The following is a 230,686-nucleotide window of genomic DNA, read 5'->3' as shown; positions in this document are numbered from 1 at the left end:
CTGCGCGAGCAGGGTGCTTCCGATAAGTTTGACGAAGTATTGCAGGAAATTCCACGGGTTCGTAAAGACCTGGGTATGATTCCTCTGGTAACCCCTACTTCACAGATCGTGGGTACTCAGGCGGTTATCAACGTATTGATGGGCGAGCGTTACAAGACCATCTCTAAAGAAGTTCAGGGCATTCTGAAAGGTGAGTACGGTGCAGCACCGGCAGCATACGATGCTGACCTGCAGGCACGTGTACTGGATGGCGGTGAAGCAATCACTTGTCGTCCGGCAGACCTGCTGGAGCCTGAACTGGATAAGCTGAAAGCTGAACTGGAACAGCTGGCGACTGACAAAGGTCTGAGCCTGTCTGATAACCGGATCGATGACGTGCTGACTTACGCACTGTTCCCGCAAATCGGTCTGAAATTCCTGGAAAACCGAAACAATCCGGATGCCTTCGAACCGGCACCAACTTTAGAGGACGCACAAGCAATGGCTGCACCTAAAAACACTGGTCCACAGACTTACACTATTAACGTTAATGGTCAGAGCTACGTTGTTCAGGTTTCTGAAGGCGGCGATATCACTGCGGCTGCGCCTGCAGCACCTGCAGCGGCAGCGCCTGCTGCACCGGCGGCGGGTCCTGCTGAATCTGTTCCTGCACCACTTGCCGGTAACATCTGGAAAGTTGAAGTGGCTGTCGGTCAGGCGGTACAGGAAGGTGACGTTCTGGTCATTCTGGAAGCAATGAAGATGGAAACTGAAGTACGTGCTGCACGTGCCGGTACTGTTTCCAGCGTTGACGTTAAAGAAGGCGACACTGTTCAAGTGGGCGATAGCCTGATCACCTTGGCATAAGGGTTGGTTCGATGGAAAACCTACTGAATTTATGGCACGCCTCCGGGATATACAATATTACCGGTGGGCAGGTTGTGATGATCCTTGTCGGTCTGTTGCTCCTGTTTCTTGCTATTCGCAAGAACTTTGAGCCACTGTTGCTGGTACCGATAGGCTTTGGCGGCATTATGGCTAACATCCCGGAAGCGGGTTTGGCATATGCGGCTGTAGAGAATGCGCTTAACCTGGGCGGTCCTGAAGTTATTCAGTCTATTGCCTCTGCGCTGAACATGAATACCACTGACATTTATGAGCTGAAAAGTGCTTACGCATCTTCATCAGCTGCTGAGCATACTGCTGCTGTTTATGCCGCTCAGGATGCCGGTTACAACAATGGTATGATGTACAACTTCTACAATGTTGCGATTGCTTCCGGTGTAGCGCCGCTGCTGATCTTCATGGGTGTTGGTGCCATGACAGACTTCGGGCCGCTGCTGGCGAATCCAAAGACTCTGTTCCTGGGGGCTGCGGCACAGTTCGGTATCTTTGCAACCGTACTGGGCGCGGTAGGCCTGACGACTTTAGGTCTGATGGACTTCAGCATTCAGGATGCAGCGGCTATCGGTATCATCGGTGGTGCTGACGGTCCGACAGCGATCTATGTTGCCAGCCTGCTGGCGCCGGATCTGCTGGGTGCGATTGCGGTAGCAGCATACTCATACATGGCGCTGGTACCTATGATTCAGCCGCCAATTATGCGTGCGCTTACGTCTGAAAGTGAGCGTAAGATCGCAATGGTACAGCTGCGTCCGGTTGCTAAGTCTGAAAAGATCATGTTCCCGATTGTATTGCTCATCCTGGTTGCGATGTTGCTGCCGGATGCTGCGCCTCTGCTGGGTATGTTCTGTTTCGGTAACCTGATGCGTGAGTGTGGTGTGGTTGATCGTCTGAGTGATACTGCGCAGAATGCACTGATCAACATCGTCACCATCTTCCTGGGTCTGTCTGTAGGTTCTAAGCTGTCTGCAGATAAGTTCCTGGACGTAGAAACACTGGGTATCCTGCTGCTGGGTGTGGTTGCATTCGGTATCGGTACTGCCTGTGGTGTCCTGATGGCGAAGATCATGAACAGAATGGCGGGTGGTAATGCGATTAACCCGCTGATCGGTTCTGCGGGTGTATCTGCGGTACCGATGGCTGCACGTGTATCGAATAAGCTGGGTCTGGAGGCGAACTCTCAGAACTTCCTGCTGATGCATGCAATGGGTCCGAACGTAGCCGGTGTAATCGGTTCTGCGGTTGCTGCCGGTGTGATGATCAAGTTTGTTGGCTAAGGCTTACAAACTGTAAAAAAAGGCTGCCACGGGCAGCCTTTTTTGTTTGTGTGCGGTAGTGGTATCAGGGGTCATTTGCCGTTTAAGGCTTCCAGGTGTGACTGCACGCTGAACGCCAGTGCGACAGGGTTGTAGCCGCCTTCCAGGATGGAGACGACCCTACTCTGGCTGTAAGTGCGCGCAACGTCCATGATCAGTTGGGTTGCCCAGTAGTAATCTTCTTCGCGCAGATTAAGGTCTGCCAGCGGATCTTCTTCGTGGGCATCAAATCCCGCTGAAATGAAGATCATATCGGGTTTGTGTTTTTGCAGGGCCGGCAACCAGACATCCTCCAGCTGTTGCCGGAATGCCAGGCTTCCGCTGCCGGCGGCCAGCGGGCAGTTAACGATATTCTCCCGCTGAACGTCATGAAGGCGGCCCGGGTAGTAAGGATGCTGAAATGTTGAGCACACCATTACCTCTGGAGTATCTTTAAAGATATCTACCGTGCCATTGCCGTGATGAACGTCAAAATCAAGGATGGCAACCCGATTGATCTCTGGCTTCTGAAGGGCATGCATGGCGCCGATGGCGACGTTGTTGTATAGGCAAAAGCCCATCGCCAGCCCATGTTCGGCATGATGGCCCGGGGGGCGTACGGAGCAAAAGGCGTTGCTGACCTGCTGGCTGATAACCTGTTCGGTTGCCAGAACTGCTGACCCTGCAGCCAGGCTTGCGGCATGCATGCTATCGGGGCACAGTGCTGTGTCTGCATCTGCGTGAACGATGCCGGATACAGGCGCCAGTTGCAGCAGGTCTGACTGGTGATGGCCGGAATGTGCCAGCTTTATCTGATCTGCAGTGACATGTACGGATTCCATCTGTACCAAATCATTGATTAACCCGGTTTTGCTAAGTACTTTCTGTATGGCGATGAGTCTGACCGGGCTTTCCGGGTGCTCTGGCCCCATATTGTGCAGGCCGCAATCCTCATGGCTAATGAAGGCTGTAGTCGTCATATTATTGTTATCCCTGTATTTGTTTCAGTTTACTGAATTCGCTCAGCCCGGGCGCTTAGTCAAAAGTGTAACTAATTTGCTTTATGGTGCAGATATTGACATGGATCATGGTGTGCTGGCGAGTAGCTGCGTAATATGATCATCACAGCATAGAACTGTATTTAGCACCGTGTGTTTCACCCTACACCGGTGCTTTTTTTTGCCCATTTTAAGACGCATGGCGCAAAATCCCTGCCTGCTTCACTCCACCTGTTTCTGACATTCTGATAACCTGAATAAAAGATATATGTGATATCGGTTTAATGTTGGGAAAAGCGTGTCTGTGCCACTTGTTTCGGATTTAAAATTTAATCGCAAAATTGATTACAGTGACACCAGTGTCTTGCTGGTGGACAGTAGTGGCAATATGCGTGCAACGGTGTATTACATGTTGCGCGAGTTTGGCATGCATAACATTAAGGCGGTCACCAGTAATGAGCGGGTGATTCCGCTTATCTCGCAAAATGATTATGACATCGTTCTGCTGAGTCATAACGTGCGGGATTCTGTTACCGGTATTCAGATACTGGAAGAAGCGCGTTATCGCGGGTTTATCCGGCCCAGTGCCGCCTGGATTTGTATGACCAGTGACTCTTCTCAGGAAGCCATTCTCCAGGTCATTGACAGTAATCCGGATGATCTGTTGATTAAACCCTTCACGATGGAGGAGCTGAAACAGCGAATTGATCAGGTAATGCGCCGTAAGATGGCGCTGCGTCCTGTGGATCTGGCGGTTGAAGCCGGGTCGATCGGGCAGGCGCTGAAAATCTGTGAGAACCTGATTTACCGTGAGCATCCTGAATTCGACCATTTACAGATTGTTCGTGGCTCGCTGTTATTGCAGTTAGGGCGGCTGGAGGATGCCCGCCGGCTCTTTGAGACCATTTACCACGAGAGTGGTGAAAAAGAGGCTGGATTGTATCTGGCAAAGGTATACATCGGCATGGAGGAGCTGTCACTGGCACAGGAGCAGTTGCTGAGGCTGATTGAGAGATCGCCGCTGATGATTGCCGCCTATGATTTACTTGCCGAGGTCTATGAAAAGCAAGGGGATCTGGGGGAGGCCCGTGAGATGCTGCGGGAGGCAACCTCCAAAGCCCCTTTGGCTATTCCCAGGCAAATGAAGCTGGGACGTGTCGCCACTAAAACCAAGGTTATGGAAGTGGCAAAGTCGGCCTACCGGCGATCAATATCTCTTGGCAAGCGCAGCAGTTTACACTCAGCAGAGCCTTACCTGTGTCTGGCAAATGTCTTTATGCTCGAAGCGAAACACTCGGATGAGAAAACACAGTATCAGCTTGCCCGTGATATGGATTTGCTGTTGCAGCGGGCTAAGCAGAATTTTCCGAATGATCTTGGGCTGGAAGTGCGCAGCAATCTGATACGCAGTCAGTTTGCTGAGAGCACGGGGGATTTTTCTGAAGGAGAGCGGCTGCTGAAAGAAGCAATTCTGGTGAATGATCGTCTTGAAACGCCGTTAGATCTGGATCGGGAGGTGCTGGCCTTGTCCGGCGATGTAGTGCCTATGCTGGAGTCGGAAAAAGTTGCATCGGTCCCTGAGGCAGGAAAGAAGAAGGCTAAAGATGCGCAGATGAGCCTTAAGGCAAACCGTTTGGGGATTAAGCATTATATGAGCGGTAAAGTAGGTGCAGCGATTAAGTCTTTTGGTGCGGCTGTTGAGTTCGACTTTACTAATTTTGCCGCGATGCTGAACCTTGCTCAGCTGTTCCTCGAAACCGCGCGGGATGATGAGGAGCGCCGTGAAGGCCGTTTAAAAATGGTTGACCGTTATCTGGGTCTGTTGCGGAACGGCCAGCTGTCAGATGATCAGCAGCGTAAGCTGAATGTGCTTGAGCGCTTCAGGAAACTGCCTGCGAAGTCGTTACCGCATGGGCCGCTTGGAGAGCTGATAAAGTAATCTGATGAGAGGGAAGTGGCCTCCCCGAGAGGACTCGAACCCCTATCTAAGCCTTAGGAGGGCCCTATTCTATCCGGTTGAACTACGGGGAGGCAGGTGGCTGATTCTACTGATGTTTCTGCGTGGAGTCACGGGGTAAGCGCGGAAATATTTTAAGCTTTGCCTAAGCGTTGCTGGGCTGAATAATTGCCTTTTCCGCCGGCATTGTCGTAAAGCATGTTTTTTTGATTCTGGCCGCGAATAATGCTCATAAGATGTTCAAGGTTACGGCTGTTGCGTGTCACGACGGTTTCGTTACGCTGGTTTTTCTCGTTTACTTCAAGAAGCAGTGCTTCCAGAGGCTTCCAGTGCTTGAGAAATTCGGCGCGTGGCTCTGGTGGAAGTGTGTCGGAAAATGTTTCCAGGCCTTGCTTGCTCGCTGCAACACCTAACTGGTTAAACAGTGCATTCCGGGATCTGCTGTTGGTTTCCAGCTCACGCAGAATGTCCGTTTTTTGCTGGACCGTTTGCTGGATGTTTTCAACATTTCGTGCAGACAGGGCGTCATACTCCTGATCAAGGAGTGCGCTTAGTTTGCCAATTGTAACCAGCCCCTGCTGATTCAGGGTATTCAGTTCGCTGAGTTGTAAAGGCGTTGCTGTCTGCATATTCCGTATGTTGCTTAGCCGAGTTGTGTTTCGATCTGAAGCAGGCCTTTGGCTGTGCTCAGGGCGTCTACCTGATAGCTGCCATCTTCAATGGCTGCTTTCAGTTCTGCAACACGGTCAGCATTTACACCGTCATCAGTTAAACTGCTGTCGATGGTTTTCTGAATAGCCTGTGCAGTATCACTGATACTGACATTGCTTGCCGGCTGGCTGGCGGGGGCCGTACCAGTGGCAGGCTTGTTGCCCGCTGCAGGTTGCTCATTCACCTTGCCACGAGATAGGGTCGCCTGATTGGACGATAAACCCGTGATATCAATAACCATTTTCTGAACCTCATTTTTCTATGAGTGAGTATATCGGCGCAGTGTGAATAATCTTTAGTTAAAAAATGCTAAAAAAATTATAAAAATTTTAGGTTAAGTATATCAGTGATATACAGACGGTGCTAATCGTTAGGGTGTGACTGAGACAACGCCAACACGGCTGACATACGCGCGTACGATACGGCCGGAGCGGGTGTTTTTTACATTGATCTGTTTGCCCTGTTCACCGTCTTCGAGTGCAGTGCCATTCATACGCACCTGCATGCTGCCATTTTTAGCTTCAATGACGACACGGTCTCCTTTGCGTACCAGGAGATGCTTGCTCAGGGCCTGGGCCGTGATGATTTGCTTGCTGCGAAGGGTGCGTTTGAGTTGCCGGTTAAACAATTCCGCACGGTCCGTAAAATAGGCCTGGCTTACCTTGCGTATGTCAGTTTCGACCAGCGCGATGTCCTTAGCCCCCAAAATGGTGCCCTTGTTTAATGGCCGGGTTGTATGGGCAACCGGCAGCCATTGTTCAACGGTGCCGGTCAGAAAAACCTGCCACTTGGGGCGGTCGCACTGAGCGGCAATACTTACCCTGCTGGCCCGTGTTGGTGCGTGTTTGAAGCTGATTGGCTGTTTACAGCGGGAGAGCTTTAGCTGGGGGCTGAGAGGGCGTAATCGGATGCTGGTGCGGGCCAGTGGTTGTTCTACGGAATACACGGAATACAGATAATCTTCCGCCTGTTGTTTGATTTTGGTCGGGTAGGCGCTGGCATGGGCCTTTACTGCCAGAGTGAAGATCGCTATAAAAGTAACTATTAATGTGATGGTTGGGTGATTCACTGGATAATTTAAACCATTACTTACCATTTGAGTAAACTAAGCAGGTCCACTCAGTACGTAGGAATAATCATGTCAGTAAATAAGATTAGTGTAAACCAGCGACAGCGGGTGAGTGATGTTGGCCATAACCGCCTGGAGTTATTGCTATTTGGCCTTAATACTGAGCAGGAATATGGCATCAACGTATTTAAGGTTCGGGAGGTGCTTCCCTGCCCGGATCTGACGGGTATTCCCAAGCAGACAACGTCTCTGAAAGGGATGGCGCATATCCGTGGTGAAACAATACCGGTTATCGACCTGTCAGAGGCGATTGGTGAGGAGCCGGTCAGCCCGGAAGAGCGTAAAAGCTGTTTCCTGGTTGTGACTGAATACAGTCGCCGTACGCTTTCTTTTCTTGTACGCCGCGTTGACCGTATTTTGGCAACCCACTGGGATAATGTTACGCCGCCGCCGGTTGAGCTGGTTGGGCAAAACTATCTGACCGCTGTTTTAGAGCACGACGGTAATCTGATTGAGATTCTGGATGTCGAGCAAATTCTGGCAGATCTGATTCCGAGTAATACCGCTGTCAGTGAAGATATTGCGACGGAAGAGGTTAAAAATCACGCGAAAGAATATCACGTGATGGTTGTCGACGATTCAAATATCGCACTGAAACAGGTGCAGCAGGTATTTGAAGGTATGAGCATCAAAGTCACCACGGCTAAGAACGGTAAGGCTGCTTTAACGCTGCTGGAACAGCTGGTTGATAAGGGTGTTGATGTGCCTTCACTGTTCCTGATGGTTGTTTCTGATATTGAGATGCCGGAAATGGACGGTTATACCCTGGTTAACCGTATCCGCGATAATGAAAGCTTGCGTAAACTGCACGTTGTGTTGCACAGTTCCCTGAGCGGACGCTTTAACCTTTCTATGATTAAGAAGGTTGGTGCTGATGCGTTCATTGGTAAGTTTGATGCAGATGAGTTGGCAACTGCAGTTGTAGAGCGTATGAAGGCTGTTGAATCCGGTCTTTGACAGGTGGTGGAGTAAAGGTTCTGGATACTTCTAAGTTAAAGATTACTGATCAGGAATTTTCCCTGTTTTGTGATTATCTGGAAAATGCCTGCGGTATTTTGTTAGCCAGACATAAGTTGTACCTGGTTGAAAGCCGTTTGGGGCGCTTGATGAAAGAGCGTGAAATTCCCACGCTGGCGACGCTGGTAGAACAGCTGAAGCGGCCGGGTAGCCGGGCTCTGAATGAGCAGGTTATCAATGCAATGACGACCAATGAAACCTTATGGTTTCGTGATATACATCCGTACACTATTTTGAATAATCAGGTTTTACCTGAGCTGGCAGCTGCAGGTAGCCGTCAGCGGTTACGGATATGGTCGGCGGCCTGCTCAACGGGGCAGGAGCCTTACTCAATCAGTATGTCGATTGAAGAGTTCAGACAATCCGGTAAGGGAAGCTTTGGGGGCGAGGAAATCGTCGCGACGGATATCTGTACACGGGTTTTGCAACAGGCCAAGACAGGGGATTATGAGCGTCTGGCATTAGGCCGGGGGTTGTCTCAGGAGCGGCTGAAGCGCTTTTTCTCACCCAAGGCTGATGACATCTGGACGATTAAGCCAGAGCTTAAACGCCGGATTAATTTTCGTGAGCTGAACCTGCTGGGCTCATACAGTACGATGGGGCAGTTCGATATCATCTTTTGCCGTAATGTACTGATTTACTTTTCCACCGAATTAAAATTAGAGATTCTGCGCAAAATGCATAAGTCTCTTAAGAAGGGCGGTTATCTCTTTTTGGGGGCGTCTGAATCTTTATCCGGTCTGAGTGACTGCTATGAAATGATTCACTGCAGACCAGGTATTATTTATAAAGCTATTTAAGCCGTTTTAAGTGATTTAAGAACCCCGGACAGTTCGCTGTCCGGGGTTTTTTTATGCCTGGAAGATGCATAACTGCAATGCGGAATAACGGGAAATGCCGCTTTGCCGCTCTGTTGCCGGTGGGTTGCCGGTCTATTCTTTAAGGGGCATTTGGTTGCCGCTTATAATTTATATTTTTAATTATATTGCTGATTATAAAGGGTTTTTTGTAGTTGGCATTCTGCTTGCATTTAACTGGTCAGTTAATTTTAGGAGTGTCAGCATGGCAATCAGTTTTGAATCAGCACTGGGTATTCATGAGCAGGCGGTCTACGTTCGTAGTAAGCGTGCGGAAGTGCTGGCAAATAATATTGCCAATGCAGACACCCCGAATTTCAAAGCGCGGGATATGGATTTCAGAGCCATTCTGCAAGGTAAAGAGTCACAGATGCAGGCGGGTCAGCTTGAGTTGGCGCAAACAAAAAATGGTCACAGCGAAGGTCTGGTCAGTCCGGATTTTGCCGCAGAAATGATGTACCGGATTCCGCGTCAGCCAAGTATTGACGGCAATACGGTGGATGTTCAGACAGAAATGGCCCGTTATACAGAAAATGCTTTGGACTACCAGGCGTCATTTCAGTTTCTGGACAGAAAGTTCAAAGGATTAAAAAGCGCGATTAAGGGTGAATAATTATGTCATTGTCTAATATTTTTGATATTGCCGGTTCAGCCATGAGTGCGCAGAGTGTCCGGCTAAATACCACAGCCTCTAATATGGCCAATGCTGACAGTGTCAGCAGCAGCTACGGTGAAACGTACCGTGCCCGTAAGGCTGTTTTTGAGCTGGGCCGTCAGGATGAAGTACAGCCGGGTGTGCCGTTGGGTACGCAGGCGGGGCAAGGCGTTGAAGTGGCCGGTATTGTTGAGAGCGACGCACCGTTACGTCAGGAATACAACCCAAACCACCCGATGGCAAATGAAGAGGGGTACGTATTTTATCCCAACGTCAACGTGGTTGAAGAGATGGCGGATATGATTTCCGCGTCCCGTTCATTTCAGATTAACGCTGAGATTATGAATACTGCGAAGCAAATGACGCAGCGTGTGCTGACCCTGGGTCAGGGCTGATAACGTCGGTTTTGCGTGAGAGTTCAGAGGTAATTAATTATGTCGACAATTAATACGAATCAGACATCCAATGTCTACGAGCAGATTAATGAGGCGAATAAAGCGCAATCGACGCGGACGCCGCAGACATCCAGCGACAGCGATATGTTCATGCAGCTGATGATTGCTCAGCTGCAAAATCAGGACCCGACCAGTCCCGCGGAAACAAATGATTTCATGCAGCAGATTTCCAGCATGAGCCAGGTTGAAAGTATCAACAACCTCAATGTCACGATGAATAATCTGGCAAGTTCAATGTTGTCCAGTCAGTCTGCGCTGCAGGCGTCATCGATGGTTGGGCAGAATGTTTATGCCAAGACCGATGTGGCAACAGTTACTGCCGATAACAAAGATGTAAAAGGCATTGTTGAGTTGCCGGCTTCAACATCAAATCTGCGGGTCAAAATCTTTGATCCGACAGGTGCTGAAATAGAGACCCTTGACCTGGGGCCGAAAAATGCCGGTGATCTTAACTTTACCTGGAACGCAGGAGACGATGCTGCTTTCAGGAACTACCGGGTGGTTGCTGAGGTAGCGACTTCAGACGGATATAAGGCAGTGAACAGTTATCTGGCTTACAACGTCAACAGCGTCACACTGGGTCAAAACGGTGTTGGCATGAAACTGAATACTGACGCAGGTTCTATTGCGTTCAGTGATATCAAACGGATTGGGTAAGGCAGGAGAGTATCATGGCGGGTTTTAATACTGCGGTTACAGGTTTAAAAGCAGCAACAACCGATCTGGATGTCACGGGTAATAACATTGCAAACTCCAGTACGATTGGTTTTAAGTCTTCTCGGACAGAGTTTGGCGACATTTATGCCACCGCTGTTGTCGGTGCCGGTTCAAGTAACGTGGCGGGTTCCGGTGTAATCGTATCTGACATCGCACAGGATTTTCAGGCCGGTACCATCGAATTTACCAATAACAACCTGGATCTGGCGATTAACGGTTCAGGTTTCTTCCAGCTGGATGACGGTCAGGGCGGCGTAACTTACACCCGTGCCGGTGCGTTTGAACTGGATAAAGACGGTTTTATCGTGTCTAAATCCGGTAAGCGTCTGCAGGGCTATGGTCTGGACAGTGACGGTAACCGTTTGCCTATCGGTGATCTGGCGGTAACGCAGAAAGAGAGTCCGCCGAAGGCGACAGAAGAAATTGATTTGTCCTTCAATATTGATGACCGGGCCGATGCAACAAAACTGGTACAACCATACGACCGCGATAACCCGGCTACGTTTACTTACAGTACGACGGTGCGTAGTTTTGACAGCCTGGGTAACGAACATACCATCAAGTTCAATATGGTTGAGCAGCCGCCAATCCGTGAAGTCCAGACGCTGAATTTTGCAACCGCTGGCACTCCGAATCTGGCGGGGGGAACTGTTGTTGTCAGTGGTCAGGCCCTTGACGGAACGACTCTGCGTTCAGGTGTTGGACTTGATCCCGACGGAACATTGCTCGCTGATGGTGAATATCACTTCCCTGGTGATGTGGTGGGTATGGGCGTTGTTGCCGCTGGTGCCACAGGTGATACGGTCACCGGAACCGGGCTTGTGCTAAACGGGATAACCGTCCCTACCGTAACATTTGCCTCGCCAGTTACGATTTTAGATCCAGCTGTTCCTGCCAATGTTGACGCTAACAATGCTGCTGTTGCATCAGCAGTGGTCGCCAATAAAGATGCATATATTACAGCTTACAATGCGCTGGCGGATGCTGCTGATCAGCCACAGTTAATCAATATTGCGGTAGATCCGGAAAATCCGGATACATTGTTTTATCAATTTGATGACACAGCAACGGTTACTGAAGCGGGTGCAACCTTAGGTGCTGTTACGGGTACGGGTACGGGTGGTGCCGCAGCAGGGGCGCTGGCGCACCATGATTTTAATGCTGCGGTGAGTTCATTGCTGACGGCTGATACCCGGGTGCGCAGTGTGCAGATTGCTGATGACGGTAAGTCACTGGATATCCGCTTTAAAGCGTCCGCCACCGATGTTGATGAGATTCAGGTGCGTGACACCGCGGGTAATCTGCTGACAGACGTCAGCATCACTTCTGAAACGCTGGCCGCTAATGAAACGCATACCTATGCATTTAACAGCGGTGCTTTTACCAGCGGAACGCTGACTGGCTCTCCGACCATTACCATTGGCGGAGTTTCAATATCCTTAGATACTGCCGATACGCAGGATGATGTCCGGGATAAAATTGATGCGAACCAGGCGGCTATTCTGGATGCTAATCCGGATGTGGCATCCGTGCAGTTTAATGCCGATGGTAACCTGGTGGTTACTTATAAGCCTGAGGCGGGTAATGTTCCGAATGATGTTCTGGGTATTGATTTTGGCACACCTTCGGTCATGGAAGTATCCACAATTGATTCAGGGGATAAAACATACGAAGGTGTATACCGGATGTATGCATACCTGAATGGTACTGAAACGCTGGACTTGGGTAAGGCGCCGGATCCGGGTGAGCCGGGTGGTGACTCTGAGCCCGGCCCGATTCTGGTGACCTTTAATCCGACGAACGGTCTGCTGAGTTCGGTAAACGGCACGAATGTTCCGCTGGGTGGTGTGGCACCGAATATTGCAATTAACGGTGCGGATCCGGCGGACCCAACAACGGTTATTGAGCTGGATATTACCAATACTACGCAGTTTGCCTCTGCTTCTATTGTTAAAGCTGCCACACAGGATGGTTACACAAAGGGTGACCTGATCGGTGTAACCTTTGCTGAAACCGGTGAAATGGTTGCCAGTTTTTCAAACGGTCAGACGCAGAACCTTGGGGTTGTAGCCTTTGCTACCTTTGAAAACCAGTCTGGCTTGCAGCCAGCGGGTGATACTGAATGGATTGCAACACTGACATCCGGTGATGCGATTTTGAACCCGCCGGGAACCGGTCTGAACGGCAGTTTGCGGTCGGCGGCGCTTGAGCAGTCGAACGTTGATTTGTCCAGTGAGCTGGTAAGGCTGATCGAAGCGCAGCGAAACTTCCAGGCGAACTCGAAGACGCTTGAAACGCTGAATACGGTGACTCAGGCGATACTTCAGATCTAACTTCACTGTTGTCTTTTTAATACCCGGCCGGTTTTTAACCTGCCGGGTATTTGTGTTTTTGGTTTTTGGCACACTAATTGCTTTCTGTTAAGTATTGAAAAAGCGGCAAAGCATTTCCGCTTGAGCTGATACGTAGAGAGAAGAGTAATGGATAAAGTGCTGTATCTTGCCATGAGTGGCGCGCGGGAAAATATGCGCTCACAGCATGCGCACTCAAATAACCTTGCTAACGTAAATACGACCGGCTTTAAAACTGATTTGGCTCAGGCGCGGGCGATGCCTGTGTACGGGGAAGGTTTGCCGTCCCGGGTATATGCCATGAGTGAGCGGCCTGCAACGGATATCGCATCCGGGGTGCTGACGCCAACAGGGCGGGACCTGGATGTCGCCATTGAAGGGGACGGCTGGTTCGCAGTGATCAACGCCAACGGCGAAGAAGTCTATACCCGGTCTGGCGAGTTTGCTATCAACGAGCAAAATCAACTGGTAACTGTCGGTGGTGTTCCTGTTATGGGGAACGGCGGTATCCCGATTACGTTGCCTGCATTTGAAAAGCTGGATATTGGCGGAGATGGCACCATTACCGTTCAGCCTTTAGGTGAAGGGCCAGAGGCGCTGGCTGTTGTTGACCGTATTAAGCTGGTTAACCCTGAGCCCGGTACATTATTTAAAGGCACGGATTCGTTTATGCGTACCGGCAATCCTGTGCCTTTGCCGCCGGCAAATGATGTCAAAGTCGTTTCCGGTTTTCTGGAAACGAGCAATGTAAATTCTGTTTCTGAGCTGACCTCTATCATATCCCTGTCCAGACAGTATGAGATGCAGGTAAAAATGATGAAAACAGCAGAAGAAAATTCTACAGCGGCGGCACGTATCTTGCAGTTGCAGTAATAACCGTTAATCAGTGGTGTTTGGTAAGCATACCGGGCTTCCTGGCTAAGAATAAGAAACAGCAGTGTATAAGCTGTTTAGAGAGGTAAAAAATGAACAGTGCGTTATTTGTAGCGAAAACAGGTTTGTCGGCGCAGGATACATCATTGCGGGTTATTTCCAACAACCTGGCGAACGTGAGTACTGTTGGTTTCAAGCGCGACAGAGCTGTATTTGAAGATCTGATGTATCAGACCCAGCGTCAGCCCGGTGCTGAGTCAGCGGAAGGGTCTCAGTTGCCTTCCGGTCTGCAGCTGGGAACCGGCGTTCGGGTCGTTGGCACGCAGAAGCTATTCCAGGAAGGTTCTATCGAAAACACCGGTGATGCCTTTGATGTGGCAATTAATGGCCGCCGGGGATTTTTCCCTGTCACGCTGCCAACCGGTGAAACTGGTTATACCCGTCACGGCCAGTGGCAGATCAACTCTGATAACGAGTTAGTCACCGCTGAAGGGTTCTTATTGCAGCCCGGCATAACCTTGCCGGCGGAAGTGCAGACGCTGACGATCGGTCAGGATGGTCAGGTAACCGTGGTTACCGCAGGTAATACCGCGGCACAGAATATCGGCCAGATTCAGTTGGCGGATTTCGTCAATCCGGCGGGTCTTGAAGCCATTGGTCAGAACATGTTTTTGGAAACCAATGCCAGTGGTGCGCCTATTCTGAATAACCCGGGTGAAGGGGGAACCGGTGCGCTGTTGCAAGGCTCGTTAGAAGGTTCCAATGTGAACGCGGTGGAAGAGCTGGTGAATCTGATTACGACTCAGCGGGCCTATGAAGTGAATTCTAAAGTAATTTCAACGGCTGATGAGATGCTGTCCTTCGTGACGCAGCAGCTATAAGCGTATCCGGGTGAATATTATGAATAAGGTTCTTAGTCTGGTCGGTTTTGTTCTGGTGCTTACCGGTTGTGTGAATACTCCGCCTAAGCCGGATAACCCGCACTTTGCGCCGATCCGGCCACAGACGTTACAGGCACCTAAATCGGTAAACGGTTCGATCTTTAGCAGTGCAACCAACATTAATCTGTACGGTGATGGCCGTGCCCACCGTGTTGGCGACATTATTACGGTTGTGCTGCAGGAGAGTACCTCTTCACAGAAGAACAGTAAAACTGAAATCGATAAGAGTAACAGCCAGACCATCGCTCAGCCGACGGTTCTGGGGCAGGCTCTGACCATTGATGGTAATCCTTTATCCGCAAGCTTCGGCACCTCCACGACGGATTTCGATGGTGAAGGTAAGGTGAATATGAGCAATAGCCTGTCAGGCAATATTTCAGTCACCATTCATGACGTGCTGGCCAACGGTGTGCTGATTGTGAAAGGCGAGAAATGGCTGACGCTGAATCAGGGCGACGAGTACATACGGGTGAGCGGTATGATCCGTCCACAGGACATCAGTGCGGATAATACGGTTAATTCTACTCAGATTGCAGATGCCCGTATCTCATACAGCGGCACCGGTGCCGTGCATGATTCTAATACTATGGGCTGGCTGTCGCAGTTCTTTATCGGTCAGCTGTGGCCATTTTAATCGGGAGAAAGCAGATGCTTAAATCATTAGTGGTCATGGCTGTTTCGTTTCTGCTGAGCACTGCGGCCGTTGCTGAGCGCTTAAAAGATATCTCTACGGTAGCAGGCGTGCGGAGTAACCAGTTAGTCGGTTACGGCCTGGTAGTGGGTCTGGACGGAACCGGCGATAAGACAACCTTCACCTCTGCTACTTTCAGAAACATGCTGAATAACTTTGGTGTGGCGATTCCGCCAAATATAGACCCCTCATCCAAGAACATTGCGGCGGTGGCTATTCATACGGACCTGCCACCCTTTGCCAAGCCGGGCCAGGTGATTGATGTCACTGTGTCTACACTGGGTGATGCCAAGAGCCTGCGTGGTGGCAGTCTGATTATGTCGCCGCTGAAAGGGGCGGACGGGCAAATTTATGCGGTTGCTCAGGGCAATCTGGTGGTATCAGGTTTTGGTGTGGAAGGTGCTGACGGATCACGTCTGTCATTAAATGTGCCGAGTGTTGGCCGTATTCCGGGTGGTGCAACGGTGGAGCGGACTGTACCCAATGCATTTGCGCAGGGAGACAGCCTGGTGCTGAACCTGAATCATCCTGATTTCACAACGGTACGCCGGGTATCTGAAACCATTAACAGCCTGCTGGGGCCGAATATGGCTAAAGCTGTCGACGCAACTTCAGTTCGGGTGCGTGCACCACGGGATCCGTCTCAACGAGTCTCTTTCCTGTCCGTGCTGGAGAATCTTGAAGTGCAGCCGGCACAGGAAGTCGCCAAAGTCATCATTAATTCCCGGACGGGTACCATTATCATTGGCCAGAACGTGCGTGTATCCCCGGTGGCAATCACCCATGGCGGTATGACGGTTGCGATCAATGAGAATATCGATGTTAACCAGCCGAACCCGCTTGCACAGGGTGAGACGGTTATAACCCCCCGGACCGGTATTGAAGTAGATGAAGGCAGCGGGCATATGTTCGAGTTCGCACCGGGGGCATCATTGCAGGAAATTGTCGAGTCTGTGAATCAGGTAGGGGCCGCGCCCGGCGACCTGATGGCGATACTCGAAGCGCTGCGTCAGGCCGGGGCATTAAAAGCAGAGCTGGTGGTGATTTAATATGAAAACGAATGCCAGCCAGAATGCTCAGCTTTACACTGAGTTCAATGAGATGAACAAGCTGCGTCAGCAGGCCAAGGACAAAGATCCGGCGGCCTTGCAGGCGGTTGCTGAACAGTTTGAGCAACTTTTCATGAATATGATGATGAAAAGTATGCGTCAGGCAAATGATGCCTTCGGTTCAGATAATCCCCTGAACTCATCTAAAGTGAAGTTTTATCAGGGCATGGCAGATACGCAGCTTACCAAGGACTTGTCTGAGTCCGGTGGTATCGGTCTGGCTGACATTATCGTTAAACAGCTGAGTGCAGGTTATGGCATCGAACTGGATGCAGAGGCTGATAAGGCAGAAGAGAAACACAATCTTAGTGAATCGGAACAGCTTTTAAGCCGGGCGTTTGACAGTACCGCCAGCGCGGCTGCGTCAGCCATTTTAGGTCAGGCTCAGCAGCAGGCAGCGCCTGAAAAAGCACAGCCGGTTCCACCGGTAAGCGAAGCAGAGAAGGTTACCGCGGTTAAGGAAAAGCTTCCGGGACGTTTTGAAACGCCTGAAGCATTTGTTGAGTCGCTGATGCCTATCGCAGAAAAAGTGGCCGGTGAGCTTGGGGTCGATCCAAAGGTGCTGCTGGCTCAGGCGGCACTGGAAACCGGCTGGGGTAAACATGTTATTCAGCAGGGTGCTGACAGCAGCTATAACCTTTTCAATATTAAGGCGGATTCGCGCTGGCAGGGTGAGCAGGTTCAGGTCAGTACGCTTGAATACCGTGATGGCGTGGCTCAGCGTGAACAGGCCGCGTTCCGGTCTTACGGATCCTATGAAGATAGCTTTAATGACTACGTGTCTTTCCTGAAGGGCAGTCCCCGTTATCAGAACGCATTGCAGCAGGCGGCGAATCCGTTTGCCTATGTTGATGCGTTGCAGCAGGCGGGATATGCCACTGATCCTGAGTACTCTAATAAAATCAGCCGTATATACAGCGGTGAGTTAATCAGCCAGGCAAGTAATGCGGGCAGTTTGTCAGCAAATAGCGGCATAAATAGCAAAGAAAGTTAACGGTTGGCCGATAACCCGGTTTAAGTCAGATGCGTAGCCAGAGTGACGGCGCTTTTCCCTGGCGAGGAGTTTTAGATGAATTTATTAAACATTGGTAAGCAAGGATTAATTGCCAATCAGAATGCACTGGCAACCACCGGGCAAAATATCAGCAACGTTAATACGGATGGCTATACCCGCCAGCGCGTTAATTTTGACAGCCTGCCGGCCTATGGCGGTGTTGAAGTAACCAGTATTGACCGTCTGGCTGATGATTTGCTGACCCGGCAGTTGTGGAGTGATCTGTCCAGTTATAATCAGTCTTCAAATTTCTCTAAACTGACGGCTCAGCTGGATGACTTACTGGCACAGCAAACCACCAGTGTGTCTGATGCTATGGATAAATACTTCAGCTCCCTGCAGAACGTGGTTGATGATCCGGTTTCAGACCCTAACCGTGAGTTATTCATTGCCGAAACGGAAGCTCTGGTACAGCGGTTTAATAATCTGGATGCCAACCTGCGCATTCAGGAAGCCAACGTGAATACTATGATCGACGATTACACCAGCCAGATATCGACGCTGAGTGAAAATATCGCTGATCTGAATGACAAAATTAATATTGCGGTTGCCGGTAATAAACCGACCAATGAACTTGAAGATCAGCGTGATCAGTTAGTGAATGATCTTTCAGAGCTGGTTTCTATTAATGTGTTGGAAGAGGGCAACAAAAATTACAGCGTGTTTCTGGCGAACGGTCAGCCGCTGGTTGTTGGCGCTACCGCGAATCAGTTAATCAGTACACCGGGAGACTCGATCGCGACCGAGCGGTCTGTCAAACTTGTGATCGCCGGTAATACCACTGAAGTGACCGATCAGCTCAGCGGCGGCAAGCTGGGGGGCGTCTTGCAGTATCGGGATGAGTCATTAAATGATGCCCGTGATGAGTTGGGCAGAATGGCCATTGCGCTATCCGAAACAATGAACGAGCAGCACCGCTCAGGTATTGATGCAAACAATAACTACGGTGGCGATATCTTTAATGATGTGAACGCTGCCTCCGCGCAGTCAAACCGTTTACAGTCACATGTTGCTAACCGTTCATCCCTGTCATCATCGAATGTGTCGGTTGAAAATGTAAACTTGCTACAGGCGTCCGGCTATGAATTAACCTATGGCGGTGAAGGCGAGATACGCCTGGTTCGGGAAGAAGATGGCAAGGTTTTTGATATCGACCGGCTTACTCCCTCAACGGATGACCGCACCGTGACAGCAGGTACTGCAGCCTTATGGCAGGGTAATGGTGTTTCAGCTGCCGGTAACAGTGAAACGCTGCAATTTACCTATAATGGAGCACCTGCTACAGGTGGTTCCCCAGATCCGGTGGAAAGTGCCAAAGATGCAGCGGCATTCATGAATGGGATTACGGGTATCAGCGATGTTAAAGCGACTACAGCAGCAACCATCAGTAATCTGACCGAGCTGGGTTCAGACAGTGGTGGTGATACAACCTTTGATCTTACCGTTCTTGATGATACCGGTGTGTCGCGAACACTGAACGTGACTGTGCCTCTGGCGGACGGTGCAACTGCTACAGGGATCGACATTCAGGCGGCAATCCAGCAGGCAATCAGTAATGATGCGGCTAATTCATATACCAACCTGTCGATGACGAACTCCGGTAACGGCATTACGATTACGGACAACAGTGGTGGCAATATTGGCCTTACGATGACAGACAGCGGTGATCAGGTAAGTTTCAGCTCGCTTGATAGCAATGGTGCGGTTGCCGGGGGAGCAGTTACTTTAACGGAAGGCACTGCAACGGCTTCTCAGGTTGCAACCGGCTATATCAGCGACGGTAAAGCGGATAAAAACATTGAAACTCTGGATATTTCGTCGACATCCGGAGGGGCTTCTGCGTTTGTGTCCACAGGTTCTGCTTCGCTTATCACCACTGCTAATAATGTAGCCTCTACTATTGGTAATGTTTCTCAGGGCATTGCTGATGTGGATGAAGGTGAGTATTACCTCGACCCGGATAAAGGTACTTTGTCCTTTCAGGTAGACGGCATCAAGGTTACCTTAAAAGTAGACGGTGCTTTTGTTGAGGGTGACCGGTATTCGATCAACGCGGTACGAACCGGTGCGGAAGATCTGACACGGGTTATTCAGGATGGCGATCAGCTTGCGCTGGCCTCTCCTGTAAGGGTTTCACCTGATCCGGATAATAACGGAACCGGTGTGGCGACCGTGAATGTTACTGATACAAGCTCTTCTGCTTTTGCGGTAGACGGGGAGCTTAAACCGCCGGTTGAAGTTGTTTTCGATAATGCCGACCCGATTCGCTACACCGTGTATGACATGAGTGAACCGAGCAATCCGGTACCCTTAGATCTCGGTGATGGTCCGCTGACGAATCAGGCGTTCACATCGGGGCAGGTCATCAGCCTTAACGGTTATGACATTACCATTGCGAACCAGCCCTCCGCGGGTGACCGTTTTGGTTTTGAGTTTAATAAAGACGGTATTTCAGATAACCGGAATGCGTTACAAATTTCCAACCTGCAAAACACCAAAGTAGTTGGCGGTTCTGATTATCAGGACCTTTATGGCAGCCTGGTTGAGCGGGTGGGGACGACGACGGCAACGGCCAAGATCTCGACAGATGCCAGCAAGGCAGTAATGGATACCACGGCCAATACGAAAGCCAGTGTCAGTGGTGTGAATCTGGATGAAGAAGCCGCCCGGCTGGTGCAGTTTCAGCAGGCGTATCAGGCAACGGCGCAGTTAATCCGGGTGTCGCAATCTATTTTTGACAGTCTGCTGCAGGCCGTTTAAGGCGTTAGCAGAGTTTACTTTCGGCTGTTTGAGTAAAAGGTAATCAGGTCATGAGAATTTCTACACAGCAACAGTTTTTAAGTTCAATCGATAACATGCAGCGTTCCCAGTCGAAGATTGCCGACCTGCAGGAACAGATATCTACCGGTAAGCGTTTGCGAAACCCGTCGGATGATCCGGTCGGTGCAGCGCAGCTGGTGAAGCTTGAGCGGGAGCTGTCTCAGTACAATAAGTATGATGACAACATCAACGTTACTAAGCGCCGCCTGGAACAGGAAGATTCGATTCTGGACTCGATTAACATTGCCACCGACCGGATGCGGGAACTGACCATCAGTGCCGGTAGTGACACTATAAATGATGCAGACCGGGCAACAATTGCTCAGGAACTGGATCAACTGGTGGATTATGTTGCCGGTCTGATGAACACACAGGATGCCCAGGGTGAATACTTATTTGCCGGGAATAAGGGTGGTGAAGCGCCGTATGTTAAGCAGGGTGATGGCAGCTATGAATATGTCGGTGACGATGGTCAGCGCATGATTCAGGTGGGGTCAGACCTGTTTGTGCCGTCCAACGATTCCGGAGAAGTGTTGTTTGAGTCCATTGAAGGGCCATTGCAAATTGAAATGACCGGTCAGGCGGTATTCAACGCGGCTCAGCAGTCACCGCCGGTTGACCCTTTTGTTCGTGAGGCAGAATTCGCAAATCTGGCGGCTGAAAATACCTTTAAAGAAGCGACCAAAGGTTTAGGAGAGCTGACCATCCGGGTAACGGAACCGACACCTGATAACTTTGAATATTCTGTATTTGACAGTTCCGGGCAGCCGGTAAAAGACAGCGCAGGTAATGACATTGCAGGCATTGCTGTAGGTGATCTGGCTACAACCCCTGCCACGATTAATATTCATGGACTCAGTCTGGAGCTTCATGAACCGGCGGATATTGCCAGTGCCAACGAAATCAAACTCTCAGTGACCCCTGAGAAAATGAACGTACTGGATGCGGCTTCCGCGCTGGCGGATGTGCTCGAAAAACCGATTGAAAATGAACAGATGAGTACCGACAGAAATGAGGCGGTTGCCCGGGCGTTGGAACAATTTAAAATGTCAGCAGAACAAACTACGGAATTTCAGACGGTTGTTGGTTCGCGATTAAGTACGCTGGAAAATGTCACTTCATCCAATCAGGATTTTAAGCTGTTTACCGAAAGCGCTATCTCAACCATTGAAGATGCGGATCTGTCCCGGGTTATCAGTGAATTTACGCTGGAGCAAACGACGTTGCAGGCGGCTCAGGCGACTTTTGGCCGGGTGAGTTCGTTATCACTGTTTAATTATATCAACTGATAACTATTTGACGTTATAAGCGGCAGGCAGAAGAGAAATCTTCTGCCGGTTTCAGAATTTGGGCTGGTTGATATAGGCCTTTGCCATCTTGTTGCGTTTGTTCGAGCGCAGCTTTTCCTGAATAACTTCCTGCTTGTTGCCTTCAATCAGTGTCAGTGACTTTGCATCTAATTGATGAACTTTCCGGATCAGTTCTTCTGCCTCTAAAGAGGTGTCTTTATCCTGGGGAATATCACTGGCTACCGCCTGTTTACTGAGCTGTTCCCGTTCTTGCTGAAGGGCTTCAACTGCTGGCCAGTCTTTTTCTTCAGCGGCCTGCAGAACCTGTTCTGACAGCTGCAGGATATGCCTGAGTGTGCGGATCATATTTTCACCTCTTCCGTTGTGCAGAAAAATATTACAGATGCCATTAAAGTCTCTTCGTTTGCGACCGATATAGTACACCTGAAGCGCGCTTATAGTCAGTAATATTAAGGCTTTCACAGCATATTTAACGTGTAAAAAAGCCGCTGCAAAAATAACGTAAAAAAAATTTCAAGTAATGCGGCCGACGGTCGATAACTTAAAGCATACTGGAATCGTATTCATAAATTTACACGGATGAATGGGATTCAAACTGAACAAATAAACAACCAGTCAGACCTGGTTGATATGAGGAGAAGGTCTCATGGCATTAGTAATTAATTCCAATATTCAGTCACTGAATGCACAGCGTAACCTGAACAGTGCGCAAATGGAGCAAAACGAAGCGCGTGAACGTTTATCCAGTGGTAAGCGTATCAACTCAGCAGCAGACGATGCAGCGGGTCTGGCGATCTCTAACCGTATGACGTCTCAGATCAACGGTCTGAACCAGGCGGTTCGTAACGCGAACGACGGTGTTTCCCTGATCCAGACAGCTGAAGGTGCACTGGACGAATCCACCAACATCCTGCAGCGGATGCGTGAACTGTCAATCCAGTCTGCGAACGGCACGTACGATTCCGGTAACCGTGGTTCCATGAACGCAGAAGTACAGCAGCTGGTTGCTGAACTGGACCGTATTTCTGAAACCACTTCTTTCAACGGCCAGAACATTCTGGACGGTTCTCAGGGTAAAATTGCGCTGCAGGTAGGTTCTGAGGCGAACCAGACTATCGAATTTGAAATCGGCAAACTGGATTCGAAGAGTTTAGGTTTAGGTTCAACTACTTCTGATTTGTCTGGTGATCGTTTAACTGATACGGCGACTATTGCGAATGGTGACGTCGAGATCAATGGTACAGGTCTTAATGCATTTACGGGTACGACAAACAACACTAACCTTCAGACATTATTGAATGATATTAACGATAACGTTGAAGGTGTAACAGCTTCTGGTTTTAACACGATTGAAGCAACAAGCATTGGTGACGGTGTTATCACAACGGGTTCTTTGACCTTGGAGCAACATGATATAAATGGTGGTTCAGCTACCAGCTATGTCATTGATGCAGCAAGTACTAATCTTGAAGAACTCGCGGCTAACATTAATGAAAAAACCGGCGGTGCAATTAATGCCAGTATTGATGATGACGGCAAGTTAGTACTGTCTAACAGCACTGGTGGAGCTATTACAGTAACCGAGGCTGGTGATGCAGCGGGTGCTACAGGTATTACTTCTGGTACAACATTCCAGGGACAAGTTGCACTGGCCTCAGATAACGGCGAACCAATCACTATTACTACTGGTGCCAGTGGTCAGGATTCAGATTTAACTAGCCTGGGTTTCAGTTCGGTAACTGGTCAGGGCGAAGTGCTTGGTGCTAGTGTGGCTGCTGCTGCGCAGGATGATGGTCTGGCTGCTAATGATTTAACGATTAATGGTGTATCTGTCCCTAAAACGGAGAGTGCTGCTAACTCATCTAGTCTTGCTGAAGTGGTTACGAGCATTAACAGTGTTTCTGATGATACGGGTGTTACTGCCAGTATTCAGGCTTCTCAGTCTTTCAGTGCTGATGTTTCCAGGACAACAACTGAGATCGAAGGTACAGGGATACCGACCTTAGCGGATATCGACGGTGATACAATCGACGTAAATGGCTTTACCATCACTTTAGATGGTACGTCGATGACCACTTTGGTTGACAGTATTAATGACCAGACAGGTAACACAGGTGTTACTGCTTATGCTGATTCAAATGGGTTTTTAACTCTTGCATCGGACTCACCGATCATTTTAGCAGATGGTTCAAGTGGTACTGGTGTAGGTACTGCTACTGATTTAGGTGCATCTTTTGCTTTTGCTGCTACAGCTGTTGCAGGGACTGCTGCATCTTCTTTAGATGGCACATCTGATGCAAATGGTGGCTCTATGAAAATTAATGGCCACGATGTTACCTCAATTGATCTTCGGTCATTAGATGCAGCTGTTGCTGATATCAACTCTCAGACTGCTAATACCGGTGTTACAGCAAGCATCGATGACAATGGTGAGCTGCAACTTGCATCTAATTCAACCATTACTATTGAAATGGGTGACTTTAATGGTATGCAGACAGCAGTGGCATTAGGACTTGCTTCTGATACTTCTGGTTTTGCATCAAGTGCAAATGATGGTTTAGTCGCTTCTGGTGCTACAGCAGCCACTTCAGAAATTGATAACGTCTTAACTATTCAGCCTAGAATCGCGCTGGATTCTGCTGATGATCGGACGATTAGCATCGAAGTTACAGGTGCCGCGGCTACAGCAACAGGTCTGAAAAACCAGAATACCGATCTGAGTTCAACAGTGACTGGCTCGGCGATTTCGAGCCTCGATATTTCTACAGCTGCAGGTGCTCAGAAAGCTATCGGTGTAATCGATAATGCACTGAGCACTATCAACGAAACCCGTGGTGAGCTGGGTGCGGTAAATAACCGCCTGGACTTCACAGTAAGTAACCTGTCTAACGTAGCTGAAAACGCTTCAGCGGCACGTTCTCAGATTCTGGATGCGGACTTCGCAGCTGAATCTGCTAACCTGAGTCGTGCGCAGGTACTGCAGCAGGCCGGTTCTGCGATGCTGGCTCAGGCAAATGCTGCACCACAGCAGGTACTGTCTTTACTACAGTAATAGGTAACGCTTTACGTTAACCGATAAAACCCCTCGTGCCATCGGGGGGTTTTTGTTTTTGGAGGTGAGATTATGTCAGTGGAATCAATCAATGCTGTAAATGCTGCAGGTGCAGCCGGGCAATCACTGCAGCAAACCCAGCAAACCCAAACACAGCAACCGGTAACTGATTCAGTTGTTCAGCAACCTGCTGAAGCGGCCGCTCAGGAAGCACCGCAGCAGAAATTAACCAATGAAGAGGCTTCTGCGCTGGCCGAGCGTCTGAATGAATTCATGAACACTAAACAGCGTAATCTGGCGTTTTCTGTTGATGAAGAAAGTAACGATACCATCATTAAGGTACTGGATAGCGAAACCCAGGAAGTGATCCGGCAATACCCTTCCGAGGAAGCGGTTGAGCTGGCAAAACACCTTGAAGCGGCAATGGGGCTGATCTTTAACGATAAGGCCTGATACTAATCAATTTACAGAATGGCTCTGTTCCTGTTGTTTTGCTGTAGAATGTCAGGCCATTCCGTTACAACTAAGCTAAGCGTCTGAACCAGAGGGATTTACGATGGCTACGAATATTGTCAATGCACTGGGGGCCGGTTCAGGCATCGATACCGCCAGCCTGGTAAATAGTCTGGTTGATGCACAGAAGGCGCCGCAACAGAACCGTCTGGACAGTAAGAAAACCACCCTTGATGCGCAGATTTCGGCATACGGTACGCTGAAAAGCAGCCTGTCTGAGTTTCAGAACCTGATGACGCCGCTGGCAAATCCGGATACTTTTAGCGCCCGTTCTGTTTCGTTGCCAACCACCGATATTGTGACGGCAAATACGCTGGATGCGAATGCTCAGCTAGGCACCTATCAGTTAGAAGTGCTGGAGGTTGCTCAGGGGCAGTCTCTGGTTGCGAACCAAACCTTTGCGGATAAAGATGCTGCAGCAGGTGTCAGCGGTACGCTTACCATCGCGCAGGGGGAGTGGACCTACGATGGTTCGGATAACCCTTCAAGTTTTGCTGAGAATGAAGCATTAAAAGCCATTGAAATTGAAGTAACCGCGACTGATTCCATTCAGGAGATTGCAGATAAGATCAACGCCGACAGTTCCGATGTTGAGGCATCTGTATTACTGGTTGACGGTTCTTATCAGTTGCTGATTTCAGCGCCTTCCGGTGAAGAAAATGCCTTGCGAATTTCCGGTAGCGATGCCAGTCTGGATTTTCTGAATTTTAATGAGACAAACCACAGTAATGTCACTGAAACTCAGAAAGCACAGGATGCATCCATTAATATCAATGGTCTGAACGTTAAGCGGCCAAGTAACGATATTGATGATGTGATTCAGGGGCTATCCCTGACCCTGAATAAGGCCAGCCCCGGTGACAAGCTGACCTTCTCGATTACTGAAGATAAAGAAACCGCTAAAACTGCGGTTAATAATTTTATCGAAGGCTACAACACCCTTTATAACACCCTGAAAGGGCTGACCAGCACCACCACCGACAGTGAAACCAACGAAACCAAGCGGGGCGAGTTGGCGACTGACGGTACCGCGAAAAACCTGCTTTCCCGGATGCGTAGCATGATTTCTTCAACCGTACCGGGTGTGGATGAATTTAACTCCCTGAGCCAGGTGGGGATCCGTACTAAGCTGGATGGTACCCTTGAAGTTGACACTGAAGATTTTGATGCAGCCTTTAATGATAATTTTGCTCAGGTAGGCGCGCTGTTTTCGACCACGACAAGTTCCACTAACAGTGCTGTGTCGGTAGAGGTGGGCAGTTTTGGTGACCGAGCGGTAGCCGGTACCTATCAGGGAACAATCACAACCGCACCGAGTAAAGGCTTTGTGCTTGGTGCTGGTATGACGACTACATTTCCTGTGGACGCAACCAGCGGTACTTACACGTTCAAAGTTAACGTGAACGGTACCGAGTCTGAGGAATTAACCTTGACCGGTACATATAATTCACAGGAAGAATTGCGTGCAGGTCTGCAGTCGCTGATTAATAATGAAAGCACTCTGAAGGATGCGGGCCAGGCGATTGATGTTGTTATCGAAGGTGGCGAGCTAAAGCTTCAGTCCCGCCAGTACGGTGCGAATACGCGGGTAGAGTTTACTGAAGCAGGTGCAGATTTTACAACGGCTACTGGTCTCTCGACCAGCTCTGCAGTGACTAACGGTACCGATGTCTCCGGTACTATTGCCGGTGATGCTGCCTTCGGTGCCGGTGATGTACTGCTGCCGAAGATTGATACCGATCCTTATGGCCTGAATCTACAGGTTCAGGAAGGTGCCTCAGGGAATTTCAGTTTCTCATTCTCCCGCGGTTTTGCCGGGGAAATGTCCTTGTTGATCGATGGTTTTCTGTCGAGCACCGGTGTGATTAAAAACCGGGAAGACAGTATTAATAACCAACTTGAGGACATTAAAGACGATCAGGAAGAACTTGATCGTAAAATGGCTATAATGCATGACCGACTGACCAGCCAGTATGTGGCCATGGAAAATATTCTGGCGAGCTTCCGGACAACCTCTGAATCGTTGAACGGTCTGGTCGACCGGTTACCTTTTACCGCAAGTAATAACTAAGTTTTTAGCTGAGTTTTGGAGTAAAGAAATGAGTGTTAATTTAAAAGCCCTGCGTCAGTACCAGAGTGTGGGTTTGTCTACTGCAGTACACGCGGCGTCTCCACAGCAGCTGATTACGATGTTATTTGATGGTGTGCTGGGCGCACTGGCAAAGGCGAAAGGCGCCATGGAACGTAACGATATTCAGGGGCGCTCTTCTCAGCTGAATAAAGCCACCGATATTGTGCTGGCGCTTAAAGACTATCTTGATCATGAAAAAGGTGGCGAAATCGCCTCAAATCTTGATGCACTATATGACTACATGGTGCGCTCGATTGCAGAAGCTAACCGTGAAGCGAACGCGGAAAAAATTCAGGAAGTGATGGATCTGTTGCTGACCATCAAATCAGGCTGGACGGAAATGGAAGTTTCATAACCTTTGAGCCAGTTATCCTTCGGGTAAGCAGAGCCGGTATCAGTGTTGATACCGGCTTTTTTGTTTGTGTTTCCTGTTATTAGTGAAGAAAAAACCTCCTTCGCGTCAAAAAAATAACGCCTAAGCACTTGTTAAGTTTTGCTTCATGTCATAAATTTGACGTTAAGGTTTTTTTGTCTGTTTCAGGTTGCTATTCGGGTGATGCGGTTAGTGCCTGAAAGTACGTTCAGATCACAGGTATGACACACATGCAGCTTCTTTATATAGATGATAATGCAGATAGCCGGCGGCAATTATCCGACCGGCTAACCTTTGCCGGCATTACTTGCCAGACGGAAAGTTATGTCGACTGGTTGCAGGCCGAGGAAGGCCAGTGTTCTGAATATCTGGCTGTAATGCTGGGTCACTGTAACCACCCGATTGATCTGGATAAGTTGCTGGCACAGCGCCTGGATGAGGCGACCCCGGTGATTTCCGTGGGGGACTGGATGCAACCGGAAACAGTCAGTGACGGGTTGCAGCAAAGAATACTCGGTCGCTTATTGCCGGCGTCACCACTGGCGGATGTTCAGTATGTGTTACACCGGGCGCAGATCTTCAGAGGATTACGTCAGCCAGCTGAACTGGCGGGCGGATTGCAACAAGCGTTTGCCGATCTTGCCGGTGGCAGCGGGGTGATGAATGACGTTCGCAGTCTGATGGCCCAGGTGGCTGGCAGGGATGTCAGCGTGCTGATTAACGGCGAGTCCGGTACCGGTAAAGAAGTTGTAGCGAATTGTCTGCATAAGGCTTCAGCACGGGCTGCAGGGCCCTTTGTGCCGCTGAATTGCGGGGCGATACCTTCTGAGCTTTTAGAAAGCGAACTGTTCGGCCATGAAAAGGGGGCTTTTACCGGCGCTGTTTCCAGCCGCCCGGGACGGTTCGAGCTGGCGGATGGCGGTACGCTGTTCCTGGACGAGATCGGCGATATGCCGCTGAATATGCAGGTCAAGCTGCTAAGGGTCATTCAGGAAAAGTGTTTCGAGCGGGTTGGCGGTACCAAAACCATCGGCTGTGATGTGCGAATCATCGCGGCCACCCATAAAAATCTGGAAGAAATGATTGATGAAGGTAAGTTCCGTGAAGATCTGTATTACCGTCTGAATGTTTTTCCGATTGCCATGCCTGCCCTGCGTGAACGCACAGAAGATATCCCAACCCTGACCGAACTCTTTGTTCGCCGTGCCGAGGCGGACGGGTTTGGCCGGATTAAAATCATGCCGGCGGTTATCCGCTCATTACAGCAACACCCGTGGTCAGGTAATGTCCGCGAGCTGGCGAATCTGATAGAACGTTTAACCATTATGCACCCGGACAGTGTCATCAGTATCAGTGAGTTACCGGAAAAATTCCGTTATCTGGAAGAAGATGCCGGAGATATCAGTTTAAAAGCACAGTTGCATCTGGAAGTTGATCAGGCTCAGAGTGATGGGGCCGATGCCCCCGGGGCACATGTTTTGCCGGAAGAGGGCATTGATCTGAAAGCTTACCTCGAAGGTATTGAACAGGTGCTGATCGAGCAGGCGTTGGATACCACCAATAATGTTGTCGCCCGGGCGGCAGATAAATTGCAGATTCGCCGGACAACACTGGTAGAGAAAATGCGCAAGTACGGAATTCAGCGAAAATAGCCCATGGTCAATCAGAACTCTAATACTGAAATCAATGCTGAGCTGGCACAACTGCGGAAGCAGGTGGCTGATCTGCAGGTTCAGCTGGCGGATACCCAGGGGCAGCATCTTGAGCAGCAGGCCGAAAACTCCCGTCTGACTGGCCGGATGGATAACCTGTTAAACCTGTTGCCTGCCGGGGTGTTGGTAGTCGATAACCGTGGTCTGGTGAGCGAAGCGAATCTGGCAGCGGCAGAATTGCTGGGTGAGCCGTTGTTGGGTGAGTCCTGGCTGGGGATCATTCAGCGCAGTTTCGCACCGCGCAGTGATGATGGCCACGAGGTGTCTCTGAAAAGCGGCCGCCGGGTGAGTTTATCGACCCGCTCCCTGGAGTCTGAAACCGGGCAGCTGATTATGCTTACAGATCAGACAGAAACCCGTTTGCTGCAGGGGCAGGTTGCCCATTATCAGCGGCTGTCAGAAATGGGCCGGATGATGGCTTCACTGGCGCATCAGATTCGTACGCCGCTGTCGGCTGCGCTGTTATACGCCAGCCATCTGATTAAACCCGGATTGCAGGCCGACAAGCAGATTAAGTTTGCCGGTAAAATTAAATCCCGGCTGGAAAACCTCGAACATCAGGTGCGGGATATGCTGGTATTTGCCCGTGGCGAAACCCGTCTGGATGATCGTCTGACGCTGGCACAGTTATTCCGTGACATTGAAGATGCGCTGGATGTGCCGCTGGCCGCCTGGGATGCCGACTGTGAATGTATTAACGGGGTGCCGGCGCTTCAGTTACAGTGTAATAAAGAAGCCTTACTGGGCGCCCTGATGAATTTGGTAGAGAACAGCTTACAGGCCACAGGTAAAGGCGCTGAATTAAGCATTGAAGCCTCTGTGCTTGATGAGCGGCTGTGTCTGATGGTGTCTGATAATGGCCCGGGAATGGATCAGGAACAGTGCCGGAAAGTGCTGGAGCCGTTTTACTCGACTAAATCTCACGGCACCGGTTTAGGGTTAGCGGTAGCTCAGGTGGTTGCCAAGGCGCATCATGGTGAATTTATACTGGTATCTGAGCCGGGCAAGGGAACGCGGACGGCGTTCTTATTGCCTTATGAAAAAGATGCTAACGTCAGCAGTTGATAAACCGGCTGTTTTTTTGAATTTATACAGATAACGAAACGGGAAAATACATGGCGACGCAGATACTGGTGGTTGAAGATGATGCCAGCTTGAGAGAGGCGCTGGTTGATACACTGGAACTGGCCGATTTCGGATGTCTTGAAGCCGAATCAGGTGAAGATGCACTGACACTGCTGGGGCAGCAATCGGTGGATATGGTGGTCAGTGACGTCAACATGGGCGGCATGGACGGCCATGAATTACTGGAAAAAATACAGCAGCAACATCCCTGCCTGCCGGTCATGCTGATAACAGCCTATGGGCAGGTAAATAAAGCAGTCGATGCAATCCGCAGCGGCGCGGTGGATTATCTGATGAAGCCTTTTGAGCCGGATGCGCTGATTGAGGTGGTTAAACGGTATACCGGAACTCAGATTCGCAAACAGGATAATTTGCAGCCGGTGGCGGAAGAAAACTCCAGTAAACAACTGTTACAGGTTGCCCGGCGGGTGGCTGAAACCGATTCCACCGTACTGATTACCGGGGAGAGCGGTACGGGTAAAGAGGTACTCGCACAGTACATTCATAATCATTCCCCCAGAGCGGATCAGCCGTTCATTGCTATTAACTGTGCGGCAATTCCCGAAAGCATGCTGGAAGCGACATTGTTCGGCCACGAAAAGGGTGCATTTACCGGTGCGTACAGCAGCAACCCGGGTAAGTTTGAGCAGGCTAATGGCGGGACGATTCTGCTGGATGAAATCTCAGAGATGGATCTGGGCCTGCAGGCCAAGCTCCTGCGTGTGCTGCAGGAACAGGAAGTGGAACGGGTCGGTGGCCGCAAAGTGATCAGCCTGGATGTACGTATTCTGGCGACCACTAACCGTAAGCTTGAGTCTTATGTGGGTGAGAATAAATTCCGTGAAGATCTGTACTACCGGCTGAATGTATTTCCGCTGCAATGGTTACCGCTGCGGGAGCGCCGGGCAGACATTGTACCGCTGGCCAAACGTTTGCTGAGTAAGTACTCACTGAAGATGAACCGCACGGCTGTCTCTCTGAGTGAAGATGCTGAGCAGGCGCTGAGTAGTTATGACTGGCCGGGTAATGTCCGGGAACTGGATAACGTGGTACAGCGCGCCCTGATCTTGCAGCAGGGGGCACTGATCAGTGCCCGTGACCTGCATATTCAGCCCACCAGTATTCAGACTGCAGAATTTGATACCAGTGTTGAGCTGTCCTCAGGGGGCGATTCAAACCCGCTGGTGACCGGTGTACGTCAGCACGAATATCAGTTGATTATTGATACCCTCAGGGAAACCGGAGGCAGCCGTAAAGACGCCGCCCAGCAACTGGGTATCAGCCCCCGGACCTTGCGTTATAAGCTGGCAAAAATGCGCGAAGACGGTGTGGATCTGGATGCAATGCTGGGCTGATTTGCCGGGCTGTGTTCTGCAAATGGCAACATTTGCAGAACGGTCAGTCACTTGTTCAAACCCTGCCGCAACGCTACCCTCAGTCTGATGCCGTGTAAGACTAATGGCTTGCGGTAAATCGACCAATGTCTAATTTAGGCATCAGAGCAGTCTTTATACATTGATCAGACATCAGATGAATGCTGAAAGCACTTTACTGTCAGCCTGTGAGGCAATGCTGCAAAAAGCATGGTATTAGTAGAGTAATTAATTAAATCAGGAACAGATTTTCGCGTCTGGCCAACTCCCGGCGTCTATATAATGAATCTTTTGTCGGGAACAGTCAGTGCCGCCGCACGCTGAAACCTGAGCATGAATGTATGACAGTAAAGTGCGCTGTTATGCATTATCCGCTGATAACGAATATAAAATAACAAGTTAAGGGCATGATCATGAGCGACTCTAAGATGTATCCGGTCTCTGAAGCGATGGCCGCTTCTGCGCATATCGATAACGCAAAATACACAGCGATGTACGAGCAGTCAGTTAATGATCCTGATGCGTTCTGGGGTGAGCATGGTAAGCGTATCGACTGGTTTAAGCCTTACTCAAAAGTTAAGAATACTTCCTTTGATCCGCACAATGTGGATATCCGCTGGTATGAAGACGGCACCCTGAACGCGGCATACAACTGTCTGGACCGGCATTTGGAAACCCGTGGTGAGCAGACCGCAATCATCTGGGAAGGGGACGACCCGAGTGAATCGGAGAACATTACCTACCGTGATCTGCATGAGCGTGTCAGCCGGTTTGCCAACGTACTGAAAGGCGAAGGTGTTGAGAAAGGCGACGTTGTCACCCTCTACATGCCGATGATCCCGGAAGCGGCGGTAGCAATGCTGGCCTGTGCCCGTATCGGTGCAGTGCATTCTATTGTGTTCGGTGGTTTCTCGCCGGAAGCCCTGGCGGCACGGATTGAAGGTGCGAACTCTAAAGTTGTGATTACGGCCAACTTCTCCCTGCGGGGCGGCAAAGCGGTTCCGCTGAAAGAAAATGTGGATAAAGCACTGGAAAATCCGGCTGCTGCAGCATGCATCAGCAGTGTGCTGGTGGTTAAGCGTGTGGATCAGGATGTTGCCTGGGATGCCAGTCGTGATAAGTGGTATGAAGAACTGACAGCCGCTGCCTCAGCAGATTGCCCCGCAGAAGAAATGAATGCCGAAGATCCGCTGTTTATTCTCTACACTTCCGGTTCTACCGGCGCACCTAAAGGCCTGAAACATACAACCGGCGGTTACATGGTCTATGCCTCCATGACCCATGAGTATGTATTCGATTATAAAGACGGCGATATTTACTGGTGTACAGCAGACGTGGGCTGGGTAACCGGTCACAGCTATATTGTCTATGGCCCGCTGGCCAACGGTGCAACAACCCTGATGTTTGAAGGTGTGCCTAGCTACCCGGATAACAGCCGTTTCGGCCGGGTTATCGAAAAACATAAAGTGAATCAGTTCTATACAGCGCCAACAGCAATCCGTGCACTGATGCAGCAGGGGGAAGATGTGCTGGGTGATGCAGACCTGTCATCACTGCGCATTCTGGGCTCAGTCGGCGAGCCAATTAACCCTGAAGCCTGGGAGTGGTATCACCGGATTATCGGTCAGGAAAACTGCCCGATTGTTGATACCTGGTGGCAGACTGAAACCGGTGGCGTCATGATTGTGCCGCTGCCGGGGGCAACGGCGGCTAAGCCGGGTTCTGCAACCCGTCCGTTCTTCGGTGTTATGCCGGCTCTACTGGACAGTGAAGGCAATGAACTGAGCGGTGCCGTTGACGGTAACCTGGTGCTGACTGATTCATGGCCATCCCAGGCGCGTTCAATCTGGGGGGATCACGAGCGTTTTGTACAAACCTATTTCTCAACATTCAAAGGTATGTATACCACCGGTGACGGCGCCCGCCGTGACGAAGATGGCTACTACTGGATTACCGGGCGTGTCGATGATGTGATTAACGTATCCGGCCACCGCATGGGTACCGCTGAGGTTGAGTCTGCACTGGTGGCACATGGTGCAGTGGCAGAGGCGGCCGTAGTGGGGTATCCGCATGACATCAAGGGGCAGGGTATCTATGTGTATGTAACGCTGCAGTCTGGCTACGAAGAATCTGACGAGCTGATGAAAGAACTGCGTAACTGGGTCCGTGCGGAAATCGGCCCGATCGCTTCGCCGGATCTGATTCAGTTTGCACCGGGCATGCCAAAAACCCGTTCCGGCAAGATCATGCGCCGTATTCTACGTAAAATCGCTGAAGATGATTTTGCAGCTCTGGGGGATACCTCAACACTGGCGGACCCATCGGTGGTTGATGATCTGATTGAGCATCGAATGAACCGTAAGTAAGTGCTTAAAATTCAACGCCCCGTCTTTGTACGGGGCGTTGTTGTTTGTGCTATACAGAGTTGTTTTAAAAGTGACAGAGCAGGTCGGGTATTCGACTTAAGTATAAGGCTAACTTATTGAGCTTAAACAATAAAATTCGCCACAGCAGGTGGCTGAAGTTTGTTTAAAAGGTTGCCGGTGATAAGATGTTGCTAATGTAAGCAGTGTGCCGCAGGGCGTTACCGCTCCTGCCAGAGCCGTTTTCACTGCTATGCTAAGTAACATGATGCATATGGGGAGAGGTTGAATGCAGTTAGCGCAGAAAATAATCATCGCGGATGATCATCCGCTGTTTCGTGCAGCGCTTAAACAGGCGGTGACTCAAGCTGTTTCCGGTGTTGAAATTGTAGAAGCTGATTCTCTGGCCGCCGTTCAGGAAGCGGTAGATACACACAGCGACGCAGATCTGGTCCTGCTGGACCTGCATATGCCGGGGACCAACGGTTTTACCGGCCTGGTATTCCTGCGGGGCCAAAACCCGGGAATTCCTGTTGTGGTCGTTTCCGGCAGCGAAGAGCCGCAGGTGATGAAGCGCGCCATTGATTATGGTGCGTCCGGTTTTATTCCTAAATCATCGCCGCTGGATATCATTGCTGAAGCGATTTCTAAAGTGCTGCAGGGCGAAGAATGGTTGCCGCAGGCGCTGGCAGATAATATGGATGATGTGCCGGCAGAAGACCAGGTATTTGCCAATAATCTTGCCTCACTGACGCCACAGCAGTTCCGAGTTCTGACCATGCTGACAGAAGGTTTGTTAAACAAGCAGATCGCCTATGAGCTGAGTGTTTCAGAGGCGACGATTAAGGCCCACGTGACAGCAATATTACGTAAGCTGGGAGTGCACAGCCGTACTCAGGCGGTGATAGCTGCACAACGCTTAGGCGTTGAGCCGCCGAAGACTGAGTTGGCATAACTTTGTTGTAGGAATGCTGTTATAAAAAAGGGCCATCAGGCCCTTTTTTATGGCCATCAGGACGGTTCGGTTTCCTGTTGTCGGCTGGCTGAAATAAGCTTATTGATCATAGCCCGCAGAGCGGCTGGCTTAATGGGTTTATTCAGGTGTTGCGCAGCCGATTGACGAATTTCATCCTGGACTTCATCGGTGCGGTCTGCAGTGATGACCACCGCCGGAACCGGGGCCGGCCACAGTGGTGCAAGGTCGTTCAGTGCCATGATGCCTGTCAGGCTGTTATCCAGGTGGTAGTCCATCAGGATAATATCCGGAGTGAAATCCTCGTCGCGGATCAGAGCTACTGCGCTGGCACTGGAGGTGGCGCATAAGGTATTACAAGACCAGCCTTGTAGCAGTGCGGTCATGCCTTCCAGAATACTCGGCTCGTTATCCACAACCAGCACATTCACCCCTTCCAAACCTTTGCTGCGGGTCCAGCCGCGGTTTTCCGGTTGCTGCTTAATCGCTTTACTGGTTTCTCCCAGCGGTACATTGACGCTGAACACTGTGCCCTTACCGGGCCAGGAGCGGACGCTGATCGGGTGCTCAAGAATATGGGCAATACGTTCAGTAATGGCCAGGCCCAGACCCAGACCCTCCACTTTTGAGTGCTTTGGATTGTTAATGCGCCGGAATTCCTCGAAGACTTCACTGAGCTTGTCTTCCGGAATGCCTACGCCGGTGTCCCAGACTTCAATGCGGATGCTGTTGCCGGTATGACGGCAACCCAGCAGGACCTTACCCTTTTGGGTATAGCGGATGGCATTGGATATGAAGTTCTGCAGTACCCGCCGGAGCAACTGAGGGTCGGAGTGCACAATTCTGTGGCAGTTTACAAAGTGGAACTGCAGACCTTTGTCATTGGCCAGTGCGGTGAATTCTGTATTCAGATTTTCAAACAGGGTTGTCAGGCTGAAGTGGCTGCGGTTAGGCACCAGTGCGCCGGCATCCAGTTTGGAAATATCCAGAATGGCTGAGATCAGGGTTTCTGCCGCTTTCAGTGAACCGTCCAGATTTTCGATCAGTTGAGTCGTCGCTTCGCTGTGCTGTTGCTGGGCCAGTGCGGAGGTAAACAGCCGGGCAGCGTTCAGGGGCTGTAATACGTCGTGGCTGGCGGCCGCAAGGAAGCGGGTTTTACCCAGGTTGGCGGCATCCGCATCCGCTTTAGCCTGACGCAGTTCATCCTCAATCAGAGCCCTGACGGTATTTTCTTTGCGCAGCTCATTATTGACCACTGACAGGGAGTAGGTACGTTCCTGCACCCGCTGTTCAAGGTTTTCATTGGTTTCCTGCAGGGCCTGTTCCGCCAGCCGGCGCTCAGTAATATCCTGATAGAGGGTGAAGTACCCGGGGATTTCACCCTGATAGCCAAAGTGAGGAATATAGGTGACCTCGGCATACCGGGGGGAGCCGTCTTTTGTTGGCAGTTGGGTTTCAAACCGTTGGCGCTCACCGGCAACGGCAGCTTTTATATAAGGTAAGCGCTGTTTGTACTCTTCCTCGCTGAGCACGCTGGTACAGTGCATACCGGCAATGTTATGCCGGTCGATGCCGAATGTCTGGGCGTAAGATTTGTTAACGAACTGGTAGTACTGGTCGTTATTCAGATAAGCAATCAGCACCGGCACATTGTCGGTGTAAATACGGATATTCTGCTCACTTTCACGCAGGGCTTCCTGAACCTCTTTGTGGTCGGTGATATCCATATAGGTATTCACAAAGCCACCGTTCGGCATGGTGTTGCCGCGAATCTCCAGTACGGTACCGTTCTGGCGATGACGCTCGTATGCCTGATTGTCGCCGGAGCGGATCGCGTCAAGGCGGGCTTTAACGGATGCTTCAATGTCACCGTCACCGTATTCACCGTGGCGGGCGTTATAACGGAAGATGTCTTCAATGGGCCGTCCGACACACACCAGCCCGTCAGGGTAGTTAAACATTTCAATATAGCGGCGGTTCCAGGCCACGATCCGCATTTGCTGGTCCACTACGCTGATGCCCATGGAAATATTTTCAATGGTGGATTGCAGCAGGGAACGGTTAAAGCGCAGCGCCTGAGAGGCTTCATCGACAATGGTAACGATATCGCCGATTTGCATGTCTTTGCCCCGCAGGGTAGAGGCCAGTACGATCCTCGCGGAAGATGCGCCGATAGCACCTGCCAGCAGGCGTTCGGTAAACTGAATCAGTTCATGGCTGGCTTTTTCACTGGGCAGTGGGGGGGTCTGACTGAATTTCAGCGCGAAATCAGTAAAGGCGTGCTGCGCCCGGTTTGTGCCCAGAAAACGCTCTGCAAGGGTTTGCAGGTCGCTGACGGTGGCGTGTGTGTTGGTGGTGCGCTGGGATTCATTAAGATCTTTATTGTAGGCGTCAACAAACGCGCTGGCCTGAATGCGGTCAACCAGCCGTTGCGATGTATAGCGAGAAATGACCAGATAAAGTAAGGCATTCACACCGACACTCCAGAGGGTGCCGTGGGTGAGGATATCCAGCCCGGTAATGCCAAACAGAGCCATCGGTTTAAGGCTTTCGTAGCCAAACAGGCCGTTCTCTATGATGTCGTTATCAAGTAATCCGACGCTGGCCAGTGTCGGGAATACCAGGGTGTAAATCCACAGAATAAAGCCTGCACTCAGCCCGGCCAGAACCCCGTAGCGGGAGCCTTCCTTCCAGTAAATGCCGCCGATAATTCCGGGAATCAGCTGCGCAGCTGCGGCAAATGCCAGTAAGCCAAAGGAGGCCAGTGAGGTCTGATCGCCGAGAATGCGGTAATAAAAGTAGGCCATGAGCATCAGGCAGACAATGGTGATACGGCGGACCCGTAATAACAGCGCGCCAAGATCTTTATTGTCCGAGAGTTTTAGCCATGAGATGCGCAGCAGCAAGGGCATGATGATGTCGTTACAGACCATGGTTGCCAGGGTAATGGAGGCAACAATTACCATGCTGGTTGCCGCGGATAAACCGCCAATAAAGGCGAATACCGCCAGATTTTCATGGCCGGAGCGTAACGGCAGCAGCAACACGTAAGTATCGGCGTTGGTATTGGCCGGGTTAAAGACGGTCATACCTGCGGTGGCGATCGGCAACACAAACAGCGCTAAGAGGATCATATACAGCGGAAACAGCCAGCGGGCCGTTTTCAGGTTGTCTACCCGGGTGTTTTCCACAATGGTGACGTGAAACTGGCGGGGCAGGCAGATGATCGCCGCACAGGCCAGTAATACTTCAATGACGAATCCGTTGCTCAGGGGGCCGCGGAAATTGACGTTATAGCTGAGCTGGTGGCTGATATTGAAGATCAGGTCGTCCACCCCTTCAAAAATCTCGAAGGCCGCAAACAGACCAACCATGATAAAGGCGGTCAGCTTGATAATGGATTCGAAGGCGACGGCCAGTACCATGCCTTCGTGGTGCTCGGTGGCATCGATATGGCGGGTACCGAACAGAATGGCAAATACTGCCATCAGCAGGGCAACAAAGAGTGCAGTATCGCTACCTTTGCTGAGGCCGTCGGCAATATTGGGTGTCAGGGCATCAAAGCTGATTGCCACGGCTTTAAGCTGCATGGCGATGTAGGGGATGGTGCCGAATACTGCTATCACGGTGACCAGAATGGCCAGTGACTGGCTTTTGCCGTAGCGGGAGGAAATAAAGTCGGCGATCGAGGTGGTGTTTTGCTGTTTGCCGACCAGAATCATTTTCTCAATGATACGCCAGGCAAAAATAAACACTAAAACCGGCCCCAGATAGGTCGCAAGAAATTCCCAGCCGCTGGTGGTGGCCCGTCCTACGGCACCGTAAAACGTCCAGGATGAGCAGTAGATTGCCAGTGATAAAGAATAAATAACGGGGTTGCTGGCGTAAGAGCGGCCCTTGCGGCTGCGGTCGCCAAAATAAGCAATGGCAAACAGCAGGCATACATAGGCCAGTGAAATGAAAATGATCGATGCGCCAGAGAGCATATTGTCCGATTCCTGAGCGGTGGAAAAATACCGTTAACAGCCCCGTATGTGAGGGCGGATTCAGTCAGTCCACAGCAATCTTTATTCAGTCTTTATTACGTGTCAGAACTTCATTTAAACACAGTCGGGCAGTAAAAATGCAGTGAAATTGTGTTGAGCAGAATTATACCTTTGTCTACAGAGACCGTTGTGCTGCAGCGCAAAACAAATCGCTGTGTCGCCCATGAATTAAGGCTTTGAGAGATGCCGGGCAATACCGTGGAAATAGCCTGAGACTAAAGTCGGGGCATCAGAAACAGGGGCGCTTTGCTAGCGTTATAGGACGAAATTCTATTAACCCAATAACAAAAATAAGGATGGTGCCAATGTCTTCGTCTGAGAATGCTCAGGCCTATTGGTCTGAAAATCTGCGCATTATCATTACATACCTTTCTATATGGTTTGTAGTTTCATATGTGTGCGGTATCTTGCTGGTAGAGCAGCTTAATGCAATTCCGTTCTTCGGCTTCCCGTTAGGATTCTGGATCGACCAGCAGGGTTCTATTTTCGTCTATGTAGGCCTGATCTGGGCTTATGCGTTCAGCATGAATAAGCTGGATGAAAAATACGACGTTCACGAATAACAATAACAAGAATCTGAGGACGGTATTATGAGTCTTGATGTACTGACGTACCTGTTTATAGGCGGCTCTTTTGCGCTCTATATCGGTATCGCAATCTGGGCCCGTGCAGGGTCTACAAAAGAATTTTACGTAGCGGGCGGTGGTGTTCACCCTGTCGCAAACGGTATGGCAACTGCAGCGGACTGGATGTCTGCCGCGTCTTTCATCTCCCTGGCGGGTCTGGTGTCTTTCATCGGCCGCGATGGCGGTGCTTATCTGATGGGCTGGACTGGCGGTTACGTGCTGCTGGCGATGCTGCTGGCACCTTACCTGCGTAAGTTTGGTAAGTTCACGGTGCCTGACTTTGTCGGTGATCGTTACTATTCCAACACTGCACGCGTGATCGCGGTTGTGTGTACGATTGTTATTTCCTTCACATACGTTGCAGGTCAGATGCGCGGTGTAGGTATCGTATTCTCCCGTTATCTGCACGTGGATATTAATACCGGTGTCATCATCGGTATGGCAATTGTATTCTTCTACGCCGTTCTGGGCGGAATGAAAGGTATTACTTACACCCAGGTTGCGCAGTACTGTGTCCTGATTCTGGCCTTCACTGTGCCGGCATTCTTCCTGTCACTGCAGATTACCGGTCATTTGCTGCCGCAGATTGGTCTGGGTGCAACACTGGATTCCGGTATGTCGGTTCTGGCAACGCTTGATCAGTTATCCACCGATCTGGGTTTTGCTGAATATACCGCGGGTAAGAAATCCACGATTGATATCTTCTGCTTAACCGCTGCGCTGATGGCGGGTACTGCCGGTCTGCCACACGTAATCGTTCGTTTCTTTACTGTACCGCGTGTAAAAGATGCCCGTACGTCTGCTGGCTGGGCGCTGATCTTCATTGCCATCTTGTATACCTCTGTACCGGGTGTTGCCGGTTTCGGTCGGGTAAACCTGATTCAGACCATCAACGGTGCTGATAACGCAGGTACTGAATATGCGCAGATGCCACAGTGGTTCAAAAACTGGGAAAATGCGGGTCTGCTGGGCTGGCATGATTATAACGGTGACGGCAAGGTTCAGTATGCTGCCGGTGCTGCTTTCAACGGTAAGAAGGGTAAGCCTGCCTTCGACGGTGAGAACCGTGGTGAGTACGGTGAGCGTGCGGTAACCAATGCTGTTGAAAATCCTACTGCTGTGAACGGTGCACCATACGCGAACGAAGTCTATGTTGACCGTGACATCATGGTATTGGCGAACCCTGAAATCGCGCAGTTGCCTAACTGGGTTATTGCGCTGGTCGCTGCCGGTGCAGTGGCTGCAGCCCTCTCGACGGCGGCGGGTTTGCTGCTGGTAATTTCGACCGCTATTTCACATGACCTTATGAAGACCTGTATCAATCCGAATATTTCGGATAAGCAGGAGCTTATGTACGCACGGATGGCCGCCATTGTTGCGATCTGTATAGCCGGCTACTTCGGGATAAATCCGCCGGGCTTTGTGGCCCAGGTGGTGGCGCTGGCCTTTGGTCTGGCTTCCTCCTCAGTATTCCCGGTTATCGTGATGGGTATCTTCAACAAGCGTATGAATAAAGAAGGTGCAATTGCCGGTATGATCGTGGGTCTGGGTTCCACTATGGCTTACATGGTTTACTTCACCTTTATGGGTGGTGCGAAGGAAGATCTGTTCCTGGGTATCTCCACCGGTGGCTTCGGCTTTGTGGGTATGATTCTGAACTTCATCGTGGCATACATCGTATCCATGATGACGCCACCACCACCGGCTGAAATTCAGGAAATCGTTGAGAATATCCGTGTCCCACGGGGTGCGGGTGCCGCTCACGCTCACTAATCGTTAATCTCCTTTATAAAGGGGAAGAGTGACAGGGGCGCACCCGCGAGAGCAGGTGCGCCCTTTTTTCTGCCCGGCAGGGCCTGGCAGATGTAACAGCATAAAAGGACTGGATAAATGCCTTCATCTTTTAATATGACGAATATGCCTTTTAGCCTGCTGACAGAAGCGGAGCAGGTGTTGCTGCGTAACAGCCTGGATATCGGCTATTACCAGCGCGGTGAGACAGTGCTGGCTGCCGGCGATGTGCCGGAAGGGGTGTACGTTATATTAAAAGGTGTGGTCAGCGAAAATGATGCGGACGGTGGTGAAGTCGATCATGTGTTTGTTCATTATACCGCGGAAGATTATTTTGGTGGCTGGTCGGCGATTAAAGGCCGGGCGATTCATAACTTTCTCGCCGAAGAAGAAACGATTTGTCATATATTGCCGACGAAAACCCTGCTGGATCTGTGTGCAGAAAACAGCCGCTTCGCGGATTACTTTCAGCAAAGTCTGTCGGCTAAGACAGAAATCCGCTCTAAGCTGGGCGGTGATCAGGACATGGCCGAGTTTATGCTGGCGCAGATTAAAGACGGCGTTATTCGTGAACCCCTGATCGTTGAGCAGGGCAGCAGTATTGATGCCGCTACCCGGCTGATGCGGGAGAAACGGGCCGACTGTATGCTGGTTAAGCGGGGTAACCGTTACGGCATGGTCACCGGTACTGATTTACTGGATGCAATCGTCATTGACGGGTTTCCACTGGAAACGGATGTGGCTGAAATTGCCAGCTACCGGCTGATAACCACGGCCTCCGGCGACTACCTCTTCAATGCGCTGATCACCATGACCCAGCAGCATATTGAGCGGGTTGTGGTGATGGATGATCAGCAGCTAACCGGTGTGGTGGAGCTGACGGACGTGCTCAGTTATTTCTCAAGCCATTCCCATGTGATTGGCCTGCGCATTGAGCGTGCCGATACCATTGATGCGTTGCGGGATGCTGCAGCCGGTCTGAGCGATCTGGTGCGGGCGGTTGTCGGTCAGGGAGTGAAAGCCCGTTTTGTGATGGATCTGATTGCGGCGATGAATGGCCGGATCATTGCCAAGCTGTTTGATCTGATCATTCCGCCAGATATGCAACCTCATGTGTGCCTGGTGGTGATGGGAAGTGAGGGGCGGGGTGAGCAGATTATGAAAACCGATCAGGATAATGGGCTTATCTTCCGTGACGGGCTGATATGGCCGGATATGCATAAAACCCTCCGTCAGTTCAGCGATACACTGATTTCATTCGGGTTTCCGGAATGTCCGGGCAATATCATGGTATCGAATCCTGACTGGGTTAAATCAATCGGCGACTGGACACAGCAATTGAGTGACTGGTCCCGGGACTGTGACGGTACGGCGCAGATGAATCTGGCAATTGCGGTTGATGCGCATCCGGTTGCCGGGAATCAGGCGCTCTTTAAAACCTCACGTAACTGGTTTATGCGCCATTTGCAGAGCAATAAGGTGTTCTTTGCGCATTTTGCCAAAGTGGCCCTGGAGTTTGATACGCCGCTGAGTTTTTTCGGCAACCTGAAAGAAAAAGGTCAGCTGGATGTGAAGAAGGGCGGCATCTTTCCGATTGTTCATGGTATCCGGACACTGGCGCTGGAATACCGGGTGCTGGAAACGAATACCTTTAAGCGCATTGAAGCGCTGGTGGAGCTGGGGCAGATCAAGGAAAAGCATGGCCGTGAATTGTGTGAGGCGCTGGCGCTGTTCATTCAGGTCCGGCTGGGACAGCAGGTAATCCGCGCTGAGCAGGATGGCATTGATCAAACGCCTAATACCATTGATCTGGCGCTTCTGGATAAAATGGAACGTGATATGTTGCGTGATGCCTTGCATATCGTGAAGGGATTTAAAAAGCATCTGGCATTGCGTTATCACCTGGCAGGCTAACCGGAGGCGAATTCAGGATGATTATTCCCCGTACTATCAGACAGTTTAAAGAGCGGATTGACCATAAGGCAGGGCCTCATGGTGAACTATTCGAACCGTATGACGGCGATGAGGTTGTATCGCTGGACTGTGAAACGACCAGCCTGAATGTTAAAGAGGGTGAGATACTGTCCATTGGCGCGGTCAAGATCAGGGGACAGAAAGTCGTCACCAGTGAGCGGCTGGATATTAAGCTAAAGCCGCCTAAAAGTCTGACAGAAGACTCGATCAAGATTCATAAGATTCGTGCCGCAGACCTGATGGATGGCGTGGAGATGGATGAGGCGCTTGAGCAGGTGCTGGCGTTTGTGGGTAACCGGCCGGTGCTGGGGTATTACGTGAATTATGATATCCGCATGCTGGATAAATTCCTGCGGCCCCGTTACGGCTTTGGCCTGCCGGGTAAAGCGATTGAACTGTCTCACGTGTATCACGACATTATCAAATGGCGGAGTATTGGCGGTAATGCTGATCTGCGCTTTGATACTATTTCCAGAAACCTTGATATTCCGATGCTTGAACGGCACACCGCGCTGGGGGATGCCATTACAGTTGCGCTGATGTACGTACGGCTGAAATATGGCGAGACGCCAAACATCTGAGCCGGTTATCTGGTTCAACCTGTCAAAAAATAAACGGGCCTGATGGCCCGTTTTTTGCTTTTATCTCTCTATGTATAGTTTTTTGACGTTAATGAATGACGTTTTTTTGGCGAATACGCCGGATTATTACTTGAATAGACCTAGTCTACGCATATAATGTCAATATATTGCCGATTTCTGAGGTGGGTATGATCGAAAGAGCCGACATAAATTCTGTCCTGGAACAGATGCGTGCGATGAAGTCGCAGGCGCAGCAGGGGATGCAACAGGCGCCTATGGGGATGCCTGTGTCCGGTGTGAATGATGATACTCCGGGTTTCGGCGAAATGCTGAAAGGCGCGGTAGATAAGGTGAATGGCATGCAGAAAGAAGCCAAAGCCCTGTCGACCTCCTTTGAACGGGGAGACCCGGGTGTTGATCTGCACCAGGTAATGATCAGCATGGAAAAAGCATCGGTTTCATTCGAGGCAATGACTCAGGTCCGTAACCGGATGGTGTCGGCCTATGAAGATGTTATGAAGATGCCAATTTAATGGCGCTTATTGAATTAACGGTTGTGTGGGCACTCAACTAAATGGAAAACGCATCTATGGCAGCGGGTGGTAGCAAGGGTATAGCCTTTGGCTTCAATCGTCTGAGTCTGGTTCGTCAGCTGGGGCTGATGGTCGGTCTGGCGGCTACTATCGCTATTGGTTTTGCTGTGGTGCTGTGGTCTCAGGAGCCGGATTACCGGGTGCTGTACAACGACGTTGCCTATGCTGATGCCAATGAAATTGTCGATCAGCTACAGCTGTTTGCTATTCCTTATAAATTTGATGCGTCAGGGCGTTCGATCCTGGTGCCTAACGAGCAATTGCATAAAGCCCGTCTGCGTCTGGCTGCGGAAGGTTTCAGTGGCGATAACACGGTGGGGTTCGAACTGCTTGATAAAGAGCAGGGTTTGGGCACCAGTCAGTTTATGGAAAATGCCCGTTACCGGCGCGGGCTTGAAGGTGAGCTGGCCCGTACCATCAGCAGTATGGTTTCCGTGCGCAAGGCGCGGGTGCATCTGGCGTTGCCAAAACAGTCAGTGTTTGTGCGTGATCAGCGCAAGCCAACCGCTTCTGTGTTTCTGGAACTTCTGGCCGGACGTAAACTGGACCGGGTTCAGGTCGAAGCCATTGCCAATCTGATTGCGTCCAGTATTCCTTCTTTGTCCAGTGAAGATGTCACGGTTGTTGACCAGAAAGGTCGCCTGCTGAACACCCGTGATGCGGATGTTGATGTGGTGCTGGCGGCTAAACAGCTGGAATATACCCGCAAGATCGAAGAAACATTGCTCAACCGCGTAAACAGTATTCTGCAGCCGGTTGTGGGGCTGGGTAACTTCCGTGCAGAAGTATCCGCTGAGGTCGACTTTACTGCCGTAGAGCAGACCGATGAAATTTTTAACCCGGATTTGCCGTCGCTGCGCAGCGAACAGACGCTGGATGAAAGTACCACCGGCAGCAATGAAGCCCGGGGTATTCCGGGGGCCCTTTCTAATCAGCCGCCGGGAGCCGCGTCGGTTCCGGAAATTGCCGAAGGTGAAGCTGGAGCAGGCGGGGCTGAACCCCCGCAGAGTGCCCGCTCACAGGCCACCCGGAATTTTGAGCTGGACCGTTCCATCAGCTATACCCGCCACCAGATGGGACGCGTCAAGCGTTTGTCGGTCGCGGTGGTTGTGGATGACTTTTTAGCGGCCGGAGCTGCGCCCGAGGCAGGCAAGACTGCCTGGTCACAGCAGGATCTGGACCGCCTGACCATTCTGGTACGTGATGCGGTGGGCTTTTCGGCCCTGCGTGGTGACAGCGTCAACGTTCTGAACTCGCCATTTGCAGCGCCGGAAGAGTTTGTGGATGAGGAAATTCCGATCTGGCAGCAGGAATGGGTTTGGGACATCGCCAGAAAAGCGGCAGCGGGCCTGTTCGTTCTGTTGTTGGTGTTCGGCCTGTTGCGGCCAATCCTGAATCACCTTGCTGCAGCCAGCCAGAAAGAGAAGAAAGATGAGAACTCGCCTGAGGGCGATATTTCTGCGCAGTTGGAGTCGCTGGAAATGGACGGTATGTCCGCGGATCAGGTGACCTTCAGTGGTATCGACAGTGCGTTATCACCGACGCCTAATGAAACCTATGAGTATCAGCTCAATGCTATTCGCAGTATGATTGCTGAAGACCCTGCCAAAGTGGCGCAGGCTATCCGTCAGTGGGTAAACGAAGATGAGTGAACCAACGCCGGCTCCTGAACCGGGCATAGAGCTGAACAAACTGCAGAAGGCGGCCGTCCTGCTGATCAGTATGGGTGAGGCGGATGCGGCCGAAATTCTTAAATATCTGGGTCAGAAAGAAGTTCAGCTGATCGGTTCAGCGATGAATGACCTGGATAACATTCCCCAGTCGGCGGTGGAAGCCGTGATGGCTGACTTTATGGAAGCCATCAGCGATCAGACCAGTATCGGTATCAATAATGATATCTACATTAAAGAGATGCTGGGGCAGGCGTTAGGTCTGGAAAAAGCCCAGACGCTGATTGACCGTATCCTGATGAATACCAATACCTCCGGCCTTGAAACGCTGCGCTGGATGGAACCCCGTCAGGTGGCTGAAATTATCCGCTACGAACACCCTCAGATTCAGGCGGTTGTACTTGCCTATCTGGAGGCGGATCAGTCCGCCGCGGTGCTGGCCAGCTTTGATGAGGTGGTGCGACTGGATATTCTGATGCGTATTACCGCACTGGATCAGATTCAGCCATCCGCGCTGCAGGAACTGAACGATATCCTTGAAGCTCAGTTTGCCGGTGCTTCCAGCCAGACAGCTTCGCTGGGTGGTCTGAAGACAACCGCCGAGATTATGAACTACATTGACAGCTCGCTTGAAGCGGACATCATGGAGAAGATCCGCGAAGTGGACGAGAGCCTCAGCGATCAGATCTCCGACCTTATGTTTGTCTTTGATAACCTGATTGATATTGAAGACCGCGGTATTCAGGCTATTCTTCGGGAAGTAAATACAGATGTACTGGTTGTTGCGCTGAAAGGTGCTGATACGAACCTGCAGGAAAAGATTTTCCGCAATATGTCCAAGCGTGCTGCCGACCTGCTGCGTGATGATCTGGAAGCGAAAGGTCCGGTACGTGTAAGTGAAGTAGAAGAAGCTCAGAAAGAAATTCTGGGTGTGGCACGTCGCCTTGCAGATGATGGTGAAATCATGCTGGGTGGCGGCGGCGAAGAGATGCTCTAACCGATGAAGGCAATCGACAGTTCAATGGTGCGGATCCGCGCCGGTGAAGCAGTGGTTACTCAGCCATGGGATTTGCCCGTGGTGAAGAGCCATCACGTGGTGGCGCTGAACGAGCTGCAAAAAGAAGAAGAGATCGCGGTTGTCGAAGATGAAATCGTTGCCGAAAAGCTGACCCTCTCAGAACTCGAGTCTATTCGCGAAAGCGCCCGTCAGGAAGGTTATCAGGAAGGCTTGAAGTCGGGCAATGAGATCGGGCGTCAGGAAGGGCAGCAGGCCGGCTATCAGGAAGGCATGGCGTCCGGAACCAATGATGTAACACAGCGCATATCCCAACTGGAAAGTATGGTGCAGCAGGTAGAACAGCCGCTGGATCAGATCAACGGTGATGTCGAGCATATGCTGGTGGCGATGGTGCTGGAACTGGGGCGCGCTGTTGTGGGTGCTGAGTTGCAGACCAGTGCTGATGCTGTCAGACAGGCGGTTCAGGACGCGGTTGCTCAGCTTCCTCGGGAAACCGGTGCTGTTGATATATCCGTACACCCTGACCAGGTGGAATTGCTTGAGCCGTTACAGCAGCGTCATGAAAACTGGCGGCTGATTGCAGATAATACTGTCAGTGCCGGAGGCTGTAAGGTCACGACCGGTAATGCGCAGATTGATAATACCGTTGATACCCGTTTTCAGTCGGTGGCAAGCCAGCTGCAGGCGCATTTAACCGAAGTGGCCCGTCAGGGGCCTGATCAGAACAATGAGTGATAACCGTCTGCTGGACCGTCTGGCACGTTTTCACGATGTTTCTTACATTCCTCCCGTACCTGTTGCAGAGGGGCATATAACCCGGCTGATCGGCCTGACCCTTGAAGCGGTGGGTATTAAAGCTTCAATGGGGGATTACTGCCTGGTATATCCTGACAAGGGGCTGCCTACTGAAGCTGAGGTGGTTGGTTTTTCCGGTGACCGGATCTATCTGATGCCCATTGATGTGGTTGAGGGGCTCGCACCCGGTGCCAAAGTGCTGCCAAAGCAGGGCGGTGGTGATGTTGAGGTTGGTTTTAATCTTCTTGGTCGGGTAATTAATGGTATTGGCAGGCCGCTGGATGGCCGCGGGCCTTTAGGTTGTGATACCCGGGTACCATTGCATGGCCGAACGATTAACCCTCTGGCCCGTCAGCCAATTAATCAGACCCTGGATGTAGGTGTTCGCTGTATTAATTCATTGCTGAGTGTGGGGCGTGGTCAGCGTTTAGGGTTGTTTGCCGGCAGTGGTGTGGGTAAGAGTGTGTTGCTGGGCATGATGACCCGTTTTACCGAAGCGGAAATCGTTGTCGTTGGCCTGATTGGTGAGCGGGGACGGGAAGTACGCGAATTTATTGATCACAGTCTGGGGGCTGAAGGCATGGCCCGTTCAGTGGTGGTTGCCTCGCCGGCAGATGATTCGCCGCTGATGCGTTTGCGGGCAGCACAGTTAACCACCCGGATTGCTGAATATTTCCGAGATCAGGGTAAAAATGTACTCCTGTTGATGGATTCTCTGACCCGTTACGCACAGGCGCAGCGTGAGATTGCGCTGGCAGTTGGGGAGCCTCCTGCAACCAAAGGGTATCCGCCTTCGGTATTTGCAAAACTTCCTAAGCTGGTCGAGCGGGCCGGTAATGGCGACCACGGCGGCGGTTCGGTGACGGCGTTTTATACGGTTTTAACCGAAGGTGATGACCAGCAGGACCCGATCGCTGACTCCGCCCGGGCGATTCTGGACGGGCACATTGTATTATCCCGTTCGCTGGCGGAGCGGGGGCATTATCCGGCCATTGATGTGGAACAGTCCATCAGCCGTGCGATGCCGCAGATTGTGGCGCCTGAGCATTTGCAGGCGGCAATGGGCTTTAAACAGATCTATGCTAAATATCAGCAAAGCAGTGATCTGATCTCAGTGGGGGCGTATATGAAAGGCAGTGACCCTGAAACGGATTTTGCCATCGAGCGTATGCCGTTAATGCGTGAGTTCCTTCAGCAGGGGCTGAATGAGTCTTTTGATTTTAAGACCAGCCTGCAGAGCATGGCGATGGTCTTGTCTTCTAATCCGCAGGGTGGTGATACGACAGCCGCTACGCAGGCTAATCAGTGAAACGTTCTAAGCGGTTAGAAATTGTTCTGGAACAGGCTGAGCGTAAGCGTAAGCAGGCGGATCAGTTGTTGGCTGATAGCCAGGGGCGTGTGCAGAAGGGGCAGGAGACCATGCAGCAACTGGAACAGTATTACGCTGAGTACGCGAATAATTTTTATGCCAATGGTGCGGGCGGGGTGAGTGTCCAGCAACTGGATACCCATCAGGCATTTATGCAGAAGATCCGTGCGGCGATTGAACAGCAGCGGCAGGCTATTGAATCTGATCAGCAGCATCTTGAGAAAGTTCGGGAGCACTGGAAAGCGGCTTACGGGCATTTTAAAGCCATCGACTCTGTGATTGATAAGGCCCGAGAGGATGAGCGCCGGGTTGATGAGAAAAAGCAACAACAGCAAATTGATGAGCGCTCACAGCTGGTTCGTACTCCTTTCATTTAATGTAATGGCATGTCTGCCGGCACATAATTCTTCCAAGTTGGCATTAATCCTGCTTTAGATATTCGTAAAGAGGCGTAATTTGCGCTTTCAGATATTTAGGTAGGGCTGCTCTATGAATCCAATGCTTCCTGTTTCGACCGGTACCGGATCTCTTCTTGATATAGGTGGAGCCGGCGCTGCGCCCGCAACGGCGGGGCTTGGAGGAAACTTCAATGCAATGATTCTGCAGACCAGCCAGTCACAGACAGGTACCTCTGCACTGGTCAGTACACAGAGGCAAGGGCAGGCAGAGGGCGGCGAAAGCTTGCCGCCGGGTACTGTCTCCCAGGCTCAGGAGCAGGTAACTGCCCGGGGAGATATTCAAAACAGTGTTGATAAGTCCGGTGAAAAACAGACCGCTGATGGCAGCGAAACCCTCAGTCAGCTGAAAAAGTTTCTGGAAGCGGACGTCTCAGCGGAATACTCACTGATACAGGAAGGGGGTGTTCAGTCCCGTTCATCACAAGAGCTTTCAGGATTAGCCGTCGTTTCCGATTCTCAGCCTGCTGATACCAAAGCGGCTGTCGGTCAGCAGGTTGCACAATCTGCTGGCGTGCCGGCCGATCAGTCACCTTTATCAAAAGCGGTGCATGAACTTGTCAGTGCTCAGCAGTCAGTTGCTGGTGATAATACTGTTGCCGGCAATGAACAGAATGCCCGGCAGGTTGCAGCTGTATCTGAAAATCCAGGTATTAAACAAGATGCGGCAGCCCCTCAGCAGAATCAGCAGCAGTTGGTTAATCCGTCTGTGGAGGAGCTGGCATCCTCTGTTAAATCGGTAACCAGTGAAACGAAGGCAACTGCGGTCGCTGAAGCATCACCTGCTGCAAGTAGCGGCGATAAAGTCGCTCAGCCGGGTGTGGTGCCGCCGGCACCTGTTGCTGGAAAGTCAGCTGAAAACCTTGCTGCAGCAACCAGTCAGCCAGCAAATGGCGTTGGTGAGTCTGCTGTTGCTCAGGCCGATATAGCCGCAAGGCAGTCGCAGCAATCAGCCATACAGGCCCCCGAAGGGCAGAAAGTTAATGAGCAGGCACAGCAGTTAACCCAGCGCGCTGCAGAGGCACAGACTGGTAAGTCTGTCTTGCCGGGGCAGGAAGCGATTGCTGCTAATGCTGCTGGTGTGACTGTCGATGAACAAAAAGCTGAATCCCGTCAGGCTATCAGTTCCTCTGCCAGAGGGGCTGAAGAAAATGGCCTGATTAAAGGTCTGGTTGCCGATAACAGCAAGGCTGCTGAAGGACAGAAGCCTGTTCTGCCAGCCGGTGTCAGCCCTGCAGTCGACAGTCTGGCAAAGTTACAGAACTCAGCTTCGCTGTTAACTGAGCAGTTAGCAGAGCAGGCCGTCAGCAAATTAGCCTCCAGAGCTTCCGCTGCGGAATCGGTAAAGGCTGAAGGTTTTGCTGATTCACTGTCAGCATCACTGGCCGGCAGCAGTGTTGCCCGGGCTGAAAAAGTGGGGGCTGAACCACACCAGTTACAGATGCAGCAGGGGTTACGACCGGGTAACCCGGCCTGGGGGCAGGCAGTCAGCGACCGGGTAGTATGGCTGGCGTCTCAGAACGGTAAAGTGGCAGAAATCCGTCTGGATCCGCCGGAGCTGGGCAGTCTGAATGTTAAGCTGGAAATTAAGAATGAACAGGTAAGTGTGGTGTTTAATACGCCCCATGCCAGTGTGAAGGAGTCGCTGGAGCAAAGCCTTCCGAAGTTGCGGGAAATGTTCGCTGAACAGGGGTTGGAACTGGCTGACTCTTCAGTGGAAGATCAGAGCTCCCAGCAGCGGGAAGACACTCAGCAGCGTGAGGCATTTGCCAGTGGTGGATACGGTGCCGAAGGTGAGCTGGACGACGCGCCTGAAGTGTTAGCTACACAGGCTGCCCAGAGTGTTTCCATGGTTGATTATTATGCTTAAACAGCTGTTTTAACTTCGCTTAGTGCAGATTTTTAAAAAGTCCAACAGAGGATTCAATTTCTTCTGCGCGTAATGCGGAATTTGGTGGCTTCCGCTGCTGAATCAGTATGTTATATTAGGCCCATTATTCTAAGATAAATCGGCTGTATGCCGCTGGGATGTTTGATGGCTGAAGAAAATACTGAAGCAGATGGTGCCGGTGAAGGCAAAAAAGGCGGTAAGCTGAAGCTTATCCTGATTATTGTGGGTGCAATCGTGCTTGCGGCGGGTGGTGCTGTGGGCGGTATGATGTTTCTGGGCGGCTCTGATGAAGCTGCTGAGCCGGCTGAAGCTGCTGCCCCTGTGAAGCAGCAGGCGCAATACAGCAAGATCCGGATTCTGTCCGGAGATCCTTATTTTACCGTTACAATTAACAGTAATGACGGTAAAACCCATTACCTTCAGGTCTATGTTGAGACCAAGTCCCGTGATGATGAAGTGGTTGCTGCGCTGACCAAGCATATGCCGCGCATTGTTAACCGTCTTACCCGTCTGTTCAGTAATCAGTCGTTGTCAACGTTACGTACTCTGCAGGGCAAACTGGATTTGCAGGCTGCGGCTACGCAGGAAATTCAGGCAGAAATGCAGGACAAGATCGGTAAGCCAGGAATAGAAAAAGTCCTGTTTACCGGTTTTATTATGCAGTGAAGGTTTATCTATGACCGTTAAAGACCTGCTTTCACAAGACGAGATCGATGCCTTATTACACGGTGTTGATGGCGGTGAGGTAGAAACGCAGGAAGAAGAGCCTCAGGACGCGGGTGAGGTACGTGTTTACGACCTTGCCAGCCATGAGCGAATTGTCCGTGGCCGGATGCCAACGCTTGAAATGATCAATGAGCGTTTTGCCCGTCATACCCGTATTAGCCTGTTCAATCTGTTACGCCGTAATGCTGATGTCTCTGTCGGCGGTGTGCAGATTATGAAGTACGGCGATTACATTCATACCCTGTATGTGCCGACCAGTATTAACCTGCTGCGGGTATCGCCGTTGCGGGGAACCGCGTTGCTGGTGATGGATGCCAAGCTGGTTTTTAAACTGGTGGACAACTTCTTCGGTGGCGACGGCCGTCACGCTAAAATTGAGGGCCGGGAGTTCACCCCGACCGAGCTGCGCCTGATTAATAAGGTAATCGGTCAGTTCTTTGGTGACCTTGAAGATTCCTGGCAGCCGGTGATGCCGCTCAAATTTGAAGTCAGTGGCCATGAAGTAAACCCGGCCATGGCAAACGTGATTAATCCTTCCGAAGTGGTTGTGGTCAGTTCTTTTCAGGTTGATCTGGATGGCGGTATGGGGGAGTTCCATGTCACCATGCCATACGCCATGCTGGAGCCGATTAAGGATACGCTTGTGTCTGGCTATCAGCGCGCTGAAGAAGAGCTTGATGAACAGTGGTTGAAAAGCTTGCAGCAAGAAGTGCTGGAGGCACCGATGGAGCTGGGGCTTTCCATTGCCGAGCGGCAACTGACCCTGCGCGATGTCGTGGATTTTGAAGTGGGTGATATTATTCCGGTTGATATACCGGATAAACTCAAGCTAACGGCTAACCGGGTACCGATTTTTACCTGCAACCTGGGAACGTCCCGGGGAAATCTGGCGGTAAAGATCCTCCATGAAATAAAACGATAAAAATTCGCTAAGCTTAACTGTATAGGGTTAACTTGGCTGTAATCAGCTACATAATGAGAACGCTTGTATGAGTGATGAAACAGGTAACGTCGATCAGGACGCAATGGCAGACGACTGGGGCGCGGCAATGGCTGAGCAGGTTGGTGATGCCGGCGGTGGTGCAGACTGGGGTGACGCTCTGGCAGAGCAGGCTACCGGTGAGGCGGCTCAGAAAGTGGAACTTGATGAGCTGACTGACGATGCTGCGATTGTAAAAGATCCTAAGCTGGACGTTATTCTGGACATTCCCGTGACTATCTCCATGCAGGTAGGTCATGCGGAAATTCCTATCCGTAATTTGCTGCAGCTTAATCAGGGATCAGTGATTGAGCTGGACCGTGTTGCCGGTGAACCGCTGGATGTAAAAGTAAACGGCACCCTGGTTGCCCATGGTGAAGTTGTGGTCGTCAATGACCGTTACGGTATTCGTCTTACCGATGTGATCAGTCCTGAAGAACGTATTGAGAAGCTGCGCTAGTGGTCTGGCGTGTTTGTCTGTTTTTGATAACTGCGCTGCAGTCATTCTGGCTGCTGGCTGATACGGTCTCCGGTGCAGCCCCTGCGCCGGCTACCGGTCTGGTTTATAAAGAGCCTTTTAATTCAGGGGCAATTACCCAGCTTGCGCTTGGTCTGTTGGTCGTTATCGGGCTGATCTTTACGCTTGCCTGGCTGTTGCGCCGTTACTCAAACTTACCGGGACAGAATAAGCGTCTGCAAATCATCGCAGCTTTGCCTCTGACCGCCCGGGAAAAAGTGATTCTGGTGCAAGCCGGTGAGCAGCAGTTGCTGTTAGGGGTGGCGCCGGGCCGGGTGAACTTGCTGGCCAGTTATGATGAGCCTCTGATAAAGGTGGGTGAAAAAGGGGATTTTGCTGTGAAGTTACAGCAGGCGCTGAGCAGAGTTAAACCGCAATGAATGCACTGACAGCTGTTATGCGCAGCGGACTGATCATGTTAGGGCTGATGTTTCCGGCCTGGGTGTTTGCTGCTGATCCGGCCATCCCGGCGGTGACCCTGACCACGAATCCGGACGGAACCGCGGATTACAGTGTGACGATTCAGATCCTCGCGCTGATGACACTGCTGACGTTCCTGCCGGCAATCATGATGATGATGACGTCCTTTGCGCGGATCATTATCGTATTTGCTATTTTGCGTCAGGCGCTGGGTTTGCAACAGACACCGTCGAACCAGATTCTGGTCGGGCTGTCGTTATTTTTAAGTCTCTTCATTATGACGCCGGTGCTGGAAAGGGTGAATGAAGGGGCGATTCAGCCTTACATCGGTGAAGAAATAACGTCGATTGAAGCTGTGCAGGCTGCCAGTGTGCCATTCCGGGAGTTTATGATGGCGCAAACCCGCGAAAATGACTTAAACCTGTTTATGAATATTTCCCGCACACCGGCGGTCAATACGCCGGAAGAAATCCCGTTTAATGTGCTGGTGCCGGCGTTTGTGACCAGTGAGCTGAAGACGGCTTTTCAGATAGGTTTTATGTTGTTTATTCCCTTTCTGGTTATCGACCTGGTGGTCGCCAGTATCCTGATGGCCATGGGTATGATGATGTTATCGCCGGTGATTATTTCCCTGCCGTTTAAAATCATGCTATTTGTACTGATTGATGGCTGGGCGATGGTGGTCGGTACGCTGGCTGCCAGTTTTGTGGTTGTGTAGGAGACCCTATGACGCCGGAAATTGTTCTTGATCTGTATGGTGAGGCGCTTTACCTGGTGGTGGTGCTGGTGGCAGTGATCGTTTTGCCTTCGCTGCTGGTAGGTCTGGTCATAGCGACCTTTCAGGCGGCAACCCAGATTAACGAACAAACTCTGAGCTTTTTGCCCCGTTTGCTGGTGACCTTGCTGACGATTATGTGGTCGGGGCCCTGGATCCTGACCAAGTTGCTGGATCATTTCGGCAATATCTTTACCAACATTCCACTGTTTCTGGGGTAGCGGGTGTTTAGCGCCAGCTTTCTCGAAATTGAACAGTGGGCGGCTGAGTTTCTGCTGCCGTTTTTTCGGGTGGCGTCCTTTTTTATGGTTGTGCCTGTTATTGGTACCCGGATGGTGCCGGCCCGCATCCGTATGGGGCTGGCGCTGGCGGTCACTACCGTGATTGTGCCTGTCCTGCCGAATCTGCCGCAGGTGAACGGCTTGTCGATGCAGACGTATATCTGGATTGCTGAACAGATACTTGTCGGCATTTCTATGGGGTTTCTTATGCAAATCCTGTTTCAGATTTATGCCCTAGGCGGGCAATTGATTGCCTCTCAGATGGGTTTGGGCTTTGCATCTGTCAGTGACCCGGCAAACGGGGTTTCTGTGGTCGTGTTGTCTCAGTTTTATCTGATGATTGTCATGATGCTTTTTCTGGCACTGAACGGGCATCTGGTTTTGATAGAAGCGCTGGTGCGCAGTTTTTATGTCTTGCCGGTGACGGAAGGCGTGGTTCCTGCTTCGGGGCTGATGGCGATTGCAACGTCGGGTACCTGGCTGTTTTCCAGTGCTCTGCTGATGTCGTTGCCGGCGGTCACTGCGCTGCTGGTGATTAACTTTGCCTTTGGCATTATGACCAAGGCGGCTCCGCAATTAAATATTTTTGCTGTCGGTTTCCCTTTTACGATGTTAATGGGGCTGCTGATAACCTGGGTGAGCCTCGAAGGCTTCCTGGGACAGTACTACCGTTTCACTGAATTCGCTTTTCAGTATATTGAGCGTGTTCTGGGTGTGGGAGGGCTGTAAATGGCAGAAGAGAGCGGTCAGGAGAAAACCGAAGAACCCACACCCAAACGGTTAAAAGACGCCAAAGAGAAAGGCGACATAGCCCGTTCCAAAGAATTGGCGACGACCGTTTCTTTGTTGGCGGCTGCTTTTGGGGCCCTTATGCTGGGGGAAACGGCAGCGAATGTCATGATGGATATGATGAGCTATAACTTTGCTCTGGACCGTCAGTCGGTGTTTGATCCTAATCTCATGTTTCAGCATCTTGGTCATTCCCTGAGAGAGGGGATGATGTCGGTCGCACTGTTTTTTCTGATTATGCTGGTTGCTGCGTTTGTCGGGCCTTTAGGGCTGGGAGGATGGAATCTCAGTGGTAAGGCGCTGATGCCTAAAGGCAGCCGCATTAATCCGTTTTCCGGTATCAAGCGGATGTTTTCCCTGAAGGCTTTACTTGAGTTGTTTAAAGCGCTGGCTAAGTTTTTGGTCGTTGGCGTTTTGTCTTTCTTTATCCTGGATAATGTTAAAGAAGCACTCTTTGCTCTGGGTGCGCAGGATATTCGCACCGCCATGGCCGGCGCGACAGACATTGTGCTTTGGGCGTTTGTGGCGATGAGTGCCACGATGATTCTGATTGCGGTTGTGGATGTGCCGTTTCAGATTCATGACTACTCCAAAAAGCTGAAAATGACGATGCAGGAAGTAAAGGATGAGATGAAAAACACCGAAGGTAAGCCTGAGGTGAAAGGCCGGATTCGTCAGTTACAGCGTGAAATTTCTCAGCGGCAGATGATGAGTGCCGTGCCGGAAGCGGATGTGGTAATTACTAACCCGACGCATTTTGCTGTGGCGCTGAAATATGATCAGGAGCGCGGCCATGCACCGATCATGGTGGCTAAAGGCGGTGATTTTCTGGCCTTAAAAATTCGTGAAATTGCTGAAGCGAACGATGTCACTGTACTGTCTTCACCGGCGCTGGCCCGGGCAATTTACTACTCTACAGAAATCGACGATGAAATTCCTGCCGGCTTATTCAAGGCCGTGGCTGAAGTGCTGGCGTATGTGTACCAGTTGAAGCGTCATAAGAAGAAAGAAGGGCCTGCGCCGCAGCGTCTGTCAGACCGTTTACCTATCCCTGAGGAATTGCGCCGGGATGAAACTGACTGATTGTCGGTAGATTGGCGGATTTCTTGCATCATCTCCCACTATGGGAAGTGGTGCGTCAAAAAATTGATGTTTGTTGCTGCTTTTTAATGGTATTTTACCACTCGCAGAGTGATATTTTATTTTAGTGATATTTTTTTGACGCTTTTGTCTTTCAGGCGTCGCTGACTAAGCAGGCAAGCAGTGGATAGAGCAGCTATCTATAATAACGTTCGCAGTATGGGACAGGGCAATCTGGGTGTGCCTTTCCTGTTGCTGGTGATTCTGGCAATGGTGACATTGCCGATGCCGCCATTTCTGCTGGACGTCCTGTTTACTTTCAATATTGCCCTGTCAATTGTAGTGTTGCTGGTGTGTGTCTACGCCATGCGCCCCCTGGATTTTGCGGTTTTTCCCACGATTTTGCTGATAGCGACGCTGATGCGTCTGGGGCTGAATGTCGCCTCAACCCGGGTGGTATTGCTGTACGGCCACGAAGGTGGAGATGCTGCCGGTAAGGTAATCGAGGCTTTTGGTGAGGTTGTTATCGGTGGCAACTACGTTGTCGGTTTAGTGGTATTCCTGATTCTGGTTATCATCAACTTCGTGGTAGTCACCAAAGGTGCCGGACGGATCTCAGAAGTGAGTGCCCGATTTACACTGGATGCCATGCCCGGCAAGCAGATGGCCATTGATGCTGACCTGAATGCTGGCATTATTGATCAGGAACAGGCTAAACAGCGCCGGGAAGATGTTACTCAGGAAGCTGATTTTTACGGTTCTATGGACGGTGCCAGTAAGTTTGTCCGGGGTGATGCGGTCGCCGGTATTCTGATTTTGGTGATCAATATTCTGGGCGGCCTGGGCATTGGTATGGTTCAGCATGATCTGTCATTTGATCTGGCTGCCCGCTATTACTCGCTGTTGACCATCGGTGACGGCCTGGTTGCCCAGATTCCGTCATTGCTGTTGTCAACGGCAGCAGCAATTATGGTAACCCGTGTGAATGCTTCCCATGATATGGGTAAGCAGGTGCTGGGGCAGCTGTTCGGTTCGCATAAAGCGCTGGCAGTTGCTGCGGGTATTCTGTTTATCATGGGTATTATTCCGGGGATGCCGCATTTCGCATTTCTGTCACTGGCGTTTCTCGGCGGTGCAGGTGCGTACTTCATTCATAAGCGTAACCTTGAAGAACAGGAACGGGAAAAGGCTGCCGAGTCAGATGCTCCGCCTCCGCCCGAGCCGGATGCGGATGTGAAAGAGCTGGACTGGGATGATGTTATGCCGGTGGATATGATCGGTCTGGAGGTGGGATACCGGCTGATTCCTATGGTCGATAAGCTGCAGGGCGGGCAGTTGCTCAACCGGATTAAGGGGGTGCGTAAGAAGCTTTCCCAGGATCTGGGGTTTTTGGTGCCATCGGTGCATATTCGCGATAACCTTGATCTGATGCCCGGGGCGTACAGGATCACTCTGATGGGGGTGATTGTCGGGGAGTCTGAGGTGTATCCTGAGCGGGAGCTGGCCATTAATCCGGGCCAGGTATTTGGTCACCTGCAAGGTATTACGGTTAAAGATCCGGCCTTTGGTCTGGATGCGGTGTGGGTTGAGCAGAGTCAGAAAGAGCAGGCTCAGACGCTCGGTTATACCGTTGTGGATGCCGGGACGGTCGTTGCTACGCACCTTAATCAGTTGTTGCAGGCCCATTCTCATGAGCTGATGGGGCATGATGAGGTTCAGCAGTTGCTGGATATTCTGGCGAAATCCTCGCCCAAGTTGGTTGAGGATCTGGTGCCGGGGAAATTGTCTGTCAGTATTATTCTGAAAGTGCTGCAGAATCTGCTGATGGAACAGGTGCCAATCAAGGATTTCCGTACCATTACGGAGGCGCTTGCTGAGGCGGTGCCGAGAAGTGCGGATCCTTTGACGCTGACAGCGGCAGTGCGGGTGGCGTTAAACCGTCTGATTGTACAGAATATCAACGGTTCGGAGCCGGAGTTGCCGGTTATTACACTTGATCCTCAGCTTGAGCAACTGTTACTGGGGTCAATGCAGCAGGGTAACAGCGAAGGGTTGGTAATTGAGCCGGGTATGGCGGAACAGTTACAGACGTCACTGACTGAGGTGGCGCAGCAACAGGAAATTGCCGGACGGCCGGCGGTATTGCTCGTAGCTGCACCGGTCAGGCCCTTGCTTGCCAAGTTTGTGCGTTACGGTGAACAGCAGATATCAGTGCTTTCGTATCAGGAAATCCCGGAGAACAAACGGGTGACGATCATCGCGACTGTCGGAGGGCAGAACCGTGATCAGTAAGAGTGTTGAAACATCAAAGTTTTCCAGGGGATGGCCGATATACAGGAACGGTTATGAAGGTTAAACGTTTTTTTGCGCCGGACATGCGACAAGCGATGCAGAGGGTTCGAGAGGAAATCGGACCTGACGCTGTCATTGTGTCTAATCATCGGGTTGCCGGAGGGGTAGAGGTTGTTGCCGCCCACGAGCACGAGTATGAAGCTGCGCAGGAAGCCTTCAAACGTAAACAGGCGTTAGAAAAACAGCAACAACAGCAGCAACGGCAGCAACAGCAGCAGGCTCAGCGTCAGGTTGCCCGGGAAGCCAGTCCTAAGCTGCAAAGTAATCTGGCTGATGAGTTGCGTAAGGCGCAGGCCAGAATTGCGGCGGCTCAGGCCGGTGCGGAAGAACCTGCAAAGGCAAAAAATCAGCAGGTCGAAGATCCGGGGCTGGACGGGATACTGGATACCCTGAAACAGCGTCAGGCGCAGCAGGCCGCGAGAAATTTTGAGCGCAATGAGGGGCGGCAGCCAGGTTCTGTCGCGCCTGCTATTTCACCGGTATCGCCTCCGCCAGCCCCGGGTATAGATGAATATGCCGCGCAGGCCAAACCGGTTGTGCGGCAGGAGCCTAGCTACAGTCCGCCGGCACCTGATCCTCAGGTGGCTTCGATGCGGGCCGAAATTGATACGCTCAAATCACTGCTCTTACAGCAGGTTTCCCAGCCCAAAAGTACAGCAGAGCCCAACGTTGTGGCGGCACCTGCGCCGCAAAGAGCGGAAGAACCTTCAGAGCCTGAAGAGAGCGTGCTGCATAAACGGGTAGAGCACCGTCTTGAGAAACTTGGCATCGGGCCGCATCTGCGCCGTCAACTGATAAAGCTGGAAGGTGCTGAAAGCGTGGATGATGGCTGGCGGGATACATTGTCCCGTCTGAGTGAGTCGATTCCGGTGATTGGTGGCGACTTCGTTGAGCGTGGCGGTATGATTGCTTTTGTCGGGCCGACCGGTGTGGGGAAAACCACCACGATTGGTAAGCTGGCTGCGCGCTATGTTCTGAAGCATGGCAGTTCCAGTGTGGCGCTGGTGACGACTGACTCATACCGTATAGCAGCGCATGAGCAATTGCTTACTTTTGGCCGGATTCTGGACATTCCGGTGCGGGTGGTTGATGAAAATCACAGTCTGGATGAGGTTTTATTGTCATTGCGCAATAAGCGGCTGGTATTGATTGATACTGCAGGTATGAGTGCGCATGAGCCGCATACCCAGGCTCAGCTTGATATGCTGGAAAGTGTCAGTGTGCGGATGAAAAAGCTGTTGGTGCTTTCCTGCTCCAGCCAACGGCATGTCATCGAGAATGCCTATGAAACCTACAGCCGAATGGGGCTTAATGGCTGTATTCTCAGTAAGTTAGATGAATCCGGAAATCTTGGTGAGGCAATCGAGCTTATCGTTGATAACGGTTTGCCTGTTACCTATGTGACCGATGGTCAGCGGGTGCCGGATGATCTGGATGTGGCCCACAAGCGGGATCTGGTCAGCCGTGCAGTCGTGACAGCGCAGCGCGTTTCCCGTAATCAGCGTATGGCGCAGGACCGGCGTCAGGATAAACTTTCACAAAATGGGCAGTGGGTTGATTGATGGGATATCAGATAGGAAGACATAATGACTAGTCCGCACCCGGTGAAAGTTGTCGCAGTTACCGGGGGTAAAGGCGGCGTTGGCAAAACCAATGTGTCAGTTAACCTGAGTCTTGCGCTGGGGGAGATTGGTCGCAGGGTGGTGCTGATGGATGCTGACCTGGGGTTGGCGAATGTGGATGTGTTGCTGGGTGTAAAAGCAACTCAGAACATTACGGACGTGCTCGCCGGAGACTGTTCATTACGGGATCTGCTGATCGAAGTCGGTGAGAATGTCCACATTGTGCCCGCCGCTTCCGGGACACAGGCGATGACGACGCTGAGTGCGCATGAGCATTCAGAACTGATTCATTCGTTCAGTGATATCGAAGATCAGCTGGATGTACTGATTATAGATACCGCGGCAGGTATTTCGGACACAGTAGTGAGCTTTGTCAAAGCGGCGCAGGAAGTTGTCGTGGTAGTGTGTGATGAACCGACCTCTATTACAGACGCATATGCGCTGATGAAGCTGCTGAACCGTGATTATCAGGTGAACCGGTTTCGGGTACTTGCCAATATGGTACGTTCAGAGCAGGAAGGTCGGAATATATACAGTAAGCTGCTGACAGTGGCAGAAAGGTTTCTGGATGTGACGCTTCAATACCTGGGATCAATCCCTTATGATGAGTCAGTCCGTAAAGGTGTACAGCAGCAACGTGCTGTTTTAAAAGCGTTTCCAAAGAGTAAGGCCTCGTTGGCATATAAGCAGCTGGCGGCAAAAGTAGATGATTGGGGTGTGTCATCTTCACCCCGTGGTCATCTGGAGTTTTTTGTTGAGCGATTGGTTAAAGGGGCAAATCAACGCTGACAAGTCAGAAGAGCAAATATGTATAACCAGTTACAGTTTAAGTCGGGTCAGGAGCTGATCGAGCAATATGCGCCGTTGGTAAAACGTATCGCGCATCATCTGCTGGCGCGCTTGCCTGCAAACGTTGTGCTGGATGATTTGATTCAGGCCGGCATGGTTGGCTTGCTTGAAGCCGGCAAAAAATACGATCCCACCAAAGGCGCAAGTTTTGAAACTTATGCCGGTATCCGGATCCGCGGTTCCATTATTGATGAGGTTCGTCGGGGGGACTGGACACCCCGTTCAGTGCACCGTAATGGCCGTCGGGTTTCCGAAGCAATTCAGGCAATTGAATCCCGTACAGGCAGAGATGCCCAAGATGGGGAGGTTGCCGCCGAATTAAATATCACTATCACTGAATATCACGCATTATTGAAGGACTCCGCTGAGAGCCGGCTGTTCAGCTTTGAAAAGCTGATTGGTCCGCAGGAAGACGGTCCGGGCGAAAATATCGCCGCAGAGAATTTAAGTCCTGAAGATGAATATCAAGAATTGGGATTTGTTCAGGCAATCGCAACGGCAATTGAAGGTTTGCCGGAGCGGGAAAAATTAGTGTTGTCGTTGTATTACGACGAAGAAATGAACTTAAAAGAAATCGGTCAGATCCTGGGTGTCAGTGAATCCAGAGTAAGCCAGATTCATAGTCAGGCAGCGTTACGCTTGCGAAGTCGGTTAAGAGACTGGCAATAGCTGGCAGTCTGATGGATAGACACCGCTGGCTAGCGACAGTCAGATAGTTTTCCTGATGGAGGGATAGTCTTGAAGAAAGACATAAAAATACTTGTGGTAGATGATTTCTCTACTATGAGACGTATCATCAAAAATCTGCTCCGTGATCTGGGGTTTACCAATATTGTTGAGGCCGATGACGGTAAGACTGCTTTACCGATTCTGCAAAGCGGCAATATCGAGTTTCTGGTAACAGACTGGAATATGCCAATCATGACAGGTATCGATTTGCTTAAAACCGTGCGGGCTGATCCGGACCTGAAGCATATCCCTGTTCTGATGGTGACTGCGGAAGCGAAGCGCGACCAGATAGTTGAGGCGGCTCAGGCGGGTGTAAATGGTTATGTAATTAAACCGTTTACCGCTGCAGTGCTGAAAGAAAAAATCGATAAGATTTTTGAACGGCTGGGCTAGGTGGCGGCTATGTCTGAGACGATAGAGAATAAGGGAGCAAGTGGTTTTGAGCTTGAGTTGAAGCAGGATGCTGACAAGCTTGTGGAACATCTGGCAAACGGAGATGTTGGTGCAGCAATGACGCTGATCCACGACCTGAATGAAAAACGTCATCAGGCGCTGTATCACGAAGTCGGTACGCTGACCCGCTCACTGCATAATGCCATCGTCAGTTTTTCCGATGATGTCAGCAGCAATGCGATGTTGCAGGATTCCAAAGAGCACATTGCTTCAATATCTGATGCCAGTGACCGTTTGTCATATGTCATCGAGCTGACTGAAAGCAATGCTCATAAGACAATTGACAGTGTTGATATTTCACTGAACCTTGTATCCGAGCTGGAAGAAGGTTTCCGCCGCCGTCAGCGGCTGCTGGAAGAGTTCGATAAAGTTCAGCAGGACAAACCTGAGCTGGAAGGCCTGTATAAGCTTGCCTGCCAGCATGCGACTGATAACTCAGATGCCCTGGTTGAGCTGAAAGAGCGTCTGACAAATATCTTACTGGCGCAGGAGTATCAGGACATAACAGGACAGCTGATTAAACGTGTTATTCAGCTGGTTACCGACATTGAGTCACAGCTGGTTAGCCTGATGGAAGTTGCTTCCAGAGTTAATCGCCTGAATGGTATTGACGGTATGACGGCTGACGCAGAAGCGCTGGCTAAACAGAAAAAAATAATGGCTGAAGGCCCACAAATGGCAGCAAAAGATAATGATGAAGTTGCTTCCAGCCAGGATGATGTGGATGACCTCCTTTCCAGTTTAGGTTTTTAACAGGGGTAGGCAATGGCTTTAAATGTTGATCAGGAAATACTGGAAGATTTTTTGGTAGAAGCGGGGGAAATCCTTGAGCTTCTGTCTGAACAGTTAGTTGATCTCGAGCAGAATCCGAAAGACCGGGAGTTGCTGAATGCGATCTTCCGTGGTTTCCATACCGTTAAAGGTGGCGCCGGATTCTTACAGCTTGAGCCTATGGTTGACTGCTGTCACAGTGCGGAAAATCTTTTCGACATGCTGCGTAATGATGACTTAGAAGTCTCCGCGGCCTTGATGGACGTTGTATTACAGGCCCTCGATACTGTAAATGCAATGTTTGAAGATGTTCGCGGCGGAGAAAATCCGGAACCGGCACCTGCTGATCTGATTGCCCGGCTTGACGCTCTGGCTGCTGGGCAGAGCGTTGCAGTGGATGCGCCGGCACCGGCGGCTGCGGCTGAACCGGCGGCTGATCTGGGCGCGCAGTTTAATGAAATGGTTTCCGGTATGTCGGCAGCCGAAGACGCACCTGCTGCGGCTGGATCTGATCTGATTACCGAAGATGAATTTGAGTCATTGCTTGATGATTTGCACGGCAGTGGCGCACCGGGTGTTACCTCTGCTGCAAGGCCGCAAAGTGACCTGATCACTGAAGATGAATTCGATTCCCTGATGGATGAGCTTCACGGGCCTTCAGGAGCACCGGGTGCAAGCCCTGCTGCAGCGGCTACCAGTTCTATGGCTGATTCTGAGTTCGACCAGTTACTGGATCAGGCTGTTAAGCAAGCAACGGCTGCGCCGGCAGCAGCCCCGGCAGTGGAACCAGCCAAAGCGGAAACCCCTGCATCAGCCCGTACTGCTCAGGATGATCTGATCACCGAACAGGAATTTGAAAACCTGCTGGATGATCTTCAGTCAAAAGGACAGGGAGCATTTACCGATACACCTAAGCCTGAGCCTAAGCCGGTGGCGGCGAAAGCGACGCCGGCAAAAGCCGCGGATGCAAAGAAAGCGAATGTTGAGACCAATGTTCGCGTTGATACCCGCCTGCTCGATCAGATCATGAACATGGTTGGTGAGCTGGTATTGGTTCGTAACCGTTTGGTACGTCTGGGCGCTGATAACGAAGACTCCGAGCTGACTAAAGCGCTGGCTTCACTGGATATGGTGACCGGTGATTTACAAATGTCGGTGATGAAAACCCGTATGCAGCCGGTGAAGAAGGTCTTTGGTCGCTTCCCGCGTCTGGTACGTGACTTGTCCCGTCAGTTGAATAAAGAAGTACGACTGGAATTGCGCGGTGAAGATACCGATCTGGATAAAAACCTGGTAGAAGCACTGGCGGACCCGCTGATTCACCTTGTGCGCAACTCGATTGACCACGGTATTGAAATGCCGGATGAGCGGGTTAACCGTGAGAAGCCGCGTGAAGGTAGCGTACTGCTTTCTGCGGAGCAGGAAGGTGATCATATTCTGCTGGTTATCGAAGATGACGGTGCCGGTATGGATCCAAACAAGCTGCGTCGTCTTGCGGTTGAGCGGGGGATGCTGGATGTTGAAGCGGCCAATCGCCTGAGCGATCAGGAATGTTTCAATCTGATTTTTGCAGCCGGTTTCTCAACTAAAGAAGAAATATCTGACGTATCCGGCCGCGGTGTCGGTATGGACGTGGTTAAAACCAAGATTTCTCAGCTTAACGGTAAGCTGGAAATTGATTCCACGCTGGGTGAAGGCACCCGGATTGAAATTCAGGTACCGCTGACACTGGCAATCATGCCGACACTGATGGTGCTGCTGGAAGATCAGGCGTTCGCATTACCGCTGGTGAATGTGAATGAAATCTTCAGTCTGGATCTGACTCAGATTAACGTGGTTGATGGTCAGCAGGCGATTGTAGTGCGTGACCGCGCATTGCCGCTGTTCCATCTTAAGCGCTGGCTGGTTGACGGACACCAGGGCGATCAGTTGCCGGATCAGGGCCATGTGGTTATTGCCAATGTCGGTACTGTTCAGGTGGCATTTGTTGTTGATCAGCTGGTGGGTCAGGAAGAGGTTGTTATTAAACCGTTAGGCAGTGTTCTGTATGGAACGCCGGGTCTTTCAGGTGTAACGATCACCGGTGACGGCCGCATTGCGCTGATCATTGATATCCCTAACTTACTTAAGCATTATGCGTCTTAAATGAGTTATGCCATGCCTTCCTGGGCATGGCTCTCTGTATCATTTGTCGCCGGAGGAATGGATGGCGGTTAGGGTTCTTGTTGTTGATGATTCTGTTTTCTTTCGTAACCGCATTAGCCAGATTTTGCGCCAGGACCGGCGTATACAGATTGTAGGTACGGCTAAAAATGGCCGTGAGGCCATTCAGCAGGCGGTACAGCTGAATCCTGATGTGGTGACGATGGATGTGGAAATGCCGGTTTTAAATGGCATTGAAGCGGTTAAGGGCATTATGAAGGATGCGCCCTGTCAGATCCTGATGTTATCTTCTCTTACCCGTCGAAGTGCACGGGTAACACTTGAGGCGCTGGATGCCGGTGCCGCTGACTATCTGGAAAAAGACGCCAAACTCTGGATTGAGAAAGAAAGCGACGTTTCTGCTCAGGTGGTTGAAAAAGTACTGGCGCTGGGTAACCGGCACCGTTCTCATCCGCCCCGCCGGGCAACATCGTTAAGCAGCCGCGCCGATTCTGCACCTGTTGCACGGTCACCGGGTCTGGCACGGCCTGCGGCAACGGCTTCAAGAACAGCAACTGCTTCACCCGGTACGGCACCTGCTGCAGCTTCAGCTGCGCCGTCTCCTGCCGCACCGGCAGCCGGCGGTCACGATTCTGTTAATCGGGTTGCCTTTCCTGCCTGTAAAGTGGTGGTTATCGGATCATCAACCGGCGGTCCTGCTGCGTTGCAGGACATACTGCCCTCAATTCCGGCCAGTTTCCCTTATCCGATATTGCTGGTGCAGCATATGCCGAAGACCTTTACGTCGGTATTTGCCCAGCGTTTAAACGGAATCTGTCAGATTAATATTAAAGAAGCCGAAGACGGCGACGTACTGAAACCGGGGCATGCTTATCTCGCACCGGGTGGCAGCCAGATGATTTTTGAGCCCGGCCGGGGAGACCGGGTTAAAGTATTCCCAAGTGATGAACGGGTAACGTATAAGCCAAGCGTTGATGTCACTTTTGCATCAGCGGCAAAGATTCACAGTAAACATGTGCTAGGGATCGTGCTGACCGGCATGGGAGCTGACGGTGCTGAAGGGGCTAAGCTGCTGAAGCAGGCAGGCAGCCACATCTGGGCGCAGGATCAGTCTACCTGTACAATTTTTGGTATGCCTAAGGCCGTGATCAATGCCGGTGTTGCGGATCACATCCTGAAACTGAATGATATCGGACAGCTGTTGAAGAACAAGGGAGGGCGTTGATGGATCTGGTCAGCATTGGCGGGTTAGTCCTGGCGCTGTTAGCCGTTATTGGCGGAAATTATTTAGACGGCGGCCATCTGGATCAGCTTATAAATATTCCGGCGGCGCTTATTGTCATTGGTGGAACATTTGCCGCGTCACTGGTGCAGTCACCCAGTGAGGATTTTAAGCGGGGCATGTTTTTGCTGGGCTGGGCATTTGGCAAAAATAAACTGGATTTTGAACATGGTATCAGCCAGATCGTTGGCTGGTGTGCCACGGCCCGCCGTAAAGGCTTGCTGGGGCTTGAAGGAGAAATTGATCAGCAGGCTGATCCGTTTATTCAGTCCGGGCTGCAGTTGCTGGTGGATGGCCGGTCGGTGGATGTTATCCGTTCCTCTCTTGAAGCGGAGCTGGTGACCCGGGAATACCGTGATATTCAGGGCGCCAAGGTCATTGAAGGTATGGGGGGATACGCTCCCACGCTGGGAATTATAGGGGCTGTGCTGGGGCTTATTCACGTGATGTCTAATCTGGACAGCCCGGATGAACTGGGTGCCGGGATTGCGACAGCTTTTGTGGCAACTGTCTACGGTGTGGGTATTGCTAACCTTTTCTTCCTGCCGGTTGCCAATAAAATTCGCGCGCTGGTTCAACAGCGGTTTCATTATCAGGAAATGATGCTGGAAGGTCTGCTGTTTATTGCCGAAGGGCAAAGCCCGCGTATTATTCAGCAACGTTTGCAGGGCTACCTCAGCTAACTGTAAGAGGTATCAGATGCCCCGTCGCAGAGTACAGGATGACAGTTCACAGACCGACCGGTGGATAATTTCCTATGCGGATTTTATCACGATTCTGTTTGCCTTCTTTGTCGTGATGTACGCAATCTCATCGGTCAATGAAGAGAAATATAAAGAAATTTCGTCTGCGCTTTCAGGGGTATTCGCAGGCTTTGAGACGGATCAGTTTGAAGGGCCTGCCAATCAGGAGGCGCAGGCCGATTCTATCGGTATCGGTATTTTTGATGGCGGTGAATCAGATTCACACAGCCCGACTGTTAAAATTGTCCCTCCGAAGCCGGAAAACAGCGTTATTCTCGGTGAAATTGCCGATAAAACCCAGTTGCAGTTTAAAAAGCTGATCCGGGACGGACATCTCAAAGTTCAGAGTAATAATCTTTGGGTCGCCATTGAACTTGGGGCGAATCTGGTATTTCCGGAAGGGGGCGCACTGCCACCGATCAGCATTGATCCGTTGTTTGCAGACGTTGCCGAAATACTGAAAGAATATCCAAACCCAATCCATGTTGAAGGTTTCACTGACGATCAGTATATCTCGACCGATGAATTTCCATCTAACTGGGAACTGTCAGCAGCGCGGGCGGCGTCAATTGTGCGCATTTTGGAGCTTAATGGTGTTGAGCCACACCGTATGGCTGCTGTAGGGTTTGGTGAGTATCAGCCGGTGCGCGATAATGGCACTGAAGATGGCCGGCGGATTAATCGCCGGGCGGTTATCGTTGTATCGCGTGACCGCAAAACCCAGCGGGTAGTGGCAGCCTTTGGCAGCCAGCAGGTGAGTGAGGACGCAGTTAGCTCCGTGCTTGTTGAAGACCGGGCGACCCCTGCTGATATGGAACGGGTTGAAACGGAAGACGGTAAAGTAATTTTTAGGCGTAAAGTCCCTCGCAATGAGCTTGAGGTGGACAGGCTGACTCAGCCCGTCACGACGCCGGTGGAGACAGAACAGTAATGCAGATTTTGGCAATCGCAAATCAGAAGGGCGGTGTTGGTAAGACGACAACGGCTGTCGCTTTGGCTGGTTTAATGGCCGATGCAGGAAAACGGGTCTTATTGGTGGATCTGGACCCCCATGGCTCGATGACCAGTTATTTTAAATATGACCCGGATGAGTTGGAAAACAGCGTATATGATCTGTTTATGCAATCGCAGGTCTCGCTTAACCGTGTCGACAATATCCTTATGCCGACCACTGATCCGCAGATCGACCTGATGCCGGCGACGACCGCTCTGGCTACCCTGGAGCGTAAAGCCGTGGGGCAGGAAGGACTGGGGCTGCAGGTGGCGAAAGCGTTACGCTTACTTAAGGACCGTTATGATGTGGTGCTGATCGACAGCCCGCCGGTACTGGGTGTGCTGATGATCAATGCGCTGGCGGCCTGTCAGCACCTGTTGGTGCCGGTGCAGACAGAATATCTGGCACTTAAGGGGCTGGACCGTATGTTGCGCACCATCAACATGGTTAACCGTGCCCGTAAGCGGAAACTTGAATTCACCCTTATCCCGACATTCTATGACCGCTCGGTGGCTTCGTCAGTGAATTGTCTGCGTGAACTGCATCAGCGCTACCCTGAGCAGATGGCCAGTACGGTCGTTCCTGTAGATGCCCGCTTCCGTGTGGCCAGCTCAAAAGGTGTGACACCTTCTGCTTTGGATGACAGCAGTGCCGGTGTACAGGCTTACAGCCGGATTCTGCGCGTGCTTGGAGAGAGGTCAGAAAAATGACAGATACCCCATGGAGCAATCGCCAGCAGCAAATGGTGCAGGAATATCTGGACGCCCTGCTGACCGACCCGGAAGCCGCAGCCGAACAGCCTGAGATGCATACAGAACAGGAGGCTGCAGAGCCGCTTGCTGTTGAAGCGGAGCTGTCTGTGAATGAAACTGCGGCAGAGCCTGAAGCGCCTGCTCTGCTGAACGAAGCAGAAGAGCTTTACCAGGAGACGGCAGAAGTCGCCGTGTTATCTGACGACAACGATTCTGAAGCGCCTGGTGCTGCGTCTGATTCAGCAACGGTCTTGTCAGCAGAAATACCGTTGGCTGAGTATGAAACTGAAGATGATGTGTCTGTTGAGTTTGTGGATCAGGCTGAAGATTTGCTGGCCGGCGAAGAGCAAACGGTGCCTGCTGAAAGTGTGGCTGAGATACAGCCGGAAAGTGAAGAAGCGCTGGACGCAGCGTTGCATGCCATTGAGTCGGTGAAGGCGGCAGAAGAAGCAGAGGCAGAAGCAGAGGCAATCCCTGAATTTGATGCACCTGTTGCTGAGGTTAACAGTGAACAGCCCGCAGCAGAGGAACCTCTTGCGGATTTACCTGAGGATCTGGCTGCTGAAGACGGCATATCTACAATTGATGATCCGATCAGCGTTGCTGCGGAGCTGCTGCATGAAGAGCTGGATCAGTATGATGCTGATCCGTTTGAAGATGCCAGTGGGGCTGAACCGGTAAGCGTCTTACAGGATATCCCGGAAATTGCCACTGGGCCTGAAGCATTGCTGCCGTCTGAAGACTCCGCAGGTAGCTTTGAGGCGTTACTGCCCGATGAAGACTCTGCGGCAGAGATTGCAGCTGAAACAGATATATCAGCATCGGCGGATCTGGATGCCTATGTTGAAGATATTACCAATATGCAGCCAGTGACTGAGCCGCCTCAGGAAGATCATCATGATGATCATGATATAGCGGCTTTGTTATCGCAATTGGCGGAAATTGTATCGGACGATTCGGTGGCCGAAGCGGTGATTCAGAAAATTGAAGAAATTGCCCAGGAATTCTCATCCCATGGTCAGGTTCAGGAGGCATCCGCGCCGGTAACAGAGCCGGAGGCTGCAGAAACTGCCTCTGAAGATATTCTGGACGTTGTCGATGCAGTGGTGAATGAAGAAGAGATCAATTTTGATCTGAGCGATGATTCTCCGGTAATGGCTGAGCAAGACCCTTCAGCCGAGCAAGACCCTTCAGCCGAGCAAGAGCCTTCAGCCGAGCAAGACCCTTCAGTCGAGCAAGACCCTTCAGTCGAGCAAGACCCTTCAGCCGAGCAAGACCCTTTATCAGAAGATGACCTGGCGGCAGAGTTTGCTGCGGCAATGGCGGCCGAAGCAGATATGGATGCCATGGGTACTGAAATGCCTGCTGAAGAGCTTGTCGTGAATGAAGAGGCATCCGATATTGAGTTTCCTGCTGAACTGGAAGAGAGCGCACAGGAACTTGCGCCGGCACCGGAAGTGGCGGATACCACGCCGGCTGAAGACATGCAGTGCATCATTGTGGAAATGCATGGCCTGATGTTAGCAATGCCGCTGGAACATGTGCTGGAGCCACGGCACATTGCTGATATGTCATTTGTCCTTGATGATCAGTACGACTGGGTACTGGGCAGTTTCCTGGATCTGAACTTTAAGATTGATGTCGTGGATACAGCAATGTGGCTGATTCCGGAGACCTATGAGCCACATAATGCCACCTATGATGAGATTCTGTTGTTACAGGGTAAGCCCTGGGCACTGACCTACGACAGGATGGTGACCGCGCAGATTATCAGTATGGATGAGGTAACGTTAAATACAGATAAGAGCCGCCGTCCGTGGCTGCTGGGTACCAGCATGGCGCATAAGTGTGCGATTGTTGATATTCCGGCCTTGTGTAAACAGCTGGAAGAGGCGTTATAATAGCTTCCCTGGTTGATTCGGAAGAGTGATGAACGCAATGATATGGATAGGATTCACAGTGGTCGCTTTGTTGGCTGTTGTTGCAACTGTTTACAGTTTACGCGCTCATCGTCAGCTTCAGCAGCATCAGCGCCAGTATGAGGCGCTGATCAACGTATTACGCAATGAGATACAGGCCATGACCAGCAGCTCCATCGGCATGGGGCACCGGCTGGTTGATATAGAAAGCCGTCTGAATATTACCGCAGAGAAACAGCAGGAGCTGGCTAACCGAGATCCCGGCGTACTGGCGTACAATCAGGCAGCACGTTTGATGGAGATGGGCGCCGACGTTGATGACTTGGTGCAGAATTGCGGCATTGGCCGTCCGGAGGCGGAATTAATGGCCTTGCTGCACAAAGAAGTTGCGGCACCACAGGTACGTGGCCGGCGCTGATTTATGGCTTCGCCGGGTTCTTTTTAAGGTTGTAGGTGAAGGCGATTATCTCGGCGATGGCGCGGTACAGGCTTTCCGGAATTTCGTCCCCCAGTTCCAGTCTCAGAAGTACTTCAACCAGTTCAGGGCTTTCGTGAATGTGAACGTCATGCTCATTTGCCAGAGCAATGATTTGTTCAGCAATGACCCCCCGGCCTTTGGCGACCAGTTTAGGCGCTGAGGCGTGATCATAATTCAGCGCAATGGCTTTCTGATTCAGTGATGGTTGCTTGGCCGTTTCTTTCGTCATATCCGCCTCAGGTGCTGATATCAATGAGTTGCTGTACCTGATTCTTTGCCGTCGGTGTTTTTCCGGTATGGCAGTTCAGGTTGCTGATGATAAATCCCTGTTCCTGTAAATGCTGATTAAAGCCGCTGAGCTTGTCGTTAAGTAAGCGGGTCGTTGAAGCGTGGCTGCACCAGAACTGCGCGGTGACTTCGTTATCCTGTTGTAACAGCACCTCTGCATCAATGGTACCCTGTTGTTCAAGGTCAAAATGCAGGCGTACTTTCCAGCTGCTCTGCCATTCCTGCTCACTGTCTTCCCGGCGGTATTCACTGATTTTCAGTTCGACATTATCCAGTTGCTGGCCCTGACGGACGGGAAGGTCGAGGGTAAAGACCCGCTCCAGACTGCCGTCCGGGTTGGTACGGTTTTGTTGCAAGCTTTCAAGCTGGTTCTGAGTGACCCGGTTAAGCAATGATTTAATCAGATCCAGCATTTGTTGACGGGGCTGTTCTGGCAGGCTGTCTGCCGCATTCAGCAGTTGTCCCAGCTGCGCTTTCAGATCCTGGGTCAGGGGCTTATTATTCAGCAACTGCCTTTCGCTGAACAGGCCGCCATCCTGAAGATTACGCTGCACCGTCTGGCTGGCCTCTTTTCCCCCTTCAGCCGGCACGCTGTAGAGGCTGATAAGGGAAGATACCAGCCGGTTCAGATTGCTGTTTTCCGGCTTATTATTCTGTTTGCCAATGCTGTCTAGCTGATTCAGCACATTCGCGAGTGGCTGCTGGTTTGGTAATACTTCCCGCAGGGTTTCACTGATTACCTTCTGGGTATCTTTACTCTGAACATCCGGGGTTATCGGTTGCAGCAGGGCCTGAGTGCCTGCTGTTCTCAGCAGAACCGCTTTGTCTGTGACGCTGACCGGTACGGGGCTTTGTAAGGCGAGGCTCTGATTGTTCAGTTTCACCTGCAGGGTCTGGCTGCCGCTGGTCTGCTGGGTTGCCTGTTCAACAGTGACGATGACCGGACGCTGAATGGGCAGTTGCTTGCTTAATGCGGCCCCGGCTTGTGTCAGTAGCTGAACCGGCTGCGGAGCAGAGGGCTGGCTGGCAGGCTGAGGCTGTCCGGAAAGACCCGGTGAAGCTGCTGTGGGCCGCCCGCCCGGTATCGCCTGGCTGGTTTGCGTAGCTGCCGGCGCCTGACCGGAAGGTACCTGAATGGTTGCTGCCGGGGCCGGTGGTGCCGCCGTACCGCCGGTCTGGCTGGCAGAAGATGGCTGCGTTTGCGGAGCCTGTGGTGCGGCATTGCCGGTTGCACCGCCTTGCTGTAGGGCTGTCTGCTGGGGAGTGGCCTGCTGCGCAGTCGGAGCTGTTGATTGTCCGGCTGGGGAGGCGGTGTTTTGTAGCGGGACAGTGGCAGACGGTGGTGTATTGCCAGATGTGGCGGGGCTGCCAGTCTGAGTGGTGACCGTGCCTGAGGGCGTTTGCGGAATAACCTGTATCGACTGGCCTGCTATCGGGCGGTTGATTGTCAGCGGCGCAGGTTGTGGCTGTCCGAGATTTATCTGCAGCGGAGCGTTACGCGGCGTTGCTGAAGTTTGCGACGGGTTTGGGGCAGTGCTGCCAGTACCTGATGTCGCCTGCGACGGTGCCTGATTTGCTCTGCTGTTTTGCTCTGTTTGTGTATTCGCCTGTGTTCTGGGGGGCTGCTGCTGTAATATATCGAGTAAAAGGTTACCGTCCGCTGTACGGGTTATCAGCGCCTGTGCCTGAGCCGTTAACGTCTGGCCCGGCTGTTGCTGGGTTTTCAGCTGGTATTGCTGACTTCCCAGCTGGATGACCAGTGCAGTGGTTGCGGGCTGACCTGACTGGTTGCTTTGTGAGCTGCTGGTGGATACTTGTCTGATTGTTACCGGGGTGGGTTTATCCACGGTCAGTGCACGGGCCAGCTCCTGCGTTGTCCGCGGGGAGCCTGCATTGCCAGCAGAGTTCTGAATACTGGAAGGCGGTAACATATGTGGTTGCCTCACGGAGCTTTGATGTAGCGCAGTAGTTTTGCCGCAACTGTGCACTTCACAGAGTTATTTTGTATATAATGCCTTGCTTTCGGCGGATACTGAAAAAATTATAGGGTTTGTCCGCTTTAACCGTGAAAAAAATGTCTGTGAAATTCAGGCTGAGCTGAGGTTTTTAGATTGGCAGTTGAACCGCTTCGGGTCGATAATCTGTTTTGTGAACGGGACGAAAGAGTACTGTTCGAAGGCCTCAGTTTTTCTGTTTCAGCCGGCGATGTTGTCCGCATAGAGGGACAGAACGGCAGTGGCAAAACGACGCTGCTGCGAATGCTGACGGGATTGTCCAATCATTACGAAGGGGATATTTACTGGGGTGGCCAACTGCTGGCTGAATGCGCCGATGAATATCGCCAGAACCTGCTGTATTTTGGCCATCAGGCGGGTGTGAAAGCATTGTTGTCGCCGTTGGAAAACCTTCACTGGTATGCATCCATGCAGCCTCATATCAACGTTGAGAAACTCGACTGGGCCCTGCAGCAGGTAGGCCTGCGTGGTTTTGAAGATGTGCCGTGTCATACCCTCTCCGCCGGTCAGAACCGCCGCGTGAGCCTTGCCCGTCTTTATCTCAGTTCAGCTCCGGTATGGATTCTTGATGAGCCTTTTACTGCAATCGACAAACAGGGTGTGGCTACACTCGAAGCGCTGATTGCTGATCACGCCGCCGGTGGCGGTATGGTTATTCTGACCACGCATCATGAACTGGCGATGGCCGGAACCCTGCGAAAAGTTAATCTCGATCAATTAGCTTGCGGCGGGAGAGTTGTATAATGAGTGTGCACCTTAAGCAAGTGGCCGGGATGTTCAGAACCGCTTCCGGAACTCTGGTTGGAAGACAGGAGTCGGATGTATGAGTGAAGGCAGGGCTGGTGAAATGTTCTTTTGGGGTGTGCTGAAGCGGGATCTGTTATTATCCTTCCGCCGGAAAAGTGATCTGGTTAATCCGCTGATCTTTTTCCTGATGGTTGCGAGCCTGTTCCCACTGGGTGTCAGCCCTGAGCCAACCTTTCTGGCGGAAGTTGCTCCCGGGGTTATCTGGGTGGCTGCTTTACTGGCAACGCTGTTATCTCTGGACGGGCTGTTTCGTTCAGACTTTGAAGACGGCACGCTGGAACAGACGCTGTTAAGCCCGCAGCCGCTGTTTCTGGTCGTACTGGCCAAGGTGTTTGCGCACTGGATGATGACCGGGCTGGCGCTGACTCTGCTGTCACCCTTGCTGGCGGTGATGCTGTTTCTTCCGGCTGAAGGCATGTGGGGGCTGATGGCCAGCCTGTTACTGGGCACGCCTACCCTGAGTCTGATAGGGGCGATAGGGGCGGCACTGACCGTAGGGTTACGAAAAGGGGGAGTACTGATTTCATTACTGGTACTTCCGCTGTATATTCCGGTGCTGATTTTTGGTACTGGCGCTGCGCAGGCAGCAATTACAGGTTTGCCGATCGCCGGTTTCCTGGCATTACTGGGGGCGATTTTAGTCTTGGGGCTGGTATTGGCACCGTTTGCTATTGCCGCCGCATTAAGAATCAGTGCCAGTAGTTAACTGGCTTTATTAACAGACTGTTAAACAGTTAAGTAGTTGTAATATGGCAGAAAAAAAGTGGATGCCGCGGTGGTTCTACCAGTTGGCTTCTCCCCGATGGTGTTATGACATTACTGGCAAACTGTTACCGTTGTTTGCCTGGACAGCGGTGTTGCTGCTATTGGGCGGTACTGCCTGGGCGCTGGCGTTTGCGCCGGCTGATTACCAGCAGGGTAACAGTTTCAGAATCATTTATATTCATGTGCCTTCAGCCATTCTGGCTCAGTCCTGCTACATGCTGATGGCCATTGCAGGTGCAGTCGGACTTATCTGGAAAATGAAAGTCGCAGACATGGTCGCCAAATGCTGTGCGCCAATCGGTGCTTCGATTGCAGTACTGGCGCTGGCAACAGGTGCGATCTGGGGTAAACCTACCTGGGGAGCATGGTGGGTCTGGGATGCCCGGCTGACGTCTATGCTTATCCTGTTATTTCTGTATTTCGGTGTGATGGCCCTGAACTCTGCGATTGAAAATAAGACAACTGCCGCGCAGTCGACCGCGGTCTTATCTCTGGTTGGTTTGGTGAACATCCCGATCATTAAGTATTCGGTTGAATGGTGGAATACCTTGCACCAGCCGGCAACCTTTACTCTGACCGAAAAGCCGGCAATGCCTGTTGAGATGTGGATGCCGCTGCTGATTATGGTGTTGGGGTTCTATTGTTTCTTTGCGGTGGCAATGATGTTGCGGCTGCGTAATGAGATTGTCAGCCGGGAGCGTCGCAGTGGCTGGGTGCGGGATATGATCCAGACACAATTTCGTTAAATTTACCGGAACTATTAGTAAGAGCACGGGCCAAACGAGCAGGCCAGTGTGAGTGAGGTGGTTGTGGGTTTCGAGAGTATTACTGATTTTCTGGCAATGGGCGGTCACGGACTGTATGTCTGGCTGAGCTACGCCATTGCCCTGGTTGTTGTGGTGCTGAATCTTATGGCTCCGCTGCGTACCAAAAAACAGATTCATAAAGAGCAGGCACGTCGTCTGCGCCGGGAGCAAAGCCAAATATGACCCCTAAGCGTAAACAGCGATTGTATATCGTTTTATCTATTGTAATCGGCGCAGCAGTGGCTGTTGGCCTGGTAATGTACGCGCTGAGCCAGAATATTAATCTGTTTTATTCCCCGGCGGATATCGCTGCGGGTAAAGCGCCTGTTGAGACCCGTATCCGTGCAGGTGGCATGGTTGTTGAGGGCAGTGTAAAGCGCGATCCGCAAAGTCTGCGGGTAGAGTTTGGCCTGACGGATTATGTCAGCACCGTGAATGTTGTTTATGACGGCATCCTTCCTGATCTGTTCCGTGAGGGGCAGGGGATTGTCGCTCAGGGTGAGATGAACGAAGCCGGTCAGCTGATGGCCGTGGAAGTGCTTGCCAAGCATGATGAGAATTATATGCCGCCGGAAGTGGCGGAAGCACTGGAAAAGGCCGGAAAAATGCCTGAGCAGTTACGTGCAAAAGAGGCATACGCAGAATGATTCCTGAATTTGGCCAGTACGCCCTGATTTTATCCCTCTGCCTGAGCTTTTTGCTGGCATTTATCCCGCTGATCGGTGCGGAAACGAATAACCCTTTGTGGATGTCCTATGCGCGCCCACTGGCAACGGCTAAGTTCCTGTTTCTGTTTATTGCTCTGCTGTGCCTTGGGTATGCCTTTGTGGTCGATGATTTCTCGGTCGCTTATGTGGCAAGTAATTCCAATACCGCGTTGCCGATTTATTACAAAATAAGCGCAATCTGGGGCGGACACGAAGGGTCGCTGCTGTTATGGATTGTCATTCTGGGCGGCTGGACCCTTGCTGTTGCTGTGCGCAGCGATAACCTGCCTCCGGCCATTGTAGCCCGGGTTCTGGCGGTGATGGGGATGATCGGTGTTGGTTTCCTGCTGTTTATTATTCTTACGTCGAATCCGTTTGACCGGCATTTACCGGTCTTTCCTCAGGAGGGTGGGGATCTTAACCCGCTGCTGCAGGATATCGGTCTGATTATTCATCCTCCGTTACTGTATATGGGGTATGTGGGTTTCTCTGTGGCTTTTGCGTTTGCGATTGCTGCATTACTGAGCGGCCAGTTAGATGCTGCCTGGGCACGCTGGTCCCGCCCGTGGACAAACATTGCATGGGCATTCCTGACACTGGGAATTGGTCTGGGAAGCTGGTGGGCATACTACGAACTTGGCTGGGGCGGCTGGTGGTTCTGGGACCCGGTTGAAAACGCATCCTTTATGCCATGGCTGATCGGTACTGCGCTGGTGCATTCCCTTGCCGTTACTGAAAAACGCGGGGTGTTTAAGAGTTGGACAGTATTGCTGGCGATCTTTGCGTTCTCCTTAAGCTTGCTGGGAACCTTCCTGGTGCGTTCCGGGGTGCTGACATCCGTACACGCATTTGCATCAGACCCGGCCCGTGGTTATTTCATTCTGGTCTTGCTGGCCATCTCTGTGGGCGGTTCTCTGGTCCTGTATGCCTGGAAAGCGGCACATGTGAAAAGTGAGTCCAGTTTCAGCCTGGTATCCCGTGAAACGCTGTTGCTGATCAATAATATTCTGCTGGTGATTGCCACCATGACCGTGTTGCTGGGTACCATTTATCCGCTGATTGTTGATGCGCTGGGCCTGGGCAAAATCTCGGTGGGACCGCCGTACTTTAATGCCCTGTTTATTCCTCTGGTCCTGTTGATGGCGGGTTTTCTTGGCATTGGGATTATGGCGCGCTGGCGTCAGACCAGTATCGAGCTGCTGGCCCGTCAGCTATGGAAGCCTGCGATATTAAGTATTGTCGCCGGTGTGGTTGCCCAGTGGCTTTATGCCGGTGAATTCAACTTTCAGGTTGTCGGGATCATGGTGCTGGTGTTCTGGCTGGCATTTACCGGGCTGCAGGATATGTATAAGCGGGCCTCAGCAAAATCCGGTTTGTGGAAGGGCATGCGCGGTTTCTCCCGCAGCTATGTTGGCATGATGCTGGCGCATATTGGTGTGGCGGTGACAATTGTCGGTGCCGTGATGGTCTCTATCTATAATGAAGAGCGTGATCTGCGGATGGCGCCTGGCGACCGGATAACCTTTGGCCAGTATGAGTTTATTTTTGATGGTGCCCGCAAGGTCGAAGGGCCGAATTACCGTTCTGATCAGGGGGTTATCCGGATCCTGCAGGACGGTGAGCCCTATACACAGCTGTTACCTGAAAAGCGGTTATATAATGCCCGTGGTAACGTGATGACAGAAGCCGCTATCGATCCTGGCTTCACCCGCGACCTGTACGTCGCTTTGGGAGAGCCGCTAGAGGGCGGTGCCTGGGCGGTCCGGGTACAGCATAAGCCTTTTGTTCGCTGGTTGTGGCTGGGCGGCTTGCTGATGTCACTGGGCGGTATCCTGGCGGCGATGGATAAGCGCTACAGCCGACAGGCAAAACGTGAACTGGCTCGCCGTCAGGCTGCCTGAAGACCATTAATAGGATACTGTGATGCGCCGCATTTTAGTTTTACTGCCACTGTTAATTTTTGTCGGGCTGGCCATTTTCCTCTGGCGGGGAATTGGTCAGGACACCACGACAATCCCTTCGCCGTTGCTGGGTAAGCCTGTTCCTGAGTTTTCACTGACGTCGCTGTATGACGAGAATCAGATGATGTCCTCTGCTGACTTCACCGGCCCGGCGCTGATTAATGTTTGGGCGACCTGGTGCCCTACCTGTAAGCAGGAGCATTCTCAGCTGAACCGTATTGCCCGTGATGAAGGGGTAACGATCTACGGCATTAACTATAAAGACGACCGCATCAAAGCTCAGGAGTGGCTGGATAAATATCTGGACCCGTATGCGAAGAATGTTTTTGATCCCAATGGCCGTTTAGGTCTGGATCTGGGGGTGTATGGTGCCCCGGAGACTTACCTTATCGATGCTCAGGGGATCATTCGTTACAAGCATATCGGTGAAGTGAATGAAAGGGTCTGGCAGACGCTGAAGGCGAAAATGCAGGCTCTGGAGGGGGGGGCATGAGAATGACCCTGCGAGCATGTTTTATAGGTTTGTTAGTGCTTCTTAGCCAGACTGGCTATGCGGCTATTGATACCTATGAGTTCAGAGATGAACTTACCCGGGAGCGTTTTCAGGCTTTGAGTGCTGAATTGCGTTGCCCAAAGTGTCAGAACCAGAATATAGCCGATTCTAATTCACCGATTGCTAAAGACCTCCGTGATGAGCTTTTCCGGATGCTTGACAGTGGTGCCAGTGATACGGCAATTGTTGATTTTATGGTGACCCGTTACGGTGAGTTTGTGCTTTACCGCCCACGGGTCTCCAGTCAGACCTATGTACTCTGGTACGCACCTGTCGGCCTTCTGATCATTGGTGTTGCAGTGGTCATAGCGCTGACACGGCGTAAAAAGACAACCGGTAAGTCTGCCGAAAAAGAAGGCTTATCGGCTCAGGAACAGCAGCGCCTGGATGCGCTTTTAAAACAGGATCAGGATAAAGACGCATGACGAGTTTTTGGTTAGGTATTGCAGCGTTATCAGCGCTGGCAATGTGTTTTGTTCTGCTCCCTTATTTCCGGGCCCGCCGGATGCTCAGTCAGCCGCAGGATGATGCTGTTGACCGTCAGGCCCAGAACGTTGAAATTTACAAAGAGCGCGTCGCCGAGTTGGATGCGGAGCGTGATGCCGGCAATCTGTCGGATGATGACCATGCCGGTCTGAAGCTAGAGCTGGAAAAAAACCTGCTGAATGACGTGGCAGACCTCGAAGCGCTGAACGGTAAGCCTTTGAAACTGAGCACTCAGACACTGGTGACGGCAGTATTGCTGGCGGTGCTGATGCCGGTTTCAGCGATCGCTATTTATGGTGAATACGGTCGCATAGATGATGTCAGGGCAGTGGTTAACGGTGAAGTGGATCCGTTTAACGGCCAGACGCCAAGCATGGATGAGGCCATTGCCGAGCTTGAAGCCCGTTTGCAGGCTGAGCCTGATAAACCGGAAGGTTGGTTCCTGTTAGCGAACAGCTATATGAATATGCAACGGTATGAAGATGCCTCCCGCAGTTTTGAAAAAGTGCTGGAGTTCCTGCCGGAAGATGCACCTCAGTATGCAGGTGTTCAGGGGCAATATGCTCAGGCCCTGTATCTGGCCAATAACAACCGCCTTAATGAACAGATTCGTGGCATTCTTGATGACATTCTGGCCCGTGAGCCCTATGAAGTCACCGCGCTTGGATTACTGGGCATTGACGCTTATGAAAACGGACAGTTCCGGGAAGCGCTGAGCTTCTGGCGCCGTGCGTATGACAATGCAGAGCCTGTTCAGCAGGAATCGCTGCGCAGCGGTATCGAGTCAGCCCGTCAGGCGCTGATCGAACAGGGTGAAAGCGTACCTGAGTTGCCAGAACTGAAAACCGCATCTCTGAGTATCAATGTTTCAATCAGACCTGAGATTGCTGAAACTGTCAGCCCGGACAGCCCGGTATTTATTTTTGCCCGCCCGGTTGGTGGCCGGGTGCCGCTTGCTGCTGTGCGTCTGACTGTCGCGGATTTACCGGCGAATGTTATTCTGGATGACAGCCTGGCGATGCAGCCCCAGATGACGCTCTCTTCTGTGGATGAAGTTGAGATAATTGCACGGGTATCTTCCAGCGGTGAACTGCGTCCTCAGGCCGGTGACCTGACCGGAACCATTTCACCGGTTGCTGTTCAGCAACAAGTTGATATATTAGATCTGTCTATCGATCAGATTGTTGAGTAGCCCCTGAGTTTTGCGTGCCGGGTCCTGTATGTATCCGGATTCGGCATGAAATCAGGCCCGGAACATCAAATAAAAAAACGGGTCATACAGATAATGCAGGGTTTTACATCTGTTTTTGTGAAACAAACACTTATCTGGGGATAAGTTGTGTTGCAGGTGTATGTGCTCAGTCATAAAATAGATATAGTTTATACAGTCTATTGTTTTTGCTAAGGGTCAGGTTCTTTGATGGAACTAAGTTTACGTGAATGGTTGATTATTGGCGGTGTGGTCATCATCGCATTAATCATCATCGACGGATGGCGACGTATGCGCAGTAATCGGAATACATTGCGCATGCAGATCGATAAGAGTCTTGTTGATCTTCCCGAAGAATCCCATAACCCTGAGCTGCCTAATGGCGGCTTTCGCGTCATAGATGATGACGCGGAACGCGGGGCAGGTCAGTCGCCGGTATCACTGGCCAGTGAAGTTGAATCTGAGTTACCCTTTGAACCCCTTGAAGAAACCGCAGAAGAACCTTCCGTTCAGCCGGGAGAGCTTGCTTCAGAAGTTAAGTCTGAAGTGGATGACGAAATCCTTGCATGCTCAACAGCGGACACTTCTCAGCAGGAACCGTTTAAGGCAGAAGTAGCCGTACCGGATCAGCCTGTATTTGATGATGATAACCTGTCAGCTCCCCGTATCGTTTCAGAGTCTGATCATTCCTCAGAAGAACCCCAGCTTACCTTTGCTGATATGCCGCAGGAAACTGAGGTTAACTTTGAAAGCCTTAGCGCTGCCCGTTACGCCACTGAATATGAAGAAACTGATGCATCAGTGCCGCAGGAGCGGGCTGATGAAGAAACCGCTGTACCGTTTACCGAAGAACATATTCCTGCAGATGAGCCTTTGTCTTTCAGTGCGACAGAGCAAGCGTTAAGTGATGAACAGATCAGCGTCGCTTTTGGCAGTCTGCCTTCTGCAGATGCTGACAGTCATCAGCCTGCTTTTGAGGCTGACCCTTCTCCTGAATATGTTGAAGATCAGCCCGCTTTTGATGCAAGTGACTTTGCTGAGCGTGACCCTCTGTTTGAGCCTCTTGGCGACGTGGATGACGGATTATCAGATTATGACGGTCTTTCTGATGTAAGGGTTGTCAGCGAGTCTGTCGCGGTTGATTACCCGTATGATCAGGCCGGCAACAATGCTGCAGAAGCGCCTGCTTCAGCTGATACTGATCAGCCTGTTGATGAAGTCAGCATTGAACCTGTTTATGAGTTTGCGAAACCATCTGAAGATGTGGCTGATATTTCTGAGACTGAGTTGACGTCAGAGACCGTGTCTCCAGTATCTGAGCCGCCTGCTGAGCAGTATCAGTATGATGATTTGGATGATGATCTGAGTCAGGGCGCTGAAGAGTTTATGTTCCCGCGGCTCACTGAAGTGGTTGAGGAAGACGACCAGGATAATACGCTGGATTTTGAAAAGCCGATTACTGAGTTATTCGGGCATCCGCCGGTCCATGCTGCCGGTCCCCAGCAGGCAACAATGGATTTGGGGGAACGTGACAGGTTTTCTGTGAACGGTATTCCTGATGCAGCACCTGCTGAGCCGCCTGCACCTGAGTCGCGGTTTGATGCCGTTGATGAGCTGGCTGATGAGGCAATCCGTTATGCGCCGCTGGTGGATGAGAGCCTTTCTGGGCCGTCGGCTGATAGTGGTGCCGGGCAGCGGCAAGAGCCGACGTTTGCTGAGTTCGAACCGGAGCCGATGTTCACCGATCCGCTGGTGGATATGGCTGCTGCGCCTGAAGAATTCTCATCTTCAGACCCTGTAGAGTCGGAGCCTGAGTTTTCTGTACCTGTGACTGCGCCTGTGCCTGCGCCTGCTGAATCTGCAACTCCAAAGCGTGCTGTGCAATCGGTTCCGGATGCGGATAAGGTGTTGGTTATTTCTGTCGTTACCCGGGAAGAGCAGGGCTTCAATGGGCGTAATCTGCTGCAGATCGTTAAAGCCTGTGGGATGCATTTCGGTGAAATGCAGATCTTTAACCGCTATGAAGACGGGATTGATCAGGGCGCTATTCAGTTCAGTATGACCAACGCCATGGAACCCGGCATCTTTGATATCGATAATATGGAAAGCCTGGATACCCGTGGTGTCACCTTCTTTATGTCGATGGAAGAGCCCCGTGACGTGATGAACGCATATGAATGTATGCTGGGCACGGCTGAGGCGGTTGCTAAAAATCTGGGTGGTGAGCTGCTGGATGAAAACCGTTCCAGCATGAGAACCCAGACAAAACAACATTATCGCGAACGCATCCGTGACTTTGAAATGCGTAAACTTAAACCTCAGCTGTAATCGCAGCTGGGGTCCTAATCTGATCCATCGGAAATCTCATGAGCCAGGATACCTCTGCAAACCAGATGATAGAGCATCTGCGGGCACAGTTACGTCATCATAATTATCAGTATTATGTGCTGGATGCACCGACGGTTCCGGATGCCGAATATGACCGTTTATTTCAGCAGCTTAAAGCGCTGGAAGATCAGCACCCTGCGCTGATAACCTATGATTCGCCTACTCAGCGGGTAGGTGATGTTCCGTTAAGCAGCTTCGGCCAGGTACGCCATGAAATGCCGATGCTGTCTCTGGATAACGCCTTTGATGCCGATGATATGCGGGCGTTTGACAAGCGCCTGAAAGACCGTCTGGATCAGCCGGATACTGAGCTGGAATATGCCTGCGAGCCTAAGCTGGACGGTATCGCGGTGAGCCTTTTATATGAAGAAGGCAGGCTGATTCGCGGCGCAACCCGGGGAGATGGCTCAACCGGTGAAGATATCACCCAGAACGTCAGAACGATTAACAGTATTCCGTTACGTTTGCTGGGAGAAGGGTATCCCCGTCGTCTTGAGGTCAGGGGTGAGATCTATATGCCCAAAGCGGGTTTTGACAAGCTGAATGATCTGGCGCTGAGTCGGGGAGAAAAGCCATTTGTGAATCCCCGTAACGCGGCAGCGGGCAGTCTGAGACAGCTGGATTCCAGAATAACGGCTTCGCGTCCACTGGAAATGTGCTGTTACAGTGTGGGCGTAGTGGAAGGTGAGCTGGCCGACACCCATACAGGCGTGCTTCAGCAGTTATCTGGCTGGGGCCTGAAAATTAATCCGGAAATGCAGTCGGTTAACGGGGTTGAGGGGTGTCTTGAATATTACACTGATCTTTCTGCCCGGCGGGACGCACTCCCTTATGATATTGACGGTATTGTTTTTAAAGTTAACCCATTGCGGACTCAGCAAAGGCTGGGGTTTGTTTCCCGTGCGCCGCGCTGGGCAATTGCCCATAAGTTCCCTGCTCAGGAAGAACTGACAGAAGTAAAAGCGATTGAGTTTCAGGTTGGCCGAACCGGCGCCGTGACGCCGGTAGCACGGCTTGAGCCGGTGTTTGTTGGCGGTGTTACCGTCAGTAATGCCACGTTACATAATATGGATGAGGTCGAGCGGCTGGGGGTACGTGCCGGTGACAGTGTGATTATCCGCCGTGCCGGAGATGTTATTCCGCAGATCGTCAGTGTGGTTGCAGAGCGCCGTCCGGAAGGGACCGAGCCGGTTGTTATGCCGGAAAACTGCCCGGTATGTGATTCTGCTGTGATCCGCCTTGAAGATGAAGCGGTTGCCCGTTGCTCGGGTGGCCTGAGCTGTGCTGCACAGAGAAAAGAGGCGCTGAAGCATTATATTTCCCGTAAGGCGATGGACATTGATGGTCTGGGGGAAAAACTGATCGATGGGCTGGTTGAACGTGAGCTGGTGCACAGCCCGGCAGATTTATACCATCTTAAGCATCTTCAGCTTTCAAAAATGGAACGCATGGGTCCTAAGTCTGCCAGCAATGTGCTTAACAGTATTGAGGTAAGCAAACAGACCGAGTTGCCCCGTTTTATTTATGCCCTGGGTATCCGTGAAGTGGGTGAGGCCACCGCCCGTACGCTGGCGATGCATTTTGGAAGTCTCGAGGCGGTTCAGGCTGCCGATGAAGATATGCTGCAACAGACGCCAGACGTTGGTCCGGTGGTTGCACGTTATATTCTGAGTTTCTTTCGTCAGCCGCACAATCTTGAAGTTATTCAGGCACTGCGGGAAGCCGGCGTTAGCTGGGCTGATGTTGAAATCAGTGAACAGGCCGTGCCGCTGGAAGGGCAAACCTGGGTTCTTACCGGTACTCTGGAGCAGTTAACCCGGAGTGAAGCGAAGCAGCGGTTGCAGAATCTCGGTGCGAAAGTTGCCGGCAGTGTGTCGAAAAAGACCAGTTATGTTGTGGCCGGTGCGGCCGCAGGTTCAAAGCTGGAGAAGGCTGAGTCTCTGGGCATTGAGGTGCTTGATGAGACTCAGTTACTGGCACGGCTCACTGAACTGGAAAGCTGAATGATCATTCCTCATGATCAGCTTGCCCGGGATACGCTGCTGAATCTTATCGAAGAGTTTGTCACACGGGATGGCACCGACTATGGCGAGGCTGAAGTCGGACTCAGTGACCGCGTTGCGCAGGTTGAAGCAAGGCTTAACAGCGGTGAGGTGGCTATCCTATTCAGTCAGAATACAGGCCTTTGTAATATAGTTTACCGTAACACGCTCTGAAATTTTGTGAGGTGCTTATGGAACAGTTAGACCAGGTTATCACGCTGATTGCGTTGAGTATGGGAGTTGGCTGGGCCAGCGGTATTAATCTTTACGCGGCCATTCTGATGCTGGGGCTGATGGCTAATATGGGGCATATGGCATTGCCCCCCGGCCTCGAGTTGCTGGCCGATCCTATGGTGCTGATCGCAGCAGGCTTCATGTATTGTGTTGAGTTCTTTGCCGATAAAGTCCCCGGTGTGGATACCGGCTGGGATACGCTGCATACCTTTATCAGAATACCTGCCGGTGCGATTCTGGCTGCCGGAGCAATGGGAGAGGTTAACGGTGCCGCTATGCTGGCCGCGGGTCTGGTGGGCGGCACAATGGCAGCGACCAGTCATACACTTAAAGCCGGCAGCAGAGTGCTGATCAATACTTCCCCGGAACCTGTCTCTAACTGGCTGGCTTCATTGTCAGAAGATGTGCTGGTTATTGCGGGCCTGTGGGCTGCGCTCTCTCAGCCGGTTTTCTTTCTGGTGGCGCTGGTTGTCTTTATTTTGTTTGCGGTATGGATATTGCCACGGATCTGGACGGGGATTAAGAAAATCTTTCGCTGGTTTTTTCCGGATAAGGCCATCGTCCCGCAGGGCTCTGAGCCACTCTTAAAAATTAAATAGCTGCCGTGTCAGGCCGGTGCTTTATAAGCTCCGGCTGTCCAGCCATTCGTTGTTTATCAGCGATTGCAGCAAGTCGGTCCGGGTTACGATTCCTTTGATTTCCCCTTCTTCGCTGACGATTGGAATGCAGGTGAGTTTTTTATCTACACAGGTAACGGCGAGCTGGCGAATATTGGTTTCCGGTGTCGCTGTCACGACCTTGGTGTCGTAGCAGCCGTCGATACTGTCTTCCAGATCCTTGCCCATCAGTGATGCCTTGCTCAGGGCCTGCATGAGCAATATCTTGGTGACAACTCCCAGTAATAATCCCTGCCCTGAAAGTACGATCAGATGGTCAATCCGAAGCTGCTGCATTTTGTACAGTGCTGAGCGAATCGGGCTGCCTGAAAGAACGCTTTGTACTGGCTGCGACATGATCATTGCTGCCGGTATATAGCTGCGTGGTTCCGCCTCTGCCGGATTGCTGCTGCGGGCCTGCTGATAGATGTTTGCCGCTTTCTGCCGCGCCCGTGCATTACCCTGCTGCTGTTCTTTATGTTGTGTGGCGGCAACCATATCGCGTTCATGGTCTGCCTGTGTCGCCGTCTCCATAGATTGCGACAGGTTTGTAAGCTGTTCCACGCCTGTGGGCGGAAAATTCGATCTGACAGGTGTCTGTATGCGATACCCTTGATCGTAAATGACCAGTGCCATATGCAGATCCGTTAGTTGATTTACTTATATGTATACCTCTATATCGTCCCTTTTTTCAAATTCTTAATGATAAAACGGGCCGGATTCATAACATTTATCAGATTTTTTTCCAGTGGTATAGGTGTCATATTGAGTATGTCTGCCAGCAATTCACCACCCAGGGGCGCGGTAATCAGCCCCTTAGAGCCATGCGCCAGATTGACATAGAGTCCTGGATGATTTTTTGCCTGGCAGTCAAAACGCCATTTGCTGTCTTTACGCAATCTCTCAAAGTCGCTGATAAATGCATTATAGTCCGGGGCAGCGCCGATGATCGGCAGATAATCTGCTGAAGCACACCGGTGACTTACCCGGCCATGGGGACTTTCAGTTTGAGTCGCGAAATGTCCCGCCAGTTCCGGTAATACATCCTGAAGTTTTTTAAGGTTGCTTTGGTGATCTTCTGCGCGAATTTCATCACTGGGTGTTTTAACGTCAAAACTGGCCCCGAAGCACCACCGGTTATCCAAAGGGGGGGATATGTAACCCTCACCACAAATGACGGTGTTCAGAGCCGGAGCTTGTGGTGTGGTCTGCTGCAGGCTGACCTGCCCGCGGATAGGTTTTACCGGCAGATGGCTGAGTTGTTCAAAGCGTTTGGTTTCACTGGCTCCGGCAACGACTATGATGGCTGATGAGGCGATAAGCTGATCATTGCTGTCATACAGATGCCACTCATCGCCGTTTCGGCTGATCTTTTCTACCCGGGTGTTAAACCGGCAGTGGATATCGGGGTGTTGCAATAAGTAGTGACAGAGTCGCACCGGGCTTACCCAGCCGGCATCAGGAATATACAGGCCTGCATGGGGGACAGGCTGGCCTGCAATCTCACTGGCCTGAAAAGAGTCTACCGCATGGATAAGGGCTTCAGGATAGCGGTTCTCGTCTACCAGCGCCGCCTGACGCTGTTTTTCTTTCTCTGTGGTTGCCAGCTGCAGCATGCCACATTGATTCCAGATGCCGTCAGCCGGCACGTTATTGTTCAGGAAGTTCAGTGCATGCAGAAATCCATGCAGGTGTAACTGGCTGCTGCTGATAGGTTTTGCCGGCAGTTTTGCGTACAGGGCTCCCTGATGATTACCTGAGCCGGCCTGAGCGGCTTCTGGGTGCTGATCAATTACCTCGACTTTCCAGCCTCTGTGTACCAGGCTCCAGGCGGTACAGGCACCAGCCAGTCCGGCGCCTATGATGATGGCGTGTTTCCGGTGGGGCGGGGGTGGAGGGAGTGACAGCCATGGGGTGCCGTTCTCAGCAGGTGGCGCGCTGTTGAACTGACCGGTAAGGATTTCCCGTTTAGGGCCAAATCCCGGAATTTTTTTGATTTCAAAACCTGCAGCCTGCAGGCCTTTGCGGACCTTGCTTGCAGAAGTGAAGGTCGCAAATGTTGTTCCGGGATGGCTGAGTGTTGCCATGATCCGGAATAAATCCTCATGCCACATGTCGGCATTTTTGGAAGGGGCAAATCCGTCCAGAAACCATGCGTCTATATGTGCCGTTAACTGTGAGTACATCTCAGTGGCGTCACCAAACATCAGTGTCAGGTTTATTCGGCTGTCAGGGAAGTTAAGGCGGTGAAAGCCTGACATTAACGGCGGGTACTGACGGATCAGTTCCGGCAGGAGTGCCTGAAACTCCGGCCAGATTTGCATTGCTTTCTGCAGGTCTTCCCGGCTGAAAGGGAAACGTTCGGCGCTGATGTAATGCAACCGGGCATCATAAGGGGCATGTTCCAGCCAGAGTTTCCAGGTACTGAGAAAGTTCATGCCGCTGCCAAAACCGGTTTCAGCAATGACGAAGTTTTGCCCTGCCGATTTTCGGAACCGTTCTTTAAGGTTATTCCCCTGCAGGAATACATAGTCTGTTTCTTCCAGCCCGTTTTCGCTGTTGAAGTAGACATCTTCGTACTGGGTTGAAAATGGCTGATTATCGCACCACCGAAGTTGTGCGTTTGGGCAGGAGGTTTGTTGGCTCATGTCAGGATATCTGCAGGGAAGTCGGATTAAATCGGGGAAACTATGGTACCATTTTCCGCCTTAAAGAAGTTGTACTGACGTTGGGAAGATTGCTTTTTGATGATATCTGTCAGCAATATATCTCCCTGTAAAACGTCGTGATAAACAGAAACTGATTTCGTGATCAGGATGTAAGTGTATGAAAATTGCTGTAGCCGGGACCGGTTATGTGGGCTTATCGAATGCGTTACTGTTGGCGCAGCATAATGAAGTGGTTGCGCTGGATATTGTGGCCGAGCGGGTTGAGTTACTGAATAACCGCCGGGCCCCGATTGTTGATACCGAAATTGAGGCTTTTTTGCAGGATAGCAGTCTGAACTTCTCGGCCACGATGGATAAGCAGGCGGCTTATGACGGGGCCGGGTTTGTCATCATCGCCACCCCGACAGACTATGATCCTGAGACCAACTATTTCAATACCAGCTCGGTTGAGACTGTGGTCCGTGATGTGATGGCGATCAATCCGGATGCGGTGATGGTCATTAAGTCGACGGTACCGGTGGGGTTTACTGCCCGTCTGAAAGACGAGCTTGGCTGTGAACAGCTGATGTTCTCTCCAGAGTTTTTGCGGGAAGGAAAGGCGCTGTACGATAACCTGTATCCTTCGCGGATCATTGTTGGCGAACGTTCAGCCAGGGCTGAGGCTTTTGCTGCATTGCTGCAGGCTGGCGCCCGTAAAGACAGTATTGATGTATTGTTTACCGACGCCACTGAAGCGGAAGCTGTGAAGTTATTTTCGAATACCTATCTGGCGATGCGAGTGGCGTACTTTAATGAGCTGGATTCCTATGCAGAAAGCCATGGCCTGAACAGCGAGCAGATTATCCAGGGGGTGGGCCTGGATCCCCGGATCGGTGATCACTACAACAACCCGTCTTTCGGCTATGGCGGGTATTGTTTGCCCAAGGATACCAAACAGTTACTGGCGAACTTCAAAGATGTGCCCAGTAATATTATCCGGGCAATTGTTGATGCCAATACAACCCGTAAAGATTTCGTCGCTGATTCGGTTATTTCCCGTGCGCCCGGCATTGTCGGTATATACCGTTTGGTGATGAAGTCCGGTTCTGATAATTTCCGCGCCTCGGCGATTCAGGGCATTATGAAACGGATCAAAGCGAAAGGGATTGAAGTGGTAGTCTATGAGCCTGCCCTTGAAGATGACGCCTTTTTTAATTCCCGGGTGATCAGCGATCTTGATGAGTTTAAACGGATTTCTGATGTCGTGGTGGCAAACCGTTTATCTGACGAGATTACTGACATCTCAGATAAGGTGTACACCCGGGATCTGTTTGGCAGCGATTAACCGGCTGCACTGTTTCTAAAATTAACAAAGGCCTCATAAGAGGCCTTTTTCGTCAGTATTATGATCAGTTGCGATACGGATCTGCCGCATCCCTCAAACCATCGCCCATAAAGTTAAAGGCGAGGATGACCAGAATGACCGGTACCACGGGCAGCATCAGCCAGGGATACACTGCGACGTTATTTATGTTTTGTGCTTCGTTGAGCAATACCCCCCAGCTGGTAATAGGGGGGCGCAGACCGAGCCCGAGGAAGGACAGTGCTGTTTCACCCAGGATCATTGCCGGAATGGATAAGGAGGCAGATGCCACCAGGTGGCTGAAGAAGCTGGGCAGCATATGCCGGGAAATGATGCGTGAAGGTTTGGCCCCCATCAGAATTGCTGCCGTCGTATAGTCTTCTTCCCGCAGGGCAAGGATTTTAGAGCGTACGGCTCTGGCAAGGCCTGTCCAGTCGAGCATCGCCAGTATCAGGGTGATACCGAAGAAGATCCATAGGGGGCTCCAGTTAAGCGGTAACAGCGCGGAAAGGGCCATCCACAGGGGGAGTTCCGGGAATGAGCGGATGATTTCTGTTACCCGCTGTACACTGCTATCAATCCAGCCGCCGTAAAAGCCTGCCAGCCCGCCGAAGGTCAGCCCCAGTACAAAGCTGAGTATGATGCCGATCAAACCGATTGTCAGCGAGATCCGGGCGCCGTAGATAATGCGTGAGAGCATATCATGACCCAGCCGGTCGGTACCCAGCAGATACAGGCTGCCGGGGGCATCAACGCACATCAGGTGGGTGTTGCCGCTGAACATTCCCCAGAGTTCGTAATCGTCCCCTTCGCAGAAGAACTGCACCGGGTATTTTTCTGTCCGGTCTTCTGAATATTCCCGGATCAGTTTGTCCATATTGAGCTGATATGACCAGCCATGCACATAAGGGCCGACAAATTTACCTTCATCGAACCAGTAAACTGACTGAGGCGGTGAATAGATCTTATCGGTATGCCGGGTGTCCAGTGCGTACGGCGCAAAGAATTCTGCAAAAAAAGCCACCCCGTAAGTGATGATTAAAAACACCGCCGAGAGCATGGCAATACGGTGACGTTTGAACTTCCACCAGATGAGCTTCCACTGCGATGCCAGAAAGAATTTTTCCTGCTCGGGGCTGAGTGCGCTGGTGGCATGGGGATCAAAAGGCTTGTCACTGACCCAGTGCTGACTCATCGCTGCACACCTCCCTGTAAGCGGATTCGGGGATCAAGCATGGCGAGTAATATATCCGATATAAGGACGCCGACAACGGTCAGTGCCGCCAGGAACATCAGGAAGGAGCCGGCCAGATACATGTCCTGACTTTGCAGAGCGGCAAGCAGAATTGGCCCGGTTGTCGGTAATGAAAGCACTACCGCAACGACTTCTGCACCGGAAATAATGCTTGGCAATAAACTGCCAATATCGGCGATGAAGAAGTTCATCGAGAGGCGCAGCGGGTACTTAATCAGCAACCGTGTCTCACCCAGGCCTTTGGCGCGGCCGGTGACAACGTAAGGTTTACGTAATTCGTCCATCAGGTTAGCCCGTAAACGGCGGATCATACCTGCGGTTCCGGATGTGCCGATGACCAGTACCGGAATCCATAAATGCTCCAGTACGGATTTTACTTTGGCCCAGCTCCAGTCCTGATCCATGAATTCCGGGTCCATCAGGCCCCCGATAGAGGTGCCGAAATAGCGGTTGGCCAGATACAGCATGACCAGCGCCAGCAGGAAGTTGGGGGTAGCTAAGCCTAAAAAGCCTACCAGTGTCAGGCTGTAGTCGCTCCAGCTGTACGGGTGGGTGGCAGAATACATGCCAATAGGAAAGGCAATAAGCCAGGTCACGAGGATGGTAAAGAAGGAGACGATGATGGTGAGCCACATCTTGTCGCCTATAACTTCTGCTACCGGCAGATTATATTCAAAGGAATAGCCCAGATCGCCCTGCACAAATCCGCTAATCCAGACCAGATACTGTTCCCAGAGGGGCTTATCCAAACCGTATTCATGACGCAGAAACTCGATTTTCTGAGGGTCGATACTTTCGCCCTGACTTTCCAGCTCGGCAATATGGCTTTCCAGATAATCACCGGGGGGCAGCTGAATGATGATAAATACCAGGGCGCTGATGACAATCAGCGTTGGAATCATGACCAGAACGCGTTTAAGCAGATACTTCAGCATAGGTCCGTTACCGGCTGATTAAATGAATGTGATGGATGGTTCATTCAGGGTCCTTATAGAAAAATCCGGCCATATTATGAATGCCGAAATAGGCACCCGGGTCCCAGTTATAGAATGCATTTTCGGGCACATTCATCAGATTTTCATTCACAACCATTGGCTGTAAGACGCCACTGACCAGGCCGATAGAAAATACCTGATCGGCGTGTATTTCCAGCATACGGTTCCAGATCCGGGCCTGTTCTTCCACTGAGGATGCCATGCTCCAGTCATTATTCAGGGTAACCAGCTCCTGTACTTCCGGCATCTTTGACGGTTTCCCTTTGCCGGTTTCGTAATACCGGCCCCACTGAGGCCACTGGTACTGATCCTGACGGGTGGGGGCCATTTGTGCAGGGCTCATACTGGCAACCGGCACGCCGTTGGGTAAACCGTACCATGCAGACATAATGGCTTCGCCGGAGAATACCCGGTTACGCAGCACTTCCCGTTGGGTAGGTTTGACGTACATCTGTACGCCAATCCGTTTCCAGCTGTCTTCGACCAGTGAAAGTACGTCGGTTTCTTCTGTGCTCTCGCCGGCGGTTTGCACCAGAATTTCCATCGGATTGCCGTCAGGTAACAGACGAATACCCCGTGAGTCACGTTTGGTCAGACCGATCTCATCCAGTAAACGGTTAGCCGCATCGGTATTGAAATCACTCCAGGCGGTCGCGTATTCGGTTTTAAACAGCGGGCAGCTCGGGAGTACCGTATTCGCCATATCTTTAGCCAGACCGAAATAGACCACCTGATTGATCTCATTGCGGTTAACCGCCATCGACAGTGCCCGGCGGAAACGGACATCCTGCATCAGGGTGCGCCACTGCGGGTCTTTGGCGTTCATGTTCGGATACAGGGCTATCTGGGCACCGCGGCCGGTTTCCCACAGGTTTACCTGATAGTTGCCGTTTTCTTCCCCTTCTTTGAGGAAGGTATAGTTATCCAGCCTCAGGTAACGGGCCTGCAGGTCGACTTCACCGGAGCCGGCTTTTGCCGGAATCAGCCCCGCAGAAGCCAGGTTAATTTCAACTTCGTCGATATAGGGCAGTTGCTGTCCGTTCGGATCAACCCGGTGGAAATAAGGATTACGTTTGAAAATAAACCGTTCCGCAGGCGGGCGGGTCGTATTTACCCAAGGTTGCAAGCTGGGCAGGTCAGGGTTGGTCAGTTTGTACTGCCGGCCTTTGCTGACAAAGAGCCCCCGCCAGTTACGTTTGTGGGCGTCTTCCGTTAACTGGGTGAGTTTTTCCGGTGTCTGGTAATCCGCATGGAACTGCTTCATATAATGGGCAGGCATGTAGATAAACAGTGGGCGGGGGCCAGCCAGTGCCGGTAAAAAGTATGGATTTGGCGTGCTCCATGAATATTTTACCCTGTATTTATCAATGACTTCGAATAGCGGTTTTTCTTTTTGGGACAACAAGTCTTTAGACGGGCCAAACGGTGACAGGGTTTCGTTGGTGGCGATGTCTTCCCAGTAAAAACGGAAGTCTTCTGATGTAAAAGGGGTGCCGTCTGACCAGCGCATTCCCGGGCGCAAGTGTAAGGTAAATATCCGGCCTTCTTCAATTTCTACTTTTCTCAGAATATCGGCTTTAAGCTGTAGCTGATCGTCGTAGCCCACCAGTCGGGAGTAGCCAAAGGCCACCATCAGGCGGATATCTTTTGCCTTTGCCATCAGCATGCGGATTTTGCCGCCGTACTGGCCGGTTTCTTTATCGAAAAAAGACGGTTTTGCCGGTGATTCCGGTAACCGTTCAGCCATTGGCGGAAGTGCACCACTGCTGACCTGTTCGGCGAAATACGGTATCGGTTGCTGCTGGGCAAATACCGGGCTTGCCATACAGCTGGCGATTAACAGTAGGGGAGTACAAAATTTACGGAACATTACAGCGTCGCCTCTCTGACAAAGTGTTGTTCACCAACTTCTTTCAGAATTCCGGCATCGTCTTCGCTCAGGCGGTAAGGGCGAGGCCAGTGTGTCGGTTCCATATGACGACGGTCGAGCTGGCTATAATCTAGCGGCCGCTCCAGTTCGGGGTAAGGAATTGCTGCTAATAATGCATGAGTATAGGGGTGTTGTGGGTTTCGGAACAAGCTGTGACGGGGGGCAATTTCAACCAACTGGCCACGGCACATCACGCCTATTCTGTCTGCTATATAGTCTACCACAGCGAGGTTATGGGAGATAAACAGGTAGGTAAGGTTAAGGTCGCGCTGTAAGTCTTTGAGTAAATTCAGAATCTGCGCCTGTACAGATACATCCAGTGCGGATACCGGTTCGTCCAGGATCAGCAGGTCAGGCTGTAAGGCCAGTGCCCGGGCGATGCTGATGCGCTGTCGCTGGCCACCGGAAAAACTGTGTGGATAACGGTTCAGGAAGCGGGCATCCAGTCCAACCAGCGCCATCAGCTCTTTGGCGCGCTGTTTATGAAATGCAGCATCACCTATGCCGTGAATGACAAAAGGCTCGCAGAGAATGTCCAGAACCGTCATACGCGGGCTCAGGGAGCTAAACGGGTCCTGAAAGACAAACTGCATCTTTTGCCGGAAATCACGCAGTGACGGATCATCCAGTTCCAGCAGATGACGGGATGTGCCTCTGTCGTTATAGACAATGTTTCCCTGAGTAGGGGAAATTGCCCGCATAAGCATTTTACTCAGAGTCGTTTTACCGCAGCCACTTTCGCCCACCAGTCCGAAACTTTCGCCAACCTGTATATCAAGGTTGAAATCTCTGACAGCATGGATAACGGCATTTGATCCCTGCCAGCTGCCATGGCGGGTGTAATAGTCTTTACCCAGTTGCTGAATGCTGAGGTGCGGGGCATGCTCCTTTTCCTGCTGGCTCCAGGGCTTGCGCTGCTGTTGCAGATAATGGCTGTCCAGCTCGACCGGTCGCAAAGACGTCAGGCGGGCGTTATCCGCCATGTCGAAGGTTGGAATGGCGGCAAACAGTGCTTTCAGATAAGGATGCTGAGGGTTATTAAACAGGGCTTCAATCGGCCCCCGTTCTACCACTTCACCGTGAAACATCACGACCACTTCATCTGCCATGTTCGCCACGACCCCCAGGTCGTGGGTAATCAGTAATACTGACATGCCGAATTCGGCCTGCAGGGATTTAATTAACTGAAGGATCTGTGCCTGAACTGTTACATCCAGTGCGGTAGTGGGTTCGTCAGCAATGAGGAGTGCCGGCTGGCAAATAAGTGCCATTGAGATCATTGCCCGCTGTCTTAAACCGCCGGATAGTTCAAAAGGGTATTGGTGCAGTGCTTTTTCAGGGTCGGGAAAGCCGGTTTTTTCCAGCATGCTGAGTACTGCATCCCTGACTCCGCTCTTACTGACCTGTTTATGGAGTTTCAGCGCTTCGCCGATCTGGTCCAACAGGGTATGTACCGGCGACAGGGATACCATCGGTTCCTGAAAAATAATGCTGATTTCGTCACCACGCAGGTCACGCATTGCATGGCTGGTGGGGGCAAGGGTAGCGATATCGACAGTCTGAGCCGGTTTGTTTTTAGGTTTGCAGTGATACTGAATACTGCCGTTACTGATCCGTCCGTTGCTTGGCAGGATGCCCAGAATCGCCTGGGAGGTAACCGATTTACCTGAACCGGATTCCCCGACAATGGCCACCGTTTTACCTTTCGGGATCGTGAAGCTGACATCCTTAACCGCCGGTATTTCACTGCCGTGTACCATAAAACTGACGGCGAGGTTCTGGATTTCCAGTAAAGGCTGATCGGTTGCCTGGTCCTGCATACTCTGTTGTTCGGCGTACATTCGTTAAGGTTCCACCCTGCGACCTAAGGATAAGAAAAAACAGCTCCCTGATAATGACAGCCTTTGGACGGCACTGTAAAGGCTGCCCCGGAGCCTATTTATAACAAAGCGGAATATTTTTAAGCTGTTAGCCAGGTAACACAGTAACTAAAATAGATGTCATAATTGAAATTCACCGCTCTTTAGCGGGATCGCCCGCCTTCTGGAAAATGAGTATGAAAATATTAGTTACCGGCGCTGCAGGTTTTATTGGTTCAGCGACGGCTTTACGTTTGTGTGAGCAGGGGCATCAGGTTATCGGTATTGATAACCTGAATGACTATTACGATCCGGCTCTGAAAGAGGCACGTCTGGCACGTCTGAAAGATGTGGATCACTTTCGCTTCATTAAAATGGATGTCTCCGACCGTGAGGCTGTTGCGGGCTTGTTTGCCGCAGAGAACTTTGACCGGGTCGTTCATCTTGCGGCTCAGGCGGGGGTGCGGTATTCCATTGAAAATCCGATGGCTTATGTGGATTCTAATCTGGTCGGTATAGCAACCATTCTGGAAGGTTGCCGGCATAGCAAGGTTGAGCATCTGGTATATGCCTCATCAAGTTCTGTGTATGGTATGAATGATGAGGTGCCATTTTCAGAAGATCACGGGGTGGATCACCCGGTGTCGTTATATGCGGCAACCAAGAAATCTAATGAGATGATGGCGCACAGCTATTCCCATCTTTATCAGTTACCAACCACCGGATTGCGTTTTTTCACGGTTTATGGCCCTTGGGGGCGTCCTGATATGGCGCCTTTCCTTTTCACCGATGCGATTCTGAATGATCGCCCGATAAAGGTCTTTAACCACGGCAAAATGCAGCGGGACTTCACCTATATTGATGATATTGTTGAAGGGGTTGTACGCGTATTGTCGAATGTGCCTCAGCCGAATTCTGAGGACGCTAAAGACAGTCCGGCAACCAGTTGGGCGCCTTATAAGATCTTTAATATTGGCAATAATGAACCGGTTGAGCTGGGGGATTTTATTGCAGCGATTGAAAGGGCCGCGGGCAAAGACGCTGTTAAAGAGTATTTACCCATGCAGGCAGGGGATGTGCCGCGTACCTATGCTGATGTGGATAAGTTGATATCGCTGGTGGATTTCAAGCCCGCGATGCCCATTGGTGATGGCATGCAGAAGTTCGTTGACTGGTATCGTGAGTATTATCAGAACTGATAAGGCAAGCTGATGCGAGAGGCCGGACGTTGTTAACGTCCGGTTTTTTTGCCTGAGGATCAGCGGGATATATCGATGTTCAGTGTCAGGATCTGCCATTCTCCGTCTGTAAAACGGAATCCCTGAACCGCATTAAAGTCCAGTGTGTGCGGAGGTTTACCCAGCATGTCCCATCCGGATGCGGCCGCATAAATCGCGCGGATAACGCCTTTATGGCACACACAGCCGAATCGCTGATCGCTGTCCTGGCTGCTGATAAGGTCTGCCCAGGCTGTTACCCGCGCACTGACATCCCGGGGGGATTCACCGCCGGGAGGTGACAGATCCAGTCCGCGGGCTTCCTCGCGGGCTAATATCTCTGGTTGGGTGGCGCGCAGTTCTGTCAGCGTCCGGCCTTCCCAGTCGCCCCAGTTCATTTCTATCAGGGCCATTTCGCTCGCTGCATTAATGCTTAACTGTTCCGCCGTTTGCCGGGCCCGTTCCAGTGGGCTGCTGAACCAGCGCAGTGTCTGTAATGCTGCCGGAATCTTACGGTTCCGGAGCTGTTCAATGCCGGCTTCTGCAAGGGGGATATTGGTACGTCCCTGTAAGCGTTTCTGCAGGTTCCATTCAGTGGTTGCGTGGCGCAAGAAGTAAAAATCAGCCATGATCAGGGTGTCCCGGAGTGTCGGTCGGATTGCTTTGTTTGTGTGTTGCTATGGCGTGTGAAATGATGTCGCGCAGTTCTTTTGCAGCATGTTGCAGGCTGTGGTTTTCAGTCACATATTTTCGGGCGTTTAGCTGATATTGCGTTAACTGTTCAGGATGGCTGAGCAATCTATCCACGGCCCGTGCCAGGGCGACAGGGTCACGTGGCGGGCAAAGCATTCCGGTTTGGCCGTTTTCCACCACCGAGTGAACTCCGCCTTCATTGCCTGCCACGACAGAACAGCCTCTGGCCTGAGACTCAAGAAATGTCATCCCCAGCGCTTCATTAACCGCCGGCCAGAGGTTGATGCAAAAGTGTGGCAGGAGCTGTAATAACGCGTCGTTATCCTGTCGGCCGGCAAAACGGACTCTGTGATCGCCGCTGAACAGTGTTTCAACATCTTCCTGACGTTTACCGTCTCCGACGATCAGAAGCTGGAAATCTGCCTGAGTATTGTGAAGGGTTTCAGCCAGTAGCTCATAAGACTTGTACTTATCTCCGTCACGCATCATGGCAACCGTAATCAGCCAGGGCTTACCGGTATCAAGCCGGTAGGTGTGAGCCAACCGGGATTTATTCCCAATCAGTTCTGTGTCAGGCGTTGCTACGAAAGGCGCCAGCCGGTGCAGGGGGGAAGGCACCTGATGTTGGTAATAAGCGTTCAGTGCGATCTGATCAACTGGGTTGATGGTGCAGACTTTGCTGGCAGTGCTCAGCGCTGTGTCCAGTTGCCGGTGATAGGCTTGCCAGGGACCGCGGGCGCGTTTTTCCGCCCAGGAGGCTTCGCAGGCAATATAAGGAATATTCAGTGCTTTGCAGATTATCGGCCCCAGCAGGTCAGGGGCCTTATAGTAGAGATGATAGGTAAACCAGGCGTCCGGGCGGTAGCTCGTGCGTTGCCAGTGCTTAAGGAGCCGGTCCGCCAGTTTTTCTGCCAGCGCGATCATGCGCTGCTGGCGTTCGCTGTCTCCGGTTTTATCGAAGCTGCGTAGCTGGCTGGCAAGCTGTACATCAAAGCCGGCCAGTTGCAGGGCCTGTTGCAACAGGCGGGCTATTTGCCGGTCGCCGGATGGGTTTTTATGCCGGGGAGATTTTAGCGGGGCATAAAAAGCGATTTGTTGCATACAGGCTCCGGGGATCAGCTGCTCTGCGGGCTCTGAAACAAGTCAACCAACTGGTCGATGCCCTGCTCTACATCGAAGTTGTCCCGTAGATGGGTCTGGCCGGCTTTGCCCAGCGTATTCCGCAGTTCCGGTTGCTGAATCAGGGTGTGTAATGCTTCGGCCAGCTGTTCCGGTGATTCAGAGTCTACCAGCAGGCCATTTTCGCCGCTGGTAATCAGTTCCGGTATGCCTGAAATATTGGTTGCCAGGCAGCACAGTGCCTGGCTCTGGGCTTCCATCAGTACATTTGGCAGGCCGTCTCTGTCACCGTCGGCGATGATTTTACTGGCCAGTACAAACAGGTCACTGTTGCGGTAGGATTCGAGGACATCTTCCTGAGGCAGGGCCCCAAGCCAGCTGATGCGATCCGCAATCCCCAACGCTTCTGCCTGCGCCTGTAACGGCTTTAGCAGGGCGCCACCGCCAATGTGGGTGAAGTGCCAGTTAAGCTCGGCAGGTAGCATGGCGAAGGCTTTTAGCAGATCGTCGTAGCCTTTTTTCGGGACGGCCCGGCCAACACTGATAATTTTAACGGTTTCAGCCGGTGTCTCGGGTGCTGTTGTTTGCGGGTAGTTAAAGCGGTCAAAATCCAGGCCATGATAGACGAGTTGCACTTTGTCAGGGTCGTTACTCAGACTTTGCAGATAGGTATGGTTAGCTTTTGTGCAGGTAGCCAGCCATTCCAGTTCCTGAAGTTTTTCCCGCAATTCCCATTCTTCGGAGGTCCAGATATCTTTGGCGTGCGCTGAACAGCTCCAGGGAAGCTGGTTCAGTAAGGCTGAGTAACGGGTGACCGATGCCGGGGTATGCAGGAAATGTGCATACATCTGTTCGACACCTGCGGGCATTTCGGCCGTGAGTACCAGTGCCTGGCCAAAACGCCGGACGCGGTTGCGGCTCATGTCCCGTTTCAGGTCTTTCAAAAAAGCTTTTAATGTTTTGCAGAACGCCCGTTTGCTGATGCAGTGCCCCAGTGCTTTCAGTACCCGCAGAGGTTCCTGATGCAGATATTCGGGAAGGTAAATGACCCGGGCCTGAATTTGCCGGTGAATCGGATGGGTTTGCTTATCCGTTGGATGCCGGAGTGAAACCAGCGTGATATCCATGCCGCGTTTTTCCAGCGCGCGGATTTCCTGAGCAATAAAGGTTTCAGAAAGGCGTGGGTAGCCTTTCAGAATCAGGGCAATTTTTTTCACGTCAATCCTTATTGGTTGGCGGTATTCAGGTTAGCGGTTTAGCAGATCCGGACCTGCAAGCCACTGAATCTTCTCATGTTCATGGCACCAGGTAAAAAAGCGCTGTAAAAAGTCCCAGCAGGCGGGGTCATGGTCCAGATGATGAGTCATCAGGCCACAGGGTTCGGTGGCATCTATCTGGCCGGTACGTTTCAGCTGCAGGTGCCGGGTCAGTTTACTGATGATCTGTTCATCCCCGGCATAACCGCGGTTCTTCCAGTTGATGATGTCCAGATGCACATTCAGCTGCCGGATGTGTTGTGTGTTATCACTGTCAGGGCGGGGGCCCAGTACAGAGAGTTTCTCATAACCGATTTCTTTAAGTTCGGGGAGCAGTGCGTCCGATAGCCGGTTCCAGGGAGGAACCAGCATATCCAGATACTGCTCTTCGAAATGCCCGGATAAGCGTTGCCGGCCGGCAGTGAGGTCGGCACACAGCGTTTCCAGTGGGTAACAGCCGCCCAGCTCAACCTTGCGCATTCCCTCTGTGGCATGGCTCTGATGATTAATGCCGTGCTGTAATACGTAGCTGTAAGGACGGTTCGCAGGCTGACGGATACAGTCCAGACTGGTGTGCAGCTGTTGGGGAATAACCGCCAGATGTACCGGTATCTGAAACTCTCCGGCGAGCGTCAGCAGTTGCCGCAGGGCCGGCGTATCATGTGTGGCGTCATCATCCCGCCACCAGAGTTCTACAGGCGCTTCCCAACGCTGTAATTCCTGTTCCAGTGCTGACCAGCTCATAACGGTGCCTCTTTTTTACAGGTCTGCCTGTGCTGTTCAGCCCAGCGTTTGAGTAACTCAGCTGAATGCTGAGCGCCCTGCATATTTATGGCTGGCCGTTGGTGTTGCTGTTGCCGGGCCTGCAGAATTGCTGCTTTCAGCGTGTCTGCAGTCAGGGCATGTTCCCGGACAATGGTCAGCAGGCCTTTGGCTTCCAGTAACTGGCTGCGGGCGAGCTGTTCGGTTTCACTTTCGGCTTCGAATGGTACAACCACGGCAGGTGTTTCTGTTTGCAGCAAGTCCATAACCGTGTTGTATCCGGCCATTGATACTGACACCCGGGCCCGGCTCAGGCTGTCTATGAAGTCATCTGCCAGTTCAACGACCTGCAGGTTGTCGCAGTTATGTTTAGCCAATAACTCTTTGTCTTCAGGTGCCATATTCGGGCCGGTGATCAGTAACCACTGGCAACCGGCTTCAAAACCACTGGCGTGAAGTTGTTGGGCTGCTTGCAGAATTTCTTTGCCAACAGCGCCGCCACCGATTGACACAACGATCAGGTTCTCACGGGGTTTTGCCAGTGGTTTTTCCGGGCAAACATAGCCGCTGTAGGTTAGCTGGCGCTGAATCTGAGAGGCTTTGGCGAAGCTTTTTTCCAGCGGGGTGAATGCGGGGTCACCGTGAACCAGTACTTGGTCGTATTGCTGCTGAATCAGCTGAATGCATTCATCTTCCCGTTTAGGGCTGCGGGCCTGCAAAATATCCCGGATAGAGCTAACCATTAAGGGCGGCACCGGCTGATTAGCGGCCCATTCAAGTAATGGGGTCAGTTCAAAGCGCATTTGCCGGCGGCCAAAGGGGTAGGTTTCCGTCACAATGACATCCGGCTGCAGCTGATGACACAGCTCCAGCAGTTGCTGGCTGCGATTCAGTTTGTCTGCTGCGCTGAATTCGCTGCCATCAGCCTTTACCAGGCCGGAGAAACCGTTGTCGGCGCTTTTAACCGGATCGAGAAAATGCAGAGTGGCCGGCGCGAAGCTGATATGGGGAACAGGCACGCCGCCGAATATGACATCTGTCTGAACGCCGGCGTTAGCCAGTGCCTGAATTACCAGGGCGGAGCGACGAACGTGGCCTATACCCAAAAGGTACTGTACATAAAACAACACACGGGGAGTTGATGACGTCATAGATATTCCGCGGATGTAAGCTGACTAAGGTGTTTCAGTTTGGAGCCTGTTCGTTATCAATAAGTTCACCGAAACGGCGTGCAACAAAACTCAGGCCTTCGAGCATGCTTGAGCAGGAGTGCTCGGATGGGGGCTTTTGTGTAACCAGTGTCGCGATTGCCTGATGCATGTTTTCAACGCTGCGTTCACCGGCAAGGTCCAGTGCTGTCAGTAAGCCCAGGGACTGTGCCTTCGTGGCGCGGATCAGCTGTTCACGGCGGGGTTTGCTGCGGGGCAGAATCAGGGCCGGGCGGTCAAACGACAGAATTTCACAGAACGTGTTGTAGCCACCCATCGCAATAACCGCGTGGGCGCTGGCCATCAGGTGCTCCAGGTGAGAGCTGAATGTGACCGCTTCAACCTGTTCAAGGGTTTCGGCCCGTTGCAGAAAGCTGTTGCGTTCTGCAGTCGCCATGAACGGACCGAGGACAAACAGTGCAGGCATTGGCTGGGGGGCTGCTTCATAGGCGCGCATAACCCAGTCGATCATTTCGATGCCGTCACCGCCGCCGCCGGGTGTGACAAGAATGTAAGGCTGCTCAGGAATATTGATGCTCTGGGGGTCGATATTTTCCGGTAAGTGACGGGGCAGGTAACCGGAATACTGCATTTTATTATTGATGGCTGCAGAGTTGCCGCTTAAGCCTTCCAGTGGGTTGCCCATGCGTTGCGGACCATATACCCAGATTTCATCGTAAAGGTCTTCGAGTACCGGCCATACCTGCTTCTTTTGCCACTCGACTTCTAATAGTTCCGGATCATCCATGACATCACGTAAGCCGAGTACACACTGGGTCTTTGTGTTTTTGAGCATCTCAAGGGTGCTTTTCACTTCACCTTTTAATCCGGAGGGCTCTTTATCGACCAGGAAGATGTCCGGTGCAAAGGTTTTTGCCGTGTGCAGAATAATGGACTCACGCAGCGCCATTGTATCGGCGAGATCTATGTGCAGGCCCAGCGAGGTGTAATCGCCATTGTGCAGCTTGATGACGCCGGGGATACGGACAAAATCCACCCGGGCTTTGAAGTCAAACCGGCCAATAATCGGTGAACCGGTCAGGATCAGAATCGACAGACCTTTGTATTGATCCACCAGTGCGTGAGCCAGCGCGCGGCAGCGGCGCAGGTGGCCCAGGCCAAATGAGTCATGGCTATAAATAAGTAACCGACAATTATCGAGTTTATTGCGCACGAATTTGGCTCATGGGTCAATGAAAAGGGCTATCTTACAATCGACTAGATGGTAATTGATAGTCCCTGAGGGAACGGATGTTAACACGGGCTGTAAATTTACTGCGTTGTATCTATATATTGGTGCTTAGTGTGCTTCACACCACAAGCCGGCTGTGGTGTGAAAATCTTGTTGCCTGTCAGGAAGAGTCTGCATCAGCCCCGATTACGTTGGCTTTGTCATCGTCGATTTTGTCCTGTCGCCGGATTTCCGGGCTGGCTGTCAATGCAGCTGCACCGGCTTTAGCAATGGTTTGCTGCTGCAGAGCCGCTGCATCCGTTGATTTATCCAGTTCATCGGGCTGATCTGGCAGCAGAACATGTACTGAACGGTGTGCGAAGTGAATATCGTTGGCACTGAGCGCTTCTTTCACCAGGCGGTAGGCCTCACGGCGGATTATCCACTGTTCGCCCGGTACGCAGGTAAATTTCATGCGGAAGATCAGTGCAGATTCCTCAACCCGGATGACACCCTGAGACTTAAGCGGCAGAAGGAAGTGTGGTCCATACTCCTCATGTTCAAGCATCTTCTGGCCAACTTTCTTGATCAGTTTGCGTACCTGTTCAACATTCGTGTCATAGGCCAGACGGAATTCCAGCTTCATGGTGATCCAGTCACGGGAGAGGTTGGTCACGGTGGCCATTTCACTGAAGGGGATAGTCTGTACGGCACCCAGATGGTGGCGCAGGCGGATCGAGCGAATGGATATCCGTTCTACGGTACCCCTGAGGCCTGCAGCTTCGATATATTCACCCCGGCGGAATGCGTCGTCCAGCAGGAAGAAAATTCCGGAGATGACGTCCTGAACCAGTTTCTGTGCACCAAAACCTACAGCGATACCGACGATACCGGCACCGGCCAGTAAGGGTGCTATCTCAACGCCGGCAATGCTGAGTACAGTCAGTATCACGCATACCAGCAGGAATACGAGTAAGAAAGAGCGTACAAGTGGCAATAATGTTTCTGAGCGGGTCGCGCCGGCACCCCCGCCTTCACCTTCAAGGCTTGCCATGCCGTTATCTTCAACAAATGCATCGGCAGGTAAGTGACGCTCAATTGCAGACTGTATCACTTCCCAGACAGCATAAGCGATGACCAGAACGATGATGACATCTACGGACTTATCAATCATGTTGCCCAGGCTGGCCGCCAGCATCTCCCAGGTATCGTAACCGAAGCTGTTTATGACATGGTAAAGAACCGCTGAAATCAGAATGGTACGGATCGCAATTAAGGTGCGTTTGATAAATGTATCGCAACGGCGTTCAAATGAATGGCTCTGGAGCCAGGTGATGTCTTTCAGTTTGTTCAGCAGGACGAAAATAATACGGTCCAGGATTGGGAAGCTGATAGTGATCCACCATGCCGGTGTAATCTGATCTGCCTGGCTGTAATAGCCGAGGAACTCATTAGCTGCCCAGATGGCCCAGATAACCAGTAACCATATAGTAATGATTGTTGGCCACATCTGCCGGACATTTTGTGTAAACAGGGTAGACGCTTCACGGCCATCAGTGAACAGGTTTGTGATGGGCTTACGGTTGAGCACTATGAACATAATGGCAATGCTGTTCATGAGCAGCCCGTTCACTGGCACAATGAGGGCGAACATGATTGCATCGATACCAAACTGATAGAGTAACTGCCAGGATGTTGTTGAAATGTTGTAAACAGCAATAAAACCCACAGACCAGAAATAAAAGCGGCGGGCAAGGTGGCATTCAATGTTCATCAGGCGCAGGCCGGATGCATGGGGGGCCCAGATCAGTTGAGCAATAATGGCAAAGGCCCGGATGCTGATGACCATGTTTAGAATAGCGACTAAGGAAACCCGGTAGATATCTTCAGTATCGTACAGGGTGAGCGGAATGAGGTAAGCGACAACGCTAAAGACAGCCAGTGCTATATAGCTGAAGACGCACCGAAGCAGAAGAAGGCCGAGGCTTTGGCGCCAGTCCAGTGAGTTCTGTTCGGTAATGCGGTCGCACAGGCGTTTGAGTTTATAGCCGACCAGAGCCTCAATAAATAAAGCAATGATCATCATCGCTGTAAAGGTTAACAGTAGTTCAGTAAAGCCATCGGCTCCCTGGCCTTTGGTCATGTTGTGCCACATGGTGACAGTTTGTTCAGACCAGTTGTTAAGGCTGCGAATAAGCTGATCTTTTCGGTCTATTGCGTGTTGCATAAACAGAAATGATGCCATTTTTTCAGAAGAGTACAGGAATTCATCGTCACCGGAGCTGTCAGCGGCAAAAGCCGTTGTTGAAACGGATAACAACAATGCAAAGATAAGTGACCAGGTTTTTAGCATAGGTACTCTCGTTAATGGCTGGATAGCGGACCGTTCGCTATTCGCTGGCACCTGAGAATATATTATATCGCAAGTATTTCAGATGCCCTGCTGACAGATTGTCCTAGGGGAGCTGGTTTGGGTCAAGGGGTTGCATGTACAGGGCTGATTATTATGTTATTTCACTTAACCCGAAGGGGGGCAAAATGATAGTATCGGGCCCTTAAATTTAGGTTCTCAGGGAATAATGGTCATATGCTGTCGCTTGATAATGTCAAAATCGCCATCATAGGTTTGGGGTACGTGGGCCTGCCTTTGGCGGTTGAGTTTGGCAAACAGTTTCCAACCTTAGGGTACGACATCAGTGAACAGAGAATACGTGAGCTTAAGATGGGGCAGGATTCTACCTGTGAGGTAGAGTCTGAGCTGTTGAACAGCGCAAAGTATCTGACTTTCGCAGCGCAGGAGTCAGAGCTTACAGCGAGTAATGTGTATATCGTTACTGTGCCAACACCGATTGACGAACATAAGCGACCAGATCTTTCCCCTTTGATTGGTGCAAGTCAGCTAATAGCCCGTTATCTGAAGAAGGGAGATGTGGTCGTCTTTGAGTCAACGGTCTATCCGGGGACAACCGAGGAAGAATGCATTCCTGTTATCGAAGCTGAATCCGGCTTGGTTTTTAATCGTGATTTTTATGCGGGATATAGCCCTGAGAGGATAAATCCTGGCGATAAACAGAATCGGATATCTACCATTGTAAAAGTTACATCCGGTTCAACACCGGATATCGCTGATTTTGTAGATGATCTGTATAAAAGCATCATTACTGCTGGTACGCATAAAGCGTCTTCAATCAAAGTCGCCGAAGCTGCAAAAGTGATCGAAAATACACAGCGGGATGTGAATATTGCGCTGATGAATGAGTTAGCGATCATTTTTAATAAACTCGATATCAATACCCAGGATGTATTAGCGGCAGCTGGGACCAAGTGGAATTTCTTACCCTTTAAGCCAGGCCTGGTCGGGGGACACTGTATAGGTGTGGACCCTTATTACCTTACCCATAAAGCTCAGGCTGTTGGCTATCATCCGAATATGATTCTTGCAGCTCGCCGAATTAATGACGGGATGGGCCACTATGTTGCCGGTGAGATGATTAAGGCAATGGCTAAGAAAGGTATTCCGTTGAAAGGTGCAAAGGTACTTGTGTTAGGTTTGACCTTTAAAGAGAACTGTCCGGATATCAGGAATACTAGAGTGATAGATATGGTTCGGTCGCTAGAAGAGTACGGTGTTGATGTGGTTGTATGTGATCCATGGGTGAATGCGGAAGATATCGAATATCAAATTGATTTTATGAGTGAAATACCAAATGAGACGTTTGATGGTTTAGTTGTAGCAGTTAAACACAGGGTGTTTGAAAATTATAAATTAGGCGCTTATGTGAAAGAAAAGTCGGTGATTTATGATTTGAAGGGAATAGTTGATGAAAGTTTTGTCTGTGAGCGATTGTGACTTGTTAGTGAGATTTTCGAGTTATTAATGTGATTAAAAAAATCTTATATTCCTCTCTGGCTTTGAATCTAGGTTTGCTTTTAGGTCGGTTTTTAGGGTTTTTTAGAGAGGCGGTTATCGCCGATAAATATGGTGTTTCTCTTGAAGCAGATATTTTAGTTCTAATCCTTACTGTTCCAGATATGCTGGTAAATATTTTGGTTGGCGGAGCCTTAGGTGTCGTTCTTATTCCAAGGTTTTCAAAGAACCCTGAAATGGCGATAAATTTACTCTATCAAGCGATTTTGATGATAGGGGGCGTTGCTATAGTTTTAACGGCAGTTTTCGTTTTCTTTTCAGCAAATATATTAGGGGTTTTGGTACCAGGTTTTAGTTCGGACCGTATTGAGAAAGCTTCTGAAGTATTGAGGTTAGTACTTTGGCTTATTCCTCTAACTGTGCTGTCAGGGGTTGTAACAGCATATTTACATTCAAGGAATCGGTTTGCAGTTGCGGCTTTGGGTACTTTTATTATTAATTTTACTATTATATTAGGGCTGGTTTTTTATGCGGATGAGTATGGGCTGATTGGCGTTGCATGTTTTGTATTAATTGGCGGCCTTTTACGTCTCATGAGTCAATTGTGTTTAGTAGATATAAGAACGTTGATTGTTTCGTCATTTAGCCCTTTTCTTCTGAATAACGGTTTTTTTAAAAAATATTGCCAGGCACTGGTCTCCGGTAGTCTTCTATTGTTTTTACCAGTGATCGGTAGAGCTATATCTTCGTTTTCAGGTGATGGTAGTGTTGCTGTATTCAATTACTCCATAAAGTTGGTTGAATTTCCTCTGGCTATTGGTGTTACTTTTCTCATTGCTGTTTTGTATCCTCGTTTAGCGGCGTGTTATAAAGCTGATATGGCTCAGTATAAGTTGCTAGTGTGTTATGGAGTCAGGGCTGTGTTAGGGATGTCTTTAATTGTATTAACAGCATTGGTTTTAGGGGTTGATGAATATGTTCAGTTCGTTTTTGGTTATGGTGGCATTTCAGCTGAAAAAATGACAGAGATATCCTATTTAACTGCTGTAGGATTATTAAGCTTGCCACTACAAGGGTTATCAATTTTTTTTACTGCAGTATTTAACTCTAAAGAGAAGACGTATTTGCCAATGTATATTAATTTAATTGGCGTATGTGCGTTTGTATCTTTAAATTTATCAGGTCTTTTAGGTGATGGACTTGATTCCATTATGTGGGGGTTGTTTTGTTGTTATTTAATGATTGTGTTTATGCAGTTGGTGGTTATAGGTGTTGACGGTTTTGTAAAACTTAGAGATGTGTTTGAAATTAAATTTTTGATTGGTCTCGCATTTTGTGTTGGTGTTTTGATGTTCGGGTTGTCGTCACTGTTAACAATCCTTTCATCATGGGGAGCTGTAATAGGAATAGCTGTTATGACATCGTTAGCGATAGGGTTGTTGGTCATTTTAGACGCCAATGCAAGAACGCTTATTCTCAGAAGGCTGTATAGTAAATGATTACATTCATGTTGATTACAAATAGTGTTGATATTGCATCATATGCTGAATCTTGTGGGGTTGGACGAATATTCGTAGATTTAGAAAGGATAGGCAAATTTGAGAGGCAGGGGCATTTAGATACAGTTATTAGCCAGCACTCTATACATGATGTTGAAAATATAAAGAAAAGCTTAAGAAAAGCTGAGCTTCTGGTGAGGCTAAATCCGCTTCATAGTGATACAGCTAATGAAATTGATCAGTCTATTGAAGCAGGGGCCGATTTATTAATGTTGCCAATGTATCGTGATGCTGAAGAAGTGAAAAGATTCACAGAGCTGGTAAATGGACGAGCTGCGGTAGTTCCTTTGCTGGAAACATATGATGCCGCAAAATGCATTGATGATGTTGTTAACATAAACGGTGTAAGCGAAATTTATATAGGCTTGAATGATTTACATATAGATATGGGGCTTAGTTTTATTTTCGAACCTCTGGCGATGGGTTTGGTAGAAGACTTGGCTAAAAAGATTTCTGGTGCAGGCTTGAAGTTTGGTTTTGGAGGGATTGCAAGAGTCGGTGAGGGAGCAATACCTGGGGAAATGGTCTTGGCTGAGCATTTACGTTTAGGATCTTCTTCAGTTATCTTGTCGAGAACCTTTCATAGAAATAGCGATAATATGAATGACTTCAACGCAAATATAAATCTTGGACTAGAGCTTGCAAAGCTTAGAGAAGCTGAAAGATGTTTGGCATTAAGGAAGAAGGCAGAGTGTGAAGCTGATTTTAATGACTTTAGAAACAGTGTGCAGAGTCTCGTGTTAAATAAGGGGGAATGATGAAACGAATATTTGATGTTTTTGTTTCTTTGTTTTTATTGGTTTTGTTTGCGCCCATTTTTTTGATCATCTCTGTTTTAATTAAGGTTGATTCACAAGGTCCGGTGTTGTTTAAACAAGTTCGCATTGGCAAGAATGGCAAAAATTTTAATATCTATAAATTTCGGAGTATGAAAGGTGGCGCCGAAAGCACAGGGCCGCATTTTACTTCCAAAAACGATGTTAGGATAACGTCGATCGGAAAAATAATCAGAAAATCCAGTTTGGACGAAATCCCGCAGCTATATAACGTGCTGGTTGGAGATATGAGTTTAGTTGGGCCTCGACCAAATGTACCCTTGCAAAGGGAAGAGTATACAGAAAGGGAATGGTGTAAAAGGAATAGTGTCAGGCCTGGAATTACTGGTTTGGCACAGGCTACATTGCGATCATCGGCAACAAAGCAGCAAAGAACTAATCTGGATTTAGAGTACGTAGAGAATGCCTCTTTTTTTTACGATATGAATATTTTGTGCCTTACGGTTAAGCAAGTAGTTTCTAGGGGAGGCAATTAGCAATGTGTGGTATTTATGGCTATTTTGATAGTGAAAAAAACACCATTTCTGATAGTACACTAAAAGAGATGGGGAATGTTATAGCCCATCGCGGTCCTGATGGTAATGGATGCTTTCATGATTTGGAAAAAGCTGTTGCTGTTGGTAATCAGAGACTCGCAATACTTGATCCTGAGCATGGAGAGCAGCCGTTCTACTCTACTGATAGATCAATAATCGTCGTTCAAAATGGAGAAATCTTCAATCACGTTGAGTTGGCGCAAGGCTTGAAAGGAACGTCTTTTGAGTGTGAAACAAATTGTGACACGGAAGTAATATTACGCCTCTATGAAAAGTTAGGCGTGGATGGCTTAAACCTATTGAATGGAATGTTTGCTATAGCTATCTACGACAGAAATATAGATGCTATGTACCTGATTAGGGATCGGGTTGGAGAAAAGCCACTTTATTATACTTTTCAAGATGGGCGATTGGTTTTCGGGTCGGAAATAAAATCTATATTGCAGGTATGTGATGACAAAGAAGTTAGTGCATCGGCATTAAATCAGTATTTAGCTTTTAATTATGTTCCGCCACCTTTGACTATGTTTGAGGGGGTTAAACATGTTATGCCAGGATGTAGAGTTAAAGTAACCAGATATGGTTTAGAGGAAAGTAGTTGGTGGGATCTGGCAGCTGTAAAGCCTGAAAATAAGCCTGAACCTGAACTGATTGATGAGTTTAATCAGATATTGAGTGACGCAGTTAGAATTAGATTAAGATCGGACGTGCCTTTTGGGGCGTTTTTGTCTGGAGGAGTTGATTCAAGTACAGTCGTTGGATTAATGAGTAAATATCTTAATGATCCGGTGAAGACTTTTTCAATAGGCTTTAATGATCCTAAGTATGATGAGTCACCATACGCGCAGCAAGCTGCTGATTTGTTCAATACTGATCATATAATGCAAAAAGTCGAGGCTAATACATTGGATTTATGGCCTTTAGCTACATACCACTGTGACCAGCCTCATGGGGATGTGTCTTTCTTGCCAACATATAAAGTAGCTTCTTTGGCAGCAGAAAAAGTAAAAATGGTGCTTACCGGTGATGGGGCTGATGAGCTATTTGCCGGTTATGATAAGTACAAAAATTACTTTAATGATGAGACCTTAGGGCTTTCTGATGAAGCTTTTAAAGAAAGTTATTTGAAGAATATTTCTCTTTTTGATGCTGATGATCGTAATTCTTTATATTCTGACGCGTTGCGTGAGAAAGTTGGAGAAGTCGACGTAATTGGTGTTATTGATGACCTATGTAATAGGTCAAGGAATATGGACAGAATTAATCAGGCGCTCTATATTGATACGATGTTATTATTGCCTGGTAATAACTTAGTAAAACCTGATCGAATGGGGATGGCTGTTTCTTTAGAGAACCGTGCACCATTTCTCGATTATAGGATGGTAGAGTTTTCGTTTTCTATCCCTGGTAAGTTGAAATTAAAAAACGGCGTGACTAAATATTTATATAAAAAAGCAGTGTGTGACTTAATCGGAGATGAACTGGCATATAGAAAAAAACAAATGTTCACTGTTCCCGTTGGTGATTGGTTTAAGTCAGAACTAAAAGATTTGTGTGAAGATTTGTTGTTGTCAGAGAAAGTTCGAAAGAGAAATCTGTTTGATTATGAAAAAGTCGCAAAAATGTATAGTGAACATTGTGACTCTATTACTAACTATACAAGGGAGCTGAGAGCGTTAATGGCGTTAGAAATATGGTACAGGGAGTTTATTGATAAATGATTAAGTCTGTAAGTGAAGGCTGATATGGTGTTATATCTGTTCGCTTTTTATAGTGTGCAATAGCTTGCGTCAGTGAGAGAAAGTTATGAGTTGTTTTTAGGTTGAGCGTTTAGTTGAGCTTTTGCCTGATTATTCTGTATGTTTATGTGTTGATGCGGTAGTTGTTACTTAAGTTTATTTGTTATTCGTTTGAGACAAATTGTGGACCACAGTGTCGATGTGATGTGATTATACATTTTTTTGTGAGGCGAGGGTGCTCATGATCTCAGGCATGTTTAAAATATACTAAGTGGCATTTTAATTATTTTATGTTTGAGATGTTAAGGATGTCAGGTAGTTATTGTGAGCTTGAGCAATTTTGAAGATTGGTGGTAATTAATTTAAATTGTTTGGTTATGTCGTTGTTGAAGAGAGAGTGAACGTTTTTTCGTTCAGGGTTTTGCTTGATCAGTTGCCTTAATCATTAACAAAAAATACAAGACTTAAGTGGTCTGCTTTGATTAGTTGAACGTTTGGCTAAGTTGCGAGAATGCGAATGCGAATAATATCAAAATTAGATGTTAAGCCTCCTTTTGTAGTAAAACCTGTGCACTTTGAGGGGTTGCGAAAAGTGGGAACCCCTGCTGATTTGGCTGCTAAGTACTATAGCCAGGGGGCGGATGAAATATTTTATATCGATATAGTGGCTTCGCTGTATCAGCGAGAAATTTTGTTAGATGAAATTTCTGCTTTCAGTGAAGGGGTCTTTGTGCCACTTGGCGTAGGCGGCGGAGTAAGAAGTATCGATGATATGTCACAACTGTTCCATAGTGGCGCAGATAAAATTGTACTTAATACTCATGCATTACAAACTGACCCCGGGTTAATTGATAGAGCTGCAAAGATGTTTGGTGCTCAGTCAATAGTTATAAATATCGAGGCTAAGTCCTTGAATGGCGACTGGGTATGTTATAGTGATTGTGGCAGAATACCCTCTTCTCGAACTGTAAGCTCTTGGGTGGATGAGGTTATTAACCGTGGTGCTGGCGAGATTTTGATACAGTCTGTAGACCGTGATGGGCGTCAAAAAGGCTATGATTTAGACTTGATAAAAAATGTAGTCGACAGATCACCTATTCCAGTTGTGGCATCAAGTGGTGCAGGTTCTAAAGAGGATGTACTGGAACTTGTTAAAGCAACGGGAGTATCAGCAATAGCCATATCATCTGTGCTTCATTATGAGCTTGAAACTATAGATAGTATTAGAGCTTATCTTAAAGATCATGGTATAGAGGGCGTTTAATGTCAAAGTTTGTTGGTATCGTAGATTATGGTGTGTCAGGAAATTTAGAGAGTATTTATCGTGCAGTTTCTTTAACAGGTGAAAAGGTTAAAGTTATTAATGCCGCTAAAGATCTTAAAAAAGCAAGTCATATTATTTTGCCTGGTGTTGGAAGCTTTCCTGATGCGATGAATAGCTTGAGTAAATCAGGGTTGTTAGAAGAATTAACATATCAGCTTGATTATAAGCCTACGCTAGGGATTTGTTTAGGTATGCAAATACTTGGGCGTTTGGGCTTTGAGTATGAAACAACAAGAGGGATTGGTTTTTTCAACGCGGAAGTTAAGCCTATAATATGTGAAAAAGCTGTACCTCATATGGGATTTAATGAAATCGAAGTTTCGGCAGAGAATCCCGTTCTTAAAGATTTAGATAAGAAAAAATTCTACTTTATGCACTCGTTTGAAGTTGTAAATTATACTGATGTGGCTGCGCTGACAACGTATGCAGAACATAAGATAGTAGCAGCGATATCTAAAGGACTTGTTACTGGAGTTCAGTTTCATCCAGAAAAGAGTCGAGAGCAGGGTATAAAATTATTTGAAAACTTTGTGAGTTATTGAGCATATTATGACTGAATTAACGGGTAAATATGGACTTCCTCTTGAAGTTAAGTTTTGTAAAAAATGTACAATGAATAATCAGCGGCCTGCTTCAACAGTTGAGTTTAAGCAAAAAGCTGATGAGAAGAAAAAAACCCTGGCGTTCGATGATGAAGGGGTTTGTGATGCATGTAGATACGCAGAAAAAAAGAAGAATATTGACTGGTCTACCAGAGAAGCTGAACTAGAAGAGTTGTGTAACCGCTTTCGTCGCAACGATGGCCGATATGATGTAGTTGTTCCCGGGAGTGGAGGGAAAGATAGTGTGCAGGCCGCGCACATGTTGAAGTATAAGTATAATATGAATCCTATACTCATAACATGGCCTCCAGCGTTGTATACTAAAATAGGACGTCAAAATTTTGAAGCTTGGCTAGACGCTGGTTTTGCAAATTATACGTACAATCAAAATCGTAAGTTGCATCGATTTTTAACTAAGTCTGCTTTTGAAAATCTTGGTCATCCTTTTCAGCCATTTATTCTTGGGCAAAAAAACTTAGCGCCTCGGTTGTCTGTACTTCTTGATATCCCTTTAGTTATCTTTGGTGAAAATGAAGCTGAGTATGGTAACGCTATCGAAGATAATGAAAAACCGACTAGAGATAATAAATATTTTTCTTCCGAGGAAAGTATTTCTGACCTTGTTTTAGGCGGTGTTCCCGCAATCGAGTTAATAGAAAAATATGATTTTAAACTCTCTGATTTGGAAGCCTACTTTCCAGTTAATCCTCATGAATTAGATAGGGTTGGGACTGAAGTTCATTATTTGGGATATTATGTTAAGTGGCACCCACAAGAAACATATTATTACTCAGTAGAAAATACTGATTTTGAACCAAACTATCATAGAACAGAGGGAAGTTTTAGTAAATATAGTTCCCTGGATGACAAAATTGACTGGTTACATTATCACACTACAACGATAAAGTTTGGTATTGGTCGGGCAACATATGATAGTGCTCAAGAAATCCGTAATGGCGATATTACTCGTGCGGAAGGAATTAGTTTAGTAAAACGTTTCGATGGTGAATTTCCTGAACAATATATAGTAGATTGTTGTAACTATATGGGGATTACGATTGATAGATATCATGATGTTATAGAAAACTTCAGAAGCCCTCATTTATGGCAAAAGAAATTTGATAAATGGGAACTGGTAAATCCAATTTGGAAGAGTGAAGTTTAAAAGGTAGCTGATGAAACAACAGGTTAGAGTTATTTCTCGTTTAGATGTTAAAGGCCCCAGACTTATAAAGGGGGTGCATCTGGAAGGGTTAAGGCCAGTTGGTGAGCCTAATGATTTTGCAAAACGGTACTATATGAGTAGCTCGGATGAGTTACTGTATATTGATGTTGTTGCTAGTTTGTATGGTCGCTCGAACATGAGCGAAATTGTTGCACAAACAACGGATTCTTGCTTTATTCCAGTCACCGCTGGAGGAGGGGTACGGTCAGTAGAGGATGTCAGGATTCTTCTGAACTCTGGCGCGGATAAAGTTGCAATTAATACTGCTGCAGTCAGTCGTCCTGATCTCTTAGATGAAATCGCAAATGAATTTGGTTCTCAATGCCTTGTTTTATCGATAGAAGCCAAGCAAACGAAAGACGGTACGTGGAGAGTATTTACTGAGAGTGGGCGTGAGCCGTCAAAACTTGATGCGGTTGCCTGGGCTGTTGAAGCATGTAATAGGGGAGTTGGTGAAGTTCTGATTACTTCTATTGACAGAGAAGGCACCGGGAAGGGGTTTGATATAGAACTGACGCAAAGTATTGTGGATGCAGTCACTGTACCTGTTATTGCTAGTGGGGGATTTGGTAAACTTGACCATATCGATAACGTTCTCAGAACCGGTGTTGATGCAATTGCGATAGCTGATGGGTTTCATTTTAATAAGTTTACTATTTCTGATGTCAAGAAAAGAGTTTCAGAAGCAGGGTACCCTGTGAGGATGTAATGTGAAGTTAGCTTCGGTTCTGGATTATGGTGCTGGCAATGTAAAAAGTCTGTCCCGTGCATTGATTGCTGCTGGGTATGATCGTGTGCAATTAATTGATCAGCCTGAGCAATTAAATGAAGCAGATAACTTATATATCCCCGGGGTTGGTTCGTTCTCGTCAGCAACAGAAAAATTACAGAGTAATGGGTTGTTTGATGCAGTATTGGAACATGCTAACTCGGGTAAACCTCTGATAGGTATTTGCTTAGGTATGCAGCTTTTAGCAACAAGTGGGAATGAGTTTGGAGTTAATCCCGGGTTGGGTTTGATTGATGGCACGGTTGATTTAATTCCCGATGTTGTACAGGGTAGAAATGTTTTGCCTGTAATAAATTGGATAGATGTTAAATTAAATACGAATCCTACATTTAACTTAGACTCATGTAAGGATCCTTTTTACTTTGTCCACTCTTACTATTTTAAGCTGAATAATGAGCGGGATTTAGTGGCATACTATGAGAGAGGAAATAGTAAAATTGCTGCAATCGTCCAAAAAGATAACGTTATTGGATTTCAGTTTCACCCTGAGAAAAGTGGTCTGGCTGGTATAAAACTGTTAAAAAATACGATGAGTATTTAGTAGAAGGTGAAGTATGTCTGTATGGCTTAGCTGGAATGAATTAAATTTACGCTGTAAAGAAAAAAGTAAAATATATCTTTATGGCCGTTCTGAAGATTGGGTTCACAAGGCTATAAAAAAAATCACGGCGAATATACATGGTATAGTCGACAGGGATATTACGTATCATGGTACGGAATATTTTGGTTTGCCTATATCACCTATCGAGAAGATAGATTGCTCAGATTCCCCGTTTTTCATTATCACCGCAGGTGAGTTTGAAGGGATTGTGGATACTCTCGAAAATATGGGGCTTAAATCTGGAGTTGATTTTTGTTGCTCACCCGATTTTAGAGATTACAGAAAAATTAAAGATTTCCACGAAAAAAACTTTGAGGTTTTGATCGCAAGCTCTGATTATAATGACCAAACCCGTGCCAGATCTAGTCGCGTGGGGGGAGGGCTTTTTAAATTTAATACTGCGACTAAAGAATTTACAAAGCTTGTCAAGGGATCTTTTAGACAGTTTGAATATTATAACGGGTTTATTGTTGCTGTAGATTACGTTGAAAGAGAGTTAGTATTCATTAATTCTGATTATGTTGTAGAGAAAAGAATATCTTTACCTAAACCAAATTATTGTGGTTTGGCAATAGATGAAGTTAATAATACCGTTTATATTGCTAATGCAGGTGATGACTCAATATTAGTAATTAATGAGCCGCTTTCCTTAAATTTGACTATTACTGAACTGAACTTTTTAAGTCGTGAGGGGAGTAATCGAGAAGCTCATATCAATGACTTAGAACTTTATGATGGCAAATTATTATTTAGTTATTTTTCTAAGTCTGGAAACTATAAGCTAGGCGTTTTCGATGGCGGCGTTTCACATTATGACCTTCAGAGCGACGAATTGGCAACTGAGTGTATTTCTGGGTTATGGAAGCCTCATAGTCCGAAGGTCATAGGTGGAAAATTATGGGTTCTTGATTCGATGCGTGGAAGCCTGGTCAGTGGCTTTGGTAATGAATGCTACAATATAGGTGGCTTTGCCAGAGGACTGGATGAATATCAGGGTGTTATGGTAGTAGGGCAGAGTCAGGATATGTATCTTTCAGATCGTGTATCGCAAGGCAGTGTTGTATCTGTAGATTCCGGCATCCACTTATTTGATACTGATAGTAAGGCTGTTCGCTTTATACCGATAAATACGATTATGAATATCCATGATATTAAGGTTATAACACATGTATAACGATGTCTTTCGGCCGTTGCCGCCGTTATCTCAAGAGCTTGAAGCACTTATTGATAAGAAAGTTCACATTGATGAAAAGTATTCACTTCCAAAGAACGTTCAGTACTGTAAGCGTTGCGTTATTTCAAATCAAAGGCCCCGTATAGGCTTCGTTGACGGAGTCTGTAATGCTTGCCGGTATTGGGAGTCAAAAGACAACTCGATTGATTGGAATGAGCGGGAGGCCCGTCTTCAGGAAGTATGTAATAAACATCGCCGGAATGACGGACGTTTTGATGTGTTGGTGCCGTCTAGTGGTGGTAAAGACAGCGTATATGTCGCTCACATACTGAAAGAAAAGTATGGAATGAATCCCCTTACCATGACATGGGCGCCGCATGTATACACTGAAATAGGTTTCAGAAATTTACAGGCGAAAATTCATAGTGGGTTTAATAATATATTATTATTTCCTGATGGATATACACACCGGTTAATGACCCGGTTGTCTACTATTTTGATTGGTGATCCTTTCCAGCCATTTATCTATGGCCAATCGTATTTACCATTAAAAATAGCAGCTGCTTATGGAATAGATTTAATTTTTGATGGTGAAAATGGAGAAGCTGAATATGGTGGTGATGCATCGGTAGAAAATGCAATTGGGTTTTGTGCTGATGATGCCGATGAGTATTGGTTATCCGGTTTTCCCATTGATGAATGGAAAAATCATGGGTTCTCCGAGAAGGATTTGAACATGTATATGCCTCCAAGCTCTGAAGAGCTGGAACGGTGCAAAGGAATAGAGCGGCATTTTGCCAGTTATTATTTAAACTGGCAGCCTCAGAAGCATTATTTTTATTGTGCTGAGCATACAAATTTTCTTGCAAACCCGGAAGGTCGTTCTGAAGGAACCTTTTCTAAGTACGCATCACTGGATGATCAGATCGACCCGTATCACTACTATTTCGCCTTGCTAAAATTCGGGATATCACGGTGTACTTCAGATGCTGCTCATGAAATTAGGGAACACTTAATCGATCGTGATGAAGGCGTTGCATTAGTACATAAATATGATACTGAATACCCAAGCGAGAAAACTAAAAATACATTTTTAGAGTACTGCGGCCTTACACCTTCTCAACTGGCGCGTATTGAAAATAGGTGGCGGAACGAACGGCTCTGGAATAATGACAATGGGGTTTGGAAGTTAAATGGTCAGGTAGGATTTTAATCCTACCTTTCAGTATTTTTTAGTTGGTAATTAATTTGGATAAGTTGCGTATAGTTCTGTGTTGTTATGGTGGAGGCCATGTTCAGTCGTTAGTTCCTGTCTATAAAGAGCTAATAGCCAGGAACTGCTGTGACATTTTAGTTATTGGTTTTTCTACAGCAAGACAAGAGTTTGAGAAGCACGATATCCCTTGTGTCGGTTATGATGTATTTGAGTCATATATTCAGTATGAAAAATATGACTTTTCTGCGTTTAATATTCCGCACTCAGCACATCCTTCGATTACGGATAACGAAAATAGCGCTTATTATCATGTAGGTATTCAGGACCTTATTAGGAAGTACGGAGCAGATGAGGCCTTAACTAAATTTATAGGTGATGGACGAATATGTTTTGAACCTGACTTAACGATGGAAGAGTTTTTGCTAGCGGAAAAGCCTGATATCGTTGTTAGTACAACCAGTCCTCGTTCAGAGTTGGCAATACATAAAGCTGCTAAACGTCTCGGGATTAAAAGTGTCGCTGTGTCAGATTTATTTTTAATTCAGGAGTCTAAGTATATTTGTGCAAGTGATTATGCATCAGATGTTACTGTAATCTCAGATTATGTGAAAGATTATTTGTTAGGGTTTCCAAATATCGATGCAAAGGTACATGTGACTGGAAATCCAGCGTTCGACCAGTTGTTTTCAAAAGAATTTGAGCAAAATGGTGCTGAACTCAGACAGCGTTTGGGGATTCCGGCTGAAAGTAAACTGATCACCTGGATTGGATCACCTGGAGGAGTCTCCTTAAGAGGCTTGCATTTTGCTGATGTTAATGAAGTTGCTAAAAAGCTCAGGGCAATATGCGAGGATACAGAGCTTTATTTTGGAATAAGGCCTCATCCTAATAGTAACTATCATAGTTTAAAGTTAGGTCCGAAGGGGCATTTACTTGATAATAGATATCCTATAGAAAGTATAGTCTGGGCATCCGATGTTGTTGTTTTTGAAACATCAACTGTTGGGTTGCAAGCAGCGTTGATTGGTAAGTTTACTGTCGCTATAGGTGAAGAAGACTACCCCCCATACCAAAAATTAGGTCTGTCTGTACGGGTTTCAAGTATAGATGAGCTTCCTCAGGCAATTAATAAATTAGTATTGCCAAGCTTATCAGGCTTTTTGCCAGAAAGTTTAGGTGTTTCAGCTAAATTGGTTTCTGATGTAATATTAGATAATTGATATTTCTGTCTGCTGGTTTTATTAGCTTGTACACATACCTTAAAACTAGGTGAAAAGGAGATGTAGTGAATATATATGCACTGATTCCTGCAAGGGGGGGATCTAAAAGGCTACCTAATAAGAATATAAAGGTATTAGGTTCAAAAACACTTATTGAATTATCGATAAGTACGGCTGAAGAATCTGGTTGCTTTAATAAAATAGTTGTCTCGAGCGATTCTGATGAGATTTTATCTTTGGCTTCAAAAGCAAATGCTGTTACACATCCTCGATCAGAAAATGCATCAAAAGACTCCGCCAGCATAATTGAGGTTGTTCTTGAAACCCTGAATTTTATTAAAAGCAATGGTGATGAAACACCAGATGCAATCATGATTTTGCAACCAACTTCGCCGTTTCGTACCACTGAAAGCATTATAAAAGCAGTTGATCTTTTTGTGTCGAATAGTGCAAAACACTCAGTTGTTTCTGTTAGTCCGGCAAAACCACATCCTTTATGGACAAAGACTCTAGATAAACAAGGTAATATTTCTAGTTTCATTAGTGATTTTGATGAAACTATTCAGAGTCAGGGGTTATCGGATATATATGCTTTAAATGGGCTTCTTTATCTTTTCCCTGTCACTGATTTTCTATCTTCTAAATCTTTTTATACGACTCCGACAAAGGGATTGATAATTAACTCATCGATTGAATCTTTGGATATTGATACACCTGATGATTGGGCAATAGCTGAGGCTGTCTATAATGCAAGAATTTGACAAAACTGTACCAGAGCACTGTTATGTAATAGCCGAAGCCGGTGTTAATCATAATGGCTGTGAAAAATTAGCATTTGATATGGTTGATGTTGCAGTCAGTGCGGGTGCTGATGCAATAAAATTTCAAACTTTCACAGCAGAAAAGCTTGTTACTGCAGCTGCAAAAAAAGCAAAGTATCAAGTAGATCAGGTTGGTGAAGGTAATCAACTTGAAATGCTGAAATCATTAGAGTTAACAGAAGAGTCTCATAGAAAACTATCAGATTATTGTAAATCCAGAGATATTGATTTTCTTTCGACCCCTTTTGATGAATCTGCGGCTGATTTTTTAATTGGCCTAGGTTGCAATAAAATTAAAATCCCTTCAGGCGAAATTACTAATATACCTTTTATAAGGTACCTGGCAGCCAAAAACATACCTTTGATTTTATCAACGGGGATGTCTGACTTATCTGAAGTGTCAACTGCTGTTAATGAAATTAAATTAGTACGGCAGGCTTTAGGATTTAACAGTCCGTTATCAGAAGCATTATCATTGTTGCATTGTACTTCTAATTATCCGACTCCTTTATGTGATGTTAACTTACTTGCCATGCAGACCCTGGCGTCTACCTTCGGGTTACCTGTAGGGTATTCTGATCATACAGCCGGTACTTTTGTGGCTCCATTAGCCTGTGCTATGGGAGCGAGCATTATTGAAAAGCATTTTACTTTAGATCGAACCATGGACGGGCCGGACCATGCCGCTTCACTAGAGCCTTGTGAGCTACATTCAATGATTCAGGATATAAGAAACTATCAGTTAATTAAGGGCTCTGGTATTAAGGCGCCTGTAGAGTCTGAACTGGATACACGTATAGCTGCCAGAAGAAGTGTTGTTTTAGTAAATGATATATCTGCAGATACAAAACTTACTATTTCTGATCTTACTTTAATGAGACCGGGGAATGGCATAGCTCCTGCAGACTTGGATAAGCTCATAGGGCTAACTTTAACTCGTGATATGGTGGCGGGTAGTACGCTTGAATGGGATGATATCAGAAAAAAATGAGACGTATTTTATATATAACAGGTACTAGAGCTGATTTTGGGCTGATGCAGAGTACTCTTGATAAAATTAATGCTGCCGATAATCTTGAGCTTGGAATAGCCGTTACAGGGATGCATTTATGTAAGCAGTATGGAAATACTATTGTTGATATTGAAAAATCGGGTTTACCTATAGTCAACCGATTCGCGGTAAATCTTGGTTCTGACAAACCTTCCATTATGGCTAAGTCGATTGCTGATGAGCTGAATGGTGTTGTTGATACGATTGAGAACTTCAAGCCTGATATATTACTTTTGCTAGGCGACAGAGGAGAAATGTTAGCAGCTGCGATAGCTGGGTTACACTTAGGCATTCATATAGTTCATATACATGGGGGAGAGTTATCCGGGACTGTTGATGAGCCAGTGAGGCATGCTATTTCCAAATTATCACACTTTCACTTTGCTTCTACTCAAGGGGCGCGCCAGAGATTAATTAAAATGGGTGAGAAAAGTGATAATGTATATGTCACAGGGGCTCCAGGACTTGATGATGTTGTGAATATAAGTTTTTCTACCCGGGATGAGTTTTTGCTCCAGAACGGGTTTGACCCTAATCAGAAATGCGCTTTGGTTATTTTCCATCCGGTGGTACAGGAGTTAGACGACATTGAGAGACAGACTCTTCAGCTAGCCGAAGCCGTAGCGTCGATTGATGATCTTCAAATTTTATTCTTGATGCCTAATTCAGATATCGGCGGTGAATCTATCCGTATGGTCCTTAATGGCTTCTCTGGTTCATTTCGCTTAGTAGAGCATTTATCGAGAGAGACGTACCTCCAGTGGCTCAAGCATTCAGATGTCATGATTGGCAATTCAAGTAGTGGTATATTAGAAGCTGCGAGTTTTGATACGCCTGTTATTAATATAGGTGATCGTCAGTTTGGTAGAGAACGAAGTGCAAATATAACTGATGTCTCCGTAGATTTTGAAGTGATCAGACACAGTACCATCAAACAGTTACAAACAAGTAAAACTCCTGTTGATAATATATATGGTGATGGTTTTGCCGGTGAAAAAATTGTGGAGTTGCTTCAGAACATCTCATTAGATAAACATATTTTGAAGAAAATAAATGCATACTGATTACTTTATTCTCGGTGCAGGTGGACACGCCAAAGTAGTCTTGGATTTGATGGCTTGTTTATCAATCAGGCCCTTGGTTTATGATAATAATATAGAGTTGAAAGGCTCTATTGTTTTAGGCTACGAAATAGAATATTTAGATAGCTATAGTGAATTGCCAAAGATTGGGCATATCGCAATTGGTGATAACCATATTCGTTTTACATTAACGGAAAAACTGTCACCCTTTGTTGAATCATGGAGTACATTAATCCATCCATCATCATGTATAGCTAAATTTGTAGAGCTTGATGATGGTGTTCTAATAGCGGCTGGATCCGTGATTGGTCCTGAATCTTTTGTTTCAAAAGGGACAATTGTTAATCATCGAGCTGTTGTAGATCATGATTGTCGTATCGGTGAATATTGTCATATTGCACCTAATGCAACTCTGGGAGGTGGCGTTGTGCTTGGGGATTTTGTTTTAGTGGGCAGTGGGGCAACTATTTTACCAGGAATTAATATTGGCAGTAATGTAGTTATCGGTTCTGGTGCCGTGGTAACAAAAGATATTGCTGATAATCAACGTGTTGCAGGCATACCTGCTAGAGGCCTTCTGTGAAAGATTCTATTGTAAACTTAATTGTTGATGAAAAGCACAGTTTGCAGGAATTACTGCAAAAAATGGATCAAGGTGCCAAAGGTATACTTTTAGTCGTCGATAAAAGTGGTCAGCTACAGCGTACGATTACTGATGGTGATATTCGAAGGTTGTTGCTTTCAGACATGCCTTTGCATGCAAAGAATATTCAATTTGGTAACAAAAAGCCTGTAACGGCAAAGCTTGATACTTCATCGGTCGAGCTATTGACCCTAATGAAAGAGGCGGGCGTAAATCAGATTCCAATTATCGATGATTCTGGTCGCCCTGTTAAGTTAATAAGTATCTCAGACTTAAATGACAGAATTCTACTTTCTACTCCACACATGGGAGATTTGGAGTTAGATTATGTTAATCAGGCGTTTCAAACTAATTGGATAGCACCATTAGGTCCTAATGTTGATGCTTTCGAGAATGAGCTTGTTGAGAAAGTTCAAGGGGGTTATGGCGCTGCCTTGAGTTCTGGAACTGCTGCGATTCATATGGGCTTAGTACTACTGGATGTCAAACCAGGGGATATAGTTTTTTGTTCATCTCTTACATTTATTGCTAGCGCAAACCCAATAATGTATCAGGGGGCTGTGCCTGTTTTCATTGACTCTGAATTAGACTCTTGGAATATGTCGCCAGAAGCTTTGAAGCGAGCTTTTGAAGATGCTGTCATTACCAACCGCCTACCTAAAGCTGTTGTTGTGGTGAATCTTTACGGCCAGAGTGCTGATATGGATCCAATTAAGGATCTTTGTGATATGTACAATGTCCCTATTATCGAAGATGCCGCCGAGTCGCTTGGGGCTACATATAAAGGAAGATCCAGTGGTTCAATCGGGCATTTAGGTGTTTATTCATTTAATGGTAATAAGATAATAACCACTTCGGGTGGTGGAATGTTAATTTCAGATGACATTGAGTTGATTAAAAGAGCAAGGCACCTAGCAACTCAAGCAAGAGACCCTGCTCCTTGGTATCAACATACTGAAGTTGGTTTTAATTATCGTATGAGTAATGTCCTTGCTGGAATTGGCAGAGGGCAGTTAAAGGTTTTAGATTCCAGAGTAGAGCAGAGAAGAGCTATCTTTGATTATTATGAAGCAAGCTCTTTAAGTACCCTTATTGATTGGATGCCCGAAGCTGATTTTGGACGTTCAAACCGATGGTTGACTGTAGGGCTTATCAATAAAAATGTTGAAAGCGATGTGCAGACTGTCATTGATAATTTGTCTGAAAAAGGAATAGAAGCCCGGCGTGTATGGAAGCCTCTGCATTTACAACCAATTTTTGCAGATTGTAAGTATTTTGCCCATAGTGATGATTTATCATGCAGTGATTTGTTGTTTGATAAAGGGATTTGTTTGCCTTCTGGAACACAGCTTAATAAGTTTCAGTTAGATAGAGTAATTAGTGAGCTTGTACAAGCGTGTTCTTGATGAAGGCAATCGAATGACTTTTTTTAACAGATTAAGTAGATCTCAAAAACGTTTTCTTTTTATTTTTTCTGACAGTATTTTTTTAATACTGTGTTGTTGGTTTAGTTTCTCTCTTCGATATGGTGAGCTCTTGGCCAATGACTTTGTTCATTGGCCTGCATATTTGCTCGCTCCTTTTATTGGGATCCCCGTTTTCTGGAAGCTAGGGTTATACCGTGCGGTAACACGTTATATCGGAAATAAAACGCTTTGGATAATTGTAAAAGCCATATCTTTACATATCGTTTTATGGGCTACGGTTGTTCATTTGATGGGGTTACCTGAAGCAATTCCGCGTTCTGTGATTTTCATATACTGGTTTGTGGCTATTGTTGCCGTTGGTGGCATGCGTATGTTAGTTCGCTGGGTGATACTAAGTCAGTTGCCGGCAAGAGAACGACTACAGCCAAAAGCTGTTGAAAAGGTTTTGATTTATGGGGCCGGGTCAGCAGGACGCCAATTAGCAACTGCACTATTTCATTCTGACGAATATAAAATTGTTGCTTATATTGATGACGATTTAGGTAAAGTTGGTTCAGATATCCACGGTGTTCGTGTGTATTCTTACACTGATATTGATCTTTTGATTGCTAAATTTACAGTTGATGCCGTTTTGCTAGCTTTACCGTCAGCTTCTACCAGCAGAAGAAAACAAATCGTTGATTCTCTTGCTGATGAGCGAGTAAGAGTCCTTACACTCCCTGGCCTTTCCGACCTGGCCGGCGGCAAAGTGACTATCAGTGACGTTCGGGAAATCGATATTGCCGACTTGCTGGGAAGGGAAGAAGTAAAGCCTCATCAGAACCTATTGGACCGCTGTATCCTTAATCAGCGTGTGCTTATTACCGGTGCCGGTGGTTCCATTGGTTCAGAATTATGTCGGCAGATTATTGCGCAGCAACCAACCACAGTCGTTATCTATGAATTAACAGAGTTTGCGCTATACAGCATTGAACGTGAACTTCGGCTGGTACTGCCTGAGGGGATTCAGCTGATACCGATCCTCGGTAATGTTCTGGATAAAGCAATGCTTGAACAGGTCATGACTGAGTATGCAATCGATACTGTTTACCATGCGGCTGCGTATAAGCACGTGCCCCTGGTGGAAGCCAATATTCTGGCAGGGGTTCGCAATAACCTGCTAGGGACCTGGTATACCGCTGAGGCGGCGATTAAGTGCGGTGTAAAAAATTTCGTTCTGATTTCTACCGATAAAGCAGTACGGCCAACCAACGTTATGGGTGCCAGTAAGCGCTTTGCTGAACTGGTTTTACAGGGGCTGGCATTACGTGAAAAAGAGACCTCTGCGATTCGTTTCGCCATGGTACGTTTCGGAAACGTGCTGGGCTCTTCCGGTTCAGTCATTCCGCTGTTTAAGCAACAGATTCAGGATGGTGGTCCTGTGACCGTTACCCATCCTGAAATTACCCGTTATTTCATGACGATTCCTGAAGCTGCCTGTCTGGTGCTGCAGGCCGGTTCCATGGGATGTTCCGGTGATGTTTTCGTGCTGGATATGGGAGAGCCGGTTAAGATTAAATCTCTGGCTAAAAAGATGATTAATCTTTCCGGGCACTCAGTGAAAGATGAGGGGAATCCGGACGGTGAAATTGAGATTGTTTTTTCCGGTTTGCGTGACGGTGAAAAACTCTATGAAGAGCTGCTCATTGGCGATAATGTTCAGCGCACTGAACATGAGATGATTATGCGTGCATCTGAAGTGATGCTTAGCTGGGATGAGCTGGAGAAGGTGCTGGCTGATATGCGCAGTTCCCTCGATGAATTTGCGTATGACCGTGTTCGTACACTGTTATTAGAGGTGGTGAACGGTTATAACCCGCAGCATGAGATTCGGGATTTAATCTATACAAAACAGCAGCAGCGTATTGAGTCTGAAGCACAGAAGCTTCACTAGGCACAGGCTTCAACAGTAGAATACAGAGAACTGTTGGTTAATCAGGAGAATGGTGTGAGTCTTTTTTCAGCGTTAAAGTCGATGTTTTCGGGCGGTTCAGCGCCCGCTGAGCCGGTGACAGAAAGTTTTCCACCGGTCGAATACGAAGGTTATACCATTACACCGACGCCACAGCAGGAAGGTAGCCAGTATCGGATCTGCGGTGAGATTGTGAAAGGTGATCAATCGCATACCTTTGTACGGGCGGATTTATTGCCTTCGGCGGAGTCCTGCCGTGATGAAATGGTGCGTAAGGCACGTCAGATGATCGATCAGCAGGGCGATGCCATATTCTGACAGCAACCGGTCGGTTCAGTAGCTGTAATCGGCCAGTGATTTTATTTCGAGTAACTGTTTAAGTTTGCTCAGTGATTCTTGCGTTGTTTCTGTCAGCAGTGCGTTATAGAAGAACGCAGGAACATTCCCGCCCGGATCGGTCCAGGCCTCATAATCAATCCGTGTCTGATCGCCCAGATCAGAAATAATCCAGCGCGAATCCGATGCCGTAATTCTCAGGGTATTGTCCTGCTGAGGGTATTCAGTATGGCAGTCCTTAAGCCGGATGATGATCTGGTCCGCTCCAAACTCTGTGGTAATGCAACTGATGATATCCCGGTCTGTAAACGGCCAGGGGCTGTTGAGTGTGGCCCGGGTCAGGAAGCTTCTCGGGGAATACACTTCAAGGGTTTCAATACCCTGCAGGTGGCTGAACCACGTGGGAGTGAGGGGCAGGTCGCTGATTACCCGGAAAACCAGTGCCGGAGGTTTTCCGGTTATAAGGTGCGCCTTTACCTGTTTAAACGCACTGTTTTTTTCTTCACTGAGCGGGTAATCATGAAGGCTGACAATAATATTGCCATCTTCAGCCGAATCCGCGACAGGCTGTTTACCGATAGCACTGCAGCCTGTCAGGGCCATTAACAGTATCAGCAGGCCTGCCAGTCTGAGCAGGCCCGGCGTCCTCAGTCCGAAAGCATCCGTTGGGTTCATTGTGTCAGGTTATCCGCTATTCTCCTGCTGCTGTTGCTATAGATTGTAGCGCAGTCGTGACGTTCCCCAATAATGTATCCAGACCTTCCGTGTTATGGCGTGCAGCAATATAGGCAGGATCATTGTGGGTTATCCAGGTTTGACCCTGCTGGTCTTCCCATACCAGATATTTCTGTGGCAGATCGATTGCGGCCGTCTGGCTGTTCTGCATAAGCGGTGTACCGGCCTGTGGATTACCAAACAGGAGAAGGGTGGTTGGACGCAATGTTTCGTTTATTTTTGCTGCCGAGGCGGCATGATCGACATTGGCAATAACCGCCATCTTTTTTTCTGTGATCAGTAATTCCAGCCGTTCAGTCGTTGTTGTACAGCTATGACGACTTGGAGTATGTATTAAGCCCTGTGTTGCGCAGTGGTCCATGTGAATTTACCAGAACAGTTAACGGAAACAGGCAATGCTAAAGCGGGAAAGTGATCTTCACTATGTCCGGGACACCATAATTTATGTCCGTTAAGCCAGTGGTGTAGCCTGCTTTATACCGCTTGTGTCAGTATGTTATTGGATCAGGTCTGAGAGTTGATATGACGTTACATCAAAGCCGGCTATTCATGAATACAGCCGTATTGCTGAGTTTACTGGTTGCCCCGCAGAGTTTTGCCGCTTCACCGCAGACCGTGCTCATCCCCGGAGGCAGCTATCAGCTTGGCTGCTCCGGGGGGGACACCGAATGTGATACCGATGAAGGGCCAGCAGGAGGCGTCAGGGTCACCGTGGGTGATTTCCGTATCGGTATCCATGAAGTGTCTGTTACGCAATACCGTGCCTGTGTGGAGGCCGGTGTGTGTACCGTCCCGTTTGATTACCGCCGGACGCACTATTGTAACTACGGTGCACCGGGGCGTGATAATTATCCGCAGAACTGTGTTAACTGGGATCAGGCGCTGCAGTATTGTCAGTGGCAGGGTGGCCGCCTGGCGTATGATGTTGAATGGGAGTGGGCGGCCCGGGCAGGGGCTGCTACGGCATTTCCATGGGGGAGTACCCCGGTGGATTGTTCCCGGGCGGTTATTGACCCATATGCCCCCGGGAAGGCCGATACGGAAACGGATGGCTGCTGGCGTGATCTGACATGGCCCAGGGGGAGCTTTCCGCCGAATGATTATGGCCTGTTCGATATGATCGGCGGGACAAGTGAATGGCTGATGGACTGGTATCATCCCCGGGCGCACCGTGAGTATTATGCCAAAGGGCACTTAACCGGCCCTCCGGAAGGCCGGCGTAAAGTGATTAAAGGCGGTTCCTGGGATGAAAAGCCACCGGCCCAGCGGGTGTCAAACCGGTTTGCAAAGCCGGTAACCGGTAATCCGGATTTATACGGTTCAAACGGTATTCGCTGCGTGTATCCGGCAGAATACAATCAATAGGGTCTGAGTATGTTTTTAAGCCGGGAAGAATTCAGCCACAGCTTCACCGACGGTACGGTCGTCTTCGAGGATATCGCGGCATCCCTGCGGGTGTTGGAAAAAAACAGCATTCGCTGGATTCAGCTTGATGAGCATTATCTGCAGGCCGCCATGGATACGGATGAGCCGTCAAGGCCTGTGTTTGCCTATGTTCAGGCAATGATGATGAGTCTGGTGATGGGGAGTGAACCCCGCAGTCTGCTGAATCTGGGCATTGGCGGGGGGGCTGTCGAGCGTTTTGTGACCAGGCACTTACCCGGTTGTGACATAGTGTCCGTCGAGTTAAATGCCGATGTCTTATCTGCAGCCCGCCGTTATTTTGCGTTGCCTGAAAGCGTTAAAGTGATTGAGGCAGATGCATTTGAATATCTGCAGCAAACGGCTGAACAGTATGACCTGATCTGTGTTGACCTGTTCGGATCAGATGGCTGTCAGGACCGGCTGCTGGAAGAATCGCTCTGGCTTAGTCTGTATGAACGGATGCATTTCACCGGTTGTCTGGTTGTGAATCTCTTGCTGACTGAGCAGGCGGTGTTGCTTCAGGTTGTGACAATTATTCGTCAATATTTTTCACATGTAGTCATTTTTCATATGGAAGGTTTTGAGAACGTTGTGATTTATTGCCGGCACTATCCCTGTGTCGTGTCAGAGGTGCTCAAAAAGAATGCTGATGAACTGGCAGATGACTGGGGGCTGGATTTCAAAACGCTGCTGGATCATCTGACATATCTTCCTGAGCCCTTTAGATAAAGACTGTACAGGGTAAGTAACGATTCACTTTCACCGGCCAGTTTTCAGTTTTTTTCGATAATGTAAACTGATGAACTCATTCTGGGTCATTCGTTAGAAATACTCTCTTAAGAATTGTCTCTGACTGCCCTATAATGGCCATGGTTTGTCAATTTTTTACAAGGAGTGGGTTGATGTCTGCTGAAAAATTTCCAACATTGAAAGAAATGGGTATCGAAGATCCGTACGATATCCAGCGTTACTCTTCGCGCATCGAAAATGATATCGACGTGCTGAAGATCTATCTGCATCGCCATCAGGGCGAGTGGATGGCAAAGAGCAAGAAGTTTAAGTTTAAGCGTGCCCATAAGGCTGTTCCGACGGATAGCGGTTTTGTGCCGTTCCGCGATACAACTGAAGCCTCTCCATACTTTCTGAAAGCCGTTGCAGAACTGGATCAGTTAGTTGCCGGTGAGAAGCAGGCAAAAGACAAGAAAGAACATTTAATCGAAGAGCTGGATCACCTGGAAAAGGTTGTTACCCGCAAAGTCGATGAGCTGCGTCGCCGTATCGACGAGCTGTAAACCTGACAGACAGGTTATTTTTCAGCAGATTCAGAAGCGCCGCCCGGCCGCTTCTGAATTTGATCTGAAAGGTCTAATCAAGCCGTAACATATCGTCATCATCATCATCGGTCGGTGCCCGTTTCAGGGCTGGTTCGGCTGAATCCTGTACCGCTTCATGTGACTCCTGCTCAATACTGCTGGCGGCAGGCTTGCTCTGCTGTTGTTGCTGACTTTTCTGCTCAGGTGCGCGTTCCTGCTGATAATCGACTGCACAGCTGATCAGTAACAGGCTGATAATAAACGCAATAAACAAGCGTACCGGGGTCATATCCCATTCCTTTATGTGTCAGATTTCATAAAACATTTTCAATTGCCCAGCGGAACTCAATGCTGCTGACAACAGACGGTGTATTTTCAGGGCTGTAGTGCAGATCAGTAAAGGCTTTATTTGCGGTACACAGGGCCTGGTAAAACCAGTGACAGTCTTCAGCGTTATGGGTCAGAGAGCTGAACCGCAGTCCGTTGCGGGCCGGTAACCACTGAAAAGGCTCGGCCGTCAGCAGCTGTTTGGTGCTGCAGATAAAATCGCAGGCCTCCAGATACTCAAGCAGTTTACTGCTCTCACTGCGGGCATCCGGTGTCAGGGCGTTAAGGTAACAGGCCAGCATGTTTTGCCGTAGCTTATAAAAGGTAAAGGCATCAATATCCGCCGGTAATTCAGCGCTTTGCTGCGACTCTTCCAGCAGTGACAGGCTCTGTTGATAAAACGCTATGCCCTGTTGCTGAGCGGCGGTTAATTGTCTGAGCTTACCGTTTTTCCGGAACACGCCCAACTGATCCAGCTGAATATTGCCACTGAGCCAGTACAGCCTGGCTCGGTACAGAAGCGGCCCGTGTTGCCGGGCTTCCTGCAGGAAAATGCTCAGTGCCTGCTGTTCAGCAGCGAGATCCGGGTGGCGGGGGGTATTTACCTGCCGGTTATAGAGGCCGATCAGGGCCTCTGCAGCAGCCGGGAAAGGCGAGGGAAAACACTGATCATGCAGTTGCTCGAGAATCTGGCGAATATGCCTGGACGCCTTGCGGTGTGGCTGCCGGTAAAGCCCGTACAGGGTTTTTTCATCAATCCCCGGCGGATAAATCAGGCTGATCCGGTGCAGAAACTCATCCCAGGTCCAGCCCTGCGCTTTCAGCCGGTGAATTTTACTGTATAAGTTTGCCATAACATAAAGTCTATAAAATCAGAAGCCCGTTTTTGTCTGGATCTGGTATCAGTACATAGCCTGCTGAAAACTTAGCATAGGTGCAAATACTTTATGCGAGGAATTCAGTATGTCAGTCAGGAAAACATATATTGCATTGGCCGTATCGGCTGTTGTTATTGCAACCGTCGCCGGCTGTGCCCGGCAGACGGGTCAGCAGCCAACGGTGCAGGTGCAGCCGGTGCCGGAAGTGATGCAGGAACAGGAAGCCCTGAGCGCGTCGAAGATGGTGAAGCGCAGTATGCAGGCGGATGCTGTTGCCATGCAGGAGTACTTTGTTAATTCCGGGATAATTCAGCCCGGGATTATTCACCCGGAACCGTCCTATGAGAATTACCAGACGTTTGATGATAACCCGTACCTGTCGCCGCAAACACAACCGCTGAGCACTTTCAGTCTGGATGTCGATACAGCAAGCTTTGCCAATGTGAGGCGCTTCATTAACGATGGCCGGTTACCGCCGGTGGATGCGGTACGGACCGAAGAACTGGTGAATTACTTCAGCTATGACTATCCCGTTTCGGATACTGGCAAACCGCTGTCTCTGGGCTACGAGCTGGGCGTCAGCCCGTGGAATGCTGATGCCAGTCTGTTAAAAGTGGCGATGAAGGCTCAGGATATCAGCAGCGATAAAGGGGCAAATCTGGTCTTTCTGGTGGATGTCTCCGGCTCAATGAATGATGCCAACAAACTGCCGCTGGTTAAACAGTCACTGAAGCTGTTGGTAAAACAGCTGGATGCTGATGACCGGATCAGCCTGATCACCTATGCAGGCAATGTACGCCAGGTGCTGGATGCTACACCCGGCAACCAGCGTAGCAAAATCCTGCAGGCCATTGATGCACTGGATGCCGGCGGTGGTACCTATGGTGAAGGGGGGTTAAAGCTGGCGTATAACACAGCAGTTGAGCACCTGGTTGAGGGGGGCGTGAACCGGGTGTTGCTGGCCACCGACGGTGATTTTAATCTGGGCATGACCGGTATAAAAGAACTGGAACGATACATCAGTGGGCAGCGAAAGCAGGGTGTCAGCCTGAGTGTGCTGGGCTTTGGTGACGGCAATTATAATGATCAGCTGATGGAAACGCTCAGTAATGCCGGGGACGGCAATGCTGCCTATATCGACTCCCTGCAGGAAGCCCGCAAAGTACTGAGTGAACAGCTGACGGCAAATTTTCATACCCTGGCCTGGGACGCCCGGATCCAGGTGGAGTTCAATCCTGCGGTAGTTCAGAGCTACCGGCTGATTGGTTATGAAAACCGTCAGCTGGCTGATGAAGCCTTTCTGGATGAACGTACCGATGCGGGTGAGGTCGGTGCGGGACAGACAGTTACTGCTCTGTATGAGTTAGTGCTACAGAATCAGCCGCAAACCTATCCGTTGCGTTATCAGCCCGTTAAGCAGGATGTTCCGGAGATTAACGAAGGTGAACTTGGTCATATCCGCCTGCGTTATAAAACCTGGCAGGGCGGGAGCAGTGAAGAACAGGCGGTGGCGGTGCGTACCGGGAGCCGTTGTCAGCCGGTCGCCGCCTGCAGTCAGGATTTCCGTTTCGCTGCCGCTGTTGCCGGCTATGGCCAGAAGCTGCGCAATCATCAGGCATTGTCGGCGTTCAGCTGGCAGTCTCTGGCTGACCTTGCCCGTGATGCTAAAGGTGTCGACCGTTTTGGTTACCGGGCTGGCTTTATTCAGCAACTACAGCTGACGGCAGCACTTTAAAATAAAAAGTGTCCGCAGGATTGCCACTGTTTTCTGTCAGAACCGGCCCGGCCCCTATAGCTGGGGCCGGTTTTGGGGGATAATACACAACATAGTGAATGAAAATAATCGAGGTTGTGAATGTCTGAGGCTGTGGTCTACGGATTAATTGTTGTCGGGCTGGCGGTCAGTGCCGGGGCTCTGTGGTTCATTGTACGGTTACTGGGGCAGCAGAAGGCCCGGAAAGAAGAGAATCAGCGCCGTCTGGAAGACGTGGCAACGAAAGCTCAGGAACACCGTGCATATTTGGTGGAGAGCCTGCAGGTCATTGCCCAGACGTTGATGAATGATGAAATGTCAGTGATTGAAGGTTCCATCAGATGCCGGATGTTGCTGGATAATCTGGACCCCCAGCTGTGTTTGCATGATGATTTTGCTGTCTTCAGTGAGGTATACGAGAAGACCCGGCATATTCCGCGCTTAAAGGAATGGAAAGCGTTAAAAACCAAACAGAAACTGCCTCATATGCAGTTAATGGATGACGTGGAAAACACGCATAAAGAGGCCATTCTGACCGCCGCCGGGAAGCTGCGTCAGCATCCGTTCGACCGTTATCACTGAGTCGCTATGCAGTTTCTGGTTGTTTTTCTTGTTACCTTACTGTTTCTGCTATTGCTGATTGCCGCACTGGTCTTTGGGCGTACACCCACCTACCGGCCGAGCCGGGAAGCTGTGCTGGCGCTGTTAAAGGGGGTCAGTGAAGGCAGTACCGATCAGCAGGCATGGGCGGTCTTTCTGGGCTCGCCGATTTTTCATGATGAAGCGTTGGAAACGATCCGCCGTCACTGCTATGAATTCGATGAAGGCTTAACTGATTTACCGGTTAAGCCCGGATTGCATGGCCGTTTGTATGATGCCGCCGGCAGGGCATATATTCAGGAACAGGCGGACAAACTCATTCATATTATTAAGCATACGCCAGTCAGCCGGGATTTCTGACCCGGTTTCCGGGGCCCAGGTTTTTAGCCCACAGGGTTAGAGAACTTGCGAATAAGCCAGAGGCGTTTCAGACTTGTTTGCCGGTTCCTTAGTCATCTTCAGTATTATCCTGATACTGATGGTGTTCGATCAAACGCTGTAACCGCCACAGGCAGTGCCAGCTGTCCTTTATATTGGCCGCTTTTATTGCCTGGCTTAAATCAAGGCTGGCCAGTTCCAGCGCCGGCAGTTCGAATAAGCCTGCAAGTCCCGTCAGCTGGTGGGCATGATTACGTAATTTACCGATATCCTGAGCGGAAAACCCCTGTTGCAGCGCGGCTAACTGGCGCAACAGTTCAGCGTGGAGGTCTTCTGCGCTGAGTTTGTAATTACTCAGGTCCGTTGCGCTGCTTTCATCGTGGGGACGTGCTGCCGGCGGTAAGCTGCCCTGTTCCTGTTTCAGTAACAGCCGCATGGTATTCAGCAGGCGGGTATCGTTAATTGGCTTGTATTCAATGCGGTTGACGCCGGCGTCGCTCAGGGCCTGTTCTTCACTGGATACCACATTGGCTGTCAGGGCTATGACGGGCACATTCGGCATCAGCCCGCGAATCTGCCGGGTTGCTTCAATGCCGTCAATCCGGGGCATATGGACATCCATCAGAATGATATCCGGCTGATGCTGTTCAGCCAGCTGTATGGCCTGTAAACCGTTAATGGCTTCAGATACCACCGCGCCGGCAGTGCTCATTATCCGGCTCAGCAATAAACGGTTGAAGTCATTGTCTTCGGCGATCAGTACCCGGGTGCCAGGTGTCAGGGTTGGCAGTTTTCTGATGAGCTGCGGCTGTCCGGATTTTGTTGCTGAGTGGCTTAGCCACTTGCTCAGGTTGACCCGGCGCAGGGGCTTGGTCAGCACGGTGATGTTGTGATGGTTCTGGCCCCGGGTGAGCTCGCTGACATCGTTGTTGAGTGACGGCACCAATAACAGGATATTGCCTTTAAAGCCCCGGAACAGCGCCGGAATATGCCGCTTTTGTTCACGTGCCGTATCCGGATCGGCGCTCAGACCAAAAATCAGCGCGCTGTTTATGCCGGGTGCCTGTTCAATATAGTTATTCAGATGTTCCAGAGTACGGCATGGATAGACCCGGGCCACGCTGTTTTCTGCCAGTTGGGTCAGGGCCTGTAAACTGCTGCGGTGCCGGTCATAGATAATCAGTTCTTTGGTGTGTGTCAGGGAATGGGCGGCGGTGCCGGTCAGCGCAGAGGCGGCCGGCAGGCAGTTCAGTGCACAGATGAATTCAGTTCCCTGTCCGGGCATGCTGTTCAGCCGTATTTCCCCAGCCATCAGCTCCAACAGTTTACGAACGATTACCAGGCCCAGACCTGAGCCGCCAAAACGGCGGGTAATGGAAGAATCAGCCTGTGAAAATGCGCTGAACAGGTGTGCCTGCTGTTCCGGATCAATGCCGATTCCGCTGTCCTGTACCGTCAATTCTATCCGTACAGAGTCATCCTCACTTTCAAGGCGTTTCAGGCTGACAATGACATGGCCGTGTTCAGTAAATTTGATAGCATTGCCTATCAGGTTTGTGGCCACCTGACGTAAGCGCATCGGGTCACCCAGTACCACCGGCGGGATCTCATTGCTGACCTGATAAACCAGCTCCAGCCCTTTTGTTGCAGCACTTTGGGCCTGCATTTCTATGGCGCTGTGAATGCACTCCTCCGGGCTGAACGGGATGCTTTCCAGATGAATGGCATTGGATTGCAATTTGGCGAAATCCAGAATGTCATCGATGATTGCCAGTAGCATGGTAGATGTCTGACTGATGATCCGGCAATGTTCCTGCTGTTCATAACTCAGATCAGTCTGTTTCAGCAGGCCGGTAAAGCCGAGTACGGAAGTCAGCGGGGTACGCAACTCATGGCTCATGCGTGCAAGGAACTCATCTTTGGCCATATTGGCCTGATCAGCCCGTTCCCGCGCTTTATGTAAGGCATGGTTCTGGGTTTCCAGATATTGCATGGTCTTGCGCAGGCGCTGGGTTGCTTTATCAACCTGGCTTTCCAGCAACTGATTCGAGGCCTGGACCCGTTCTGCCAGCAGGTTAATGCCCCGTTCCAGGGAGCCGATTTCGGCGTCAGACTGTTCGGTGGCCCGGGCAGAGAGTTGCCCTTGCTGGAGTTTACCCACCAGTTCTGTGAGATCGATAATCGGATCTGTCAGGGTGTGTCCGACCCGGGCAGCCACAACAAAAGTCACCAGAATTCCGATCAGCAATAAAATCAGGGTATTAATAATAATATCCAGCTGCCGCTCGCGCATGGATTCACTGGATATTGCAATGACAACCCAACCGAGTATTTCCGGTGTCTGGGGTTCAGAATATTCCCGCGAGTCATCTATCAGAATGCCGGTTGCCATCACCGGTGTGGCGAACAACCAGTAACCGTTGTGTCGGTTGTATGTGGGCGTTGGTCGGGGAATAAACCGGAAGTCGATTTCTGTGGAGCGGTAAATCAGTTGTCCGCTTGCGTTGAGGAAAATTACATCTTTAACGTCGGATTCCTGTATTGGCCCTTTACTCAGGGCTTTCAGTTGCGGTGTGAGTTCTGAGATGATGCCAAACTCTGCTGCCGCAGCCATCAGCCGGGACATGGTTGCTCCCCGCTCAATCAGAGCCGTTTCGTTATCCGCGATTCGGGTAGAAATGAAGTAACCGGCCAGCATCAGCGTCATCACCAGTAACGGTACCAGTGTGATGGTAAATACTTTAAGGCGAATGCCTTTGGCGAAGCCGTTCTGCAGCAAACTCATCGTTGTTCAACCTCTTTCAGGCGGGCTTCAAGCTGAGAAGGCGCGGGTAATTCAATATTCAGGTTACGGGCGACCTGAGGGTTTGTAATGACGGAAAAATACGCGCTGTAACCGGCCGGGGGCAGGGTGCCTGAGTCATTGTACCGATTCAGAATTTCGGCGGTTTGCAGGCCGATCTGTTCCGGTGTGGAAATGACTGCAGCCAGTGCGCCGGCATCGACGTAACTGCGGGAAAAGCCGATCAGTGGAATATGCTGCTGATAGCTCATAAACAGGATCCACTTGGCGGTTGTCCGGTTGAAAATTGCCTGATCGGGTAAGGCCAGAAAAATATCAGAACCGGCCATAATCGGTTGCAGCATCTGTAACGGATTATCCTTACTGACCAGCTCATCATGATTGAGCCTGAAGCCCATTGCCTTGCTGGCTGTTTCCAGTGCCGGCAGATCTTTACCTGTCGTGGGGCCGAGTATTACCCCCAGATTGCGTGCGTCAGGCTGTACGGCCCGTGCCAGTCTGATGTGCCGGTGATATGGCTGGTCAAGAAAAACTGCGGTATGGCCAACTTGCTGCAGCCGGTGAGCATAACGGTTCAGTAAACGCCGGTAACCGGGTTTGGGGATAAAGCTGCTGATAATCTGACTGCCGTCAGGGGCATTGGCAAACAGATAATCGGCTGCAGCACTGCCAACAGTAATCAGTGGATTAAATTGCTGCAGGTAACTGACAGGGCGATGACGTAAGTTATCCACTGAAATGGTCTGGGGGACCGGGCCTTTTGATTGCAAAATAATTTCACGGTTAACAATCTGGTAAGGCTGTTGCTCGTTACTCAGGACGATAAGTGCCTGTGCTGCTGCGCTGGCAACACATACTTTAATAATGCCTAGCAGGGCAAACAGGCTAAACACTATTTTACCCCCGTAAGTCAGGGGCTTTCTGGTCAGTTCACACTTATCCATATGCTAACTCTGACAGTGATCTGCAGCACGGCGATAACATTCCGTGGCCGCTTAAAAGCTCAGTTCCACTTGCACATAAGCCCGCCGGTCAAACAGGTTGTCTACGTAAAATTCCGGATACGAGTCATCCAGTAAGTTGTGCACGATAAAGTTAAGCTTCAGTGCGTTACCGTTCGAATATTTAAAGTTCTTACTGACTTTAATATCGGTACGGTTGTATTGTGGGTTCGGTCCACCGCTGCTGCCTTCCAGCCATTCCACTTCAGACATATAAAAATGACTCAGGCTGAGTTGCAGGTTATCCGGCAGGGTAATGCTGGCCAGCAGCGAGGCGGTGTGCATCGGCGTTCGGTTCTCTAGCCGGTCAATGTTGTCGGGGTTGCCAACAGTACTGTGGCCCCGGTTACGAAACCCCCGGACGTGAATATAGCTATAATTAAATAAAATCAGTGGGTTATACAGCATGTTGGGCTGGTAGCGGATCTGGGTTTCAAAGCCCCTGTTATTCCATTCAGCGCCATTGTCTTCAATCCGATAGCGGTGGTCGCTGCTGGCGGTTGCTGTGGTGAGGGGGCGAAAAGCCGTCTCAATACCGTTATCGATACGTTCGTAAAATAGCCGCAGATCCATCTGGCTGTTATATTCGGGCCAGTTTTTAAAATATCCCACATCCAGCGTTCTCAGCCTCTCAGGTTCAATATCCTCATTAGCCAGGCTTTCTATCTGATAAATTGACGGGGTTCCGGGCGGCAGTCCGGCGGGGCTGTAGACCACCGTTTGCAGATTCGCTTCCAGTAATGAAGGCATCCGGTATGCCTGGCTGACAGAACTGCGTAATCCGCTGGTTGGCGTCAGTCGGTAATTGGCCGCCAGGCGCGGTGATATCCGGGTGCCACTGTTGCCGGCAGTGGCATGTTCAACCATTGCGCCTGCATTGAATACCCAGTTACGGATACCGCTGTATTCCCAGTTGCCGAAAACCCGGCTACGTTCTTCGCTGACCCAGTCACGGGTATCCAGTAATTCGAGGCTGCGGGCCCGGTTGAACTTGTAACCGCTGCCGATGATAAACTGATTGGCTGGCGAGGTTTGTTTTCGCCAGATCATTTCTAATTCATGTTGTTCTATATCACCGACTTCTGACGTTTTTCGCAGCGGGTTGGCGGCAATAAAGTTTGGAATCAGGGCAATCAGTGCCGGGTTGGTCAGATCCAGCGCCTGTTGTACCGTGGGGATATCCAGTTTGTCGGCATCAAGATTGCTGTAACTGTGGGCATAGCGGACTTCAAGCTCAGCTTCATTCTGAAGAATGCGCTGCCACTTAATATGCTGGGTATTGTTGTGAAAGGTGCGTTCTTCCAGAGCCGGTGCGCTGTCGACATCCCCGACATCCGTGAAGCCTTCACTGAAGCCCAGATTAAATGTCAGAGTGTCCCGCAAGTTGGGTGTGACCACGGTATTAAAGTTCAGATACCGGCGGTTTGTTTTATCGTCGAATGTGTCGCTGCCATCATTACTGAGGTTGCCGGTAGACAGGGCATAATTGCCAAGCGAATAACTGCCGCTGTGCCGGGCTTCAAAGTTCTGGGTATTGTGGCTGCCGCTGGTATATTTCAGGCTGCTGCCGGGGTGGGACAAACCTGAGCGGGTAATAATATTGATGGCCCCCATAAACGCATTGGAACCGTGGGTAGCACTGTTGGAGCCTCTGACCACTTCAATACGGTCAACATCGTCTACCGTGAGACCCAGGGTGTCCCAGATGACAGTGGAAAACAGCGGTACATAGATGGAGCGGCCATCAACCATTACTTCCATCTGGGAAGGGAACCTGTCACTCATACCGTGATAGGCAACCGCCGACGTATTGGACGAGGTGTGGTAAGCCATCATGCCAGGTACCAGGCGGAACAGGTCCGGAATGGTCAGCGCAGAGGATGCATCAATAACCGCCCGGTCGATAACGGTGATTGCCGCCGGTGATTCGTGCCGTTGCTGTGGCAGCCGGGTGGCCGCTGATACCAGCGGAATATCGGCCAGATAATTCAGTTCGGAGATCGCGTAGCTGTCATCGCTGTAGGCCAGATCTTCGTCATACATGGCTTCCTGCTGAGCATAGGATTGCCCGCTGTGACCGAGCAGAACCAGCGCCAGCGACAGCAAAACCTGCAACGGACGCCGAACAGTAAAATTCAGAAAACCAGGCTGGCGAATGTGTGTTAGCGGCATAGCGGTCCGGCTGTTAAGGCAAATAATAACGTTCTGTTTTCATCTCAGGGTTCAGACTTCTCGGGGTGGCCGAAGTGGCGTTGATACGCATACACTTTTTGTGTCTGGTCCGGCCCGACAGGCTGAGTTTCTGATCCGGGCTTTCCCGGCTTTCACAATAACCTGGCTGGTATTTGTCTGCGCAAACTGCGTGCTTCAGTGTACATAATAACTGCTATTAACTCAGTTGGCAGTATTATTTTTAGCGTCGATATTACCGCCAATGCCTTGTGTTTCAGGGCGTTGTCGCCGTTTGGTGTTCGGGCTTAGCGTTTAATACAGCGCAGGATGACAAATTTTTTATTGCTGGCCTGCGTTGTGCAGTTACCGAACAGCCGCTTCAGCGTTACGTGATAACCTAAATGACGATTGCCGATCACCAGCAGTTCGCCGCCGGTTTTCAGGGTGCGTTTGGCATCTTTAAACATTTGCACTGCGATAAAGTCGCCAATGGTATTTTGCTGATGAAAAGGCGGGTTATTGAGGATCAGGTCAGCACTGTTGTCAGCAATGCCGGTGAGGCAGTCGGTGACCTGAAAGTGTGCTGTCCGGTCAGGGTGATTAAAAGTGAAGTTCCGTTCGGCGGATGCCACTGCCATAAAGGACTCATCCACCATGGTCAGGGTGGCATTCGGGTGGCTGCCGGCCGCCGCTATCCCCAGTAAACCATTGCCGCAGCCTAAATCTATGATCTGTTTTGGTGCGTCACTGGCAGGCATATTATCCAGAAAGAACCGGGTACCTATATCCAGTTTGTCCCGGGAGAATACGCTGGCGTGATTAATGATGTCCAGACGGTGTTCCGGCAGCGGTAAGGCCTTAGGAAACGGATTCGGGGCCGGTGACAATGACAGATCCGGCTGGCAGTGAATCAGGCGGGCCTTTTTCTTTGCCAGTGAAGTATGGGTAGGGCCAATGATTTTTTCGAACAGTTCCAGGGTGGAGGTATGAATGGCTTTGACCATGCCTGCTGCCAACACCCGGGTGTTCTCTCCCATTAAAGGGCGCAGCCGGTGTAACTGATCTTCCAGCTGGGCCAGACTTTTGGTGATCTTCAGTATTACCAGATCTGCGGGTGCTTCGGTGGCCGGGAAATATTCAGCCGGTGATTGCAGGCAGTCGGTCAGGTGCAGCGGGACTTTCTCCGGCCAGTTGCTTTGCAAGTTGTGCCGGATCGCCTGATGAGAAACGAATGAATCGCTCATAATCACCGGCCGCATTGGCGCGAGTGCGGTGGCAAGAGCACCGCAACTGTCATTGATGATCAGTACGTTTTGAAATGCCTCCCCGCTGGCTTGCGCGTCGGCGATGTTCTGCAAAATATATTCATCCGCTGCGTCCCATGCGCGCAGCGTCTCTTTGGCCCGGACGGGATAACGGTTAAGGGTGAAGTCGCCCTGCGGAGCATGCAGTTGGTTCATGAATTAAGCCTGTTCAAGGGTTGCAGCGTAAAAGTAACAGACGGGATACGTGCTGATTTCAGCGGCTGGCGATCAGATATACGCCAGCCCCCATCATAATGCTGCCGGCACTGCGGTTAAGGTTTTGCTGAGCCCGTGCGGATTTCAGTTTTGCACTGGCCCAGTGTGCGCTGTGAGCGATCAGCATCAGCCCGGCCATCAGGGCAAATAATGTCAGAACGGATGCCAGTGCGATATCGGTTACCTGCAAGCTTTGCAGATCCATAAAGGTGGGCAGAAACGCAATATAAAACAGAATAACCTTAGGGTTAGAGGCTGAAATCAGAAAGCCCTGCAGAAAATCGCCACTGCGGTTACTGCGTACGTCTTCGCTGTCAGCCTTGCTCACCGGGCTGGTAAAGAGTTTATAGCCCAGATACAGCAGATACCCTGCGCCGACCCAGCGGATCACCGTAAATACCTCTCCCCAGTGTTCAGCAATGGTTGCCAGGCCCATGCAGGCGAGAATCAGATAGCAGATATCGCTGATCGTCATTCCCAGCGCCAGCAGGAAGCAGGCGCGGCCACCCTGAACCATTGCCTTGGCCAGAATCGCGAAAATGCCGGGGCCCGGTGTAATGCCAAAAATAAAAATGGCAATGAAGAAGCTGATGGCACTTTCGATGGTCATGGCAGGAATTCACTGGTTTGGGTAATAATTTTGCTGCTATTCTACGCCGTCACTATATGCTTGCCTATACTGGAATTGAGAACTGTGTTGCTTTGTTAACCGGCGGTCAGAAAAGGCTGACGGATAAACAGACAGACGCAGTGTCACCGGAGGTGCAGTAAGGTTGTCCCGGTTATCAGAGACTGATATCAACAGCCAGTGAACAGGATGGCAAAACAGAGGCACACAGTGCCCGCGCAAGGACCATGATATACCGATTTTTGAGAGGGCAGGTCCATGCTGATCCGGACTTTTATCACACTGCTATTGGGCAGCATTCTGTTTATATGCGGCCCGGTGGCAGCCAGTACACTTCCAGACTTTTCATCCGCACCGGCGACGAATAAGGGTAAACCCTGGCGTATAGGGTATCTTGAAGGTGGTGAATACATTTACTACCGGAAAATTTTTACAGCGACCATCAGAGCCATGATGAAGAGGGGCTGGCTGGAGCCCCGGCCGTTACCGGAAACCTCAGGGGAGCAAACCGCGGACCTGTGGCGCTGGCTCAGTGAAGAAGCCAGTGGCCGTTATATCCAGTTTGTAGCCGATGCCCATTACAGCGCCGGCTGGGATGACGGCCAGCGGAAAACCGTGCAACAGACTGTGCTTGCCCGTTTGCGTGAGCAACAGGATATTGATCTGATGATTGCCGCCGGTACCTGGGCCGGGCAGGATCTGGCCAACAGTCGTCATGCCACCAATACGTTAATTATTTCAGCCAGTAACCCGATCTCTGCCGGCATTGTTAAAAGCGTTGATGATTCCGGCTTTGATCATGTTCACGCCCGGGTTGATCCGGACCGGTACTTACGCCAGTTACGGGTATTTCATGATCTGGTGGGATTCCGGCGTTTAGGCATCGCGCTGGAAGACAGTGATGCCGGGCGCAGCTATGCCGGCTGGAGTGAAGCACAGCAGTTGGCAAAGCGCCGCGGTTTTACACTGGTTCCCTGTTACACCCATAGCGATATCAGTGATACCCGGCAGGCTGAAGCCAGTGTGATTGACTGTTTTAACACCCTGGTGCAGAACACCGATGCGATTTATGTCACCACCCAGGGGGGGATTACTGATAACAGCCTGCCCAGGCTGATCTCTATTGTGAACCGGCATAAAATCCCGACATTTTCCCAGAACGGCGGCCGGGAAGTGCGGCAGGGCATCCTGATGAGTATTTCCCAGGCCGGTCACCGGGCGGTGGGTGATTTTCATGCCATGACTCTGGGGAAGATCTTTAACGGTGCAAAACCTAACCAGTTATCCCAGTTGTTTGTTGAGCCGGTAAGAATGGCGGTGAATCTGAAGAGTGCTGAGCTGGTGGGCTATCAGCCACCGCTGTTATTATTAGGCGCGTCTGATGAAATTTACCGGACGATTCCCTGACCTTTTTCCGGCGATAACCCATGCTGTTATAGCCGGTGGCGGTGAAGGCGTATGGACGATTAATAACCGGGTGATGCATGGCTAAGCCAAACAAAAAACTGCCGGAAAAGGCGGTGGATATCTATTGTGCCAAGTGCCGGGCACCGTTATTCCGGTACCGTAAAGGGGGGAAAGGTGCGCTGGTTAAGTGCTTTGTGGAGCGGATTGTTGCCGATTATACCGAGGTGGCCTGTCAGTGCCCCGGCTGCGGCATTCCTTTTGCCCGGGAAACTCTGATTCGCGGTGTGCCAGCGTATAAAATTATTGGCGGTAAGGTGACGCATAAGTAACCTTACCGCCGGCCATCACTGGCTGATCAGGTCTTAAACCGCCCGACCAGGGTGTTCAGGTCAGTGGAAATTTCATTCATCTTATCGGACGTCTGGCGGGAGTCTTCTGCGATTCCCTGAGCCCGGCAGGCTTCATCATTCAGATCATGAATGTTCTTGTTGATTTCCTCGGTGACCAGGTTCTGTTCTTCGGCTGCAGACGCAATCTGTGTGGCCAGATCACGGATACTGTCCACCGACTGTTCAATCGCCTCAAAGACCGATTTAGTTTGCTGAGTGGTTTCGACCGTTTGCTTCGAACCTTCCAGACTGCTGGAAAGCTTTTCAGAAACCACCTGGGTCCGCTGTGTCAGGCTGGTGATCAGGGTATCAATCTCTTCGGTGGATTCCGAGGTCCGCTGAGCCAGCGTGCGTACTTCGTCGGCCACAACCGCAAAGCCACGGCCACTTTCACCGGCACGGGCCGCCTCAATGGCTGCGTTGAGGGCCAGCAGGTTGGTCTGGCCGGCAATGCCGCGGATGGTTTCCAGAATGCTGGTGATGTTGCGGGATTCATCTGCCAGTTCAGACATCGCCTGGTTCGAGTCGACAATAATGGCTTCCAGCTCATTTACCAGTGTGGAGGTATTCACGATCAGCTTACGGCCTTCTTCTACCTGTTGCTGGCTGTTGTTTGCAGCATCCGCGGTCAGGGTACAGTGCTGAGCCACCTCATTGGAGGCCGTTACCATTTCATAGAAAGCGGTGGAAACCCCTTCGATCGAGCGGGATTGCTGAGTGGCGACCTGGCTGACCTCAGTGGAAACTTCATTCGCTTCCTGAGCAAAGCTGCCTACCTGATTGGCATTGGACTTTATTTCACTGATCAGAGTGCTGATGGTCTCAACAAAACTGTTGAACGCGGCGGCCATCTGGGCAGATTCATTTTTGCCCTTAATATCCAGCCGGCGGGTCAGGTCACCTTCACCGCTGGCGATTTCCTGTAAGCCGGTGGTGATGATCTGCATCGGCTTGGTAATCCGGTTGGCAAACCAGGCGGCAAATGCAACAAAAATGGCCACCAGTACCAGGCTCATCAGCAGGATCAGGCCGGCCAGTTCGTCAATCACGGCAAATACTTCGCCTTCAGGTACCAGACCCACAAACTTCCAGCCCAGTGTGGGTGAAACGTACACGGTAGCAAACCAGTTCTGACCATTAATTTCCACTTCGGAAATACCTTCAGCACTGATCTGGCGGGTAAACGAGTCGCCCAGTTCGCTGACCGGCTTGAAGTTGTTATCCGGGTTTGAAGGGTCTGCCAGAATGGTGCCGGTATCTTCAATCATCATGACATAACCGGACTGACCGAACTTAACCTGTTTGAGCATCTCGGTCAGTTTATCCAGGGTGACATCGACGCCGACAACACCGGTAAGACCGTCTGCTGCTTTGAATTTCACCAGATAGTCCACCAGTGGGGCACCGGTGACGATATCCTTATACGCGGGGGCACGGATGATCCGTCCGTTGGCGGCTTCGCCTGAGGCATACCAGGGGCGTTTGCGCGGGTCATAGTTCTGGCCGTTTTTACCGCTTGGCCACTGAATATAGGCGCCGTCACTCAGGCCCAGAAACACGTAAGTAAGATCAGGACGGGCCTGACCGAAGGTATCAAATAAGCGGAATGTTGCCGCTTCTTTCTCACCGTTCTGCAATGGCGTCATCTGCGCCGCTGCTTTATCAATGTATTTAGCAGCGCTGCCGTCCAGCTGGAGCAGTTCGGGCTTTTTCGCCAGGTAAGCAACATCTTCGGCTAAACCGTTCAGGTAAAGGCTGAAAGCATTATCTACCTGACGTATTTCGCTCAGGCTGGCTTGCTCAAAGTTACCGACGGCACTTTTTCTGAATTCAAATATGGCAAGTGTAGTGATACAGGCGACCGGAATCACGATACTTATGAGTAAGGCTAAAATAAACTGACTGCGAATTGGCATCAGACTACTCCTGAGCAGACATCTAATTATTATGCGGCATTGTGAAATGCATTTTCCGAAGTGAATCCCCAAAGAAAGACCGGCAGCTTATCGTTTTTATGTAGCACGTATTAGACTTTGGTTTGGGGACTTTATGCTGAGGAGCTAAGCAGTAGCAAGGGCAAGGAACGGATTACTTCGTCACTTTGGGTAGTCATGTCGCAATTGACGTCATTGCTGGCGCAACCGGAGAAAGAAGCCTTCAGCTTGCCCTCTGGCTGAGCATTTTTTGGCTGAGTTTCCGGGCCATCGATGTGCCGACCAGTGGATGGGGTGTTGGGGCAACCGCCAGTACGATATCGACCATCGGCAGGGTTGGCAGGTCTGAACGGGTGCAGGCTTCCAGCCCGGCATCTACGGTAGAAGACGCCAGCGCCCCGATCCCTATACCACGGCGTAACAGGCTTTTGATTGCTGTCGCACTGCTGGACGCACAAAGGACCTGAAAGCGCTGCCCCTGCTTTTCCAGCCCGTCCACCGCACTGGAATGGAACTTACAGTCCGCCTCATACAGCACCAGCGGCAGTACCGGCCGGTGCTGTAACTCAGGAAAGCCTGCATGTACCCAGATTCCGTGATCGTGACGCAACAGATAGCCTTCTTCCTTATCCGGTGCCCGGGTCAGAATGGCCAGGTCCAGCTTGCCCTGATCCAGTGCCTGTCGCAGGCCGCTGCTGTTATCACACAGCAGACGAATCTGCAGGTGAGGGTATTCTTCCAGCAGCATTGTGACCAGATCAGGAAAAATTTCCTGTGCATAATCGTCCGGACAGCCGATGCGTAACGGCGGCATTCCGGCGGTGAGGGAAAACTCTCCCAGCGCTTCATCATGCAGGGCCAGAATTCGCCGCGCGTAGCTCACCAGTTTTCGGCCATCATCTGTCAGGCTGAGATTACGGCCATCTTTTGTAAACAGACAACGTCCGGTTTCTTCCTCGAGTTTTTTCATCTGCATGCTGACAGCACCCTGGGTGCGGAAGATCTGTTTCGCCGCCCGGGTAAAACTGCCGGTATCCACGAAGGCGATGAAGCTGCGCAATGCATCAATGTCCATAAGGTATTCATTAGCAATCAGAATGGGAGGCATCAAAACTATTCGCTGGTGGCGGTAAATGCAAGCGGCCAGAATAGCCGGATGAAAGATGCGCTGCCCGGTACACCCAGTGAGCACACGGCCGGCGGACATCTAACCGGGAAAGGAAAGGAGGGGGAAATTGTGAAGATTTATGGCGATGCGCAGTCAGGTAACTGCTATAAAGTTTTACTGACGGCGGCGTTACTGGGGCTTGAATATGAATGGGTCGCTGTGGATATTCTGCAAGGCCAGACCCACACCCCTGAATTTCTGAAGAAGAATCCTAATGGCAAGATTCCGTTACTGGAACTGGACGATGGCCGTTATCTGTCAGAGTCCAATGCCATCCTGAGTTATCTGACCGAAAGGACAGCGCTGTGGCGGGAAGACCGTTTTGCCCGGGCCAGCATTATGCAGTGGATGTTTTTTGAACAGTACAGCCATGAACCCTGTATAGCCGTGGCCCGGTTTATCGCCCGCTATCTGGGATTGCCGGAAAGCCGGCGCGCAGAGTATGAAGCGAAGCAGGCCGGCGGTCACCGGGCACTGCAGATAATGGAGCAGCAGCTCCAGGAAACCGGCTTTCTGGTGGATGATCAGATCTCGGTGGCTGACATTGCGCTGTATGCCTATACCCATGTGGCGGGGGAAGGCGGCTTTGATTTGTCCGGATATCCGGCAATTCAGGCATGGATAGGGCGCATTCAGACGCAACAGAATTATTTTCCTATGGCATAAATGCGCAATGCGCACATGATACAAGAGGATGTATTTTGGAATTAATCATCGGAAACAAAAATTATTCATCCTGGTCTTTACGGCCATGGCTGATGCTGAAAGCCTGTAATGTTGAGTTTGATGAGCGCCGTCTGGCATTACGAACCCCTGAATTTGCTGAGCAGATTAAGGCTGTTTCACCGGCGGCGAAGGTGCCGGCACTGATTGATGGCGATGTGAAAGTCTGGGATTCGCTGGCCATTTGTGAATACATCAATGACACCTGTCTGAACGGGGCAGCCTGGCCGCAGGAGCCGGCAAAACGGGCTCAGGCCCGGGCGATCAGTTGTGAAATGCATTCCGGATTTATGGCTTTGCGTGAAGAAATGCCAATGAACTGCCGGGCGCGACGTTTTGTTGATCTTTCAACTGAAGCCCTGAAAGACGTCTGGCGAATAGACCTGATGTGGCAGGAGCTGCGCTATGAACATCAGGAGATTGGTCCCTGGCTGTTTGGGGAGCTGAGCATCGCCGACTTCATGTATGCGCCGGTTGCACTGCGGTTCAACACTTATGGTCCGGCTATCAGTCCTCTGAGCAAGGCGTATGTTGAAACGGTTATGGCACATCCGGCTATTATGGAGTGGGTGGCTGCTTCGGTTACCGAAGACGAGGTCCTGGAAGATGCAGAGGTCGGTCTGGAATTTGATGGCTGAATAATCAGTCTGAAATAAAAAAGCACCGTATAACGGTGCTTTTTTTATCCAGCCTGAGGCTTACTTCATTCGCGACATGTAATGGGACAGGACTTCCAACTTGTCTGCATCGTTATCACTGAAGTGAATATTAACGTCGAGGAAGCTGGAGTTCATATCTGGCTCCAGTGCCGAAATAGCGCGGACAAAGCCGTTGATCCGGGCAACGCCTTTACCGTTCTGCTGTTCAATATCCACCACCGCCTGTTCAAAGATGGCCGGCAACTTACCTTCATGTTTGATCGCGACTTTGGCGAACTGAAGGGTGAGTTCTTTGATGGCACATTTATGCGTCGTGCCGCCAAACCGTAACTGCGCCATCCCTTTCGGCTTAGGCGCGGCTTTCTTTGCCGCCGGTGAGTCTACGGATGCCAGTAGCTGTGCTGCCCGCTGACGGGCGGCAGGGCTGGTTTCACCGCCCTTTGCCAGCCAGAGTTTTACCTTATCGACCAGTTGCTGTGGCTCGAAAGGTTTACCGATGTAATCGTTAACCCCGGAGCTGACGGCCTTGAGCACGTACTCCCGTTCACCCCGGCTGGTAATCATCAGAAAAGGCACTGTCTGATAGCTGGGCTGCTGGCGGGTCCATTGCAACAGTTCCAGGCCGGACATCCCCGGCATTTCCCAGTCACACAGGACAATGTCGAAGGTTTCTTTGGCGAGCAGCTGTTTGCCGGCTTCACCGTTTTCGGCGGATTTAACCTGAGAGTCGGGGAACGCATCCCGAAGAATCTTAGTGACAAGGTCGCGAATAAAACGGGCGTCGTCGACAATGATTGCTTTTAGTCCAGCCATTAATGTACTTCACTCTGGTTGATGTATACCGGGTCGCGCGGATGACGTATTACTGAAGTAAAATCTGATATTGAGCGAAGCATATCATGCGTATATGGCCGCTTTAAACAGACATTACCCGAAACGCGTACATCTGCCGGGTGATGATTAAGCAATTGTTATTGAATCTTTTTTGAGGCCGTGCTCAGGTCCGGTAAACGCTAAGTCTGCCGGTTTATAAACTGGACGAGCGCTGTCGCGGACATAGGTTTGGCGTAATAATAACCCTGTATCATGTCGTAACCGGCCTGGCGCAGTATCTCCACCTGGGAGGCTGATTCAGCACCTTCCGCAAGGGTCGAAAATCCCAGCGCTTTCGCCATCTCCGTGACCATACTGATGATCACCTTATCTTTCGGACTGGTCTCCAGTTCTTTGACAAAGGCCCGGTCTACTTTCAGCTTATCCACCGGTAACAGCTTAAGGTACTGCAGTGATGAATAACCGGTACCGAAATCATCAATGGCGATGGTGAACCCCAGAGACCTGAGCTGTTGCAGCAGCCTGATGCATAAATCCGGGTCGTCGAATAACAGCGACTCAGTGATTTCCAGTTCGATCTGTTCCGCGGGGACCTGAAACCGTTCAGTCGCGGCGATCAGTTTATCGACGAAATTATGCTGGAGCAGCTGCTTCGGGGAAATGTTGATGCTGACAGTATCAAAATGAATGCCTTGTTCGCGCCACAGGGTGATCTGTTGCAGGGTGGCGCGAATCACAAAGTCACCCAGACTGATAATCAGGTTTGACGCTTCAGAGATGGGGATGAATTCAGCGGGCGATACCTGCCGGCCTAACTCGCCTGAGTACCAGCGCAGCAGAACTTCCACCCCTTTAAATGCCTGTTGGTGAAGGTCGTACTGGGGCTGAAATGCCAGTTCAAATTCATGATTACGCAAGCCATTATGAATCGCGCTGAAAATGCGCAGGTCTTCACTGAGCTGCTGGTCTACATCCGGACTGTAAACCGCAATATTCCCGCGACTGGTATTTTTTTTAGCATTCCCCATGACTGAGAATGCCCGGTCAATCAGTTGTTCAATATGGCTGCCGTGCTGTGGAAAGAAACAGACACCCTGACGGAACGTACAGGTGATCTGCTGATCTTTCACGGTGTAATAGTGGGTCAGGGTTTCCTGTAGCTGCTGCAATTTAAACAGCTGGTCACGCTGTTCCATATGGCCATGGTTGGGCAGGAAAGCAATAAAGCGGTTTTCAGAAAACATTCCCAACTGAGTGTCCGGCGGTAAGGTCTGCTGGATCCGGGATTTGATTTCGTTCTGTAACCGGGCGATGGCCGGGCCGGATAAAGCCGCAGTCAGCAGGTTAAAGTTATTCACGTTAATGATCAGCAACATGCCGGGAACATTGGCGTCGATATACTGGTGGCTTATCAGGTCTTTGAAAGTGCGTTTGTTGGCCAGTCCGGTATTGGCATCCTGTTCCAGGAGGTTCAGCAGGGGGGAGAAGACATGCCGGTTAGAAATGAACAGTAAGGTCAGAACCATCAGAAAAATACCCACAAACGCACTCAGCAGGTTGAGGGTAGACTTGAGTAATTGTTTGTTGAGAATGCTTTTCTGCTGGGCGAACACCAGTCGCCAGCCAGCCACCCCGATTGATGAAACCGTATAGATGTAACCTTCGGTTTCCAGAACTTGCGCATTACCGGCCGTTGAACGGTCGGCGCCAACCTTCTCTACAGAGGCAGCGGCGCTGTCAGTTGGCAGGTTGTCGCCCAGCAGGGTGGTTTGATTCAGACCTTCCATCTGGTCGCTTTTGTGGATCAGGACTTTACCCTGATGATCGGTGATGAAAACTTCACCACTGAAATCCAGGCGGGTATCCATGACGGTGTTTTTAACGAACTCCATCGGTACATCACCCAGCACCATACCGATAAAGTTGCCATCCCGCAGTAAGGGCGCGGTTACAGCCAGATAGCGGTGCGGATCTGTATCCACACTCAGATAAGGTTCGGGGATGGTGGGCCGCATGGCCTGCTTGCTGCTGATATACCAGGGGCGTAAGCGGGGGTTGTAGTTAGCCGGGATCTCCCAGTCATTGATCCACATATAACCGTCGCTTTCCAGGCTGTAGCTGATGTAGTCGAACCGGCCGGTTGCTGTGCTCTGACGTAAATAGGCCTGTAATGCAGGATTGTCGCGCAACCCCTGAGGATGCTCAGTAATAACCTCAGCATAATGGCTGATAATCGCAAGGTTTTCACTGAGCCAGTGGGTCAGTTTCTCGGTGGTGGCGCGGGCTTTGACCAGGTGCTCATTTTGCAATGCCTGACGCTGTGCACTGCTGATGTATAAATACGCGACCAGTGCCGAGGCGAGCAGGCCCAGCACCAGCAGGCTCAGAATACTGCACAGCAGCTTATTTTTATTATTAAGTTTCATACCTGACTACTTTTCAATGCCGGGTCCCTGAGGAGCATTTTTAGCCGACCGATTCTATCTGAATGTCCGTCGGTGCGGAGGGTAAAGACGGGTTTTGTTAACCTGGATCAATAAATTGTTCAGATTCAGTTAATCTTCGCTGCGCGTGGCCAGTAAAAACACTCGTTTTGCAGGTCAGCATGGGTAACAGATGACTGGCGGGCGCCGGAAATTCACGATACTCTGCGACACGCGTGTATAAACAGGTGTTTAATGCGCCGGACTGGTTAATAAGTGATTGCAGGGAGAGCATTTTTGTCTGCAGTGCTGTGCAGGCTTGTATACCCGAAGGTAATGAATGCTATACGAACTTAAACGTTCGCTGATGATACGGCTCATTTTGCTTGCGGCAGTTATCATCAGCGGCTGCGTCATTTATTTTGTTGAAAACTACCGGTACCAGCAAAAACATATGCTGCTGGAGAAGCTTTCAACCAGTTATGTCAGCCTGATTGAGGCAAATATCAGTCAGGCATTATCGGCGACGTATCCGGTGGCGGCCATGGTGCGTATGCAAAATGGCAGTACCCGGGGGTTCAGGGAGCTGGCGGCTGAAATGTTGCCGTTTTACAGCGGTGCATCTGCGCTGGAACTGGCTCCGGCAGGGGTGATCAGGGAGGTCATTCCGCAAGCGGGTAATGAAGCGGTGATCGGTTATGACCTGTTACGTGATCAGAGCAAAAATAAACCCGCATTCCTGGCCCGGGCAACCGGTCAGCTGACCCTTGAAGGCCCTTTTGAGCTGAAGCAGGGCGGGGTCGGTGCAATCGGTCGCTTACCTGTATTTTTGACCGGTCAGCAGGGCAAAAACATCTTTTGGGGGTTCTCCTCTGTCTTAATCCGTTTTCCTGAAATCCTGGATCAGGCGTCCCTGTACCGGCTGGAATCCGGCGGGTTTGCCTATCAGTTATCCCGGCTGGATGCACTCAGTGGCAAAGAAGAGCTGATTGCCGGTTCTGAAGCCCCCCTGATTGCTAATTTCGAGAGTTATGACATCCGGGTGCCAAACGGCCTGTGGATTTTCCGGGTGTCTCCGGAGAAGGGCTATCTGGACAGTTTCCTGTTAACGCTGGAAATCATGATTGCGGTGATTTTCTGCGGTTTCATCACCCTGATTTCAGTGCTTATCAGCCGGTTGAAAAATAACCATGCAATGCTGGAAGTCACGGTTGATGAACGCACCCGCACCCTGAATGACAGCCTTAAACGTCTCAATCTTGCCATGGGCGCCTCCCATCAGGCCTGGTTTGATATTGATGTGGCCAGTGGGGATGTACTGGTGAGCGATGAATATGCCCGGATGCTGGGGTACGATCCACAGACGTTTAAGCTCACTGTGCCTGTATGGGAAGCAGCGCTGCACCCGGATGATAAGGCACGGATACTGGCAGAATTCGACCGACTGATGAATCATGGCGAAGCCTGTGAAACCGAGTTCCGTATTCAGACGGCTGCCGGTGGCTGGATGTGGCAGCAGGGCATTGGTGAAGCGGTTGAGTGGACGGACGGTAAGCCGTCCCGGGTTATCGGGATTAATACGGATATCACCCGGCAGAAGAAAATTGAAGCCCTGGATATGACCCGGAACCGGGTTCTGGAACTTTTGCTGGAAGGTACTTCGCTGGAAGTCATTCTGGAAGCCATTATTGAAACCATTGAAATGCAGAGCCCCGGAAGCCTGGGCAGTGTTCTGTTGCTTGATGAAAAGACCAACCGGCTGTATACCGGCGCCGGGCCGAACCTGCCGGCTTTCTATAACGAAGCCATTGACGGCGTTGAAATCGGTGAAATGGTCGGCAGTTGTGGGCGGGCAGCCTATACCGGAGAACGGATGATCGTCTCCGATATCGATAATCACCCGAACTGGGCGCCATTCCTGGAGCTGACCGAAAAGGCGAATCTCCGGGCATGCTGGTCTGAACCTGTGCTGGGAGCGAATAACAGGGTGCTGGCGACATTTGCGATTTATCATAGCCGGCCACACGCACCGGAAGATGAAGACATCAAGCTGATTGAGTTTGCTGCGCAGCTGGTGGCCATTGCAATTGAACGCCATAAAACCGATGAAAAACTGCAGCTGTCGGCCCGTATTTTTAATGAAACCCATGAGTCAATCATGGTGACGGACATTAAGGGGGCGATTGTTGAAGTGAACGGCCGCTTCTCTGAACTCACCGGTTACAGTGCTGCTGAAGTGATTGGTCAGAACCCGGGGCTGCTCAGCTCCGGCCGGCACCCCCGCAGCTTTTATGATGACCTGTGGGCGCACTTGCGCAGCGATGGTCACTGGCAGGGGGAAATCTGGAACCGCCATAAGGATGGTTACATATACGCCATACTGATGAAAATTTCGGCAATGCGTAACAGCCGCGGAGAAGTGATCAACTACGTTGGGCTGGCGTCGGATATTACCCAGCATAAAGAACAGGAAAATAAGCTGCGGCTGATGGCGCACTATGATGAACTGACCCGGCTGCCTAACCGGACCCTGTTTGCAGACCGGTTCCGCCAGGCGATAGCTCACAGCAAACGGCACAGTAAACAGCTGGCGATCTGCTTCCTTGATCTGGATGATTTCAAACCGGTGAACGATCAGTATGGTCATGAAGTGGGCGATCAGCTGATTATCGAGGTGGCCAAGCGCATCAATACCACCCTGCGGGAAGAGGACACTGTCTCCCGGCAGGGGGGCGATGAATTCGCCATGTTGCTGGGGGATATAGAGTCTCTGGAGCATTGCGAAGCGATCCTGCAGCGGATTATCGGTCTGCTGTCTCACCCCTATATGATTGACGGTCATGTGATCAGTATCAGTGCCTCTGTCGGGGTGACGCTCTATCCTGATGATAATGCGGATCTGGATACGCTGATGCGCCATGCTGACCAGTCTATGTATCAGGCTAAGCTGGCGGGGCGTAACCGTTACCATTTCTTCAATACTGAGAAAGATCAGCAGCTGATTCAGCAAAATCAGTTGCTGGATGAAATCGCCACCAGTCTGGATATGCGCCACTTCTGCTTGCATTACCAGCCAAAGGTGAACATGCGCACCGGTAAAGTGTTCGGGGTTGAGGCGCTGATCCGCTGGCAGCATCCGGAAAAAGGCCTGTTATCCCCCTTCTATTTTTTACCTGCGGTGGAAGGTTCTGAACTGGAAATACAGATCGGCGACTGGGTGATCAGTGAAGCGTTGCAACAACTCAGTGACTGGACAAGCATGGGGCTGGCGCTGGAAGTGAGTATAAACATCTCTTCCAATCACCTGCGTTCCGGCCGTTTTCTGGAAAACTTTGCCACCCAACTGGCCCGTTACGCCAATATTGATACCGGGTGTCTGCAGCTGGAAGTGCTGGAAAGCAGCGCATTGGGTGATCTGGACGTGATCAGTGACATTATCCGCAATTGCCAGAATACCCTGGGGGTGAAAATTGCCCTGGATGACTTCGGCACCGGCTATTCGTCGCTGGCGCACCTGCGCAGTTTATCCGCCGGTACCATCAAAATTGACCAGAGCTTTGTCCGGGATATGCTGGTGGATCCGAATGATTACGCCATCATTGACGGCGTACTGGGGCTGGCGGACTCCTTTAACCGGGATGTGATTGCCGAAGGTGTGGAAACCACCGAACATGGTCTGATGCTGCTGAGCATGGGCTGTAATGAGGCACAGGGCTATGGCATTGCCCGGCCTATGCCGGCCAGCGACATTCCCGGCTGGTTAGAAGAATATTCGCCGAATGCCCAGTGGCGGCGTTTCTCGCAGATTATTCGCAGTGATGAAGACAACAAGATTCAGCTACTGCGGCTGACCACCAAACACTGGTATCAGAATTTCGAGGCGAAAATACTGGCGCCGCGTATGCAGGACGATCCCTGGGCGATTATGGAAACCGATAACTGCCATTTCCGCGCCTGGATTACCCGGGCCCGTCAGGAACAGGTGTTTGATCCGGTCTGGCTGGAACGTCTGGCAGATGCCCAGACTGAGTTTCAGGCGCTGGCTGCAAAGCTGGTAACTCTGCACAGCCGGGGAGATGAAGAGCAGGCCCGCAATGAACTGGCACACCTGAATAATGTGTTTAATGAACTGGCTGAGGTGCTGGCCCGCTATAAACCTTACCGGGTTAACTGAAAGCACCGGGCCGTGACAGCAGGACGGACAGACCTGCTGCAAGACGGGCAATTAAGGTACCATAACCGCTTAAACGGATTATCTGCTGGCAACCTCTATGGATCATTTAAACCTTAATCTGCTTAAGGCGTTACAGGTATTATTGCAAACCCGGAATGTTACCCGGGCGGCTGATCAGCTTCACCTGACCCAGTCGGCCATGAGCCGGCAACTGGGGCAGTTACGGGACTACTTTGATGATCCGCTGCTGATCCGTGACGGCAATGAATACCTGTTAAGCACCCGGGCAAAACAACTGCTGCCCCGGGTGCAGGATATTCTGGGTCAGATCGGTGAACTGAAGCAGACCCCGGTATTTGATCCGGCGGCCTGTCAGCGCCGTTTCAGTTTTGCCTGCAGCGATTATGTTGCACAGTTTATTTTTCCTGACATTCTGCAGCAGTTGGCGCTGCAGGCTCCGCAGATCGATATTGCCTATCGCATGTGGCAGCCGGACTGGCTTAATAAGGTCGGGCAACTGGCGCTGGATCTGGTCTCTACGGTCAGCCTGGACAGCGCTGAGAGTCTTTGTAGTCTGCACATGGGGCAGGATTCGCCGGTCTGTCTGCTGGCTGAAGATCACCCGCTGGCCCGTCAGAATGGCTTTGAACTGGATGACATGCTGGCGTATCCGTTCCTGCAGTTAAGCAGTGGCGGCGATAAGGACTCTTTCTTTGACCGTTTGCTGACACGTCAGGGTAAACAGCGCCGGGTGCGCTACGAGGTGCCTTTCTTTGCCGCGGCCTTTCCGGCGCTGGCAGGCAGCGATATGTTACTGATCACGCCGGCACATATCGCCCGTAATGCGGCTGCGCTCTATCCGCTCACCTTCCGTGAATTGCCGGTGGCTGCGCCGGCGTTTAATTACTACCTCTACTGGCACGAACTGCATGATGCCGATCCGGCACACCGCTGGCTGCGGGAATGTATTGCCGGTCAGATCAAGGCGTCGCTCTATTCTCCGCACGAGTATGATTTGAAATCATAGTGTTCTATAAGAAAAATGCATTTCTCGCATAGTGTCTGAGCCACTACACTGCCAGCATTAAGAATTCAGGTAGGTGTGGTGCAATGAGTTTAATAACCTGGTTATCACTGGTGGCGGTATGTTGTCTGGGGGCGATGTCGCCGGGCCCCAGTCTGGCAGTGGTGCTGCGTCATGCGTTGAGTAACAGTACCCGCCATGCGGTCGTTGCGGCCCTGAGCCATGCCATCGGGGTGGCGATGTGGGCCATGCTGACGATCTGGGGGCTGGCGGTTCTGGTGGTCGAAACCCCGCAGATTTTTCAGGTAATTACCTATGTGGGCGCGGCTTATCTGGCCTGGCTGGGCATTAAGGCGCTGCGTTCCAAAGGCGGTCAGATGGCACTTGACGGCCAGCAGGTACCGGTGTCCGCGGCTGCCTGGGATGGCCTGATGGTGTCGGTGCTGAACCCGAAGCTGGCGGTATTCTTCATTGCACTGTTTTCACAGTTTGTGTCGGCGGATCTGCTGCTGGCCGACAAGCTGATCATGTTGTCTACCGTCACTGTGATTGATTCCGGCTGGTACATACTTCTGACCGTATTGCTGGCGCGCACCGGCCTGCTGACAAAAATGCAGAAAGGCGCTGCAACGGTGGATAAAGTCAGCGGGGTGGTCTTGCTGGGGCTGGCGCTGAAGATTGCGATTTAAGTGTTATCCGGTGAGATAACAGACAGGTTTAAGCCTTTTGCAGGGGCTTAAAGCCGGGCTGCTCAGGCAGTCCGGCTTTTTTTTGCGTTGCGGTTTTATCAGAACTCGTAACGGGCGTTAACCAGTATGGTCCGGCGTTCACCGTAGTAACAGGCGCTGTCGCCGCTACAGGAAGAGATGAATTCTTTATCTGCCAGGTTACGTACGTTCAGAGACAGTTGCCAGTCAGCAATGTCATAGCTGGCCAGCGCATCGTACAGCGTTACTGATGGGGTACGCAGGGTGCCCAGACCGTTGTCGCTGGAGCCGATAAAGCGGCTGCCCAGACCGACTTCCAGCGCTTCGTTCACGCGGTATTTACCGAATACGGAAGCCATATCTTTCGGCCGGCCAGCCAGTTCATTGTTCAGGAACTTGCCGGTGCTGTCCTTGGTGACTTCAGTCTTGGCGTGGGTATAGTTGGCCAGCAGACTGAAACGGTCCCAGTCTTTACGCAGTTCAGCTTCGAAGCCTTTGATTGTAACTTCTTCCAGCTGAATACGGCTGCCCAGCAGTGGGTTATTCGGATCACGTTCCAGACGGTTTTCTTCGGTGGTGTGATAGATGGCAGTATTCAGTGACAGGCTGCTGTCCGGCTGGAACTTGATACCGGCTTCATACTGGATATTTTCCTGTGCCTTAAACGGATTGCCGTTGCTGTCGCTGCCGGCTGTCGGTTCGAAGGCGGTTGCCACGCTGATGTACGGTGATACACCGTTGTTAAAGTTATACAGCGCACCCAGGCGGCCGGAGACCTGACTGTCAGACGTTCTGGTACCGTTATCAAACTTGCTGGAGTAATGGGTCCAGCGCAGGCCAGCATTCAAATCCCACTGATGAATGCGGATACTGTCCTGAACATAAATACCTTCCTGCTTCAGTGTGTTGGTTGGCCGCTTAGTGATGTTTACATTGGTTGGCAGGCTCGGATTCGGATTGAACGGATCAACCTGTAAGGTCGCCAGTGTCGCGGCGTCATTGGTCTGGATTGCGGTCAGCAATGCGGTCTGGTTATTCCAGCGGTCTTCTTCCAGTTTGTTACGGCTCAGATCGGCACCCAGGATCAGCTCGTGCTCTGCTGCACCTGTGGTGAAGTTGCTGATCAGTTGGTGATCCCAGACCGTCGAGCTCAGTTTACGCTCGATCACTTCAGACAGCACTGGCACATTATTACCCGGGAACTGCCCGTTGATAGCGGCGGTTGCGAAAGCCCTTGTCTGGCCCTGCGCAACCAGAGCATTAATGATGCCTGGCTTGGAAATCGCGTACTGGCTGTGGTAATTACCCTCGCCTTTCAGATGCCGAAAATTCGTGCTGTACTTCCAGGTATCGTTAATTTTCTGGTTGAATTTCAGCGTGATGGAATCCGTTCCGGTATCGTACTTATCGAAATCAGGATGCCCCAGGAAGGTGCTGGTCGGTAAGCGCTGACTTTCCGGCAGGCCGATGGTGCTTGCCTGCGGCAGAAATTGCAGGGTGGAACCTGACTTATCACGCTGAGTCAGTGCGATGACGGTCAGATCTGCATCTTCGTTGATCTGCCAGCGCAGGGACGGGTTAATCAGCAGACGGTTGTCTTCAACATGATCAACCTGCTGGTCCGCATTGCGGCCTAACGCCACCAGACGGTAGCTCAGGTCGTCACGGCCTGTGACGTTGCCCTGAGTATCAATACCGATCTGGGCACGATTGCGGTTACCGGCCTGCAGCCAGAGTTCGGTCCGCTCCTCTCCCGCAGGTGTCTTTGTTTCTGCAGCGACAATGCCCCCCAGAGACCCCTGACCATACAGGGAAGATCCCGGGCCTTTCAGTACCTGGATGTTATCCAGTGTATAGAGGTCGATACGGGCCCGGTTATAGTGACCAAAGTCAGTACGCAGGCCATCCAGATAGTAAGACACGCCGGCGCCACGGATGACCGCAGTATCCGTCCGGCTGTCGACACCGAATTCACCGGCAAAGACACCCGCGTTATAGGTCAGGGAATCCTGCAGGGTTTGGGCGCCTGTGTCCTTCAGCTGAGTCTGATTGATGATGGAAATTGAGTAGGGTGAATCGCTGACAGGGCGTGAAGACTTGTTAGCACTGGCTGAGCCGGTTTCAGCGTAACCCGGCGCCCTGGCATTAATGACGACGGTGTCTTGCCGGACTGTTGTATCTGGTGTATCCGGTGTGTCAGCTGCCAGGGCTGTATTTGCCCCACAAACAGCCAGCGCCAGCACAGAATAATTCATGCGGGAATTCATAGAACTGTGTTCCTTATTCTTAAAAACGGGTTGGAATACCTGGAAGAAAGAGTAAAGGCGGTGCCTGGCGGTAGCTGGGGAGGGCCTGAGATCGATTCTGGTTATTAAAATTCAGTTCGCTGCAAAGTGTTCCGGGCCAACATCGAATACATGGCCGGGGCCGGCATCGATGAGCAGGAAATATTTCTGCTTAGGGGCAATAAAGGTAAATTCGCCCTTTGCATTGCTGCGGGTTTTACTGAGCCGGTAAAGATCCAGGCTCATCACTTCAACGGACAAATCAGCCGGGCTGATTTCGTCCAGCTCCAGCGTGCAGTTGCGGCGACTGTCCTCTGCTTCACAGCTGACATCTGCACCGTCCGCATAACTGTGAGCCGGCAGGGTTGCGCCCAGCAGTGCAGCGGCGGTGAATAACAGCCGGTTAACGGTTTTAGCGTCCATCGATTGTCTCCTTGCCGTTGGCGTTCAGTGACCATTGTGTCTGATAGACCTGACCGTTCCAGCCGATTGCGGTGAACCAGATTTTTTCATTACCTTTGAGGGTACGGGGCAGGTGGATATCCGCATGGCGTGACCCCTTTGGCCCGTGAATCAGGATGCCCGGGGCACGGAGTGTGCGGGGTTCTCCTACGCGCAGGTAGGCAAATCTGAAGGCTTCTGCGGCGGCATCCGGCATGGCGACGTTGACGTTCACCGCAGCGTCAGGACGGATCGGGTTGAGATCTTTTTCCAGCAGCCCGGCCACGGCATTCATCGATACTTCCCAGTTACCCACAGGTTGGGGCTGATACAGGAAGCCCGCGCCTTTTGTTCCCTGACTGCTGAGGGTCAGAGCGATGCCGCAACCGGCACCGATACCCAGAATCAACAGCACATTCATATATTTAAACAGGCCGAAAGGCCGGCCCCACGGACGGATAACCCGCCAGGATTTGTGTAATCGGCGAATAATGGCATTGCGGGACCAGACGATCCGGGCAGCGCGGGCGGTGCGCTTCAGGTTGATAATCAGCCCGCTGATGCAGAGCACCGTCATCCCCATGCCAAATATAAACCAGATCAGTTTGACTGCCAGATCAGCCGGGTTGCCAGACGCCCAGTTCCCCAAATGCAGCGGCGCCATCGCCATATCAGCCCGTTGTGCCGCCGTGTATTTATCCACCGTATGATTGGCAATGATCTCTGCGGTAAAGGGATTCAGATACAACTTGTTCTGCCGGCCATCCGGTACCAGCCAGGCATCGCCGGCGAAGGTGACTGTGTAAGGATCCGCGTTATGTTCCGGCGGATTTATCCCCAGGATCAGTGCCTCCGGGTAGGCTGTTCTGACCGCTGTGATCATGCTGGATGCGCTGAGCATGGTGCCGGAGATATTGTCCATATCATCATAGCTGAGCAGTGGCTTGATATTAGCCGGTTCCACTGGATTGGGCGCCCCCAGATGGCTGACCAGCGGATTCTCGTAAAACCACCAGGTGCCGGTTACACCGATGATCAGTACAAACCATAAACTCCACAGACCGATCAGTTTATGCAGGTCCGACCAGAAAACCCGGGCATTGCCGGTACGGGGCATACGGAAAAAGAAGCGCCAGAATTTAGGGTAGGCATACAGGCCGGCAATCAGTGACAACAGTGTCAGTACCCCGAAGACATTGACGACACTGCGACCAATGACCGGCAGGTATAACGTGGAGTGTAAAAAACCGATAAAGCGACCGGGGGTCAGTACCGGGGTATCGCCATTCACTTCGCCGGTATAGGGGTCGATCCAGGCATAGCGGAAACCGCCGGCGGCATCATTAAACATGGCAAAAGATGCAAAGCCCGGATGCTGGTTCATGGTTTCAAAAAAGCTCAGACCAAATTCCGGATACGCGGCCTGCAGGCGATCCAGTAATTCCCCTGCACCCAGGCGAACCTCGCCGGTCGGGGCCCGGAATTCAGAATACAGCAGCCAGTCGATTTCCAGCGCCAGCACCGCCAGCGCGCCGCTGAGTAATACAAGGGTAAATAACAGGCTCAGTTTGAGGCCCACAAAGCTGTGGATTAAAAATGCGGTGTACTGTACCGACAGCGGTTTTCGGGGGGCTTTCAGCGCATCTATACGGGCGCGGAAATAGTCTTGCAGGCCTTCCATACCAGAGCCATCCAATCGTCAGAAGTAAACAGGGCAGCGCCCTTTAGTTATTGTTCGAATGGCTTGCGGGCTTGCCGTGAAAACACGGTGGCCTGCTGGCTGGTTCGTTATGAAGGCTGTTTTCTGACACGTTTTACGCGTGGTAAAAAATACAGCGGCAGGCATGGTAAAAGAATGCAAATCTTATTGCAAACTATTCTTATTTAATGCTGTCAGAGATTGGTTTTGTGTCTGAAAACAGAGGGTTACGCAGGGGAAGGTAGGAGTCACCTGCCCGGTCCGGGCAGGCGACTGGTCTGGCGGTTACTGGTTTTTTTCCAGTGCCAGATACTGATCAATGCCCCGGATCCTGTCTTCCGGGTGATGGTTCACATACAGCACAGTGGTTTCACTGTCGGCACAGATTTTTTCGATCAGGCTGAGTACCAACTGCCGGTTCATGTCGTCCAGCCCCAGGCAGGGCTCGTCGAGAATCAGCAACGGCGGATGTTTCACCATTGCCCGGGCGATGAGTAACAGTCGCTGATCACCGTACGAGAGTTTGTTAAACGGCTGATCCGCCCGGTCGGACATCCCCAGTACCGCCAGCCACTGATCGGCAATGTCCCGCTGCCGGTCGGTGTATTTACTGTACAGGCCAATACTGTCGTAGAAACCGGAAATGATGACATTGCGCAGGCTGATGCTGACCCGGTATTCCCATTGCAGGGCAGTGGAAACGTAACCAATGAACTGTTTGATCTGCCAGATACTTTCGCCGCTGCCGCGCTGAAAACCAAACACAAAAATGTCATTCACATAGCACTGAGGATGGTCGCCGGTAATCAGTGACAGCAGGCCGGTTTTACCGCTGCCGTTCGGGCCGCTGAGCTGCCAGTGCTGGCCGGGGTTAATGGTCCAGTGCAGATCTTCAATAATGGTTTTATCGGCATATTTGATATTGATGCCGTTTAACCGAACCAGCGGGTCTTCAGGGTTCAGTGCCGGAATGGCGGTTTCCGGATCAGCGCCCGGCACCTGCAGGTCGGTGGTTTTCAGGTGCAGCAGTTTGTACAGTTCGTCGTAGGCCTGCTCATCCTGTTTATCGATGGTCAGCTGCAGGCGGCCGTGATCCATGTAGGCAATGTGGGTGATGAAGTCCGGAAATTCATCAAAGCGGTTCAGCACCATGACCATCGGGACGGTTTCGATCAGTGAGCTGAGATAGTCCTGCAGCATGGCCAGGGTATCCACATCCAGACCATCGAAGGGTTCATCCAGCACCAGCAGATCCGGCTCGCTGGCAAGGGCGCGGATCAGCATGACTTTGCGGGACTCACCGGTGGATAACTTGCGGAATGCCCGATCCAGCAGGTAATCCAGTTTAAAGCGGGTGATCAGATCATCAATCAGTGGCTGATTATCAGACACCTGAGCGATGATATCCCGTACGGATGTCCCCTCGGAAATAACATCCATAATATCGGCATCGTCTTTTTTCAGTTCGGCGGCAATCAGTTCCGCCTGCGCTTCAAACGACACCAGACCGACCTTCGCAGGAATACCGTCAACGCTGCCGCTGAGAATCTCGCCGGCACCGGCCAGCACTGCTGCCAGTGCTGATTTGCCCGCGCCGTTCGTGCCGGTAATGACCCAGTGTTGCCGGGGGGCGATCTGCCAGTTGATCTGCTCCAGCTGAAAACGTTCGTCAAAGTCGACGCTGAGGGTGTTAAAACGGATAGTCATAGTAGAGTCTTTGGCCAGTCGCGGGTTGAATACAGTAAAACGCTTTGCAAAGTGCCGGGGGGAGGGGCGCTTTGCAAAAGGCTTAATCAATAAAAAAAGGCCGGGAACTTCGTGAAGAAGCGCGCCGGCCTTCATATGCCTGATTGTCCGGCCAGAGGCTCAGACAATCATGGCTGTGGCGAAAATCTTATACGATTTTCTTCATGTCAGACATGTAACCACGCAGTTCAGAACCGATCGCTTCAACCGGGTGAGCGCGCAGAGCAGCGTTCACTTCGATCAGACGGGCGTTGTCTACGCCGTTGTCCGCAACATCCAGGCCCTTACCGATAACATCAGTGTCGATACCCTTCATGAAGTCTTCCAGCAGTGGCAGACACGCGTGGTTGTACAGGTAGCAGCCGTACTCTGCAGTATCAGAGATAGTGGCGTTCATTTCGTACAGCTTCTTACGTGCGATGGTATTCGCAATCAGTGGCGTTTCGTGCAGTGACTCGTAGTAAGCAGAGTCAGCAATGATGCCAGCAGCTGTCATGGTTTCGAAAGCCAGCTCAACACCTGCTTTAACCATAGCAACCATCAGGATACCGTTGTCGAAGAATTCCTGTTCAGAAATTTCAACGTCGCCTGCCGGAGTCTTCTCGAAAGCAGTCTCAGCAGTTTCTGCACGCCAGCCCAGCAGCTTGGCATCGTCGTTCGCCCAGTCTTCCATCATGCCGCTGGAGAAAGCGCCGGTCATGATGTCGTCCTGGTGCTTGTTGTACAGCGGACGCATGATAACTTTCAGTTCTTCAGACAGATCGAACGCTTTGATTTTAGCCGGGTTAGACAGACGGTCCAGCATGTTAGTCACGCCGCCGTATTTCAGAGCTTCAGTGATGGTTTCCCAGCCGTACTGGATCAGCTTAGATGCGTAGCCTGCATCGATGCCTTTCTCAACCATCTTGTTGAAGCACAGGATAGAACCGGTCTGCAGCATACCGCACAGGATAGTCTGCTCGCCCATCAGGTCGGACTTAACTTCAGCGATGAAAGAAGACATCAGTACGCCAGCCTTGTGACCGCCGGTACCTACCGCGTATGCCTTGGCCAGTGCCAGACCTTCGCCTTTAGGATCGTTATCTTCGTGAACAGCGATCAGGGTAGGAACACCGAAACCACGTACGTATTCGTTACGTACTTCAGAACCCGGGCACTTAGGTGCAACCATGATAACGGTCAGGTCAGGACGGATCTGCATACCTTCTTCAACGATGTTGAAACCGTGAGAGTAAGACAGGCAGGCACCTTCCTTCATCAGCGGCATTACGGCTTCAACAACCGCGGTGTGCTGCTTATCAGGTGTCAGGTTCAGAACCACGTCAGCAGTCGGGATCAGTTCTTCGTAAGTGCCTACGGTGAAACCGTTTTCAGTGGCGCTCTTCCAGGACTGACGCTTCTCTTCGATCGCCGCAGCACGCAGGGTGTAAGAAACATCGCAACCGCTGTCACGCAGGTTCATGCCCTGAGCCAGACCCTGTGCACCACAACCGATTACAACAATCTTTTTACCTTTAAGAGCGGTAACACCGTCATCGAATTCGTTCAGGTGCATGAAACGGCACTTAGCCAGCTGAGCCAGCTGCTCGCGCAGTGGCAGGGTGTTGAAATAGTTATTAGACATGGTCTGTATATCTCTTTAGTTAGCCTGTGAGAAGGCGTTCATTATTCTGCTTTGCGGCGACACCGCCGCAGAGATTATTTCGGGTCGCGGGGCATTATATAGAGATGCTCCGTGAACTGTAATGGGGCAAGTGTAGTGTAAAGTTAATCTTGCGTATATTGATATATTTAAATGGTAGTGTTGCAAAAATCGGGATATAAATCAGCTGGCTGCTGAATTTTTCGGTAGCAGGGGCATAACGCAGTGTTATTACGCTCCCGGTGTGTGTTTTATTATCAGTATTTATCTGGCTTTAACTGGCTGATCTGTTTTAATTTATACGTTTTTAACGTCACACAAAATGAACGGATTCATACATTATGGTGATCATACCTACCGAAAAGCGTTTTGACTGGCGTAAGCCGCCGCTGATCCTTTTCTGCCTTGTTGTAACCAATGTACTGGTTTTCTTCTTTTATCAGGACGCTGATGAAGAGAAATTAAATGACGTGCTCTCCCGGTATGAATCCACCGGATATTTTGCCGCTGAATGGCCGGTGTATCTGAGTTATCTTGAAGAAACTGACAGCCCTGAGATCGCAACATACCGGCAGCTGTACGAACAGGAAGAGCAACTGCAGCTCAGTTTGTACCTGTTAACGGATCAGACGTACTTTTCTTATTTACGAGATCATCAGGCGCAATTTGATGAGCCCGGTTACGGTGAGTACTGGCCGGTACGGGAAGAGCTTAACCGGCTGGTCAGCACGATCAGCATTTACGCATACGGGCTGAGGCCGAAGTCGCCGGACCTGACGTCACTGATCACCTATCAGTTTCTGCACGGGGGGCTGTTGCATCTGCTGGGGAATATGTTTTTCCTGGTGATTTTCGGTTTCTCGGTTGAGGCCGCCGTTGGTCATTTACGGTTTCTGCTTTTCTATTTAATCGCCGGTGTCGCCGGCGGTGTGCTGTATAGCGCAGTGAACGCTACAAGTTCCACCGCTCTGGTGGGGGCCTCAGGGGCAATTTCAGGCGTTATGGCGATGTATCTGGGCGTATTTCGTCTGAGAAAAATTGAGTTCTTTTACTGGTTTTATATTTTTGTTGGCTTTATCCGGGCGCCGGCGCTGGCTGTGCTGCCACTGTATCTGGCAAATGAATTCTATAACTTTTACACCCAGCCTGACTCTGATGTCGCCTTTATGGCGCATACCGGTGGTTTTCTTGCTGGCGCAGTGCTGATCTGGATTACCTTGCTGATCGCGCCAAGGGCGCTGGATGAACAGTATCTGGAACAGGATGAAGGCTTGCCCGAGAGACAGAAGGAACAGCAGCGGATCTATCAGCTGCTGGGCCAGTTTGCTTACGATGCTGCCCTCAGAAGCATTGCTGCTTATGAACAGAAAAACGGGCCTGAGTTTGATTTTTGCTGGCTCAGATACCGTATTTATAAAGCACGGGGAGATGTGACCTCAGAGCTGCAGTCAGCTGAGCAGTTGTTAACGTTTGAACACTTAACGGGCGGGCAGCTGAGAAAGACTGAGCAGGTCTGGAATGAGACGCCTGCAGTGCGTGACGGTCTTACTGCGACCGCAGTCGTTGGGCTGGGGTGGCGTACGATGCAGCTGGAAAGTCTGCAGATGACAGAAGGGATTGTTAAGTACCTGTGTGACAAAGATGATCATACCCAGGAGATGAGTCATTTAGCGCGTAAGTTGTCACAGAAGTTTGGTGAGCAGGCGCAGGAAGCAAAACGTAAGCGGTACGAGCGGGTTGCTGATGAGATTGTCAAAAGGGCCCGGCAGGCTTAACGGGCTGTGCAGTACGTCATTACATAGGTGACCACAAATGGAATATTGTAAATACCATCCTGTTTCTGAAGCGACCTACCGGTGCGCACACTGCAATGCCGGGCAGTGCGATCACTGTGTGGATGCAAGTTCCGGTTCGGTGCGTTGTTTTGTCTGCCGCAGAGAACTTGAAAATAAGGGGCCGGGTGACAGTGTTGTGCCGTTCTGGCGCCGCCTGGATAAATGCTTTTCTTATCCAATGACGATGCAGGCCCTGCTGTTAACGATTATTGCATCAGTGGTGTCGGTCATCGGCGCCTTAGCAGGAGGCTTGCAGGGTTTTATCATACTGTTGCTCGTGACCGCGGTGACGACAAAGTACGCCTTTTTATGCCTGCAACAAACCGCCGCCGGGAATATGTCTGCGCCCGATGTCTCTGAAGCGTTTCTGGGCGGTGTGAAACTGATCATTCATATCATCATTATCTTACTGGGCATTGTGTTTATGGTTCTGGCGGTGGCAAATGTGCTGGGCCCGTTTGCCGCCATTGCTTTCAGTGCTTTCTGGCTTTGCTGTTTGCCCGCTGTGTTTATTAACTATGCCCGTTTTGAAGAAATCAGTTCAGCCCTTAACCCGGTCGAAGTGGCCCGTCTGGTGTTGCAGCTCAGAGGGGCGTATTTCTTATTATTACTGTTTATAACGATCATGATGTTATCAGTCGGCACGTTAAACCAGTTATTTGACGGTGAAGATCTGTTGTCTGCGGCGCTGCAGAGTGTGGTGTCTTACTATTACTGGATCGTTATATTCCATCTGATGGGATACCTGCTCTTTCAGAAGCAGCGTGCGCTCGGTTATGTCAGCCGCCTGGAAAGCGACGGAGATGTGCATAACCGTTCTGAAAAGCAACATACGATGGCCAGAATCGGGGTGCTGGCTAAAGAGGGTATGTTCAGCGAGCTCAGTCATGAGCTTAAAACAGCGGTTAAGAAGTATCCGGGCGATATCGGGATATATGACCGCTACTTTGATTATCTTTGCGCATTACACAAGACCGCTGAACTGGATAAATTCTGGTTAGCGTATCTGGAGTGTCTGAGTAAAAGCGGCAGTCTGCCTAAGGTTGCCGGTTTGATGCTGCGTATTCTGCAATTCGCACCTGATTATTTGCCCGCCTCGGCAGAGGTGCGTTTTAAGCTTGCCGGGATACTGCTGAAGCAGGGTAAGCCTGCTCTGAGCGCCAGACTGATTAACCGGCTGCACCGTGATCATCCGGGATTTGATCGCTTACCGGAGGCGTATTTCCTGATGGCAGATGCCCTTGAGGAGTTACCGGAAAAGCAGGTGCAGGCTGAAAAGTGCCGGTTGCTGGCGAATAAACTGAAAGCAAGACCACTGGCTACACAGGGTGGTGGCAATGACGTTTAGCGGCTTAACAGGCTGGATAAATATTCAGAGTCACAGGTCCGCCTGATGTTGTGTCACTGTGTTTGTCAGCCGCTATCCGGTGATTTCCGGCGTTCCAGCCGGACAACATTTGCCAGACCTGAGGTTCTGAATGCCTCTTCTGCAATCAGAAAATCTTTTCCGCCGTTCCCGCTAAGCCTGTTGGGTCAGCCCTGAGACTGATTCAGCACGGTCACTTCCCGTTGCGGGAACGGAATCTGCACATTGTTGCTGTTGAATGCTGCGTAGACCGCCGCGTTGATCTGGAACTGGGTTTCAAACAGCTGGCGGGTAGGGACCCAGTAACGGTAAGCAATGTTGACGCTGGAATCACCGAAAGAGGCGATGCCTACCTGCGGAGCCGGTTCAGAAACGATATTGGCGTTATGACTCAGCTGTTCCTGAATCAGGCTGATCGCCTGTGCCGGATCAGCGCTGTAGCTGATGCCAATTTCCGCTTCAACCACCGTGTTTTCGAATGAGTTCACCAGCACTTCGCCAACGATATGTTTATTGGGAATGGTGATGATTTCACCGTCTTCCGTGGAAAGTAAGGTATAGGCCAGACGAATTTCTTCCACAACCCCGCAGACATCGTTACACCGAATGGTATTACCTACGACGAACGGGCGGGTAAGGATGATTGTAAAACCGGCGCCATAGTTGGAAAAGACCCCCTGCAGGGCTAAACCAATGCTGAGCGATATTGCGCCGATCGCGGCAATGAAAGGCGCGACACTGATGCCGAATTTACCCAGGCAGATAATAACAACCATGGCGACCAGCAATAGCCTGACTGTACTGCTGATAAAGTGGCTCAGGGTAATATCAACGTTATGCCGTTTACACAGTTTCAGAGTGAGATTGCCAACCCAGCGCGCCACGATCAGACCCAGAATGAGAATGATGATGGCACCGATGACCTGAAAGCTGTAGTTGATGAAGAAATCAATAATCAGGTTATAGAAGTAAGTCAGGTTTTCCAGTTCTTGATCAATCATCTTGGTTCCATTGTTCCGGGATTATCAGGTAAAAGCTATCAGCTTCCCGGATGCCGGACAATGTCTGTCAATAAAAAAGGCGCTTCATATGAAGCGCCTTGTTACGTGAGAGAGCCGCGTTTAAAGACCCTGTTCGTCCGCCATCTGGCGGGCAATTTTAGGTGCACTCCACAAGGATGGCAGCAGTACCAGTGATACCGGAACAGCGGTTACCACAATAAAGGACTGCAGGGCGGAAATGCCGCCGGAACCGATGGAGATCAGAATGGCAGCCATGACACCCATTGCCAGACCCCAGAACACACGTACTGAGCTTTGCGGGGCGTCGTGACCGGTCATTACCATGGAGATGGCGTAAGTCATGCAGTCGCCTGTAGTGGCTACAAAGATAGTGGTCAGGATCAGGAACAGCACCGAAACCGTGAAGCCCAGCGGTAACTGCTCAGTGATCGCCAGCAGCGCCGCAGGCAGATTAAAACCGGTAAAAGGTTCGGAGATAACCCCAGGGGTATTCAGTTCATAGAACAGACCGCTGCCGCCGACAATGGTGAACCAGAAGCAGGTGATTACCGGTGCAACAATGGAAATGATCAGCACCAGTTCACGGATGCTGCGGCCACGGGAAATACGGGCAACAAACATTGCCATCAGTGGACCGTATCCCAGGAACCAGCCCCAGAAAAAGACCGTCCACCAGTCCAGCCAGCCCGGATTGGCACGGAATGTAGCCATAGAGATGAACTCATCAATATAGATACCGAATGACTGAATATAGCTGTCGATGATGAAAGCTGTCGGGCCGAATAACAGGATAAACGCCATCAGGCCAACTGCCAGCGCTACGTTCAGGTTACTCAGGATTTTAATGCCTTTGGTCACGCCGCTGACGGCAGAGACTGTGTAGATCGCCATCAGGCCGATCAGAATAGTCAGCTGTGTGGAATAGGTGTTTGGGATGCCAAAAAGTTTTTCCAGGCCGAAGCTTACCTGTAAGCCAAGGAAGCCGATCGGGCCAACGGTACCTGCAACCACGGCCAGTACGCAGCTGGCGTCGGCAATGATGGCAATCGGGCCTTTCAGGGCATGTTTGCCGAATACCGGATACAGCAGGGTACGGGGTTTCAGGGGTAAGCCTTTTTCATAGTGCAGGTACATCAGTACGATGCCGGTCAGGCTGCCCAGAATCGCCCAGGCCAGGAATCCCCAGTGCATGAAGCTCTGTGCCAGTGCATTGTAAGCGGCCTGCGGAGTACCGGTTTCACCGCCAAACAGCGGCGGTGGTGACGTGAAGTGAGCCATTGGCTCTGCCGCTGCCCAGAACACACCGCCGCCTGCCAGCAGGGTACACATCAGAATGGAAACCCAGTTGAACGTCGACATTTCCGGTTGTTTCAGGCCACCGAGCATCACTGAGCCGGTGCGGCCGAATGTCAGGAACAGACCGATAACAAAGGTGAGTAGCAGCAGGACCTGCCAGTAAGCGCCGAAATATTTTGTGGAAAGCGCAAATGCACTGTTCACCAGCCCGGATACAAGGTCAAGGTCGTAGAGGGCCATGATGGCGAAAAGGACAAGAACTCCCCCGCTGATCAGGAATACCGGAAGGTCGACCCCTTCCAGCATACCCTTGCGCTTGGCGCCGCTTAAGGCCCCCGGTGAAAGCGTGGTTGTGTTGCTCATGATTGTCTCCTGACAAATCGTTATTTTTATTGCAGGTGACCGTCGAACGGCCGGTTTTTATGTATTAAACAGCCCTTTCATGCACTGATGGTTCAGCCAGTACGGGGCTTGGTTCCGCGGTTAACTGTCCGGGCATCTGGCCGGGTGAATCAGTATGGGCGGGTATCCTGTTCGCTTCCGGATTGCGGATATTGCAGGGCCGGGGTGGGTAACCCTGCTGGCGCTGACCGGGCTGTTTACCGCTAAGGCAGTAGCGGACACAGGCATGGCAGCGGGGCCTGCAAATCGGACTGGCTGATCATAGGGAATGGGGTTGAATAATAAAGTTAATAATAAATATCATTTGATAACTGAAATTTATTTTAAGCCGGGGCATATAGCGGCTGCCCGTGGCAGATACGCGGAAAATGTCAGCGAAGCGGGCGTCACACGCGGCGGCAGGATTTCTAATTAATCCCCGATGTGACTATCATGCAGCATAGTTTCAGTAAGGCATTCTCTTTATGATATCCCGACACCGTCTGGGGCTTCGCGGCCGACTCTTTATTGCCTTTGGGGCACTGACAGCCCTGACCTTGCTGGCCAGTATTGTGAGCTGGGTGTCCTATAACCGTCTGGGGGATGAGCTTAACCAGGTGGTGGAAGGTAATATTCATACCCTTAGCCTGATGGCGGATTTAAAGGAGCAGGGGACGACCATTACGCTGGTGTCTCCGACGCTGCTGGCGGCAAAAGATGAGGAGACCCGGCAGCAAATCCGGCAGGAACTGAACCTGAATATCGCCCTCATGGCGGACCTGCTACCGCGGATTTCTGCAGCCACCCGGGATCATCAGGCCCAGCAGACATTGTTTGACCAGATTGATACCCTGAAAAATATGCTGGCTGAACTGGATGAAAACGTCGCGCTGAAGTTGCAGATTCAGGCACAGAAACGGTCTGAAAATCAGCGTCTTCGCTGGGTGGCATCAAACTTTCTCAGTGATATCAATACCCTGACGGAAAACGTGCAGCAGAACCTGTTCAGCCAGTTTAATCAGGACTTTCCCGATGCCTGGGTTGTGATGAATAACTTTGGCCGGGATGCCATCAGCACAATCAATGCCGATCTGCAGCGGCTCTACCGGATAAAAGCGGACGTCAACTTGCTGATTAATCTGGTAGACCGGGCACAGCATCTGCCGGATCTGAATTCCCTGATCGCCACCCAGACCCATTCTGACGAAATCATTACCCGTATTCAGCATGATCTGGAAGCCGTGGAAAAAGTGCATGGGGTACAGGCCCTGAGCCAGACAGTGATTAACATCGTTTATCTGACCCGGGGTGAAAATAACATGTTTACCATCCGCAGCCAGGAGCGGGGTGTGCTGGGGGAAGGCGAGGCCTTACTGACCCGGATGCGGGAACAGCTTGGTGCCCTTAATCAACTGGTGACGGTGCAAACCAATAAGGCTGAAGCGGCCGCAAAAAGCTCAGCTGAAAATGCCCGGGTGACCATCCAGAACAGCCGTATCCTGATGCTGTCGATGGTGGCCGCGAGTCTGTTGTTTTCCATCCTGATTGTCTGGCTCTATGTGGGGCGCAACATGGTGGCCCGGATTACCAGCCTGGATACCAGCATGCGCGGCATTGCCAACGGCAATCTGGATACCCGGGTGCAGGTCAAAGGCCAGGATGAAATCGGTACCATGGCGCGCTCACTGTTAAGTTTCAGGGATCAGCTCAGTACGTTGCAGGAAGAGCTGGTGCAGGCCGGTAAACTGGCCGCACTGGGGCAGTTATCCGCCGGCATTGCCCATGAAATCAACCAGCCCTTATCGGCCATCGGCCATTACTCCCATAATGGTGTCCGGCTGATTCAGGCTGGCCGGCTGGATGAAACCGAGAAAAATCTTAATCAGATTTCGAACCTGACCCGGCGGGCCACGGTGATTATTACCCGGCTTAAGTCGCTGGCCCGTCAGCAGCAGGATAACTTTGTGGCGGTCAACCTGCAGCAGGTGGTGGAAAACGTTTTGCAGATGCTGGAAGGGGATGAAGTCCGCAAACAGACCCGCATTGATGTGGATTTCATTACCTTGCAGCACCGGGTCTGTGCCGATCCGATTCAACTGGAACAGGTGCTGCTGAACCTGCTGACCAATGCGTTGGATGCGATTCGGGATCAGACTGAAAAACACATCAGTATCAGCTGTGTGCATAACAGCGACCGGCTGGATATCTATGTCAGTGATAACGGGCCTGGGATCAGCAGTGAGCTGGGTGAAAGTATCTTCGAGCCGTTCTTTACCACCAAGCGGCGGGGGCAGAATCTGGGGCTGGGGCTGTCTATTTCCTATAACATTGTTAAAAATTTTGGCGGCAAGCTGAGTGTGGAGAGTTCATCTTCAGCCGGGGCGTCGTTCTGTATCCAGTTACCCGAATACCGGAGAAAACATTCATGAGTACTGCCATGAGCCATGGTCAGGTAATTGTTATTGATGATGAAGAGATCGTCCGGGAGTCGATGATCCAGACCCTGGAACTGGAGGGGTACCACGCCGTTGCCTTTGAAAATCCTAAGGATGCACTGGCGCTCTGTTCGGAGAACTGGCAGGGGGTGATTATCTGTGATGTGCGCATGGACATCATGGACGGGCTGCAGGTGCTGGAACAGGTACTGAACATTGATGCGGAAATTCCCGTCATCATGTTCAGCGGCCATTCTGATATTGCCATTGCCATCCAGGCGATCCGGATGGGCGCTTATGATTTCCTTGAGAAAACCGATGATCCTCAGCATCATCTGAATACCGTGCAGCGGGCCTGGAAGAAACGTGAACTGGTGCTGGAGAACCGCTGCCTGCGGCAGGTGATTGAAGGTCAGCATGAAATTGATAAGCGGCTGGTGGGCCAGGCGCCGTCGATCCTCCGGTTGCGGGAGATGGTGTTGCAGCTGGCAGAGGTGGATGTGGATCTGATCATTCACGGCGCCACCGGTACCGGCAAAGAAGTGGTTGCCCGCTGTTTACATGACTTCAGCCCCCGGGCGGAACAGCCCTTTGTGGCCCTTAACTGCGGCGCGCTGACCGAATCGGTCATTGAAAGCGAGCTGTTTGGTCACGAGGCCGGCGCGTTTACCGGGGCGCATAAGCGCCGTACAGGTAAAATCGAGTATGCCAGCGGCGGGACTCTGTTCCTGGATGAGATAGAAAGCATGCCTGCGTCTTTGCAGGTCCGGCTGTTACGGGTCCTGCAGGAGCGGGTGCTGCAGCGCCTGGGTGGCAATGCGGACATCGAGGTAGATATCCGGGTACTGGCCGCCACCAAGGTGGATCTGCGTGAGGCCGGTGATTTCCGCGAAGACCTTTATTATCGTCTCAATGTTGCCAGCCTTGAGATTCCGTCTCTTGATCAGCGTAAAGAAGATATACCGGTACTGTTCACACACTTTGTTGACCGGGCTGCCCAGCGTTTTGGCCGCGACAGCCGTCCGGTGCCGGCGTTGCTGCTTCAGCAGCTCAGCCTGCAGAGCTGGCCGGGGAATGTCCGTGAACTGCAGAACGCCGCGGAACGCTGGGCGCTGGGGCTGACCATTGAGCAAACCGGACCGGTCACGGACGCTGGCGACGGCACGCTGGATGAACTGGTCGACAGCTATGAGAGAGAGCTGATTTTTGCCGCCCTGAAAGCGAATAACGGCCATGCGGAGCAAACCGCCGGAGCGCTCGGTATTCCGCGTAAGAAACTGTACCTGCGGATGAAGAAATACGGGCTGGAACGGCAGACGTTTCTGGAGGGGTGAGTCAAAAGTGACTCAGTGAGGGGGGAGATACTGAGTCAAAAGTAACTCAGCGGGCTATTTTCCCGCAGTAAGGGTTCCTGATAACTTTTTGTTTTTGAACAGATAAAAAATATTTTTCAGAGTTGGTACAGGCTTTGCGATAAGGATGGGCAGCACATGCCATTGGTATCGCTAAGTAACCTTAACTTTGGAGAATAATAATGAAATCTGTAACCAAAAAAGCAGCGTTAATGCTGGCATCGGTATTATCCCTGGGCACGGCAACCGGCAGCTATGCCGAGACCCGCTGGGAAATGCCAACCCCTTATGGCGATGGCACGCATCAGACCCAGGTTGCACGCGGCTTTGCGGAAGAAGTGAGCGAAAAGTCCGGCGGTAAACTGACCATCAATGTTCATTCCGGCGGCTCGTTAATCAAACACCCGGAAATCCACCGGGCGGTGAAAACCCGTCAGGTGCAGATCGGTGAAGTATTCATTGGCCGTCTGGGCAATATCAACCCGATCTATAAACTGGATAACATTCCGTTTCTGGCGACGGATTTCGACAGCGCCGAAAAACTTTATCAGGCTTCAAAACCGGCGCTGAGCAAGGCGCTGGCTAAAGAAAATCTGATTCTGCTGTACACCTCACCGTGGCCCGCGCAGGACCTGTATTCCAATAAGGCGGTGAACAGCCTGGCGGATCTGAGCGGCCTGAAAATGCGCTCTTACAGCCCGACCACCTCCCGTCTGGCAGATTTGATGGGTACCACCCCGGTAAACATTCCTTTCAGCGATGTGGCGCAGGCATTCACCACCAACGCGATTGATGCCATGGTGACCTCCCCAAGCACCGGTGTGAACAGCCAGAGCTGGGACTACATTTCTAATTTCACCACCATCCATGCCTGGATTCCGAAGAACATGGTGTTTGCCAACAAGAAAATGTTTGACCGTCTGGATGCCGACACCCAGCAGGTCATTCTGACCGCGGCGGCCAACGCGGAGAAAAACGGCTGGGCACTGGGCCGTAAACTGGCGGTTGAACACACCGACACACTGGCAGACAACGGCATGACTGTTACCGCTCCCAGTGCTCAGCTGGAAACCGAGTTGCGGGCAATTGGCGATACCATGATCGGCGAATGGCTTGACGAAGCCGGTGCCTCCGGTCAGGCGGTATTCGATAACTATAAAGCCCTGTAAGGCGTTTCTCTCTGTTCACCTGTGCCTGAGGTATGGGTGAACAGTGTTCAGTTTTTATAACCTGTCCCGGAAAGCGCTGGTTGTCTGTTATTCAGGCAGGCTGAAGTACCGCGTTCTCCGACCAATGCAGTCGGGTAAAAATAATAATATGCACACACTCAGACAATACTTCTATTTAGCGTCTGCGATCTTATCAGGCAGCTGTCTGGTGATTATGACGCTGCTGATTCTGGCACAAATCGTCGCCCGTTTTTTCGGGGTGATCATTCCGTCTTCGGAAGATTTTGCCGGCTGGCTGTTGTCCGCAACGATTTTTTTCGGTCTGGCCTATACCTTCAATGCCGGTGGCCATATCCGGGTCACCATTCTGTTATCCCGTCTGAGAGGCCATACACGCCGCTGGATGGAGCTGGTAAATATCAGCGCCGGCTTACTGATCGTCGGCTATTCCACCTGGTACATCCTGTATACGGTGTATGAATCCTGGGTGTATGAGGATGTCACCGATACCTATCTGGTGATGCCCCTGTGGCTGGTACAAATGCCGATGGCGCTGGGGTCGCTGTTTCTGCTGATCGCCGTGGCAGATAATTTTATAACCGCGCTGCGGGGGCATACCCCCGGGTACATCAGCCATGAAGCCGCGCTGGAAGGGGAGTAAACCATGGATATGACATTAACCGGGTTTATTCTGGTGGTTTGCATGCTGCTGATGCTCACCAGCGGGGTGTGGGTTGCACTGACGCTGACCGGGCTTTCGGTGATTGGCCTGAGCCTGATCGGCAATGACAGTATCGGGCTGTTACTGGGCACTTCGTCCTGGAGTGCCGTGACCAGTTGGTCACTGACCGCTCTGCCGCTGTTTATCTGGATGGGGGAAATTCTCTTTCGCACCCGCTTATCACAGGATCTGTTCGAAGGGCTGTCACCGCTGTTATCCAAGCTGCCGGGTAAGCTGCTGCATGTGAATATTCTCAGCTGCGGCATTTTTGCGGCGGTATCCGGCTCGTCGGCGGCCACGGCGGCCACGATAGGCCGGATGACTCTGCCCGAGCTGTCGAAGCGGGGCTATGACGATACCATGTCGATTGGCACCCTGGCGGGCTCCGGAACGCTGGGTTTGCTGATTCCGCCTTCCATCATCCTGATCGTTTACGGAGTTTCTGCGGAAGTCTCTATTGCCCGGCTGTTTCTGGCCGGTGTCTTTCCGGGAATGGTACTGATCGGCCTGTTCATGGCATTCACCATTGGCTGGACGATCATCAATGGCCGTACCGCACAGGTGGCAGACTCTGTGGAGTACAGTACCCGGGAGAAACTGCAGTCCTTAACCAGGCTGATTCCCATCATTATGCTGATTGGCGGCGTGCTGGGGTCAATCTATCAGGGGCTGGCAACGCCCACGGAAGCGGCTGCCTTTGGTGTCGCCGGAGCGTTGTTATTATCTGCAGTGCTGGGCAGTTTCAGCTGGCAGGGCTTTATCGACAGTGTGGCCGGGGCGGTAAAAAACTCCTGCATGCTGGGGCTGATTCTGGTCGGCGCGCATTTTCTGACGCTGGCCATGGGCTTTATCGGTATTCCCAATGCACTGGCCGGCTGGATTGCTGAGCAAGGCTTATCCACAGTACAGCTGATTATCTGCCTGACGGTATTTTTTGTGGTGCTGGGCTGTTTTCTGGACGGTATCTCGGTGATCGTGCTGACCACTTCGGTGGTACTGCCCATGGTGACCCAGGCGAATATTGATCTGATCTGGTTCGGTATCTTTCTGGTGCTGGTGGTGGAAATGTCGCAGATTACGCCGCCGGTCGGGTTTAACCTGTTCGTGATTCAGGCACTGACCGGAAAAAACATCCTCTATGTGGCGAAAGCGGCGCTGCCGTTCTTCTTTATGATTGCCGTGGCGATTGTACTGATTTCGGTATTTCCGTCCATCGTGCTCTATTTGCCCACGCTGATGAGCAGTTAAACCGTTCGCCGGGCAATGGCTAAGCGGTTCAATAATGGCTACTCTGGGTAACATCAGATGACCTGATGTTTATCCGGAGTGACCTCTGGCTTTAAAGGCTGTTACTGCATGAAATTATCCACAAAACTGCTGCTGATCCCGTTGCTGATATGCCTGCTGTCCGCAGGGCGGTTGCTGGCCGGTGATACCATTATTATTAAGGCCGTCGGTACCTGGGGATATTTTACCAACTACCAGAAACATGAAGGCCCGTTCTGGAATCAGCACATGGCTGAGGTTTCCGGCGGTCAGATAATCGGTGAAATAAAACCCCAGACGGAACTGGGCCTGCGGGGCTATGAAATCATGCGGCTGGTGAAAAACGGCGTGTTTGATTTTGCTTTTGGCCTGCCGGGGTATGTGGTGCCGGAAAGCGAAATATTCGAGGGGGCGGATTTGTCTTCTCTGGTGCAGAACATTGCTGTGCAACGGCAGGTAGCGGATGCGTATTTTCCCACACTGGCCCGGGCGTTTGAGGAAAAATACAACGCCAAACTGATGATGCTGTATCCCTTTCCCAGCCAGATGATCTGGTGTACCAGCCCGGTGAACAGCATTGAAGACCTGCGTGGGAAACGGGTGCGGGTGTACCTGACGACCCTGGGGGATTTTGTTGAAGGGGTCGGGGCGATCCCGGTCAGCGCGCCGTTTCATGATGTCCCTGAGGCGATGAAGAAAGGGGTGTTTGACTGCGTGATTACCGGCACGATGTCGGCCTATACCGGCGAGCTGTACAAGGTGGCGTCCCACGGCTTTACGTTAAGAGTCGGCTGGGGGCTGGCCTTCGGGGCAATTAACAGAACCAAGTGGAATTTGCTGAGTGACGCCCAGAAGGCATTGCTAAAGCAGGAAATCGACACCCTCACTGAGCGTATGTGGCAGGAAACCGCGACTGAGGATGCCACCGCACTGGCCTGCTTATCCACAGGCCCCTGCGAGATAGGAGAAAGCGGCGGTATGACTCTGGTGGAGCCGTCGGCGTCTGATCTGGTGGTCCGTGATCAGGTGGCGGCGGATGTCATTCTGCCCCGCTGGGCCAGCCGCTGTGGCCCGGAATGTGCGGCAAACTGGAACCGAACCGTCGGCCGGATTCTGGGCCTGCGGGCACAGGCAGGTATGCCGCAGTAACGCCCGTTAACGCTGTGGTTCATTTAACATACCTCGCCAGCGGCCGCTGGCGAATTCTTCCCGGGTGCACTGGCGGATCAGTTCTGTGAGCCGCAGGGTGATGTTACGCACCGGCCGGTCCGGGTCGGTGGCGATATATACATTGCGGTAGATTTCCGGTTCGGTAATTTTCTGGGCGCACAGCAGGGGGGCCGGTTCCAGATGATAAAATGCAGAAGAGGGTAAAATCAGCCGGCAGTGTCCTTCGCAGGCAAAACGCAGGCTGGTCATCAACTGGCCGTAAGGACGGCGTTTTCTGAGCCGGATACCGGTCTGGTTTTCCGCTTGTTGCAGGATATACGCCAGCGACTCCTTGCCTGTGGTGGTCACCACTTCATAGTTTGCCAGCTCAGCAAAACTGATCTCTGCCGGTAAGGCCCCTTCACCGGATGACGGCCGCTGATTCAGAAAATACATCGACTCGCGAATCAGTAATTCTTTACGGATGCCGGGAATATCGCTGCCATCTTCGTAGATGATGGCGATATCCGCCGTGCCGTTCTTCAGCATATCGGTAACTTCGTAAGATAAGCCTGTGCGCAGATCCAGATCCAGACCGGGGTACAGGGTTGCCGCAGCCCGGGTCAGTGGCAGGGCGAGGATATTGTCCGTGGCCTGATTCATGGCCAGCACTACCGTACCTTTAGGGTTACTTTCCAGCTCGGCGATGTCCACCAGTAAGCGCTCCTGTCCACGGATGACCTCCTGTGCATAACGGTGAAACAGCTGGCCTGATTCGGTCAGGCAGACGCCTCGGGTGCCGCGGGTGAAGAGTTGGGTTTTCAGTTCATGTTCCAGTTTCGAAATGCTCAGGCTGAGGGCCGGCTGGGCAACGTCCAGCGACCGTGCCGCTGCCGCAATGCTGTGTGCCCTGGTAACCGCCAGAAAGTGGTGAAGCTGTTTGTGGTTCATCGTCGCTGCCATTGGTGCTGAAAACTTATGTATAACGATTTCGTTATATCAGATCAATAATCTTTATAATTGTTGATAGCAAATGCCTGTCATAGCATTCGGCCACATGCTGAATGGAAGGAGGCTATAAGGTGGATGCAGTGACACAGCAACGAACGGCCGGTGAAGCGATTATTGATGCGGTTGTGGCCAACGGTACGGACACCGTTTTCGGCATTCCCGGCGCACAGATTTATCCGCTTTTTGACGGCATTTATAAATCGCCGTTGCGGCTGGTGGTGCCCCGTCATGAACAGGCGGCGGCCTACATGGCGATGGGCTACGCCAAATCCACCGGTAAAACCGGAGTGTTTTCGGTGGTGCCTGGGCCGGGCATTCTGAATACCAGTGCAGCACTGTGTACGGCAATGAGTAACTGCAGCCCGATTGTCGGCCTGACCGGGCAGATTCCATCTTCATTCCTCGGCAAGGGGCGGGGGCATCTGCATGAGCTGAAGGACCAGACCGGCACCTTAAAAACACTGATTAAAGATGCCATCCATATCGGTTCACCCGGGGATATTTCCGGTGAAGTAAACCGGGCGTTTCAGCTGGCACAGAGTGGCCGGCCGGGGCCTGTTACGGTGGAAATGTGCTGGGATATCATGGCCGCAAATAGCAGCCTGCAACCGCCTGTTGCGCCGGTAATGCCGACATTACCCGAAGCTGATCCGGCACAGATTAAGGCCGCTGCCGCGTTAATCCGGCAGGCCCGTAAACCGATGATCCTCTGCGGCTCGGGCGCACAGCATGCTGCAGCAGAAGTGCTGGCGCTGGCTGAACGTATTACGGCGCCGGTGGGTGGCTTTCGCAGCGGGCGGGGCATCGTGCCTGAAGATCACCCGCTGGGGGTGCCACCGGTGGCGGCCCGCCAGTTGTGGGATGAGGTGGATCTGCTGATCGGCATTGGCAGCCGGCTGGAGATGCCGTACCTCAACTGGGCCAATAAGTTTATGCAGTATGAGCAGAAGCCCAGTGGCGGCCCGAAACTGCTGCGGATTGATATTGACCCGGCGCAGATGGATATCTTCCAGCCCGATCAGGCGGTTGTGGCGGATTCTGCTCAGGCGTGCCGGCTGATCCTTGAACAGCTTGAGAGTGGTCATTCACCGGATCATAAACGGCTGGATGACATTGCAACGGCTAAGGCGGTGGCCTGGCGGGCCATTCAGAAAGTGCAGCCGCAGCTGTCTTATCTGAATGTGATTCGTGAGGTGCTCCCCCGGGAAGGGATTTATGTACCGGAAGTCTCACAGATGGGGTTTGCCACCTGGATTGGCGGCTTTCCGGTGCTGCGGCCCCGCTCCTTTATTGAAGGCGGGTATCAGGGCAATCTGGGCTATGGTTTTGCCACGGCGCTGGGGGCGAAAGTGGCGAATCCGGCGCGGCCGGTGGTATCGGTCTGTGGGGATGGTGGGTTTATGTTTGGTGCACAGGAACTGATTACCGCCGCAGAGCATAATATCGCGCTGGTGACGCTGGTGTTTAATAACAGTACCTATACCAATGTGCGCCGTGATCAGTTACTGGGATACGGTGGCCGTTTCAGCGGTTCGGAAATTACCAGTCCGGATTTTGTCAGAATGGCGGAAAGCTGTGGTGTACAGGCCTGGCGGGTGGACTCGCCTGCGGCGCTTAAACCGGTACTGGAAAAAGCGCTGGCGGCAGACCGGCCGGTGCTGATTGAAGTGATGTCGGAACGGGGTTCGGAAGCTTCACCCTGGGAGTTTATCCACATGCATCAGCGGCTGGGGGCAGTGTAAACGCGCCGTTCATCTGGGGCTCTGGTAGCGGGGCAGGGGCACCAGCCGTTTGCGCAGTACCAGTTGATAAAGCTGCAGGCTGCGGCTCTGAAATGCTGCCGTACAGGTTTTCAGGTAGTAGGACCACATGCGGTAAAACTGTTCGCTGTAGCTTGCCTGCAGCTGTGGCCAGTGTTGTTCAAAGTTGTGATGCCAGGCGCGCAGTGTGGTGGCGTAATCCTGACCAAAGTTATGCACATCCTCAATCACAAACCAGGGTTCTGCAGCAGCACTGATCTCGCTGAGCGCCGGAATGGCGCCGTTGGGGAAAATGTATTTATCAATCCAGGGATCGGTGCCCTGATGACGGGTATCGCTGCCAATGGTGTGGAGTACAAAGATGCCTTCATCCTTCAGGCAGTTATGAACAGTGTGCATATAGGTAAGGTAATTTTTCGGTCCGACGTGCTCAAACATGCCGATTGATACTGCTTTATCGTATTGCCCCTGCAGGCTGCGGTAGTCCAGCAACCGGATACTCACCGGCAGCCCCCTGCAGCGTTCCCGGGCCAGCTTCTCCTGTTGCTCCGAGACGGTAATGCCACACACCCGCACCCCGTATTCCCGGGCCGCCAGCTCTGCAAAGCTGCCCCAGCCACAGCCTATGTCCAGGACATGTTCGCCAGCGGACAGCTGAGCTTTGTGGCAGGTCAGCCGTAATTTATTCAGTTGCGCCTGATGCAGATCGGTGGTGTCTTTCCAGTAGCCACAGGAGTACGCCATGGTCGGGTCCAGCATGGCTTCATAGAGATCATTTCCGGCGTCGTAATGTTGTTCGCCGACCTGAAAAGCGCGTTTCACAGACTGCCGGTTAAACAGGGTGGCGCTGAACCATTCCTTCAGGGGGATCCGGCGTCCGGTAAAGTGTGGGTCCAGCCCGGCTTCTAAAATACGGCGAATCAGTTCTTCGACGCTGATACAGTCCCACCATCCTTCCATATAAGCTTCGCCCAGCCCGACTGTGCCCTGTTTCAGAATCCGTAGCCAGAGCGCCGGGTTATGCACTTGCGGGTCCCAGGGGTTGGAACCGTTAACGGTGATCCCGACGCTGCTCAGCTGTGAGGTGAAGTACGATTCCAGCGGTGAGGGCGGGGAAAACGGCGGCGTCTGGCCGGACATGTCCGCAGGGCCGGACGAACAGATATCCTTATCATTCATCATATTATCTTCCTGATATATGCCCGCTCGGGCGGGCTGAAATGGCGTCTGTTTTCATACTACCGGCCAGAAAAACAATGCAAAGCGGAAATATACTATCGGGCTGATAAGGGATTTTAATGATACTGGCCGGGGAATGCTGTGCGGCATTTCACGGGCGGGAAGACAACCGGTTTTTGTGAGATGAAGATGGTGTACTGCAGATGATGTGTTACTGAAAGCTTGCAGCAGATGGCTTGTAGGAGATAGCTTGTAGGAAAGCACTTGTTGTAAAGAGTTTGCCTGCAGTTTGCCTGATCTGGCGCAGGGGTGGGGGAGCGGTTGTGTTTTAAAATCCCCTACAGTCTCAGTATTGCCCGTGGGGGAATTACCATGAAACACGCTGTACTTTGTCTGTTCCTGTGTCTGGGCAGTTTACCGGCCGGGCTGCAGGCCGCTGAACCGCTAACCCTGTTTGTCAGCTCGGCAGAAGGCGGGGCTATATCCGGGCGCAGGTTGCACAACTTAAGCCGCTATCTGAACCAGCAGGGTTGTCCGGTGAGCGATATCAAAACAGCGGCAGCATTTCCTGACGACCTGAATGCACAGCTGGTGTTTGCACCCCTTGAGCATGAATTCAGTTCCGGTTATCAGCCGTTGCTGAATCTGCAGGTGCTTAACGGTGCGGAGCTGTCGGCCAGTGTTCTGGTGCGGGGATCGACAGCAGTACCGGACCTTAAGGCGCTGTCAGGTGTGCGGATTGCATTTTTATCGCCGGAATCGGTGACCGGTTATCTGCTGGCCCGAGACCTGTTTACCTCTGTCGGTGTGGAACATAAAGCTGACCGGATTACCTATACCCGTACCAGCGTCGGTGCAATGTCCCTGTTGCTGCATAAGGATGTCTTTGCCGCCGTGATTGCCACGCCGCTGGCGGATAAATGGCGTCGGGATAATGATCTGCAGCTGGTGGGCGTCACTGAAGCGGTTAACCCCGGCGCGCTGTGGAGTAAGAATCTGTCACCGGCGTTACAGGCCAGTTGTCGGACGGCATTTCTTGAGCTGTCGGACGGCAGCCGCAGCAGTAAAAAGTTACTGAAGATTTTCCCTGGCTGGCTGCAGGGGTTTACTGAGCCTCAGTAAGGCAACACACCGCGCATAAAAAAAGGTGCTTCCGTGTGGAAGCACCCTAACAGGCTATCGCCTTCTGGTTATGCTTTTTTCTGGTTTACTCGGGCTTACCGGCACTGATCCAGGCGGCAATCTGATCCCTTTCTGCCTGAGTCATTTGCGTGATGTTGCCCAGCGGCATGGCCTTGGTAGTGATGGCCTGCGCTTCTATTTGTGCAGATTTCTGTGAGATCTGTTCAATGGTATCCAGTACAAAGCCCCCGGGAGGACTGGTGAAGCCCGGATAACTTGGGGTATCCGAGTGGCAGACACTGCAGCGTTCGCTGATGATTTCATGGACCACCTGAGCACTGACCGCCGGACTGCTCTGCGCCGCCTGTTTCGGAGCCACCACAAAGGCCAGACAGATCATCCCCAGTGCACCGGCCGGTAAGGTCCAGGCAAACTTCTGCGTCAGGTGACGGGTATTGAAGTAATGGCGTACCAGTACGCTGATGGCGGCAATGCCGGCCAGGATCAGCCAGTTATATTCATGCCCATAGGTGCTCGGAAAGTGGTTGCTGATCATGATAAACAGCACCGGCAGGGTGAAGTAGTTATTGTGGCGCGAGCGCAGCAGGCCTTTGGCCGGCAGGGCCGGGTCCGGTTGCTGGCCGGCTTCAATGGCGCTGACCAGCGCCCGCTGGGCCGGCATGATAATGCGGAAGACGTTACCCACCATTATTGTACCTATGATGGCACCCACGTGGATGAAGGCACCGCGGCCGCTGAATACCTGAGACAGCCCCCAGGCGGCTGCAATCAGCAGAATGAACAGGATCGCGCCGAGCAGTGCTGGTTTTTTACCCAGCGGCGAATCGCACAGCAGGTCGTAGACGAACCAGCCAACCACCAGGCTGGCAACACCCATACCGATGGCAGCCGCAGAACTTAAATCAGAACCGGGGGCAACCAGATACAGCTTGGCGTTCAGGTAGTAAACCACCGCCAGCAGGGTAACGCCCGACAGCCAGGTGGCATAGGCTTCCCATTTAAACCAGTGCAGCTTTTCCGGCATTTGCGGCGGTGCCAGTGTGTATTTTTCCAGATGATAAATCCCGCCGCCATGAATCGCCCAGAGATCGCCAGACAAACCTTCGCGGGGATTGCTGCGTTCCAGATGGTTCTCCAGCCAGACAAAATAAAAGGACGCACCTATCCAGGCAACGCCGGTGATCATGTGTACCCAGCGTACCGCCAGGTTTAACCACTCTATGATATGGGGATCCATCGTTCACTCCTCATCTTAAGTTGCAGGCATTTTTCAGCCTGCCAGTATTTTTATTATGCACTTACGTTCCGGCGTACCGCGTTTATTAGGCGGAAGCTGCGTCAGGCCGGTAGCAGCTCTATGGCAATGTCTGCCGGAAATTCATGTTCGTCACAGTTGTGGCCTTCACCGGCCCGGTCGATGACCAGAAAGCTGTCGTCTGCCGCGCAGCTGATCACCGGGTGATGCCAGACCCCTGTGTGATAGTTAATGCCTTGCTGGCCGTCGGTGATGAATGCCTGAATCTTGCTGACCTCAGGGGTATCACCGGGGGGCGCGACCACAATCAGAAAAGGCTCACCGTTCAGCGGGATAAAAGCCTGACTGCCCAGCGGGTGACGTTCCAGCATGCTGACAGGCATCGGCATCGGATACGCATGGGTAGTGAAGATACTGATGATCGCCGTATCTTCCGCTTTGCCCAGGCTGACATCCGCCAGACGGTGGTAGCGCCGAGTATTACCCTTATTGATCATGAAGAAATCCCGGTCGCGGGTTTCAATCACATCGCCGTACGGTGCAAAGGCTTCGGCGGTTAAGGGTTGTGGTTTCAGTGTAAGCATATTCACCTCATGGTTGCCGCCCTGTGGCAGATGCCGGCAGGGCTGGCCTGGTTGCCGGGCCGGAGGTTAGTCTCTGCGTCCGGCAACCTGTTATCGGGCTTTAACGGTCAGTATTGGCGACCTTGCCGAATAAACGTAACCGGCTGACGCCGCCGTCCGGGAAGATGTTCAGGCGCACGTGGGTAACCGGCCCCAGTGCAGCGATCTGTTCCGCGAACTCATGCTCCTGATGCATTTCCAGTTTCTGGGATGGCAGCAGTTCTTTCCAGAACAGGCTCTGGGTTTCGATTTGCTCGTCAGTACCGCCTTTGACAAAGGCCGCCTGAATGGAGCAGCTGTCCGGGTAGTTACCCTTGAAGTGCAGGGTGTCGACGACAATGCGTTCGATCTCGCCCGGGTGTCCCAGTGCGACGATAACCCAGTCATTGCCCGGCGTACGGCGACGGGCAGTTTCCCAGCCATCGCCCATGTTGACGCCACGGCCCGGGTTAAGGATGTTGCTCATGGTGCCGAAGTGCTCATCGCTGCAGGCCAGTGCCCGGCCACCGTTCAGAGATGCCGCCAGATCAACCTGTTCATCGGCGCTCTGGGCCGACCAGTCGCGGTGTGGCAGGCCGTATACCCGCAGGCGGGCAACCCCGCCGTCCGGGTAGATGTTAAAGCGCAGGTGGGTCCACGGGCGGTCATCGCTGATGCTGTGCAGGTGCTGGCTGTTACCCTGCAGGCTGACTGCCGGCAGGATTTCATGCCACTGTTGCTCATCAGACGGATCACCGTCCGGGCAGAAGCAGGCTTCCAGTGATGCGGATGGCGGAAAGTTACCGGTAAAGTGGCAGGTATCAATGTCCACCCCTTTAATCACCCCGGGTACCCCCAGACGGATGGTGGTGTAGTCATAGCCTTCGAAGCGCTTGCGGCGGGATTCCCAGCCGTCCATCCATTTTCCGTTGTCATCGAATACACCTTCTTTCCACACCGGCGCTTCAGGCTGCAGCATTCGGTTTACGTCGGCAAACCAGTCATCGGTGACGTAGATCGCTTTACTGCCCAGGCGGGCGTCTGCCAGATTGATGTATTTTAAAAAGTCTTGAGTCATTGTGTCAGTGTCCTGCTGAGATGATTGTCGTTACGGCCGGCTTACATAGCGCTGAGGCGGAACAGGGCAATCTTGTTAATTTCTTCCAGTGCGCGGGAAAACTCTGTTTCCGGCGAGTTGTGTATGCGGGTTTCGAAAGCCGCCAGAATTTCGTGCCGGTTGCTGCCCTTTACCGCCATGATGAACGGAAAGTTGAAACGGGCTTTATAGGCATCGTTTAACTCGGTAAAACGTTTAAACTCTTCGGCGGTACATTCATTGATACCGGCCCCGGCCTGTTCAGAGGTGGAGGCTTCGGTGAGCTCTCCGGCAATGGCTGCCTTGCCCGCCAGGTCCGGGTGAGCATTGATCAGCGCCAGCTGAGCTTCCTGGCTGGCGGATAACAGCACAGCGGCCATCCGCTGCTGCAGTTGTTCAATGTTGCTGGCATCGTCCGGCAGGCCCTGATCAAAGGTCTGTTCGGCCACCCACGGGGAATGTTCGTAAATATCCGCAAAGGTGCTGACGAAGGTGTCGCGGTCCATCCGGCCGGGGGTGCAGTGCTGAAATTGCTGAGTCATGGCAGATCGCTTCCGTTTAAGTGTTAGCCTGAAATGGGTGGGTGATATGCCAGTGGCGGGCGATATCCACCCGGCGGGCAAACCAGACCCGTTCGTGGGACTGGGCGTATTCAATGAAGCGGCGCAGCGCGGCGATGCGTCCCGGACGGCCAATCAGCCGGCAGTGCAGGCCGATGGACAGCATTTTCGGTGCTTCTTCGCCTTCTTCATAAAGGGTGTCAAAGCTGTCCTTCAGGTACTGGAAGAACTGCTCACCGCTGTTAAAACCCTGCTGGGTGGCAAAGCGCATATCGTTGCTGTCCAGGGTGTAGGGGACGACAAGGTGGCCTTTACCCTGATTGTTGACCCAGTAGGGCAGGTCATCATCGTAGGCGTCGCTGTCGTACAGGAAGCCACCTTCCTCCATCACAATGTCCCGGGTGTTGGGACTGTTGCGGCCGGTGTACCAGCCCTGCGGCCGCTGGCCGGTGATGTCCTGCAGAATGTTAATGGCTTTGTACAGGTGTTCCTGTTCTTCTTCTTTGCTGAGCTTCTGGTAATCGATCCAGCGATAGCCGTGGCTGCAGATCTCATGGCCTGCCTGATGCATCGCCTGAATGACTTCCGGGTAACGCTGAGCAGCCATGGCGACGGCAAAAATTGTCAGTGGAATTTTATGTTTGGCGAACAGTTTAAGAATGCGCCAGACACCGGCACGGCTGCCGTACTCGTATACCGACTCCATGCTCATGTGACGGGCGTCCGGGAAGGGGACCGCGCCGGGCAGTTCCGACAAAAAAGCTTCGGATTCATTATCACCGTGAAGCAGGCAGCGTTCGCCCCCTTCTTCATAGTTAAGAACAAAGGATACGGCGATGCGCGCCTGACCCGGCCATTGCGGATCAGGAGGGGTATTACCGTAACCGATCAGATCTCGGGGATATTCATGATTCACGGTGACGTTCCTTCTGTATTAAACTGAATAATAAGTTGACCTCAAGGTCAGAATGAAATCATTGTATACAATTTTTGGTTTTATATGCAAAGATAAGCAGACTCTTTGCTTTTCATCATTCGAAACAACTTATAAAGCGCTTATATAACAGCTGATTAGACAGTAAATGATATTGATTGTATACAAAATAAGTTTATTTTTGTCTCAGAAGTATTATAGTTCAGCTATTCATTAATGGCTCAGTAAGAGCGGAGCTGCGTCCGTCTCTGATGCTTATAAACAGGAGGTATTCCCGATGGGCTACTTAACAACCCACGTACTGGATTCTGCACATGGCTGTCCGGGCAGTGATATTCCGGTCACGCTGTACCGGATCGATGGCGAACGGACATTGCTGGCGGAGCGTCATACCAATGACGACGGCCGCTGTGACAGCCCGATTCTGGAAGGCAGTGACTTTGTGGCCGGTGTGTATGAGCTGGTTTTCCGGGTGGGGGATTATTACCGGGGTAAAGGCCTGTCGTTACCGGAGCCGGCTTTTCTGGATGAGGTGGTGCTGCGTTTCGGTATAGCCGATGAAGATGAGCACTATCACGTACCACTGCTGATCTCACCGTACAGCTATTCCACCTACCGGGGCAGCTGATCTCACAACCCTTAACAATAAAAAACCGGCTCTTAAGCCGGTTTTTTATTGTCTGAACTTTCGGCACTATTTCAGCAGGACAGCGCCGCCGGCGGTGACAAAAATGCCCGCACTGATTCGGTTGAATATCTGTACGCCCCGGCTTTTTTGCAGCCAGGGGGCCACCAGTTGCGCACCGCCGCCGTAAAACAGTTTGCAGACCAGATCCAATACGCACCAGCTGACAATCATGGTGATCAGCTGGGGCAGGAAGGCACTGGCCGGGTCGATGAACTGAGGCAGGAAGGCCACAAAGAACAGAATGTCTTTGGGGTTACTGATCCCCAGGCTGAAAGCCCGCCAGAACATGCCGGCAAAGCCCGGCCGGGAGCTCTTCAGCTGGCCGGCGCCCTCAGCCCGTCTGGCGCTCTGCCAGGCCTGATAGCCAAGATAAATCAGATAGGCCGCACCGGCATAGCGGATAGCCGTAAAGAGATTCTCAGAGGCCAGCAGCAGGGCTCCGAGGCCGGTTGCCGAGGCGGTAAGCAGAATTAAGGAAGCACTTACTCCGCCTGCAAAGGCCGGTGTACTGCGCAACAGACCATAATTAATACTGTTCGCCACCATCAGCAACGACAGTGGCCCCGGGACCAGAATTACCAGCATGGAGGCTGAGCAAAAAAGTAACCAGGTTTCGATGTTCATTAAAAGGCTTCCGGTTATGGTTCAGATTGGTGTTGATAGCCGTGACGAAAAAAGCCTTCCACAGGGGAAGGCAAGGGTTTCGGCCACAGGCCATTCGGATAATAACAGAGGGCACAACTCCGCGCAGTGGCGCACCCACCCACGGAGTAACTGTTATTAAAGGAATATAAATTTACTGATGAAGATACCTGTCAGCACATAGATACTCAGGGAAATCTCATCACGGCGACCGGTGAACAACTTCATGGCGGTATAGGTAATGAAGCCCATCGCGATACCGTTGGCGATTGAGAAGGTCAGCGGCATCATGATCACGGTAACGATGGCCGGAATCGCATCGGTGGTGTCATCCCAGTTGATCTGTTTCATGCCGGTCATCATCAGCATGGCGACATAGATCAGTGCACCGGCGGTGGCGTAGGCAGGGATCATACCGGCCAGCGGTGCCAGGAACATCGCTGCCAGGAACAGGCAGCCAACCGTGACGGCTGTCAGGCCGGTACGGCCACCGGCAGCAACACCGGAGGCACTTTCCACATAACTGGTCACCGGCGGGCAACCGAACAGTGCCCCGATGGCGCTGGAGCTGCTGTCGGCTTTCAGTGCCTTGCTCAGGTTTTCGATGTAACCGTCTTTACGGATCAGATTTGCCTTGGTTGCCACGCCCATCAGGGTGCCTGCTGTATCGAACATATTCACAAACAGGAAGGCAAGAATGATGCTGACCATACTGATGTTCAGCGCACCCATGATGTCCAGTGCCATCAGGGTGGGGGCAATGCTTGGCGGTGCGGACACGATGCCGTTGTACTGCACCAGATCCATTGTCAGGCCAATGCCGGTCACGGCCAGGATGCTGATGAGTACCGCACCGAAGATATTATGGTACGCCAGCACAGAGATCATCAGGAAGCAGACCGCAGCCAGTAATGTAGAGGGTTCCAGGAAGGTGCCCATGGACAACAGGGTAGCGGGATTGTCCACCACGATACCGGCGGTTTTCAGACCGATCAGGCCCAGGAATAAACCGACCCCGGCGGTCATTGCGAACTTCAGGCTGGTGGGGATGCTGTTGAGCAGCCACTCGCGAATTTTATAGAAGCTCATAATGACGAACAGTATGCCGGAAATGAATACCGCACCCAGTGCGACCTGCCAGTCATAGCCCATTTCAGCAACGACGGTGTAGGTGAAGAACGCGTTTAACCCCATTCCGGGGGCGAGGCCGACGGGCCAGTTGGCGTACAGCCCCATCAGGAAGCAGGCAATTGCCGCGCCGATACAGGTGGCGACAAAGACGGCACCGTGATCCATACCCGCATCAGACATGATGTTGGGGTTAACGAAGATGATGTAACCCATGGTTACAAAGGTGGTTAAACCGGCGATTAGCTCGGTCTTGATATTGGTTTTGTGTTCACTGAGGCGGAAAAAACGGTCGAGTAAACCGCGTTCTTCTCTCAGTGCTTGCTGGTCTTGCTGAATATTTTCCACAACTTACTCCTCAGGTTAGAGAGCCACGAATTATTTTTATAAATGGCGCCCGTTGTGCAGCAACTTTGGCATGCGGTACAACTTGTGTACTGGATTTAATAGTAAGATTGTATACAAAAAAATCAACTCTCGGGTCAGGTTTTTCTTTTTCACGTGCTGAAATTTATCCGCATCTGAGGTGCTGCTAATGGCACAGGCCTTGATCCTGAGCAGGGCTTCATGTGTACAGAAGAGCCGCTTTTGTGTACTATTTTCGCTTCAGAGACCGTCGGTTTCCGGAGTGCGTGCTTGGCAGATAATTGTCTGAAAGTTAAGCAGTTCCCGGAGAGTAACAAACGACAGAAGGTTGGCTTGTGGCGCTTTTAGCAGCGAATAAGCAGTCACCCAACGTAACAATTTCTTTTATATTTTGGTTCAGATACAGCAGAGTTTATGACACAGATTTCTCCACAAAATCCGAACGGAAATTCGGTAAAAAGTGCGGTTAAAAAATCCCGGAAAGCGGGAAAAACCCAGGATGAGATTGTCTATGCACATATCTTTGATGCGATTCTGGAGCAGCGTCTGGCACCGGGAACCAAATTAAATGAAGAGTCTTTGGGTGAGATTTTTGGCGTAAGCCGGACCATTGTGCGCCGGGCATTATCCCGTTTGGGCCATGAGCAGGTGGTGAATCTGCGGCCGAACAAAGGTGCCATAGTTGCCTGCCCTAGCATTGAAGAAGCCCGGCAGATCGTTTTTGCCCGCCGGGTGGTTGAAAAGGCGGTCACCGAACTGGTGGTGGATAACGCACTGGATGCCCAGATTGATAATCTTAAGCAGATGGTGCTGGATGAACAGGCCTGTTTTGCCAGAGGCGACCGGGGCGCGGGTATCCGTTTGTCCGGTGAGTTCCACCTGCAGCTGGCTGAAATGGCTGATAACCCGCCGTTGCTGAGCTTCCAGCGCAGTCTGGTGTCGCAATGTTCACTGATCATCGCGCAGTATGAAAGCGGTTCGAAGTCTCACTGCTCATATGATGAACATTTTGAGCTGATCGACGCCATCCGGCAGCGCAATAAGCCGCTGGCGCTGCAACTGATGCAGCATCATCTGGATCATATCGAAAACAAACTGAAGCTGGATGACGAGGTATCGTCCGATGATCTGCGGGCAATCTTTGCCGACGTTGTTAGCGATAAGTAACCGTTTGCACTGAACAGCCGATAGCCGCTTCAGAGCAGATCTTCTTCTGCAGCGGTGGCCGGTGCTGTGTACCCTGTCACCCGGTTGCGGCCGTTATTCTTGCCCCAGTAAAGCGCTTTATCTGCCCGGGCCAGTAGCTGATCCAGTGTGGTTCCTCCGCCGCTGTCTTCAGTCAGTTCGGCAATGCCGAAACTGGCAGTGATGTTCACCGTCATTCCCTGACTGCTGATTGGCGTATGCTGAATCTCATCCCGGATTCGCTCAGCCAGATGCAGCGCTTTATTACGCGGTGTCTGCACCAGTACCACGGCAAACTCTTCGCCGCCGATACGGGCTTTAATATCTGATTCCCGAAGGACTTCGTTCAGAATGCTGGCGACAGTGCTGATGACCCGGTCACCCGCTGCGTGGCCATGCTGATCATTGATCTGTTTGAAGTGGTCGATATCCAGCATCATGACCGAGAGCGTCTGATCGTACCGTCGGGCCCGGTGAACTTCCGTATTACCCTGCTGGAAGAATGCCCGCCGGTTGAATAGCCCCGAGAGAGAATCCTGACTGGCCAGTTTTTCAGCATGCTGGCGGGCCAGTTCCAGTTCCCGGGTCCGTTCTTTTACCTTAGTTTCCAGCTGATCGGTGGCCTGCTGAGCTGCGAGCCGTTCCCGTTCTTCGGCGGCGAGTTTTTCCTTACGCAGGATATTTACCCGGTCCACCAGGGCGAACGCCAGCAAAATAGTCTCCAGAATCATCCCGAAGCGGGTGGCTCCGATGGCAAAATTACTGGTGGGGATGATGCCCTGAAAGCGCAGAATGCCGCAGATCACGGTAATAGACCAGATGCTCCAGGCCAGGGTATATCCCCGTGCCTGATGCTGCCCCTTACTCCACAGGTAAATGCCGATGGCGGGGAACAGCCCCAGCGCGAGACCGGTGAGCATCAGCAGATTAAGGGCGAGTTCCCGGATGTTAATGATCAGCAATATACCGCTGAATGCAGTTATCCCCAGAAGCAGTAACAGCAGGGCGTCCAGTTGAGGAGCCTGTTTGTCTGTGTCCAGAAAGCTGCGGGAGAACTGAATCGCCAGGCTGTAAAAGGCCACGATGGCAAAGTGCGGAATGGCATCCGCAAGGGTAGGGGTGAAGCCCCAGATATAACGGTAACCCAGCCCGCTCAGGGCCAGATACATGACCACGGCGGCACTGGCATAGAGCAGGTACCAGAAGTAGGGTTTTTCGCGGATAGACAGCATCAGAAACAGGGTATACACCATCACCAGTATGGCGGCACCCAGAAAAATTCCCAGCCAGATACCCTGAATATGCTGCTTCTGAACGTAAGCTTCAGGGGTGGAAGCTTCCAGATACAGGTTAATGACCCCGGCATGCTCGAAGTTAAACCGCAGATAGATTGTCTGTTGTTCACCGGCGGGTGTCTTCAGCGGGAAAGAGAATGCTTCGCTGGGCAGATGATTAATTGCGTAGGGGCGGTGATCCCCCAGTTGCTGGGCACTGACATTGCCAGCGGCATCGAGCTGATATACGTCGATATAGTCGGTGATGTTATGCAGGGCTTCAAGTATCCAGTCGACACTTTTATCGCTGTGATTGGCAGCACTGATGCGGATCCACCAGGCTGAGCTGGAAACCCCGTGGGCGGTCTGATTGTTGTTGATCGGTGTAAATCTGTTTTGCCAGTAAGGCTTCTGAACATCAGCAAAACTCAGTGTGCAGTCAGGATCTTCCAGTACCTGCATGTACGGCGTCATGACTTCGCCGTCCATATTGGGCTGAATATGGAATGTATGGGTGCCGTCTGTATTGGCCAGTACATTGCTGCTGAATAGCAGCAATAACAATACGGCGGCTGTCAGCCAGCACGGGAAAAGCCCTTGCTGTCGGCTGGCCTGCGGGTTGCGAGACTCCATGTATAGTTCAGCTACTGACACAGTTATTATCCTGGCTGCGAACGACCCGTAAGTAATTTAGCGGCTGACGACTGCAAACTGTGGCACGCTAGAAACACTGAGTGTGCGGAATCCTGTCTGCACTGTCGAGAGAATAGGGTGGCATTATGGGGAACTTCGCCGCTTCTTCACATTGAATGTCGGTGGCAGACAGGAAAGAAAACCGGCATCAGTTTTGCGGAAAGGGATGTCAGGCAGCGCCGGTAAAGGCGTACAGGAAGCGAGGCGTGCAAAGGATAAAGCAAGCACACAGCCGGTGGTTACCGGCTGTTAAGTCAAGCGCTTTTCAGATGCGCCTGATCAGCGCCAGTAAACGGAATTACCCATGGCGAAAGTTTCCCGGATGGCCCGGTCATCCCCCAGCATCATCATCACGAACAGCCGTTCTTCAATGCTACTGGCCTGCTGCATACGGTATTCCATCAGCGGTGTGGCGTTGTAATCCAGCACTACAAAATCCGCTTCGTTGCCGGTGGCGAAGCTGCCGATTTTATCTTCCAGGCAGAGGGCTTCAGCCCCGCCTAACGTTGCCAGATACAGGGATTTGAACGGGTCCAGTTTATGGCCCTGTAACTGCATGATTTTATAGGCTTCATTGAGGGTCTGCAGGATTGAGAAACTGGTGCCGCCGCCGACATCGGTGCCCAGTCCGACCTTCACTTGTTCCGCTTCCAGTTTCGGCAGGTCGAGCAGGCCGCTGCCCAGGAACAGATTGGAGGTCGGGCAGAAGGCGATGGCTGATTCGGTTTCCGCCAGCCGCTGACATTCGCTGTCACACAGGTGCACCCCGTGGGCGAAGACCGAACGTTTACCCAGCAGTTCGTGGTGATCGTACACATCCAGATAGCCGCTGCGGTCCGGGAAGAGTTCTTTTACCCATTCAATTTCCTGTTTATTTTCTGACAGGTGGGTGTGCAGGTAGAGGTCGGGGTATTCCTTCAGCAACTGGCCGGCCATGGTGAGCTGTTCATCGCTGCTGGTTGGGGCAAAGCGCGGCGTCACTGCATAGTGCAGACGGCCTTTGCCGTGCCAGCGCTCTATCAGGGCCTTGCTGTCTTCGTAGCCGGACTGAGGGGTGTCTGTCAGGTAGTCCGGGGCGTTGCGGTCCATCATCACTTTACCGGCGATCATTCGCAGGTTGCGCTGTTCCGCTTTGCTGAAAAATGCATCAACAGATTCCGGGTGCACAGTGCCGAAGACCAGTGCGGTGGTGGTGCCGTTACGGGTCAGTTCATCGAGGAAGATATCCGCAACCTTGCCGGCATGTTCAGGATCACTGAAATGCTGTTCCGTCGGGAAGGTGTAATTATTCAGCCAGTCCAGCAACTGTTCGCCATAAGAGGCGATCATACCGGTCTGTGGATAATGGATATGGGTGTCGATAAAGCCCGGGCAGAGCAGGGCATTTTCGTATGCGGTCACCGGGGTTCCCGGCGGCAGATCCGCCAGCAGAGTTTGTGCGTCGCCGGCGGCCTGAACCTTGCCGTCGCGGACAATCAGCAGGCCGTCTTCAAAATATTCATAGGAGGCTTCGGTGCCCACTTTGGCAGGGTCGGCAATGCTGTGGATCAGGGCAGCGCGATATGCATGGCTGTGTGTAGTCATGTTAGGTCTCTTAATGTGTGTGATCAGACTGCCAGACGGCTGACGACTTTCTTCAGTGGGTGATCAGTTTTTGTACCGGTATTTTTGTTACTGCCAGGCTCAGCACCTGCCCCGAAGTTCCGGTTATATAGGGCGATGAACTCAGCGGCAACCGCCACTGCAATTTCTGCCGGCAGTTTACCTTTCACTTCGGGAATGCCCATCGGGCAGGTCATCTTATCCAGTTGCTCACGGCTGAAGCCTTTGGCGGTCAGGCGGTGTTCAAACTTTTTTCGCTTAGTGGCCGAGCCGATCAGGCCGAAGTAGCTGAAATCATCTCTGGCGAGAATTTTCTCACTCAGTTGCTGATCCAGCTGATGGTTATGGGTCATCACGATGAAATAGCTGTTAGCCGGCAGGTCTTCCACTTCGTCCACCGGGAATTCATTGACTACCTTCGTGACCCCCTGCGGGATATGTTCAGGGAAAATGTCTTCCCGCGCGTCAATCCAGCGAATCCGGCAGGGCAGGCTGGCCAGCACCGGAATCAGCGCCTGACCGACATGGCCGGCACCAAACACGGCGATTTCTTTCACGTCGGTGCCCATAGGTTCAAGCAGCACTGTGGTGGCGCCGCCGCAGCACTGGCCAAGGCTGGCCCCCAGAGAGAAACGTTCCAGACGGGGCTCATGCAGGTTGTCTTCCAGCATTTGCCGGGCCAGTTTAATCACCTTGTATTCCAGATGGCCGCCGCCGATGGTGTCGAACTGAGCCTCAGTGGTGACCACCATTTTTGCCCCGGCGTTACGCGGCGTGGAGCCTCGTTCTTCGATGACGGTGATCAGTATGCCCGGGGTGCCCTGGCTATCCAGTTCAGCGAGGGCGTGAATCCATTTATGACTCATATTCATGCTCACTTGCCGGTTGGCTGGCCGTTGCTGCTGACCCCTGGCTGGTCCGTTGGTTTTGCATCGCCTGTACCGCCCAGAGTACCCGCTCCGGTGTTGCCGGTGCATCCAGTTTCGGGCTACGGCGGTAATCGGCCAGGCTGGCAATGGCGTCTTTAATGGCACAGAACACCGAGATCCCCAGCATAAACGGCGGTTCACCCACGGCCTTGGAATGGAACACGGTGTCTTCCTGATTCTTGCGGTTTTCCACCAGTTTCACCCGGAAGTCCACCGGCGCATCCGCAATGGCCGGAATCTTGTAACTGGCCGGGCCGGAGGTCATCAGGCGGCCCTGTTCATTCCACACCAACTCTTCGGTGGTCAGCCAGCCGGCACCCTGCACGTAAGCCCCTTCAACCTGCCCGATATCGATGGCCGGGTTTAGGGATGCGCCAACATCGTGAAGGATGTCTGCCCGCAGGATTTTATATTCGCCGGTCAGGGTGTCGATCACCACTTCAGAGCAGGCGGCGCCGTAGGCGAAGTAATAGAACGGCCGGCCACGGGCTTTATCCCGGTCGTAAAAGATTTTCGGCGTACGGTAGAAACCGGTGCTGGACAGGGAGACCTGATGGAAATAGGCCAGCTGGATAAACTCAGCAAACGGCATCAGGGTATCTCGGATCTGTACTAAGTTGTTCTTAAAACAGACATCTTCTTCGGTCACGTCATAGTGACGGGCGGCAAATTCGACCAGCCGCTGTTTGATGGTTTGTGCGGCATTCTGGGCCGCCTTACCGTTCAGGTCCGCCCCGGAGGATGCTGCAGTGGGTGACGTATTCGGTACCTTATCCGTGTTGGTGGCACTGATGTGAATGGTGTCGAAGTCTACCTGAAACTCTTCGGCGACAATCTGGGCCACCTTGGTATTCAGACCCTGACCCATTTCGGTACCGCCATGGTTCAGATGGATGCTGCCGTCGGTGTAGATGTGGATCAGCGCCCCGGCCTGATTGAGGAAGGTGGCGGTAAAGGAAATACCGAATTTCACCGGCGTCAGCGCCAGACCTTTTTTCAGGATCGGGCTGCTGGCGTTGTATTCGCGGATTTCCTGGCGGCGCTTCTGATAATCACTGCTGGCTTCCAGCTCAGCGAGCATTTCCGGCAACTGGTTGTCTTCCACGGTCTGGTAGTAGTGGGTGACGTTGCGGCCTTCGTCGCCGTAAAGGTTAAGTTTACGGATTTCCAGCGGGTCTTTGCCCAGATCACGGGCGATCTCATCCAGCACAATTTCCGGCATGATCAGCCCCTGCGGACCGCCGAACCCCCTGTAAGCGGTATTGGATGCCGTATGGGTTTTGCAGCGGTAACCGGTAATGGTGGCGTCACCCAGATAGTAACCGTTGTCACTGTGGAACATGGCCCGGTCGACAATCGAGTTGGACAGGTCCGGCGAGTAGCCGCAGTTACCGGCCAGCTGCATCTCGTAGCCCTGAATCCGGCCCTCATCATCGTAGCCGACCTGATACCGGTTGAAGAACGGATGCCGTTTACCGGTCATCATCATGTCTTCCATCCGCGGCAGGCGCATTTTTGCCGGGCGTCCGGTGATGCTGGCGATGACTGCAGCAATACAGGCGGGGCCTGCTGCCTGGGTTTCCTTGCCGCCAAAGCCGCCACCCATGCGGCGCATATCGATCTGCACCTTGTTAAAGGACACACCTAGCACCTCGGCCACCAGTTTCTGCACTTCGGTGGGGTTCTGGGTGGAGGTATAGACGATCATGCCGCCGTCCTCGGTGGGAATCACCGAAGAGACCTGAGTTTCCAGATAGAAGTGTTCCTGGCCACCGATATGTACCGCGCCTTCTAAACGGTTTTTGGCACTGGCCAGTGCGCTTTCTGAATCCCCCCGTTTATGCTGGTGGGGTTCGCTGACGTAAAATTCTTTCTCCAGTGCATCTTCTACCGAGAGTACGGCATCCAGTGTTTCATATTCAACAATGGCGGCCATGGCTGCCTTACGGGCGGTTTCCAGATCACAGGCACCGACCGCCAGCAGTGGCTGGCCGTAGAATTCGATGGTGTCCTGCGCCAGTAACGGGTCGCCGGGCAGTACCGGGCCGATATCCAGCTGGCCGGGAACATCCGCCGCGGTAATCGCAACGGTGACACCGGGAATGTCATAACAGGGGCTGACGTCGATGTTGGTGATGCGGGCATGGGCCACATCCGACAGACGGGCGTACACATGTAACTGGTTCGGAAACTCCAGCCGGTCGTCGATATACACCGCTTCGCCGGTAACCTGCTTGGCGGCGCTTTCGTGTTTGACGCTGCGGCCAACGCCGGTGGTCAGGTCCTGTTTAGCCTGCTGCAGTAACTGTTCTTGAGTCAGTGTTGGTTGGTGATGATTAGACATAAGCAGTTACCCGGGTTTCTACAGCTGGGGATTCAAGTTCGACAAACAGGCGGGTGAGCATGTTTGCTGCGGTCAGCAGACGGTATTCCTTTGATGCCCGGAAATCGGAAATAGGCTGGAAGTCTTCCGCCAGCGCCGCTTTTGCCAGGCTGATGGTGTGTTTATTCCAGTCGGCCCCTTCCAGCACCTGTTCGCATTGCCGTGCACGCATCGGAATGGCCGCCATGCCGCCAAAGGCAACCCGGGCCTGACGGATAACGCCGTTTTCGACTGTCAGGTTAAAGCAACCGAGCACTGCTGAAATATCATCATCAAGGCGCTTGGATATTTTGTAGCTGCGGAAGGTCTGATTGCTGCCGGCACGGGGCACCAGCACTTTCTCAATGAATTCGCCGGGCTGTTGCACGGTGACCTTGTAGCTGAGGAAATATTCTTCCAGCGGCAGGGTGCGGGTCTGATCACCTTTACGCAGCACGATTTGTGCGTTCAGTGCAATCAGGGCCGGTGGAGAATCGCCAATGGGGGACGCGTTACCAATGTTGCCGCCAAGGGTTCCCTGATTTCGGATCTGCAGGGAGGCAAAACGCTGCAGCAGGGCCCCGAAGTCCGGATATTCGGCGGTCAGGCTGGCGTAACAGTCGGTCAGTGAGGCACCGGCACCCAGCTCGAGGAAATCATCCGTGGTCGTGATTTGTTGCAGTTCGGTGACTTCTCCCACGTAAATCAGGGTGTCGATATCACGGTGAAACTGGGTGACCTCTAAGGCCAGATCCGTGCCACCGGCAAGCAGTTTGGCTGTTGGGTTTGCTTTCAGAAGGGTTGCCAGTTCGCTGAGGGTGCGGGGATTAAATGCTTTTCGGCCGGCTCCCTGCAGTTCTGTGCTCTGTTCAGCCTGCTGGCTGGCGATGCTTTGTAAACGGGTAATGGTCCGGGCCTGATGCTTGTCAAACTGGTCCGGCTGCTGCGCCATGCTGGCAGCGGCATCTTCAATCGGACGGTAACCGGTACAGCGGCACAGGTTACCGGCCAGTGCCTCGTGGATATCGTGCTTATCCGGCTCCGGGGCATTCTTCGCCGCAATATTTTTACCCAGCGCGAACATCGACATGACAAAACCTGGGGTGCAGAAGCCGCACTGGGAACCGTGGCAGTCCACCATGGCCTGCTGGGCAGGGTGAAGTTCGCCGGCATGTTTCAGATCTTCAACGGTGATCAGCTGTTTGCCGTTCAGGCCGGACACAAATGTCAGGCATGAGTTGATGCTTTTATAGCGCATGCTGCCGTTGTGTAATTCCCCCAGTACAACGGTACAGGCACCGCAGTCTCCGGAGGCGCAGCCTTCCTTGGTACCGGTTTTACCCAGCTGTTCGCGCAGGTATTTCAGCACTGTGGTATTGGGGTCGAGATTGTCTTCCGACCTGAGCTCGTCATTAAGCAGGAACTGTATCAAGGCAGGCTCCTCTGTTGTTGTATTTATTCTGAGAATGGATTGTATACACTCAATTTAAGTAAAAGCTGACTTTTAAGTCAAGAAATGCTGTTTCACATCGTGAATGGCGGTATTGACGGTCAGCGTCATTGCCCTGTCACTTTAAGTGTAGGTGGCGGCCGGTATTCCGTCAGATGATAAGTCGTCAGCTTGAGCGCTGTGCCGCACGGGTGCTACCATGCCTGTTCAGAGAATATTCGGATTATCAATAAGCTACGCTGGGAGAGGGCCTGACAGCTGTATGGCAAAGATAAGAGAACGTAACCGGGAACTGATTATCCGGGCGGCCAGTAAAGTGTTCGCTGAGCAGGGCTTCGCGGCGGCAAAAACCGTGGATATCGGTGAGCTGGCCGGCGTTCCTAAAGCGAATATTTATTATTATTTCAAAACCAAACAGAACCTTTACAGCAGTGTGCTGGAAAGTGTGATTGAGCCTTTGCTGGCGGCGTCGGACCCTTTTTACGAGCATGATGACCCCCGGGTTGCTCTCACAGAGTATATCCGTGCCAAGGTGAAAATCTCTCAGCAGCAGCCCTATGCGTCTAAAGTATTTGCCAGTGAAATCATGCACGGTGCGCCGCACCTGCCGCCTGAGATTGCAGAGCAGATGCTGCAGCAGACCCGCCAGAGCAGTGCCCGGATTCAGGATTGGATCGACCGTGGGCTGATGGCACCGGTAGACCCGCAACACCTGCTTTTCACTATTTGGGCATCCACCCAGACCTATGCTGACTTTGACTGGCAGATTACCCGGGTAACCGGTAAAGATCAGCTTGAAGAAGAAGACTATAAAGCCGCTGCGGATCTGATCTGCCAACTGGTGCTTAAAGGCTGCGAAGTTAAATCCCCGTAAGGGGCCGTCGCGGCTGCAGTCCTTTTCTGCCTCTGCCGGTGTGACAGTAAACTGTTACATTTCAGTCATTAAACTGTCATTCACGGGTTTTAGGCTGGGCCACCTAAAACCACTTATGACACGTATTAAAGGCCAAATAATGAAAAATCAGGAATCGGATTTCAGCAAGATTGTTGATGCCGGCGTCAGCCGCCGTCGCTTTTTACAGGGCGGTGCCACGGCGATGGGCATGTTCCTTGCGGCTAACCCCGTTGCACAGGCGGTGGCTGCAAGCACTCAGCCACAAAGCAAACTGCTGGGCTTTACCAAGGTCGCAACCAGCACCGCTGATACCTTCGTGGTACCGGAAGGTTACGTGGCCCGTCCGCTGATTTCATGGGGTGATCCGATTCTGAAAGGTGCGCCGGCGTTTAATGAAAATGGCCAGCAACCCGCCAGTGCACAGGCGTCTCAGTTTGGCGATAACACCGACGGTATGAGCTTCTTCCCCCTGTCTGAAGACCGCGCCCTGCTGGCGGTGAACAACGAATACACCAACTACAAGCTGCTGTTTGATCATAAAGGTCAGGCGATGACCGCTGATGACGTGAAAAAAGCCCAGGCTGCACACGGTGTCTCAGTCTTTGAAATTAAGCGTACCGCCGATGGCTGGGACTATGTCTCTGACTCAGACTACAACCGCCGCATTACCGCCTATACCGAAATGCAGCTGACCGGACCTGCCGCCGGCCATGACCTGATGAAAACCGGTGCCGATGCCAGCGGTACTAAAGTGCTGGGTACCTTTAACAACTGTGCCAACGGTGAAACCCCGTGGGGCACTTACCTGACCTGCGAAGAAAACTTTAACGGGTATTTTGCTGCGCCGGGAGAAGGTATTGAACTGGATCAGCATCAGAAGCGTTACGGCCTGAAAGCCAAAGACCGCGGTTATCAGTGGTATAAGTTTGATGACCGCTTCGATATGACCAAAGAACCGAATGAACCGCACCGTCATGGCTGGGTGGTCGAAATCGACCCGATGGATCCGACTTCCACACCGCTGAAGCGCACTGCACTGGGCCGCATCAAGCATGAAAATGCCGCGGTAACAGTGGCAGATAACGGCCATGTGGTTGTCTATATGGGCGACGATGAGCGCGGTGAGCACATCTATAAGTTTGTGTCTGCCAACAAGTATCAGCCGGGTAACACTGCTGCTAACCGCAATCTGCTGGAAGATGGCACTTTGTACGTGGCCCGTTTTGATGCCGCTGAAGGTGATGTGAAAGGTAAAGGCCAGTGGCTGGAGCTGACCTACGGTAAAAATGGTCTGGACAGCAGCAACGGCTTTAACAGCCAGGCTGAAGTACTGATCTATGCCCGTGAAGCGGCCACCGTTGTGGGCGCGACTACCATGGACCGCCCGGAGTGGGTGGCGGTGCATCCGCAAACCAAAACGGTTTGCTGCACCCTGACCAATAACTCCGAGCGGGGTGTTAAGCCAGGTCAGCCGGTTGGCGGTCCGAACCCGCGGGCAGAAAACAAATATGGTCAGATTGTTCGCTGGCGTGAAGCCGGTGGTGATAACACCGCCACAAGCTTTGACTGGGACCTGTTTCTGGTGGCCGGTAACCCGACGATCCACAAGGATTTTTATGCCGGTTCCGCCAACATTAACGATGAAAACATGTTCAACAGCCCGGACGGGCTGGGATTCGATCAGGCAGGACGCCTGTGGATCATGACCGACGGCAAGTACTCAAACATCGAGTCTTACGCGGGCATGGGCAATAATCAGGTGCTGGTGGCAGATCCTGAAACCGGTGAAGTGCGCCGTTTCGCCACGGGCCCGATCGCCAGTGAACTGACCGGCCTGACATTCAGCCCGGACCAGCGTACGGTGTTTATCGGTGTGCAGCACCCGGGCGAGAAGGACAAGCCTTCCCATTTCCCGGCCGGCGGTAACAGCAAGCCCCGTTCAACCATTATGGTTGTACAGCGGAAAGATGGTGGCATCATCGCGGCATAATTTCCTTTAGTAAAAGAAAAAGCCAGCGGTTGTCCGCTGGCTTTTTGCCTTTATAGAGCGGCTGACTTTAAGACTATGCTTTTGTTGAGTCTGAGCTGGCAGTAATGATTTCTTTTCTGTATTAGCCTGGTTGGTTAAAACGTGATGATCTTTTTCGCTTACGCGACTCAAGACTTTTGAAACCGCGTAAAAGTCTTAAGAATCTAAATGCGGCCCCGCTGTTCGTCCGGCTACGCCGGATTCCCTGTGCTTCTCACTGATCAAAAGGCCTGATGCTTTCTATAAAAGCCGGGTCGACCGCTACGCGCTCTCAAACAGTTTATCAGGCTGGTCTTTTGTCAGTTGCGATGCTCGGCATCACAGAGGGGAATCTTGTGCCTCCGTAGCTGAGGGCGGTGGATGGTCCTGTGTAAAGTATTGAGGGATAGCTTCTTGTGCAGAAAGAAAAAGCCAGCGGTAGTCCGCTGGCTTTTTGCGTTCACAGGGAGGCGAGCTTCTGTGCCAGCTGTTTCTGACGATGGATCAGGTCATTCAGATCCAGACCGTTGATCTGTCCGTCGGTGACTCGCCACTGGCCGGCAACCATTACCTGATCAGCCTGTTGAGCGCCACAGAGGACCAGCGCTGCCAGCGGATCTCCGGCACCGGCGAAGCGCAGTTCATCCAGTTTATACAGACCGATATCCGCCTGTTTGCCGACTTCCAGCTTGCCGATATCATCCCGGCCTAAACAGCGGGCTGAGCCTTCGGTTGCCCAGCTGATGGCTTTCTGGTGGGTTATCTCTGATGCAGGATAACGTAGTCGCTGCAGCAGGAATGCCTGGCGAACTTCCTGAATCATATTGGAGCCGTCATTGGAGGCGGAGCCGTCGACTCCCAGCCCCACTGGGCTGCCAGCTGCTTCCAGTTCCAGTGTGCGGCACTGGCCAGACGCCAGCAGCATGTTGGAAGACGGACAGTGGCAGATACCCGTGCCGGCGGCGCCCAGACGGGCGATTTCGGCGTCATTAAAGTGAATGCCGTGAGCCAGCCATACCCTGTCAGTGAGCCAGCCGACCTTTTCAAGATAATCCACCGGGCGCAGGCCGAACATCTGAATGCAGAAGTCGGTTTCATCATGGGTTTCCGCCAGGTGAGTATGCAGACGGACATCATGTCTGGCGGCCAGGGCCGCACTGGCTTTCATCAGGTCTTCACTGACCGAGAAGGGCGAACAGGGGGCCAGGGCAACCCGGCTCATGGCGCCGGCCTGAGGCTGGTGGTATTGCCGGATCAGCCGTTCGCTGTCTGCCAGAATGGCATCTTCGGTCTGAACGGTGGATTGCGGTGGCAGGCCGCCGTCATCTTCCCCCAGGCTCATTGAACCGCGGGTAAGGTGCACCCGCACGCCCAGTTTGGCAGCCTGTGCCATCTGAATATCGATGGCGTTTTCCAGCCCTTCAGGAAACAGGTAATGGTGATCGCTGGCGGTGGTGCAGCCAGACAGTAACAGTTCAGCCAATGCTACCTGGGTGGAGATTTCAATCATTTCTTCCCCAAGCTTTGCCCATACCGGATACAGGCTTTTCAGCCAGCTGAATAATGATTTATTCAGTGCGGCAGGAAAGGCCCGGGTCAGGGTCTGATAGAAATGATGGTGGGCATTGATCAGCCCGGGCAGCATGACATGCTGGCTGGCGTCGAAAATTTCATCCACAGGTGCCGCGGGCTGACCGCCGGCAGGAATGAGTTCAGCGATGGTTGTGCCCTGAACAACGATGCCGCCGGCTGAGTCAGCGTCGAGCGTGGCCAGTGGACGTTTAATCCAGATTCTAGAGGCGTCAGACAAAATAATCTCCTCAGAAGTTTGTCTCACAAATACATGCGAATAGCGCCTGAAATTTTGATGTGGCAGGGATTGGGCGTGTGTGACTGCCATTTGAAGACGCGAAAAGATATTCGTGCCTGTAATACACATCCCCTGTCGGTTGTAGACTAAACCGACAGGGGATTGGTGCTTATTTTGCCTGATTTTGTCAGCAGATTGCTACTCTGTTATGCAGATCTTCCTCAGGCTGTTTTATCTTCAGCAGGCAGGCTGTTGCTTTCAGTCTGGCTGTCGCTGGCTTCATCGGTTTTCAGTGGCAAGATGAAGTTAAGAATAATCGCCGACAGGGCACCGATGGTCAGCGGCGAACCAATGATGTTCTTCAGGTCCTTTGGCATAGCGGACAGCACTTCCGGTACTGAGGCGACGCCTAAACCCAGGCCAATGGAAATGGCGGTGATCAGCATGTTGCGGCGGTTCAGGCCCGCTTCCGCGATGATCTTAACCCCGGCCATCGCCACGGTACCGAACATAATCAGCGTTGCGCCGCCCAGCACCGGTTTTGGCATTTGTTGCAGTACGCCGCCAATCACCGGAAACAGACCCAGCAGCACCAGAATACCGGCAATAAATACCGCCACATGGCGGCTGGCCACCCCGGTGAGCTGAATCACGCCGTTGTTCTGGCTGAAGGTGGTCATCGGCAGGCTGTTCAGGGTAGAGGCGATGGCGGAGTTAACACCGTCTGCCAGTACACCGCCTTTAATGCGTCTGATGTATACCGGACCTTTGACCGGCTGTTTTGAGACCATGCTGTTGGCGGTCAGGTCGCCGGTGGTTTCCAGTGCGGTAATCAGGTAAATGATTGCGATGGGCAGGAAGGCGGCAAAATCAAAGTTGAAGCCGTATTTAAACGGCACCGGAATGGCGATCAGTGAGACATTGCTCAGGCTGCTGAAGTCCACCTTGCCGATCGACCAGGCGACGATGAATCCTACCGAAAGCCCGATGATGACGGCACTCAGGCGGAGCATGTGAAGCTGAAAACGGTTAAAAATCACGATGGTGATCAGCACCAGTCCTGCCAGTGCCAGATTGACCGGCGCGCCCAGGTCCGGTGCGCCAAAACCACCGGCGATATCGGTCATGGAGACTTTAATCAGGGAAAGACCGATCAGGGTGATGATGGTACCGGTGACGACCGGGGTAATGATGCGTTTGAGTTTCTCGATAAAGCGGCTGAGGAATATTTCCACAAAGGCTGCCAGAAAACAGACACCGAAGATGGTGGATAAGATTTCATCCGGCCCGCCGCCGTTACCCTTGACGATGAAACCGGCGGCCAGAATAGAACTGAGAAAAGCGAAGCTGGTGCCCTGTACGCAGAGCAGGCCGGAACCGACCGGTCCGAAGCGCCGTGCCTGAATAAAGGTACCGATACCGGAAACGATCAGCGCCATACTCACCAGATAAGGCACTTCGCTGCCTAACCCCAGTACGCCGCCGACGATCAGGGTCGGGGTGATGATGCCGATAAAGCTGGCCAGCACGTGTTGCAGTGCGGCGAAGGTGGAAACGGAAAAGCTGGGTTTATCATCCAGTCCGAAGACCAGATCGCTGTGAGCAGCGTCTTTGTTTGCCATTGTTATGCACCTGTATTTTTATTGTTGTATTCCTTTTCTGATCCGCCTGTGCGGGCATATCAGGTATCGCTAAGATAAACCTTGTGAAAAATACTGTCTACAATATAAATTTCAGATTGTGCACATTTTTTGTTTTTATTGTCTCTTTATGTCGTTTTTATGCCTGTTTGTATTTCCTGCTTAGTTATTTAAAAATAAAGACTTAGTGAGTATTTATTTTGTATACGTCCTTGTAATGCATATTTTCGGGTAATCGCTCATAAAAAAGCCCGGCGGGTGCCGGGCCTTTCGGGTGTTTGAGAGTGGGTGTTTCAGAGAGTTAAGCCACTTACTGAGGCCACTTCATTTCGCCCATCATTACCTTAGTGCTGATATCCAGGCCAACGTCCTGCGGGAAGTCAGGGTACAGTTTGATCATACGTTCGCGCAGGTCCGCCGCATCTTTAGCCTGTGCAGCCTGTGCTTCGAACGCCAGTACGTAGTCACGGGTGAAGTCCACGGAGCGGGTATCCAGGCGCGGATTCGCCAGATAGTGGCCGGGCACCACAGTGTCCGGTTGCAGGGCTTTGATGCTTTCCAGCGTCTGTAACCACTGTTGGCGGGATTCCGGTGTCTGGTTATCAGCCATCCAGACATGCTGGTTTTCATAGACAATCACACCGCCGGTAACGGTTTTCGCGGAAGGCACCCAGACGAAGGTGTGCTTCGGGTCCGGGCCGTTCAGGCCAATGATCTCTACTTTCTTACCGTCGACTGTCAGGCTGTTGCCCGGCAGCAGGTCTGGCAGTACCAGTTCAGCAGGGGCGTTGTCTTTGAGAATCGGGCCCCAGTAAGCCAGTTTGGGTTCCATGCTGCCGGCAATGTAAGCACGGGTTTTCGGGCTGGCATACACCTTTACATCCGGAAAGTTTGCCCGGATCACATCCAGACCAAAATAATAGTCCGGGTCACCGTGGCTGATGTAAACCGCCTTCAGGGTTTTGCCGCCGGCCTGCAGCATATCAACCAGCTTCTGGGCGTCGTTTTTCTGGAACTGAGCGTCTACCAGAATGGCTTCGCTCGGGCCGCTGATGATGCTTGAACTGGCAGGGAAGATAGCCGTTTCTTTCGGGTTGTACACATCAACAGTCAGGGCCGCTGACGTTGCTTTGGTCTGTGTGGTGCAGCCACTCAGACCAGCGATCCCCAGCACTGTGGCACCGAGAAGTGCCATCATGCGCCGGCGGCTGAATGTCTTATTTGCGTGTTTCATGTGTGTCTCCGGATCTGTATTAGCAGGTTTCAGTTAGCTTATGTTTCCTTTATCGATTGAAATACCCATTAAAACGGCAATAATTGTTGCGTATATCGGACGAATTGTTTTGCCTGTAGATATGTCTGAATATTTTTCAGAGGAGTACAGAGATGGACCGGATTACTGCGGCAAAAGTATTTGTCACCATAGTTGAGCAGGGCACAATGGCGGCGGCCGGTGAACGGCTGGATATGTCCCGGTCGATGATTACCCGTTACCTGAGTGAGATGGAAAGCTGGTCAGGCAGCCGGCTGTTGCACCGTTCAACCCGTCGTCTGAGCCTGACGTCAGCAGGGGAAACTGCCCTGCAGCATTGCCGGCAATTGCTGAGCATTGCGGATTGTTTACCGACCCTCAGCGATTCTGATCTGAGCGGCCCCCGGGGGCTGGTGCGTATCAGCTGTTCACAGTATCTGGCGCAGGATGTGCTGGCACCGCTGATTAAGCAGTATCTGCAGGATTATCCGCACACCTCGGTGGATTTTCATATCAGTGGCGAAGTGGTGGATCTGGTGGCGGAACGGATTGATCTGGCGATCCGTATCAGTCAGGAAATCGATCCCAACCTGATTGCCCGGCCACTGGGTATATGCCGTTCGGTAATCTGTGCTACCCCGGCCTATCTGGAGGCGCATGGCACGCCGCTTTCTCTGGCGGATCTGACCCAGCACAACTGTCTGACCTATTCGTATTTTGGCAACAGCCTCTGGTCGTGCACCCTTGATGATGAGCCTTGTGCCGTGGCGGTGCGGGGGAATTTCAGCGCCAATGATTCGATGGTGGTGCTGGGCGCTGCGCTGAATGATGTGGGCATTGCCCTGCAACCCCTGCATGCGGTGATCGAACATCTCCGCAGTGGCCGGCTGGTTCAGTTGCTGCCGGAATATGAACCGCAGACGCTGAATATTTATGGCGTCTACCATTCCCGTAAGCACCAGCCTGCTGCATTAAGAGTCATGCTCGACCGGTTGGTGACGTATTTTGCTGAACGGGATGACTGATGGCGTCAGTGGTGTCCGAATCAGTCAAAAATAATGGCTGAACTGGTACCTGCTGCTGATCTGACTGGTGCTGACAGCCCGGATTACCGGAGATTATGCTCATGGTATTTAACTGTTTATCAGGAGCCTGATCATGAGTACAGATGAAGCAGCAGGGCAGAAAGTCTTGCCCTGTCCGTGTTGTGGCAGCGAAGTGGCCTGCAGCGCCGGATTCCAGAATGGCTACGGTACCTATTATTTTGTGAAGTGCAGTTGTGGTCTGTCGATCAACGGCCAGTTCGAGGCGGATGTGCTCACGCGCTGGAACCGCCGGGAAAGTGCTGACTGAGCGCAGGGGGAAGAACGGAGCAGCTCGTGCTGCTCCTTATTTCGGGTTGGCTTTTCAGACTGGCTTTTCAGACTGGCTTTGCCGTCAGGCGTTTTCGGCCTGAGCAGAGACTGTTTTGCGGCGGCGGGATAACGGAAACTGCGACAGCAGTACCCCGGCCAGCATCAGCGCACAGCCGGTGAACTGTCGGGTATCGAGGTGTTCATTCAGCCACAGCCAGCCGCCGAGTGCCGCGAAGACTGCTTCCAGACTCATAATGATTGCCGCGTGGGAGGCCGGTGCCGAGCGCTGACCTACCACCTGCAACGTATGACCGATTCCCACCGTGAGAACGCCTGCAAACAGCAACGGCTGCCATGCCGTCAGCATATTGGTGCCGCTGAAGGTATCTGCTTCGAAGATAACGGCCAGCAGCGCACACAGCAGGCCGCAGAAAATAAACTGCAGTAAAGACAGCATCAGATTATTCAGCTGTTGTGCCAGCCGGGAGATAATCAGCACGTGTCCGGCCCAGAAGGCGGCACCCAGTAATATCAGCGCATCCCCCGGATTGATGCTGAAGTCTTCGCCTATGCTTAACAGGTACAGTCCGGCAACGGCGACAGCAGCTCCCAGCCAGGTGTTGATGCCGGTTTTATGGGCCAGCACCAGGCCGAAAACCGGTACAAAGACGATGTACATGCTGGTAATGAAGCCGGCGTTTCCGGCGGTGGTGTATTGCAGTCCGGCCTGTTGTAACGAGGCCCCCATAAAGAGGATAAAACCGGCGGCAACATTGCCGGTCAGCATTGCCGGCCAGTTACTGACCCTTCCACGGTGCCAGAACAGGCAGACGGGAATAAGTACCAGCGCACCCAGTAAAAAGCGTCCGGCGTTAAAGCCAAACGGCCCCAGATAGTCCAGCCCCATACTTTGTGCAACCAGGGAAAATCCCCATACAGCTGCCACCAGTAACAGGATCAGGTCGGCGGTATATTTATTGTTTTGCATGGCCTGTGCCTCTGAAAAAAGGCACAAATTACCTGTAGATTGCGGTGCTGAAAAATCAAAGATCTCATGGGGCATTAGCTGGGTTCACCGTCGTCGTCAGGTGGCAGATCAGGCTCAGCCCGGATTCTGCCTGCGTTAGGGATTTTAACTGTGCTGCGGTTTGGAACCGGCCTTAACCCCCGCACGCCGGATATGGATTGTGCTGCTAAAAGGCTTTCTTTATGATCCGGGAAGGACGTACAGGCAGTCGTATAAAACGTGCCTCTAATTATAAAAATAAACAGAAGATCTGTGCTGCTATCTGAATATTCAGAGTGGGGATTGTCATCCGGCCAAAAAGGATGATGTCCGGTCGCGGGCGTGCAGGTTTCGGGGGGTAACTGAATCCCTCCGGCAAAGTCTGAAGGGTGAGGAATCATGCTGCTACCGTTTAAGTCCCTGTTGGTTTTTGAAGCGGTGACCCGTAACAAAAGCTTTACCAGAGCTGCCGAAGAACTGAATGTGACTCAGTCGGCCATCAGTCACCAGATCCGTAATCTGGAAGAATATTTTAATACCAAGTTGCTGGACCGCTCCGGTGTGGGGATCGCCCTGACCGAGGAAGGGGAGATTCTGTACAAGGATTTGTCTGCGTCTATGGCGCTGTTACGCCGTGGGGTGAGCAGTCTCAAGGCCAGTCTGGCGTTAACCCCCGTTGGCATTTCAGTGCGCTCACACTTTGCCCTGAAATGGCTCTCCTCACGGCTGCGGGCAGCGGACTTCAGTTATGACTTCCGCTTTTTCCACAGCAATGAGCCGGCGGATTTTTCCAATGCCGATATTCATGTATCCATCGAATGGCTGCATCTGGCTGAAGTGCCGGCAAATGCCCGTATGATTGTTGCCGGTAACCTGACCCCGGCGTGTCATCCTTCTTTGCTGGAAGGCATTGATGATCCGGCTGATCCGCAGTTGCTGCAACGCTTTGCACTCTTGCATGAAACCGATGTCACCAGTTGGCAGGAGTGGTTGCAACTGGCCGGGGTGGATGGTCTGGTACCGTTACGCAATGAGTACTACAGCGATACCAATGTCCGTCAGCAGGCCGCGATTGAGAAGCAGGGCTTTGCACTGGTTTGTCCTGAGCTGATCCGGGATGACATTGCTGAGGGGAAGCTGGTGTGCCCGTTTGAACAGAGTCTGGACAGTTACTCTTATTATCTGATCGTACCGGAAGATCGCTTAAACATAGCCAAGGTCCGGGATTTTGTTCACTGGCTGAGTGGCACTATGTAATCAGGGATGTCATCAAAACGGGTGTGGTAACAAACTGTCATAAAAAAAGGGCTACTCAGTAGCCCTTTTTTATTGCCGGATGAATCAGCCAGCCTGAGCCGGTTTATTCAGGCTGAGGTTGTCCGGTTCAGACGGTGCAGTCTTCTGGGAAGGCACATAGTCTGAATCGGTCAGCATGGAGCTGAGCAGGCCGATAATCATCATGATCATGACAATTGAGAACGGTAATGCGGCAGCAACGGATGCTGCCTGCAGGGCTTTGAGCCCGCCGGCCAGCAAGAGCACTGCTGCAACAGCTCCCACGCCCAGACCCCAGATAACCCGGAATTTATGCGGTGGGTTTTCACTGCCCATCGACAGCAGGGTACAGATCACCAGTGTGCCTGAATCGGCGGAAGTGACGAACCAGGTCAGAATCATCAGGGTGGCCAGTGCTGCCATCGCCCAGGTAGCCCATTCAATGTTCAGGGCTTCCAGCGTGACGTAAAGTGCGGTTGTGAGGTTGTCATTAACCGCAGCCACAATGCCGCCGTCGCCATAAAGTTCCATGTGCAGCGCGGTACCGCCGAACAGTGACAGCCACAGGAAGCTCACCAGACAGGGTACCAGAATGACCCCTAACAGGAATTCACGGACGGTACGGCCACGGGAAATGCGCGCAATGAACATCCCTACAAACGGTGCCCAGGAGATGTACCAGCCCCAGTAGAAGACTGTCCACCAACCCTGCCACTGGCTTTCCGGATTAGGATCGGTCCAGAAGCCCATCGGAATCATGTTCCACAGGTAGTCGCCGACGCTGGTGACATAGAAGCCCAGCAGGAAGACCGTAGGCCCGGCAAACAGGAAGAACAGGAACAGAATAGCGGTCAGCTTGATGTTCAGCTCGCTGAGAATGCGGATGCCCTTGGCAACCCCTGAAACCGCAGAGAAGGTCGCTGCAACTGAGATCACCGCAATCAGAATCACCTGGTTAATGACTGAAATTTCCATGCCAAACAGGTAGTTAAGGCCGGCATTCATCTGAGAAACACCCAGGCCCAGAGAGGTGGCAACGCCGAAGATGGTGGCGAAGACACCCAGCAGATCAACCGCATGACCTGTCGGTCCGTAGATTTTATCCCCAAGAATCGGGTACAGCGCTGAACGGATAGTCAGCGGTAAGCCTTTGCGGAAGGCAAAATAAGCCATGGCTAAGCCGGCAATGGCGTAGATGGCCCAGCCGTGGAAACCCCAGTGGAAAAAGGATATGCGCATGGCGATCTGAGCCGCTTCTGCACTGCCAGCTTCAACACCGGCCATGGTCATGAAGGGGTTACCCTGAAAGTGGAAGATCGGTTCAGCAATGCTCCAGAACAGCATGGCGATGCCCATGCCTGCGCCAAACAGCATGGCGAACCAGGAGAAGAAGCTGAAAGCCGGGCGTTCATCATCTGCGCCCAGTCGTAAGCTGCCCATCTTGCCGGTGGTCAGCCAGATACTCAGGAAAAAGAACACGCTGATCAGACTGACGTAATACCAGTTGAGGGTGGTCTGAATCCAGTTTTTGATGTCGGCATAAACCCCGCCGGCATAGTCGACATTCATGATGGTAAACACCAGAAATGCGACGACCATACCTTTTGCCAGAATCCCCATAGAAGGATTGATGCCGGAGAAAAGCCCCGACTCGGCAATGCCTGTATTGTTGTTTTTGTTGTTCATAATCTCTCCCGGCGCGGGCAACTGAGTGTGAATACTCAGGGGCCTGATGCCGCTCTTTTATTGTTGTAGTGAGATAAAGAGGATCATCCTGAAACACTGTTGTGCAGTGTTCAGCTGGTTCCGGTTTCGCCAGCTACGACTGACCAGAACTTACAACCTAGCAAGCGCTGAATACATCGCCCAATGCAAATTTCACACAGGGTATGAGGCCAACTAATAGCGCCCGGATAACGACTTTTTTTGTCCGGAAAAGACAAGCGTGCCCGCTGTTAATGTCGCCGGTATCAGATTCTTAAAAGCGCTTTTATCTGTTTGAAATAATTTAGTTTTTATAGTGTAAGCGTGGCCGTTGAAAAGCGTTTTCAGGCTCGCTCATGAGTCAGGCTCATGACCTGTGTGGTATTTGAATTGGGCCTGTGTATTACCTCCCTGATAAATTTTTATTCGCCAGCTAGGGCATTGCTGCTGAGTTGCAACGGTGCCTGACCAGACCTTATGACGCGTCTGCAGACCGTTGCATCAGGCACACTGCAGCGCCCCCGATATAACGACAATAATGTTCGGAGAAAACAATCATGTCCCTGATTGCAACTGATCTGGCCAGCGCCAGCCTGGAAGCCTTCAATGAGCCGGGTGAAGTAAAACGCGGTCTGCCACCGGAAGCCTATACCGGTGAAGCCTTTTGGGCGGAAGAAAAAGCCCGCCTGTTTCCAAATAACTGGGTATTAGTGGGCTTTGCCCATGAAATGGCCAATGCCGGCGATGCGATGCCGGTGAATGTGGGCGACAGCCCGGTGCTGCTGGTCCGTAACCGCGATAATCAGATTAATGCATTCCACAATGTGTGCCGTCACCGCTGCCTGAAACTGGTCGATGAGCCAATGAACGTCGGCCGGATGCTGAAGTGCCCGTATCACGCCTGGGCTTACGGTCTGGACGGTGAACTGCGTACCACGCCTTATTTCGGCGGTGATGACCCTAAGTCTGTACCGGACGGTTTTGATGCCAAAGAACACGGCCTGACGCCGGTGCGCTGTGAAGTCTGGTATGACTGGATTTTTGTCAACATCAGCGGTGATGCCCAGCCATTCGAAGATTTTATCGCACCGGTGAAAAACCGCCTGCAGGGCATGGATTTTGATCAGGCCAAACTGGTTGGCGTGATCGATCTGGGGGTGGTGGACACCAACTGGAAGTTCCTGATGGAGAACTTCATTGAGCCGTACCACGTGCAGTTTGTGCACGCCTCTACGACCGATCAGCCACTGGTTGACCACTACATCGTGGATGACGGTCACTGCCAGGGCAGCGCGGTTGATCTGGATGACAGTGAAGAGGGCGGCGATGGCAGTGGCAATACACTGGCGGTCAGCTCCCGTTATCTGACCCTGTTCCCTAACTTCGTATTCGGCCGGTATTTCCCGGATCAGATGGGGGTTCATCTGAATGTGCCGCTGGGGCCGGATAAAACCCTGCAGCGCCGGGCGATTTATATGACCGACGGCACCGAACTGGATGCCGAAGCGGCGGAAAAACTCAAGCAGCTGTGGGTGGATGTACACATTGAAGACCATGAAATGTGCATTCGTTTACAGGAAGGCCGTAAGTCTCAGGTCGCCCGGACCGGCGGTGTGCTGTCACCGCACTGGGAGCGCAGTGTGCGTAACTTCCAGGAGCAGGTTGTCAGCGCGTTAAGCGAATAATTATTACCGGGCCGGAGGCCATTATCTCCGGCCATTTTATCTGCACAGGCAGGATGATTGCCTGTGGTTTTTGAGTGGGGTGAATGATGTCTCAAGCTAATAAATTCCGTTTAGATCACACCATGATCCGGGTGCGTGATCTGGAAAAGTCTCTCGATTTCTATTGCCGGATTCTCGGCATGGAAGTGCTGCGTAATACCGAATATCCGGCCGGCCGTTTTACCAATGTTTTTGTTGGCTTCGGTCCGGAAAACGTAACGACCACACTGGAACTGACCTACAACTGGGATCAGGAAACCGATTACGACAAAGGCAATGCCTACGGCCACCTGGCGTTCAACGCCGACAACGTGGTGGAGGCCATGGCGTATCTGGAATCTGAAGGGGTAACCATTCGCAGCCCGGCCAAGCCAATGAACCATGGCACCCGCATGCTGGGCTTCGTTGAAGATCCGAACGGTTATGTCATCGAACTGAACGAGCCGGTGAACCGCTGAGTTCAGATGCCTGAACAGAGTTAAGTACTACAACTGAATCCAACCAATAAATCCAAAAAAGGATAACTGTTATGCCTACACCAACGTTATTTAAGTTTTCAGATATTGAGAACCGTCTGGTCGAACTGGAACCGGGTGGCACCTATATCAAACCCTGGGTGAACACTAAGGTCAGCGAGAGCATGGCCGGTGGCGTGAACTTCCTGAACAACGTGTCTGTGCCATGGAATCTGGAAGTTGATGAAATCATCTTCGTTAAGGAAGGTAACTTCCGCCTGATCGCCGATGGCGAACCGTACCAGTGTGCGCCGGGTGACGTGCTGTACATGCCTAAAGGCATGGACGTTAAGTACGAGTGTGATGAGAAATGCGTGATCTTCTACGCCGTGTATCCGGTGGACTGGAAGCAGCAGCTGGGTATCACCGAAGTACCGGGCATCGACCCTGAAGATATGTAAGCACCTGCCGGTCAGGCGGTGGGTGGATACCACCCCGGCCTGAACGGTCACGGGGAGCACCGGCTGTGCTCCCCGTCCATAACCCCAATACCAAGAATATATGTCAGCTGGTGGCACACATGCTACGGATACCGGCTGCCCGGAGGTGAAGAATGTCTTCTCAGCCAATCACAACCCGTATCACGGCGGCAGAGGATGTCGCCGGTCAGATCCGCGCCTATACCCTTGAAGCCACTGATGGCAGTGAACTGCCGGACTTTTCTGCCGGTGCCCACATTGATGTTTTACTGGGCAATGACCTGATCCGTCAGTATTCCCTGTGCAGTGATCCTGCGGAGCGTCATCATTACCGGATTGCTGTGTTACATGAGCCGGATGGCCGCGGCGGGTCTGATTATATGCACCGGCAACTGAAAGCCGGGGATGAACTGAAAATACACGGGCCGCGTAACCATTTTGAGCTGGACATGAGCGGTGACAATTACCTGCTGCTGGCCGGCGGTATCGGCATTACCCCCATTATGCTGATGGCCCTGCAGCTGCAGGCAGCCGGCAAACCTTTCACTCTGCATTACCTGTGCAGAACCCCTGAACAGGCAGCGTTTCGTCACTGGCTGGAAGAGACCTTTGGCAGTGCTGTGGAATTTCATTACAGCTACGGCGATGCCGCGAAACGGCTGGATTTACGCGCGTTGTTTAGCCTGCAGAACCAGCCGACCCGGGTGTATACCTGCGGTTCAGAAGGGCTGTTGCAGGCCATTCTGGATGCCGCGGAATCTTTGCCGGATATTGAGGTGAATTTTGAGCGTTTCAGTGCTGCGCCGGTGGCGGACGATGCGGTCAGCGAGGCATTTGAAATTGAGATTGCCAGCAGCGGTGAGACCCTGCAGGTCGGTGAAGCCCAGACGATTCTTGAAGTGTTGCAGGACGCAGGCCATGAGATCGAGACCATGTGTAAGGAAGGTCTGTGCGGCAGTTGCGAAGTGGATTTGCTGGAAGGCGAAGCGGACCACCGTGACAGCGTGCTGAACGATGCGGAAAAAGCCGAGCAAAACGTGCTGATGGTGTGCTGCTCCCGGGCACGGACACCCCGCCTGAAATTAGATCTGTAACACCATAATAAAAATGACATGACGGACCCTGACTATGCTGAATGCCGAAATTGTGCAGTTACCCTGCCTGCAGGATAACTATTGCTGCCTGATACATGATGCGGAAAATAACATCACCGCAGTCATCGACACTCCGGATGCCCGGGTAATCGAAGCTGAACTGGAAGCGCGTGGCTGGCAGCTGGACTACATTCTGACCACCCATCATCACTGGGATCATATCGATGGCCACGTTGCCCTTAAACAGCGCTATAACTGTGAGGTTATCGGCCCGGTTCTGAATCAGGACGTGATTCCCGGTATTGACCGGGCAGCTGATGACGGTGATGTGTTGCAGCTGGGCCGGATCAGCGTGCAGGTGATTGCCACGCCGGGGCACACGCTGGGGCATGTCTGTTACTGGTCGCCGGAACTGCAGGCGGTGTTTGTTGGCGATACCCTGTTCTCGATGGGCTGTGGCCGCCTGTTTGAAGGCGCTCCTGAACAAATGTGGCAAAGCATGCTGGCGCTGCGCAATCTGCCGGATGAAACCGCGGTTTACTGCGGCCATGAATACACCCTGAGTAATGCCCGGTTTGCCATGGCGTTGGAACCGGATAATCAGCAGTTGCAGCAGCGCTGTCAGACGGTCGAACAGCTGCGGGAACAGAGGCTGCCAACCCTGCCCACCAGTGTTTTACAGGAACGTCAGACCAACCCGTTTATGCGGGCGGATGTTCCCGGTTTGCAGGCACAGTTAGGTCTGTCTGGCAGACCGCCTGCCGAAGTATTTGCTGAGATCCGCCAGCGTAAAGACCAGGCCTGAACGGGGATGTTGCTATGTTGCGTCCCGAACCGGATGGCCGTTACCGGCTGACTTTTCTGCTCTTACCCGGCTATTCCATGGCGTCGCTGCAGGCGGCGATTGATCCGTTACGGCTGGCTAACCGGGTGCTGGGCCGCGAGTGTTATCAGTGGCATTTGCTGGGTAACTCAGCGGCTCCTGTTCCTGCCAGTAACGGTTTGATTCTGCCCAGTGCAGACTATCAGTACGAAGTACCGGCCAATCTTTTCGTGATTGCCGGCCAGCAGCTGTGGCGGGAAAATTATCCATTACTGTGCTGGTGGTTACAGACGCTGTACCGGCAGCAGACTGTATTTGCCGGCATTGGCGGTGGCAGTCATTTACTGGCGCAGGCCCGCTTACTCAACCGCGGCATGGTGAGTATGCAGGGGCCGGCGGCACAGCAATTCTCACGGCTGTACCCGCATATACAGATTTCCGATAAACCTTACATTCTGGCAGACGGAACGACTGACTGTATCAGCAGCGCCGGAGGGATAGCTCCGGGGCAACTGATGCTGAGCTTTGTGGATCAGCAATTTAACAGCACGGTTGCTGCTGCGGTGGCTGAAGCGATGATGTTGCCGGGGAAGTGGGCGCTGAATGGTGATGACGGGCTGAGCAGTGTGGCGGATTTGCGCTTACACCGGGCGGTGAACATGATGCAGGCTCACCTCGAACAGCCTCTGAGCAGCAGCGAGCTGGCAGACCGGGTGCATGTGTCGGTCCGCCATCTGGAGCGTCTGTTCAAATCGCATTTCGAAATGACCCCCAGTGCCTACTACATGAAAATGCGCTTACAGGCCGCCCGCCGGCTGTTATATCAGTCCGGCGGCGATATCGCTGTGATTGCCAGCCGTTGCGGTTTTAAATCCGGCGCGCATTTTTCCCGTACTTACAGCCGTCATTACGGTATTGGCCCCAGCCGGGACCGGCAGCGGCAACAGCAGGGCGTTTAAACCGTCTGACCTGCAGCCTTACGCCCGGTCATCAGGATCATCAGGGCGGCAATGAAGATCACAACCGCACCGATAATTTCCCGGCTGCTGGCCTGTTCATTGAGCAACAGCCATGCCAGCAGCATGGTGGTGCCGATCTCGGTCATCGCCAGTACGGAAGTGTCTGTCGAACGGGCAATCAGGCGGATGCCTTTCAGGAACAGGGTCAGTGATAGCAGGGTGCTGATGAAGACCAGCCCGAGCACCGCCCCGTAGCCCTGCATACTGTCCGGGAAAACCGCCTGACCGGCCATGGAGGGAATCGCAAAGCAGACGAACGCGCCGCTGCTGACCCAAGTGATACTGCTCAGCGTATCCTGATGGGCCAGAAAGTGGTTGTTGAGCATGATGTAGATGCCATAGATGGCTCCGGCAAATAAGCCTAATAAAATGCCGGTCACAGGCAGGTCACCGTTGAGGTCCACGCTGATATAAACGCCGCCAATGGCCAGCAGTACCGCAGCCAGTTTCAGCAACGACATAGTTTCCAGCCGCAGGATCACCGAGAACACAAAGATATACAGCGGGAACATATAGAACAGCAGAGTCGCCAGGCCAATCGACAGCCGTTCCAGCGACATGAAATAACACATGGCACCGACGCCGACCAGCATGCCGACCGCGAGTATTTTTACGACATTCGTCCGGGTCAGTTCAGCTGCCGGGCGACGCTTGCGCTGCCGGAATACATAGAGGTGCAACAGACAGGCAGCCAGCAGGAAACGCAGTAGCATCAGGGCGATGGCATTGGCGCCGTCCTCATAGGCAACCTTGGCGAAGATCGGCTGGAAGGCGTAACACAGGCCGGCAGCCAGTATCAGTAAAGCACCTTTTAAGTAGCTCTGGTTCATGATCGTCCCTGCTCCTGAATGGCGGTTGGAGGGTCTGAAAAACTGTCACGGTAGTGGCTGTTGTGTATTCAGCCAAATGCAAATACCTCATCTCCCATGAGTTGAGATAATGGCCTGTGTGAACAGTGTCTTCTGAAGTTATACCGGGTCTTGCCTGATGGGATGAACATCCCATGAGAAACTGCATTCTAGCTGCTTTTATGAGGATGTCAGATGGAAAATACGGATGGCTGTTATTGGTTTTTCCGATGTCTGGAGCAGCCGGAAAAACCGCTGTTAATATCCGGTTTTTTTACACGTCACACAGCCGTTCACGGATATTCTCAGCGAAGCATTTTACGGCGGTATCCGGTTCTGATTTTCCGTGCCGCAGTTCGATTACAATGGCGTCCAGCCGGGGCAGGGCGTATTCATCCTGACTGATGATTCGCCAGTTTGGCTGAATCAGTGCCGGCGCGGTGGCGGCAATGGCCAGGCCGCTGTCCACGGCAATTTTAACCCCGGTGACACCGGTGCATTCGAAGGCGATGTAATAGTCCTGCCGGCTGCTGCTCAGGGCATCCAGAATGTTTTTGCGAAAGCCGCAGCCGTGGGGGTAGAGTGCCAGAGGCAGCGGGCCCTGTGGAATGGTGAAGTGCTTGTCGGCCACCCAAACCAGCGGGTCGCGCCGCAGCATCTTGCCCCCGGCATCGGTTTCCCGCTGGGTGACCAGGGCAAGATCCAGATCGCCATTTTCAAGACCTTTAAACAGGTTATGGCTGATATCGTTACGGATCTCCAGACGGATCCCCGGATAACGGCTGGCAAAGGCCTGTACCGCTTCTTTGAGGATCAGGCTGGCATAATCATCAGGAATGCCGAACCGGACCGTGCCGCGGACCTCTTCAGGATTCAGGGCGTTGATGGCTTCATCGCTGAGGCTGAGCAGCCGCCGGGCGTACTGCAGTAAAACTTCCCCGTCATTAGTCAGCACGGCTTTGTGATAGCCCCGTTCAATAAGCTTACAGCCGGTGAGCTCTTCAAGTTTTTTCAGCTGAATACTGATCGCCGCCTGGGTTTTGTTTACCCGCTGGGAGGCCTGGGTCAGGCTGTGGCATTCCGCAATGGCTTTAAATGTAATGAGCAGGTTCAGGTCGAGGTGGCGCATAGGCTGTTTGCAGGTCGTCGGTTGAGTTTAATTTTATAAATTATATTTAAGTAATACTTATTTCAATTTAAATATATTTATGCAGATTCGGGCCTTATAGTGATTTGTAACTGAATTAACGGATCTGAAGCGCTGTAGTGAAGGTTTCAGGCCGGATAATGAGATGACAACTATGCAAACACGATATGACTATATTGTTGCCGGCGCCGGGTCTGCCGGCTGTGTGGTGGCAAGGCGGCTGGCGGATGCCGGTCATGAGGTCTTGCTGCTGGAAGTGGGCAGCGCGGATAAATCCTGGATTCTGCAAATGCCTGCCGGCCTGCGGTCAGCGTTCAAACCTACTTCCAAATATAACTGGTGGTTTCATACCGAGCCGCAAAAGCATCTGAATAACCGGGAAATTCAGCAACCCCGTGGCCGGGTGTTGGGAGGCTCTTCGTCGATCAACGGTATGACCTGGCTGCGGGGGCATCCGCTGGATTATGACCGCTGGCAGCAGGAAGGAGCCGAGGGCTGGGACTGGGAAAGTTGTCTGCCGTATTTTAAAAAAATAGAAAACAGCACGGTGGACAGTATTTACCGCGGTACCGCCGGTCCGGTCGGGGTACAGCGTCAGGAACAGCTCAGCCCGCTGAATGCAGCGTTTCTGGAGGCTGGTCAGGAAGCCGGCTGGCCACTGACGGAGGACGTAAATGGCTATCAGCAGGAAGGGGTCTCCCGCTTTGAAATGAGTGTGAAGAAAGGGGTGCGCAACAGCACTGCCTTTGCGTATCTGCATAATATGCCAGCTCGGGATAACCTCACAGTCTGGACCGGTTGCCAGATACTGAAGGTAAACCTTCAGGGAACCGCTGTGACCGGCTGTCAGGTGAAGTATCAGCAACAGGTACTGGATGTTTCAGCGGATCAGGAAACCCTGTTATGTGCGGGAGTATTCGGTTCGCCACAGTTACTGATGCTGTCGGGAATAGGCCCTGCCGCACATCTGGCCGAACATGATATTGACTGTAAGGTAAACCTGCCGGGCGTGGGGGAAAACCTGCAGGATCACCTCGAGTGCCATATCCAGATTGAAACCAAGCAGCCGGTTTCTCTTAACCGGGAGCTGCAGCCGCACCGGATGTTATGGGCGGGTATGCAATGGTTTGGCGCAAAAACAGGGGTTGCTGCGGTGAATCAGTGCCATGTTGGCGCGTTTCTGAATAGTTCAGCGGAGACGGTCCATCCGGATATACAGTTTCATTTCTTCCCGGTGTTTTTCGATAAAGACTGGATTCCGGTGCCGACCACCTATGGCTACCGGATCGGTGTCGGACCGATGCGGCCAACCAGCCGGGGCAATGTCCGTCTACGCAGTAATAAAGTCACTGATCCGTTACGTATCGACCCGAATTATATGGCCACCGATGAAGACTGGCGGGTCATGCGTGAAGCTATGAATCTGGGGCTGGAAGCTGCCCGGCAACCGGCGTTTAAGCCTTATCATTACCGCGAGGATACCCCGGGGATTCATATCCGCGAGGGGAAGGCGATGGATGACTTTATCCGGGAGGATGCCGCCAGTGCTTATCATCCGTGCGGTACCTGCAAAATCGGCACGGAGGAGGATGTCATGGCGGTGGTCGACAGCCAGCTGCGGGTACGCGGTGTGCAGAATCTGCGGGTAATTGATGCCTCGGTCATGCCTTCGCTGCCCAGCGCCAATATCAACGCTGCCACTATTATGCTGGCAGAAAAAGCCAGCGATCTGTTGCTGCATAAACCGACGGTAACAGAGCGGGCGCCGGCGTATTTCAGCCGTCCGCCGGAGGGCGGGCAATTATCAGATCAAACTGCAGTGAACGGAGTAACACCGAATGTCTGAGAAAATGATTGAAGTCCATAACACCGGCGCAGAAGAACAGGCTGCCTGTCAGAGCTGGGAGCTTTGGGAAAGCGGTGAGATCCGTGAGTTTGCCTATGATTACGATCAGGATGTGCAATTCATTGTGCAACAGGGTGAAGCGGTGATTCACACGCAGTTTGGTGACCGGGTTGCGATTGCACCGGGCCACCGGGTGGTGATCCGTGCCGGAGTATCCGGCCGCTGGGACATAACTGCGCCGGTGGTGAACCGGTATGAATATCTTTAAACCGTCATAACGGGCTTATCCGGTAGGAGCAGCGCCGGGCGCCGTCGAGAATATAATCCTCCCGGTTAACCGTCGCCTGTGCTGCGAACAGTGACTGAAACAGTTGCAGTTCTGAACGGCAAAAATTCTGGCAGCGTTGGGCTGCCGCGCAAATCGGGCAGTGGTTTTCAATGAACCAGTAGCCTTCTTCATCTTCCTGCCACTGTGCCATGTAGCCTTCAAGGCTGCGCAGTTCGGCCAGCTTTTCCAGTTTTTCTGTCAGGGTGGGGCAGTTTGTCAGTGCTGCATGGTACTGGCTGTCCAGTTGCTGCTCCCGCTGGCTGATCAGCTGTTCCAGCCCGGCATCCCCGAATACTGTCTGAATTGAATCGAGCATGGTGATCATCAACTCACCGTGGCTGTCCGGAAACTGCTGCCAGGCCTGAGGGGTGAGTTGCCAGTACCGGGAAGGGCGTCCCCGGCCGGCGGAAATATCTTCCCAGCTCACCAGTTGGCGTTCTTCCAGTGTCAGTAGATGCTGGCGGGCACCCATGGAGGTGATGTCCAGAAGTTTACCGAGTGCCGCGGCGGTTTGCGGGCCTTTGGTTTTGAGGAGATAGAGAATACGGTCGCTGCTGTCATTCATAAAATCAATTATGCGGGATTAATTTATTTAATCAACTAAAAGCTTTACTTAATAAGTATCTGTTATCAGAATAAATAAAGTATTTTGTTTATTTAATAGCTGGATCAGAAATTAAGGAGCGGCTTATGCGTTATTCCCCTTCACTGCAATGGGCAATCTGCCTGACGGTACTGTTGTCCGTGGCCGGTTTCAGTATGCCAGCGCCGGTACTGACGCCGCTGTTTCTGGATACCGAAAAAGAATTATTTACCGCGCTGCACGGGCTGGATCAGGTTGCCCGGGTCTGGTGGCTGGGGGCTGTGATCTTGCTGTACCCCATCGGGCAGCTATTTGGTGCGCCGTTATTTGGCCGTTATTCCGATAAGATCGGCCGCAAGCAGGTATTGCAGTTTACCTTGCTGGGGGTCGCTACCGGGTATCTGGGCATGGTGGTGGCGATTCATACCGGCAGTTTATGGTTACTGGTGATCAGCCGTCTGGGGGCGGGGTTCTTTAACAGCAATGTGGCCATTGCTCAGGCCATCGCCGCGGATATAAGCACGCCTGAAAGTAAACCCCGGCTGTTCGCGCGGATTAATATGGCCCTGAATCTGGGCTGGATTATCGGCCCCCTGAGTGGCGGTTATGCGGCTTATGCCTGGAATGATTACAGCCTGCCATTCATGTTTGGAATGTCGCTTGCGCTGGTGAATATGCTGATGATCACGCTCTGGCTGCCGGGCACTAAGCCCAATGCGGAGCAGCGACAGCAGGCGCAGGCCAGACATCAGCAGAGTTCCCGCTGGGCGCTGTTAAAGGATGCGAAGCTGGCCCCGCTGTTTGCGCTGACGCTGTTCAGTTACCTGGCAATCAGCATGTATTTTTCATACTTCAACGTATACACCGTGGATGTCTTTGATTTTGGCCCCCGGGAGATTGCCTGGAGTGCCGTATGCATCAGCATTCCGATGATGTTTGGCAGCTGGGCAGGCGCCCGGTTAAAGGCCCGGATGACAACTTCGAATCTGGGGATGGCGGGCCATGCGCTGATGGCGGCGGGGATGCTCAGCTTGCCCCTGATGAGTACGCTGGAAGGCTTCGCACTGACCTTATTGTTCACCGGTGTCGGTATGACCATCAGCGAGCTGGCAACTTCACTGGTGGTGTCCAATGAAGCCAGTGAGGCGCAACAGGGAGAGGCTATGGGCATGTACCGTTCTGTCTCTATGGGCAGTGAGCTGGCGGCAGTGGCGCTGGGCTCAGCCCTGATTATGGCCGGCGTGCACTGGGTGTTTCTGGCGGCCGGTACCTTTGCGGCGATTGCCGGCTATGGCTTCCGGATACGTAAGCAGGCAGTTGCCCGGGCTAAACTGTCTGTAGCGTGAGAGGCTGCTTTTCACAAAAAGTTCTGTCAAGGTTGGCCGTATCCGCTGTAAGGTGGATACGGTCTTTTTTATCAGTCAGATGCAGAGGCAGAGCGATGATGGCGAAGATGATGAAAGCTGTGGTCACCACAGGTAATGGTGGTTATGAGCGACTGGAATATAAAGATGTGCCGGTGCCTGAATTAAACGCGGGCGAAGTACTGCTGAAGGTCTTGGCAGCCGGGATCAATAATACTGAAATCAATACCCGCCTGGGCTGGTATTCATCATCGGTGACTGAATCGACCAGTGCGGCCTCTGATGACGGTTTAACCCCCGAAAGCAGTGACGGTGGCTGGAATAAAGAAACCCCGTTTCCGTTTATTCAGGGGACTGACTGCTGTGGAGAAGTGGTTGGGCTGGCGGCCGGTGTGGATAAGGGGTTGCTGGGTAAGCGGGTACTGGTGCGGGCCTGTATGCGGGAACATGGTTATGACAACCTGGATAATATCTGGATGGGATCAGACTTTGACGGAGCATTTGCCGAGTATGTAAAAGTGCCCGCCACAGAAGTATTTTCTGTTGACTGTGACTGGAGCGATGCCCAGCTGGGTACCATTCCCTGTGCCTATGGTACGTCAGAAAACATGCTGCACCGGGCGGACGTGAAAGCAGGAGACGTGGTGCTGGTAACTGGCGCATCCGGGGGTGTAGGCTCCGCCACTGTGCAGCTGGCCAAACGCCGGGGGGCAACCGTAATTGCCGTTGCCGGTGCAGATAAACACCCGCAGATGCAGCCGTTAGGGGCTGATCAGTTATTGGCCCGGGATGCAGATTTACTGGCGTTGCTGGGTGAACAGTCGGTGGATGTGATTGTTGATAACGTCGCCGGTGCGGGGTTCCCGACTATGCTGAAGTTACTGAAGCGGGGAGGACGGCTGGTGTCTTCAGGCGCGATTGCCGGGCCGGTGGTGGATCTGGATATGCGGGATATGTATCTGAAAGACGTACGACTGATCGGCACGACTGCCTGGGATGAGCCGGTGTTTCCTAACCTGATTGCTTATATTGAAAACGGTGACATTCAGCCTTTGCTGGCGGCCGCTTTTCCGTTGGCGGAGATTGTTGCGGCCCAGCAATTATTTCTGACCAAACAGCATGTGGGTAAGTTTGTGCTGTTACCGGCGCATGAGGGGTAAGCCTCTGTGAGCCGGACAGAATGTGACGGAACGAACGGGTATTAAGAACGAACAGAGAGGGAGCAGATGCTTAAACGTTGGATTGCAGGTGTACTCAGTTGTGGATTGTTGCTGGGGATATACAGCGTTGTCTGGGCAACGCCTCTGACTGAAGAAGGGCCAGCGTATATTCTCTACTGGGCAAATGATGGCAGGATCGAAGAAGCTGACAGCTATTTACCCCGTCAGATTGACCGGCCCCGGGCAGAAAAAATCTGGCAGATATTCACTGCGATCGTACCGGGAAAGCAATTAGCCTGGGTGCAGGAATATTATGTCAGCGGTCCGGAGAACGAAGGTGGGGCCTCAGTGATTGCCATTGATGATGAGCTGCGGGAATGGCAGTTGTCTATAGACGAGAAGTCGGTCGATCTACAGAGCCGGCTGGATATGGAAAATCTTGTTTTTGTACTGGTGCATGAGCTGGGCCATATTATTACCCTCAATCATGAGCAGATAGAGGTTGATTATACTGACTGTGATAACCGGATTGAGCTGGAGGAAGGGTGTGCCCGGGAAGGTTCGTACATCAATCAGTTTGTCCGGCAGTTCTGGACTGCGCAGATGGTCAGTGAAGCTGAGGAGGAGTCCGCGGAAGTGCTGCACAGCCGTTACCGCGACCATTTCCTGGCTGAATACGCTGCGACCAATCCAGCTGAAGACATCGCTGAGAGTTTTAGTATATTCGTTGAGGAAGAGCAGCCGGAAGACTGTCAGGTGAGCATTGCGGAGCAGAAAATTTGCTTTTTCTACGGGTTCCCGGAACTGGTAATACTGCGTTCGCAGATCCGCGCCGGTGTAGCTGATTTATAACTGACAGGTACGCGGCCGGAGGTGAGCTCCGGCCGGCCATCCACAGGGGTTATTCAGTTCTGTCC

General features: G+C 51.4%; 197 protein-coding genes, 1 tRNA gene and 1 pseudogene (2 of these 199 running past the window's edge). 133 read left to right on the top strand and 66 right to left on the bottom strand.

Annotated elements, in window-relative coordinates:
- Positions 1-846: the 3' end of a sodium-extruding oxaloacetate decarboxylase subunit alpha gene (gene oadA, locus PCI15_RS20630; RefSeq protein ID WP_271271800.1), read on the top strand. It extends 930 nt beyond the left edge of the window; 846 of the gene's 1,776 nt are visible here — the last part of the coding sequence; the start codon falls outside the window, past its left edge; it ends in the stop codon at positions 844-846.
- An 11-nt stretch (positions 847-857) separates the two neighbouring features.
- Positions 858-2,159: a sodium ion-translocating decarboxylase subunit beta gene (locus PCI15_RS20625; protein WP_271271799.1), complete on the top strand. Its 1,302-nt coding sequence runs from the start codon at positions 858-860 to the stop codon at positions 2,157-2,159.
- A gap of 71 nt (positions 2,160-2,230) precedes the next feature.
- On the opposite strand, the gene PCI15_RS20620 is transcribed toward PCI15_RS20625, so the two are convergent.
- A complete protein-coding gene (locus PCI15_RS20620; protein WP_271271798.1) occupies positions 2,231-3,157 on the bottom strand; it encodes a histone deacetylase family protein in 927 nt (308 codons plus the stop codon).
- A gap of 322 nt (positions 3,158-3,479) precedes the next feature.
- On the opposite strand from PCI15_RS20620, the gene PCI15_RS20615 reads away from it, so the two are divergent.
- Complete coding sequence (locus PCI15_RS20615) at positions 3,480-5,114, top strand: tetratricopeptide repeat protein (RefSeq protein ID WP_271271797.1); 1,635 nt, start codon at positions 3,480-3,482, stop codon at positions 5,112-5,114.
- A 16-nt stretch (positions 5,115-5,130) separates the two neighbouring features.
- On the opposite strand, the gene PCI15_RS20610 is transcribed toward PCI15_RS20615, so the two are convergent.
- From PCI15_RS20610 to flgA, 4 genes are all read right to left on the bottom strand, one after another.
- Positions 5,131-5,206, bottom strand: a tRNA-Arg gene (locus PCI15_RS20610).
- Positions 5,207-5,266: 60 nt separating this feature from the next.
- Complete coding sequence (locus PCI15_RS20605; RefSeq protein ID WP_271271796.1) at positions 5,267-5,761, bottom strand: flagellar protein FlgN; 495 nt, start codon at positions 5,759-5,761, stop codon at positions 5,267-5,269.
- Positions 5,762-5,775: 14 nt separating this feature from the next.
- On the bottom strand, positions 5,776-6,084 hold the full coding sequence (gene flgM, locus PCI15_RS20600) for a flagellar biosynthesis anti-sigma factor FlgM (protein WP_271271795.1): 309 nt from the start codon (positions 6,082-6,084) through the stop codon (positions 5,776-5,778).
- A 129-nt stretch (positions 6,085-6,213) separates the two neighbouring features.
- Positions 6,214-6,912 carry a flagellar basal body P-ring formation chaperone FlgA gene (gene flgA / locus PCI15_RS20595; protein WP_271271794.1) on the bottom strand — a complete coding sequence of 233 codons (699 nt, stop codon included), beginning with the start codon at positions 6,910-6,912 and terminating at the stop codon, positions 6,214-6,216.
- 69 nt (positions 6,913-6,981) lie between these two features.
- Here flgA and PCI15_RS20590 point away from each other — a divergent pair, with 69 nt between their 5' ends.
- The 13 genes from PCI15_RS20590 (at position 6,982) to flgL (ending at position 21,801) form a co-directional block, all read left to right on the top strand.
- Positions 6,982-7,929 carry a chemotaxis protein gene (locus tag PCI15_RS20590; protein ID WP_271271793.1) on the top strand — a complete coding sequence of 316 codons (948 nt, stop codon included), beginning with the start codon at positions 6,982-6,984 and terminating at the stop codon, positions 7,927-7,929.
- The gene (locus PCI15_RS20585; protein WP_336296717.1) at positions 7,926-8,789 is read left to right on the top strand and encodes a CheR family methyltransferase; all 864 of its coding nucleotides are present in this window, start codon (positions 7,926-7,928) and stop codon (positions 8,787-8,789) included. Before PCI15_RS20590 ends, PCI15_RS20585 begins: the two co-directional genes overlap by 4 nt.
- A 262-nt stretch (positions 8,790-9,051) precedes the next feature.
- Positions 9,052-9,459 carry a flagellar basal body rod protein FlgB gene (gene flgB / locus PCI15_RS20580; protein ID WP_271271792.1) on the top strand — a complete coding sequence of 136 codons (408 nt, stop codon included), beginning with the start codon at positions 9,052-9,054 and terminating at the stop codon, positions 9,457-9,459.
- A gap of 2 nt (positions 9,460-9,461) precedes the next feature.
- Entirely contained in the window at positions 9,462-9,896 is a 435-nt protein-coding gene (gene flgC / locus PCI15_RS20575; RefSeq protein WP_271271791.1) for a flagellar basal body rod protein FlgC, read from the top strand.
- 39 nt (positions 9,897-9,935) lie between these two features.
- On the top strand, positions 9,936-10,613 hold the full coding sequence (locus PCI15_RS20570) for a flagellar hook assembly protein FlgD (protein WP_271271790.1): 678 nt from the start codon (positions 9,936-9,938) through the stop codon (positions 10,611-10,613).
- A gap of 14 nt (positions 10,614-10,627) precedes the next feature.
- Positions 10,628-13,006, top strand: coding sequence for a flagellar hook-basal body complex protein (locus PCI15_RS20565; protein WP_271271789.1), 2,379 nt, complete (start codon positions 10,628-10,630; stop codon positions 13,004-13,006).
- 147 nt (positions 13,007-13,153) lie between these two features.
- A complete protein-coding gene (gene flgF, locus PCI15_RS20560; RefSeq protein ID WP_271271788.1) occupies positions 13,154-13,897 on the top strand; it encodes a flagellar basal-body rod protein FlgF in 744 nt (247 codons plus the stop codon).
- Positions 13,898-13,989: 92 nt separating this feature from the next.
- Positions 13,990-14,778, top strand: a complete 789-nt coding sequence (gene flgG / locus PCI15_RS20555) for a flagellar basal-body rod protein FlgG (protein ID WP_271271787.1) — start codon at positions 13,990-13,992, stop codon at positions 14,776-14,778.
- 19 nt (positions 14,779-14,797) lie between these two features.
- Entirely contained in the window at positions 14,798-15,472 is a 675-nt protein-coding gene (gene flgH, locus PCI15_RS20550; protein WP_271271786.1) for a flagellar basal body L-ring protein FlgH, read from the top strand.
- A 14-nt stretch (positions 15,473-15,486) separates the two neighbouring features.
- The gene (locus tag PCI15_RS20545; protein ID WP_271271785.1) at positions 15,487-16,578 is read left to right on the top strand and encodes a flagellar basal body P-ring protein FlgI; all 1,092 of its coding nucleotides are present in this window, start codon (positions 15,487-15,489) and stop codon (positions 16,576-16,578) included.
- A 1-nt stretch (position 16,579) separates the two neighbouring features.
- The gene (gene flgJ / locus PCI15_RS20540; protein WP_271271784.1) at positions 16,580-17,632 is read left to right on the top strand and encodes a flagellar assembly peptidoglycan hydrolase FlgJ; all 1,053 of its coding nucleotides are present in this window, start codon (positions 16,580-16,582) and stop codon (positions 17,630-17,632) included.
- Positions 17,633-17,707: 75 nt separating this feature from the next.
- Positions 17,708-20,452, top strand: coding sequence for a flagellar hook-associated protein FlgK (gene flgK / locus PCI15_RS20535; RefSeq protein ID WP_271271783.1), 2,745 nt, complete (start codon positions 17,708-17,710; stop codon positions 20,450-20,452).
- 50 nt (positions 20,453-20,502) lie between these two features.
- A complete protein-coding gene (gene flgL, locus PCI15_RS20530) occupies positions 20,503-21,801 on the top strand; it encodes a flagellar hook-associated protein FlgL (protein WP_271271782.1) in 1,299 nt (432 codons plus the stop codon).
- A 51-nt stretch (positions 21,802-21,852) separates the two neighbouring features.
- Here the strand turns inward: flgL and PCI15_RS20525 are convergent, their stop codons facing one another.
- Positions 21,853-22,167 (bottom strand): flagellar protein FliT, encoded by a 315-nt coding sequence (locus PCI15_RS20525; protein WP_271271781.1) that lies wholly within the window; start codon positions 22,165-22,167, stop codon positions 21,853-21,855.
- 301 nt (positions 22,168-22,468) lie between these two features.
- On the opposite strand from PCI15_RS20525, the gene PCI15_RS20520 reads away from it, so the two are divergent.
- The 9 genes from PCI15_RS20520 (at position 22,469) to PCI15_RS20480 (ending at position 35,419) form a co-directional block, all read left to right on the top strand.
- Positions 22,469-24,874: a flagellin N-terminal helical domain-containing protein gene (locus PCI15_RS20520; protein ID WP_271271780.1), complete on the top strand. Its 2,406-nt coding sequence runs from the start codon at positions 22,469-22,471 to the stop codon at positions 24,872-24,874.
- 72 nt (positions 24,875-24,946) lie between these two features.
- Positions 24,947-25,327 (top strand): flagellar protein FlaG, encoded by a 381-nt coding sequence (locus PCI15_RS20515; protein WP_271271779.1) that lies wholly within the window; start codon positions 24,947-24,949, stop codon positions 25,325-25,327.
- A gap of 103 nt (positions 25,328-25,430) precedes the next feature.
- Positions 25,431-27,458 carry a flagellar filament capping protein FliD gene (gene fliD / locus PCI15_RS20510; protein ID WP_271271778.1) on the top strand — a complete coding sequence of 676 codons (2,028 nt, stop codon included), beginning with the start codon at positions 25,431-25,433 and terminating at the stop codon, positions 27,456-27,458.
- Positions 27,459-27,486: 28 nt separating this feature from the next.
- Positions 27,487-27,873, top strand: coding sequence for a flagellar export chaperone FliS (fliS, locus tag PCI15_RS20505; protein ID WP_271271777.1), 387 nt, complete (start codon positions 27,487-27,489; stop codon positions 27,871-27,873).
- Between the two features lie 248 nt (positions 27,874-28,121).
- Positions 28,122-29,543: a sigma-54 dependent transcriptional regulator gene (locus tag PCI15_RS20500; RefSeq protein WP_271271776.1), complete on the top strand. Its 1,422-nt coding sequence runs from the start codon at positions 28,122-28,124 to the stop codon at positions 29,541-29,543.
- A 3-nt stretch (positions 29,544-29,546) separates the two neighbouring features.
- On the top strand, positions 29,547-30,668 hold the full coding sequence (locus PCI15_RS20495; protein WP_271271775.1) for a sensor histidine kinase: 1,122 nt from the start codon (positions 29,547-29,549) through the stop codon (positions 30,666-30,668).
- A gap of 50 nt (positions 30,669-30,718) precedes the next feature.
- On the top strand, positions 30,719-32,083 hold the full coding sequence (locus PCI15_RS20490; RefSeq protein WP_271271774.1) for a sigma-54-dependent transcriptional regulator: 1,365 nt from the start codon (positions 30,719-30,721) through the stop codon (positions 32,081-32,083).
- A 431-nt stretch (positions 32,084-32,514) separates the two neighbouring features.
- On the top strand, positions 32,515-34,467 hold the full coding sequence (gene acs, locus PCI15_RS20485; protein WP_271271773.1) for an acetate--CoA ligase: 1,953 nt from the start codon (positions 32,515-32,517) through the stop codon (positions 34,465-34,467).
- 286 nt (positions 34,468-34,753) lie between these two features.
- On the top strand, positions 34,754-35,419 hold the full coding sequence (locus PCI15_RS20480) for a response regulator transcription factor (RefSeq protein ID WP_261842423.1): 666 nt from the start codon (positions 34,754-34,756) through the stop codon (positions 35,417-35,419).
- A 56-nt stretch (positions 35,420-35,475) separates the two neighbouring features.
- Here PCI15_RS20480 and PCI15_RS20475 read toward each other — a convergent pair whose 3' ends face one another.
- Positions 35,476-39,423: a NahK/ErcS family hybrid sensor histidine kinase/response regulator gene (locus tag PCI15_RS20475; RefSeq protein WP_271271772.1), complete on the bottom strand. Its 3,948-nt coding sequence runs from the start codon at positions 39,421-39,423 to the stop codon at positions 35,476-35,478.
- A 365-nt stretch (positions 39,424-39,788) separates the two neighbouring features.
- Here PCI15_RS20475 and PCI15_RS20470 point away from each other — a divergent pair, with 365 nt between their 5' ends.
- The 32 genes from PCI15_RS20470 (at position 39,789) to PCI15_RS20315 (ending at position 72,860) form a co-directional block, all read left to right on the top strand.
- Complete coding sequence (locus PCI15_RS20470) at positions 39,789-40,046, top strand: DUF4212 domain-containing protein (RefSeq protein ID WP_271271771.1); 258 nt, start codon at positions 39,789-39,791, stop codon at positions 40,044-40,046.
- Positions 40,047-40,073: 27 nt separating this feature from the next.
- Complete coding sequence (locus PCI15_RS20465; RefSeq protein ID WP_271271770.1) at positions 40,074-41,882, top strand: sodium:solute symporter family protein; 1,809 nt, start codon at positions 40,074-40,076, stop codon at positions 41,880-41,882.
- A gap of 117 nt (positions 41,883-41,999) precedes the next feature.
- On the top strand, positions 42,000-43,814 hold the full coding sequence (locus PCI15_RS20460) for a DUF294 nucleotidyltransferase-like domain-containing protein (protein ID WP_271271769.1): 1,815 nt from the start codon (positions 42,000-42,002) through the stop codon (positions 43,812-43,814).
- Between the two features lie 17 nt (positions 43,815-43,831).
- Positions 43,832-44,455 (top strand): 3'-5' exonuclease, encoded by a 624-nt coding sequence (locus PCI15_RS20455; protein ID WP_271271768.1) that lies wholly within the window; start codon positions 43,832-43,834, stop codon positions 44,453-44,455.
- A gap of 188 nt (positions 44,456-44,643) precedes the next feature.
- Complete coding sequence (fliE, locus tag PCI15_RS20450; protein ID WP_271271767.1) at positions 44,644-44,988, top strand: flagellar hook-basal body complex protein FliE; 345 nt, start codon at positions 44,644-44,646, stop codon at positions 44,986-44,988.
- Between the two features lie 41 nt (positions 44,989-45,029).
- Positions 45,030-46,700: a flagellar basal-body MS-ring/collar protein FliF gene (gene fliF / locus PCI15_RS20445; protein WP_271271766.1), complete on the top strand. Its 1,671-nt coding sequence runs from the start codon at positions 45,030-45,032 to the stop codon at positions 46,698-46,700.
- Complete coding sequence (gene fliG / locus PCI15_RS20440) at positions 46,693-47,715, top strand: flagellar motor switch protein FliG (RefSeq protein WP_271271765.1); 1,023 nt, start codon at positions 46,693-46,695, stop codon at positions 47,713-47,715. The genes fliF and fliG overlap by 8 nt, the downstream gene beginning before the upstream one ends.
- A gap of 3 nt (positions 47,716-47,718) precedes the next feature.
- Positions 47,719-48,471 carry a flagellar assembly protein FliH gene (locus PCI15_RS20435; protein WP_271271764.1) on the top strand — a complete coding sequence of 251 codons (753 nt, stop codon included), beginning with the start codon at positions 47,719-47,721 and terminating at the stop codon, positions 48,469-48,471.
- Entirely contained in the window at positions 48,464-49,840 is a 1,377-nt protein-coding gene (gene fliI, locus PCI15_RS20430) for a flagellar protein export ATPase FliI (RefSeq protein ID WP_271271763.1), read from the top strand. The genes PCI15_RS20435 and fliI overlap by 8 nt, the downstream gene beginning before the upstream one ends.
- Positions 49,837-50,277 carry a flagellar export protein FliJ gene (fliJ, locus tag PCI15_RS20425; RefSeq protein ID WP_271271762.1) on the top strand — a complete coding sequence of 147 codons (441 nt, stop codon included), beginning with the start codon at positions 49,837-49,839 and terminating at the stop codon, positions 50,275-50,277. Before fliI ends, fliJ begins: the two co-directional genes overlap by 4 nt.
- A 112-nt stretch (positions 50,278-50,389) precedes the next feature.
- Positions 50,390-52,225 carry a flagellar hook-length control protein FliK gene (locus PCI15_RS20420; RefSeq protein ID WP_271271761.1) on the top strand — a complete coding sequence of 612 codons (1,836 nt, stop codon included), beginning with the start codon at positions 50,390-50,392 and terminating at the stop codon, positions 52,223-52,225.
- Between the two features lie 165 nt (positions 52,226-52,390).
- Complete coding sequence (locus tag PCI15_RS20415) at positions 52,391-52,912, top strand: flagellar basal body-associated FliL family protein (protein WP_205658756.1); 522 nt, start codon at positions 52,391-52,393, stop codon at positions 52,910-52,912.
- Between the two features lie 10 nt (positions 52,913-52,922).
- Entirely contained in the window at positions 52,923-53,894 is a 972-nt protein-coding gene (gene fliM, locus PCI15_RS20410) for a flagellar motor switch protein FliM (protein WP_271271760.1), read from the top strand.
- A 67-nt stretch (positions 53,895-53,961) separates the two neighbouring features.
- Positions 53,962-54,411 (top strand): flagellar motor switch protein FliN, encoded by a 450-nt coding sequence (gene fliN / locus PCI15_RS20405; protein ID WP_271271759.1) that lies wholly within the window; start codon positions 53,962-53,964, stop codon positions 54,409-54,411.
- Positions 54,411-54,848: a flagellar biosynthetic protein FliO gene (gene fliO, locus PCI15_RS20400; RefSeq protein WP_271271758.1), complete on the top strand. Its 438-nt coding sequence runs from the start codon at positions 54,411-54,413 to the stop codon at positions 54,846-54,848. Before fliN ends, fliO begins: the two co-directional genes overlap by 1 nt.
- Complete coding sequence (gene fliP, locus PCI15_RS20395) at positions 54,845-55,606, top strand: flagellar type III secretion system pore protein FliP (protein ID WP_376787826.1); 762 nt, start codon at positions 54,845-54,847, stop codon at positions 55,604-55,606. Before fliO ends, fliP begins: the two co-directional genes overlap by 4 nt.
- A gap of 8 nt (positions 55,607-55,614) precedes the next feature.
- The gene (gene fliQ, locus PCI15_RS20390) at positions 55,615-55,884 is read left to right on the top strand and encodes a flagellar biosynthesis protein FliQ (RefSeq protein ID WP_271271757.1); all 270 of its coding nucleotides are present in this window, start codon (positions 55,615-55,617) and stop codon (positions 55,882-55,884) included.
- Between the two features lie 3 nt (positions 55,885-55,887).
- Entirely contained in the window at positions 55,888-56,673 is a 786-nt protein-coding gene (fliR, locus tag PCI15_RS20385; RefSeq protein ID WP_271271756.1) for a flagellar biosynthetic protein FliR, read from the top strand.
- Positions 56,674-57,816 carry a flagellar biosynthesis protein FlhB gene (gene flhB, locus PCI15_RS20380; RefSeq protein ID WP_271271755.1) on the top strand — a complete coding sequence of 381 codons (1,143 nt, stop codon included), beginning with the start codon at positions 56,674-56,676 and terminating at the stop codon, positions 57,814-57,816.
- Positions 57,817-58,032: 216 nt separating this feature from the next.
- The gene (gene flhA, locus PCI15_RS20375; protein ID WP_376787851.1) at positions 58,033-60,105 is read left to right on the top strand and encodes a flagellar biosynthesis protein FlhA; all 2,073 of its coding nucleotides are present in this window, start codon (positions 58,033-58,035) and stop codon (positions 60,103-60,105) included.
- 53 nt (positions 60,106-60,158) lie between these two features.
- A complete protein-coding gene (flhF, locus tag PCI15_RS20370; protein ID WP_271271753.1) occupies positions 60,159-61,727 on the top strand; it encodes a flagellar biosynthesis GTPase FlhF in 1,569 nt (522 codons plus the stop codon).
- A 24-nt stretch (positions 61,728-61,751) separates the two neighbouring features.
- Positions 61,752-62,576, top strand: coding sequence for a MinD/ParA family protein (locus tag PCI15_RS20365; RefSeq protein WP_271271752.1), 825 nt, complete (start codon positions 61,752-61,754; stop codon positions 62,574-62,576).
- An 18-nt stretch (positions 62,577-62,594) separates the two neighbouring features.
- Entirely contained in the window at positions 62,595-63,305 is a 711-nt protein-coding gene (locus PCI15_RS20360; RefSeq protein WP_271271751.1) for an RNA polymerase sigma factor FliA, read from the top strand.
- Positions 63,306-63,386: 81 nt separating this feature from the next.
- Positions 63,387-63,758, top strand: a complete 372-nt coding sequence (locus tag PCI15_RS20355; protein WP_446680454.1) for a chemotaxis response regulator CheY — start codon at positions 63,387-63,389, stop codon at positions 63,756-63,758.
- 9 nt (positions 63,759-63,767) lie between these two features.
- Positions 63,768-64,571 carry a protein phosphatase CheZ gene (locus PCI15_RS20350; protein WP_271271749.1) on the top strand — a complete coding sequence of 268 codons (804 nt, stop codon included), beginning with the start codon at positions 63,768-63,770 and terminating at the stop codon, positions 64,569-64,571.
- Positions 64,572-64,583: 12 nt separating this feature from the next.
- Entirely contained in the window at positions 64,584-66,734 is a 2,151-nt protein-coding gene (locus tag PCI15_RS20345) for a chemotaxis protein CheA (RefSeq protein WP_271271748.1), read from the top strand.
- Positions 66,735-66,795: 61 nt separating this feature from the next.
- Positions 66,796-67,977, top strand: a complete 1,182-nt coding sequence (locus tag PCI15_RS20340) for a protein-glutamate methylesterase/protein-glutamine glutaminase (protein ID WP_271271747.1) — start codon at positions 66,796-66,798, stop codon at positions 67,975-67,977.
- Complete coding sequence (locus PCI15_RS20335; protein ID WP_271271746.1) at positions 67,977-68,717, top strand: flagellar motor protein; 741 nt, start codon at positions 67,977-67,979, stop codon at positions 68,715-68,717. The genes PCI15_RS20340 and PCI15_RS20335 overlap by 1 nt, the downstream gene beginning before the upstream one ends.
- Positions 68,718-68,733: 16 nt before the next feature.
- Entirely contained in the window at positions 68,734-69,708 is a 975-nt protein-coding gene (locus tag PCI15_RS20330; RefSeq protein ID WP_271271745.1) for a flagellar motor protein MotB, read from the top strand.
- Entirely contained in the window at positions 69,708-70,481 is a 774-nt protein-coding gene (locus PCI15_RS20325) for a ParA family protein (protein ID WP_271271744.1), read from the top strand. The genes PCI15_RS20330 and PCI15_RS20325 overlap by 1 nt, the downstream gene beginning before the upstream one ends.
- Positions 70,478-72,424 carry a hypothetical protein gene (locus PCI15_RS20320; RefSeq protein WP_271271743.1) on the top strand — a complete coding sequence of 649 codons (1,947 nt, stop codon included), beginning with the start codon at positions 70,478-70,480 and terminating at the stop codon, positions 72,422-72,424. Before PCI15_RS20325 ends, PCI15_RS20320 begins: the two co-directional genes overlap by 4 nt.
- A gap of 28 nt (positions 72,425-72,452) precedes the next feature.
- Complete coding sequence (locus PCI15_RS20315; RefSeq protein ID WP_271271742.1) at positions 72,453-72,860, top strand: DUF2802 domain-containing protein; 408 nt, start codon at positions 72,453-72,455, stop codon at positions 72,858-72,860.
- A 1-nt stretch (position 72,861) separates the two neighbouring features.
- On the opposite strand, the gene PCI15_RS20310 is transcribed toward PCI15_RS20315, so the two are convergent.
- A complete protein-coding gene (locus PCI15_RS20310) occupies positions 72,862-73,149 on the bottom strand; it encodes an EscU/YscU/HrcU family type III secretion system export apparatus switch protein (protein WP_271271741.1) in 288 nt (95 codons plus the stop codon).
- Between the two features lie 7 nt (positions 73,150-73,156).
- Positions 73,157-75,139, bottom strand: coding sequence for a flagellar hook-length control protein FliK (gene fliK / locus PCI15_RS20305; RefSeq protein WP_271271740.1), 1,983 nt, complete (start codon positions 75,137-75,139; stop codon positions 73,157-73,159).
- Between the two features lie 180 nt (positions 75,140-75,319).
- Here fliK and ccmA point away from each other — a divergent pair, with 180 nt between their 5' ends.
- From ccmA to PCI15_RS20240, 13 genes are all read left to right on the top strand, one after another.
- On the top strand, positions 75,320-75,967 hold the full coding sequence (gene ccmA / locus PCI15_RS20300; protein ID WP_271271739.1) for a cytochrome c biogenesis heme-transporting ATPase CcmA: 648 nt from the start codon (positions 75,320-75,322) through the stop codon (positions 75,965-75,967).
- Positions 75,968-76,046: 79 nt separating this feature from the next.
- Positions 76,047-76,736, top strand: a complete 690-nt coding sequence (gene ccmB / locus PCI15_RS20295) for a heme exporter protein CcmB (RefSeq protein WP_271271738.1) — start codon at positions 76,047-76,049, stop codon at positions 76,734-76,736.
- Positions 76,737-76,779: 43 nt separating this feature from the next.
- Positions 76,780-77,541, top strand: coding sequence for a heme ABC transporter permease (locus tag PCI15_RS20290; protein WP_271271737.1), 762 nt, complete (start codon positions 76,780-76,782; stop codon positions 77,539-77,541).
- Positions 77,542-77,589: 48 nt separating this feature from the next.
- Entirely contained in the window at positions 77,590-77,784 is a 195-nt protein-coding gene (gene ccmD / locus PCI15_RS20285; RefSeq protein ID WP_446680447.1) for a heme exporter protein CcmD, read from the top strand.
- Positions 77,781-78,248 carry a cytochrome c maturation protein CcmE gene (ccmE, locus tag PCI15_RS20280; protein ID WP_271271736.1) on the top strand — a complete coding sequence of 156 codons (468 nt, stop codon included), beginning with the start codon at positions 77,781-77,783 and terminating at the stop codon, positions 78,246-78,248. The genes ccmD and ccmE overlap by 4 nt, the downstream gene beginning before the upstream one ends.
- Positions 78,245-80,209 (top strand): heme lyase CcmF/NrfE family subunit, encoded by a 1,965-nt coding sequence (locus PCI15_RS20275; RefSeq protein ID WP_271271735.1) that lies wholly within the window; start codon positions 78,245-78,247, stop codon positions 80,207-80,209. The genes ccmE and PCI15_RS20275 overlap by 4 nt, the downstream gene beginning before the upstream one ends.
- Before the next feature lie 22 nt (positions 80,210-80,231).
- Complete coding sequence (locus PCI15_RS20270) at positions 80,232-80,762, top strand: DsbE family thiol:disulfide interchange protein (protein ID WP_271271734.1); 531 nt, start codon at positions 80,232-80,234, stop codon at positions 80,760-80,762.
- Positions 80,763-80,764: 2 nt separating this feature from the next.
- Positions 80,765-81,247, top strand: coding sequence for a cytochrome c-type biogenesis protein (locus PCI15_RS20265; protein WP_271271733.1), 483 nt, complete (start codon positions 80,765-80,767; stop codon positions 81,245-81,247).
- On the top strand, positions 81,244-82,500 hold the full coding sequence (gene ccmI, locus PCI15_RS20260; RefSeq protein WP_271271732.1) for a c-type cytochrome biogenesis protein CcmI: 1,257 nt from the start codon (positions 81,244-81,246) through the stop codon (positions 82,498-82,500). The genes PCI15_RS20265 and ccmI overlap by 4 nt, the downstream gene beginning before the upstream one ends.
- A gap of 228 nt (positions 82,501-82,728) precedes the next feature.
- On the top strand, positions 82,729-84,846 hold the full coding sequence (zipA, locus tag PCI15_RS20255; RefSeq protein ID WP_271271731.1) for a cell division protein ZipA: 2,118 nt from the start codon (positions 82,729-82,731) through the stop codon (positions 84,844-84,846).
- 38 nt (positions 84,847-84,884) lie between these two features.
- Positions 84,885-86,909 carry an NAD-dependent DNA ligase LigA gene (gene ligA, locus PCI15_RS20250; protein ID WP_271271730.1) on the top strand — a complete coding sequence of 675 codons (2,025 nt, stop codon included), beginning with the start codon at positions 84,885-84,887 and terminating at the stop codon, positions 86,907-86,909.
- Positions 86,910-87,122: a YheU family protein gene (locus tag PCI15_RS20245; RefSeq protein WP_271271729.1), complete on the top strand. Its 213-nt coding sequence runs from the start codon at positions 86,910-86,912 to the stop codon at positions 87,120-87,122. It abuts the gene before it with no gap.
- Positions 87,123-87,139: 17 nt separating this feature from the next.
- A complete protein-coding gene (locus PCI15_RS20240) occupies positions 87,140-87,781 on the top strand; it encodes a DUF4126 domain-containing protein (RefSeq protein ID WP_271271728.1) in 642 nt (213 codons plus the stop codon).
- 21 nt (positions 87,782-87,802) lie between these two features.
- Here PCI15_RS20240 and PCI15_RS20235 read toward each other — a convergent pair whose 3' ends face one another.
- Both PCI15_RS20235 and mnmC read right to left on the bottom strand, forming a co-directional pair.
- The gene (locus tag PCI15_RS20235; RefSeq protein ID WP_271271727.1) at positions 87,803-88,402 is read right to left on the bottom strand and encodes a CBS domain-containing protein; all 600 of its coding nucleotides are present in this window, start codon (positions 88,400-88,402) and stop codon (positions 87,803-87,805) included.
- Between the two features lie 110 nt (positions 88,403-88,512).
- On the bottom strand, positions 88,513-90,486 hold the full coding sequence (mnmC, locus tag PCI15_RS20230; RefSeq protein WP_271271726.1) for a bifunctional tRNA (5-methylaminomethyl-2-thiouridine)(34)-methyltransferase MnmC2/FAD-dependent 5-carboxymethylaminomethyl-2-thiouridine(34) oxidoreductase MnmC1: 1,974 nt from the start codon (positions 90,484-90,486) through the stop codon (positions 88,513-88,515).
- Between the two features lie 178 nt (positions 90,487-90,664).
- Between mnmC and PCI15_RS20225 the strand changes: the two genes are divergently transcribed.
- On the top strand, positions 90,665-91,831 hold the full coding sequence (locus PCI15_RS20225; RefSeq protein WP_271271725.1) for a nucleotide sugar dehydrogenase: 1,167 nt from the start codon (positions 90,665-90,667) through the stop codon (positions 91,829-91,831).
- Between the two features lie 64 nt (positions 91,832-91,895).
- On the opposite strand, the gene PCI15_RS20220 is transcribed toward PCI15_RS20225, so the two are convergent.
- From PCI15_RS20220 to PCI15_RS20205, 4 genes are read right to left on the bottom strand one after another with little or no spacing between them, the layout of a single operon-like run.
- Positions 91,896-93,044 (bottom strand): ABC transporter permease, encoded by a 1,149-nt coding sequence (locus PCI15_RS20220; RefSeq protein ID WP_271271724.1) that lies wholly within the window; start codon positions 93,042-93,044, stop codon positions 91,896-91,898.
- Positions 93,041-94,039 (bottom strand): ABC transporter permease, encoded by a 999-nt coding sequence (locus PCI15_RS20215; protein ID WP_271271723.1) that lies wholly within the window; start codon positions 94,037-94,039, stop codon positions 93,041-93,043. Before PCI15_RS20215 ends, PCI15_RS20220 begins: the two co-directional genes overlap by 4 nt.
- A 40-nt stretch (positions 94,040-94,079) precedes the next feature.
- On the bottom strand, positions 94,080-95,969 hold the full coding sequence (locus PCI15_RS20210; protein ID WP_271271722.1) for an ABC transporter substrate-binding protein: 1,890 nt from the start codon (positions 95,967-95,969) through the stop codon (positions 94,080-94,082).
- On the bottom strand, positions 95,969-97,870 hold the full coding sequence (locus PCI15_RS20205) for an ABC transporter ATP-binding protein (protein ID WP_271271721.1): 1,902 nt from the start codon (positions 97,868-97,870) through the stop codon (positions 95,969-95,971). The genes PCI15_RS20210 and PCI15_RS20205 overlap by 1 nt, the downstream gene beginning before the upstream one ends.
- 215 nt (positions 97,871-98,085) lie before the next feature.
- Here PCI15_RS20205 and PCI15_RS20200 point away from each other — a divergent pair, with 215 nt between their 5' ends.
- On the top strand, positions 98,086-99,087 hold the full coding sequence (locus PCI15_RS20200; protein WP_271271720.1) for an NAD-dependent epimerase: 1,002 nt from the start codon (positions 98,086-98,088) through the stop codon (positions 99,085-99,087).
- Positions 99,088-99,146: 59 nt separating this feature from the next.
- Here the strand turns inward: PCI15_RS20200 and PCI15_RS20195 are convergent, their stop codons facing one another.
- The 7 genes from PCI15_RS20195 to PCI15_RS20165 all read right to left on the bottom strand — a co-directional run bounded on the left by PCI15_RS20195 (position 99,147) and on the right by PCI15_RS20165 (position 107,667).
- Positions 99,147-99,734 (bottom strand): histidine phosphatase family protein, encoded by a 588-nt coding sequence (locus PCI15_RS20195; protein ID WP_271271719.1) that lies wholly within the window; start codon positions 99,732-99,734, stop codon positions 99,147-99,149.
- Positions 99,727-100,899: a glycosyltransferase family 4 protein gene (locus PCI15_RS20190; RefSeq protein WP_271271718.1), complete on the bottom strand. Its 1,173-nt coding sequence runs from the start codon at positions 100,897-100,899 to the stop codon at positions 99,727-99,729. The genes PCI15_RS20195 and PCI15_RS20190 overlap by 8 nt, the downstream gene beginning before the upstream one ends.
- Positions 100,900-100,913: 14 nt before the next feature.
- Positions 100,914-102,134 carry a glycosyltransferase family 4 protein gene (locus PCI15_RS20185; protein ID WP_271271717.1) on the bottom strand — a complete coding sequence of 407 codons (1,221 nt, stop codon included), beginning with the start codon at positions 102,132-102,134 and terminating at the stop codon, positions 100,914-100,916.
- A gap of 30 nt (positions 102,135-102,164) precedes the next feature.
- Entirely contained in the window at positions 102,165-102,917 is a 753-nt protein-coding gene (locus PCI15_RS20180; RefSeq protein WP_271271716.1) for a polysaccharide deacetylase family protein, read from the bottom strand.
- Complete coding sequence (locus PCI15_RS20175) at positions 102,914-104,086, bottom strand: glycosyltransferase family protein (protein WP_271271715.1); 1,173 nt, start codon at positions 104,084-104,086, stop codon at positions 102,914-102,916. Before PCI15_RS20175 ends, PCI15_RS20180 begins: the two co-directional genes overlap by 4 nt.
- A 34-nt stretch (positions 104,087-104,120) precedes the next feature.
- The gene (locus tag PCI15_RS20170; protein ID WP_271271714.1) at positions 104,121-105,317 is read right to left on the bottom strand and encodes a glycosyltransferase family protein; all 1,197 of its coding nucleotides are present in this window, start codon (positions 105,315-105,317) and stop codon (positions 104,121-104,123) included.
- A 178-nt stretch (positions 105,318-105,495) separates the two neighbouring features.
- Positions 105,496-107,667 carry a mechanosensitive ion channel family protein gene (locus PCI15_RS20165; RefSeq protein ID WP_271271713.1) on the bottom strand — a complete coding sequence of 724 codons (2,172 nt, stop codon included), beginning with the start codon at positions 107,665-107,667 and terminating at the stop codon, positions 105,496-105,498.
- Positions 107,668-107,901: 234 nt separating this feature from the next.
- Here PCI15_RS20165 and PCI15_RS20160 point away from each other — a divergent pair, with 234 nt between their 5' ends.
- The 20 genes from PCI15_RS20160 (at position 107,902) to PCI15_RS20065 (ending at position 129,297) form a co-directional block, all read left to right on the top strand.
- Positions 107,902-109,164, top strand: a complete 1,263-nt coding sequence (locus tag PCI15_RS20160) for a nucleotide sugar dehydrogenase (RefSeq protein WP_271271712.1) — start codon at positions 107,902-107,904, stop codon at positions 109,162-109,164.
- Positions 109,165-109,193: 29 nt separating this feature from the next.
- Positions 109,194-110,681 (top strand): lipid II flippase MurJ, encoded by a 1,488-nt coding sequence (locus PCI15_RS20155; protein ID WP_271271711.1) that lies wholly within the window; start codon positions 109,194-109,196, stop codon positions 110,679-110,681.
- Complete coding sequence (locus PCI15_RS20150) at positions 110,678-111,499, top strand: aldolase/citrate lyase family protein (protein ID WP_271271710.1); 822 nt, start codon at positions 110,678-110,680, stop codon at positions 111,497-111,499. Before PCI15_RS20155 ends, PCI15_RS20150 begins: the two co-directional genes overlap by 4 nt.
- Positions 111,496-112,053, top strand: coding sequence for a sugar transferase (locus PCI15_RS20145; RefSeq protein ID WP_271271709.1), 558 nt, complete (start codon positions 111,496-111,498; stop codon positions 112,051-112,053). The genes PCI15_RS20150 and PCI15_RS20145 overlap by 4 nt, the downstream gene beginning before the upstream one ends.
- A gap of 2 nt (positions 112,054-112,055) precedes the next feature.
- Positions 112,056-113,834 (top strand): asparagine synthase (glutamine-hydrolyzing), encoded by a 1,779-nt coding sequence (gene asnB / locus PCI15_RS20140; RefSeq protein ID WP_271271708.1) that lies wholly within the window; start codon positions 112,056-112,058, stop codon positions 113,832-113,834.
- A 535-nt stretch (positions 113,835-114,369) separates the two neighbouring features.
- Entirely contained in the window at positions 114,370-115,116 is a 747-nt protein-coding gene (gene hisF, locus PCI15_RS20135; RefSeq protein WP_271271707.1) for an imidazole glycerol phosphate synthase subunit HisF, read from the top strand.
- Positions 115,116-115,718, top strand: coding sequence for an imidazole glycerol phosphate synthase subunit HisH (gene hisH, locus PCI15_RS20130; protein WP_271271706.1), 603 nt, complete (start codon positions 115,116-115,118; stop codon positions 115,716-115,718). The genes hisF (PCI15_RS20135) and hisH (PCI15_RS20130) overlap by 1 nt, the downstream gene beginning before the upstream one ends.
- Positions 115,719-115,725: 7 nt before the next feature.
- Complete coding sequence (locus PCI15_RS20125; protein WP_271271705.1) at positions 115,726-116,943, top strand: N-acetyl sugar amidotransferase; 1,218 nt, start codon at positions 115,726-115,728, stop codon at positions 116,941-116,943.
- 10 nt (positions 116,944-116,953) lie between these two features.
- Positions 116,954-117,712: an imidazole glycerol phosphate synthase subunit HisF gene (gene hisF, locus PCI15_RS20120; protein WP_271271704.1), complete on the top strand. Its 759-nt coding sequence runs from the start codon at positions 116,954-116,956 to the stop codon at positions 117,710-117,712.
- 1 nt (position 117,713) lies between these two features.
- Positions 117,714-118,334: an imidazole glycerol phosphate synthase subunit HisH gene (gene hisH, locus PCI15_RS20115; RefSeq protein ID WP_271271703.1), complete on the top strand. Its 621-nt coding sequence runs from the start codon at positions 117,714-117,716 to the stop codon at positions 118,332-118,334.
- A gap of 13 nt (positions 118,335-118,347) precedes the next feature.
- Positions 118,348-119,568, top strand: coding sequence for a DUF4915 domain-containing protein (locus tag PCI15_RS20110; protein WP_271271702.1), 1,221 nt, complete (start codon positions 118,348-118,350; stop codon positions 119,566-119,568).
- Positions 119,561-120,781 (top strand): N-acetyl sugar amidotransferase, encoded by a 1,221-nt coding sequence (locus PCI15_RS20105; protein WP_271271701.1) that lies wholly within the window; start codon positions 119,561-119,563, stop codon positions 120,779-120,781. Before PCI15_RS20110 ends, PCI15_RS20105 begins: the two co-directional genes overlap by 8 nt.
- Before the next feature lie 35 nt (positions 120,782-120,816).
- Complete coding sequence (locus PCI15_RS20100; protein WP_271271700.1) at positions 120,817-122,004, top strand: CDP-glycerol glycerophosphotransferase family protein; 1,188 nt, start codon at positions 120,817-120,819, stop codon at positions 122,002-122,004.
- A 65-nt stretch (positions 122,005-122,069) separates the two neighbouring features.
- Positions 122,070-122,765 carry an acylneuraminate cytidylyltransferase family protein gene (locus PCI15_RS20095; RefSeq protein ID WP_271271699.1) on the top strand — a complete coding sequence of 232 codons (696 nt, stop codon included), beginning with the start codon at positions 122,070-122,072 and terminating at the stop codon, positions 122,763-122,765.
- On the top strand, positions 122,752-123,816 hold the full coding sequence (gene neuB, locus PCI15_RS20090) for an N-acetylneuraminate synthase (protein WP_271271698.1): 1,065 nt from the start codon (positions 122,752-122,754) through the stop codon (positions 123,814-123,816). The genes PCI15_RS20095 and neuB overlap by 14 nt, the downstream gene beginning before the upstream one ends.
- Positions 123,813-124,940: a UDP-N-acetylglucosamine 2-epimerase gene (neuC, locus tag PCI15_RS20085; protein ID WP_271271697.1), complete on the top strand. Its 1,128-nt coding sequence runs from the start codon at positions 123,813-123,815 to the stop codon at positions 124,938-124,940. The genes neuB and neuC overlap by 4 nt, the downstream gene beginning before the upstream one ends.
- Complete coding sequence (locus tag PCI15_RS20080) at positions 124,930-125,541, top strand: acetyltransferase (protein ID WP_271271696.1); 612 nt, start codon at positions 124,930-124,932, stop codon at positions 125,539-125,541. Before neuC ends, PCI15_RS20080 begins: the two co-directional genes overlap by 11 nt.
- A complete protein-coding gene (locus tag PCI15_RS20075) occupies positions 125,538-127,007 on the top strand; it encodes a DegT/DnrJ/EryC1/StrS family aminotransferase (protein WP_271271695.1) in 1,470 nt (489 codons plus the stop codon). The genes PCI15_RS20080 and PCI15_RS20075 overlap by 4 nt, the downstream gene beginning before the upstream one ends.
- A gap of 13 nt (positions 127,008-127,020) precedes the next feature.
- The gene (locus PCI15_RS20070) at positions 127,021-128,961 is read left to right on the top strand and encodes a polysaccharide biosynthesis protein (RefSeq protein ID WP_271271694.1); all 1,941 of its coding nucleotides are present in this window, start codon (positions 127,021-127,023) and stop codon (positions 128,959-128,961) included.
- A 54-nt stretch (positions 128,962-129,015) separates the two neighbouring features.
- Positions 129,016-129,297, top strand: a complete 282-nt coding sequence (locus PCI15_RS20065) for an HlyU family transcriptional regulator (protein WP_271271693.1) — start codon at positions 129,016-129,018, stop codon at positions 129,295-129,297.
- Positions 129,298-129,312: 15 nt separating this feature from the next.
- On the opposite strand, the gene PCI15_RS20060 is transcribed toward PCI15_RS20065, so the two are convergent.
- On the bottom strand, positions 129,313-129,990 hold the full coding sequence (locus PCI15_RS20060; RefSeq protein ID WP_271271692.1) for an SRPBCC family protein: 678 nt from the start codon (positions 129,988-129,990) through the stop codon (positions 129,313-129,315).
- A 16-nt stretch (positions 129,991-130,006) separates the two neighbouring features.
- Complete coding sequence (locus PCI15_RS20055; protein ID WP_512699169.1) at positions 130,007-130,411, bottom strand: DUF302 domain-containing protein; 405 nt, start codon at positions 130,409-130,411, stop codon at positions 130,007-130,009.
- 161 nt (positions 130,412-130,572) lie between these two features.
- Between PCI15_RS20055 and PCI15_RS20050 the strand changes: the two genes are divergently transcribed.
- From PCI15_RS20050 to PCI15_RS20040, 3 genes are all read left to right on the top strand, one after another.
- Positions 130,573-131,415 carry a formylglycine-generating enzyme family protein gene (locus PCI15_RS20050; RefSeq protein ID WP_271271690.1) on the top strand — a complete coding sequence of 281 codons (843 nt, stop codon included), beginning with the start codon at positions 130,573-130,575 and terminating at the stop codon, positions 131,413-131,415.
- A gap of 9 nt (positions 131,416-131,424) precedes the next feature.
- Positions 131,425-132,204, top strand: coding sequence for a spermine/spermidine synthase domain-containing protein (locus PCI15_RS20045; protein WP_271271689.1), 780 nt, complete (start codon positions 131,425-131,427; stop codon positions 132,202-132,204).
- A 173-nt stretch (positions 132,205-132,377) separates the two neighbouring features.
- Positions 132,378-132,767 carry a DUF3461 family protein gene (locus PCI15_RS20040; protein ID WP_271271688.1) on the top strand — a complete coding sequence of 130 codons (390 nt, stop codon included), beginning with the start codon at positions 132,378-132,380 and terminating at the stop codon, positions 132,765-132,767.
- A 73-nt stretch (positions 132,768-132,840) separates the two neighbouring features.
- Here the strand turns inward: PCI15_RS20040 and PCI15_RS20035 are convergent, their stop codons facing one another.
- A complete protein-coding gene (locus PCI15_RS20035) occupies positions 132,841-133,077 on the bottom strand; it encodes a hypothetical protein (protein ID WP_271271687.1) in 237 nt (78 codons plus the stop codon).
- A 25-nt stretch (positions 133,078-133,102) separates the two neighbouring features.
- Positions 133,103-133,969 carry a hypothetical protein gene (locus PCI15_RS20030; protein ID WP_271271686.1) on the bottom strand — a complete coding sequence of 289 codons (867 nt, stop codon included), beginning with the start codon at positions 133,967-133,969 and terminating at the stop codon, positions 133,103-133,105.
- A gap of 109 nt (positions 133,970-134,078) precedes the next feature.
- Between PCI15_RS20030 and PCI15_RS20025 the strand changes: the two genes are divergently transcribed.
- From PCI15_RS20025 to PCI15_RS20015, 3 genes are all read left to right on the top strand, one after another.
- Complete coding sequence (locus PCI15_RS20025; RefSeq protein WP_271271685.1) at positions 134,079-135,728, top strand: vWA domain-containing protein; 1,650 nt, start codon at positions 134,079-134,081, stop codon at positions 135,726-135,728.
- Positions 135,729-135,848: 120 nt separating this feature from the next.
- On the top strand, positions 135,849-136,328 hold the full coding sequence (locus PCI15_RS20020) for a DUF2489 domain-containing protein (protein WP_271271684.1): 480 nt from the start codon (positions 135,849-135,851) through the stop codon (positions 136,326-136,328).
- Positions 136,329-136,334: 6 nt separating this feature from the next.
- Positions 136,335-136,706 carry a hypothetical protein gene (locus tag PCI15_RS20015; RefSeq protein WP_271271683.1) on the top strand — a complete coding sequence of 124 codons (372 nt, stop codon included), beginning with the start codon at positions 136,335-136,337 and terminating at the stop codon, positions 136,704-136,706.
- A gap of 88 nt (positions 136,707-136,794) precedes the next feature.
- On the opposite strand, the gene PCI15_RS20010 is transcribed toward PCI15_RS20015, so the two are convergent.
- From PCI15_RS20010 to PCI15_RS19990, 5 genes are all read right to left on the bottom strand, one after another.
- Positions 136,795-139,509, bottom strand: coding sequence for an ATP-binding protein (locus PCI15_RS20010; RefSeq protein ID WP_271271682.1), 2,715 nt, complete (start codon positions 139,507-139,509; stop codon positions 136,795-136,797).
- A complete protein-coding gene (locus PCI15_RS20005) occupies positions 139,506-140,471 on the bottom strand; it encodes an ABC transporter substrate-binding protein (RefSeq protein ID WP_271271681.1) in 966 nt (321 codons plus the stop codon). The genes PCI15_RS20010 and PCI15_RS20005 overlap by 4 nt, the downstream gene beginning before the upstream one ends.
- 51 nt (positions 140,472-140,522) lie before the next feature.
- Positions 140,523-142,700, bottom strand: coding sequence for a TonB-dependent receptor plug domain-containing protein (locus PCI15_RS20000; protein WP_271271680.1), 2,178 nt, complete (start codon positions 142,698-142,700; stop codon positions 140,523-140,525).
- Positions 142,701-143,005: 305 nt separating this feature from the next.
- Complete coding sequence (locus PCI15_RS19995) at positions 143,006-144,160, bottom strand: methyltransferase (RefSeq protein WP_271271679.1); 1,155 nt, start codon at positions 144,158-144,160, stop codon at positions 143,006-143,008.
- Between the two features lie 58 nt (positions 144,161-144,218).
- Positions 144,219-144,830 carry a LysE family translocator gene (locus PCI15_RS19990; RefSeq protein WP_271271678.1) on the bottom strand — a complete coding sequence of 204 codons (612 nt, stop codon included), beginning with the start codon at positions 144,828-144,830 and terminating at the stop codon, positions 144,219-144,221.
- Positions 144,831-145,106: 276 nt separating this feature from the next.
- Between PCI15_RS19990 and PCI15_RS19985 the strand changes: the two genes are divergently transcribed.
- Positions 145,107-146,255, top strand: a complete 1,149-nt coding sequence (locus PCI15_RS19985; protein ID WP_271271677.1) for an ABC transporter substrate-binding protein — start codon at positions 145,107-145,109, stop codon at positions 146,253-146,255.
- Between the two features lie 77 nt (positions 146,256-146,332).
- On the top strand, positions 146,333-146,584 hold the full coding sequence (locus PCI15_RS19980; RefSeq protein WP_271271676.1) for a hypothetical protein: 252 nt from the start codon (positions 146,333-146,335) through the stop codon (positions 146,582-146,584).
- A gap of 26 nt (positions 146,585-146,610) precedes the next feature.
- Here the strand turns inward: PCI15_RS19980 and PCI15_RS19975 are convergent, their stop codons facing one another.
- Both PCI15_RS19975 and PCI15_RS19970 read right to left on the bottom strand, forming a co-directional pair.
- Complete coding sequence (locus PCI15_RS19975) at positions 146,611-148,560, bottom strand: methyl-accepting chemotaxis protein (RefSeq protein ID WP_271271675.1); 1,950 nt, start codon at positions 148,558-148,560, stop codon at positions 146,611-146,613.
- Positions 148,561-148,801: 241 nt separating this feature from the next.
- Positions 148,802-149,686 carry a LysR family transcriptional regulator gene (locus PCI15_RS19970; protein ID WP_271271674.1) on the bottom strand — a complete coding sequence of 295 codons (885 nt, stop codon included), beginning with the start codon at positions 149,684-149,686 and terminating at the stop codon, positions 148,802-148,804.
- 129 nt (positions 149,687-149,815) lie between these two features.
- On the opposite strand from PCI15_RS19970, the gene PCI15_RS19965 reads away from it, so the two are divergent.
- Positions 149,816-150,412, top strand: coding sequence for a glutathione S-transferase family protein (locus PCI15_RS19965; RefSeq protein WP_271271673.1), 597 nt, complete (start codon positions 149,816-149,818; stop codon positions 150,410-150,412).
- A 35-nt stretch (positions 150,413-150,447) separates the two neighbouring features.
- Positions 150,448-151,107, top strand: coding sequence for a glutathione S-transferase family protein (locus tag PCI15_RS19960; RefSeq protein ID WP_271271672.1), 660 nt, complete (start codon positions 150,448-150,450; stop codon positions 151,105-151,107).
- A 60-nt stretch (positions 151,108-151,167) separates the two neighbouring features.
- Here the strand turns inward: PCI15_RS19960 and PCI15_RS19955 are convergent, their stop codons facing one another.
- Together PCI15_RS19955 and PCI15_RS19950 are read right to left on the bottom strand one after the other, a co-directional pair.
- Positions 151,168-151,941, bottom strand: a complete 774-nt coding sequence (locus tag PCI15_RS19955; RefSeq protein WP_271271671.1) for a response regulator — start codon at positions 151,939-151,941, stop codon at positions 151,168-151,170.
- A 200-nt stretch (positions 151,942-152,141) separates the two neighbouring features.
- Positions 152,142-154,388 (bottom strand): bifunctional diguanylate cyclase/phosphodiesterase, encoded by a 2,247-nt coding sequence (locus PCI15_RS19950; RefSeq protein ID WP_271271670.1) that lies wholly within the window; start codon positions 154,386-154,388, stop codon positions 152,142-152,144.
- A gap of 337 nt (positions 154,389-154,725) precedes the next feature.
- Here PCI15_RS19950 and PCI15_RS19945 point away from each other — a divergent pair, with 337 nt between their 5' ends.
- From PCI15_RS19945 to PCI15_RS19935, 3 genes are all read left to right on the top strand, one after another.
- Positions 154,726-158,559: a bifunctional diguanylate cyclase/phosphodiesterase gene (locus PCI15_RS19945; protein WP_271271669.1), complete on the top strand. Its 3,834-nt coding sequence runs from the start codon at positions 154,726-154,728 to the stop codon at positions 158,557-158,559.
- A gap of 97 nt (positions 158,560-158,656) precedes the next feature.
- Positions 158,657-159,586: a LysR family transcriptional regulator gene (locus PCI15_RS19940; protein ID WP_271271668.1), complete on the top strand. Its 930-nt coding sequence runs from the start codon at positions 158,657-158,659 to the stop codon at positions 159,584-159,586.
- 83 nt (positions 159,587-159,669) lie between these two features.
- On the top strand, positions 159,670-160,272 hold the full coding sequence (locus tag PCI15_RS19935; protein ID WP_271271667.1) for a LysE family translocator: 603 nt from the start codon (positions 159,670-159,672) through the stop codon (positions 160,270-160,272).
- 98 nt (positions 160,273-160,370) lie between these two features.
- Here PCI15_RS19935 and PCI15_RS19930 read toward each other — a convergent pair whose 3' ends face one another.
- The 6 genes and pseudogenes from PCI15_RS19930 to ilvC all read right to left on the bottom strand — a co-directional run bounded on the left by PCI15_RS19930 (position 160,371) and on the right by ilvC (position 168,085).
- The gene (locus PCI15_RS19930) at positions 160,371-162,557 is read right to left on the bottom strand and encodes a TonB-dependent siderophore receptor (RefSeq protein WP_271271666.1); all 2,187 of its coding nucleotides are present in this window, start codon (positions 162,555-162,557) and stop codon (positions 160,371-160,373) included.
- A gap of 111 nt (positions 162,558-162,668) precedes the next feature.
- Positions 162,669-162,998, bottom strand: coding sequence for a hypothetical protein (locus PCI15_RS19925; RefSeq protein ID WP_271271665.1), 330 nt, complete (start codon positions 162,996-162,998; stop codon positions 162,669-162,671).
- Entirely contained in the window at positions 162,988-163,437 is a 450-nt protein-coding gene (locus PCI15_RS23805; RefSeq protein ID WP_512699173.1) for a PA2404 family protein, read from the bottom strand. Before PCI15_RS23805 ends, PCI15_RS19925 begins: the two co-directional genes overlap by 11 nt.
- Positions 163,438-163,560: 123 nt before the next feature.
- Positions 163,561-164,697 (bottom strand): annotated as a pseudogene (locus tag PCI15_RS19920) (PepSY-associated TM helix domain-containing protein); the annotation flags it as partial.
- Positions 164,698-165,000: 303 nt separating this feature from the next.
- Positions 165,001-166,422: a molybdate ABC transporter ATP-binding protein ModF gene (gene modF / locus PCI15_RS19915; protein WP_271271663.1), complete on the bottom strand. Its 1,422-nt coding sequence runs from the start codon at positions 166,420-166,422 to the stop codon at positions 165,001-165,003.
- A 187-nt stretch (positions 166,423-166,609) separates the two neighbouring features.
- The gene (gene ilvC, locus PCI15_RS19910; RefSeq protein ID WP_271271662.1) at positions 166,610-168,085 is read right to left on the bottom strand and encodes a ketol-acid reductoisomerase; all 1,476 of its coding nucleotides are present in this window, start codon (positions 168,083-168,085) and stop codon (positions 166,610-166,612) included.
- A gap of 359 nt (positions 168,086-168,444) precedes the next feature.
- Here ilvC and PCI15_RS19905 point away from each other — a divergent pair, with 359 nt between their 5' ends.
- Positions 168,445-169,878: a rhomboid family intramembrane serine protease gene (locus tag PCI15_RS19905; protein ID WP_271271661.1), complete on the top strand. Its 1,434-nt coding sequence runs from the start codon at positions 168,445-168,447 to the stop codon at positions 169,876-169,878.
- A gap of 37 nt (positions 169,879-169,915) precedes the next feature.
- Entirely contained in the window at positions 169,916-171,286 is a 1,371-nt protein-coding gene (locus PCI15_RS19900) for a tetratricopeptide repeat protein (protein WP_271271660.1), read from the top strand.
- A 185-nt stretch (positions 171,287-171,471) separates the two neighbouring features.
- Here PCI15_RS19900 and PCI15_RS19895 read toward each other — a convergent pair whose 3' ends face one another.
- Positions 171,472-172,305: a mechanosensitive ion channel family protein gene (locus PCI15_RS19895; RefSeq protein ID WP_271271659.1), complete on the bottom strand. Its 834-nt coding sequence runs from the start codon at positions 172,303-172,305 to the stop codon at positions 171,472-171,474.
- Between the two features lie 120 nt (positions 172,306-172,425).
- Positions 172,426-173,985 (bottom strand): BCCT family transporter, encoded by a 1,560-nt coding sequence (locus PCI15_RS19890; RefSeq protein WP_271271658.1) that lies wholly within the window; start codon positions 173,983-173,985, stop codon positions 172,426-172,428.
- A 503-nt stretch (positions 173,986-174,488) separates the two neighbouring features.
- Here PCI15_RS19890 and PCI15_RS19885 point away from each other — a divergent pair.
- The 6 genes from PCI15_RS19885 to PCI15_RS19860 all read left to right on the top strand — a co-directional run bounded on the left by PCI15_RS19885 (position 174,489) and on the right by PCI15_RS19860 (position 182,095).
- Positions 174,489-176,432 carry an ATP-binding protein gene (locus tag PCI15_RS19885; RefSeq protein WP_271271657.1) on the top strand — a complete coding sequence of 648 codons (1,944 nt, stop codon included), beginning with the start codon at positions 174,489-174,491 and terminating at the stop codon, positions 176,430-176,432.
- Positions 176,429-177,772, top strand: a complete 1,344-nt coding sequence (locus PCI15_RS19880; protein ID WP_271271656.1) for a sigma-54-dependent transcriptional regulator — start codon at positions 176,429-176,431, stop codon at positions 177,770-177,772. The genes PCI15_RS19885 and PCI15_RS19880 overlap by 4 nt, the downstream gene beginning before the upstream one ends.
- 200 nt (positions 177,773-177,972) lie before the next feature.
- The gene (locus PCI15_RS19875) at positions 177,973-178,959 is read left to right on the top strand and encodes a TRAP transporter substrate-binding protein (protein WP_271271655.1); all 987 of its coding nucleotides are present in this window, start codon (positions 177,973-177,975) and stop codon (positions 178,957-178,959) included.
- Between the two features lie 148 nt (positions 178,960-179,107).
- Positions 179,108-179,620, top strand: a complete 513-nt coding sequence (locus tag PCI15_RS19870) for a TRAP transporter small permease (protein ID WP_271271654.1) — start codon at positions 179,108-179,110, stop codon at positions 179,618-179,620.
- Positions 179,621-179,623: 3 nt separating this feature from the next.
- Complete coding sequence (locus PCI15_RS19865; RefSeq protein WP_271271653.1) at positions 179,624-180,928, top strand: TRAP transporter large permease; 1,305 nt, start codon at positions 179,624-179,626, stop codon at positions 180,926-180,928.
- 108 nt (positions 180,929-181,036) lie between these two features.
- Entirely contained in the window at positions 181,037-182,095 is a 1,059-nt protein-coding gene (locus PCI15_RS19860; protein ID WP_271271652.1) for a TRAP transporter substrate-binding protein, read from the top strand.
- Between the two features lie 6 nt (positions 182,096-182,101).
- On the opposite strand, the gene PCI15_RS19855 is transcribed toward PCI15_RS19860, so the two are convergent.
- Positions 182,102-183,046, bottom strand: coding sequence for a LysR family transcriptional regulator (locus tag PCI15_RS19855; protein ID WP_271271651.1), 945 nt, complete (start codon positions 183,044-183,046; stop codon positions 182,102-182,104).
- A gap of 131 nt (positions 183,047-183,177) precedes the next feature.
- Here PCI15_RS19855 and PCI15_RS19850 point away from each other — a divergent pair, with 131 nt between their 5' ends.
- Entirely contained in the window at positions 183,178-184,848 is a 1,671-nt protein-coding gene (locus PCI15_RS19850; RefSeq protein ID WP_271271650.1) for a thiamine pyrophosphate-dependent enzyme, read from the top strand.
- Positions 184,849-184,857: 9 nt separating this feature from the next.
- Here PCI15_RS19850 and cfa read toward each other — a convergent pair whose 3' ends face one another.
- Positions 184,858-186,048, bottom strand: a complete 1,191-nt coding sequence (gene cfa / locus PCI15_RS19845) for a cyclopropane fatty acyl phospholipid synthase (RefSeq protein ID WP_271271649.1) — start codon at positions 186,046-186,048, stop codon at positions 184,858-184,860.
- A gap of 369 nt (positions 186,049-186,417) precedes the next feature.
- On the opposite strand from cfa, the gene PCI15_RS19840 reads away from it, so the two are divergent.
- A complete protein-coding gene (locus tag PCI15_RS19840; protein WP_271271648.1) occupies positions 186,418-187,167 on the top strand; it encodes a phosphate/phosphite/phosphonate ABC transporter substrate-binding protein in 750 nt (249 codons plus the stop codon).
- Between the two features lie 85 nt (positions 187,168-187,252).
- Here PCI15_RS19840 and PCI15_RS19835 read toward each other — a convergent pair whose 3' ends face one another.
- The 5 genes from PCI15_RS19835 to puuE form a co-directional block, all read right to left on the bottom strand.
- On the bottom strand, positions 187,253-188,425 hold the full coding sequence (locus tag PCI15_RS19835; protein ID WP_271271647.1) for a urate hydroxylase PuuD: 1,173 nt from the start codon (positions 188,423-188,425) through the stop codon (positions 187,253-187,255).
- A 101-nt stretch (positions 188,426-188,526) separates the two neighbouring features.
- Positions 188,527-189,027 carry an ureidoglycolate lyase gene (locus PCI15_RS19830; protein WP_271271646.1) on the bottom strand — a complete coding sequence of 167 codons (501 nt, stop codon included), beginning with the start codon at positions 189,025-189,027 and terminating at the stop codon, positions 188,527-188,529.
- A 100-nt stretch (positions 189,028-189,127) separates the two neighbouring features.
- On the bottom strand, positions 189,128-190,123 hold the full coding sequence (gene alc, locus PCI15_RS19825; RefSeq protein WP_271271645.1) for an allantoicase: 996 nt from the start codon (positions 190,121-190,123) through the stop codon (positions 189,128-189,130).
- Positions 190,124-190,164: 41 nt separating this feature from the next.
- The gene (gene uraD / locus PCI15_RS19820; RefSeq protein ID WP_271271644.1) at positions 190,165-190,683 is read right to left on the bottom strand and encodes a 2-oxo-4-hydroxy-4-carboxy-5-ureidoimidazoline decarboxylase; all 519 of its coding nucleotides are present in this window, start codon (positions 190,681-190,683) and stop codon (positions 190,165-190,167) included.
- Between the two features lie 16 nt (positions 190,684-190,699).
- Entirely contained in the window at positions 190,700-191,617 is a 918-nt protein-coding gene (gene puuE, locus PCI15_RS19815; protein WP_271271643.1) for an allantoinase PuuE, read from the bottom strand.
- 295 nt (positions 191,618-191,912) lie between these two features.
- Here puuE and uraH point away from each other — a divergent pair, with 295 nt between their 5' ends.
- Positions 191,913-192,263 (top strand): hydroxyisourate hydrolase, encoded by a 351-nt coding sequence (uraH, locus tag PCI15_RS19810; protein WP_271271642.1) that lies wholly within the window; start codon positions 191,913-191,915, stop codon positions 192,261-192,263.
- Between the two features lie 66 nt (positions 192,264-192,329).
- On the opposite strand, the gene PCI15_RS19805 is transcribed toward uraH, so the two are convergent.
- Together PCI15_RS19805 and PCI15_RS19800 are read right to left on the bottom strand one after the other, a co-directional pair.
- Positions 192,330-192,947 carry a LysE family translocator gene (locus PCI15_RS19805; RefSeq protein ID WP_271271641.1) on the bottom strand — a complete coding sequence of 206 codons (618 nt, stop codon included), beginning with the start codon at positions 192,945-192,947 and terminating at the stop codon, positions 192,330-192,332.
- A gap of 156 nt (positions 192,948-193,103) precedes the next feature.
- A complete protein-coding gene (locus tag PCI15_RS19800) occupies positions 193,104-194,432 on the bottom strand; it encodes an NCS2 family permease (protein ID WP_376787850.1) in 1,329 nt (442 codons plus the stop codon).
- 441 nt (positions 194,433-194,873) lie between these two features.
- Here PCI15_RS19800 and PCI15_RS19795 point away from each other — a divergent pair, with 441 nt between their 5' ends.
- On the top strand, positions 194,874-195,626 hold the full coding sequence (locus tag PCI15_RS19795) for a GntR family transcriptional regulator (protein ID WP_271271639.1): 753 nt from the start codon (positions 194,874-194,876) through the stop codon (positions 195,624-195,626).
- 29 nt (positions 195,627-195,655) lie between these two features.
- Here PCI15_RS19795 and PCI15_RS19790 read toward each other — a convergent pair whose 3' ends face one another.
- The 5 genes from PCI15_RS19790 to xdhA all read right to left on the bottom strand — a co-directional run bounded on the left by PCI15_RS19790 (position 195,656) and on the right by xdhA (position 203,936).
- Positions 195,656-197,572: a sensor domain-containing diguanylate cyclase gene (locus PCI15_RS19790; protein WP_271271638.1), complete on the bottom strand. Its 1,917-nt coding sequence runs from the start codon at positions 197,570-197,572 to the stop codon at positions 195,656-195,658.
- A gap of 318 nt (positions 197,573-197,890) precedes the next feature.
- Positions 197,891-199,195, bottom strand: a complete 1,305-nt coding sequence (gene guaD, locus PCI15_RS19785) for a guanine deaminase (RefSeq protein ID WP_271271637.1) — start codon at positions 199,193-199,195, stop codon at positions 197,891-197,893.
- A 23-nt stretch (positions 199,196-199,218) separates the two neighbouring features.
- On the bottom strand, positions 199,219-200,085 hold the full coding sequence (gene xdhC, locus PCI15_RS19780; protein ID WP_271271636.1) for a xanthine dehydrogenase accessory protein XdhC: 867 nt from the start codon (positions 200,083-200,085) through the stop codon (positions 199,219-199,221).
- Positions 200,069-202,486 carry a xanthine dehydrogenase molybdopterin binding subunit gene (xdhB, locus tag PCI15_RS19775; RefSeq protein WP_271271635.1) on the bottom strand — a complete coding sequence of 806 codons (2,418 nt, stop codon included), beginning with the start codon at positions 202,484-202,486 and terminating at the stop codon, positions 200,069-200,071. The genes xdhC and xdhB overlap by 17 nt, the downstream gene beginning before the upstream one ends.
- A complete protein-coding gene (xdhA, locus tag PCI15_RS19770; protein WP_271271634.1) occupies positions 202,479-203,936 on the bottom strand; it encodes a xanthine dehydrogenase small subunit in 1,458 nt (485 codons plus the stop codon). The genes xdhB and xdhA overlap by 8 nt, the downstream gene beginning before the upstream one ends.
- Positions 203,937-204,216: 280 nt before the next feature.
- Here xdhA and PCI15_RS19765 point away from each other — a divergent pair, with 280 nt between their 5' ends.
- Together PCI15_RS19765 and PCI15_RS19760 are read left to right on the top strand one after the other, a co-directional pair.
- Complete coding sequence (locus PCI15_RS19765) at positions 204,217-204,828, top strand: TetR/AcrR family transcriptional regulator (protein ID WP_271271633.1); 612 nt, start codon at positions 204,217-204,219, stop codon at positions 204,826-204,828.
- A 139-nt stretch (positions 204,829-204,967) separates the two neighbouring features.
- Positions 204,968-206,839: a PhoX family protein gene (locus tag PCI15_RS19760; RefSeq protein ID WP_271271632.1), complete on the top strand. Its 1,872-nt coding sequence runs from the start codon at positions 204,968-204,970 to the stop codon at positions 206,837-206,839.
- A 478-nt stretch (positions 206,840-207,317) separates the two neighbouring features.
- Here the strand turns inward: PCI15_RS19760 and PCI15_RS19755 are convergent, their stop codons facing one another.
- The 3 genes from PCI15_RS19755 to PCI15_RS19745 form a co-directional block, all read right to left on the bottom strand.
- Positions 207,318-208,670 (bottom strand): 8-oxoguanine deaminase, encoded by a 1,353-nt coding sequence (locus tag PCI15_RS19755; protein ID WP_376787849.1) that lies wholly within the window; start codon positions 208,668-208,670, stop codon positions 207,318-207,320.
- 218 nt (positions 208,671-208,888) lie between these two features.
- A complete protein-coding gene (locus PCI15_RS19750; RefSeq protein WP_271271630.1) occupies positions 208,889-210,289 on the bottom strand; it encodes a nucleobase:cation symporter-2 family protein in 1,401 nt (466 codons plus the stop codon).
- 328 nt (positions 210,290-210,617) lie between these two features.
- A complete protein-coding gene (locus tag PCI15_RS19745) occupies positions 210,618-211,541 on the bottom strand; it encodes an MBL fold metallo-hydrolase (RefSeq protein WP_271271629.1) in 924 nt (307 codons plus the stop codon).
- A 152-nt stretch (positions 211,542-211,693) separates the two neighbouring features.
- Between PCI15_RS19745 and PCI15_RS19740 the strand changes: the two genes are divergently transcribed.
- Entirely contained in the window at positions 211,694-212,584 is an 891-nt protein-coding gene (locus tag PCI15_RS19740; RefSeq protein ID WP_271271628.1) for a LysR family transcriptional regulator, read from the top strand.
- A gap of 133 nt (positions 212,585-212,717) precedes the next feature.
- Positions 212,718-212,912: a hypothetical protein gene (locus tag PCI15_RS19735; RefSeq protein ID WP_271271627.1), complete on the top strand. Its 195-nt coding sequence runs from the start codon at positions 212,718-212,720 to the stop codon at positions 212,910-212,912.
- A gap of 84 nt (positions 212,913-212,996) precedes the next feature.
- On the opposite strand, the gene PCI15_RS19730 is transcribed toward PCI15_RS19735, so the two are convergent.
- Positions 212,997-213,902, bottom strand: a complete 906-nt coding sequence (locus PCI15_RS19730; protein ID WP_271271626.1) for a DMT family transporter — start codon at positions 213,900-213,902, stop codon at positions 212,997-212,999.
- Between the two features lie 417 nt (positions 213,903-214,319).
- Here PCI15_RS19730 and PCI15_RS19725 point away from each other — a divergent pair, with 417 nt between their 5' ends.
- A complete protein-coding gene (locus tag PCI15_RS19725; RefSeq protein ID WP_271271625.1) occupies positions 214,320-215,177 on the top strand; it encodes a LysR family transcriptional regulator in 858 nt (285 codons plus the stop codon).
- An 84-nt stretch (positions 215,178-215,261) separates the two neighbouring features.
- Here PCI15_RS19725 and PCI15_RS19720 read toward each other — a convergent pair whose 3' ends face one another.
- The gene (locus PCI15_RS19720) at positions 215,262-216,881 is read right to left on the bottom strand and encodes a BCCT family transporter (RefSeq protein ID WP_271271624.1); all 1,620 of its coding nucleotides are present in this window, start codon (positions 216,879-216,881) and stop codon (positions 215,262-215,264) included.
- A gap of 575 nt (positions 216,882-217,456) precedes the next feature.
- On the opposite strand from PCI15_RS19720, the gene PCI15_RS19715 reads away from it, so the two are divergent.
- The 6 genes from PCI15_RS19715 (at position 217,457) to PCI15_RS19690 (ending at position 222,433) form a co-directional block, all read left to right on the top strand.
- Complete coding sequence (locus tag PCI15_RS19715) at positions 217,457-218,584, top strand: aromatic ring-hydroxylating oxygenase subunit alpha (RefSeq protein WP_271271623.1); 1,128 nt, start codon at positions 217,457-217,459, stop codon at positions 218,582-218,584.
- Between the two features lie 86 nt (positions 218,585-218,670).
- Complete coding sequence (gene gloA, locus PCI15_RS19710; RefSeq protein ID WP_271271622.1) at positions 218,671-219,081, top strand: lactoylglutathione lyase; 411 nt, start codon at positions 218,671-218,673, stop codon at positions 219,079-219,081.
- A 71-nt stretch (positions 219,082-219,152) separates the two neighbouring features.
- On the top strand, positions 219,153-219,539 hold the full coding sequence (locus tag PCI15_RS19705) for a EutQ-related cupin domain-containing protein (protein WP_271271621.1): 387 nt from the start codon (positions 219,153-219,155) through the stop codon (positions 219,537-219,539).
- 152 nt (positions 219,540-219,691) lie between these two features.
- Positions 219,692-220,651 carry a PDR/VanB family oxidoreductase gene (locus tag PCI15_RS19700; RefSeq protein ID WP_271271620.1) on the top strand — a complete coding sequence of 320 codons (960 nt, stop codon included), beginning with the start codon at positions 219,692-219,694 and terminating at the stop codon, positions 220,649-220,651.
- Positions 220,652-220,685: 34 nt separating this feature from the next.
- Entirely contained in the window at positions 220,686-221,456 is a 771-nt protein-coding gene (gloB, locus tag PCI15_RS19695) for a hydroxyacylglutathione hydrolase (RefSeq protein ID WP_271271619.1), read from the top strand.
- Positions 221,457-221,470: 14 nt separating this feature from the next.
- On the top strand, positions 221,471-222,433 hold the full coding sequence (locus PCI15_RS19690) for a GlxA family transcriptional regulator (RefSeq protein ID WP_271271618.1): 963 nt from the start codon (positions 221,471-221,473) through the stop codon (positions 222,431-222,433).
- On the opposite strand, the gene PCI15_RS19685 is transcribed toward PCI15_RS19690, so the two are convergent.
- Both PCI15_RS19685 and PCI15_RS19680 read right to left on the bottom strand, forming a co-directional pair.
- On the bottom strand, positions 222,430-223,323 hold the full coding sequence (locus PCI15_RS19685; protein ID WP_271271617.1) for a DMT family transporter: 894 nt from the start codon (positions 223,321-223,323) through the stop codon (positions 222,430-222,432). The genes PCI15_RS19690 and PCI15_RS19685 overlap by 4 nt on opposite strands.
- Positions 223,324-223,615: 292 nt before the next feature.
- A complete protein-coding gene (locus PCI15_RS19680; protein ID WP_271271616.1) occupies positions 223,616-224,470 on the bottom strand; it encodes a LysR family transcriptional regulator in 855 nt (284 codons plus the stop codon).
- A 172-nt stretch (positions 224,471-224,642) separates the two neighbouring features.
- Here PCI15_RS19680 and PCI15_RS19675 point away from each other — a divergent pair, with 172 nt between their 5' ends.
- Together PCI15_RS19675 and PCI15_RS19670 are read left to right on the top strand one after the other, a co-directional pair.
- Positions 224,643-226,334, top strand: coding sequence for a choline dehydrogenase (locus tag PCI15_RS19675; RefSeq protein ID WP_271271615.1), 1,692 nt, complete (start codon positions 224,643-224,645; stop codon positions 226,332-226,334).
- Positions 226,327-226,602: a cupin domain-containing protein gene (locus PCI15_RS19670; RefSeq protein ID WP_271271614.1), complete on the top strand. Its 276-nt coding sequence runs from the start codon at positions 226,327-226,329 to the stop codon at positions 226,600-226,602. Before PCI15_RS19675 ends, PCI15_RS19670 begins: the two co-directional genes overlap by 8 nt.
- Before the next feature lie 4 nt (positions 226,603-226,606).
- Here the strand turns inward: PCI15_RS19670 and PCI15_RS19665 are convergent, their stop codons facing one another.
- Positions 226,607-227,227: a helix-turn-helix transcriptional regulator gene (locus PCI15_RS19665; RefSeq protein ID WP_271271613.1), complete on the bottom strand. Its 621-nt coding sequence runs from the start codon at positions 227,225-227,227 to the stop codon at positions 226,607-226,609.
- A 125-nt stretch (positions 227,228-227,352) separates the two neighbouring features.
- On the opposite strand from PCI15_RS19665, the gene PCI15_RS19660 reads away from it, so the two are divergent.
- From PCI15_RS19660 to PCI15_RS19650, 3 genes are all read left to right on the top strand, one after another.
- A complete protein-coding gene (locus PCI15_RS19660) occupies positions 227,353-228,591 on the top strand; it encodes an MFS transporter (protein WP_271271612.1) in 1,239 nt (412 codons plus the stop codon).
- 95 nt (positions 228,592-228,686) lie between these two features.
- Positions 228,687-229,769, top strand: coding sequence for an alcohol dehydrogenase family protein (locus PCI15_RS19655; RefSeq protein ID WP_271271611.1), 1,083 nt, complete (start codon positions 228,687-228,689; stop codon positions 229,767-229,769).
- A 66-nt stretch (positions 229,770-229,835) separates the two neighbouring features.
- Positions 229,836-230,621 carry an ImmA/IrrE family metallo-endopeptidase gene (locus PCI15_RS19650; RefSeq protein ID WP_271271610.1) on the top strand — a complete coding sequence of 262 codons (786 nt, stop codon included), beginning with the start codon at positions 229,836-229,838 and terminating at the stop codon, positions 230,619-230,621.
- A gap of 49 nt (positions 230,622-230,670) precedes the next feature.
- Here the strand turns inward: PCI15_RS19650 and speB are convergent, their stop codons facing one another.
- Positions 230,671-230,686, bottom strand: partial view of an agmatinase gene (gene speB, locus PCI15_RS19645; RefSeq protein ID WP_271271609.1) — the end only. It continues 965 nt past the right edge of the window; the window shows 16 of its 981 coding nt (coding positions 966-981); the start codon falls outside the window, past its right edge; its stop codon occupies positions 230,671-230,673.

It is taken from the genome of Aliamphritea hakodatensis (assembly GCF_024347195.1).
In the GTDB taxonomy this organism is placed as follows: Bacteria; Pseudomonadota; Gammaproteobacteria; order Pseudomonadales; family Balneatricaceae; genus Amphritea; species Amphritea hakodatensis.
This window is presented reverse-complemented; position numbering and strand designations above follow the sequence as displayed.

Bases quoted from the DNA above. Each gene is read 5' to 3' on its own strand.
- PCI15_RS20470 (WP_271271771.1), top strand. From the start codon at position 39,789: ATGTCTTCGTCTGAGAATGCTCAGGCCTATTGGTCTGAAAATCTGCGC.
- hisF (WP_271271707.1), top strand. From the start codon at position 114,370: ATGCGAATAATATCAAAATTAGATGTTAAGCCTCCTTTTGTAGTAAAA.
- PCI15_RS20025 (WP_271271685.1), top strand. From the start codon at position 134,079: ATGTCAGTCAGGAAAACATATATTGCATTGGCCGTATCGGCTGTTGTT.
- PCI15_RS19835 (WP_271271647.1), bottom strand. From the start codon at position 188,425: ATGGATCCCCATATCATAGAGTGGTTAAACCTGGCGGTACGCTGGGTA.
- zipA (WP_271271731.1), top strand. From the start codon at position 82,729: ATGGAACTAAGTTTACGTGAATGGTTGATTATTGGCGGTGTGGTCATC.
- PCI15_RS20110 (WP_271271702.1), top strand. From the start codon at position 118,348: ATGTCTGTATGGCTTAGCTGGAATGAATTAAATTTACGCTGTAAAGAA.
- PCI15_RS19705 (WP_271271621.1), top strand. From the start codon at position 219,153: ATGCCTACACCAACGTTATTTAAGTTTTCAGATATTGAGAACCGTCTG.
- PCI15_RS20455 (WP_271271768.1), top strand. From the start codon at position 43,832: ATGATTATTCCCCGTACTATCAGACAGTTTAAAGAGCGGATTGACCAT.
- PCI15_RS19795 (WP_271271639.1), top strand. From the start codon at position 194,874: ATGACACAGATTTCTCCACAAAATCCGAACGGAAATTCGGTAAAAAGT.
- PCI15_RS19935 (WP_271271667.1), top strand. From the start codon at position 159,670: ATGAGTTTAATAACCTGGTTATCACTGGTGGCGGTATGTTGTCTGGGG.
- PCI15_RS20490 (WP_271271774.1), top strand. From the start codon at position 30,719: ATGGCGACGCAGATACTGGTGGTTGAAGATGATGCCAGCTTGAGAGAG.
- PCI15_RS19805 (WP_271271641.1), bottom strand. From the start codon at position 192,947: ATGAACATCGAAACCTGGTTACTTTTTTGCTCAGCCTCCATGCTGGTA.
- mnmC (WP_271271726.1), bottom strand. From the start codon at position 90,486: ATGAGCCAACAAACCTCCTGCCCAAACGCACAACTTCGGTGGTGCGAT.
- ilvC (WP_271271662.1), bottom strand. From the start codon at position 168,085: ATGTCTAATAACTATTTCAACACCCTGCCACTGCGCGAGCAGCTGGCT.
- PCI15_RS20010 (WP_271271682.1), bottom strand. From the start codon at position 139,509: ATGAGTTTGCTGCAGAACGGCTTCGCCAAAGGCATTCGCCTTAAAGTA.
- PCI15_RS19650 (WP_271271610.1), top strand. From the start codon at position 229,836: ATGCTTAAACGTTGGATTGCAGGTGTACTCAGTTGTGGATTGTTGCTG.
- PCI15_RS20335 (WP_271271746.1), top strand. From the start codon at position 67,977: ATGGATCTGGTCAGCATTGGCGGGTTAGTCCTGGCGCTGTTAGCCGTT.
- PCI15_RS19985 (WP_271271677.1), top strand. From the start codon at position 145,107: ATGCTGATCCGGACTTTTATCACACTGCTATTGGGCAGCATTCTGTTT.
- fliP (WP_376787826.1), top strand. From the start codon at position 54,845: ATGAATGCACTGACAGCTGTTATGCGCAGCGGACTGATCATGTTAGGG.
- PCI15_RS20215 (WP_271271723.1), bottom strand. From the start codon at position 94,039: ATGCTGAAGTATCTGCTTAAACGCGTTCTGGTCATGATTCCAACGCTG.
- fliQ (WP_271271757.1), top strand. From the start codon at position 55,615: ATGACGCCGGAAATTGTTCTTGATCTGTATGGTGAGGCGCTTTACCTG.
- PCI15_RS20465 (WP_271271770.1), top strand. From the start codon at position 40,074: ATGAGTCTTGATGTACTGACGTACCTGTTTATAGGCGGCTCTTTTGCG.
- fliD (WP_271271778.1), top strand. From the start codon at position 25,431: ATGGCTACGAATATTGTCAATGCACTGGGGGCCGGTTCAGGCATCGAT.
- PCI15_RS20150 (WP_271271710.1), top strand. From the start codon at position 110,678: ATGATTACATTCATGTTGATTACAAATAGTGTTGATATTGCATCATAT.
- PCI15_RS20475 (WP_271271772.1), bottom strand. From the start codon at position 39,423: ATGCTCTCTGGCGCATCGATCATTTTCATTTCACTGGCCTATGTATGC.
- PCI15_RS19905 (WP_271271661.1), top strand. From the start codon at position 168,445: ATGGTGATCATACCTACCGAAAAGCGTTTTGACTGGCGTAAGCCGCCG.
- fliM (WP_271271760.1), top strand. From the start codon at position 52,923: ATGACCGTTAAAGACCTGCTTTCACAAGACGAGATCGATGCCTTATTA.
- PCI15_RS19900 (WP_271271660.1), top strand. From the start codon at position 169,916: ATGGAATATTGTAAATACCATCCTGTTTCTGAAGCGACCTACCGGTGC.
- guaD (WP_271271637.1), bottom strand. From the start codon at position 199,195: ATGACTACACACAGCCATGCATATCGCGCTGCCCTGATCCACAGCATT.
- uraH (WP_271271642.1), top strand. From the start codon at position 191,913: ATGGGCTACTTAACAACCCACGTACTGGATTCTGCACATGGCTGTCCG.
- PCI15_RS19670 (WP_271271614.1), top strand. From the start codon at position 226,327: ATGTCTGAGAAAATGATTGAAGTCCATAACACCGGCGCAGAAGAACAG.
- PCI15_RS20160 (WP_271271712.1), top strand. From the start codon at position 107,902: ATGCTGTCGCTTGATAATGTCAAAATCGCCATCATAGGTTTGGGGTAC.
- PCI15_RS19980 (WP_271271676.1), top strand. From the start codon at position 146,333: ATGGCTAAGCCAAACAAAAAACTGCCGGAAAAGGCGGTGGATATCTAT.
- PCI15_RS19660 (WP_271271612.1), top strand. From the start codon at position 227,353: ATGCGTTATTCCCCTTCACTGCAATGGGCAATCTGCCTGACGGTACTG.
- asnB (WP_271271708.1), top strand. From the start codon at position 112,056: ATGTGTGGTATTTATGGCTATTTTGATAGTGAAAAAAACACCATTTCT.
- PCI15_RS20525 (WP_271271781.1), bottom strand. From the start codon at position 22,167: ATGATCCGCACACTCAGGCATATCCTGCAGCTGTCAGAACAGGTTCTG.
- PCI15_RS19970 (WP_271271674.1), bottom strand. From the start codon at position 149,686: ATGCCTCCCATTCTGATTGCTAATGAATACCTTATGGACATTGATGCA.
- flhA (WP_376787851.1), top strand. From the start codon at position 58,033: ATGGGACAGGGCAATCTGGGTGTGCCTTTCCTGTTGCTGGTGATTCTG.
- PCI15_RS20225 (WP_271271725.1), top strand. From the start codon at position 90,665: ATGAAAATTGCTGTAGCCGGGACCGGTTATGTGGGCTTATCGAATGCG.
- PCI15_RS20275 (WP_271271735.1), top strand. From the start codon at position 78,245: ATGATTCCTGAATTTGGCCAGTACGCCCTGATTTTATCCCTCTGCCTG.
- hisH (WP_271271706.1), top strand. From the start codon at position 115,116: ATGTCAAAGTTTGTTGGTATCGTAGATTATGGTGTGTCAGGAAATTTA.
- PCI15_RS20050 (WP_271271690.1), top strand. From the start codon at position 130,573: ATGACGTTACATCAAAGCCGGCTATTCATGAATACAGCCGTATTGCTG.
- PCI15_RS20360 (WP_271271751.1), top strand. From the start codon at position 62,595: ATGTATAACCAGTTACAGTTTAAGTCGGGTCAGGAGCTGATCGAGCAA.
- PCI15_RS20195 (WP_271271719.1), bottom strand. From the start codon at position 99,734: ATGGCTGATTTTTACTTCTTGCGCCACGCAACCACTGAATGGAACCTG.
- PCI15_RS20190 (WP_271271718.1), bottom strand. From the start codon at position 100,899: ATGCAACAAATCGCTTTTTATGCCCCGCTAAAATCTCCCCGGCATAAA.
- flgF (WP_271271788.1), top strand. From the start codon at position 13,154: ATGGATAAAGTGCTGTATCTTGCCATGAGTGGCGCGCGGGAAAATATG.
- PCI15_RS20345 (WP_271271748.1), top strand. From the start codon at position 64,584: ATGGCTTTAAATGTTGATCAGGAAATACTGGAAGATTTTTTGGTAGAA.
- PCI15_RS20205 (WP_271271721.1), bottom strand. From the start codon at position 97,870: ATGTACGCCGAACAACAGAGTATGCAGGACCAGGCAACCGATCAGCCT.
- PCI15_RS20310 (WP_271271741.1), bottom strand. From the start codon at position 73,149: ATGACGAAAGAAACGGCCAAGCAACCATCACTGAATCAGAAAGCCATT.
- ccmB (WP_271271738.1), top strand. From the start codon at position 76,047: ATGAGTGAAGGCAGGGCTGGTGAAATGTTCTTTTGGGGTGTGCTGAAG.
- PCI15_RS19860 (WP_271271652.1), top strand. From the start codon at position 181,037: ATGAAATTATCCACAAAACTGCTGCTGATCCCGTTGCTGATATGCCTG.
- PCI15_RS20200 (WP_271271720.1), top strand. From the start codon at position 98,086: ATGAAAATATTAGTTACCGGCGCTGCAGGTTTTATTGGTTCAGCGACG.
- ligA (WP_271271730.1), top strand. From the start codon at position 84,885: ATGAGCCAGGATACCTCTGCAAACCAGATGATAGAGCATCTGCGGGCA.
- PCI15_RS20145 (WP_271271709.1), top strand. From the start codon at position 111,496: ATGATGAAACGAATATTTGATGTTTTTGTTTCTTTGTTTTTATTGGTT.
- PCI15_RS19840 (WP_271271648.1), top strand. From the start codon at position 186,418: ATGAAACACGCTGTACTTTGTCTGTTCCTGTGTCTGGGCAGTTTACCG.
- alc (WP_271271645.1), bottom strand. From the start codon at position 190,123: ATGACTCAAGACTTTTTAAAATACATCAATCTGGCAGACGCCCGCCTG.
- PCI15_RS20070 (WP_271271694.1), top strand. From the start codon at position 127,021: ATGACTTTTTTTAACAGATTAAGTAGATCTCAAAAACGTTTTCTTTTT.
- PCI15_RS19945 (WP_271271669.1), top strand. From the start codon at position 154,726: ATGCTATACGAACTTAAACGTTCGCTGATGATACGGCTCATTTTGCTT.
- PCI15_RS19830 (WP_271271646.1), bottom strand. From the start codon at position 189,027: ATGCTTACACTGAAACCACAACCCTTAACCGCCGAAGCCTTTGCACCG.
- PCI15_RS19715 (WP_271271623.1), top strand. From the start codon at position 217,457: ATGTCCCTGATTGCAACTGATCTGGCCAGCGCCAGCCTGGAAGCCTTC.
- PCI15_RS20220 (WP_271271724.1), bottom strand. From the start codon at position 93,044: ATGAGTCAGCACTGGGTCAGTGACAAGCCTTTTGATCCCCATGCCACC.
- flgG (WP_271271787.1), top strand. From the start codon at position 13,990: ATGAACAGTGCGTTATTTGTAGCGAAAACAGGTTTGTCGGCGCAGGAT.
- PCI15_RS20500 (WP_271271776.1), top strand. From the start codon at position 28,122: ATGCAGCTTCTTTATATAGATGATAATGCAGATAGCCGGCGGCAATTA.
- fliN (WP_271271759.1), top strand. From the start codon at position 53,962: ATGAGTGATGAAACAGGTAACGTCGATCAGGACGCAATGGCAGACGAC.
- PCI15_RS20565 (WP_271271789.1), top strand. From the start codon at position 10,628: ATGGCGGGTTTTAATACTGCGGTTACAGGTTTAAAAGCAGCAACAACC.
- PCI15_RS20060 (WP_271271692.1), bottom strand. From the start codon at position 129,990: ATGAACCCAACGGATGCTTTCGGACTGAGGACGCCGGGCCTGCTCAGA.
- flgB (WP_271271792.1), top strand. From the start codon at position 9,052: ATGGCAATCAGTTTTGAATCAGCACTGGGTATTCATGAGCAGGCGGTC.
- PCI15_RS20000 (WP_271271680.1), bottom strand. From the start codon at position 142,700: ATGCCGCTAACACACATTCGCCAGCCTGGTTTTCTGAATTTTACTGTT.
- PCI15_RS19725 (WP_271271625.1), top strand. From the start codon at position 214,320: ATGCTGCTACCGTTTAAGTCCCTGTTGGTTTTTGAAGCGGTGACCCGT.
- xdhB (WP_271271635.1), bottom strand. From the start codon at position 202,486: ATGTCTAATCATCACCAACCAACACTGACTCAAGAACAGTTACTGCAG.
- uraD (WP_271271644.1), bottom strand. From the start codon at position 190,683: ATGACTCAGCAATTTCAGCACTGCACCCCCGGCCGGATGGACCGCGAC.
- flhB (WP_271271755.1), top strand. From the start codon at position 56,674: ATGGCAGAAGAGAGCGGTCAGGAGAAAACCGAAGAACCCACACCCAAA.
- PCI15_RS19880 (WP_271271656.1), top strand. From the start codon at position 176,429: ATGAGTACTGCCATGAGCCATGGTCAGGTAATTGTTATTGATGATGAA.
- flhF (WP_271271753.1), top strand. From the start codon at position 60,159: ATGAAGGTTAAACGTTTTTTTGCGCCGGACATGCGACAAGCGATGCAG.
- PCI15_RS20480 (WP_261842423.1), top strand. From the start codon at position 34,754: ATGCAGTTAGCGCAGAAAATAATCATCGCGGATGATCATCCGCTGTTT.
- PCI15_RS20420 (WP_271271761.1), top strand. From the start codon at position 50,390: ATGAATCCAATGCTTCCTGTTTCGACCGGTACCGGATCTCTTCTTGAT.
- PCI15_RS19740 (WP_271271628.1), top strand. From the start codon at position 211,694: ATGGACCGGATTACTGCGGCAAAAGTATTTGTCACCATAGTTGAGCAG.
- PCI15_RS20045 (WP_271271689.1), top strand. From the start codon at position 131,425: ATGTTTTTAAGCCGGGAAGAATTCAGCCACAGCTTCACCGACGGTACG.
- PCI15_RS20030 (WP_271271686.1), bottom strand. From the start codon at position 133,969: ATGGCAAACTTATACAGTAAAATTCACCGGCTGAAAGCGCAGGGCTGG.
- PCI15_RS19955 (WP_271271671.1), bottom strand. From the start codon at position 151,941: ATGGCTGGACTAAAAGCAATCATTGTCGACGACGCCCGTTTTATTCGC.
- PCI15_RS20320 (WP_271271743.1), top strand. From the start codon at position 70,478: ATGACAGATACCCCATGGAGCAATCGCCAGCAGCAAATGGTGCAGGAA.
- PCI15_RS19885 (WP_271271657.1), top strand. From the start codon at position 174,489: ATGATATCCCGACACCGTCTGGGGCTTCGCGGCCGACTCTTTATTGCC.
- PCI15_RS23805 (WP_512699173.1), bottom strand. From the start codon at position 163,437: ATGAATGTGCTGTTGATTCTGGGTATCGGTGCCGGTTGCGGCATCGCT.
- PCI15_RS20245 (WP_271271729.1), top strand. From the start codon at position 86,910: ATGATCATTCCTCATGATCAGCTTGCCCGGGATACGCTGCTGAATCTT.
- fliE (WP_271271767.1), top strand. From the start codon at position 44,644: ATGATCGAAAGAGCCGACATAAATTCTGTCCTGGAACAGATGCGTGCG.
- PCI15_RS20105 (WP_271271701.1), top strand. From the start codon at position 119,561: ATGTATAACGATGTCTTTCGGCCGTTGCCGCCGTTATCTCAAGAGCTT.
- PCI15_RS20015 (WP_271271683.1), top strand. From the start codon at position 136,335: ATGCAGTTTCTGGTTGTTTTTCTTGTTACCTTACTGTTTCTGCTATTG.
- gloA (WP_271271622.1), top strand. From the start codon at position 218,671: ATGTCTCAAGCTAATAAATTCCGTTTAGATCACACCATGATCCGGGTG.
- PCI15_RS20315 (WP_271271742.1), top strand. From the start codon at position 72,453: ATGAACGCAATGATATGGATAGGATTCACAGTGGTCGCTTTGTTGGCT.
- PCI15_RS19875 (WP_271271655.1), top strand. From the start codon at position 177,973: ATGAAATCTGTAACCAAAAAAGCAGCGTTAATGCTGGCATCGGTATTA.
- neuB (WP_271271698.1), top strand. From the start codon at position 122,752: ATGCAAGAATTTGACAAAACTGTACCAGAGCACTGTTATGTAATAGCC.
- PCI15_RS20330 (WP_271271745.1), top strand. From the start codon at position 68,734: ATGCCCCGTCGCAGAGTACAGGATGACAGTTCACAGACCGACCGGTGG.
- PCI15_RS19940 (WP_271271668.1), top strand. From the start codon at position 158,657: ATGGATCATTTAAACCTTAATCTGCTTAAGGCGTTACAGGTATTATTG.
- acs (WP_271271773.1), top strand. From the start codon at position 32,515: ATGAGCGACTCTAAGATGTATCCGGTCTCTGAAGCGATGGCCGCTTCT.
- PCI15_RS20620 (WP_271271798.1), bottom strand. From the start codon at position 3,157: ATGACGACTACAGCCTTCATTAGCCATGAGGATTGCGGCCTGCACAAT.
- PCI15_RS19720 (WP_271271624.1), bottom strand. From the start codon at position 216,881: ATGAACAACAAAAACAACAATACAGGCATTGCCGAGTCGGGGCTTTTC.
- PCI15_RS19680 (WP_271271616.1), bottom strand. From the start codon at position 224,470: ATGCGCCACCTCGACCTGAACCTGCTCATTACATTTAAAGCCATTGCG.
- PCI15_RS20520 (WP_271271780.1), top strand. From the start codon at position 22,469: ATGGCATTAGTAATTAATTCCAATATTCAGTCACTGAATGCACAGCGT.
- PCI15_RS19655 (WP_271271611.1), top strand. From the start codon at position 228,687: ATGATGGCGAAGATGATGAAAGCTGTGGTCACCACAGGTAATGGTGGT.
- PCI15_RS20175 (WP_271271715.1), bottom strand. From the start codon at position 104,086: ATGACGTCATCAACTCCCCGTGTGTTGTTTTATGTACAGTACCTTTTG.
- PCI15_RS19895 (WP_271271659.1), bottom strand. From the start codon at position 172,305: ATGATTGATCAAGAACTGGAAAACCTGACTTACTTCTATAACCTGATT.
- PCI15_RS19995 (WP_271271679.1), bottom strand. From the start codon at position 144,160: ATGAACCAACTGCATGCTCCGCAGGGCGACTTCACCCTTAACCGTTAT.
- PCI15_RS19675 (WP_271271615.1), top strand. From the start codon at position 224,643: ATGCAAACACGATATGACTATATTGTTGCCGGCGCCGGGTCTGCCGGC.
- PCI15_RS19865 (WP_271271653.1), top strand. From the start codon at position 179,624: ATGGATATGACATTAACCGGGTTTATTCTGGTGGTTTGCATGCTGCTG.
- fliI (WP_271271763.1), top strand. From the start codon at position 48,464: ATGAGTGATAACCGTCTGCTGGACCGTCTGGCACGTTTTCACGATGTT.
- PCI15_RS20020 (WP_271271684.1), top strand. From the start codon at position 135,849: ATGTCTGAGGCTGTGGTCTACGGATTAATTGTTGTCGGGCTGGCGGTC.
- flgL (WP_271271782.1), top strand. From the start codon at position 20,503: ATGAGAATTTCTACACAGCAACAGTTTTTAAGTTCAATCGATAACATG.
- gloB (WP_271271619.1), top strand. From the start codon at position 220,686: ATGCTGAATGCCGAAATTGTGCAGTTACCCTGCCTGCAGGATAACTAT.
- PCI15_RS19700 (WP_271271620.1), top strand. From the start codon at position 219,692: ATGTCTTCTCAGCCAATCACAACCCGTATCACGGCGGCAGAGGATGTC.
- PCI15_RS20340 (WP_271271747.1), top strand. From the start codon at position 66,796: ATGGCGGTTAGGGTTCTTGTTGTTGATGATTCTGTTTTCTTTCGTAAC.
- PCI15_RS19750 (WP_271271630.1), bottom strand. From the start codon at position 210,289: ATGGCAAACAAAGACGCTGCTCACAGCGATCTGGTCTTCGGACTGGAT.
- PCI15_RS19685 (WP_271271617.1), bottom strand. From the start codon at position 223,323: ATGAACCAGAGCTACTTAAAAGGTGCTTTACTGATACTGGCTGCCGGC.
- PCI15_RS20125 (WP_271271705.1), top strand. From the start codon at position 115,726: ATGACTGAATTAACGGGTAAATATGGACTTCCTCTTGAAGTTAAGTTT.
- flgJ (WP_271271784.1), top strand. From the start codon at position 16,580: ATGAAAACGAATGCCAGCCAGAATGCTCAGCTTTACACTGAGTTCAAT.
- cfa (WP_271271649.1), bottom strand. From the start codon at position 186,048: ATGATGAATGATAAGGATATCTGTTCGTCCGGCCCTGCGGACATGTCC.
- flgH (WP_271271786.1), top strand. From the start codon at position 14,798: ATGAATAAGGTTCTTAGTCTGGTCGGTTTTGTTCTGGTGCTTACCGGT.
- PCI15_RS20365 (WP_271271752.1), top strand. From the start codon at position 61,752: ATGACTAGTCCGCACCCGGTGAAAGTTGTCGCAGTTACCGGGGGTAAA.
- PCI15_RS19930 (WP_271271666.1), bottom strand. From the start codon at position 162,557: ATGAATTCCCGCATGAATTATTCTGTGCTGGCGCTGGCTGTTTGTGGG.
- PCI15_RS19765 (WP_271271633.1), top strand. From the start codon at position 204,217: ATGGCAAAGATAAGAGAACGTAACCGGGAACTGATTATCCGGGCGGCC.
- PCI15_RS20240 (WP_271271728.1), top strand. From the start codon at position 87,140: ATGGAACAGTTAGACCAGGTTATCACGCTGATTGCGTTGAGTATGGGA.
- PCI15_RS20435 (WP_271271764.1), top strand. From the start codon at position 47,719: ATGAAGGCAATCGACAGTTCAATGGTGCGGATCCGCGCCGGTGAAGCA.
- PCI15_RS19925 (WP_271271665.1), bottom strand. From the start codon at position 162,998: ATGGACGCTAAAACCGTTAACCGGCTGTTATTCACCGCCGCTGCACTG.
- fliF (WP_271271766.1), top strand. From the start codon at position 45,030: ATGGAAAACGCATCTATGGCAGCGGGTGGTAGCAAGGGTATAGCCTTT.
- fliK (WP_271271740.1), bottom strand. From the start codon at position 75,139: ATGTTACCGCCTTCCAGTATTCAGAACTCTGCTGGCAATGCAGGCTCC.
- PCI15_RS20080 (WP_271271696.1), top strand. From the start codon at position 124,930: ATGCATACTGATTACTTTATTCTCGGTGCAGGTGGACACGCCAAAGTA.
- PCI15_RS19745 (WP_271271629.1), bottom strand. From the start codon at position 211,541: ATGAAACACGCAAATAAGACATTCAGCCGCCGGCGCATGATGGCACTT.
- ccmE (WP_271271736.1), top strand. From the start codon at position 77,781: ATGACCCCTAAGCGTAAACAGCGATTGTATATCGTTTTATCTATTGTA.
- fliS (WP_271271777.1), top strand. From the start codon at position 27,487: ATGAGTGTTAATTTAAAAGCCCTGCGTCAGTACCAGAGTGTGGGTTTG.
- PCI15_RS20005 (WP_271271681.1), bottom strand. From the start codon at position 140,471: ATGGATAAGTGTGAACTGACCAGAAAGCCCCTGACTTACGGGGGTAAA.
- PCI15_RS19890 (WP_271271658.1), bottom strand. From the start codon at position 173,985: ATGAGCAACACAACCACGCTTTCACCGGGGGCCTTAAGCGGCGCCAAG.
- PCI15_RS20590 (WP_271271793.1), top strand. From the start codon at position 6,982: ATGTCAGTAAATAAGATTAGTGTAAACCAGCGACAGCGGGTGAGTGAT.
- modF (WP_271271663.1), bottom strand. From the start codon at position 166,422: ATGACTATCCGTTTTAACACCCTCAGCGTCGACTTTGACGAACGTTTT.
- PCI15_RS20570 (WP_271271790.1), top strand. From the start codon at position 9,936: ATGTCGACAATTAATACGAATCAGACATCCAATGTCTACGAGCAGATT.
- PCI15_RS19665 (WP_271271613.1), bottom strand. From the start codon at position 227,227: ATGAATGACAGCAGCGACCGTATTCTCTATCTCCTCAAAACCAAAGGC.
- fliG (WP_271271765.1), top strand. From the start codon at position 46,693: ATGAGTGAACCAACGCCGGCTCCTGAACCGGGCATAGAGCTGAACAAA.
- PCI15_RS20350 (WP_271271749.1), top strand. From the start codon at position 63,768: ATGTCTGAGACGATAGAGAATAAGGGAGCAAGTGGTTTTGAGCTTGAG.
- PCI15_RS20210 (WP_271271722.1), bottom strand. From the start codon at position 95,969: ATGTTCCGTAAATTTTGTACTCCCCTACTGTTAATCGCCAGCTGTATG.
- PCI15_RS19735 (WP_271271627.1), top strand. From the start codon at position 212,718: ATGAGTACAGATGAAGCAGCAGGGCAGAAAGTCTTGCCCTGTCCGTGT.
- flgK (WP_271271783.1), top strand. From the start codon at position 17,708: ATGAATTTATTAAACATTGGTAAGCAAGGATTAATTGCCAATCAGAAT.
- PCI15_RS20605 (WP_271271796.1), bottom strand. From the start codon at position 5,761: ATGCAGACAGCAACGCCTTTACAACTCAGCGAACTGAATACCCTGAAT.
- PCI15_RS19690 (WP_271271618.1), top strand. From the start codon at position 221,471: ATGTTGCGTCCCGAACCGGATGGCCGTTACCGGCTGACTTTTCTGCTC.
- PCI15_RS20035 (WP_271271687.1), bottom strand. From the start codon at position 133,077: ATGACCCCGGTACGCTTGTTTATTGCGTTTATTATCAGCCTGTTACTG.
- PCI15_RS19990 (WP_271271678.1), bottom strand. From the start codon at position 144,830: ATGACCATCGAAAGTGCCATCAGCTTCTTCATTGCCATTTTTATTTTT.
- PCI15_RS20270 (WP_271271734.1), top strand. From the start codon at position 80,232: ATGCGCCGCATTTTAGTTTTACTGCCACTGTTAATTTTTGTCGGGCTG.
- PCI15_RS19975 (WP_271271675.1), bottom strand. From the start codon at position 148,560: ATGCCAATTCGCAGTCAGTTTATTTTAGCCTTACTCATAAGTATCGTG.
- PCI15_RS20180 (WP_271271716.1), bottom strand. From the start codon at position 102,917: ATGAGCTGGTCAGCACTGGAACAGGAATTACAGCGTTGGGAAGCGCCT.
- PCI15_RS20415 (WP_205658756.1), top strand. From the start codon at position 52,391: ATGGCTGAAGAAAATACTGAAGCAGATGGTGCCGGTGAAGGCAAAAAA.
- neuC (WP_271271697.1), top strand. From the start codon at position 123,813: ATGAGACGTATTTTATATATAACAGGTACTAGAGCTGATTTTGGGCTG.
- hisF (WP_271271704.1), top strand. From the start codon at position 116,954: ATGAAACAACAGGTTAGAGTTATTTCTCGTTTAGATGTTAAAGGCCCC.
- PCI15_RS19855 (WP_271271651.1), bottom strand. From the start codon at position 183,046: ATGAACCACAAACAGCTTCACCACTTTCTGGCGGTTACCAGGGCACAC.
- PCI15_RS19950 (WP_271271670.1), bottom strand. From the start codon at position 154,388: ATGAAACTTAATAATAAAAATAAGCTGCTGTGCAGTATTCTGAGCCTG.
- PCI15_RS19730 (WP_271271626.1), bottom strand. From the start codon at position 213,902: ATGCAAAACAATAAATATACCGCCGACCTGATCCTGTTACTGGTGGCA.
- PCI15_RS20625 (WP_271271799.1), top strand. From the start codon at position 858: ATGGAAAACCTACTGAATTTATGGCACGCCTCCGGGATATACAATATT.
- flgM (WP_271271795.1), bottom strand. From the start codon at position 6,084: ATGGTTATTGATATCACGGGTTTATCGTCCAATCAGGCGACCCTATCT.
- flgC (WP_271271791.1), top strand. From the start codon at position 9,462: ATGTCATTGTCTAATATTTTTGATATTGCCGGTTCAGCCATGAGTGCG.
- PCI15_RS20545 (WP_271271785.1), top strand. From the start codon at position 15,487: ATGCTTAAATCATTAGTGGTCATGGCTGTTTCGTTTCTGCTGAGCACT.
- PCI15_RS20460 (WP_271271769.1), top strand. From the start codon at position 42,000: ATGCCTTCATCTTTTAATATGACGAATATGCCTTTTAGCCTGCTGACA.
- PCI15_RS19760 (WP_271271632.1), top strand. From the start codon at position 204,968: ATGAAAAATCAGGAATCGGATTTCAGCAAGATTGTTGATGCCGGCGTC.
- PCI15_RS20495 (WP_271271775.1), top strand. From the start codon at position 29,547: ATGGTCAATCAGAACTCTAATACTGAAATCAATGCTGAGCTGGCACAA.
- PCI15_RS20055 (WP_512699169.1), bottom strand. From the start codon at position 130,411: ATGGACCACTGCGCAACACAGGGCTTAATACATACTCCAAGTCGTCAT.
- PCI15_RS20290 (WP_271271737.1), top strand. From the start codon at position 76,780: ATGGCAGAAAAAAAGTGGATGCCGCGGTGGTTCTACCAGTTGGCTTCT.
- PCI15_RS20265 (WP_271271733.1), top strand. From the start codon at position 80,765: ATGACCCTGCGAGCATGTTTTATAGGTTTGTTAGTGCTTCTTAGCCAG.
- ccmI (WP_271271732.1), top strand. From the start codon at position 81,244: ATGACGAGTTTTTGGTTAGGTATTGCAGCGTTATCAGCGCTGGCAATG.
- xdhC (WP_271271636.1), bottom strand. From the start codon at position 200,085: ATGAATATGAGTCATAAATGGATTCACGCCCTCGCTGAACTGGATAGC.
- PCI15_RS20165 (WP_271271713.1), bottom strand. From the start codon at position 107,667: ATGCTAAAAACCTGGTCACTTATCTTTGCATTGTTGTTATCCGTTTCA.
- PCI15_RS19870 (WP_271271654.1), top strand. From the start codon at position 179,108: ATGCACACACTCAGACAATACTTCTATTTAGCGTCTGCGATCTTATCA.
- PCI15_RS20040 (WP_271271688.1), top strand. From the start codon at position 132,378: ATGTCTGCTGAAAAATTTCCAACATTGAAAGAAATGGGTATCGAAGAT.
- PCI15_RS20515 (WP_271271779.1), top strand. From the start codon at position 24,947: ATGTCAGTGGAATCAATCAATGCTGTAAATGCTGCAGGTGCAGCCGGG.
- PCI15_RS20325 (WP_271271744.1), top strand. From the start codon at position 69,708: ATGCAGATTTTGGCAATCGCAAATCAGAAGGGCGGTGTTGGTAAGACG.